The organism is Microbacterium shaanxiense (assembly GCF_054779995.1).
In genome coordinates, this window is sequence record NZ_BAAGXE010000002.1 from 612,993 (window position 1) to 837,911 (window position 224,919).

The 224,919-nt window shown below is 66.9% G+C and carries 222 protein-coding genes, 6 tRNA genes and 4 pseudogenes (2 of these 232 running past the window's edge); 136 read left to right on the forward strand and 96 right to left on the reverse strand.

Translation table 11 applies throughout. From position 1 onward, the window contains the following. Together ACYVG2_RS07835 and ACYVG2_RS07840 are read left to right on the forward strand one after the other, a co-directional pair. On the forward strand, positions 1-75 hold the end of the coding sequence (locus ACYVG2_RS07835) for an SRPBCC family protein (RefSeq protein WP_460780449.1). Its footprint begins 429 nt before the window's first position; only the last 75 of its 504 coding nucleotides appear in the window; its start codon lies off the left edge, out of view; it ends in the stop codon at positions 73-75. Further along, entirely contained in the window at positions 75-695 is a 621-nt protein-coding gene (locus tag ACYVG2_RS07840; RefSeq protein ID WP_460780450.1) for a dihydrofolate reductase family protein, read from the forward strand. The genes ACYVG2_RS07835 and ACYVG2_RS07840 overlap by 1 nt, the downstream gene beginning before the upstream one ends. A 290-nt stretch (positions 696-985) precedes the next feature. On the opposite strand, the gene ACYVG2_RS07845 is transcribed toward ACYVG2_RS07840, so the two are convergent. The 3 genes from ACYVG2_RS07845 to ACYVG2_RS07855 all read right to left on the reverse strand — a co-directional run bounded on the left by ACYVG2_RS07845 (position 986) and on the right by ACYVG2_RS07855 (position 1,304). Next, positions 986-1,058 (reverse strand) — tRNA-Phe (locus tag ACYVG2_RS07845). Positions 1,059-1,130: 72 nt separating this feature from the next. Then, positions 1,131-1,204: transfer RNA gene (locus ACYVG2_RS07850), tRNA-Asp, on the reverse strand. Between the two features lie 27 nt (positions 1,205-1,231). After that, a tRNA-Glu gene (locus tag ACYVG2_RS07855) sits at positions 1,232-1,304 on the reverse strand. Positions 1,305-1,514: 210 nt separating this feature from the next. On the opposite strand from ACYVG2_RS07855, the gene ACYVG2_RS07860 reads away from it, so the two are divergent. Further along, positions 1,515-2,936 (forward strand): peptidoglycan DD-metalloendopeptidase family protein, encoded by a 1,422-nt coding sequence (locus tag ACYVG2_RS07860; RefSeq protein WP_460780451.1) that lies wholly within the window; start codon positions 1,515-1,517, stop codon positions 2,934-2,936. Between the two features lie 69 nt (positions 2,937-3,005). On the opposite strand, the gene ACYVG2_RS07865 is transcribed toward ACYVG2_RS07860, so the two are convergent. Together ACYVG2_RS07865 and ACYVG2_RS07870 are read right to left on the reverse strand one after the other, a co-directional pair. Next, positions 3,006-3,497 carry an inorganic diphosphatase gene (locus tag ACYVG2_RS07865; RefSeq protein WP_448966596.1) on the reverse strand — a complete coding sequence of 164 codons (492 nt, stop codon included), beginning with the start codon at positions 3,495-3,497 and terminating at the stop codon, positions 3,006-3,008. Between the two features lie 43 nt (positions 3,498-3,540). Further along, entirely contained in the window at positions 3,541-4,152 is a 612-nt protein-coding gene (locus ACYVG2_RS07870; RefSeq protein ID WP_460780452.1) for a TMEM175 family protein, read from the reverse strand. Positions 4,153-4,216: 64 nt separating this feature from the next. Here ACYVG2_RS07870 and tilS point away from each other — a divergent pair, with 64 nt between their 5' ends. Next, positions 4,217-5,209 (forward strand): tRNA lysidine(34) synthetase TilS, encoded by a 993-nt coding sequence (tilS, locus tag ACYVG2_RS07875; protein WP_460780453.1) that lies wholly within the window; start codon positions 4,217-4,219, stop codon positions 5,207-5,209. 57 nt (positions 5,210-5,266) lie between these two features. Here the strand turns inward: tilS and ACYVG2_RS07880 are convergent, their stop codons facing one another. After that, positions 5,267-5,860 carry a DUF937 domain-containing protein gene (locus tag ACYVG2_RS07880; protein ID WP_460780454.1) on the reverse strand — a complete coding sequence of 198 codons (594 nt, stop codon included), beginning with the start codon at positions 5,858-5,860 and terminating at the stop codon, positions 5,267-5,269. A gap of 85 nt (positions 5,861-5,945) precedes the next feature. Between ACYVG2_RS07880 and hpt the strand changes: the two genes are divergently transcribed. The 10 genes from hpt to ACYVG2_RS07930 all read left to right on the forward strand — a co-directional run bounded on the left by hpt (position 5,946) and on the right by ACYVG2_RS07930 (position 14,529). Then, positions 5,946-6,497, forward strand: a complete 552-nt coding sequence (gene hpt / locus ACYVG2_RS07885; protein WP_448966592.1) for a hypoxanthine phosphoribosyltransferase — start codon at positions 5,946-5,948, stop codon at positions 6,495-6,497. Positions 6,498-6,570: 73 nt separating this feature from the next. Then, the gene (gene ftsH, locus ACYVG2_RS07890) at positions 6,571-8,586 is read left to right on the forward strand and encodes an ATP-dependent zinc metalloprotease FtsH (RefSeq protein WP_460780455.1); all 2,016 of its coding nucleotides are present in this window, start codon (positions 6,571-6,573) and stop codon (positions 8,584-8,586) included. 2 nt (positions 8,587-8,588) lie between these two features. Next, positions 8,589-9,203: a GTP cyclohydrolase I gene (gene folE, locus ACYVG2_RS07895; protein ID WP_460780457.1), complete on the forward strand. Its 615-nt coding sequence runs from the start codon at positions 8,589-8,591 to the stop codon at positions 9,201-9,203. Next, the gene (folP, locus tag ACYVG2_RS07900) at positions 9,203-10,000 is read left to right on the forward strand and encodes a dihydropteroate synthase (RefSeq protein WP_460780458.1); all 798 of its coding nucleotides are present in this window, start codon (positions 9,203-9,205) and stop codon (positions 9,998-10,000) included. Before folE ends, folP begins: the two co-directional genes overlap by 1 nt. A 2-nt stretch (positions 10,001-10,002) precedes the next feature. Next, complete coding sequence (gene folB, locus ACYVG2_RS07905) at positions 10,003-10,380, forward strand: dihydroneopterin aldolase (protein WP_460780768.1); 378 nt, start codon at positions 10,003-10,005, stop codon at positions 10,378-10,380. Beyond that, positions 10,377-10,940 (forward strand): 2-amino-4-hydroxy-6-hydroxymethyldihydropteridine diphosphokinase, encoded by a 564-nt coding sequence (gene folK, locus ACYVG2_RS07910; protein ID WP_460780459.1) that lies wholly within the window; start codon positions 10,377-10,379, stop codon positions 10,938-10,940. Before folB ends, folK begins: the two co-directional genes overlap by 4 nt. Then, complete coding sequence (locus tag ACYVG2_RS07915; protein ID WP_460780460.1) at positions 10,937-11,425, forward strand: DUF3180 domain-containing protein; 489 nt, start codon at positions 10,937-10,939, stop codon at positions 11,423-11,425. The genes folK and ACYVG2_RS07915 overlap by 4 nt, the downstream gene beginning before the upstream one ends. Beyond that, on the forward strand, positions 11,376-12,134 hold the full coding sequence (locus tag ACYVG2_RS07920) for a PH domain-containing protein (RefSeq protein ID WP_460780461.1): 759 nt from the start codon (positions 11,376-11,378) through the stop codon (positions 12,132-12,134). Before ACYVG2_RS07915 ends, ACYVG2_RS07920 begins: the two co-directional genes overlap by 50 nt. Further along, the gene (locus ACYVG2_RS07925; protein ID WP_460780462.1) at positions 12,131-13,843 is read left to right on the forward strand and encodes a PH domain-containing protein; all 1,713 of its coding nucleotides are present in this window, start codon (positions 12,131-12,133) and stop codon (positions 13,841-13,843) included. Before ACYVG2_RS07920 ends, ACYVG2_RS07925 begins: the two co-directional genes overlap by 4 nt. Next, entirely contained in the window at positions 13,840-14,529 is a 690-nt protein-coding gene (locus ACYVG2_RS07930) for a DUF2520 domain-containing protein (RefSeq protein ID WP_460780463.1), read from the forward strand. The genes ACYVG2_RS07925 and ACYVG2_RS07930 overlap by 4 nt, the downstream gene beginning before the upstream one ends. 83 nt (positions 14,530-14,612) lie before the next feature. Here ACYVG2_RS07930 and ACYVG2_RS07935 read toward each other — a convergent pair whose 3' ends face one another. Next, positions 14,613-16,427: a DUF2207 domain-containing protein gene (locus ACYVG2_RS07935; RefSeq protein ID WP_460780464.1), complete on the reverse strand. Its 1,815-nt coding sequence runs from the start codon at positions 16,425-16,427 to the stop codon at positions 14,613-14,615. Positions 16,428-16,542: 115 nt separating this feature from the next. Here ACYVG2_RS07935 and lysS point away from each other — a divergent pair, with 115 nt between their 5' ends. After that, complete coding sequence (gene lysS / locus ACYVG2_RS07940) at positions 16,543-18,066, forward strand: lysine--tRNA ligase (RefSeq protein WP_460780465.1); 1,524 nt, start codon at positions 16,543-16,545, stop codon at positions 18,064-18,066. A gap of 25 nt (positions 18,067-18,091) precedes the next feature. Here lysS and ACYVG2_RS07945 read toward each other — a convergent pair whose 3' ends face one another. After that, complete coding sequence (locus tag ACYVG2_RS07945) at positions 18,092-19,213, reverse strand: DUF4192 family protein (RefSeq protein ID WP_460780466.1); 1,122 nt, start codon at positions 19,211-19,213, stop codon at positions 18,092-18,094. 113 nt (positions 19,214-19,326) lie between these two features. On the opposite strand from ACYVG2_RS07945, the gene ACYVG2_RS07950 reads away from it, so the two are divergent. From ACYVG2_RS07950 to ACYVG2_RS07960, 3 genes are all read left to right on the forward strand, one after another. Next, positions 19,327-19,503, forward strand: a complete 177-nt coding sequence (locus ACYVG2_RS07950; RefSeq protein ID WP_448966581.1) for a hypothetical protein — start codon at positions 19,327-19,329, stop codon at positions 19,501-19,503. A 124-nt stretch (positions 19,504-19,627) separates the two neighbouring features. Next, entirely contained in the window at positions 19,628-21,082 is a 1,455-nt protein-coding gene (cls, locus tag ACYVG2_RS07955; protein WP_460780467.1) for a cardiolipin synthase, read from the forward strand. A 66-nt stretch (positions 21,083-21,148) separates the two neighbouring features. Continuing rightward, entirely contained in the window at positions 21,149-21,919 is a 771-nt protein-coding gene (locus ACYVG2_RS07960; RefSeq protein ID WP_460780468.1) for a hypothetical protein, read from the forward strand. A gap of 30 nt (positions 21,920-21,949) precedes the next feature. On the opposite strand, the gene ACYVG2_RS07965 is transcribed toward ACYVG2_RS07960, so the two are convergent. Beyond that, complete coding sequence (locus ACYVG2_RS07965; RefSeq protein WP_460780469.1) at positions 21,950-22,945, reverse strand: diacylglycerol/lipid kinase family protein; 996 nt, start codon at positions 22,943-22,945, stop codon at positions 21,950-21,952. A 171-nt stretch (positions 22,946-23,116) separates the two neighbouring features. On the opposite strand from ACYVG2_RS07965, the gene ACYVG2_RS07970 reads away from it, so the two are divergent. From ACYVG2_RS07970 to ACYVG2_RS08010, 9 genes are all read left to right on the forward strand, one after another. Then, positions 23,117-24,070 (forward strand): MetQ/NlpA family ABC transporter substrate-binding protein, encoded by a 954-nt coding sequence (locus ACYVG2_RS07970; protein ID WP_460780471.1) that lies wholly within the window; start codon positions 23,117-23,119, stop codon positions 24,068-24,070. Between the two features lie 43 nt (positions 24,071-24,113). Continuing rightward, a complete protein-coding gene (locus tag ACYVG2_RS07975) occupies positions 24,114-25,136 on the forward strand; it encodes a methionine ABC transporter ATP-binding protein (protein ID WP_448966576.1) in 1,023 nt (340 codons plus the stop codon). Further along, positions 25,130-25,804 (forward strand): methionine ABC transporter permease, encoded by a 675-nt coding sequence (locus ACYVG2_RS07980; RefSeq protein WP_448966575.1) that lies wholly within the window; start codon positions 25,130-25,132, stop codon positions 25,802-25,804. The genes ACYVG2_RS07975 and ACYVG2_RS07980 overlap by 7 nt, the downstream gene beginning before the upstream one ends. Further along, entirely contained in the window at positions 25,801-26,742 is a 942-nt protein-coding gene (locus tag ACYVG2_RS07985) for an NAD(P)/FAD-dependent oxidoreductase (protein WP_460780472.1), read from the forward strand. The genes ACYVG2_RS07980 and ACYVG2_RS07985 overlap by 4 nt, the downstream gene beginning before the upstream one ends. A gap of 15 nt (positions 26,743-26,757) precedes the next feature. Continuing rightward, positions 26,758-27,951, forward strand: a complete 1,194-nt coding sequence (locus ACYVG2_RS07990; protein WP_460780473.1) for an aminotransferase-like domain-containing protein — start codon at positions 26,758-26,760, stop codon at positions 27,949-27,951. A gap of 29 nt (positions 27,952-27,980) precedes the next feature. Continuing rightward, positions 27,981-29,315 carry a serine--tRNA ligase gene (gene serS / locus ACYVG2_RS07995; RefSeq protein WP_460780474.1) on the forward strand — a complete coding sequence of 445 codons (1,335 nt, stop codon included), beginning with the start codon at positions 27,981-27,983 and terminating at the stop codon, positions 29,313-29,315. Beyond that, on the forward strand, positions 29,312-30,142 hold the full coding sequence (locus ACYVG2_RS08000; RefSeq protein ID WP_460780475.1) for an HAD family hydrolase: 831 nt from the start codon (positions 29,312-29,314) through the stop codon (positions 30,140-30,142). The genes serS and ACYVG2_RS08000 overlap by 4 nt, the downstream gene beginning before the upstream one ends. 44 nt (positions 30,143-30,186) lie before the next feature. Further along, positions 30,187-30,271 (forward strand) — tRNA-Ser (locus tag ACYVG2_RS08005). Positions 30,272-30,328: 57 nt separating this feature from the next. Then, complete coding sequence (locus ACYVG2_RS08010) at positions 30,329-31,570, forward strand: LCP family protein (protein ID WP_460780476.1); 1,242 nt, start codon at positions 30,329-30,331, stop codon at positions 31,568-31,570. A 169-nt stretch (positions 31,571-31,739) separates the two neighbouring features. Here the strand turns inward: ACYVG2_RS08010 and ACYVG2_RS08015 are convergent, their stop codons facing one another. The 10 genes from ACYVG2_RS08015 to ACYVG2_RS08060 form a co-directional block, all read right to left on the reverse strand. Next, positions 31,740-33,152 carry a rhamnulokinase gene (locus tag ACYVG2_RS08015; protein WP_460780477.1) on the reverse strand — a complete coding sequence of 471 codons (1,413 nt, stop codon included), beginning with the start codon at positions 33,150-33,152 and terminating at the stop codon, positions 31,740-31,742. Then, positions 33,149-35,185, reverse strand: a complete 2,037-nt coding sequence (locus ACYVG2_RS08020; protein ID WP_460780478.1) for a bifunctional aldolase/short-chain dehydrogenase — start codon at positions 35,183-35,185, stop codon at positions 33,149-33,151. Before ACYVG2_RS08020 ends, ACYVG2_RS08015 begins: the two co-directional genes overlap by 4 nt. After that, positions 35,182-36,057, reverse strand: a complete 876-nt coding sequence (locus ACYVG2_RS08025; protein ID WP_460780479.1) for an alpha/beta hydrolase — start codon at positions 36,055-36,057, stop codon at positions 35,182-35,184. The genes ACYVG2_RS08020 and ACYVG2_RS08025 overlap by 4 nt, the downstream gene beginning before the upstream one ends. 25 nt (positions 36,058-36,082) lie before the next feature. Then, positions 36,083-37,246 (reverse strand): L-rhamnose isomerase, encoded by a 1,164-nt coding sequence (gene rhaI / locus ACYVG2_RS08030; protein ID WP_460780480.1) that lies wholly within the window; start codon positions 37,244-37,246, stop codon positions 36,083-36,085. Then, on the reverse strand, positions 37,243-37,623 hold the full coding sequence (locus tag ACYVG2_RS08035) for an L-rhamnose mutarotase (RefSeq protein WP_460780481.1): 381 nt from the start codon (positions 37,621-37,623) through the stop codon (positions 37,243-37,245). The genes rhaI and ACYVG2_RS08035 overlap by 4 nt, the downstream gene beginning before the upstream one ends. Before the next feature lie 62 nt (positions 37,624-37,685). Beyond that, positions 37,686-38,936 (reverse strand): four-carbon acid sugar kinase family protein, encoded by a 1,251-nt coding sequence (locus ACYVG2_RS08040; RefSeq protein WP_460780482.1) that lies wholly within the window; start codon positions 38,934-38,936, stop codon positions 37,686-37,688. Next, positions 38,929-40,182: a RuBisCO large subunit C-terminal-like domain-containing protein gene (locus ACYVG2_RS08045; RefSeq protein WP_460780483.1), complete on the reverse strand. Its 1,254-nt coding sequence runs from the start codon at positions 40,180-40,182 to the stop codon at positions 38,929-38,931. Before ACYVG2_RS08045 ends, ACYVG2_RS08040 begins: the two co-directional genes overlap by 8 nt. 4 nt (positions 40,183-40,186) lie before the next feature. Continuing rightward, positions 40,187-42,166, reverse strand: coding sequence for a glycoside hydrolase family 127 protein (locus tag ACYVG2_RS08050; protein ID WP_460780484.1), 1,980 nt, complete (start codon positions 42,164-42,166; stop codon positions 40,187-40,189). Next, a complete protein-coding gene (locus ACYVG2_RS08055; RefSeq protein ID WP_460780485.1) occupies positions 42,163-42,852 on the reverse strand; it encodes an aspartate/glutamate racemase family protein in 690 nt (229 codons plus the stop codon). Before ACYVG2_RS08055 ends, ACYVG2_RS08050 begins: the two co-directional genes overlap by 4 nt. After that, positions 42,849-45,458 carry a family 78 glycoside hydrolase catalytic domain gene (locus tag ACYVG2_RS08060; RefSeq protein WP_460780486.1) on the reverse strand — a complete coding sequence of 870 codons (2,610 nt, stop codon included), beginning with the start codon at positions 45,456-45,458 and terminating at the stop codon, positions 42,849-42,851. Before ACYVG2_RS08060 ends, ACYVG2_RS08055 begins: the two co-directional genes overlap by 4 nt. A 155-nt stretch (positions 45,459-45,613) precedes the next feature. On the opposite strand from ACYVG2_RS08060, the gene ACYVG2_RS08065 reads away from it, so the two are divergent. Next, positions 45,614-46,444 (forward strand): NAD-dependent epimerase/dehydratase family protein, encoded by an 831-nt coding sequence (locus ACYVG2_RS08065; protein WP_460780487.1) that lies wholly within the window; start codon positions 45,614-45,616, stop codon positions 46,442-46,444. A 44-nt stretch (positions 46,445-46,488) separates the two neighbouring features. On the opposite strand, the gene ACYVG2_RS08070 is transcribed toward ACYVG2_RS08065, so the two are convergent. The 3 genes from ACYVG2_RS08070 to ACYVG2_RS08080 all read right to left on the reverse strand — a co-directional run bounded on the left by ACYVG2_RS08070 (position 46,489) and on the right by ACYVG2_RS08080 (position 49,704). Continuing rightward, complete coding sequence (locus ACYVG2_RS08070; protein ID WP_448966553.1) at positions 46,489-47,397, reverse strand: carbohydrate ABC transporter permease; 909 nt, start codon at positions 47,395-47,397, stop codon at positions 46,489-46,491. An 11-nt stretch (positions 47,398-47,408) separates the two neighbouring features. Beyond that, positions 47,409-48,290 carry a carbohydrate ABC transporter permease gene (locus tag ACYVG2_RS08075; RefSeq protein ID WP_448966552.1) on the reverse strand — a complete coding sequence of 294 codons (882 nt, stop codon included), beginning with the start codon at positions 48,288-48,290 and terminating at the stop codon, positions 47,409-47,411. 112 nt (positions 48,291-48,402) lie between these two features. Continuing rightward, on the reverse strand, positions 48,403-49,704 hold the full coding sequence (locus ACYVG2_RS08080; protein WP_448966551.1) for an ABC transporter substrate-binding protein: 1,302 nt from the start codon (positions 49,702-49,704) through the stop codon (positions 48,403-48,405). Positions 49,705-50,064: 360 nt separating this feature from the next. On the opposite strand from ACYVG2_RS08080, the gene ACYVG2_RS08085 reads away from it, so the two are divergent. Next, positions 50,065-51,081: a LacI family DNA-binding transcriptional regulator gene (locus tag ACYVG2_RS08085; RefSeq protein WP_460780489.1), complete on the forward strand. Its 1,017-nt coding sequence runs from the start codon at positions 50,065-50,067 to the stop codon at positions 51,079-51,081. Beyond that, positions 51,078-52,082 carry a LacI family DNA-binding transcriptional regulator gene (locus tag ACYVG2_RS08090; RefSeq protein WP_460780490.1) on the forward strand — a complete coding sequence of 335 codons (1,005 nt, stop codon included), beginning with the start codon at positions 51,078-51,080 and terminating at the stop codon, positions 52,080-52,082. Before ACYVG2_RS08085 ends, ACYVG2_RS08090 begins: the two co-directional genes overlap by 4 nt. Before the next feature lie 39 nt (positions 52,083-52,121). Here ACYVG2_RS08090 and ACYVG2_RS08095 read toward each other — a convergent pair whose 3' ends face one another. From ACYVG2_RS08095 to ACYVG2_RS08115, 5 genes are all read right to left on the reverse strand, one after another. After that, a complete protein-coding gene (locus tag ACYVG2_RS08095) occupies positions 52,122-53,387 on the reverse strand; it encodes an MGH1-like glycoside hydrolase domain-containing protein (RefSeq protein ID WP_460780492.1) in 1,266 nt (421 codons plus the stop codon). Beyond that, entirely contained in the window at positions 53,384-55,135 is a 1,752-nt protein-coding gene (locus tag ACYVG2_RS08100; protein WP_460780493.1) for a hypothetical protein, read from the reverse strand. Before ACYVG2_RS08100 ends, ACYVG2_RS08095 begins: the two co-directional genes overlap by 4 nt. Positions 55,136-55,244: 109 nt before the next feature. After that, positions 55,245-56,000 carry an SDR family NAD(P)-dependent oxidoreductase gene (locus tag ACYVG2_RS08105; protein WP_460780494.1) on the reverse strand — a complete coding sequence of 252 codons (756 nt, stop codon included), beginning with the start codon at positions 55,998-56,000 and terminating at the stop codon, positions 55,245-55,247. Between the two features lies 1 nt (position 56,001). Further along, positions 56,002-56,895 carry a phosphogluconate dehydrogenase C-terminal domain-containing protein gene (locus tag ACYVG2_RS08110; protein ID WP_460780495.1) on the reverse strand — a complete coding sequence of 298 codons (894 nt, stop codon included), beginning with the start codon at positions 56,893-56,895 and terminating at the stop codon, positions 56,002-56,004. Further along, a complete protein-coding gene (locus tag ACYVG2_RS08115; RefSeq protein ID WP_460780496.1) occupies positions 56,853-57,647 on the reverse strand; it encodes a sugar phosphate isomerase/epimerase family protein in 795 nt (264 codons plus the stop codon). The genes ACYVG2_RS08110 and ACYVG2_RS08115 overlap by 43 nt, the downstream gene beginning before the upstream one ends. Positions 57,648-57,714: 67 nt before the next feature. On the opposite strand from ACYVG2_RS08115, the gene ACYVG2_RS08120 reads away from it, so the two are divergent. Together ACYVG2_RS08120 and ACYVG2_RS08125 are read left to right on the forward strand one after the other, a co-directional pair. After that, the gene (locus ACYVG2_RS08120) at positions 57,715-58,452 is read left to right on the forward strand and encodes a FadR/GntR family transcriptional regulator (protein WP_460780497.1); all 738 of its coding nucleotides are present in this window, start codon (positions 57,715-57,717) and stop codon (positions 58,450-58,452) included. 75 nt (positions 58,453-58,527) lie between these two features. Further along, positions 58,528-58,616, forward strand: a tRNA-Ser gene (locus ACYVG2_RS08125). A gap of 27 nt (positions 58,617-58,643) precedes the next feature. Here the strand turns inward: ACYVG2_RS08125 and ACYVG2_RS08130 are convergent. The 7 genes from ACYVG2_RS08130 to ACYVG2_RS08160 form a co-directional block, all read right to left on the reverse strand. Beyond that, the gene (locus tag ACYVG2_RS08130) at positions 58,644-59,681 is read right to left on the reverse strand and encodes a tyrosine-type recombinase/integrase (RefSeq protein WP_460780498.1); all 1,038 of its coding nucleotides are present in this window, start codon (positions 59,679-59,681) and stop codon (positions 58,644-58,646) included. Positions 59,682-59,742: 61 nt separating this feature from the next. After that, positions 59,743-59,937 (reverse strand): helix-turn-helix transcriptional regulator, encoded by a 195-nt coding sequence (locus ACYVG2_RS08135; RefSeq protein ID WP_460780499.1) that lies wholly within the window; start codon positions 59,935-59,937, stop codon positions 59,743-59,745. Further along, positions 59,937-60,368 (reverse strand): hypothetical protein, encoded by a 432-nt coding sequence (locus ACYVG2_RS08140; RefSeq protein WP_460780500.1) that lies wholly within the window; start codon positions 60,366-60,368, stop codon positions 59,937-59,939. The genes ACYVG2_RS08135 and ACYVG2_RS08140 overlap by 1 nt, the downstream gene beginning before the upstream one ends. Further along, positions 60,355-61,176 (reverse strand): FtsK/SpoIIIE domain-containing protein, encoded by an 822-nt coding sequence (locus tag ACYVG2_RS08145; protein WP_460780501.1) that lies wholly within the window; start codon positions 61,174-61,176, stop codon positions 60,355-60,357. Before ACYVG2_RS08145 ends, ACYVG2_RS08140 begins: the two co-directional genes overlap by 14 nt. 85 nt (positions 61,177-61,261) lie before the next feature. Beyond that, positions 61,262-61,924 carry a hypothetical protein gene (locus ACYVG2_RS08150; RefSeq protein WP_460780502.1) on the reverse strand — a complete coding sequence of 221 codons (663 nt, stop codon included), beginning with the start codon at positions 61,922-61,924 and terminating at the stop codon, positions 61,262-61,264. After that, positions 61,921-62,286, reverse strand: a complete 366-nt coding sequence (locus ACYVG2_RS08155) for a hypothetical protein (protein ID WP_460780503.1) — start codon at positions 62,284-62,286, stop codon at positions 61,921-61,923. The genes ACYVG2_RS08150 and ACYVG2_RS08155 overlap by 4 nt, the downstream gene beginning before the upstream one ends. A gap of 158 nt (positions 62,287-62,444) precedes the next feature. After that, entirely contained in the window at positions 62,445-62,843 is a 399-nt protein-coding gene (locus ACYVG2_RS08160; RefSeq protein WP_460780504.1) for a hypothetical protein, read from the reverse strand. Positions 62,844-62,982: 139 nt separating this feature from the next. Here ACYVG2_RS08160 and ACYVG2_RS08165 point away from each other — a divergent pair, with 139 nt between their 5' ends. Then, a complete protein-coding gene (locus ACYVG2_RS08165) occupies positions 62,983-63,360 on the forward strand; it encodes a hypothetical protein (RefSeq protein ID WP_460780505.1) in 378 nt (125 codons plus the stop codon). A gap of 104 nt (positions 63,361-63,464) precedes the next feature. Here the strand turns inward: ACYVG2_RS08165 and ACYVG2_RS08170 are convergent, their stop codons facing one another. The 5 genes from ACYVG2_RS08170 to ACYVG2_RS08190 form a co-directional block, all read right to left on the reverse strand. Next, positions 63,465-64,631: a Fic family protein gene (locus tag ACYVG2_RS08170; RefSeq protein WP_460780506.1), complete on the reverse strand. Its 1,167-nt coding sequence runs from the start codon at positions 64,629-64,631 to the stop codon at positions 63,465-63,467. A 148-nt stretch (positions 64,632-64,779) separates the two neighbouring features. After that, positions 64,780-66,168, reverse strand: coding sequence for a protein rep (locus ACYVG2_RS08175; protein ID WP_460780769.1), 1,389 nt, complete (start codon positions 66,166-66,168; stop codon positions 64,780-64,782). A gap of 164 nt (positions 66,169-66,332) precedes the next feature. After that, the gene (locus ACYVG2_RS08180; protein WP_460780507.1) at positions 66,333-66,674 is read right to left on the reverse strand and encodes a DUF202 domain-containing protein; all 342 of its coding nucleotides are present in this window, start codon (positions 66,672-66,674) and stop codon (positions 66,333-66,335) included. Positions 66,675-66,684: 10 nt separating this feature from the next. Beyond that, positions 66,685-67,062: a YidH family protein gene (locus ACYVG2_RS08185; RefSeq protein WP_460780508.1), complete on the reverse strand. Its 378-nt coding sequence runs from the start codon at positions 67,060-67,062 to the stop codon at positions 66,685-66,687. Further along, complete coding sequence (locus ACYVG2_RS08190; protein ID WP_460780509.1) at positions 67,059-68,027, reverse strand: formylglycine-generating enzyme family protein; 969 nt, start codon at positions 68,025-68,027, stop codon at positions 67,059-67,061. Before ACYVG2_RS08190 ends, ACYVG2_RS08185 begins: the two co-directional genes overlap by 4 nt. A 129-nt stretch (positions 68,028-68,156) precedes the next feature. Here ACYVG2_RS08190 and ACYVG2_RS08195 point away from each other — a divergent pair, with 129 nt between their 5' ends. Then, complete coding sequence (locus tag ACYVG2_RS08195; RefSeq protein ID WP_460780510.1) at positions 68,157-69,194, forward strand: LacI family DNA-binding transcriptional regulator; 1,038 nt, start codon at positions 68,157-68,159, stop codon at positions 69,192-69,194. A 50-nt stretch (positions 69,195-69,244) separates the two neighbouring features. After that, positions 69,245-70,750, forward strand: a complete 1,506-nt coding sequence (locus ACYVG2_RS08200) for a sulfatase family protein (RefSeq protein WP_460780511.1) — start codon at positions 69,245-69,247, stop codon at positions 70,748-70,750. Between the two features lie 22 nt (positions 70,751-70,772). Here the strand turns inward: ACYVG2_RS08200 and ACYVG2_RS08205 are convergent, their stop codons facing one another. Genes ACYVG2_RS08205 through ACYVG2_RS08215 form a run of 3 tightly spaced genes read right to left on the reverse strand, consistent with a single transcriptional unit; the run spans position 70,773 to position 75,624 of the window. Further along, complete coding sequence (locus tag ACYVG2_RS08205; RefSeq protein ID WP_460780512.1) at positions 70,773-72,233, reverse strand: DUF1593 domain-containing protein; 1,461 nt, start codon at positions 72,231-72,233, stop codon at positions 70,773-70,775. Continuing rightward, on the reverse strand, positions 72,233-73,984 hold the full coding sequence (locus ACYVG2_RS08210) for a sulfatase (RefSeq protein WP_460780513.1): 1,752 nt from the start codon (positions 73,982-73,984) through the stop codon (positions 72,233-72,235). The genes ACYVG2_RS08205 and ACYVG2_RS08210 overlap by 1 nt, the downstream gene beginning before the upstream one ends. A 2-nt stretch (positions 73,985-73,986) precedes the next feature. Next, positions 73,987-75,624: a sulfatase family protein gene (locus tag ACYVG2_RS08215; protein ID WP_460780514.1), complete on the reverse strand. Its 1,638-nt coding sequence runs from the start codon at positions 75,622-75,624 to the stop codon at positions 73,987-73,989. Positions 75,625-75,780: 156 nt separating this feature from the next. On the opposite strand from ACYVG2_RS08215, the gene ACYVG2_RS08220 reads away from it, so the two are divergent. The 11 genes from ACYVG2_RS08220 (at position 75,781) to ACYVG2_RS08270 (ending at position 89,668) form a co-directional block, all read left to right on the forward strand. Further along, positions 75,781-77,289: an ABC transporter substrate-binding protein gene (locus ACYVG2_RS08220; protein ID WP_460780515.1), complete on the forward strand. Its 1,509-nt coding sequence runs from the start codon at positions 75,781-75,783 to the stop codon at positions 77,287-77,289. Between the two features lie 16 nt (positions 77,290-77,305). Continuing rightward, positions 77,306-78,892, forward strand: a complete 1,587-nt coding sequence (locus tag ACYVG2_RS08225; RefSeq protein WP_460780516.1) for an arylsulfatase — start codon at positions 77,306-77,308, stop codon at positions 78,890-78,892. 92 nt (positions 78,893-78,984) lie between these two features. Next, positions 78,985-80,526, forward strand: a complete 1,542-nt coding sequence (locus ACYVG2_RS08230) for an ABC transporter substrate-binding protein (protein ID WP_460780517.1) — start codon at positions 78,985-78,987, stop codon at positions 80,524-80,526. A 53-nt stretch (positions 80,527-80,579) separates the two neighbouring features. Beyond that, positions 80,580-81,518, forward strand: coding sequence for an ABC transporter permease (locus ACYVG2_RS08235; protein WP_460780518.1), 939 nt, complete (start codon positions 80,580-80,582; stop codon positions 81,516-81,518). Further along, positions 81,515-83,293, forward strand: coding sequence for a dipeptide/oligopeptide/nickel ABC transporter permease/ATP-binding protein (locus ACYVG2_RS08240; protein ID WP_460780519.1), 1,779 nt, complete (start codon positions 81,515-81,517; stop codon positions 83,291-83,293). Before ACYVG2_RS08235 ends, ACYVG2_RS08240 begins: the two co-directional genes overlap by 4 nt. Further along, positions 83,290-84,126, forward strand: a complete 837-nt coding sequence (locus ACYVG2_RS08245; protein ID WP_460780520.1) for an ABC transporter ATP-binding protein — start codon at positions 83,290-83,292, stop codon at positions 84,124-84,126. The genes ACYVG2_RS08240 and ACYVG2_RS08245 overlap by 4 nt, the downstream gene beginning before the upstream one ends. Positions 84,127-84,128: 2 nt before the next feature. Next, positions 84,129-86,585 (forward strand): glycoside hydrolase family 3 N-terminal domain-containing protein, encoded by a 2,457-nt coding sequence (locus tag ACYVG2_RS08250; RefSeq protein WP_460780521.1) that lies wholly within the window; start codon positions 84,129-84,131, stop codon positions 86,583-86,585. Next, positions 86,585-87,670, forward strand: coding sequence for a cupin domain-containing protein (locus ACYVG2_RS08255; RefSeq protein ID WP_460780522.1), 1,086 nt, complete (start codon positions 86,585-86,587; stop codon positions 87,668-87,670). Before ACYVG2_RS08250 ends, ACYVG2_RS08255 begins: the two co-directional genes overlap by 1 nt. After that, positions 87,667-88,506, forward strand: coding sequence for a fumarylacetoacetate hydrolase family protein (locus ACYVG2_RS08260; protein WP_460780523.1), 840 nt, complete (start codon positions 87,667-87,669; stop codon positions 88,504-88,506). The genes ACYVG2_RS08255 and ACYVG2_RS08260 overlap by 4 nt, the downstream gene beginning before the upstream one ends. Continuing rightward, positions 88,506-89,090, forward strand: a complete 585-nt coding sequence (locus ACYVG2_RS08265; protein WP_460780524.1) for a maleylpyruvate isomerase N-terminal domain-containing protein — start codon at positions 88,506-88,508, stop codon at positions 89,088-89,090. The genes ACYVG2_RS08260 and ACYVG2_RS08265 overlap by 1 nt, the downstream gene beginning before the upstream one ends. Then, on the forward strand, positions 89,066-89,668 hold the full coding sequence (locus ACYVG2_RS08270; RefSeq protein WP_460780525.1) for a flavin reductase family protein: 603 nt from the start codon (positions 89,066-89,068) through the stop codon (positions 89,666-89,668). Before ACYVG2_RS08265 ends, ACYVG2_RS08270 begins: the two co-directional genes overlap by 25 nt. Here ACYVG2_RS08270 and ACYVG2_RS08275 read toward each other — a convergent pair. Continuing rightward, on the reverse strand, positions 89,617-90,588 hold the full coding sequence (locus ACYVG2_RS08275) for a LysR family transcriptional regulator (RefSeq protein ID WP_460780526.1): 972 nt from the start codon (positions 90,586-90,588) through the stop codon (positions 89,617-89,619). The two genes, ACYVG2_RS08270 and ACYVG2_RS08275, sit on opposite strands and share 52 nt — an antisense overlap. 125 nt (positions 90,589-90,713) lie before the next feature. Here ACYVG2_RS08275 and ACYVG2_RS08280 point away from each other — a divergent pair, with 125 nt between their 5' ends. The 5 genes from ACYVG2_RS08280 (at position 90,714) to ACYVG2_RS08300 (ending at position 95,837) form a co-directional block, all read left to right on the forward strand. Beyond that, positions 90,714-92,357: a thiamine pyrophosphate-binding protein gene (locus ACYVG2_RS08280; RefSeq protein WP_460780770.1), complete on the forward strand. Its 1,644-nt coding sequence runs from the start codon at positions 90,714-90,716 to the stop codon at positions 92,355-92,357. A gap of 61 nt (positions 92,358-92,418) precedes the next feature. Further along, the gene (locus ACYVG2_RS08285) at positions 92,419-93,474 is read left to right on the forward strand and encodes an ABC transporter substrate-binding protein (RefSeq protein WP_460780527.1); all 1,056 of its coding nucleotides are present in this window, start codon (positions 92,419-92,421) and stop codon (positions 93,472-93,474) included. Further along, positions 93,455-94,279, forward strand: coding sequence for an ABC transporter ATP-binding protein (locus tag ACYVG2_RS08290; protein ID WP_460780528.1), 825 nt, complete (start codon positions 93,455-93,457; stop codon positions 94,277-94,279). Before ACYVG2_RS08285 ends, ACYVG2_RS08290 begins: the two co-directional genes overlap by 20 nt. Then, complete coding sequence (locus tag ACYVG2_RS08295; protein WP_460780529.1) at positions 94,276-95,058, forward strand: ABC transporter permease; 783 nt, start codon at positions 94,276-94,278, stop codon at positions 95,056-95,058. The genes ACYVG2_RS08290 and ACYVG2_RS08295 overlap by 4 nt, the downstream gene beginning before the upstream one ends. Then, positions 95,055-95,837: an ABC transporter permease gene (locus ACYVG2_RS08300; RefSeq protein ID WP_460780530.1), complete on the forward strand. Its 783-nt coding sequence runs from the start codon at positions 95,055-95,057 to the stop codon at positions 95,835-95,837. The genes ACYVG2_RS08295 and ACYVG2_RS08300 overlap by 4 nt, the downstream gene beginning before the upstream one ends. 34 nt (positions 95,838-95,871) lie before the next feature. On the opposite strand, the gene ACYVG2_RS08305 is transcribed toward ACYVG2_RS08300, so the two are convergent. The 5 genes from ACYVG2_RS08305 to ACYVG2_RS08325 are packed head-to-tail and all read right to left on the reverse strand — an operon-like array spanning position 95,872 to position 100,720. Continuing rightward, positions 95,872-97,365 carry a CoA-acylating methylmalonate-semialdehyde dehydrogenase gene (locus tag ACYVG2_RS08305; protein ID WP_460780531.1) on the reverse strand — a complete coding sequence of 498 codons (1,494 nt, stop codon included), beginning with the start codon at positions 97,363-97,365 and terminating at the stop codon, positions 95,872-95,874. Between the two features lie 30 nt (positions 97,366-97,395). Further along, positions 97,396-98,517, reverse strand: coding sequence for a zinc-binding dehydrogenase (locus ACYVG2_RS08310; protein ID WP_460780532.1), 1,122 nt, complete (start codon positions 98,515-98,517; stop codon positions 97,396-97,398). Between the two features lie 50 nt (positions 98,518-98,567). After that, positions 98,568-98,810 (reverse strand): hypothetical protein, encoded by a 243-nt coding sequence (locus ACYVG2_RS08315; protein ID WP_460780533.1) that lies wholly within the window; start codon positions 98,808-98,810, stop codon positions 98,568-98,570. Between the two features lie 31 nt (positions 98,811-98,841). After that, entirely contained in the window at positions 98,842-99,393 is a 552-nt protein-coding gene (locus ACYVG2_RS08320; RefSeq protein WP_460780534.1) for a UGSC family (seleno)protein, read from the reverse strand. 46 nt (positions 99,394-99,439) lie between these two features. Then, on the reverse strand, positions 99,440-100,720 hold the full coding sequence (locus ACYVG2_RS08325) for a multidrug effflux MFS transporter (RefSeq protein ID WP_460780535.1): 1,281 nt from the start codon (positions 100,718-100,720) through the stop codon (positions 99,440-99,442). A gap of 119 nt (positions 100,721-100,839) precedes the next feature. On the opposite strand from ACYVG2_RS08325, the gene ACYVG2_RS08330 reads away from it, so the two are divergent. Further along, a complete protein-coding gene (locus ACYVG2_RS08330) occupies positions 100,840-102,543 on the forward strand; it encodes a dihydroxy-acid dehydratase domain-containing protein (protein WP_460780536.1) in 1,704 nt (567 codons plus the stop codon). Next, the gene (locus ACYVG2_RS08335; protein WP_460780537.1) at positions 102,540-103,922 is read left to right on the forward strand and encodes an FAD-dependent oxidoreductase; all 1,383 of its coding nucleotides are present in this window, start codon (positions 102,540-102,542) and stop codon (positions 103,920-103,922) included. The genes ACYVG2_RS08330 and ACYVG2_RS08335 overlap by 4 nt, the downstream gene beginning before the upstream one ends. Positions 103,923-103,973: 51 nt before the next feature. Here ACYVG2_RS08335 and ACYVG2_RS08340 read toward each other — a convergent pair whose 3' ends face one another. The 7 genes from ACYVG2_RS08340 to ACYVG2_RS08370 form a co-directional block, all read right to left on the reverse strand. Continuing rightward, the gene (locus ACYVG2_RS08340) at positions 103,974-104,807 is read right to left on the reverse strand and encodes an IclR family transcriptional regulator domain-containing protein (RefSeq protein WP_460780538.1); all 834 of its coding nucleotides are present in this window, start codon (positions 104,805-104,807) and stop codon (positions 103,974-103,976) included. 111 nt (positions 104,808-104,918) lie between these two features. Then, positions 104,919-105,716 carry an ABC transporter permease gene (locus ACYVG2_RS08345; RefSeq protein ID WP_448966503.1) on the reverse strand — a complete coding sequence of 266 codons (798 nt, stop codon included), beginning with the start codon at positions 105,714-105,716 and terminating at the stop codon, positions 104,919-104,921. Continuing rightward, positions 105,716-106,549, reverse strand: a complete 834-nt coding sequence (locus tag ACYVG2_RS08350) for an ABC transporter ATP-binding protein (protein WP_460780539.1) — start codon at positions 106,547-106,549, stop codon at positions 105,716-105,718. Before ACYVG2_RS08350 ends, ACYVG2_RS08345 begins: the two co-directional genes overlap by 1 nt. A gap of 85 nt (positions 106,550-106,634) precedes the next feature. Then, positions 106,635-107,735 (reverse strand): ABC transporter substrate-binding protein, encoded by a 1,101-nt coding sequence (locus tag ACYVG2_RS08355; protein ID WP_448966501.1) that lies wholly within the window; start codon positions 107,733-107,735, stop codon positions 106,635-106,637. A 133-nt stretch (positions 107,736-107,868) separates the two neighbouring features. Then, positions 107,869-108,276 carry an aconitase X swivel domain-containing protein gene (locus tag ACYVG2_RS08360; protein WP_448966500.1) on the reverse strand — a complete coding sequence of 136 codons (408 nt, stop codon included), beginning with the start codon at positions 108,274-108,276 and terminating at the stop codon, positions 107,869-107,871. Further along, positions 108,273-109,553 carry an aconitase X gene (locus ACYVG2_RS08365; RefSeq protein ID WP_448966499.1) on the reverse strand — a complete coding sequence of 427 codons (1,281 nt, stop codon included), beginning with the start codon at positions 109,551-109,553 and terminating at the stop codon, positions 108,273-108,275. The genes ACYVG2_RS08360 and ACYVG2_RS08365 overlap by 4 nt, the downstream gene beginning before the upstream one ends. Positions 109,554-109,583: 30 nt before the next feature. Further along, complete coding sequence (locus ACYVG2_RS08370; RefSeq protein ID WP_460780540.1) at positions 109,584-110,687, reverse strand: hypothetical protein; 1,104 nt, start codon at positions 110,685-110,687, stop codon at positions 109,584-109,586. Between the two features lie 167 nt (positions 110,688-110,854). On the opposite strand from ACYVG2_RS08370, the gene ACYVG2_RS08375 reads away from it, so the two are divergent. Genes ACYVG2_RS08375 through ACYVG2_RS08400 form a run of 6 tightly spaced genes read left to right on the forward strand, consistent with a single transcriptional unit; the run spans position 110,855 to position 116,940 of the window. After that, positions 110,855-111,340 (forward strand): MaoC family dehydratase, encoded by a 486-nt coding sequence (locus tag ACYVG2_RS08375; RefSeq protein WP_448966497.1) that lies wholly within the window; start codon positions 110,855-110,857, stop codon positions 111,338-111,340. After that, on the forward strand, positions 111,337-112,272 hold the full coding sequence (locus ACYVG2_RS08380) for an SDR family oxidoreductase (RefSeq protein ID WP_460780541.1): 936 nt from the start codon (positions 111,337-111,339) through the stop codon (positions 112,270-112,272). Before ACYVG2_RS08375 ends, ACYVG2_RS08380 begins: the two co-directional genes overlap by 4 nt. Beyond that, the gene (locus ACYVG2_RS08385; RefSeq protein ID WP_460780543.1) at positions 112,269-113,873 is read left to right on the forward strand and encodes an AMP-binding protein; all 1,605 of its coding nucleotides are present in this window, start codon (positions 112,269-112,271) and stop codon (positions 113,871-113,873) included. Before ACYVG2_RS08380 ends, ACYVG2_RS08385 begins: the two co-directional genes overlap by 4 nt. Beyond that, the gene (locus tag ACYVG2_RS08390) at positions 113,870-114,748 is read left to right on the forward strand and encodes an amidohydrolase family protein (RefSeq protein WP_460780544.1); all 879 of its coding nucleotides are present in this window, start codon (positions 113,870-113,872) and stop codon (positions 114,746-114,748) included. Before ACYVG2_RS08385 ends, ACYVG2_RS08390 begins: the two co-directional genes overlap by 4 nt. Beyond that, on the forward strand, positions 114,748-115,929 hold the full coding sequence (locus tag ACYVG2_RS08395; protein ID WP_460780545.1) for an acyl-CoA dehydrogenase family protein: 1,182 nt from the start codon (positions 114,748-114,750) through the stop codon (positions 115,927-115,929). Before ACYVG2_RS08390 ends, ACYVG2_RS08395 begins: the two co-directional genes overlap by 1 nt. A gap of 30 nt (positions 115,930-115,959) precedes the next feature. Next, a complete protein-coding gene (locus ACYVG2_RS08400; RefSeq protein WP_460780546.1) occupies positions 115,960-116,940 on the forward strand; it encodes an aldo/keto reductase in 981 nt (326 codons plus the stop codon). Between the two features lie 6 nt (positions 116,941-116,946). Here the strand turns inward: ACYVG2_RS08400 and ACYVG2_RS08405 are convergent, their stop codons facing one another. Beyond that, complete coding sequence (locus tag ACYVG2_RS08405) at positions 116,947-117,744, reverse strand: IclR family transcriptional regulator (RefSeq protein WP_460780547.1); 798 nt, start codon at positions 117,742-117,744, stop codon at positions 116,947-116,949. A gap of 226 nt (positions 117,745-117,970) precedes the next feature. On the opposite strand from ACYVG2_RS08405, the gene ACYVG2_RS08410 reads away from it, so the two are divergent. The 7 genes from ACYVG2_RS08410 to ACYVG2_RS08440 all read left to right on the forward strand — a co-directional run bounded on the left by ACYVG2_RS08410 (position 117,971) and on the right by ACYVG2_RS08440 (position 125,319). Next, complete coding sequence (locus tag ACYVG2_RS08410) at positions 117,971-118,954, forward strand: amidohydrolase family protein (RefSeq protein WP_460780548.1); 984 nt, start codon at positions 117,971-117,973, stop codon at positions 118,952-118,954. Between the two features lie 75 nt (positions 118,955-119,029). Continuing rightward, complete coding sequence (locus ACYVG2_RS08415) at positions 119,030-119,839, forward strand: IclR family transcriptional regulator (RefSeq protein WP_448966488.1); 810 nt, start codon at positions 119,030-119,032, stop codon at positions 119,837-119,839. Positions 119,840-120,006: 167 nt separating this feature from the next. Next, entirely contained in the window at positions 120,007-121,020 is a 1,014-nt protein-coding gene (locus ACYVG2_RS08420; protein ID WP_460780549.1) for an ABC transporter permease, read from the forward strand. After that, complete coding sequence (locus ACYVG2_RS08425) at positions 121,017-121,934, forward strand: ABC transporter permease (protein ID WP_460780550.1); 918 nt, start codon at positions 121,017-121,019, stop codon at positions 121,932-121,934. Before ACYVG2_RS08420 ends, ACYVG2_RS08425 begins: the two co-directional genes overlap by 4 nt. Continuing rightward, positions 121,934-122,881 (forward strand): ABC transporter ATP-binding protein, encoded by a 948-nt coding sequence (locus tag ACYVG2_RS08430; RefSeq protein ID WP_460780551.1) that lies wholly within the window; start codon positions 121,934-121,936, stop codon positions 122,879-122,881. Before ACYVG2_RS08425 ends, ACYVG2_RS08430 begins: the two co-directional genes overlap by 1 nt. Next, positions 122,871-123,653 (forward strand): ABC transporter ATP-binding protein, encoded by a 783-nt coding sequence (locus ACYVG2_RS08435; protein ID WP_460780552.1) that lies wholly within the window; start codon positions 122,871-122,873, stop codon positions 123,651-123,653. Before ACYVG2_RS08430 ends, ACYVG2_RS08435 begins: the two co-directional genes overlap by 11 nt. A gap of 55 nt (positions 123,654-123,708) precedes the next feature. Beyond that, on the forward strand, positions 123,709-125,319 hold the full coding sequence (locus tag ACYVG2_RS08440; protein WP_460780553.1) for an ABC transporter substrate-binding protein: 1,611 nt from the start codon (positions 123,709-123,711) through the stop codon (positions 125,317-125,319). Positions 125,320-125,389: 70 nt separating this feature from the next. Here ACYVG2_RS08440 and ACYVG2_RS08445 read toward each other — a convergent pair whose 3' ends face one another. After that, entirely contained in the window at positions 125,390-126,466 is a 1,077-nt protein-coding gene (locus ACYVG2_RS08445) for a zinc-dependent alcohol dehydrogenase (RefSeq protein ID WP_460780554.1), read from the reverse strand. A 150-nt stretch (positions 126,467-126,616) separates the two neighbouring features. Here ACYVG2_RS08445 and ACYVG2_RS08450 point away from each other — a divergent pair, with 150 nt between their 5' ends. The 6 genes and pseudogenes from ACYVG2_RS08450 to ACYVG2_RS08475 all read left to right on the forward strand — a co-directional run. Next, on the forward strand, positions 126,617-127,171 hold the full coding sequence (locus ACYVG2_RS08450) for a UGSC family (seleno)protein (RefSeq protein WP_448966481.1): 555 nt from the start codon (positions 126,617-126,619) through the stop codon (positions 127,169-127,171). After that, complete coding sequence (locus ACYVG2_RS08455; RefSeq protein ID WP_460780555.1) at positions 127,168-128,241, forward strand: hypothetical protein; 1,074 nt, start codon at positions 127,168-127,170, stop codon at positions 128,239-128,241. Before ACYVG2_RS08450 ends, ACYVG2_RS08455 begins: the two co-directional genes overlap by 4 nt. A 32-nt stretch (positions 128,242-128,273) precedes the next feature. Beyond that, positions 128,274-129,116 carry an SDR family NAD(P)-dependent oxidoreductase gene (locus ACYVG2_RS08460; protein ID WP_460780556.1) on the forward strand — a complete coding sequence of 281 codons (843 nt, stop codon included), beginning with the start codon at positions 128,274-128,276 and terminating at the stop codon, positions 129,114-129,116. Further along, complete coding sequence (locus tag ACYVG2_RS08465; protein ID WP_460780557.1) at positions 129,113-130,429, forward strand: phenylacetate--CoA ligase family protein; 1,317 nt, start codon at positions 129,113-129,115, stop codon at positions 130,427-130,429. The genes ACYVG2_RS08460 and ACYVG2_RS08465 overlap by 4 nt, the downstream gene beginning before the upstream one ends. 54 nt (positions 130,430-130,483) lie before the next feature. Further along, positions 130,484-132,916: a phosphoketolase family protein gene (locus ACYVG2_RS08470; RefSeq protein ID WP_460780558.1), complete on the forward strand. Its 2,433-nt coding sequence runs from the start codon at positions 130,484-130,486 to the stop codon at positions 132,914-132,916. 257 nt (positions 132,917-133,173) lie between these two features. Then, positions 133,174-133,339 (forward strand): annotated as a pseudogene (locus ACYVG2_RS08475) (NAD(P)-dependent oxidoreductase); the annotation flags it as partial. A 74-nt stretch (positions 133,340-133,413) separates the two neighbouring features. Here the strand turns inward: ACYVG2_RS08475 and ACYVG2_RS08480 are convergent. Next, the gene (locus ACYVG2_RS08480; protein WP_460780559.1) at positions 133,414-133,956 is read right to left on the reverse strand and encodes a zinc-binding dehydrogenase; all 543 of its coding nucleotides are present in this window, start codon (positions 133,954-133,956) and stop codon (positions 133,414-133,416) included. Between the two features lie 139 nt (positions 133,957-134,095). Between ACYVG2_RS08480 and ACYVG2_RS08485 the strand changes: the two genes are divergently transcribed. From ACYVG2_RS08485 to ACYVG2_RS08515, 7 genes are all read left to right on the forward strand, one after another. Beyond that, a complete protein-coding gene (locus tag ACYVG2_RS08485; RefSeq protein WP_460780560.1) occupies positions 134,096-136,777 on the forward strand; it encodes a LamG-like jellyroll fold domain-containing protein in 2,682 nt (893 codons plus the stop codon). A 143-nt stretch (positions 136,778-136,920) separates the two neighbouring features. Continuing rightward, positions 136,921-137,940 (forward strand): LacI family DNA-binding transcriptional regulator, encoded by a 1,020-nt coding sequence (locus ACYVG2_RS08490; RefSeq protein ID WP_460780561.1) that lies wholly within the window; start codon positions 136,921-136,923, stop codon positions 137,938-137,940. A gap of 54 nt (positions 137,941-137,994) precedes the next feature. Next, positions 137,995-139,260, forward strand: coding sequence for a sugar ABC transporter substrate-binding protein (locus ACYVG2_RS08495; RefSeq protein ID WP_460780562.1), 1,266 nt, complete (start codon positions 137,995-137,997; stop codon positions 139,258-139,260). 78 nt (positions 139,261-139,338) lie between these two features. Further along, positions 139,339-140,313, forward strand: coding sequence for a carbohydrate ABC transporter permease (locus tag ACYVG2_RS08500; protein ID WP_460780563.1), 975 nt, complete (start codon positions 139,339-139,341; stop codon positions 140,311-140,313). Then, positions 140,310-141,128: a carbohydrate ABC transporter permease gene (locus tag ACYVG2_RS08505; protein ID WP_460780564.1), complete on the forward strand. Its 819-nt coding sequence runs from the start codon at positions 140,310-140,312 to the stop codon at positions 141,126-141,128. The genes ACYVG2_RS08500 and ACYVG2_RS08505 overlap by 4 nt, the downstream gene beginning before the upstream one ends. A gap of 5 nt (positions 141,129-141,133) precedes the next feature. Continuing rightward, a complete protein-coding gene (locus tag ACYVG2_RS08510; protein WP_460780565.1) occupies positions 141,134-143,107 on the forward strand; it encodes a glycoside hydrolase family 127 protein in 1,974 nt (657 codons plus the stop codon). Next, a complete protein-coding gene (locus ACYVG2_RS08515; protein ID WP_460780566.1) occupies positions 143,104-144,819 on the forward strand; it encodes an amylo-alpha-1,6-glucosidase in 1,716 nt (571 codons plus the stop codon). Before ACYVG2_RS08510 ends, ACYVG2_RS08515 begins: the two co-directional genes overlap by 4 nt. Before the next feature lie 81 nt (positions 144,820-144,900). Here the strand turns inward: ACYVG2_RS08515 and ACYVG2_RS08520 are convergent. From ACYVG2_RS08520 to ACYVG2_RS08530, 3 genes and pseudogenes are all read right to left on the reverse strand, one after another. Next, positions 144,901-145,383, reverse strand: a pseudogene (locus tag ACYVG2_RS08520) (alpha-amylase family glycosyl hydrolase); the annotation flags it as partial. Continuing rightward, complete coding sequence (locus ACYVG2_RS08525; RefSeq protein WP_460780567.1) at positions 145,380-146,339, reverse strand: TIGR03885 family FMN-dependent LLM class oxidoreductase; 960 nt, start codon at positions 146,337-146,339, stop codon at positions 145,380-145,382. The pseudogene ACYVG2_RS08520 and the gene ACYVG2_RS08525, both read right to left, overlap by 4 nt. 30 nt (positions 146,340-146,369) lie before the next feature. Further along, positions 146,370-147,545 (reverse strand): alcohol dehydrogenase catalytic domain-containing protein, encoded by a 1,176-nt coding sequence (locus ACYVG2_RS08530; protein ID WP_460780568.1) that lies wholly within the window; start codon positions 147,543-147,545, stop codon positions 146,370-146,372. A 202-nt stretch (positions 147,546-147,747) separates the two neighbouring features. On the opposite strand from ACYVG2_RS08530, the gene ACYVG2_RS08535 reads away from it, so the two are divergent. Further along, positions 147,748-148,050, forward strand: a complete 303-nt coding sequence (locus ACYVG2_RS08535) for a DUF2188 domain-containing protein (RefSeq protein WP_206477024.1) — start codon at positions 147,748-147,750, stop codon at positions 148,048-148,050. A gap of 18 nt (positions 148,051-148,068) precedes the next feature. Here the strand turns inward: ACYVG2_RS08535 and ACYVG2_RS08540 are convergent, their stop codons facing one another. Then, complete coding sequence (locus ACYVG2_RS08540) at positions 148,069-148,380, reverse strand: DUF7882 family protein (RefSeq protein ID WP_448966471.1); 312 nt, start codon at positions 148,378-148,380, stop codon at positions 148,069-148,071. Positions 148,381-148,575: 195 nt separating this feature from the next. Here ACYVG2_RS08540 and ACYVG2_RS08545 point away from each other — a divergent pair, with 195 nt between their 5' ends. From ACYVG2_RS08545 to ACYVG2_RS08555, 3 genes are read left to right on the forward strand one after another with little or no spacing between them, the layout of a single operon-like run. Next, entirely contained in the window at positions 148,576-148,854 is a 279-nt protein-coding gene (locus ACYVG2_RS08545; protein WP_460780569.1) for a hypothetical protein, read from the forward strand. Next, a complete protein-coding gene (locus ACYVG2_RS08550) occupies positions 148,847-149,992 on the forward strand; it encodes a baeRF2 domain-containing protein (protein WP_460780570.1) in 1,146 nt (381 codons plus the stop codon). The genes ACYVG2_RS08545 and ACYVG2_RS08550 overlap by 8 nt, the downstream gene beginning before the upstream one ends. Further along, positions 149,982-150,785 carry an SDR family oxidoreductase gene (locus ACYVG2_RS08555; RefSeq protein WP_460780571.1) on the forward strand — a complete coding sequence of 268 codons (804 nt, stop codon included), beginning with the start codon at positions 149,982-149,984 and terminating at the stop codon, positions 150,783-150,785. Before ACYVG2_RS08550 ends, ACYVG2_RS08555 begins: the two co-directional genes overlap by 11 nt. Here the strand turns inward: ACYVG2_RS08555 and ACYVG2_RS08560 are convergent. After that, entirely contained in the window at positions 150,762-151,439 is a 678-nt protein-coding gene (locus ACYVG2_RS08560; protein ID WP_460780572.1) for a ThuA domain-containing protein, read from the reverse strand. The genes ACYVG2_RS08555 and ACYVG2_RS08560 overlap by 24 nt on opposite strands. 160 nt (positions 151,440-151,599) lie before the next feature. Between ACYVG2_RS08560 and ACYVG2_RS08565 the strand changes: the two genes are divergently transcribed. The 9 genes from ACYVG2_RS08565 (at position 151,600) to ACYVG2_RS08605 (ending at position 157,768) form a co-directional block, all read left to right on the forward strand. Beyond that, complete coding sequence (locus ACYVG2_RS08565; protein ID WP_460780573.1) at positions 151,600-151,764, forward strand: hypothetical protein; 165 nt, start codon at positions 151,600-151,602, stop codon at positions 151,762-151,764. Between the two features lie 31 nt (positions 151,765-151,795). After that, positions 151,796-152,875: an FUSC family protein gene (locus ACYVG2_RS08570; protein WP_460780575.1), complete on the forward strand. Its 1,080-nt coding sequence runs from the start codon at positions 151,796-151,798 to the stop codon at positions 152,873-152,875. Between the two features lie 116 nt (positions 152,876-152,991). After that, complete coding sequence (locus ACYVG2_RS08575) at positions 152,992-153,447, forward strand: SRPBCC family protein (protein ID WP_460780576.1); 456 nt, start codon at positions 152,992-152,994, stop codon at positions 153,445-153,447. Between the two features lie 43 nt (positions 153,448-153,490). Further along, positions 153,491-153,802, forward strand: coding sequence for a DUF7882 family protein (locus tag ACYVG2_RS08580; protein WP_460780577.1), 312 nt, complete (start codon positions 153,491-153,493; stop codon positions 153,800-153,802). Positions 153,803-153,872: 70 nt separating this feature from the next. Beyond that, positions 153,873-154,856, forward strand: coding sequence for a YihY/virulence factor BrkB family protein (locus ACYVG2_RS08585; protein ID WP_460780578.1), 984 nt, complete (start codon positions 153,873-153,875; stop codon positions 154,854-154,856). 57 nt (positions 154,857-154,913) lie between these two features. Next, positions 154,914-156,239: an APC family permease gene (locus ACYVG2_RS08590; RefSeq protein WP_460780579.1), complete on the forward strand. Its 1,326-nt coding sequence runs from the start codon at positions 154,914-154,916 to the stop codon at positions 156,237-156,239. Beyond that, positions 156,229-156,711, forward strand: coding sequence for a GNAT family N-acetyltransferase (locus ACYVG2_RS08595; RefSeq protein ID WP_448966460.1), 483 nt, complete (start codon positions 156,229-156,231; stop codon positions 156,709-156,711). The genes ACYVG2_RS08590 and ACYVG2_RS08595 overlap by 11 nt, the downstream gene beginning before the upstream one ends. 92 nt (positions 156,712-156,803) lie before the next feature. Beyond that, on the forward strand, positions 156,804-157,169 hold the full coding sequence (locus tag ACYVG2_RS08600) for a hypothetical protein (RefSeq protein ID WP_460780580.1): 366 nt from the start codon (positions 156,804-156,806) through the stop codon (positions 157,167-157,169). Beyond that, positions 157,166-157,768: a flavodoxin family protein gene (locus tag ACYVG2_RS08605; protein WP_460780581.1), complete on the forward strand. Its 603-nt coding sequence runs from the start codon at positions 157,166-157,168 to the stop codon at positions 157,766-157,768. Before ACYVG2_RS08600 ends, ACYVG2_RS08605 begins: the two co-directional genes overlap by 4 nt. Position 157,769: 1 nt before the next feature. Here the strand turns inward: ACYVG2_RS08605 and ACYVG2_RS08610 are convergent, their stop codons facing one another. Next, entirely contained in the window at positions 157,770-158,816 is a 1,047-nt protein-coding gene (locus tag ACYVG2_RS08610) for an NAD(P)-dependent alcohol dehydrogenase (protein WP_460780582.1), read from the reverse strand. A 245-nt stretch (positions 158,817-159,061) separates the two neighbouring features. Here ACYVG2_RS08610 and ACYVG2_RS08615 point away from each other — a divergent pair, with 245 nt between their 5' ends. The 11 genes from ACYVG2_RS08615 to ACYVG2_RS08665 all read left to right on the forward strand — a co-directional run bounded on the left by ACYVG2_RS08615 (position 159,062) and on the right by ACYVG2_RS08665 (position 170,214). Beyond that, the gene (locus ACYVG2_RS08615) at positions 159,062-160,096 is read left to right on the forward strand and encodes a zinc-dependent alcohol dehydrogenase family protein (RefSeq protein WP_460780583.1); all 1,035 of its coding nucleotides are present in this window, start codon (positions 159,062-159,064) and stop codon (positions 160,094-160,096) included. Next, complete coding sequence (locus tag ACYVG2_RS08620) at positions 160,093-160,764, forward strand: DUF2291 family protein (protein ID WP_460780584.1); 672 nt, start codon at positions 160,093-160,095, stop codon at positions 160,762-160,764. Before ACYVG2_RS08615 ends, ACYVG2_RS08620 begins: the two co-directional genes overlap by 4 nt. Next, positions 160,761-162,284 carry a sugar ABC transporter ATP-binding protein gene (locus tag ACYVG2_RS08625; protein ID WP_460780585.1) on the forward strand — a complete coding sequence of 508 codons (1,524 nt, stop codon included), beginning with the start codon at positions 160,761-160,763 and terminating at the stop codon, positions 162,282-162,284. The genes ACYVG2_RS08620 and ACYVG2_RS08625 overlap by 4 nt, the downstream gene beginning before the upstream one ends. A gap of 22 nt (positions 162,285-162,306) precedes the next feature. After that, the gene (locus tag ACYVG2_RS08630) at positions 162,307-163,401 is read left to right on the forward strand and encodes an ABC transporter permease (RefSeq protein ID WP_460780586.1); all 1,095 of its coding nucleotides are present in this window, start codon (positions 162,307-162,309) and stop codon (positions 163,399-163,401) included. 49 nt (positions 163,402-163,450) lie between these two features. Beyond that, positions 163,451-164,440 carry a D-ribose ABC transporter substrate-binding protein gene (locus tag ACYVG2_RS08635; protein WP_448966452.1) on the forward strand — a complete coding sequence of 330 codons (990 nt, stop codon included), beginning with the start codon at positions 163,451-163,453 and terminating at the stop codon, positions 164,438-164,440. Positions 164,441-164,555: 115 nt separating this feature from the next. After that, complete coding sequence (locus ACYVG2_RS08640; RefSeq protein WP_460780587.1) at positions 164,556-166,304, forward strand: dihydroxyacetone kinase family protein; 1,749 nt, start codon at positions 164,556-164,558, stop codon at positions 166,302-166,304. Between the two features lie 2 nt (positions 166,305-166,306). Continuing rightward, a complete protein-coding gene (locus ACYVG2_RS08645; RefSeq protein ID WP_448966450.1) occupies positions 166,307-166,780 on the forward strand; it encodes a ribose-5-phosphate isomerase in 474 nt (157 codons plus the stop codon). Then, positions 166,773-167,570: a triose-phosphate isomerase family protein gene (locus ACYVG2_RS08650; RefSeq protein ID WP_460780588.1), complete on the forward strand. Its 798-nt coding sequence runs from the start codon at positions 166,773-166,775 to the stop codon at positions 167,568-167,570. The genes ACYVG2_RS08645 and ACYVG2_RS08650 overlap by 8 nt, the downstream gene beginning before the upstream one ends. A 13-nt stretch (positions 167,571-167,583) precedes the next feature. Beyond that, positions 167,584-168,402, forward strand: a complete 819-nt coding sequence (locus tag ACYVG2_RS08655) for a DeoR/GlpR family DNA-binding transcription regulator (protein ID WP_460780589.1) — start codon at positions 167,584-167,586, stop codon at positions 168,400-168,402. A 55-nt stretch (positions 168,403-168,457) separates the two neighbouring features. After that, positions 168,458-170,080 (forward strand): sodium-dependent transporter, encoded by a 1,623-nt coding sequence (locus ACYVG2_RS08660; RefSeq protein WP_460780590.1) that lies wholly within the window; start codon positions 168,458-168,460, stop codon positions 170,078-170,080. After that, complete coding sequence (locus ACYVG2_RS08665; RefSeq protein ID WP_460780591.1) at positions 170,077-170,214, forward strand: methionine/alanine import family NSS transporter small subunit; 138 nt, start codon at positions 170,077-170,079, stop codon at positions 170,212-170,214. Before ACYVG2_RS08660 ends, ACYVG2_RS08665 begins: the two co-directional genes overlap by 4 nt. Before the next feature lie 22 nt (positions 170,215-170,236). Here ACYVG2_RS08665 and ACYVG2_RS08670 read toward each other — a convergent pair whose 3' ends face one another. Genes ACYVG2_RS08670 through ACYVG2_RS08685 form a run of 4 tightly spaced genes read right to left on the reverse strand, consistent with a single transcriptional unit; the run spans position 170,237 to position 172,528 of the window. Continuing rightward, positions 170,237-171,238, reverse strand: a complete 1,002-nt coding sequence (locus ACYVG2_RS08670) for a cation diffusion facilitator family transporter (protein WP_460780592.1) — start codon at positions 171,236-171,238, stop codon at positions 170,237-170,239. Next, positions 171,235-171,705: a hypothetical protein gene (locus ACYVG2_RS08675; RefSeq protein WP_460780593.1), complete on the reverse strand. Its 471-nt coding sequence runs from the start codon at positions 171,703-171,705 to the stop codon at positions 171,235-171,237. The genes ACYVG2_RS08670 and ACYVG2_RS08675 overlap by 4 nt, the downstream gene beginning before the upstream one ends. A gap of 2 nt (positions 171,706-171,707) precedes the next feature. Continuing rightward, positions 171,708-172,394 carry a DUF6766 family protein gene (locus ACYVG2_RS08680; RefSeq protein ID WP_460780594.1) on the reverse strand — a complete coding sequence of 229 codons (687 nt, stop codon included), beginning with the start codon at positions 172,392-172,394 and terminating at the stop codon, positions 171,708-171,710. Beyond that, positions 172,391-172,528, reverse strand: coding sequence for a hypothetical protein (locus tag ACYVG2_RS08685; RefSeq protein ID WP_460780595.1), 138 nt, complete (start codon positions 172,526-172,528; stop codon positions 172,391-172,393). The genes ACYVG2_RS08680 and ACYVG2_RS08685 overlap by 4 nt, the downstream gene beginning before the upstream one ends. Positions 172,529-172,653: 125 nt before the next feature. On the opposite strand from ACYVG2_RS08685, the pseudogene ACYVG2_RS08690 reads away from it, so the two are divergent. Then, positions 172,654-173,220: pseudogene (locus tag ACYVG2_RS08690) on the forward strand (NADPH-dependent FMN reductase). A 52-nt stretch (positions 173,221-173,272) separates the two neighbouring features. After that, positions 173,273-174,559 (forward strand): FAD-binding protein, encoded by a 1,287-nt coding sequence (locus ACYVG2_RS08695; protein WP_460780596.1) that lies wholly within the window; start codon positions 173,273-173,275, stop codon positions 174,557-174,559. On the opposite strand, the gene ACYVG2_RS08700 is transcribed toward ACYVG2_RS08695, so the two are convergent. The 5 genes from ACYVG2_RS08700 to ACYVG2_RS08720 form a co-directional block, all read right to left on the reverse strand. Further along, positions 174,537-174,809, reverse strand: a complete 273-nt coding sequence (locus tag ACYVG2_RS08700; protein WP_448966439.1) for a DUF7218 family protein — start codon at positions 174,807-174,809, stop codon at positions 174,537-174,539. The genes ACYVG2_RS08695 and ACYVG2_RS08700 overlap by 23 nt on opposite strands. A gap of 26 nt (positions 174,810-174,835) precedes the next feature. Continuing rightward, positions 174,836-175,348, reverse strand: a complete 513-nt coding sequence (locus ACYVG2_RS08705) for a CinA family protein (protein WP_460780597.1) — start codon at positions 175,346-175,348, stop codon at positions 174,836-174,838. An 11-nt stretch (positions 175,349-175,359) separates the two neighbouring features. After that, positions 175,360-175,773 carry a CBS domain-containing protein gene (locus ACYVG2_RS08710; RefSeq protein ID WP_448966437.1) on the reverse strand — a complete coding sequence of 138 codons (414 nt, stop codon included), beginning with the start codon at positions 175,771-175,773 and terminating at the stop codon, positions 175,360-175,362. Positions 175,774-175,897: 124 nt separating this feature from the next. Beyond that, positions 175,898-176,395 carry an FHA domain-containing protein gene (locus tag ACYVG2_RS08715; RefSeq protein WP_460780598.1) on the reverse strand — a complete coding sequence of 166 codons (498 nt, stop codon included), beginning with the start codon at positions 176,393-176,395 and terminating at the stop codon, positions 175,898-175,900. An 87-nt stretch (positions 176,396-176,482) separates the two neighbouring features. Continuing rightward, positions 176,483-176,797 carry a DUF7882 family protein gene (locus ACYVG2_RS08720; RefSeq protein ID WP_460780599.1) on the reverse strand — a complete coding sequence of 105 codons (315 nt, stop codon included), beginning with the start codon at positions 176,795-176,797 and terminating at the stop codon, positions 176,483-176,485. An 80-nt stretch (positions 176,798-176,877) separates the two neighbouring features. Here ACYVG2_RS08720 and ACYVG2_RS08725 point away from each other — a divergent pair, with 80 nt between their 5' ends. After that, positions 176,878-177,228 (forward strand): DUF7882 family protein, encoded by a 351-nt coding sequence (locus ACYVG2_RS08725; RefSeq protein ID WP_305687546.1) that lies wholly within the window; start codon positions 176,878-176,880, stop codon positions 177,226-177,228. On the opposite strand, the gene surE is transcribed toward ACYVG2_RS08725, so the two are convergent. Beyond that, positions 177,150-177,971, reverse strand: coding sequence for a 5'/3'-nucleotidase SurE (gene surE, locus ACYVG2_RS08730; RefSeq protein ID WP_460780600.1), 822 nt, complete (start codon positions 177,969-177,971; stop codon positions 177,150-177,152). The genes ACYVG2_RS08725 and surE overlap by 79 nt on opposite strands. Continuing rightward, positions 177,971-178,975: a 1-phosphofructokinase family hexose kinase gene (locus ACYVG2_RS08735; protein ID WP_460780601.1), complete on the reverse strand. Its 1,005-nt coding sequence runs from the start codon at positions 178,973-178,975 to the stop codon at positions 177,971-177,973. The genes surE and ACYVG2_RS08735 overlap by 1 nt, the downstream gene beginning before the upstream one ends. A 172-nt stretch (positions 178,976-179,147) precedes the next feature. On the opposite strand from ACYVG2_RS08735, the gene ACYVG2_RS08740 reads away from it, so the two are divergent. Both ACYVG2_RS08740 and ACYVG2_RS08745 read left to right on the forward strand, forming a co-directional pair. Continuing rightward, complete coding sequence (locus ACYVG2_RS08740; RefSeq protein ID WP_460780602.1) at positions 179,148-180,026, forward strand: SDR family oxidoreductase; 879 nt, start codon at positions 179,148-179,150, stop codon at positions 180,024-180,026. Then, on the forward strand, positions 180,023-180,334 hold the full coding sequence (locus tag ACYVG2_RS08745; RefSeq protein ID WP_448966431.1) for a hypothetical protein: 312 nt from the start codon (positions 180,023-180,025) through the stop codon (positions 180,332-180,334). The genes ACYVG2_RS08740 and ACYVG2_RS08745 overlap by 4 nt, the downstream gene beginning before the upstream one ends. Before the next feature lie 4 nt (positions 180,335-180,338). Here the strand turns inward: ACYVG2_RS08745 and helR are convergent, their stop codons facing one another. Beyond that, complete coding sequence (gene helR / locus ACYVG2_RS08750) at positions 180,339-182,489, reverse strand: RNA polymerase recycling motor ATPase HelR (RefSeq protein WP_460780603.1); 2,151 nt, start codon at positions 182,487-182,489, stop codon at positions 180,339-180,341. A 126-nt stretch (positions 182,490-182,615) separates the two neighbouring features. On the opposite strand from helR, the gene ACYVG2_RS08755 reads away from it, so the two are divergent. The 7 genes and pseudogenes from ACYVG2_RS08755 (at position 182,616) to ACYVG2_RS08785 (ending at position 187,355) form a co-directional block, all read left to right on the forward strand. Continuing rightward, positions 182,616-182,954 carry a DUF6804 family protein gene (locus tag ACYVG2_RS08755; protein ID WP_448966429.1) on the forward strand — a complete coding sequence of 113 codons (339 nt, stop codon included), beginning with the start codon at positions 182,616-182,618 and terminating at the stop codon, positions 182,952-182,954. 49 nt (positions 182,955-183,003) lie between these two features. Further along, entirely contained in the window at positions 183,004-183,180 is a 177-nt protein-coding gene (locus ACYVG2_RS08760; RefSeq protein ID WP_460780604.1) for a hypothetical protein, read from the forward strand. A gap of 43 nt (positions 183,181-183,223) precedes the next feature. Next, entirely contained in the window at positions 183,224-184,522 is a 1,299-nt protein-coding gene (locus ACYVG2_RS08765; RefSeq protein ID WP_460780605.1) for a cysteine desulfurase, read from the forward strand. Then, a complete protein-coding gene (gene sufU, locus ACYVG2_RS08770; RefSeq protein WP_460780606.1) occupies positions 184,519-184,962 on the forward strand; it encodes a Fe-S cluster assembly sulfur transfer protein SufU in 444 nt (147 codons plus the stop codon). The genes ACYVG2_RS08765 and sufU overlap by 4 nt, the downstream gene beginning before the upstream one ends. A gap of 97 nt (positions 184,963-185,059) precedes the next feature. Continuing rightward, positions 185,060-185,929, forward strand: a complete 870-nt coding sequence (locus ACYVG2_RS08775; RefSeq protein WP_460780607.1) for a sulfurtransferase — start codon at positions 185,060-185,062, stop codon at positions 185,927-185,929. 36 nt (positions 185,930-185,965) lie between these two features. Beyond that, a pseudogene (locus ACYVG2_RS08780) lies at positions 185,966-186,634 on the forward strand (NADPH-dependent F420 reductase); the annotation flags it as partial. 73 nt (positions 186,635-186,707) lie between these two features. Then, complete coding sequence (locus ACYVG2_RS08785) at positions 186,708-187,355, forward strand: GntR family transcriptional regulator (protein ID WP_460780608.1); 648 nt, start codon at positions 186,708-186,710, stop codon at positions 187,353-187,355. 10 nt (positions 187,356-187,365) lie between these two features. On the opposite strand, the gene ACYVG2_RS08790 is transcribed toward ACYVG2_RS08785, so the two are convergent. Next, entirely contained in the window at positions 187,366-188,202 is an 837-nt protein-coding gene (locus ACYVG2_RS08790; RefSeq protein ID WP_460780609.1) for an SDR family NAD(P)-dependent oxidoreductase, read from the reverse strand. Positions 188,203-188,330: 128 nt separating this feature from the next. Here ACYVG2_RS08790 and ACYVG2_RS08795 point away from each other — a divergent pair, with 128 nt between their 5' ends. Both ACYVG2_RS08795 and ACYVG2_RS08800 read left to right on the forward strand, forming a co-directional pair. Further along, entirely contained in the window at positions 188,331-188,897 is a 567-nt protein-coding gene (locus ACYVG2_RS08795; protein WP_448966421.1) for an asparagine synthase, read from the forward strand. Between the two features lie 75 nt (positions 188,898-188,972). Beyond that, positions 188,973-189,045: transfer RNA gene (locus tag ACYVG2_RS08800), tRNA-Arg, on the forward strand. On the opposite strand, the gene ACYVG2_RS08805 is transcribed toward ACYVG2_RS08800, so the two are convergent. The 3 genes from ACYVG2_RS08805 to ACYVG2_RS08815 form a co-directional block, all read right to left on the reverse strand. Next, on the reverse strand, positions 189,011-189,778 hold the full coding sequence (locus ACYVG2_RS08805) for an HAD family hydrolase (RefSeq protein ID WP_460780611.1): 768 nt from the start codon (positions 189,776-189,778) through the stop codon (positions 189,011-189,013). The two genes, ACYVG2_RS08800 and ACYVG2_RS08805, sit on opposite strands and share 35 nt — an antisense overlap. 63 nt (positions 189,779-189,841) lie before the next feature. Continuing rightward, on the reverse strand, positions 189,842-192,052 hold the full coding sequence (locus ACYVG2_RS08810) for a metallophosphoesterase family protein (protein ID WP_460780612.1): 2,211 nt from the start codon (positions 192,050-192,052) through the stop codon (positions 189,842-189,844). A 153-nt stretch (positions 192,053-192,205) separates the two neighbouring features. Next, on the reverse strand, positions 192,206-192,955 hold the full coding sequence (locus ACYVG2_RS08815; RefSeq protein ID WP_460780613.1) for a GntR family transcriptional regulator: 750 nt from the start codon (positions 192,953-192,955) through the stop codon (positions 192,206-192,208). A 58-nt stretch (positions 192,956-193,013) separates the two neighbouring features. Between ACYVG2_RS08815 and ACYVG2_RS08820 the strand changes: the two genes are divergently transcribed. Continuing rightward, on the forward strand, positions 193,014-194,504 hold the full coding sequence (locus ACYVG2_RS08820; protein ID WP_460780614.1) for an L-serine ammonia-lyase, iron-sulfur-dependent, subunit alpha: 1,491 nt from the start codon (positions 193,014-193,016) through the stop codon (positions 194,502-194,504). A 1-nt stretch (position 194,505) separates the two neighbouring features. On the opposite strand, the gene hrpB is transcribed toward ACYVG2_RS08820, so the two are convergent. Next, positions 194,506-197,067: an ATP-dependent helicase HrpB gene (gene hrpB, locus ACYVG2_RS08825; protein ID WP_460780615.1), complete on the reverse strand. Its 2,562-nt coding sequence runs from the start codon at positions 197,065-197,067 to the stop codon at positions 194,506-194,508. 51 nt (positions 197,068-197,118) lie between these two features. Here hrpB and ACYVG2_RS08830 point away from each other — a divergent pair, with 51 nt between their 5' ends. The 3 genes from ACYVG2_RS08830 to ACYVG2_RS08840 are packed head-to-tail and all read left to right on the forward strand — an operon-like array spanning position 197,119 to position 199,260. Next, positions 197,119-197,706 carry a TetR/AcrR family transcriptional regulator gene (locus ACYVG2_RS08830; protein WP_460780616.1) on the forward strand — a complete coding sequence of 196 codons (588 nt, stop codon included), beginning with the start codon at positions 197,119-197,121 and terminating at the stop codon, positions 197,704-197,706. Positions 197,707-197,764: 58 nt separating this feature from the next. Beyond that, a complete protein-coding gene (locus ACYVG2_RS08835) occupies positions 197,765-198,529 on the forward strand; it encodes an ABC transporter ATP-binding protein (protein ID WP_460780617.1) in 765 nt (254 codons plus the stop codon). Continuing rightward, on the forward strand, positions 198,526-199,260 hold the full coding sequence (locus ACYVG2_RS08840) for an ABC transporter permease (protein WP_460780618.1): 735 nt from the start codon (positions 198,526-198,528) through the stop codon (positions 199,258-199,260). The genes ACYVG2_RS08835 and ACYVG2_RS08840 overlap by 4 nt, the downstream gene beginning before the upstream one ends. 80 nt (positions 199,261-199,340) lie before the next feature. Here the strand turns inward: ACYVG2_RS08840 and ACYVG2_RS08845 are convergent, their stop codons facing one another. The 3 genes from ACYVG2_RS08845 to ACYVG2_RS08855 form a co-directional block, all read right to left on the reverse strand. Then, entirely contained in the window at positions 199,341-200,948 is a 1,608-nt protein-coding gene (locus ACYVG2_RS08845; RefSeq protein ID WP_460780619.1) for an SPFH domain-containing protein, read from the reverse strand. Between the two features lie 94 nt (positions 200,949-201,042). Beyond that, the gene (locus ACYVG2_RS08850) at positions 201,043-201,471 is read right to left on the reverse strand and encodes a MarR family winged helix-turn-helix transcriptional regulator (RefSeq protein WP_448966411.1); all 429 of its coding nucleotides are present in this window, start codon (positions 201,469-201,471) and stop codon (positions 201,043-201,045) included. Positions 201,472-201,809: 338 nt separating this feature from the next. Continuing rightward, complete coding sequence (locus tag ACYVG2_RS08855) at positions 201,810-202,364, reverse strand: TetR family transcriptional regulator (protein WP_460780620.1); 555 nt, start codon at positions 202,362-202,364, stop codon at positions 201,810-201,812. 83 nt (positions 202,365-202,447) lie between these two features. Here ACYVG2_RS08855 and ACYVG2_RS08860 point away from each other — a divergent pair, with 83 nt between their 5' ends. Beyond that, a complete protein-coding gene (locus ACYVG2_RS08860; protein WP_460780621.1) occupies positions 202,448-203,206 on the forward strand; it encodes an SDR family NAD(P)-dependent oxidoreductase in 759 nt (252 codons plus the stop codon). Then, positions 203,203-203,847, forward strand: a complete 645-nt coding sequence (locus ACYVG2_RS08865; RefSeq protein ID WP_460780622.1) for an NAD(P)H-binding protein — start codon at positions 203,203-203,205, stop codon at positions 203,845-203,847. Before ACYVG2_RS08860 ends, ACYVG2_RS08865 begins: the two co-directional genes overlap by 4 nt. A 113-nt stretch (positions 203,848-203,960) precedes the next feature. Here ACYVG2_RS08865 and ACYVG2_RS08870 read toward each other — a convergent pair whose 3' ends face one another. Then, positions 203,961-204,827, reverse strand: a complete 867-nt coding sequence (locus ACYVG2_RS08870; protein WP_460780623.1) for an AraC family transcriptional regulator — start codon at positions 204,825-204,827, stop codon at positions 203,961-203,963. Here ACYVG2_RS08870 and ACYVG2_RS08875 point away from each other — a divergent pair. Next, complete coding sequence (locus ACYVG2_RS08875; RefSeq protein ID WP_460780624.1) at positions 204,711-205,757, forward strand: SDR family NAD(P)-dependent oxidoreductase; 1,047 nt, start codon at positions 204,711-204,713, stop codon at positions 205,755-205,757. The genes ACYVG2_RS08870 and ACYVG2_RS08875 overlap by 117 nt on opposite strands. A gap of 23 nt (positions 205,758-205,780) precedes the next feature. Here the strand turns inward: ACYVG2_RS08875 and ACYVG2_RS08880 are convergent, their stop codons facing one another. Continuing rightward, on the reverse strand, positions 205,781-206,632 hold the full coding sequence (locus tag ACYVG2_RS08880; protein ID WP_460780626.1) for an enoyl-CoA hydratase/isomerase family protein: 852 nt from the start codon (positions 206,630-206,632) through the stop codon (positions 205,781-205,783). 119 nt (positions 206,633-206,751) lie between these two features. On the opposite strand from ACYVG2_RS08880, the gene ACYVG2_RS08885 reads away from it, so the two are divergent. Genes ACYVG2_RS08885 through ACYVG2_RS08895 form a run of 3 tightly spaced genes read left to right on the forward strand, consistent with a single transcriptional unit; the run spans position 206,752 to position 208,527 of the window. Next, positions 206,752-207,153, forward strand: a complete 402-nt coding sequence (locus ACYVG2_RS08885; protein WP_460780627.1) for a winged helix-turn-helix transcriptional regulator — start codon at positions 206,752-206,754, stop codon at positions 207,151-207,153. A gap of 34 nt (positions 207,154-207,187) precedes the next feature. After that, positions 207,188-207,718 (forward strand): VOC family protein, encoded by a 531-nt coding sequence (locus ACYVG2_RS08890; RefSeq protein ID WP_460780628.1) that lies wholly within the window; start codon positions 207,188-207,190, stop codon positions 207,716-207,718. Continuing rightward, positions 207,715-208,527 (forward strand): MerR family transcriptional regulator, encoded by an 813-nt coding sequence (locus ACYVG2_RS08895; RefSeq protein ID WP_460780629.1) that lies wholly within the window; start codon positions 207,715-207,717, stop codon positions 208,525-208,527. The genes ACYVG2_RS08890 and ACYVG2_RS08895 overlap by 4 nt, the downstream gene beginning before the upstream one ends. Positions 208,528-208,617: 90 nt before the next feature. Here ACYVG2_RS08895 and ACYVG2_RS08900 read toward each other — a convergent pair whose 3' ends face one another. Beyond that, on the reverse strand, positions 208,618-209,109 hold the full coding sequence (locus tag ACYVG2_RS08900; protein WP_460780630.1) for a hypothetical protein: 492 nt from the start codon (positions 209,107-209,109) through the stop codon (positions 208,618-208,620). On the opposite strand from ACYVG2_RS08900, the gene ACYVG2_RS08905 reads away from it, so the two are divergent. Then, positions 209,103-209,393: a DNA glycosylase AlkZ-like family protein gene (locus tag ACYVG2_RS08905; RefSeq protein ID WP_460780631.1), complete on the forward strand. Its 291-nt coding sequence runs from the start codon at positions 209,103-209,105 to the stop codon at positions 209,391-209,393. The genes ACYVG2_RS08900 and ACYVG2_RS08905 overlap by 7 nt on opposite strands. 78 nt (positions 209,394-209,471) lie before the next feature. Here ACYVG2_RS08905 and ACYVG2_RS08910 read toward each other — a convergent pair whose 3' ends face one another. Both ACYVG2_RS08910 and ACYVG2_RS08915 read right to left on the reverse strand, forming a co-directional pair. Beyond that, positions 209,472-211,067 (reverse strand): isocitrate lyase, encoded by a 1,596-nt coding sequence (locus ACYVG2_RS08910; protein WP_448966402.1) that lies wholly within the window; start codon positions 211,065-211,067, stop codon positions 209,472-209,474. 131 nt (positions 211,068-211,198) lie between these two features. After that, on the reverse strand, positions 211,199-211,624 hold the full coding sequence (locus ACYVG2_RS08915) for a winged helix-turn-helix transcriptional regulator (protein ID WP_460780632.1): 426 nt from the start codon (positions 211,622-211,624) through the stop codon (positions 211,199-211,201). Positions 211,625-211,734: 110 nt separating this feature from the next. On the opposite strand from ACYVG2_RS08915, the gene ACYVG2_RS08920 reads away from it, so the two are divergent. After that, positions 211,735-212,607: an oxidoreductase gene (locus ACYVG2_RS08920; protein ID WP_460780633.1), complete on the forward strand. Its 873-nt coding sequence runs from the start codon at positions 211,735-211,737 to the stop codon at positions 212,605-212,607. A gap of 10 nt (positions 212,608-212,617) precedes the next feature. Here the strand turns inward: ACYVG2_RS08920 and ACYVG2_RS08925 are convergent, their stop codons facing one another. Continuing rightward, positions 212,618-213,658 carry a LacI family DNA-binding transcriptional regulator gene (locus ACYVG2_RS08925; protein WP_460780634.1) on the reverse strand — a complete coding sequence of 347 codons (1,041 nt, stop codon included), beginning with the start codon at positions 213,656-213,658 and terminating at the stop codon, positions 212,618-212,620. Between the two features lie 163 nt (positions 213,659-213,821). Between ACYVG2_RS08925 and ACYVG2_RS08930 the strand changes: the two genes are divergently transcribed. From ACYVG2_RS08930 to ACYVG2_RS08945, 4 genes are all read left to right on the forward strand, one after another. Then, positions 213,822-215,459: a GH39 family glycosyl hydrolase gene (locus tag ACYVG2_RS08930; RefSeq protein WP_460780635.1), complete on the forward strand. Its 1,638-nt coding sequence runs from the start codon at positions 213,822-213,824 to the stop codon at positions 215,457-215,459. A gap of 32 nt (positions 215,460-215,491) precedes the next feature. After that, positions 215,492-216,784 (forward strand): ABC transporter substrate-binding protein, encoded by a 1,293-nt coding sequence (locus ACYVG2_RS08935; protein WP_460780636.1) that lies wholly within the window; start codon positions 215,492-215,494, stop codon positions 216,782-216,784. An 89-nt stretch (positions 216,785-216,873) separates the two neighbouring features. Next, the gene (locus ACYVG2_RS08940; RefSeq protein ID WP_448966395.1) at positions 216,874-217,896 is read left to right on the forward strand and encodes a carbohydrate ABC transporter permease; all 1,023 of its coding nucleotides are present in this window, start codon (positions 216,874-216,876) and stop codon (positions 217,894-217,896) included. Beyond that, positions 217,893-218,825, forward strand: a complete 933-nt coding sequence (locus tag ACYVG2_RS08945) for a carbohydrate ABC transporter permease (RefSeq protein ID WP_460780637.1) — start codon at positions 217,893-217,895, stop codon at positions 218,823-218,825. The genes ACYVG2_RS08940 and ACYVG2_RS08945 overlap by 4 nt, the downstream gene beginning before the upstream one ends. A gap of 8 nt (positions 218,826-218,833) precedes the next feature. On the opposite strand, the gene ACYVG2_RS08950 is transcribed toward ACYVG2_RS08945, so the two are convergent. Then, the gene (locus ACYVG2_RS08950) at positions 218,834-219,508 is read right to left on the reverse strand and encodes a response regulator (protein ID WP_460780638.1); all 675 of its coding nucleotides are present in this window, start codon (positions 219,506-219,508) and stop codon (positions 218,834-218,836) included. Next, positions 219,505-220,716, reverse strand: coding sequence for a sensor histidine kinase (locus tag ACYVG2_RS08955; RefSeq protein WP_460780639.1), 1,212 nt, complete (start codon positions 220,714-220,716; stop codon positions 219,505-219,507). The genes ACYVG2_RS08950 and ACYVG2_RS08955 overlap by 4 nt, the downstream gene beginning before the upstream one ends. A gap of 147 nt (positions 220,717-220,863) precedes the next feature. Here ACYVG2_RS08955 and ACYVG2_RS08960 point away from each other — a divergent pair, with 147 nt between their 5' ends. Genes ACYVG2_RS08960 through ACYVG2_RS08970 form a run of 3 tightly spaced genes read left to right on the forward strand, consistent with a single transcriptional unit; the run spans position 220,864 to position 223,375 of the window. Continuing rightward, positions 220,864-221,586, forward strand: coding sequence for an ABC transporter ATP-binding protein (locus ACYVG2_RS08960; protein ID WP_448966391.1), 723 nt, complete (start codon positions 220,864-220,866; stop codon positions 221,584-221,586). After that, complete coding sequence (locus tag ACYVG2_RS08965; protein ID WP_460780640.1) at positions 221,583-222,884, forward strand: ABC transporter permease; 1,302 nt, start codon at positions 221,583-221,585, stop codon at positions 222,882-222,884. Before ACYVG2_RS08960 ends, ACYVG2_RS08965 begins: the two co-directional genes overlap by 4 nt. A 38-nt stretch (positions 222,885-222,922) precedes the next feature. Next, positions 222,923-223,375, forward strand: a complete 453-nt coding sequence (locus ACYVG2_RS08970) for a DUF6069 family protein (protein ID WP_460780641.1) — start codon at positions 222,923-222,925, stop codon at positions 223,373-223,375. On the opposite strand, the gene ACYVG2_RS08975 is transcribed toward ACYVG2_RS08970, so the two are convergent. The 4 genes from ACYVG2_RS08975 to ACYVG2_RS08990 all read right to left on the reverse strand — a co-directional run. Next, positions 223,347-223,772, reverse strand: a complete 426-nt coding sequence (locus tag ACYVG2_RS08975) for a VOC family protein (RefSeq protein WP_460780642.1) — start codon at positions 223,770-223,772, stop codon at positions 223,347-223,349. The genes ACYVG2_RS08970 and ACYVG2_RS08975 overlap by 29 nt on opposite strands. Before the next feature lie 16 nt (positions 223,773-223,788). Then, positions 223,789-224,247 carry an SRPBCC family protein gene (locus ACYVG2_RS08980; RefSeq protein WP_460780643.1) on the reverse strand — a complete coding sequence of 153 codons (459 nt, stop codon included), beginning with the start codon at positions 224,245-224,247 and terminating at the stop codon, positions 223,789-223,791. Further along, positions 224,244-224,597: an ArsR/SmtB family transcription factor gene (locus tag ACYVG2_RS08985; RefSeq protein ID WP_460780644.1), complete on the reverse strand. Its 354-nt coding sequence runs from the start codon at positions 224,595-224,597 to the stop codon at positions 224,244-224,246. Before ACYVG2_RS08985 ends, ACYVG2_RS08980 begins: the two co-directional genes overlap by 4 nt. A gap of 73 nt (positions 224,598-224,670) precedes the next feature. Beyond that, positions 224,671-224,919, reverse strand: partial view of a CE1 family esterase gene (locus ACYVG2_RS08990; protein ID WP_460780645.1) — the 3' end only. Its footprint extends 552 nt past the window's final position; the window shows 249 of its 801 coding nt (coding positions 553-801); its start codon lies beyond the right edge, outside the window; it ends in the stop codon at positions 224,671-224,673.

Below are 224,919 nucleotides of genomic sequence, written 5' to 3' on the forward strand. Positions count from 1 at the left end.
GAGGGCGGCACGCAGACGTTGGGCAGTCTCGCCGCGTACGTCGAGCACGACCTTCGCGAAGGAGGCGAAGGCTGATGTCCGGCACGGTGTTCTTCAGCGTGTCGATGTCGTTGGACGGTTTCATCGCTCTCGAATCGTCGGAGGAGCTGATGGGGCAGCAGTGGATGGAGTTGCAGCAGTGGATCTTCCGGCAGCGGCACTTCCGCGAGAACCTGCAGATCGGCAAGGGCGGGGAGGAGGGGCGGGACAACGACATCGTGCGGGAGACGTTCGAGCGCACTGGTGCGAGCGTGATGGGGAAGCGGATGTTCGACGCAGGCGAGGCGATGTGGCCTGAGGAGCCGCCCTTCCACACGCCCGTGTTCGTCGTCACTCATGAGAGCCGCGAGCCGTGGGTGCGACCGGGCGGCACCACGTTCCACTTCGTGAACGACGGCATCGAGTCCGCGTTCGAGCAGGCGCGCGCGGCCGCGGGCAGCCGGGACGTCCGGATCGCCGGCGGCGGCCAGACGATCGTCGAGTACCTCAATGCAGGACTGGTCGACGAGTTCACGGTGTCGTTGTCGCCCGTGCTCTTCGGCGCCGGCATCCGATTGTTCGAGGGAATCGACTCGGCGCACGTCGCGCTGGAGCAGGTCGGCACCGAGGCCTCACCGAAGACGACGCATCTCAGGTACGCGGTGCGAATGCGGTGAGCGGCAGCGGCTGAGGGGCTGGGCGGCTGAGCGGATCGGGCGCGGCTATGGACTTCGGAGCGAAGAAGACTTTCGGGGCTCAAACGGCACGCGCAGCCCCGAAACTCTTCTTTCATCAGCGCGCGACGCTGTTTCACGCATGGGCCTAGCCCGGGCTGACCCTTTACCGGCGCAGAATCGGCACAAGCCCGACGAGAAGTCGGCGCTCCACTGTTTTCAGGGCAAAGCAAAACCCCCGCCATGTAGAAGCTAGGCGAGGGTTTCTGGGGTGATTGTAACGATCACCCTTGTGGCTCCGACGGGCGTCGATCCCGTGACCTCACGATTTTCAGTCGTGCGCTCTACCAACTGAGCTACAGAGCCATGCGGCACATCGTAAATCCGCCGCAACCTAGACGAAAGGCCCTCTTCGAAAAAAGGGCCCGTCGCTTAGAGCGACCCTGACGGGACTTGAACCCGCGACCTCCGCCGTGACAGGGCGGCACGCTAACCAACTGCGCTACAGGGCCATGCTTTTAAATTGTATATCGGACGAGTGACCCCAACGGGATTCGAACCCGTGCTACCGCCGTGAAAGGGCGGCGTCCTAGGCCGCTAAACGATGGGGCCGAAGGGCGTCCCGGGGGACTTCCTTGCCGACGCTCAAGCATAAGGGATGTTTTCCCCAAAATGCGAATCGAGGGCGCGTCGTGCTGTCGCCCGGGCGTTTCCGGAGGACGATGGGATGCGCCCGCCATGTCACTGTGTCCGCTCAAACCCTGTTGCGGATGTTAAAGATGTTGTTACTGTGGCATGAGTGAAACCTGTGGAAGGGGCCGTGTGAACGACGAGCAGTCCGCGATGGATGCTGCGCGCGAAGCGGGGGACTCCTGCGGCTGCGCGCCGAGCATGGCTGAACGGCGTACCTTCTGGCAGAAGAACACTCTCACCCGCCGCAACGCACTCGGATTGGGCGCCCTCAGCGTCGCCGCCCTGAGCGCCTTCGGCATCGGCTCCGGTGTGAACGCTGCGTACGCGGCGTCGTACCCGAGCTGGGACGACGTGCAGCAGGCCAAGAACAATGAGGCAGCGAAGGCCGCGGAAGTCACGCGCATCCAGAACCTCATCAGCTCGCTGACGCAGAAGGTCGCCGACACGAAGGCCGCGGCCGAGGTCGCCGGCAACGAGTACTACGCCGCTCAGCAGGCGTTCTTCGATGCGATCACGAAGGCCAACGAGCTTCAGGCGCAGGCCGATGCTCAGGCGAAGATCGCCGAAGAATCCGCCACCAAGGCCGGGCAGGTCGCGGCGCAGCTGTACCGCAACGGCGGGGATGACACCGCGCTGGAGCTGTTCTTCGCCGGTTCCGCAGCCAACGCCGACCAGCTCCTCTCCCGCCTCGGCACGATGGACAAGCTCCTCGAGTACAACCAGTCGGTCTACGACGACGCCGTCGCGGCCCGCAACTCCGCGCAAGCGATCAGCGACCAGGCTCAGGTCGCCCGTACCGAGCGCGACCGTCTGCAGAAGGTCGCCGAAGAGAAGATGATCGCGGCGCAGGCCGCTGCCGAAGCAGCCCAGGCCGCGCTCGACGAGCAGACCAAGTACCTCACGACGCTCGAGGCGCAGCTCGCCGCCCTTCAGGACACGACCGCGAAGACCGTCGCCGACTACCAGGAGGGCGTCCGCGTGGCCGAGGCCGCGCGCATCGCTCGGGAGAAGAAGGCCGCTGCTGATGCCGCAGCCGCGGCGGCTGCGGCTGCCGCTGCCAACAACAACAACGGTGGCGGCGGAGGCGGCGGCGGTGGCGGCGGTGGTGGCGGCGGCGGCGGAGGCGGCGGCGCAGGATCCGGCGGATGGCGCCGTCCGCACGGCGGATGGCGCAGCTCCGGCTACGGGCCCCGCTCGTCGCAGTGCGGCTCGCAGGGCTGCTCGTCCAGCTGGCACTACGGCGTCGACCTCGCGAACGGCTGCGGAGCGCCCATCTTCGCGGCCAACGCGGGAACCGTCGATTACGCCGGCTGGAACGGCGGCTACGGGAACTACGTCCGCATTCAGCACGGCGGCGGCGTCGGCACCGGCTACGGCCACATCAGCTCGTTCGCGGTGCGCAGCGGCCAGTGGGTCGAGTCCGGACAGGTCATCGCGTACGCGGGCAACACCGGCGGATCTTTCGGATGCCACCTCCACTTCGAGGTGTACATCTGGGGCTCGTACACCAACCCCATCGACTTCATGGGCGCGCGCGGCGTCTCGGTCTGAGCTGCCGCGACCACGAAGAAGCCCCCGTTCCGCTGCACAGCGGCCGGGGGCTTCTTCGTGGTCGAAAGCTCAGTGAGCCGTCTCGCCTGCGCGGACGATCGCCTCATCGAGGATGCGCTGCGCCTCGGCGGCGTCACCCCACGCGTCGACCTTGACCCACTTGTTCGGCTCGAGGTCCTTGTAGTGCTCGAAGAAGTGCTCGATCTCCTTCTTCGTGTACTCGGCGAGGTCGCCGATGTCCTGGATGTGCGCCCAGCGCGGGTCCTTCGACAGCACGGCGACGAGCTTGTCGTCTCCGCCGGCCTCATCGCTCATCTTGAGCACGGCGACAGGGCGGACCTCGACGACGACGCCGGGGTAGATCGCGTGGTCGAGCAGCACGAGCACGTCCAGCGGATCGCCGTCCTCGCCCAGGGTGTTGTCGAAGTAGCCGTAGTCGGCCGGGTATCCGAAGGTCGTGTACAGCACGCGGTCGAGGTGCACTCGCCCGGTCTCGTGGTCGACTTCGTACTTCACGCGGCTGCCGCGCGGGATCTCGATGACGGCGTCGTGTGCGCCCATGCGTGTGCTCCTCAGGAAAGACGGGTGGATGCCGGGGACAAGCCTACCTGTGCACTCGATCCAGCAGTTTCTCGAGTGGACTCGAGAACACGAGCAGCAGCAGCGCGAAGTAACCGACGACGTGGACCCACGCAGCGATCGGCAGCGCGATGCAGAACAGGATGATGGCCGCGACGTCTCCGATCACTCCGCGCCGGAGACGCTCGGCGGTGAACTCCGTCAGCTCCAGATGCCGCATCAGGTACAGCTTGCCGGCGAGTGTCGTCGCCTGCGTGAGGATCAGCGTGCCGATGTACAGCAGCGCCTGCAGCGGGTCCGTCTCCATCTGGCCGAGCATCGCCGTCGGCACCGGCAGCCACACGATCGTGAGCATCCACGCCACGTTGATCCACAGCAGAGGACTCGAGATGCGCAGGACCTTCTCGTACTGCCGATGGTGCTCCGTCCAGAACACCGCTATCAGCACGAAGCTGAGCACGAAGCTGATGATCTGGCCCTGGTGCTCGGCCAGGAACTCTCCGGTGGGGATCTTGTCGGTCGCAGCCTCGGAGACCGACTCGAGAAGCGGCAGGATCAGCAGCGTCATGGCGATCGCCACGACGGCGTCGACGAAGGCCTTCAGCCGCTCGGGAGCGAACGTGTTGTGCTCGGTCACAGGCTCAGACTAGAGCCGCACACGATGCCGCGGATAGGCGCTACCGGTGCCGTACCGTTGTGCTGTGCCTTCCTTGTCGCCCGCCATCGCCGAGATCCGACTCGCTGTGCGCACCGCACTCGTCGAACTGCCGGAGGGGTCGACAGTCGTGGTCGCGCTCTCCGGGGGCGCGGATTCCCTGGCCCTCGTCGCTGCGACCGCTTTCGAGGCGCGTGCGCAGGGCATGCAGGTGGTGAGTGCGACGATCGATCACGGACTGCAGGACGGCTCGGCGGATGTTGCCGCCGCTGCCGCCGCGCACGCTCAGGCCCTCGGCATCCGCTCCGCGATCGAACGCGTGCAGGTGCGCCACGATGCCGACGGCCCTGAGGCGGCGGCCAGGGACGCGCGCTATGCCGCGCTTCGCCGCGTCGCCGCGGAGCAGAAGGCGACCGCAGTGCTGCTCGGGCACACGCTCGACGACCAGGCCGAGACGGTGCTGCTGGGTCTGGCCCGCGGCGCCGGTGCGGCGAGCCTGCAGGGGATGGCGCCGAGCCGCGTCGACGACGACGGGCTGATCTGGCTGCGTCCGATGCTCGGAGTGCGGCGGGTGACGACTCGCGAGTTCTGCACGGCATCCGATCTCGCGCCATGGGACGACCCGCACAATCTCGACGGCCGATTCGCGCGTGTTCGAGTACGGGAGCGTGTGCTCCCGGTGCTGGAGAAGGAACTCGGCCCTGGCATCGCAGAGGCGCTCGCGCGAACCGCGACGCAGCTCAGGGAGGACACCGAGGCGTTCGACGAGATGATCGGCGAGACGATCGAGGACATCGTCGAGCACGCCGAGGCCGGGATCTCCGTCAGCGTCGCCGCGCTCGCGGCGAACCCGACGGCTCTGCGCAACCGCATCATCCGACTCGTCGCCCACAGCGAGTTCGGGGCGAGCCTCACGCGCACCCAGACGACCGAGGTCGCCCGCCTCGTCACCGAGTGGGCGGGCCAGGGGCCGATCGACCTGCCCGGATGCTCGGCCGCCCGGATCGGGGGCCGCATCGTCTTCACCGCGCGTTCCTGAGGAACACGCGCCGGTACGGCGGGCTCAGGAACCGCTGAGCCCGCCGGAGCACCCGTGCTACTTCTTGCCGCCGAAGATGCTGCCGATGATCCCGCCGAGGTCGATGCCGCCGCCGGTGCCGCCGGAGGACGAACCGCCGCCGAGGATCCCGCCGAGCAGGTCGCCGATGCCACCGCCCGAGCCGCCCTTGTCGCCGCCGCCGATCAGACCTCCGATGAGGTCGCCGATGCCGCCACCGGACTCCGCGCCCTCGGTCGTCGTCTTCTCCTTGTTCTTGTTCGCGATCAGGCCCATGATGATGGGCGCCAGGATCGGGAGGAGCTTGCCGAAGTCGATTCCGGCGGTCTTCTCCGACGCGTTGAGCTTGGAGGTGACCTCCTGCTTCTGGTCGCCGAGGACGTGCGTGACGATCTTGTCGCCGTCGGCCTGATCGACCTCGTCCACGGTGGAGACGCCGGTCTTGCCCTCGTGCTTCTTCAGCGCGTTCTGGATCGCCGTCGAGCCTTCTTCGCTCGCGGCGTTCTTCGCGAGTCCGCCGAGCAGCACCGCACCGCCCTGCTCGACCGCGGCCTTCGCGACGTCGGGCGTGACGCCCAGCTTCGCCGCGATGTCATCGATCGGCACCTGCGTGAGGATGTCGTCAAGAGCCATGGGATTCCTTCCTTCGGCGGGCGTCCGCGCGCCTCACCGCTCACAGTAGTGCGCGCGCACAGGATCGTGTCACTAAAATCGATGCATGCGCGCGGCTGAGATCCAGGACGACCTATCCGACATCCTCGTCACCGAGGAGGAGATCAAGGCGAAGCTCGCCGAGCTCGCCGCCCAGGTCGCGAAGGACTACGAGGGCAAGGACCTGCTTCTCGTCGGCGTCCTCAAGGGCGCCGTGATGGTGATGGCCGACTTCGCGCGCGAGCTGCCGTTCCACGCTCCGATGGACTGGATGGCCGTGTCCAGTTACGGGTCGAGCACGAAGTCCAGCGGTGTTGTGCAGATCCGCAAGGACCTCGACACCGACCTGCACGGCAAGCATGTGCTGATCGTCGAGGACATCATCGATTCCGGCCTGACCCTGAGCTGGCTGCTGGAGAACTTCGAGTCCCGCGGACCGGAGTCGATCGAGGTGCTCGCGCTGCTGCGCAAGCCCGATGCCGCGAAGGTCGAGATCGACTGCAAGTACGTCGGCTTCGACATCCCGACCGAGTTCGTCGTCGGGTACGGACTCGACTTCGACGAGCGCTACCGCAACCTGCGCGATGTCGCCGTGCTCGCGCCGCACGTGTATTCCTGATTCCGCGTCGCGGCGTACGCCGTGGGCGAATCCCAGCGGACCGTAAAGATCGGCGCGATACGCTGAACGGATCATGGACGTGAAGAAGATCACCCGGAATCCACTGGTGTATGTGGCGCTGATCGGTGTTTTGCTGTTCGGCGGGTTCCTGCTGATCTCGAACCTCGGCGCACCCAAGACGATCACCACGCAGCAGGGACTCGACCTGCTCGCGGGTGACACGGTGACCGAGGTGACGAACACCGACGGCGATCAGCGCGTCGACATGACGCTGTCGAAGGCGTTCGAAGACTCCAAGACCGTCCAGTTCTACTACGTCGACGCACGCGCCGACGAGGTCGTCGAGGCGATCACCACCGCCGACCCGAAGGACGGCTTCAACGACGTCGTTCCTCGCGCCACCTGGTTCGACGGTTTCCTCTCGCTCCTTCTCCCGCTCGTGCTCCTCGGCCTGTTGTTCTGGTGGCTGCTCTCGTCGATGCAGGGCGGCGGCGGCAAGGTCATGCAGTTCGGCAAGTCCAAGGCCAAGCTCGTCAACAAGGAGACCCCGACGGTCACCTTCGCCGATGTCGCGGGCGCGGATGAGGCGATCGAAGAGCTCGAGGAGATCAAGGAGTTCCTGCAGGACCCCGCCAAGTTCCAGGCGATCGGCGCCCGCATCCCGAAGGGCGTGCTGCTGTACGGCCCTCCAGGAACGGGTAAGACCCTCCTCGCCCGCGCCGTGGCCGGAGAGGCCGGCGCACCGTTCTACTCGATCTCCGGTTCGGACTTCGTCGAGATGTTCGTCGGCGTCGGCGCCTCCCGCGTGCGCGACCTGTTCAATCAGGCCAAGGAGAACGCCCCGGCCATCATCTTCATCGACGAGATCGACGCCGTCGGCCGCCACCGCGGTGCAGGCATGGGCGGCGGCAACGACGAGCGCGAGCAGACGCTGAACCAGATGCTCGTCGAGATGGACGGCTTCGACCCGAACGCGAACGTCATCGTGATCGCGGCGACCAACCGTCCCGACATCCTCGACCCCGCGCTGCTGCGCCCCGGTCGCTTCGACCGTCAGATCGGCGTGGACGCGCCCGACCTCAAGGGCCGCCTGCACATCCTGCAGGTGCACGCCAAGGGCAAGCCGCTCGCCAAGAGCGTCGACCTCGAGGTCGTCGCCCGCAAGACTCCGGGCTTCACCGGTGCCGACCTGGCCAACGTCCTCAACGAGGCAGCCCTGCTCACGGCGCGTTCGAACGCCCAGCTGGTCGACAACCGCGCCCTCGATGAGGCGATCGACCGCGTGATCGCCGGCCCGCAGCGGCGCACACGCGTCATGAAGGACCGCGAGAAGCTCATCACGGCCTACCACGAGGGCGGCCACGCGCTCGCCGCAGCGGCCATGAACTACACCGACCCGGTGACCAAGATCACGATCCTGCCCCGAGGCAAGGCGCTCGGCTACACGATGGTGATGCCCGTCGACGACAAGTACTCCGTCACCCGCAACGAGCTGCAGGACCAGTTGACCTACGCCATGGGCGGCCGCGTCGCGGAGGAGCTCGTGTTCCACGACCCCACGACCGGTGCATCGAACGACATCGAGAAGGCGACGAGCATCGCCCGCAAGATGGTCATCGAGTACGGCATGACCACCGACCTCGGCCCGGTCAAGCTCGGCTCCGAGGGTGGCGAGCCCTTCGCGGGACGCGACATGGGCCGCGGTCGCGAGTACTCGGAGTCGATCGCCGAGCGCGTCGACACCGAGGTGCGCACGCTCATCGAGCAGGCGCACGACGAGGCGTACCAGGTGATCAGCGACAACCGCGACATCCTCGACCGTCTGGCCCTCGCGCTGCTCGAGGAGGAGACTCTCGATCACAACCAGATCGCCGAGATCTTCACCGACATCCGCAAGCTTCCCGAGCGGCCGCTCTGGCTGTCGAGCAACGAGCGACCGGTCTCCGACCGTCCGCCGATCGACGTGCCGACGCGCGTGATCCCCGTCGACGCCGCGGCCTCGATGGACGGATCGGCCGATGCCGCGGCATCCCGCGGCCAGACCGGCACCGCGCACGCATCCGGGCAGGCCCGGCCGGCGACGGCCTGATCGTGGCCGTCGACCGGGCGCGTGTCGAACGGCTGACCCGAGAGCTCCTCGAAGCGATCGGTGAAGATCCGGAGCGCCCCGGGCTCAGGCAGACACCGACGCGCATGGCGGAGCTGTACTCCGAGTTCTTCTCCGGCGTCGGCGAGGATGCCGCGGCACCTCTGGCCCGCACGATCAGCGTCTCGCGCGGGCCCGCGCCGGAGACTCTGCCGTCCGGTGCGGTGCTGCTGCGCGACATCCGCTTCCGCTCGGTCTGCGAGCACCACCTGCTGCCGTTCGCCGGGCACGCGCACATCGCCTACCTGCCGGGGGAGCAGGTCGTCGGCCTCGGCGCTCTCGTGCGCGTGGTCGAGATCCTCGCAGCCCGACCGCAGGTGCAGGAGCGTCTCGGCGAGCAGATCGCCGACACCATCGCGGAGCATCTCGACACCCGTGGCGTGCTCGTCGTGCTCGACGCCTCGCACGGCTGCGTCACGATGCGCGGCGGCCGCCAGAGCGAGGCATCCACGCTCACCATCGCCGCGCGCGGCGAGTACAGCGAGCCCGTGGCTCGGCAGGAGATCGTCGCGCTGATCGGCGGCGCTGCGGCCCAGCGGCACGCTCACGGAGCCCAGTGATGACCGGCATCTGGGGCATCGTCAACGTCACACCCGATTCGTTCAGCGACGGCGGTCGCCACAGCGACGCGGAGAGCGCGATCGCCCACGGGCTCGCACTGCGCGACGCGGGCGCGACCGTGCTCGACATCGGCGGCGAGTCCACCAGGCCAGGAGCCGTTCGTGTCGATCCGGCCGTGGAGCAGCAACGCGTGCTGCCGGTGATCGAAGACCTCGCCGGTCGCGGCCTCGCGGTGAGCATCGACACGCTCAACGCGGCCACTGCCGCTGCGGCCGTGCGTGCGGGGGCGCGCATCGTGAACGATGTGTCAGGCGGCCTCGCCGACCCCGAGATGCTCGGCGCTGTCGCCGACTCCGGCGCCGATTTCGCCGTCGGGCACTGGCGCGGACCATCCGACGACATGTACGCGCGGGCCGAGTACCGCCGCGCGTCGCGCGAGGTGGCCGGCGAGCTGCGGGAGCGGATCGGCGAGGCCGCGGCGGCGGGCATCGCCCCGGCCCGTTTGATCGTCGATCCTGGCATCGGCTTCGCCAAGGCCGGTGCGCAGAACTGGGATGTGCTGCGGGGCCTCGACGACATCACCGCTCTCGGCCATCGAGTACTGATCGGCACCTCGCGCAAGCGGTTCCTGGCCGAGACCCTCGACGGCGAAGCCGATGTCGACGAAACGCGTCGCGATCTTGCCACGGCTGTGACCAGCGCGCTCGCCGTTCGGTACGGTGTGTGGGCGGTGCGCGTGCACGACGTCGCCGCCACCCGCGATGCGCTGGCGATCGCACACGCCTGGGAGGGATGAGCATGCAGGACCTGGACGAGATCCGACTCACCGGACTCACGGTGTTCGGACGCCACGGCGTCTTCGAGCACGAGCGGGAGGACGGGCAGGAGTTCGTCATCGATCTGCGCCTGCGCCTCGCACTGGCGGATGCCGCGGCATCCGATGACGTCGTCGACACGGTCCACTACGGCGAGCTGGCCGAGCAGGTCGCTGCAGTGGTCGGCGGCGAGCCGGTCAACCTCATCGAGACCCTCGCGCATCGCATCGCGGATGTCGTGCTCGCAGATCCGCGTGTGAACGATGTCGACGTCACCGTGCACAAGCCGCACGCCCCGATCCCGCTGACCTTCTCGGACGTCGCCGTCACGATCAGCCGTTCGCGGAAGGACACCCGGTGATCCGTCGGCCACCCCCCGCGCGCCCCGACCCTCGTCCCGGCCGCGAGCCGGTCACCGCCGTCATCGCGCTCGGTGCGAACCTCGGTGACCGCCGCGAGACGATCCGGCGTGCGGTGGACCGCATCGCACGACTCCCGCTCGTGGACGATGTGCGACTGTCTGAGCTGCACGAGACCGTCGCGGTGCGTCTGGACGGTCCCGATCCCGACGCGCCCGGCTACGTCAACGCTGTCGCGCTCGTGTCCACCCGTCTCGCACCGGAGGTGCTGCTGGGGATGCTGCATGCGATCGAGGAGGAGCACGGCCGCGAACGCCGCGAGCGCTGGGGCGACCGCACTCTCGACCTCGATCTGATCACCTACGGCGACATCGTCTCGGATGACCCGCGCCTGATGCTGCCGCATCCGCGCGCCGCGGAGAGGCTGTTCGTGCTCGACCCGTGGCTGAGCCTCGACCCCGAGGGCGAGCTCCCCGGGCGCGGCCGGATCGCCGAGCTCGCGGCTGCACTGCGAACGGATGCCGCTGACGATGCCGCAGGGGCGGGCACGGAGCACGGATGAAGCGCACCTCGGCGGCAGTCCTCCTGCTCCTCGCGCTGGTCGGCGGTGGGGCGGGTTATCTCGTCGACCATCTGCTGACCGTGTCCGGTCGGGCGACATTCGCCCCGTCCGGATTCCTTCCCGTACTGCTCGTACTGCTCGCCGCCGCCGCGCTGGCCGTCGCCTGGCCGGTCAGGCGCAGCGTGCGCGGCAGGACTCCAGGGCGCATCGATCCCTTCCGAGCGATGAGGGCCGCGACGCTCGCGCGCGCCTCGAGCCTGCTCGGCGCGATCATGGCGGGTTTCGGAGGCGGACTGCTGGTCTTCCTCCTGTCGCGTCCGGTTGATCCCCCGGTAGGGTCGGTTGTGGCGATGGCCGCCCTCGTGGCGAGTTCGCTCGTCCTCGTGGTGGCCGCTCTCGTCGCCGAACAGTTCTGCACTCTGCCGAAGGATCCTGATGACCGACAGCCAGACGACCCCTCCACCGGAGCCGACGCCGGGCGCTGAGCCGACACCTCCGTCGCAGGTGCCGAACATCCCGCAGGTCGCGCCTGCGCCCCCGGCATCCGCACCGCAGCATCCTGCACCTCCGCTGCCGAACGTCACTGCCCCTGCGACGCAGCCCGCTGCGCCGTCCGCACCCGTCACGGCACCGCACGCGCCGTCGGCCGCTCCTGTCTCCACGCCGCCCGTGCTGGATGAGGGCACGTACGACAAGCTCCGCGAGCCTCGCGGCGCCGGCCGCATCGACCTCGACGGGAAGTGGCATCAGATCTCGCCGCGCTACGTCGTGTCGCAGTTCCTGCAGAACGGCATCTTCCTCGCGGTCGTCATCGCGGTGGCGCTCATCGTCGGCCTCGCCTTCCACCAGAACTGGGTCTGGATCCCCGCAGGTTTCGTCACCCTCATCACCGTCATCACGCTGGTGATCCTCCCTCGTCAGGCGAAGGCGATCGGTTTCATGCTGCGCGCCGACGACATCGTGTTCCGCAAGGGCATCCTCTGGCAGCGCATCATCGCCGTGCCGTACGGACGCATGCAACTCGTCGACATCACGCATGGGCCGCTGGATCGCGCGTTCGGCGTCTCCCAGCTCAAGATGGTCACCGCAGCCGCGACGACAGGCGTGCAGATCCCCGGGCTCACCCAGGCCGCCGCGGAGGCGCTGCGCGACACTCTCATCGAGGTCGCCGAGACCCGACGGACCGGCCTGTGAGCTCGCCGCAGAATCCGGATCCCTCCGCGGCGCAGTCGCCGCTGCCTCCGGTGCCGCCTCCGCCTGCGGGCAGCGAATCGCTCGCCGACGGCGAATGGCACCGACTGCATCCCCTGACCCCGCTGTTCAAGGGCGGGCTGGTGCTCATCATCGTGGCCGGCATCGTGCTGAACAATTTCCGCGACCGGATCATCTACTGGGCCATCGGGCTGTTCGCGCCGGAGGAAGCGCACGTCGGCGACTACTCCGGCGGTGATCCAGTGGACTGGGTGCTGGAGAACAACCTCATCCTGCTGGCTCTTCTCATCGTGCTCGGCGTGCTGATCGTGCTGATCGTCGGGTTCTGGCTGGTCTGGCGGTTCCAGGAGTTCCGCATCTCCGACGAGCACGTCGAGGTGCGCAAGGGCATCATCTTCCGCTCGCAGCGGCGGGCGCCGCTGGACCGGGTGCAGGGCGTCAACCTCACGCGGCCGTTCCCTGCGCGACTGATCGGGATGGCCAAGCTGGAGGTCGTCGGCGCGGGTACTGACGCGAACGTGCCGCTGGAGTACCTCTCCACGACCAAGGCCGAGACCGTGCGATCGGACATCCTCCGACTCGCGTCCGGCGCCAGGGCCGCGCGCGAGGCCAGGCAGCGCGGCGGTGCGCCGCAGGGCGCTCCCGCCGCCGGTGGTGCCACGTCGATCCGCTCCCAGCTCATCGGGTCGGTGAACGGCGGCGTGAACGACCTGATCGGCGGCGTCGACCTCAGCGATGTCGCACCGGAGAGCGTGGTCAAGATCCCGACCGGGCGCCTCGTCGGATCCCAGGTGCTCGCCGGTGTGCTGTGGCTCGCCTTCTTCCTCCTCATCTTCGGCGTGACGCTCGCGTTCGTCATCCCGGCCATCCTCGCCGACGATGACGGCGATGCGTGGATCGGAGTGGTCGGGATCACGCTCGGTGTCGGCGTGCCGTTCGTGATCGCGGCGTTCGCCATCGTGTGGGCGCAGATCTCCCGGTCGCTGCGGTACTCGATCGCACCGACGCCCGACGGCGTGCGCATCACGTTCGGGTTGTTCACCACCGTCACCGAGACGATCCCGCCCGGACGCATCTTCGCCGTCGAGGTGACGCAGTCCATCCTCTGGCGACCGTTCGGCTGGTGGACCATCAAGATCAACCGGATGAGCGGCAAGAGCGTGTCGCAGCAGCAGTCCGGCACCGCGCAGCAGTTCAACATCGTGCTTCCCGTCGGCACGCGCGCCGACGTCGAGCGCGTGCTCGCGCTCGTGCTCCCCGACATGCCGGAGGAGGACCGTCCTCTCGTCTGGGAGCAGGGGATCTTCGGACCGCAGGCGGGAGACCCGTACCACGTGCTGCAGAAGCGCGGCTGGTGGCGTCGGCCGTTCTCGTGGAAGCGGCACGGTTTCGCCGTGACCGATTTCGCCGTGATCATGCGGCGAGGCAACTTCTGGCGCAAGCTCGCGGTGTTCCCGCTGGCCCGTCTGCAGGGAGTGTCGGCAGCGCAGGGACCGATCGATCGCGCGCAGCGGGTCGCCATCCTCAAGGCGCACAGCGTCACCGGTCCCGTCCTCGGCGACGTCGTCGGCATCGAGAGCGTCGACCTGACGGCGGCCGTCGACGACATCTCGCGCCGCGCAGCGGCAGCCGCCGGGCGCGATCAGAGCCACCGCTGGGCTCAGGATGCTGCGCACGAGAGGTCTGCATGAACCGTGACGGACGACTCGGCGTCGGCATCATCGGCGCTGGACGGGTCGGACCGGTGATCGGTGCTGCGCTCGCGGGTGCAGGTCACGCGATCACGGGCATCACGAGCGGTTCGGACGACGATCGTGTGGCCGGAGTGCTGCCCGACGTGCCGGTGCTCGATGCCGCGGAGGTGCTGCGCCGCAGCGGCCTGGTGGTCGTGGCGGTGCCGCATGACGAGCTCCCAGGACTCATCAGCGGCCTGTCGGAGCTCGGGGCCTGGCAGCCCGGCCAGCTCGTGCTGCACACGGATCCCTCGTACGGCATCGGGGTGCTGGAGCCGGCGCAGCGCGCTGGTGCCATCCCGCTCGCCGTGCATCCGGCGATCTCGTTCACCGGCACCTCCATCGACCTGCGGCAGCTGCACGCGAGCTTCGCCGCCGTGACCGCGCCCGCACCTGTGCTGCCCATCGCCCAGGCACTCGCGGTCGAACTCGGTTGCGAGCCGATCGTGATCGACGAGGACGACCGCGCGGCCTACGCGGAGGCGATCGCCACCGCATCCGAGTTCTCGAGGGCGATCATCGGACAGTCGACGTCGCTCCTGCGCGGCATCGGTGTGGAGAACCCCGGCGGGTACCTCTCGGCGCTCGTGCAGTCGACCGTCGAGCGTGCTCTGCGCGAAGCATCCGACCCGCCCATCATCTGACGCACCCGCGCCCCCGCCACGCCAGATGGTCTGGGTTCTCCCAGCCCAGGCGCGCCGAAGGGGAGTCGCCGCGAGCCGGCGACTCAGCGGCCCCCGGAGAATCCGCCTCCGCCGCCGCCTCCGGAGAAGCCGCCCCCGGAGGATCCGCCGTAGCTCGACGAACTGCCGGTGCTCGGCGCGGAGTACGTCGAGGAGGCGTGGGTCGCGGCGGTCAACGCGTTCATGCGGATGACGATGCCTGCGGCGGAGCCGTCGATCCACCCCGGCGACTGCTGTTCGTGGGCGTAGTTGACCTCGAGCACCTCGCCCCATTCGCGCTCCTGCCCGAACAGGATCGCGTAGGGGAGCAGCTTCTCGTACACGTGGATGATGTCGACGGAGCCGTCACTGCGTCGCTCCGCGCCCGAGTACGACTGCAGCATCCGCAATCGATCGGCTTCCGCGACACGGATGAACTCGCGTACGCCCTCCAGATACTCCAGTTGCAGGGCACCCGCCGGGGTGAGCACGGTGTGCTTCTTGAACGCGATGACGCTGGAGACGATCACGACGATCGCGCACACCAGAGTCGCGAGGAACACCGGACCGGCGGATGCCCTTCCCGTGAAGAGGCCCCAGCACAGCAGGCCGATCATCACCGCGAGCGCGACGAGGGAGAGCATCTGGATCACCTGTGCGGGCCTGCTGCGCGCTCGCGTGGTCAGACCCCGCTCCTCCGCGGCCTTCGGGGCGGCCTTGAGGAGTCCCGTCATGCGCTTCGCGAACGCCGCGCTGTTCTTCGGCATCTTCATGACGATCCCGGGTTCGGTGTTGTTGAACAGTGCCTTGAGGGCGCGCTCGTCCAGGGGATCGGGGATCGGACCGTCGAGGCGGCGCAGACGTGGGCGCCGCTTCTTCGCCGTCCCCTCCTCGGGGAGATCCTCCAGGCGCAGCATCCCGCGCACCGCGAGGTGCACGATCTGAGCGGTGAGGGAGTTCTTCGTCTTCGGGACGATGGCGCTCGCCAGGAGCGGCGGCATCGAGTCGGGCACGTCGTACTGGGCGACGATGATGCCGGTGCCGCGTCGGCGGGAGCGGATCATGGCACTGGTGGCGAACCAGCCGCCGACCGAGAGCAGCGCTGCGCCACCGCCGACCGCGTATGGCAGCGCATCGGTGGCCGCGTTGGGCTGCCGTGCGGAGGGCTGCGTGACGGTGCCGGGCTCCAGGGCGATCGCGACGGTGACGCCCTCGCCGGCGGCGAGATCGTTCGCCGCCACGCTGAACACGCCGGCTTCCCGGCGGAGGTCGCAGGTGCCGGTGGAGCCCTGCGGCCCCTGATAGCAGGAGGACGCACCGGTCAGGTGCGCGGCCAGCTCTTCATCGAAGACGACCTCCGCCCGGAACGCGTCGATGTCCTGGGTGCTGTCCAGCGGGAGCAGGTCCCAGTAGAACTCGTCCACGTTCGTGCCCCGCGCCGGAAGGATGACGTCGCGCATCGCGTACTCGATGACGTACGTCGTCGAACCGTGCACGAACTCGTCGTCGCCGGTGAGCACGTACACCAGTCCGTCGTCGGTCTCGATCTCGTAGGGGACGTCGTCGCCGTTCTCGTCGCGCACGGAGATGATCGAGGTGTCGAGGCCCGCACCCTGGTAGTGGTCGGGGAAGCCCGCGACGATGCCTCGGTTCTGGTCGGAATCGGGGAACTCGGCGACGCGGGTCTCCACCACGTGCAGTGTCGCACGCCCGTCGTCGTCCATACCGACCTCGTACGTGGCCTCCCACGAGGAGAAGTCGAAATCGTCGACGCCCCCCTGCGATTCGGCGGCGGATGCCGCGGCCGGCGCAGCGGTGAACATCAGGGCGGTCGCCGCTCCGAGGAGAGCGACCGATCGGGGCAGTGATCTCCGGATCATCCTTCGAGCGTATCGAGGGTCGGTGAACGGTTCTCGGCCGGTGCGGTGCGGCTGCACGCGCGGCGGGGGCGTGCAGGGCCGACCGGTAAACTGGGCGGGACTTCAAGGAGCTCTTATGACCACCGCGCCTGACGCGCCCGCATCCACCCCCGACGACGCCGAGGACGTACACGAGCAGAAGGCCGTGCGCCTCGCCAAGCGTGAGCGCCTGATCGCGCAGCGAGTGGATGCCGCGGGAGGGGCTTTCCCGGTCGCCGTGCCGGTCACGCACACGATCCCCGCTCTGCGCGCAGAGCACGGCGAGCTCGAGGCAGGCACCGAGACCGGTGCGATGGTGGGCGTGGCCGGGCGTGTGGTCTTCAGCCGCAACACCGGCAAGCTCTGCTTCGCCACGCTGCAGGCCGGCGACGGCTCGCGCATCCAGGCCATGATCTCGCTCGCCGAGGTCGGCGAGGACTCCCTTGCACGCTGGAAGGAGTTCGTCGACCTCGGCGACCACGTCTTCGTGCACGGTCAGGTCATCTCCAGCCGACGCGGTGAGCTGTCGATCATGGCCGATGACTGGGCGATCGCATCGAAGGCGATCCTGCCGCTTCCCAACGCGTACTCCGAGCTCAGTGAAGAGGGGCGGGTGCGCAGCCGTTACCTCGACCTCATCGTCCGCGAGCAGGCGCGCAACACCGTGCGCGCTCGCGCCGCGGTGAACGCGAGCCTGCGAGCCACGTTCGGATCTCATGACTACCTTGAGGTGGAGACCCCGATGCTGCAGGTGCAGCACGGCGGGGCATCCGCGCGGCCGTTCATCACGCACTCGAATGCCTTCGACACCGAGCTGTACCTGCGCATCGCGCCGGAGCTCTACCTGAAGCGTGCGGTCGTCGGCGGCATCGAGCGGGTGTTCGAGATCAACCGCAACTTCCGCAACGAGGGCGCCGACTCCACGCACAGCCCCGAGTTCGCGATGCTGGAGGCCTACCAGGCGTACGGCGACTACAACCAGATGGCCGAGCTCACGCAGGAGCTCGTGCAGCAGGCCGCGATCGCGGTCGCTGGCTCGACCACCGTCACCTGGGCCGACGGCACCGAGTACGACCTCGGCGGCGAATGGGACCGTGTCTCGATGTACGAATCGCTGTCGGAGGCAGCCGGTCGCACCTTCACGCCCGATGACACGGTCGAGGATCTCATCGCATTCGCCGAGGCGAACGGCGTCGACGTACCGTCGCACGCCATCCACGGCAAGCTCATCGAGGAGCTGTGGGAGCACTTCGTGAAGGGCGACCTCGTTCGCCCCACGTTCGTGATGGACTTCCCCGTCGACACGTCTCCTCTGGTGCGCGAGCACCGCTCGATCGCTGGCGTCGTGGAGAAGTGGGATCTGTACATCCGGGGCTTCGAGCTGGCGACCGGATACTCCGAGCTCGTCGATCCGGTCATCCAGCGCGAACGCTTCGTCGAGCAGGCGAAGCTCGCGGCATCCGGCGACGTCGAGGCCATGCGCGTCGACGAGGAGTTCCTGCGGGCGCTCGAGCACGGCATGCCGCCGTCGGGCGGTATGGGTATGGGCATCGACCGTCTGCTCATGGCGATCACCGGCCTCGGCATCCGCGAGACGATCCTCTTCCCCCTGGTCAAGTAGCACCGTCGCTGACGGTCGGCCGCCGTCAGCGCGCGTCGCCGCGACGGAATGACCATTCCGGCAGTATCGCGGCGTCGATCATGCTGCTGATCAGGCACGCGAGCGAGTAGCTCGGATCGATCTCGCTCACCAGTCGCAGGTAGTGGGCGGCGTGCGACGATCGACCGAGCGCCCACGACAGCCAGGCTGCGGCGGTGAGCGGCGCCGGCCTGGACGCGCGCGGCGCCCGGGCGGCCGCACCTCGCGCCACGGTCAGTGCGATCTTGAGACGGTCGGCGTCCGGGCGCGGACCGTGACCGAGGAACACCCTGCCCAGGTCGTCCGGAACGGTCTGCGCGCCCTCGGAATAGGCGAGCTGTGCGGTCAACGCGCGCTCGCCGGTGGGTAGGTCGGTCGCCCACTGCAGCAGGGCGACATCGCGGTAGCGCGGTCGCTCCATGCACCACAGGAGCGCTGCGGTCGCGAAGGGCGGCAGGTTCTGGGGCGAGTCGAGCAGCTCTTCGAAGAACAGCGGCAGGTCTTCGAGCGCGACGGCAGCGGCGATCGCCTGCGGGTTCGTGCGCTCGTCCTCTGCGAACCCCTGGCTCTCGTGCGCGAGCAGATCGGAGAGCTGCGCCAGTGCGCGCCCGACCCGCTCCTTCTCCGCGAGATCGACGACGGGCAGTGCGGCGCCGGAGTCCTGGTCGCCGGAGACGTCGGCGAGTCCGGGTATCGACGGGACGTCGGGGATCTCTTCCACCGCGCGGAGCACGGGCTCGTCATGCAGATAGCTCGCCCATCCCTGCGAGGTCACGCAGAGCGCATCGACGATGTGCAGGCCCAGGTCTGCGGCGAGCCCGAGCAGTTCGTCGACGACGATGCTCGTCGGAAGCACGAGCCCGTCGGGAGTGTGCTGCGGCGGCTCGTCGGTGTAGACGACGACCGCGACGGCATCCGTGCCGCCGACCCGGGTCAGCAGACCGATCGCCGCGTCGACGTAGTCGTCGAGATCGACGTCGTCATGCGGCAGATCTATGCGCATCGCACCGTGGGCGCGGGAATGCTGGAACGGCAGCAGCACGATGCTCTGCCGCGGCGTGAACCCGGCGAGGGCCGGGACGAGGCCGAGGAACTCGGCGGAATCTGTGGCACGGAGGACTGTGTTCATGCCGTGAGTGTCGCGCACCGGAGGCGGCGAGATCGGTTGTGCACAGGGCAGCGCAGCGTCGCGGAGAGGTGCAGAGAGAGTCGGGCGGTGCCGCGTCGGCGTACGATGGAGGTATGGATGAATTCTGGGTCGCCGCAGCATGGTCGCTTCTGCCGACCATCGGAGTGAGCCTGGTCTTCTTCATCGTGATGCGCAGCATCATCCGCTCCGACCGCACAGAGCGGAAGGCGCATGCGCGGATCGAGGCCGAAGAGCGCGCTGCCCGCGGCCTTCCGCCCCGCACCTCCTGAGCCGACCCGCGCCTTCGCCGCACGGCGGCGTCCCACCGCGCCTGCCGGCCGTGTCGCCGGCACAGACTACGCTGAGGCCTACGCCGCATTCGGCGAAGCGCGCGGTGGACGTCGGGAGTGTCGCATGGATCAGTGGCCGTGGTGGGTGCTCGGCATCGCCATCGTCATCGATCTCGCGATCCGTGTCACGGCGATCATCGTCATACCTCGCAACCGTCGTCCGACGGCCGCGATGGCGTGGTTGCTCGCCGTGTTCTTCATCCCGTACATCGGCGTCATCCTCTTCCTCGTCATCGGCAACCCGCGGCTTCCGCGTGCTCGACGTCGCAAGCAGGATCAGATCAACGCGTACATCGCGGAGACAGCGGATCAGCTGCACTTCGGAACGCTGAGGCCGAATGCGCCGGAGTGGTTTCCGCCTCTCGTCGCGATGAACCAGAAGCTCGGCGCTCTGCCGATCTCAGGCGACAACGGCGCCCACCTGATCAGCGACTATCAGGGATCGCTGGACGAGATGGCCGATGCCATCCGTGCCGCGGACGACTACGTCCACGTGGAGTTCTACATCCTTCAATCGGATGCGTCGACCGACAACTTCTTCTGTGCCATGGAAGAGGTCGCCGCGCGCGGCGTCACGGTGCGGGTGCTGCTCGATCACTGGGCGAACCGCTGGAAGCCCCGCTACCGCAAGACGATCAAGCGCCTCGACGCGATGGGTGCCGACTGGCACCTCATGCTCCCGATGCAGCCGCTGAAGGGCCGCATGCAGCGCCCGGATCTGCGCAACCACCGAAAGCTCCTGGTCGTCGACGGCAACGTCGCCTTCGTCGGATCGCAGAACGTCACCGACTCGACCTACAACCTGCCCAAGAACATCAAGCGCGGGCTGCACTGGGTCGATCTGATGGTCAGGGTCGACGGGCCGATCGTGCTCAGCGTCAACGCCATCTTCCTCAGCGACTGGTACAGCGAGACCGACGAGGTGCTCGGCGAGATCGACATCACGCAGGCCGAGATCGGCAGCGGAGACCTCGACTGCCAGATCGTGCCGTCAGGCCCCGGCTACGAGGTCGAGAACAACCTGCGGCTCTTCCTCACGCTGCTGTACGCCGCCCGCGAGAAGATCATGATCGTGAGCCCCTACTTCGTGCCGGACGAGGCTCTGCTGCTCGCCGTCAGCGCTGCCAGCGACCGAGGAGTCGAGGTCGAGCTGTTCGTGTCGGAAGAGGGCGACCAGGCCATGGTGTACCACGCGCAGCGCAGCTACTACGAGGCGCTGCTGCGTGCGGGCGTGCGCATCTGGATGTATCGCAGGCCCTACATCCTGCACACAAAGAGCCTCACGATCGATGATGAGGTCGCCGTCATCGGCTCGAGCAACATGGACATGCGCTCGTTCGGTCTGAACCTCGAGATCTCGATGCTGGTGCGGGGGGAGGAGTTCGTCGCCGAGATGCGTGCTGTCGAAGACGAGTACCGTGCCTTCAGCCGGGAGCTCACGCTCGAGGAGTGGTTGCAGCAGCCACTGCGCTCAACCGTGCTCGACAACCTCGCCAGGCTCACATCCGCGCTGCAGTGAGCGCCGCCCCGACGGGATGTCGCGCACCGCACTGACACGTCGGCGGCGGACGACTAATCTGAGGGCATGACCTCCCCATCGCGTCTCGTCCTGGCCGCCTCGACCGCGCTCGCCGCCGCACTGCTCGTGGCAGGCTGCGCACCCACGTCGAGCGCACCGGCGCCGGCGCCGACGAGCAGCGCGACGTCGGACGGCTCAGGCTCGGCCACGCAGCCGCGAGGGGAGGACGACGTCGAGGCCGCGTGGCTGGACGGTGGCCGCATGTTCGCCATCGTGACCTGGGGTTCATCGACGTGCGTCCCGATCGTGGACGAGGTCACCGGTGACGGGCAGAAGGTGACCGTGTCACTGATGGATGCGCCCAGCTCCGATGACGAGGTGAGAGCGTGCACTGACGATTTCGCGGCGCGCGCGAGCGTCGGGGCGATCCCCGAAGGGGTGGATCCGACCAAGGACGTCGAGTTCATCGTCACGCTCGGCGACGTCACGGACGACGTCGATCTCGACGGGAACCCGGGTCTCACCGCGACACCCGGCAGCTCGACCGACTACGCACCGAGCGCCGGCTGGTTCGACGACGAGGGCGTGGTGCTGTTGACGTGGGGCTCATCGACCTGCCCGCCGATCGTCGAAGGCCTCGAGGAGCAGGCCGGCGGCGCGACCGTCACGTTCACGACCGAGGACGGCATGTGCACCATGGACATGGCGCCACGCGCGACCGTGCTCGGGTTCAGTGACGACGATGACGACAGCGACGACGATGCGGACGACGGCGAGTTCGTCCTGACCCTCGTCGGCGGCAACCTCGACGCGACGGTGCCGGTGCTCAGAGGCTGAGCCGTCGCTGATCGGCGCGGGCCCGGACGGTCAGAGCGTGTCGACCGGGTGGCCTTCTGGCAGCGCCAGCAGCAGAGAGCCCGGCGCGATCCGGCAGCGGATGCGCACCGCGTCGCCGAACGCGTCTCCGTCGAGCTCGATCGGCGTCGGCCGTGTGGCGGCCGCTTCGGCCACCTTTCCGCGCAGGTAGCGCACGGATGCATCCCTGCCCCGTCGCTGCAGCACGAGCCGCCCGGCGCGGAACCTGCGCAGCACCGAGTTGTCCCACCAGATCTTGCGCCAGACCCCGAGCCAGCCGAACGGACCACTCGGCTGGATGATCGCGACGTCCATCTCGCCGTCGACGATGGATGCTGACGGGATCAGGGCGATCCTGGCGGGGAGGGTGCCGCAGTTCGCGAAGAGCACGCTGTGCACCTTCGTCGAGTGCAGACGCGACTCGTCCATCTGGTAGACGATGCGGAACGGCTTCGCGTTCGGGAGCGATCGCGCGGCGCCGTCGACGTACGCCACCCAGCCGACCGACTTCTTCAGATCGGGGCGCGTGTTCGCGATCATGTCCGCATCGAGCCCGATGCCGGCGAGAACGACGAACGCGTGCTCGCTCGTGTCGCCGTTCTCACGGGTGAGCGCGGCCCAGCCGATGTCGATCGGATGGTGGAAACCTCCGAGCGCGGCCCTGATCATCGCCTCGGGGACGGTGAGGGGGAGCCCGAGGTTGCGGGCGAGCAGGTTGCCGGTGCCGCTCGGGATGATGGCCAACGGGATGCCGGTGCCGGCCATGGCCTCCGCGACCGCCCGCACAGTGCCGTCACCTCCGGCGACGAGCACCACATCCGCGCCCTCGCTGATGGCCGATCGCGCGGCATCCTGCCCGGCATCCTCCACGGTGGTCTGGTGGAAGGACGGCGCGGACCACCCTGCGTCCTTCGACAGATCCCGAACGGCGGCGCGCAGACGCTTCTCATCCACCTTGATCGGGTTGTAGACGAGTGCTGCCTGGCGTCTGGTGGCACGCGTCGTCATGGCGTTACTCTAACCCCGCCCCAGTGTGTCGGCACGTTACCGTGCGACTCGTGCACCGGCGCGCTCACTCGGTAGCATCGGGGATCACCGCGCAGTCCTTCAGATGTGCGCCGCCTCGGGATGGATGCAGCCCCGACTGCCCGCCCGCCCCGCCCCGCAGGAGCCCCGCCCATGTCAGAGCAGAACCACACCAAGAATGAGATCGACGCGCACCTCGCACAGCAGAGGAAGCGCAGGCGTCTGTGGCTGATCGGCGGTGCGGTCGCCGTCATCGCCGTCGCGGCGGCGATCATCATCCCCGCGGTCGTGCAGAACTCCGCCCCGGAAGCTGCGGGCGATGACGAACTGATCCAGCTGACGATCGCCGACACCGCGCAGAGCGACTTCCAGGACGCGATCATCGAGGTCGGCCGCGAGAACGGGCTCGACCTGAAGTTCGTGAACTTCGACGACCCGTACCTGCCGAACACCGCACTGGTGGAGGGCGAGGTCGACGGGAACTCCTTCCAGCACGTCGCCTGGCTCAGCCAGTTCAACAAGGAGAACGGCTCCGACATCACACCGGTGTTCTCGACGGTGATCTCGGCATGGGGACTCTTCTCCGACGATCTCGATTCTGCCGACAGCATCCCCGACGGTGCCAGGATCGCCGTGCCGGACGACCCGGCCAACTTCTCCCGTGCGCTGTTCATCCTGCAGACCGCCGGAGTCATCGAGATCGACGAGAACGCCGGGGTGTTCCCCACCGAGGAGGACATCACGGCGAACCCGCGCGGGATCGAGCTCGTGCGCATCGCGCACGAGTCCGTGCAGACCAGCTACAGCGACCCGACGATCTCCGCGGTCGTGATCGCCACGGACGACTTCGATCCTGCGCTGGAGATCACGAGCGATGATGCTCTCGTGCTCGAGGATTCCTCGGCGACCACATCCAGTCCCTATGTGATCGTCGTCGCGACGACCGCCGACCGCGCAGACGACCCGGCGTGGGCGCTGCTCGAGAAGACCTACCGCGACGAGCGCGTGGTCAGTGCCCTGGAGGAGGAGAAGCGCGGCGAGGCCACGATCGTCGAGCTGCCGGTGGACGACCTGCGCGCTGCTCTCGCCGAGCTGGTCGCACAGTAACTCCCGCAGTGCGGCCGCGCCGCACGATCAGACCGAGGTTCGTATGACAGAGCGCATCCAGCTGTCCGGAGTGTCCAAGGACTACCCGGGCCGAAAGGGCGAGCTCCTCCGCGTTCTCCGCGACATCGATATCTCAGTGCGTGCCGGTGAGGTCTACGGCCTGATCGGTCGCTCGGGAGCGGGCAAGTCGACGCTGCTGCGCATGATCAACGGGCTCGAAGCGCCGACCGAGGGCCGTGTGCTCGTCGACGGCGTGGACGTGCAGTCGCTGTCGCCGGTGGAGCTGCGCACGCTGCGCCACAGCATCGGGATGGTGTTCCAGCAGTTCAATCTCTGGAACTCCCGCACCGTCTTCAGCAACATCGCCACTCCGCTCAAGCTCGCCGGGTGGAAGGACGACGACATCTCCCGCCGCGTGGGCGAGCTGCTTGACTTCGTGGGGCTCGGCGGCAAGGCGTTCGCTCGTCCGCGCCAGCTCTCCGGCGGGCAGAAGCAGCGCGTCGGGATCGCCAGGGCCATCGCCGCCAAGCCGTCGGTGCTGCTCGCCGACGAGGCCACGAGCGCGCTCGACCCGCAGACCACGACCGAGATCGTCGACCTGCTCCGCTCGGTGAACCAGGAGTTCGGCATCACGATCGTGGTCGTCACGCACGAGATGGACGTGATGAGCCAGCTCGCCGACCGCGTCTCGATCCTCAGCGACGGCGACGTGGTGGAGTCGGGCGACATCCACCAGATCCTGGCGAGACCGCAGCATCCGATCACCGCCAACCTCGTCGGCTCGTACACGCGCACATTCCTGAGCGAGAAGGATCGTGAAGAGCTGTCGACCCGTTTCGACGGCAGGCGGATCTCGGTCGCGATGGACGGCGTGATCGCCGAAGGACCGCTGCTCTCGTCGCTCGCCCGCGCCCACAGCGTCGACTTCTCGATCATCCAGGGCGGTGTCGCTCGGGTGAAGAACCAGCCCTACGGGCAGCTCAGCCTCGCGCTGCACGGCGATGACGCCGCGATCGATCGATTCCTCGCCGAGCTCTCGACCCGTACCGAGGTGACGACATGGTGACCCTCGCGCTGCTCGATCTCGACGTGGTGATCCCCAAGGTCGCACGCGCGCTCGGCGAGACGCTGTTCATGGTGACGGTGGCTTTCTTCCTGGCATCCGTCATCGGGCTGATCCTCGGCATCTTCCTGTACGCGACGCGCCCCGGCCAGCTGCTGCACAGCCGCGTGGTCCACACGACACTCAACATCGTCGTGAACACGCTGCGCCCCATCCCGTTCATCATCCTGCTCATCGCGCTGACGCCCCTGACCCGAGCCCTGATCGGTACGAGCATCGGTCCTGCGGCGGCCATCCTCCCCCTGACGATCGCGGCATCCGTCGGTATCGCACGCGTCGCCGAGTCGAATCTCGTGGCCGTGGATCCCGGAGTCGTGGAGGCAGCGAAGGCCTTCGGGGCATCGCCGCTGCACATTCTGTTCGGGTTCGTCGTGCGCGAGGCCTTCGGTCCGCTGCTGCTCTCGCTGACGTTCATATTCGTCGCCCTGATCGACGCGACAGCCGTCGCCGGCGCGGTGGGCGGTGGTGGACTCGGAAACCTCGCCCTCACATATGGTTACCAGCGCTTCGACTATGCCGTCATGATCCTGATCATCATCGTGCTGATCGCCCTCGTGCAGCTGGTGCAGTTCATCGGCAACCGCATCGCACGGCACTTCATCGACGGATGACGGTCGCACTGCTTCCGATTCCTCGACGGGTCGCCGTGGTCGGCGCCGGCGTCGTCGGGGCGTCGGCCGCTGCGCGCATCGCCGAGCTCGGGATCGAGGTCGTGCTGTTCTCGGCGGATCCCGCCGGCGCCACGCCGGTGTCGCGGGCGAGCTTCGCATGGGTCAACGCGCACGGGAAGCGCCCGGAGCACTACCGACGACTCAACGAGGACGGACGTCGTGTGCACGCTGCGCGCTCGGCCGCGCACGAGAGCGCGTGGTTCGTGCAGACCGGTGCCGAGGTCGACGGCGCCGTGCACCCGGACGACGGGTACGTCGACGCCGATGCGTTCCTCACCGCACAGCTCGCCGACTTCCATGCGGCTGGAGGAACGCTGCGCGCCGACACACCGGTGGACACCCTCGACGACGTGCACGAGCTGGTGGGTCGGGTCGACCTGATCCTCGTGGCCGCCGGCGCCGCGACCTCGCGGCTGCTCGGCGACCGCGCCGGCCCGAGGCTCGCGACCTCGGCGGGCGACGACGGATTCCTCACGCGGATCGACGTCGGCGAGCACCCTGTCGAACGCATCCTGTCGGCAGGCGGGCTGCAGGTGAGACCCGACGGCCCCTGGCGCATCGCCGCGCAGAGCCTCACCATCGAAGCCGAACTGCGTCGCACCGGCACGACCGCATCCGTCGCAACGGTAGGGGCGCCGTTGCGCGCCGAGATCGAGAGTGCGCTCGGGTGGCGCATCCCGGAAGACGCCCTGGTGCGCGTCGACCACGCGATCCGCCCCCACGCCGTCGACGGTCTGCCCTGCATCGGCCGTGTCGCCCAGGATGTGTATGTCGCGGTGACGCACAGCGGCATGACGCTCGCCCCGCTGCTCGCCGAGTCCATCGCGCGTGATCTGCAGGGCGACCCCGACCCCCGACTCGCCCCTTTCCGCCCCTGACCTGATCGGACGACAATGACCGACACCGCCTTCACCCCGAGCGACCTGCTGGCGGGGCTCCCCGCGCGCCGGGGATTCGGCGACGCGACCCTCATCCGGCTCGCGGCCGGATCCATCGATCTCGGGGGCGGCAATCCGGCGACCGACCTGCTCCCGCTCGACCTCTACCGCGCGGCCTTCCTCGAGGTGACCGAGAGTGAAGGGTTCGCTCCGCTGCTCAAGTACTCACCGGCGTCGGGCCTGCCGTCCTTGCGTGCCGCCATCGCCGCACGCGAGGGAGTCACTGCGGATCGCGTGCTCATCACGGACGGCGGTGCGCACGGTCTCGCCCTGGCGGTGCTCAGCCTTCTGGATCCCGGGGACACGGTGGTCGTCGATGATCCGGTGTATCCGCTCTTCCTGCGCGTGCTCGACCTGATCGGTGTCGATGTCACGCCGGTGCGGGTCGGCGCGGACGGCATCGACACGGACCAGCTCGAGAGCCTGCTCCGCGCCGGACTGCGGCCGAAGGCGCTGTTCACGGTGCCCACCTTCCAGAACCCGTCCGGTGTCACGTTGAGCGCAGGACGAGAGGCCGCACTCGTCGCGCTCGCCGAGCGGTACGGCTTCGCGATCATCGCCGACGACCCCTATCGCGACATAGCCTTCCCAGGAACCGCCGTTCCCGAGCGCAGCAGCTTCCGCGATTCCGACCGCGTCTTCGCGGTGAACACGTTCTCGAAGACTCTCGGCCCTGGCCTGCGCCTCGGGTGGATCGTGCTCCCCGCCGTGCGTTCGGAGCGCGTCACCTGGTTGCGCAATCGCCTCGACGGCCAGACCAGCGGCGTACTGCAGGCCGTGGTCGAGCGGATGCTGGCCGATGAGCGATTCGACGCGTCGATCCGCGCGGCGGGCGCGGGCTACGCGCGAAAGGCTCAGGCGCTGACGGCAGCGCTTCGCGCGGAGTTCGCAGACGAGGTCGAGATCGCCGAACCGCAGGGCGGGTTCTTCACGTGGGTGCGGCTGCCCGGCGACATCGACTTCGCGCAACTGTTCGAGCGCGCGCAGGATCTGGGCGTGACCTATCAGCGCGGGGAGTGGTTCGCCACGACAGGCGACGTGTTCCGAGGGTTCGCGCGGCTGTCGTTCTCAGAGGTGAGCGAGCAGGATCTCACTGACGGTGTCGCGCGCCTCGCGCAGGCATGGCGGGAGTCGACGGGTCGGGATTGATGCGCGGGCACGCGCTCTAGACTTGGGTCATGATCGACCTCGCTCTTCTCCGCGACCAGCCCGACCTCGTCCGCCGCTCGCAGATCGCGCGCGGCCACGACGCCGCCACCGTCGATGCGGCGATCGAGGCCGACCGATCGCGTCGTGCGGCTCTGAGCGCGTTCGAGGATCTGCGCGCGGAGCAGAACGCCTTCGGCAAGCAGGTCGCGAAGGCCCCCAAGGAGGAGAAGGCCGCCCTCGTCGCGCAGGTGAAGGAGCTCGCCGAGCGCGTCAAGCAGGCGCAGCACGATGCCAACGAGGCAGCGGATGCCGCGGCATCCGCTCTCGCCCTGATCGAGAACGTCGTGATCGACGGCGTGCCCGCCGGAGGGGAAGCCGACTTCGTCGAGCTGCGCCGCGTCGGTGAAGCGCCGGCCTTCGACCCCACCCTGTTCCCGAACGGCCCGCGCGATCACCTCGAGATCGGCGAACTACTCGGCGCGATCGACATGGAGCGCGGCGTGAAGGTGTCGGGCTCGCGGTTCTACTTCCTGCGCGGCATCGGAGCGCGCCTCGAGATCGCGCTGATGAACATGGCGCTCGACAAGGCGCTGCAGAACGACTTCGTGCCGATGATCACGCCGACGCTCGTGCGCCCGGAGATCATGCAGGGCACCGGGTTCCTCGGCGAGCACGCCGACGAGGTCTACCACCTCGACAAGGACGACGACCTGTACCTGGTCGGTACCAGCGAGGTCGCGCTCGCCGGTTACCACAAGGACGAGATCGTCGACCTCTCCGGAGGTGCGCTGCGCTATGCGGGCTGGTCGACGTGCTACCGCCGTGAGGCCGGTTCCTACGGCAAGGACACCCGCGGCATCATCCGGGTGCACCAGTTCAACAAGCTCGAGATGTTCGTCTACACGACCCAGGAGGATGCCGAGGCGGAGCACCTGCGCCTCGTCGCCCTGCAGGAGGAGATGCTCACCGCGCTCGGGCTGTCGTACCGCGTGATCGACGTCGCGGCGGGCGACCTCGGCTCCAGCGCCGCGCGCAAGTACGACATCGAGGCGTGGGTTCCGACGCAGGACGCGTTCCGGGAGCTCACCTCGACGTCCAACTGCACCACGTTCCAGGCGCGCCGCCTTGATGTGCGCCACCGTCCGGCCGCTGAGGACGGAGCCGCGGCGAAGACCCAGCACGTCGCGACGCTGAACGGCACACTCGCGACGACCCGCTGGATCGTGGCGCTGCTCGAGACGCACCAGCAGCCGGACGGATCGGTGATCGTGCCCGAGGCGCTGCGACCGTATCTCGGTGGGCTGGAGGTGCTGGAGCCCACGCTCCGAGACGCTCAGGGTGCGGTTCGGCAGGCGGCGAAGTGACGGACACCTGGCTCGTCGGCCTCGACGTCGACGGAACGATCATCCTGCAGGACGAGACCATGAGCCCCGGCGTGCCGGAGGCGGTCGCACGTGTGCGCGACGCCGGTCACTTCGTGACGATCGCCACCGGACGCAGCTGGATGGCCACTGAACGCTGGGTCGATGAGCTCGAGATCACTCCGGAGTTCGTGGTGTGCTCCAACGGCGCCGTGACGATGCGCCGCGTGAGCGATGCATGGGAACGCTGGCACGTCGAGACGTTCGACCCGACCGCCGTGCTCGCGCTGCTCACCGAACGACTGCCAGAGGCGCACTACATGGTCGAACTCGCGACGGGCCAGCGCCTGTTCACCGGCGAGCTCGACGACTGGACGCTCGGCGACGGTCGCCTGGTCGAACTCGATGAGCTCGGCGCGGAGCCGGTCTCGCGCGTGGTCGTCGTCTCGCCGGGGCACAGCGAGGGCGACTTCCACCGGCTGGTGGCGGATGCCGGACTCAACGAGGTCTCCTACGCGATCGGGTGGACGGCGTGGCTCGACATCGCTCCGCAGGGCGTCGACAAGGGCACGGCGCTGGCGCGCGTGCATGCCGCGCTCGGCATGGACGGCGGCAACGTGTTCGTCGCGGGAGACGGCCGCAACGACCTCGGCATGTTCAACTGGGCGCTCGGCGTCGGGGGTCGTGCTGTGGCGATGGGGCAGGCGGTCGACGAGGTCAAGGACGCGGCGGGCGAGGTCACGACCGATGTCGCCGATGGTGGACTGGCGGTCGCACTGGACACGCTGTTGGATCGTCCAGCGGTCCCTCAGGTGGGGACGCGAGAATGAAACCGGCTAGACTCGACCACTGATCGGCGGATTCGTCCGTCGATGGAGGGTTGTCCGAGTGGCCGATGGAGCTGGTCTTGAAAACCAGTGGGCAGAGATGTCTCGTGGGTTCGAATCCCACACCCTCCGCAGAGAACTGACTGCGGTACCCCCCCCGAGCACCGCAACAGACTCGAAAGGCATTGAGTGAGCGAGAAGATCCGTCGCCGCAGGACTGTGGCCCGTCACGGCCAGCTGCAGTCTCCTGGCCCGATCAGCCAACTCCTCAAGATCATCGGCGTCGCACTCGCTGTCGTGCTGGTGAGCGGCGTCAGCGTGAGCGCCTTCGTCGTCAGCGACCTGTACGGCACGGCGACGGCGGATGCGGTCGAACTCGAAGGACAGCAGCCGGTGCCGCCGGACATCAGCGAATACGAGGGCGGCTTCGACCTGCTGCTCGTCGGCACCGACACGTGCGAAGACGAGTATGCGCATCTGTTCGGCGATCGCTGCTCCGGTGATGACGCCGAAGGCAACCTCAACGACGTCAACATCCTGCTGCACGTCTCGGAGGAACCCCGTCGGATCACGGCGGTGAGCTTCCCCCGCGATCTCATGCTCCCGATCCCTGAGTGCACCCGACCCGATGGCAGCACGACCTCGGCGATGAGCAAGCAGCCGCTCAACAGCGCCTACATGGACGGCGGGCTCAACTGCGTCGCGAAGACCGTCGCCGATGTGACCGGGCAGGACATCGAGTTCGCGGCATCCGTCACATTCGGTGGCGTGATCGAGATCACCAACGCGATCGGCGGCGTCGACGTCTGCCTCGCGACTCCCATCAAGGACCGCTACACCGGTCTCGACATGGCGGCAGGGACGCACACGATCCTGGGACTGGAGGCGCTGCAGTTCCTGCGCACGCGTCACGGAGTCGGTGACGGCAGCGACCTCGGTCGTATCGGCAACCAGCAGCAGTACATGTCGAGCCTCGCACGCAAGCTCATCAGCGGTGAGGTGCTCGGCAACGTCCCCACGATGCTGAGGCTGGCGAACACGGCGCTCAGCAATCTCGAGGCCAGTACGTCGCTGACCAACCCGATGACGATCGTGCAGGTCGCGCTCGCCGTGAAGGACGTGCCTTTCGAGGACATCGTGTTCCTGCAGTACCCGACGTACGAGGACCCGGACGACGTCAACAAGGTCGTCGCCGACACGGAGTCCGCGCAGGCGATGTGGGACGCGATCAACGCGAACCAGCAGCTGCAGATCACGCACGAGAACACCGAGAACGACGGCGTGGTGGTGCAGGAGCCCGCAGCTCCCGCACCCGACGCGCCGACGACAGAGCAGCCTGCGCCGACGGACACCGCTGTCGCCCTGCCGGATTCGATCAAGGGCAACTCGGCCGCGCAGCAGACCTGCTCGAACGGCAACGTCCGCGAGTAGCCGACAGCGACCGCCGCACCGTCGACCATCGGGCGGCCGTGCGATCGCGTAGTGCAGTCGCATGTCTTCATGCACGGGGGCTGTCCGAGAACACGGATGGCTGTCCGGAATGCGGTTTCTGCACTGACAACCGTGCGTTTCGACTGACAAGTGTGCCGGCGGGTTCGGCTCAGCGCGGGGCGAAGCGCACGGGTTCGTGCGTGCGGGCGACCAGCGCTCGCAGTTCCTCGAGCGTCGCAGGTGCGGCGCCTCGCGCGCGGGTCTGCACCAGTACGTTGCCGAGAGCGGTCGCCTCCACAGGGCCGGCGAGCACGGGGAGCCCCGAGCGGTCGGCCGTCGCCTGGCACAGCAGCCGGTTGAGCGACCCGCCGCCGACGAGATGGATGCTGTCGAGTTGACGCCCTGACAGATCGCCCGCGGTGTGGACGGCCGAAGCGAAGGCCGCGGCGATGGACTCGACGATCGTACGCGCGAAGGCCGGGCGGCCGTCGGGAACCGGCGATCCCGCGGCGCGCAGCACCGCCGCGATTCGGGCGGGCATATCGCCGGGAGCGCTCAACGACGCGTCGTTCGCGTCGAACAGTGTGATGTCGTCGGTCACCGCGGACGCGGCATCCAGCAGCGCTGGCAGAGCGATCGCCGCGCCGTCCTCCGCTTCCCACGCGCGCACGGTCTCACTGAGCAGCCAGAGCCCCGTGACGTTGTGCAGGAACCGGTAGCGTCCGTCGACTCCGAGCTCGTGCGTGAAGTTCGCCTCGCGCGCGGCATCCGTCAGCACCGGGTCGGCGAGCTCGACGCCCACCAGACCCCAGGTGCCGCAGGAGATGTAGGCCGAGTTCGCAGACGAGAGCGGCACGGCGACGACTGCGGATGCCGTGTCGTGCGAGCCGACCGCGATGACGGGCAGATCCTTGCCGATGCGGGCCGCGAGCTCGGCGCGCAGCGTCCCGATCCGCGTACCGGGCTCGACCAGTGGGGGCAGAGCGGCAGTCGGGATGCCGAGGCGATCCGCCAGCTCGGTGTCCCACTCGCCCGAGCGCACGCCCAGCAGTCCTGTCGTCGAGGCGTTGGTCCGCTCCGCGACGCGGCCGCCCGTCAGAAGGTAGGCGATCAGATCCGGGATGAGCAGAGCGGTGTCGGCATCCTTAAGTCGCTCGTCGACGCGGTACTGGTACAGCGTGTTGAACGGCAGGAACTGCAGTCCGTTGCGTCGATACAGCTCGCTGAACGGCGCGATCTCGTGCACTTCCGCGACACCGCGCTCCGAACGCGGATCGCGGTAGTGGAACGGCTGTGACAGCAATTCCCTGTCGCGCAGGAGCCCGTAGTCGACAGCCCACGAGTCGATGCCGATGCTCTCGATCGCGGGCTCTCGTCGCACCGCTTCGGCGAGACCGTCGATGATGTGGCCGTAGAGTGCATCGAAATCCCAGTGCAGCCCGTCTTCGTGTTCGACAGGTCCGTTCGGGAAGCGGGTGACGAGTTCGAGCTCGAGCGTGTCGGCGCCGACGCGGCCGATCATCACGCGCCCGCTGGTGGCGCCGAGGTCGACGGCCGCGACCGCACGGACTCTGCCACTCATCGCAGGAACGCCGCCGCCACGCCGGAGTCGACCGGGATGTGCAGGCCGGTGGTGCGGCTGAGCTCGGGGCCGGTCAGGACGTACACGGCATCCGCGACGTTCTCGGGCACGACCTCGCGCTTGAGGATCGTGCGGTTCGCATAGAACTGGCCGAGATCCTTCTCGTCGACGCCGTAGGTCGCGGCGCGGTTCGCTCCCCAGCCGGAGGCGAAGATGCCGGAGCCGCGAACGACGCCGTCGGGGTTGATGCCGTTGACGCGGATGCCGTGCTCGCCGAGCTCGACAGCCAGCAGTCGCACCTGATGCGCCTGATCGGCCTTCGTCGCCGAGTAGGCGATGTTGTTCGGACCGGCGAAGACGGAGTTCTTCGACGAGATGTAGATGATGTCTCCGCCGAGCTTCTGATCGATGAGCACGCGGGCCGCGGCCTTCGACACGAGGAACGAGCCCTTGGCCATGACGTCGTGCTGCAGATCCCAGTCCTTCTCGGTGGTCTCCAGCAGCGGCTTCGACAGCGACAGCCCGGCGTTGTTGACGACGAGGTCAACGCCGCCGAAGGCGAGGACGGCTTCGTTCAGCGCCGCCTGCACGGCGTCGGCATCCGCGACGTTCGCGGCGACGCCGATCGCGACATCGGTGCCACCGAGTTCGGCGGCCGCGGCCTGCGCCTTCTCGAGATCGAGGTCGGCGACGACGACGCAGGCGCCCTCGGCGGCGAGACGGACGGCGATGGCCTTGCCGATGCCGGAGGCTGCGCCGGTCACGAACGCGATGCGCCCCTGGTGCGAGTTCGGCTTCGGCATCCGCTGCAGCTTCGCCTCTTCCAGTGCCCAGTACTCGATGTTGAACTTCTCGGCGTCCGAGATCGGGGAGTACGTCGAGAGCGATTCGGCACCGCGCATGACGTTGATGGCGTTGACGTAGAACTCGCCGGCCACCCGGGCCGTCTGCTTGTTGGCGCCGTAGGAGAACATGCCGACGCCGGGGATCAGGACGATCAGCGGATCGGCGCCGCGGATCGCCGGGCTCTCGGCGGTCGCGTGGGCGTCGTAGTACGCCTGGTAGTCGGCTCGGTACTCGGTGTGCAGCTCGTGCAGGCGCGCGATCTGCTCTTCGACGGATGCCGTCGTGGGCAGGTCGAGGATGAGCGGTTTGACCTTGGTGCGCAGGAAGTGGTCGGGGCAGCTGGTGCCGAGCGCTGCGAGTCGCGGCGCGTTCGACGATGCGAGGAAGTCGAGCACGACGTCGGAGTCGGTGAAGTGGCCGACCATCGGCTTGTCCGTCGAGGCCATGCCGCGGACCGTCCCGGCCAGCGCTGCGGCGCGCTGACGGCGTTCGGCCTCAGGCAGCGCCTCGAAGCCGTCGCGCGTGGCGCCGAACGGCTGAGCCTTGCCGTTCGCCTCGATGTACGCGGCGGCGGTGTCGATGATCCACAGCGAGTTCGCCTCGGCCTCCTCCGAGGTGTCGCCCCACGCGGTGATGCCGTGTCCACCGAGGATGGTGCCGATCGCCTGCGGGTTCTGCTTCTTGATCTCGGCGATGTCGAGGCCGAGCTGGAAGCCAGGGCGCCGCCACGGCACCCACACGACCTTGTCACCGAAGACCTTGGCGGTCAGCTCCGCGCCGTCGGCCGCTGTGGCGATCGCGATGCCCGAGTCGGGATGCAGGTGGTCGACGTGCGCAGCATCCACCAGGCCGTGCATGGCGGTGTCGATCGATGGGGCGGCGCCGCCCTTGCCATGCAGGCAGTAGTCGAACGCGGCGACCATCTCATCCTCGCGGTCGATGCCGGGGTAGACGCCTGTGAGCGCGCGGAAGCGGTCGAGGCGCAGCACCGCGAGGCCCTGCTCCTTCAGCGTGCCGAGGTCGCCGCCTGAGCCCTTGACCCACAGCAGCTCGACCGGCTCGCCGGTGACGGGGTCGATCTCGGTGCCCTTGGCCGAGGTGTTGCCCCCGGCGTAGTTGGTGTTCTTGGGGTCGGCGCCCAGGCGGTTCGACCGCTCGATGAGGGCGGCTGCGATGGGGTTGGTCATGAGGCTGTTCCTTCGGAGGGAGCGGGGGAGAGCTGGGGTGACAGGGCGGCGAGGCGTGCGGACATGCGCTCGATCGAACGGGTCGCGGCGGGCTCCTCCGGACGATTGAGGTGGCCGTGCTGCGTGCCGTCTTCCGTGACGACCTCGACGAGGCGCCCGGCAGCGGCGAGAGTCGTGGCGAAGTGCTCTGCCGAGACCCGCAACTCGTCGATGTCGCCGTTGACGATGAAGGTCGGCGGGTATTCGGCCAGGTCGGCCGCCGCGGCTCGGCCGGGAACGGCTGGCAGCGGTGCATCGTCGACGGGTCCGGCGAGATAGTTCTCGTACATCTTCAAGACCGACTCGGGGCCGAAGCGGTCCGCGTCGGGGGTGGCGTCGAGAGCGGCGCGCAGGGCCGCATCCGGAGCCGGTTGCACGGCGAGGAGCGTCGGGTAGGCGAGCAGCACGAGGGCAGGGGCCTCGTGCGAGCCGGCGAGACGAAGCGCAGCCCCTGCCGCCAGGTTGCCACCGGCGCTGGTTCCGCCGATCGCGAGAGCTGACGGCGATATCGCGAGCTCTGCGGTGTGCGCCAACGTCCATCGCCACGCGGCCACCATGTCGTCGGAGCCGGCAGGGTAAGGGTGACCCGGCTGCGCCGTCACGCCCTCGTGGAAGCCCTCCGGAACCGGAGCGAGTCGGTAATCGACTGAGACGACGGTCGTCCCCCGGTCGGCGAGTCGCCTGGCGACCCAGTCGGATTCGGGCATGTCGATGTCACCGAACAGGAAGCCACCGCCGTGCGCCCAGACGAGCCCAGCGCCATCAGGCGCCTCGGCCGGGTACACGCGCACGAGTCCATCGGCGGCGGAGTACGGATGGGTCACAGCATCCATTCCTCTCCGGAGCGAGACCGAACGCTCACGCGCCCCACCCGGCCTGCGTGCCGCCGACGCGATCGGCGGCGATCTTCTGCTGGTAGCCGGATGCCGCGTATGCGGCCATCGGGTCGGCATCCAGGCCCCGCGACTCGCGCCACTCGGCCAGGGCCGGACGCACGTCGGTGTAGAACGCGTCCATGAACACGGCGTTCGCCGCCAGCACGTCGCCCGACTTCTGGGCCGCGGTGAGAGCATCCTTGTCGACGAGCAGTGCGCGGGCGGTCATCTCCTGCACGTTCAGGACCGAGCGGATCTGACCCGGGATCTTGTCCTCGACGTTGTGGCACTGGTCGAGCATGAACGCCACGTCGGGGTTGTTGAGGCCTCCGCCGCGGATGACCTCGAAGAGGATGCGGAAGAGCTGGAACGGGTCGGCCGCCCCGACGATCAGGTCGTCATCGGCGTAGAAGCGCGAGTTGAAGTCGAACGATCCGAGCTTTCCGAGGCGCAGCAGCTGCATGACGATGAACTCGATGTTCGTGCCCGGTGCATGGTGGCCGGTGTCGAGGCAGACCATCGCCTTGTCTCCGAGCGACGCCACCTGGGCGTATGACGTGCCCCAGTCGGGAACATCGGTGTGGTAGAAAGCGGGCTCGAAGAACTTGTACTCCAGCACCAGTCGCTGGTCGTCACCGAGGCGCGCGTAGATCTTCTGCAGCGATTCGTTCAGGCGGTCCTGGCGGCCGCGCAGGTCGGCCTGGCCGGGGTAGTTCGATCCTTCCGCGAGCCAGATCTTGAGGTCGCGGCTGCCAGTGGCGTCCATCACGTCGATGCACGCGAGGTGGTGGTCGATCGCCTTCTGGCGGATCGCGGCATCTTCATGGGTGAGGGCGCCGAACTTGTAGTCGTCGTCCTGGAAGGTGTTGGAGTTGATCGTGCCGAGCTGCACGCCGAGGTCCTCGGCGTGCTTTCGGAGGTCGCCGAAGTCGCTCATGTCCCAGGGGATGTGCAGGGCGACGCTCGGAGCGAGGGCGGTGTACTTGTGCACCTGCGCGGCATCCGCGATCTTCTCGAACGGGTCGCGCGGTGTGCCGGGTGTGCCGAACACCTTGAAGCGGGTGCCGGAGTTTCCGAACGCCCACGAGGGAAGCTCGATGGACTGCTTCTCGAGCTCGGTGAGGAGGGCGGGGGAGAGCGTGGTCACGATGCACTGCTTTCTATGTCGGATGCTGTGGCGGAGAGCTGCTCCGCGAGATTGAAGACTTCGGTGAGCGGGGTTGCGGCCTGATCGGGCCGGCCGTCGAGGTCGACGAAGAACCGTGCCATCTCGGATTCCCAGCGGGTGGCGACCTCCGACTGGGCGAGGTACGCCTGCGCGGCCGCGTCATCATCGGTCTCGTAGTAGCCGATCAGGGTGCCGCCTTCGCCGAGGAACAGCGAGTAGTTGCGGCGGCCGGCGGCGGCGATCTCGGCGAGCATCTCCGGCCGCACAGGGGAGTGGCGGTGAAGGTACTCATCCAGCAGTTCCGGGCGGATCTGCAGCTGGAAGCAGACGCGGGTGGCGGCTGTCATCGGTGACATGCTCCTCGGATATCCCAGTGGATGAATCGTTTCATTCAATGTAATCGAGATGAGGTCCACGGTCAAGCGCGATCACCAGCGATCTTCACGAACAGGTCGTCAGCGCCCACCTGCCCGCCCTTCAGTAGAACCTCGAGCCCATCGATCGACGGGTCATCGGAGTGGGCGCGGAGGAGCACGACGTTGCCTTCGGGGTTCGCTGCGAGCGACAGCGATTGGATTCCGAGCATCCGCACGACTCGACTGGACGTATCACCGCCGCACACGATGATCCTCGAAGTCACGCCCGCCTGCACAGCGCCCGTGATCATCGAGGCGGCACTCCGGGCGATCGCCGCCAGAGCATCGCCGTCCAGCGTCGTGTCGTCGGAGGTGAGCACGAGGCTGCGTCCGCTGCGGAGCACCCGGACGACGTCGGCGACGGCGTCGTCGTCGACAAGGGAAGGGATCGGGCGCACCACCCAACCGGCCGCTGCGGCAGCCGCGGCCTGGCGGCGGGTCTGCGGCGAGCGGCTGCCGGAGACGACGAGGACGGGGCCGCGGGCGCGGATCGAGCCAGTGAGTGTGGCGCTGTCCGTCGTCCGCGCGAGTCCGATGGCACGGCTGAGTCCGCCCGAGCCGATCATGAAGAGTGGACGCGCGAGTGGGCGGAGAGCGTCGCCGAGCAGTGCGAGATGCGCATCGTCGAGCGCATCCAGGACGACCGCGGCATCGCGCGAATCTAGCACTCGCTGTGCGATCGCGCTCGCCGAGGCGTACTCCGTGAAGTGGAGGGCACCCACGGGCAACGCGGTCTGGTGCGACAGATGCACTGCCAGATCCGACTCCGTCATCGGCGTCGAAGGATGGTTCGCCATCGTCGGCTGACGATCAAGACGATGGACCCTGTCTCCTTCGGCGGCGAAGTGGTGTCCGAACACGGTGTAGCGGCCGAAGTCGGGCTGCGCGAACAGCATCGGCACAGTAGTGGCGCCGAAGATGTCGCGGCCGATCTCCAAGACCCGACCGAGGGAGCCGATGTCCGGTGAGGAGTCGGCCGTCGAGCAGGCTTTGTACTGCACGATGTCCGGATCGATCGTACGCAACGCTCTCAAAGCGGGTGCGACCTCCGCTTCGAGCTGGTCAGTGGGCAGGGATCGCGCGATCCCCGCAATGCCGACGACCGAGCACTCCGCCGCGGCCGCCACCAGGGCGGAGGTCTCAGGGGTCCCCACGAACAGGCGTCCTTGAGCGCCCGTTCGTGCGAACTGCAGCAGGACATCGACACTGCCGGTGACGTCGTCGCCGTAGAAGCCGATGCGCGGATCACCCACGGACAGGACCGAATCGTTCGGTCGCGCGACGCAGCGCTGCGGAGGTCGAGAGTGCATCGTGCACAGATTCGCCGCGCTCCGCGGACTCCCACGCTTCGCGCATGCTCGTCACACCGGCGGCAGCACCGTCGGGGTGGCCGTGTATTCCTCCGCCGGAGAGAACGAGAAGGTCGGAGGTGCCGACGGCGTCGTAGGTGGCGTGTGCGAGTCCGCCCCACTGGCCGGATGACAGTACCGGTAGCGTCGAGGAGACCGTGTCGATGGGCGCTCGGACGTCTGCGATCGCCGCGATCACCTCATGATCGGACTCGTAGAACTTGTTCGAGATGCCGTTCGTGTGGAGATGGTCGGCTCCGGAGAGGCGTGCGAGTTTCTGCCACGGCCGGAACGCGAACCCGAGGTTCTCCGATCGACTGATCGCGCCGAACATGGCACGGTGTCCGTGGATCGGAACCTGGGCGATGCGGTTGAGGTGCGCGAGTCCGGCGAGGCCGACCATGTTGATGCACACCATGACGCAGGTTCCGCCTGCGGCCACGACGAGATCGTGATTCTCCTCGAGCAGGTGGATGTCGTCGGTGATGTTGAACGCGTACATCGGCATGCGGCCGGTGCGATCAGCGTGTCTGTGCAGCACAGGCATCACGGCCCGCACGCGCTCTCGGAGGGGAGCGGACGGCCCGTTTCCCTGCAGCTCGTCGTCCTTGATGAAGTCGACTCCGGCGGCGGCGAGCTCGCCGGCGAGTTCGGCGAGCTCGGTCGGCGACAAGCCGATAGAGGGCTTGACGATCGTGCCTATCAGCGCGCCGTCGGGACGCCCGATGATCTCTCTCGTGCCCTCGACACCGAAACGAGGTCCCCGGTATCGCTCAGCGAATGCGTCCGGCAGCTCGAGGTCGATCAGCTTTATCGCCGCCAGCTCTTTGATCTCGAACAGGTTTCCGGCGATTGCGGCCTGCAGATTGGGGATGGACGGCCCGAAGTTGTCGAGCGGGAAGCGCAGCCGCAGCACTGCTCGACGACGCGTCGCCGGGTCGCCGATCGTTCCGGGAAGCGGTGAGGCTCCTGTGAGGGGGACTTCGTCGAGGCTCTCGATCTGGGCGGCGAAACGCGCGCGAACCGCGTCGGACTCTCGCTCGACACGCACGAAGGTGCCCGTCGACTGCTCCCCGGCGAGAACTTCGGCAGCCTTCTCAAGTGGGAGCGACGTCTCGATGACATAGGAGGCGATCACGCTGTCTGTCACGTCGTCACCACACCAGCGGCAGCCACACCGACATCTCGCCTGGCCCACGATTTCCCCATGCGAAGTAGGGCACGAGGCGCGCGGATGCTGTGACGGGTGCGCCCTCCACATCGGTGTAGAGCACGTCTTCATCGACGGGGGGAAGGATGGCGAGTTCGGTTTCGAGCGCGACCATGCGATGCCCTGCGATCTCGGTGGCGACAGGGCGCAGGCCGACGCCGCGGCGGATGGCCGCCTGCTCGAGCAGGACTCCATCAGGGAGGTCGGCGCTCTCGATGCAGTAGACGATCGGCCCGCGCTGCACCGCGACCTGATTCGTGGTCTCCTCTGCCAGGCGATGAGCGCGCAGGACCCGTGCCGGCATGGGCAGATCGAGGATGATCTCGTCACCCGCTGCCCATTCGCGGGTGATCGTCGCGTAGGTTCCGGCGGCGGACACCTCGACGGGCTCGCCGTTCACCTCGAGGGTCGCTCCGGATGACCATCCAGGAACCCGCAGGTGCAGCGGGAGTCCGCCGAGCTCGGCCTCCGTGACGATGAATGTGATCCGTCCGTCCCAGGGATAGTCGCTCTGCTCACGCAGCGACAGGGAGCGCCCATCAGCGAGAACGGCGTGAAGTTCACTGCCGCCGTAGAGATGAACAAAGAGGCCGTCGTCACCGACAGAGGCCGCCCGCTCGTGGAAGCGCGCGAGCGTGCGCGCGGTGTTCGGCGGGCAGCAGAAGCAGCTCAGGTAGCGCTCGCGCATCCGCGCATCCGAAGGGGGCGGAGACGGTACCGGATGCAGACCTGTGTCGCCGGGCCGCCGAAGCTCCCAGGGCAGATCCCGCACCTGGCGCAGCGCATTGGTGTAGAAGTACTCGGTGCCGTCCAGGCTGATGCCGGCGAGGAAGGAGTTGAACGCGATCTGCTCGATGACGTCGGCGTAACGCGCGTCGCGCGTCAGCGCGAGCATCCGTTCGCCCCACAGGATCATGCCGATGTTCGCGCACGACTCGGCGTGAGCCGTGGTGTTCGGCAGTTGGTAGGCCCGACCATAGGCCTGATGGATGCGGCTGATCTGCTCCTGCCACGGATGCCCGTCGGGCGATGCGCCGTCGTACAGTGCGCCGCAGCCACCGGTCACGTAGAGCTTGGTGTCGACGACGTCGCGCCACAGGTTCTCGAGCACGTTCGCGAGCTCGGCATCTCCCGTCTCGGTCACGAGGTCGGTGAGGCCTGCGTACAGATAGTTGGCGCGCACGGCGTGACCGGCGACGGTGGTCTGCTCGCGAACCGCCACTCGATCCTGATTGTCGTCTCCGCCCTCGAAGTCGTCACGTACGCGTACGAACGCTTTGGCGAGCTCGAGGTAGCGCTCCTCGCCGGTGGCGCGGTAGAGGTCGATGACCGCCATGTAGTGCGACGGGCAGATGGCGCTGCGGGCGAGCTCGAGCGGCTTGTTCGTCGCGAGGTCTTCGAGAAAGGATGCCGCGCCTCGCGCCACATTGAGAAGCGTCGTCGATCCGGTCACCGCGTGGTGTCGCACGCCGACGGTTATCAGGTGCCCAAGGTTGTAGGTCTCGAAATGGAATCGGTCGGCCAGTGCCGTCGCCGACTCGTTGTTGCGCGACGCGATCAGCGTGGGCGTGTGGACATAGCCGTCCTCGCGCTGCACGGAGGCGATGAGCGCTGCGACCATCTCGACCGTCTCGGCGAGCCACGGTTCCGGATCGGTCTCGAGCTGGGCCACCGCGGCCTCGAGCCACTTGTAGAAGTCGCCGTCCATGAACGGAGGGCCCTCGTGCGCTCCCTCCTCCAGTCCGGCTGCCACGCGGAAGTTCCGCAGCCCCGGACTCACGGACGAGTCACTGAGAGACTGCCACATCGCAGGCACCGTCTGCGTTCGGGTGCGCTCGTGAACCTCGCCCCAGAACCCGCTCGCCCAACGGGCCCCATCTGCCTGCAGTGCGCGCAGGGGCGTGCGCGTGGTCGCCGTCGTCATCGGATCTCCGCTCCTTCGGTCGGTGCGCCGTGCGCGGCGCGGGCAGTGACGGTATCCCGTAGGCGTTCGATCCCGGGGACGATACTGGTGAGGATCGGAACCTCCACCTGCACGGCCTCGGCCGCGGATGCCATGGATGCCTGGGCGAGCACGACGACGTCGACCTGATCAGCCACTCGTTCGATCGCGGCGGCGACGAGGTGATCGTGCGCGTCGCGATCGCCGGTGCTGACAGCGGCGAAGGCGCCTTCGATGACCTCGGCGATGATCTCGGGAGAGTGCCCTGTTCGCGCAGCCCGCTCGTGCAGCAGCGCCACGGTGGGCGCGAGGGTCGTCGGCAACGTCGCCAGCACGGCGATCCTCGCCGCATCCGCGGAGGCGGCATCCGCCATCGCTTCGTCGATGCGCAGAACCGGGATCCCGACCTCGTCCTCGACGCGAGCCGCGAGCTGCGAGATCGACGAGCACGTGAGCATCACGAGGTCCGCGCCGGCGCTCATCGCTGCGCGCGCGAGGCCTGCGACGCGACCGGGCACGGAGCCGGCGCGATCATCGTCCGCGAGGTCGGCGACGATGCGATCGTCGAGGTAGTTGATGAACGTCGCCTCAGGCAAGGCGGCGCGTGCACGCTCCATCACCGGGGCGATGACGACGGCTCCTGTGTGCAGGAAAGCGATGCGGGTCATGCGACGACCTCCTTTCGAGCGAGGGCGACGACCCGCTCGTGCCGACCATGGCCGACCTCCTCGGGTTCGCGGCCCTCCAGATCGATGATCGCCGTGGCGCCCACGGGCACGACCATCTCAACCGTGAGTTCGTCGCCCTGAAGACTCCACGAGATCGCGGCTTCTCCGTACGGAGACGTGTGCGTGGCGGATGCCGACGTGAGCGCGCCACCGGGGCGCGGGGCGAAGCGGATGCGGCGATACCCCGGTGTCTCGGGTGCGAGCCCGGCGACCACACGGTGCAGCCAATCCGCCACTGCGCCCAGGGCGTAGTGGTTGAAGGAGGTCATCGTCCCCGGATTCACGGTGCCGTCCGGGAGCATCGAATCCCAGCGCTCCCAGACCGTCGTCGCCCCCATGTTCACCTGGTACAGCCACGACGGGCACTTCTCTTCGAGCAGCAGGTCGTACGCGGTCTCCTGCTGTCCGTTCGCGCTCAGGGCGTCGGACACCAGCGGTGTACCGACGAACCCGGTCGCGATGCGGTTGTCGCTCTCGCGGATCAGCGCCGCCAGACGCGCGGCGGCTGTCGTCCGGTTCTCCGACGGCAGCAGGTCGAACTGCAGAGCGAGGGCATATGCCGTCGGCGAATCCGAGGTCATCATGCCGTCCCCGACGACGTACCGGGCGATGAATGCGGCGCGGGCCTCGTCGGCGAGCGCTCCGTAGCGGATGGCCGCCTCGGTCTCTCCGAGCACCTCGGCGATCTGAGCGACGAGACGGGCCGACCGGGCGAAGTATCCGCTGGCCACCAGATATCGATCCGTGCGACCGTCGCCCGGATCCTGCGGGGGAGCGGCTGGATCCAGCCAATCTCCCAGCTGATAGCCCTCGTCCCACAGGCGTGACGGGCCGGCGATGTCCGCCTGCAGATCCACCCATCTGCGGGCGCTGTCGAACTGCGCCCGCAGAACCCCGGTGTCTCCGAAGCGCTGATAGAGGGTCCAGGGAACGACCGTGGCGGCGTCTCCCCATGCTGCACCGGGGCGCTGGGGCGTCCACATCGTGTCCGAAGGGATCACGGGGACGAACCAGGGGACCGTGCCATCAGGAAGCTGCTCAGCGGCGAGGTCCTGCAGCCAGCCGGACAGCATGCCCGAGATGTCGAACAGGTAGGACGCCGTCGGCGCGAAGACCTGGATGTCGCCGGTCCACCCCAGCCGCTCGTCGCGCTGCGGGCAATCGGTCGGAAGATCGACGAAGTTTCCGCGCATGCCCCACACGACGTTCTCGTGAAGGCGGTCGAGCTGCGGGTTCGACGACTCGAACCATCCGGTGCGTTCGAGATCGGTGTGCATCACGCGGGCGATGAGAGCGCCGTTCGCGGCGTCGTGGTCGAGGTCGCCTGGCCAGCCCTCGACATCGACGTAGCGGAAGCCGTGGAACGTGAACCGCGGCTCCCACTCCTCCCCGTCCGCGCGGCCTGCGAACGTGTATCGATCGGTCGAGCGGGCTTCCCTGAGCGGTCGCGTGTAGAGCTCGCCGTGCTGGAGCACCTCCGCTGTGCGCAGGGTCACTGTCGTGCCGGCGGCCGCGGTTGCGCGCAGACGCACGACCCCGACGAGGTTCTGACCGAAATCGAGTACCCGGCGGCCGCTGGGAGTCGTGAGCACGGCGACCGGCGCCAACTCTTCCGTCACGCGGACCGGCGGTGCGGTGGGCGCGACGAGAGTCTCGGGGTCGCGCCGGCGCAACTGCACGCGCTCCCAGCCCTCGTCGTCGAATCCCGCGCAGGACCAATCGCGCTGCTCTTCTCTCGCGTCGTAGTCTTCACCGTCATACAGGCCGGAGGCGATCACGGGACTCCGTCTCGCCCGCCAGCTCGTGTCGGTCGCGACAACCTCTCGCGTCCCGTCCGCGTACGAGAGTTCGAGCTGGGCGAGGAACGACTGGTCGTCGCCGAAGACGTTGCGGAAGCCGCCGCGCCACCCCAGGCGACCGCGATACCAGCCGTCGCCGAGCCACGCGCCGATGGCATTCGGCCCGTCGGCGAGCAGATCGGTGACGTCGTACGTGTAGTAGCGCAGTCGCTCCCGGTACACGGTCCAGCCCGGGGAGAGCACGTCGTCGCCGACGCGATGACCGTTGATCTCTGCCTGGTAGAGGCCGTGGGCGGTGGCGTACAGGCGTGCGCGCACGAGCCCCGATCGTGCCGTGAACTCGCGACGGACGAGGGCCGGCCTGCGGTCGTCGGTCATCGGATTCTGCTCCCAGATGGCGCCGATCGGGCCCGCGATCCAGTCCGATGGCGAGAGCAGACCGGTCTCGACCGTCGCCCATGCGCCGGGTTCGCTCCAGACGCCGTCTTCACCGCTGACGCTCACCCGCACGTCCGCCCGCTCGCGGGATCTCAGCGGGTCAGACGGCCACGGTACGAGCACCTGATCCTGTGATCGGACATCGAAGGTGCGGATCCCATCGTCCCCACGCACCTCGAGCCGATACGCACTCTGGCGCCAGCCGGGAGATGCCGAGTCGACGGTCCAGCTCACGCGTGGGCGTGACTCTCCGATTCCGAGTGGCTCGCGATGATGCTCGAAGCGAGGGGCTGATACTGCGGACTTCATCGTAGACTCCCGGATACTCGAAACGTTTCAGAGCGGATATGTCCGGTGCTTTGAACACGCGGAGGAGTAGAATTGTGACGTTTCAAACGATAGCGCACGGTCGTGCGGACCGACCCGGATGCGGCAGTGCGACACTGGACCCAGGAGGCCATTGAATGAATATCGCGGTTACCGGCAGCAGCGGAACCCTCGGGAGAGCGACCGTCGAGCGGTTGCGCTCCGATGGTCATGAGGTCGTCGGCTTCGACGTCACGGGTGTCCCCGGCAGCGGGTTCACCCGCGTCGATCTGTCCGACTACGGGCAGACACTGGACGCGTTCCTCGGAGTCACTGCGAGGCACAACGGTGTCGACGCGATCGTGCATCTGGCTGCTATCCCGGTCAACGGCATCGTCCCCGACATCACGACGTTCGAGAACAACGTCTCGGCATCCTCCCACGTGCTGCTCGCGGCTCACCGCGCGGGCGTCCGCACCGTGGTGTTCGCCTCGAGCATCACGGCGATGGGCTTTCCTTTCGACGTCGCGCCGCCGATGCTTCCGGTCGATGAGACATACACCCGCGCGTTCAACACGTACGGACTCGGCAAGGTGGTCGAAGAGTCCATGGCGGCTCAGCTCGCGGGCTGGCATCCCGATACCTCCATCACGGCGCTGCGCTTCACGAATGTCGTGGCGCCGGACGGATACGCGACGTTCGAGCAAGCGGGGGAGCTCGCTTACCGCCGTGATCTGATCGGCTCGTGGATCGATGCGCGAGACGGTGCCGAGGCGGTCGCGCTCGCGGTGGCAGGAGCGCGGCCCGGGTTCGAGATCTTCAACGTCGCGGCTCCCGGATCCGGATCCCGGATTCCGTCTCGTCAGTTGGCGGAGCACTGGTTCCCTGGTACACCGATCGCCGACGGTCTCGGTGAGTTCGAGTCGCTGATGTCGACGGCGAAGATCCAGGAGCGGCTCGGGTTCCGCGCTCGCCACGACTGGCGTTGACGGGTATCGGCGGGCGGCGCGATCGCGGCCCGCCGACACCGGCCTCATCCCTTGACAGCGCCGGCCGCGAGGCCCTTCATGATGCGCTGGTTCAAGAAGAGATAGAGGATCAGGATCGCGAAGACGGTGATGCAGATGGCGGCGAACAGCGGCCCGTAGTTGACCGAGCCGTACTCGCCGGAGAAGTTGAGCAAGCCGACCTGGATGGTGTTGAGCTTGCGCTGTCCGCCGAACACCAGCGCGATGAGCAGATCGTTCCAGATCTGGAAGAACTGCACGATCGCGACGGTGAAGATCGCGTTGCGCATCATCGGCATTCCGATGCTGAAGAACGCGCGGATCATCGAAGCGCCGTCGATGGTCGCCGCCTCGAAGATCTCACGGGGGATCGCGCGGAAGTACGTCGCCATCATGAACACCGTCAGGGGCAATCCACCTGCGGTGTAGATGAGGATCAGCGGCAGGAGTGAGCCCGTGAGGCCGATGTTGAAGAAGGCGGTGAACAGCGGCAGGATGATCATCTGCCCGGGAATCATGATGCCCGCGAGGAAGACCAGCAGGATCGTGCTGCGTCCTTTGAAGACCAGCACTTCGAGTGCGTATCCCGCGGCTGTGCCGAGAAGCACGAGGAGGATCAGCGACGGGAACGTGACGAGCACGGAGTTCACGACCGTCGTGCTGAGATTCGCTGTCTCCCATCCCGTGACGTAGTTGTCCCACCGCCAGATCTCGGGCATGGCGTACGAGGGGTTGTTGAGGAAGTCGCTGTTGGACTTCAGCGAGTTGATGAACATCCAGAACAGCGGGTAGGCCGTCATGAGGATGAGGGCCGCGATCGTGAGCAGCGTCGGAATCCGACGCAATCCACGCATGAGCGAAGGGCCGGGGCCGCCTGTATGCCGCCGCGGAGCACGGGGGGACGAAACGGCGACGGTATCGAGAGTGGAGGTCATGTCGGCGCCTTTCAGATCGTGGCGTCGCGGCGCGACGAACGGAAGATGAACAGGGTGACGATCAGGCACATCATCGTCAACAGGAGCGCGACGGTCGAGCCGTAGCCGTAGTCGCTGTATTGGAACGCGGTCCGGTACATGTACAGGGTCAGCGGAGTCGTCGAGCTGCCAGGACCGCCCGCGGTCAGAGCGAACACCGAATCGAAGACCTTGATCGTGCCGTTGACGCTGAAGATGATCGAGGCGAAGAGGATCGGCAGGGACATGGGCAGGACGATGTGCCGGAAGAGGCGGACGCCGCTGGCGCCATCGAGTCGCGCGGATTCGATGATCTCGTCAGGAATGTCGAGCAGGCCGGAGAAGATGAGGATGCCGTAGAACCCGATCGAGCGCCACACATCCATGATGACGATCACGACGAATGCTGTGCCGCCCCCGCCGAGCCAGTCGACGCCACTGAGGCCGACGTTGACCAGGAGCTCATTGACGAGACCGTCGTCCGGCGCGGACTGGAAGAGCTTCTGGTAGAGCAACGAGACGGCGACGGTCGGCAGGACGACCGGGAAGAACACGAGCGTGCGCACGAGAGTCGACGACCTGCGCAGCACGAAGTGATAGAGCAGCGCGAGGCCGTAGCCCAGTACGACCTGGAAGGCCGTCACGAGCACCGCGTACCGGATCGTGAACCAGAACGCCTCCCAGACGGCCGGATCGGAGAAGAGCCGTGCGAAATTGTCGAGTCCGGCGAACTGGAACCCGGAGAGAGGTGTGCCGTCGAAGAACGTCAGGAACAGGGACCAGACGACCGGTACCAGCATGATCAGCGTATAGACGAGCAACGCGGGCACCAGCAGGAGGACGATCGCCTTGCGGTCACCGAAGATCGACTTCATCGAGGGGGCCTTTCCGGGGTGAGTGGGACGTGTGCGAGGTGAACCCGCCGACGTCCGCGAGAAGTATCGAGTGCGAGGTGCCCCGCCGCAGAGACGACGGGGCACCTGTGGATCACGGGTTGTCGATGGCGTCCTGCACCATGCTCATGAACTCGTCCGGCGTGAGCTGACCGGTGACGAGCAGCGCGGCGTTCGTCGACGAGATCTGGCTCGCCTTGGCGTTGAACAGCGCCTCGAACCACAGCACGCTGTCAGTGCTCTCGGCGATCGTATCGGCGACCTTCTGCGAGATCTCGGGCAGGTCGGCCTCCTCATCGGCGACGAAACCGGTGATCTGGCCCTGCTTGAGTGCTTCGTTGCCGTAGTTCTCGGCGATGCAGCCGAGCCATCCGGCCACACCGTCGGAGTAGCTTTCCGAGCTGAACGTGGCAGGCAGGCCCACATTCGCCGGATACTGGTCGATCGATCCGGCTCCGCCTTCGACGGCGGGGAACGGGAAGAAGCTCATGTTCTCGGCGCCGACCTCATTGCCCTCGCCGTTGATGTTGCCGAGGATCCAGCTTCCCATGTAGATCATCGGCGACTTCCCGGTGAGGAACAGGTTGTACGAGCCGTCGATGTCGAGCGATGTCACGTTGTCCCCGAAGTAGCCCTCAGCACCGAGACCGGCTATGGCCTCGGCGGCCTCGACGTACTCGGGGTCCGTCAGCTTCGCTTCACCGTCGGCGACCTTCTGCATCGCGTCGGGCCCGAGGTCGCGGAAGATGTACGTCGAGAGAAGACGCGTGATGGGCCATCCCTGCTCACCCGAGGCCGAGAGCGGCGTCAGCCCCGCGGCCTTCGCTTCCGCAGCGACAGTGAGGAGGTCGTCCCATGTCTCGGGGACCTCCCAGCCGTTCTCCTCGAAGATCTGAGTGTTGTACCAGATGCCCTCGATGTTGTACTGGAAGGGCAGGAAGTTGAAACCGCCGCCGTAGAGCTTCTCGATCGTGGAGACGGCACCGGGAGCGATCTTGTCGCGGACCCCGAGGTCAGTCAGTGCCTTGTCGAAATCGACCAGCACATCCGCCTCGGCGAGCTTCGCGCCCTCAGCCGGGTTGCCGCCGGCCGAGAACATGGGCGGAAGGCCCCCCTGGCTGGCGAGGAGCTGGATCTGCGAGTCGAGTTCTGCCTGAGGCATCGAACTGACTTCGAGGGGGAGGGTCTCATCCTCGGCCTTGCAATCACCGGCGGCGAGCGCGTCGAGCACAGGTTCGGTGGTGGTGTTCTCGGAGTTCTTGAGGAACTCCATGGAAGAGGGCTCTGCTCCGCCGCTGCCGCCTGCGCAGCCTGCGAGGACGAGGGCGCCGGCACCGAGCAGTGCGGCCGCGCCGATGAGCGCCTTACGGGGGCGCCGCCGTGGTGCTGTGAACACATTTCCTCCTTGAAAGTGGAATCTCCTTATTGAGACGTTTCAATTGGATGCTAGATGCGTGGCAAGCCAATGTCAATCGGGAAAATCGCCACGGTGGCGGAACGGTAGCCGTGCTGCGCGGTGGTGGCACAGGCGAGATGCCTCTCGGGTAGGGTGGATCAGGTTGAAACGTCACAATTTGATCACAAGACAGCCGGGGGGCGTTCTCGATCGGCGCGGACGGTCGCGGTCGCGAGCGCGCCTGCGGGCAGAGAGGACTGCGGAGGCTTTGAAACGTTCTAGCGACAACGCTGTGCGGGCCGCCTGCTCCTGTACAGTGGCGTTCAATCTGTGAGTCACGCGAGTGGAGGGGGCCGCCGAATGTCCAGGGTCGGCATCCGCGACGTCGCGGCGCTCGCAAATGTAGCCGTCGGAACGGTCTCCAACTTCCTCAACCACCCGGACCGGGTGTCCGCTGACAAGGCTCAGCGCATTCAGTTCGCGATCGACTCACTGGGTTTCGTGCCGAGCAGTGCCGGTCGTCAACTGCGACTCGGTGTCTCGAGTGTGATCGGCTATCTCGCGCCAGACGTGAGCAACCCCTATTTCGCCGAGATCGCCGAGGGCGTCGAGCGACGCGCTGACGAGCGTGGAGTCACCGTGTTCCTGGCGAACTCCCATCGCAGCCGGGATCGCGAGGACGCATACCTCAGGGTGTTCGAGCAGCACCGGGTGCAGGGGCTTCTGGTCTCATCGCACCTTCCCGTGGAGGAGCGCCTCGCTCAGGTGCGCAAGCGTGGCACTCCATCCGTTCTGATCGGCCAGAAGGGACGCTCGGACGAACAGCCGTCCGTGTCGTTGGACGACGTCTCGGGCGGCCGGAAGGCGTTGGAGCATCTGCTCGACGTCGGGTGCCGCAGGATCGCCTACGTCGGTGGTCCGCTGGGCATTCCTCAGGTCGCGGATCGCCTCGCCGGTGCGAGCGAGGCCGTGCGCCTGTTCGGTGCAGCGACGATCGAAGTCATCGACATGCCCGACCGTACCGTTCGCGGAGGCCGTGAGGTGGGGGCAGCCTTGCTGGCCCGACCGGCGGAGCTCCGCCCCGACGGGATATTCGCCGTCAATGATCTTCTCGCGTTGGGCATCATGCAGGTGCTGGTGCAGGGCGGCGTCGACATTCCGCGCCAGACGGCGATCATCGGATACGACGACAACGAGTTCGCCGAGGTGTCGCTCATCCCGCTCACCAGCGTGAGCGGCAGGCACGACAGTTTCGGCGGCACGGTGGTCGATCTGCTCTTCGACACCATCGAAGGCCGTGCGATCGCTGATCCCCACCACATGTTCGAACCTGACCTCGTCATCCGTGCCAGCACGGAAGGATTCGGCCGAGCATGACCGTCAGCGTCAGGGAGGTCGCTGCCCACGCCGGCGTCTCGGTGGGTACCGTTTCCAACGTCCTGAACCATCGCGAGCGTGTGGCTCCGGAATCCGTGCGGCGGGTGAACGAGGCGATCGAGGCCCTCGGTTACGTGCGAAACGATGCTGCCAGGCAGTTGAGGGCTGGGCAGAGCACGACGGTCGGTCTCGTCGTGCTGGATGTCCGGAACCCGTTCTTCACCGAGATGGCTCGAGGCGCGGAGCAGGAGGCCGAACGGCATGATCTCGCAGTCATCCTCGGCAACAGCGACGAGGACGAATCGCGTGAGTCGCGCTATTTGGATCTGTTCGAGCAGCAGCGGGTGCGCGGAGTCCTGATCTCGCCCTACGGAGAGGTCGGCCCCCGACTGCAGCGGTTGCGTGAGCGAGGCACTCCGGCCGTGCTGGTGGACAGACGAAGCGCCGATGGCGTGTTCAGCTCCGTGTCCGTCGATGACGAGAAGGGCGGGTGGCTGGCCGGCACGCACCTGATCGAGCGCAGTCGACGCCGTCTGATGTTCGTCGGCGGCCCGGCCGACCTGCGGCAGATCGAGGACCGACGCCGTGGCGTCGAGCGTGCGGTGCGTGAACGCTCCGGTGTCACGCTCGAGGTCTTCGCGACATCCGCGATGCAGGTCGCCGACGGTCGCGCCGTCGGCGAGGAGATCGCCGCCAGAAAGGCGTCGGAACGACCGGACGGGGTGTTCGCCGGCAACGATCTGCTTGCTCTCGGCGTGCTGCAGGGCCTGCTCCAGTCGCCCGGGCTGAGGGTTCCGGAGGACGTCGCGCTCATCGGGTTCGATGACATCGACTTCGCGGCGGCGGCCGTGGTCCCGCTCAGCTCCGTGCGTCAGCCGAGCAGGATCATGGGCGAGACCGCTCTGCGGCTCCTGCTCGACGAGGAGGCGGATCCTGGTCGGCCCGTGCAACAGGTCGTGTTCGAACCCGAATTGGTGGTCAGGGCGTCGACCGGGCGATGAACTTCTGACGTCCCTCGCTCGATACGACTCTGCCGAAGCTCAGAACTCGGTCACCGTCGCGCGATCTTCGAGGAACGCGATCATGTTCAGCACCAGGAAGTTCCAGTTCTGGAAGTTCCTGGTCATGATGGCCTCGCCGGTGTCGGGATTGTAGAACTCGTGGAGCGACCCGGTGGTCTCGAGATCGCGGCCGAACAGGGCGACGGTCTCTTCGGCGATCTCGCGGGCATCGTCGAGGAAGCCGTACTTCTGAAGCCCACGGAAGACCAGGTAGTTGCTGATTCCCCAGACCGGTCCGAGCCAGTTGGACGGATTGTTCGACGCGCGCAGGTTGTAGGCCTTCTCGAGGCGAGAAAGGGTGCGGACACCGTAATTCGCGCGGAATGTGCGGGCGTCCTGCAGGCGCTGCCGCATCCGCTCCGCCCGCTCCTGCGATGCGATTCCCGCCCACATCGGGAGGAAGCTCGACCAGTTGTCCACACGAAGAAGCAACGAGGACCAGGACCGCGGCGCGCCGCTGTGCAGCCAATCCTCTGAGTCGATCTCCCGGAAGGCGAGGTCGGCGCTGTAGTACGTGCCGTCGCGCTCATCCCAGAGGTGCTCGTTGATGGCGTCGGCGAGGTCCTGTGCGTGCCCGCGCCAGACGTTGGCCTCCTGCAGACGATCGACGTCCTCGAGCAGAGACCCGTATGCGAGCAGCTCCCGATACAACAGGGAGTTGAGGTAGATCGATGCGGTGCTGCGGTCGGGACGGTAGTAGACCGACGGGTCGTTGTCGACGCCGATGGCGAAGTCGGTCTGCCAATAGGCCAGACCGGTCTCGGCATGGATGTGACTCTCGAGATAGCGGTGGAGGAACCGTTCGATCGTCGGGAGGTCGTCGCGGATCCACTCGGTGGTTCCACGGCGGCGACTGAGCAGTGCGGTCTGCTGAGCGATGATCGGCTTGTGCATGTTCTGCGAGAACCCGGCTGCACGGCTCGGGTCCCCGTGCAGAAGCGGTCCTTCCGGCTTGAGCAGCAGCGGCATGACACCGTCTTCGTCGGTGTGTGCGAGGAAGTTGCGTATCGTGCCCTCCTCGTAGGCGCCGAAACGACCGGTCTGCCCTGATTCGAGTTCGACCTGTCCGAGCACGACGCTGATGAACCAGGAATCCCAGTCCCACAGCGCCGCCGAGTAGTACGGGGAGTCCGGCGAACTGGGCACGGTGTACGGATGAGTGAGGACGCCGCTCGGCTCCCGGGTCATCTGCACGGCGTGCTCGAGGATGTGCGTACGCAGTCGGTGCTTCCAGTTGTCGATCATTCGTGCTGTTCCTCTGCGGGGAGCGGGATTCGGGTGAAGGATGCGGGCGGCAGGATGAGCGCGATGGTCTCGTCTTCGACGACGAGGCGCACGGAACGCTCGGCGGTGTCGATGTTCGCGGCGAGAATCGCACCGCCTTCATGAGTGCGGCTGCCCAGCGCCCATACGAACCCGTCGGGACTGGGGCCGGAGATCAGTTCGGCGGTGTCATCGGCGGCGAGATCGACCAGTTCGCGGACAGCCGCGAGAACAGGCAGATCGGTCCCGTCCGTGTTGCGCACCCCGCGCGGGCCCCATTCCTCGAACCACACAACGGTCGCGACTCCAGGTCGAGCCAGTGCAGCGGCGCTGGCGATCACCCACGCGGCGAGCTCTGTGGCGCGCTGTCGTGGATCGTCGACCCCGGTGAACTGCGCGCCGTATCCCTCGGCGAGATCGATCCGGCTCGGCGCGGGCTGCGGGCCGGTCGCGACGTCGTTGAATCGGGGTGCCAGAGTGACGGGTCCGATGTGGACGGGCAGCCCGGCGGCGCGCTCGATCATCTCGTCCGCGATGAGCCGCTGGATCGCGATGGACTCGACCAGCTGCTCCGTGTCGCGCGAGTGAAACAGGGGAGTGAGGGTGACGACGAGTCCGTCGAGGTCGTCCGGGAGGCGGTGGAACTCGCGGTTCATCTCGGTGAAGTGCGAGCGGCTGCCTCCGACGACGGGTATCTCCCGCCCCGCAGAGGCCAGGGCGCTGCGCAACAACGCAGTGCTCGCGGCATCCGATACATGACGGGCATCTCCGACTGCGTGGAATGCGGCGATGCGCACGACGGGCCGCCCATCGAGCGCGGCGACCGCCCGTGCGACCTCGTCGGGTGCTTCAGGATCGAGCACCAGTCGCACGTCGAGATGCTGGCCGGTGGCCGCCGCGCGTTCGAGAGCCGCGTGCCAGTTGGTGCTGGCCAGATCCAGTTCGACGAGCAGCTCAGGGCCGAGCGGTGCGAATGCCGGTGCAGGGTCGGGCGCCGACGACGCCGCGACGCCGATGGACGGGAATCGGCCGCCCCCGCTGAGCCGGATGACGGCACCGCCGGGTACGGCATCGTGTGCGTCGGTGTCCGCCCGTGCCGTGATGTGCACAGATTGCGTGATGTGCTCGCCTGCGGCGACCGAGTAGGGAAAGGGCAGGGAGAGCGGACGGTTGTACGTCTTGTACGAGGCGTCGGTCCAGTTGCGCTGGTCCTCCATCTCGAACACGTCTCCGTCGAAGCGGACGCTGATCAGGGTGTCCTCGTCAGACCACTCCAGTTCAGAGATTTCAGTCATGGGCTGGTGCGGGCTGATCCCGAGCGGGAATCGGCTGTGCTCGGTCGTTCCGTCGGCACGACCGACGACGACTTCCTGGCCGGCGATCAGAGGGGGATGCAGCACGACGAGGCCGATGCGATTCGTCAGAAAGGGCTGCGCGGCCTGCAGGTCCATGCCGATCGTGATGCCGCCGTCGACGAGCTCGACGCGAACGCTGCCGATGAAGGCCGCGGGCTCGTCGGAACGGACGGCGAGTTCAAGAACATCACCGTCTGCGACCACGGAATCGACGAAGAGCGGAACGGTGTTCCAGTCGTGGTCGCGGATCACCGCGCGAACGCTGCGCAGCACGCGACGCCCCCGCCAGCGCAGTGCGGCGATCTCGTCGTCGCGTCTCTCGAAGCTCCAGTGCCCGAGCCTCCGGATGTCGCGTTCAGCACGATTCCAGGTCACAGCATTTCCACTTTCGTTCTCGTTCAGCGTTTCGTGACGCCGACGGGGCCGGGCTCGACCGACTCGCGTCGATGCGCGAGTGCGAGACACAGCATGATGCCGCCGGCGCTCACAGCGTCGTCATGCCCCCGTCGACCGCGAACAGCGCTCCGGTGGCGAACTCTCCGTCGCTGCTGGCGAGGAACACCATGATCCCCTCGATGTCGGCGGGGCTGCCGGCGCGACCGAGCGGAATGCGCCCGACGATCGCCGCGCGCGATTCAGGATCGTCGGAGATCGTCGAGACGAGCCCGGTCTCGGTGTAGGCGGGAACGACCGTGTTCACCCGGATGCCGTCACCGGCATATGCCGCGGCGACCGTGCGGGTGAGGCCATGGATGCCGGCCTTCGATGCGGAGTACGCCGTGAAGTCCTGCCCTTCCCCGTTGAGGCCGGTGGGGCTTCCGGTGAGGATGATCGACCCGCCGCCGGCAGTCAGCATCGCGCGGACCGAGTGCTTCACGGTGAGGAATGTTCCGGTCAGGTTGATGTCGATCGTGCGGCGCCAGACGTCGAGATCGAGATCCGCGGCCTTGGCATCCTGCCCGAACAGCTGCACTCCGGCATTCGCCACGACCACGTCGGGGCTCCACCCGGCGGCGACGAGGTAGGCGAACGCCGCTTCGACGGATGCCTCGTCGGCGATGTCGACGACTGCCGCGCGGGCGACGTCGCCGATCTCCGCAGCGACGGATGCCGCGGCATCCGCATCTCTGTCGGCGATGATCACTCGGGCGCCCTCGCGAGCGAAGCGCTCGGCGACCGCGCGTCCGATCCCCGCTCCGGCGCCCGTGACGAGTGCCGTCTTCCCCTGGAGGCGGGTCATCTCAGCGCTCGATCTTGTCGAGGTGGAGCATCCGCGCGAGGTTCTTGTCGAGCTCGTCGTCGCGGAAGATCTTCTTCCAATCGTCCTTGATGATGCTCTCCCTGCCGTAGTCCATCGCGATCAGGCACGCGTCGCTGAACGGGTTGTCGCCGCGCAGGCCGTTGGCCAGTGCCACCTGCGTGTGACCGTACAGGATGCTGCGCGCAGCCGCCTCCGGAACGCCCATCGTGTTCACGGCCTCCTGAAGAGCCTCGTTGAGGAGATCGCCGATCATGCAGGCGACGGTCTCCACGAGCGTCGGCTCGAGCTGTGCGAGCTGCTTGATCGTGACCCAGTGCACGTCGATGACCGGGGCGTAGATCGCGCGGACCGTCGCTTCGACGATGGCCCTCTTCGCTTCGTCGTCGCTCTCGATCGCGGCGATGGCGTCTTGCGGGGCGGCGATGCCGCCGAAGGTGTCGGCCCACTGCGCGGGGGTCTCGCGCTGCAGGAAGATCGACGGATGGCACGGATGCGCGACGGCCTGGATGACGTCCTCGCGAGTGGTGAGCAGCCCGGCGTAGGCGGCGGCCGGGTCGAGCGTCAGCACGATCGCGCCCGAACGCAGCTGCGGAACCAGTTCGGCCGTGACGGGGCCGAGGGCCAGGTCAGGCACGGCCAGCACGACGATGTCGGCGTCGGCCACGGCTGCGGACGCGTCCGTCAGTTCGCGCCCAGCGTCGATCGTGCGCTGCCGACCGGCGGGGGAGTTCTCCACGTACCAGACGGTGTGGTCCGTGTTCGCGAGGTTGTCGGACACGCGCATGCCCATCTTGCCGCCCGCGCCGATGACGGCGATCTTGTGGTTCTCGGTCACAGTGTGCTCCTCAGATGTTCCAGTGTGGCGCGGGTCCATTCCCGCTCGGTTCGTATGGTCGTCTCGGCGTCGTCCTGCCACGGCAGCCAGTGCTCGACGATCTCGTTGATGCCGCGCTCGCGAGGGCGGACGGCCCCGAGAATGTGGGCGTAGTCGTGCAGCCCAGATCCCATCGAGGCGCCGCTGTAGGTGAATCCGACCCAGCCCGGCTGGCGGGCGAAGGCGAAGTCCTTCACGTGCACGTTCTTGGTGAGCGCCGCTGTCTGCTCGACGCACGTTCTCGGGTTCTCCAACCGGGCCACGACGTTCGCCGGATCGAGGCAGATTCCGAGGCGATCGCTGCCGACGCTCTCGACGAGACCGACGAGGTCAGCCGTGGCCAGCTGCTCGTACGTCTCGAGCGCGAGCGTGACCCCCGCGGCTTCGTATTCGCGCATCGTGCGGCGCAGCCAGGTCTCGGCCTCGGCCAGCGAAGGACGCGAGTCCGGACCGTAGAGCATGCTGCGCACCAGGCGCGCATCGAAGACATCGGCCAACTCGAGGAAGCGACTCAGGTGCTCGGGGATGATGCCCTTCGTGCCGAGCTCGATCGTGAGACCGAGGTCTCCGGCGGCCTTGGCGGCGTCGCGCAGTTCGGTGTCGGTCATCCGCTCCAGCGGTGCGTAGTCGCAGATCTGGAAGAGGCCGACGCCCTGGGCGCGGGTGTCCTCGAGAGCGTCGATCAGGCTCAAAGGCTGCGGCACGCGGTCGGAGTGCTGCCAGAAGTAGGCGTAGGTGCCGAGTCCGATCATGATCACATTTTGACAAACCGGTTGACCAATTGCAAGTCTTCTCCTCGCGCTCGGGTAGGTTGAAGCCATGCCCGCATACCCCGGCGAATCGGTCGATGACATCGCGTCCGCGCTGAGTGCGCTGCCCTCTGGGACGCCGGTCTCCGAGGTGGCACGACGTCTGCTCGATCTGTTCACCAGCGGAGCAGTGGCACCCGGCACCAGGCTGCCCCCGGAGCGGCAGCTCTCCGCGACACTCGGCGTCGGGCGTTCGGCAGTGCGCGAAGCGCTCGCCGCGCTCGAGATTCTCGGGATCGTCGATGTCAGGCCAGGATCCGGCACCTACCTTCGCGGACTGGCGAGCGAGCTTCTGCCGCAGACGCTGCGCTGGGGGCTGCTCATCGGCGAACGCAACACCGCGCAACTGCTGGAGCTGCGCGAGGGGCTGGAGATCTACGTCGCCCGGCTGGCCGCTGCGCGGGCGGATGCCGCGGTCATCGCCCGGCTTGACGACGACGTGAAGCGGATGCGCGAGACGGTCGCCGATCTTCCCGCCTTCGCGAAGGCCGATCTCGATTTCCACCACGCGCTCGCCGAGGCTGCCGGCAACGAGACGTTGACCGATCATGTGCACGTCATCCGCTCGCTCCTGCAGGTCTACGCCGACCGCGCGGTGCACGATTCCGCCGAGGCGGAGCGGGCGGTCGCGGAGCACGAAGCGGTGCTGGCGGGCGTGCGCCGAGGTGACGGCGACGCTGCCGCGTCCGCGATGGCCGTGCACATGGCGACGGCGACAGCGCGGCTGCTGGCCGACTCGCAGGCGTGAGAACGGCCGGTTCGTGACACTCGTTCCGACCGGTTATGATGGAGGAGCGCATCCGTGCTTTCGAGTCGGATGTCTGGAGACGTCGCATAGTCCGGCCTAGTGCACCACCCTGCTAAGGTGGAGTTCCCTCACGGGAACCGAGGGTTCAAATCCCTCCGTCTCCGCACCTGGTCAGAAGCGATTTTCGCTTCCTATCCGACCTTCCCTCCTTCCCCTGTTTCGTTGTTGTCAGGGGAGTGAGAGGGGAGTGACGCGTTCAGGCGGCGCAGAGCCTCTATGTCCTGAGCTTCCCCGAGCACATGTGCATACACGCGCAGAACGGTGCGCGGGTCATCCCCGAGCCAGGCCGAAACCTGGTTGATCGGGATGCCCTGCCGCAGCCATGTCGAAGCGGCGTAGTGGCGCAGATCATGCACCGTATGGTCGGGGGACGTCGACGTCCACGCAACTGCACGGCGAAAGTAGGTGCCCCGCAGCTGCAACCCGGTCGCGCTCGTCGCGAGGTAGTCCGCTGGCCCCTTGCCTGCCGCCCACTCTCTCGCAATCTCATGCGCACGCGCCACGAGAGGCACAGTACGGCGACCCCTGGCAGTCTTAGGCGACTTCTCGGCGTAGCCGTCGCTCTGTGCACGAAGCACCTGAACGGCCGGGAATGGCGCGTCTTGAAGCTGCCCAACCCTCATCGCGCGTAACTCGCTCCACCTAAGGCCTGAGAGGCTGAGGAATTCGGTGATGAGCGCGCCGTGCGGTGAACGGCTCCGCTGTGCATCAAGAATCGCCGCGAGGATAGAAGCCGTCAGCGGCGCTCCTTCATGAGCTTGCACGGCACCAGACGGCATCCGCACAGAACGAACAGGATTCGTCGGCGTGTAGCGCTGGCGAACAGCCCATGACCATAGTGCCGAGAGCGTCGTGCGAATCCGCGAAACCGTGGAGTGAGCGCGAGTGCTCAGCAGATCGGTGAGCACCCCCAGTACCTCCGCCTCCCCCACCGATCCGATGGGCCGAGCAACGAACTTCGACGGAAGTGCAGCGAAGTTATCGCGGTCAGTGCGGAGCGTGTGCGGCGCGACCTGGCCTGAACGTGCGACGAGAAACGTAGCAATGACCTCCGAAAGTGGCGTGCGCAGCTGCTGAGGGGCGACGAAGCTGCCAACGTGAAGCGCTTCCTTCTGCTGCCGTTCGAACGCATCCGCGGCACGTCGGGTCGTGAACGTCTTATCCGCCACGACCCGGCCACCTGCATGGAGCCGCACCCGCCACCGAACACCGGAGGCTGTTTCTCGTCGCTCAACGCTCAACGGTCAGCCCCGCAAGCCGATGCACGTCAGCAACGGCGTATACCCTTCGAGCACCGACGACAAGCGGCGTGATCGGGAAGGTTCCAGCCCTAACCTTCCGAGAGATCGTCGACGGGTGCACCCGCATAAGCTCCGCGAGTTCGGCCTCCGTGTACCAGAGCGGCGTATCCACGGTCTTACTCATCACTCGTCCCTCCACTTCTCAACCAGTCGGCTCCACTCGGCGTACATGCCGCTCAATGCCACATCTTCGTCTGCAGTCCAGGTGCCACCAGCTGTGAGGCACAGGCGGTCTGCCTCCCGTCCGCCGATCTCATCCGTCAACCGTTCAATTCGAGCCACAGCCGCCCTATCCGCATCAGAGCCGGGCGTGCGCAGCGGCGGCAGGGCCGGTCGCAATCGGCGAGCCAGAGCAATGAACTCATGGAGGTTCGTGACGACCTGTTCAAGCCGCGAACCCGCAGGCCGAGTTAGGCGGCGGCGCTCGTCATAGAAAGCTCGCAATTTCATGTCATGCTGAGCCGTCCACTGCCCCACCATTGCGCGGCCGATAGCTTGCTTCTCGAAAGCTGCTATCTCATCGTTTAGGGCGCGCAGCCGCTCATGCCGATCCACCGCTGACCACCTCCTGCGCAGCATCACGAGCGCGAGCAGCGAGCACCGCAGCGCGGTAATCGATATAGGGCAGCAGGTCGGCGCGAAGGAACCTGAGAGGTTCACCCGGCTCCCAGATGACGCCCTGACCAGGTGCTAGCGACATGATCCGCTGCACGTCTTCCGGTGTCGCGTTCTCCATCAGGAGGCTCACTGACGCGGCGTTGTCCTGCCTGAACGCCACGCGCCGGGCAAGCTGAGCACGGTCTGGCAGGAAGGCGGCCTCTCCGCGCTGGAGGACGAGGTACAGATTCAGCGACGCCTTCGCAGCCTCACGGGCAAGGCGACCAACGGCAGACTTGAAACGAGGCGCGTACTTTTCGCCCGCCTTACGCCCAGCGTCCTCGGAATCCAGCCAGGTGAGCAAACCCGCGAATTCCTCGAGCACAATCACGTACTTCGGAAACGCGGGCCGCAGCACTTCGCGCGGCACGGCATCGACCCCATGCGCCAGCAGTGTCTTGATCCGACGATCCATGATCCGAACCAGTGATTCCACAACCCCACAAGCGCGCTCCGGATCATCCGTGCCCAGATGGATCAGCGGGTCATCCTCCCCTCGTCTGTGCGGGTGCAGCAACAAACCACTGGGATCTACCCCGCAAACCCGAATGCGCGGATCACGAGCCGCCGTCAGTAGCGCCATGTGGGAGAAGATCGTCTTGCCCGACCTGGTCTGACCCACGACGACCGTATGAAGTGCCGCGAAGTGATCGAACTGAACATCACGCCCGCGCTCATCGACGCCTACGACTGCATCGGCACTCATGACTCACCATCCGCGTTCGGGTCTACGAACTCGAATCCATCGAGCAGCGCCCAGGGCGTGTCCTCGTCTTCAAAGTCGAGCGACATCAGAACACGCCCTCTCTCGGCTCGTCCGTCCAGTCTTCAACCCGAATCGGAGTCGCCACCGTCGCTGAATCGGTTCGCACGCGTCGCGTGCCGGCCAACGGGTCACGCGACAGCAGTTGCAGGCGCACCGACGAAGGGCCGGCCTTCTCAGCGCGAATCGAAGCGCCGACCGCTGCCGAGAGCGCGTCATCCTCGAAATGGCCAGGATGCTTCCCCGGAGGAACGATCACCGTCACGAACGGTCCGAAAGCAGATACGCCAGTCGAATCCACCTTCGGGTAATAGGTGCCGGTAGAACCATCGTGCAAGCGAGCAGTCACTGCGATACCTGCATGCTCCGCCCACTTCCACGGCTCCCGCATCCGTGCCATCGCACGAGCCTCAAACTTGCTGAGGGTAGCGCGCTGTTCCTTCGGCAAGTTCGGTCCACGACCTTTACCCTTGCGGAACCGATTGATTGCCCATACCCGGAACGGGCGCAGCAGCAGGAAAGCCAGCGCGATCGCGAACAGGATCGCCGCCAGGACGATCAAAACGATGCGAACGAGGCTCACCAGCGCATAGATGGGCGAACCGGAATCCACGCCCACGAACGCGAGCAGCACGAGAACAACCGGCACGAGCAGCCAGATACCCCGTCGCAGAAGACGATCCAGACTCATTTCGCCCCCTCCGTAACGGGGAGGAAGCCCCACAGCTTCACTGAACGCCCGGAGGTCTCACCCGACCACCCGCCTTCCTCCGTTTTGCGGAGTTCGCGCGAGTCCAGTTCGAAGTAGCCCGTATCGGGCAGTCCCTCCACGACAAGCACAACACCACGGACGTCACCGTCCTCGCGCTCGACGGCCTCGACTGAGCACACGTCCTCGGTCGACGTCACGGTGTCCGCCACAACGATCTGACATACATCGCGGGTAGTTGTGCCCTCAATCGAAGAGAACCGCAGCCAAAGACCCGCAGACCACGCCGGGACGAAGAATTCAGCGGTGATACTCCCCGGCTCTCCGGCGACGACGCGACCCACGCGCATCTCGTATGGCGAACCATCGACGCGCTCCGTGGCCGGAGAAGCGCTGGGGGTAGCCGTTGCAGGGGCGCCGCACCCCGTCAGCATCAGACCAACAGCAGCCGCAATGCCCAGGGCCCACACAGCGGCGCTTTGTCGCTTCGTCGTAGCCACGATCAGCCTTCCGCCTTCTTCGCAACGGAAACCGTCACCGGCACGAGGCTTTCCACGGTGATCGACAGGAGCACACGCCCGTTGCTCTCGTAGGGTTGCACCCAGATCAGCCCTTCGGCGCGTACCTGGTCGCCAGCTTCGATCACGTCGTCCGGTACCGCGTTGATGACGTGCAGCGAGTGGCCCTTCTGGGGACGTAGCCGCCCTTCCTTGTCGAGCAGCTGGGGGATGCAGCCCGATGCCAGCGTCGGGCGTCCGTCCGCAGACAGCGCGTTGCTCTGCGCGCTACCGCGATCACCCTTCATCCGAAATCTCATCGGCTCGCCGAGGCCGAGTGCCGTCAGCGGCCACGCCTCGGAATTGGTCAGGATCGGAAGGCTTGCAGCCTGAGTCGTGTTCATTCTTGTTCTCCTCTTGGAATCAACACCGCATCCACGGTCATTCAACGGTTTTGGTTTGAATGCGGCTGAGCAAAGCATCGCACACGATGCACGCTGAATCAACCTCAAATCGTGGAATCGGCGCTGATAGACTCCGGACATGTCACCACGCAGACCTGGCGCACCGGCCAACGCTATTGATGGCGTGAAGTACGCAGCGCACGAAGCCAAGCGAACAGCCGACCTGCTGCCCTACGTCCAGAGGCCAGTCGATACGCTCACCGAAGCGATAGAGACCATCACGCGGTCAAGCGCGCGCGATCAGGTCAAGCAAGCGATGCTGCTCGCCGCGATCCACGACGCAACCGAGCAACTGTCTGCGGCCAGGAAGATCGCGGCCGAGTACTCGGTGCTGCGAGGAACATCGATCGCGATGGTTGCCTCTCACCTGCAAATGTCGCCAACCCGAATCGGCGAGTACTACCACTCGCCGACGCCGCTGGCAGACGTTACCGAGACGGACGACCGAGCTATCTAGGCGCGGGCGTTTAGAGGCGCAGGCGTTACTAGAACTGAGACTCGCGCGGACACCGAAGAAGCCCTGGATCTGATTCGACAAGATCCAGGGCTTCTTCGTGAGGTTTAGTGCGCCGTTGGAGGGATGAACGCTTCAATAATCTCGCGGTTGGCAACAAACTTTCGGTAGCCGACCTTATTGAACAAGCCCAACTTCACTAGGTCGTTCAGGTCTCTCGCTGGCGTCCTTTCTCCACACAGTGCGTACTCCCGCGCCAGGGAGGTCGAGAGGTCCTTCACGCTTTCCGGCGTGACAATTTGACTCTTGACGGCGGTCAGGGCTACATCACGTTGGCGGTCGCGAGTTGCTGTGCGCGGCATCGACTTGAACGTCTCGTGAACGAAGCTCTCCCAATGGATCGCGATATTCTCGTTGCGAACGATAGCGATCTGCTCGCGCAATTCGTCAAGGAACCCACGAAGCGCGTACCTGACGAAGTCGCGAACATCTCGCTGAGCTGCATCAAGCGCGAGGTAGTAGGCATCACGGGTCTTGTTGTAGTGATCTGAGAGCAGATTGGTTGCCACGAGCGGTACTACGCCGGACTCCGACAGTATCTGCACCTCGACTAGGCGAGCGAGGCGGCCGTTGCCGTTGCCGAACGGATGAATCCAAGCGATATAGATATGAGCCAACACGGCCGAGAAGAACGCTTTGATGAACTGCTCTTCAGGTTTTGCCTCGCTTGACGGCTTGGGAAGAAGTGTGGCAATCCAGGCGACGAACTGTTCAACAAGTTCGGGAACGTCTGTGTAGTGGGGTGGCTTGTACGTGCCAACGGCCACATCGTGCTGACGAATCTGCCCGGGAACGACCTCGGGCTTATCGGGGATCCCGTCGAGAATCTTGAAGTTCAGTTCTTCCAGCCGCTCGCGTGTGATGGGGGGACGCTCTCCACGTTGGAGCGCATCATCTATCTCGCGGATCGCGCCGAGTACATTCTGAACTTCACGCTCAAGATAAGCCCGTGACTCCGGGACCGCTGCGCTCCCATGATCCACAATGTTCTGTACCTCGTCGGCTGACAAGGTGTTGCCCTCGATAGCGGTCGTCGCCGCGACGCCACGGGCAAGGAACACGGAGGCAAGCTTCTCAGCGGCTGCAGGCTTGAGTGGAACGCCTGCAAGATGCTGGCATTTGGAGAACGCCTCGCCAAGCATCAGCCACAGATCAGGGGACACCTTTTGAGTGTCAAACTCGAACGAAATGAACGGGTAGCGGGTGCGATCCATTCTGGAACCCTACCTCCAGATGCTCCACTACACAAGGAGGGATGCTTACCTAGCAGTTTTTTCGGTCATTCACCCGTGCAACTGTTCTTCCAACCTTGAAACCATTCCTGCGGTCGCCCCAGGAGCCTCAAAGGTCGTTCGGACATGCTCATCGGAACCTGACGTCATCGTTCGGCCGTGATGGGTCGGGGGCGACCCGCACATACCAAGCCAGTCGGTCGAGGTCGCCAGACTCCGCTATTTCGAGCGCTTCGGCCAGCCGGTCGGCGTCGTTCCGGAACGCGCGGTCATACGTGCTCGCTTCGATCACGGCAACCGGTTCGAACGCCTCGGCTTCCTCGATCACTTCGTCATCCGTCTTCTCCTCCTCGCCAGGCAGTAACAGATCCCGCAGCCCCTTCGTCCACGAAAACGCTCGACGCCCCTGCGTAGAAGTCACGAATTCGACCCAGAGCATACGAGCTTGCTCCGTCCCCGGTCCCGCAGCGTCGAGCAGTTCAAACGGTGCGAGGCTCTCCCCACGCCCGCGCTTCAGATCGCCGCGCGCAATCTCCGCCCCAATCGATGTTCGACGTTCGCTCGCCTTCTCCTGCACCTTGCTGAGGTAGTTCGCCAGCACGGCACCGTCGCCATCGACCCGTTGTACCTTCACGCCATGCTCACGCGACGGCAGCCGACCGCCACGCTTCTCCACTGCTTTCGCCCACAAAGCGAACGTCTCAGCCTCGAACGAGGCAAGCTCTGCAGCCGATAGCGGGCGCTCGAAAACCATCAGAAAGTGCGAATGCGGGTGCCAGCCGTTGCCGCCGTACGTGACTTCCGTTGCCCTGATCGCACCGAGATACCCGAGCCGGTCCGCCAGCCTCCGCCAGGCGCGCCACGACACGACCGAGCGCCACGCCTGCAAGAGCAAATCAATCGATGCCGCCAGGGTGTCGTCGGACTTATGTCGCAGCGTAATCGTCGTGAACGCCAGCCCGAGGTTGCCTTCCTGCGCATGCTGAGCCGCGCGCTCGATCTCGTCCGCCCGCGTGGCCCGAATCACCCCTGCGCACACAGGGCAAGCCCACACGGATGCACAGCGCTCCAACCCCGAGTAGTGCGCGGGATGCTCCCCCGAGCTGTCAGCGTGAACTGTGACGGCCGCCGCGGCACGCCATCGGCACCGAGCCGGACGCAGAGGGCGTACCCACTCGCCCGAGTCATCGTTTCGAGCGTCCCTAGGCAACCCCGCTTGCTCGCGTGCTGATCCGATCAGCCAGCCGCTCGACCGCTGCCGACGCCGGAACCGAACCCGCCGCCAATCCGATGCGGCAACATTATTCGCGATGTACCAAGGCGCGTCGCTTCGCTCCGCGTGCGGAGCACCGTTCAACCCTCCGCGGGCTTCGCCTCGCTCCGGGCCGAACGGTGCTCCCTCGAAGGAGCGCGCGCCGTAGTCATCGGAAGGGTGGCCATGATCGGGCATACGCGCCGGTCGGGCCAGGGGAGCAGCAGGGGAGTCGCACCGCCGAACACGCCGAGAACTGGCGTGCATCCGGTGCACGAAGGCGCAGGATTACGCGGCCAGTGCGACTCTCAAGGCACTGCTAAGGTGGAGACCTCGCAAGGGGTCCAGGGGTTCAAATCCCCTCGTCTCCGCCAAGAAACACCTGTTCAGCAGTCAGGCCCGAAGTCGCTGAGATCCCAGTCCGAAGCGTCTCAGGATGCCGCCATGCAGATGACGATGGCGATACTCGTCCCGCCGATCACGACCGTGAACACGGTGAGTGCGAAGGGGAGGCGCGAGTCGGGCATCGGAGCTCTGTCACCGTCCCGCTCGAGTGCGCGGGTAGTGCTCCGGTAGCGCCGGCGCGCGGCGGCCCACAGGCCGGCGGACGCGATGATGCCGGCAACGCCGCCGAGAGTCCACCATCCGCTCCCGAACGCCTCTGGCAGGATCCGCATCGCGACCAGCGAGCCGACACTGAGGGCGAGGCAAGTACGGCGCCACCCGAGCTCGGTGCGCTCAGGCTGCAGGCCGGGGTCGAACAGCGACGTCATCGTGGTCTCGTCAGCGCAGCAGGATCGCGAGGACGACGAGGACGCCGGCGACCGTGACCGCGATTCCGAGTATCGCGCCGAGCAGCGAACCCGGCAGGGGCTGTGCGCGCCGTAGGGCTCTCTCGGTGCGCGCCCACTCGACCCAGGCGAGCGAGGGGACGAGGATGCCGGCTATGGCGAGCACAAGGGACGCTGCCAGACGCAGCTCGGGTTGCAGGTCGAGACCCAGTACCTCGAGGGCGACACCGCCCGCGATGAGCGCGAGCGAGGTTCGGATCCACGCGAGGAAGGTCCGCTCGTTCGCCAGGGTGAAACGGGCATCCGGCTCACCGCCGTGCTTGTACACGACCGGCGGGAAGCGGCGCCCGTTGCCTCCGGGCGTGCTCACAGTGCGACCGTCCGGAACCCGCTGTTGCCCATCGACGAGTCCGGAGTGTTCTGCGAACGCGCCGAATTGCGGTACCTGTTGCAGTACGAGATGTGGCACAGATAGCTGCCGCCGCGCAGCACCCGGGCCTGGCCTCGATCTGGCCCCGTTGGAGCGGCTGCGAGCGAGCGGCCGTAGTAGTTCGGATCGAACCAGTCCTGGCACCACTCCCACACGTTGCCCACCGACTGCCACAGGCCGTATCCGTTCGGCTCGAAGGTCCGCACAGGGGCCGTCGTCAGGAACCCGTCCTCCGCCGTGTTCACCCGTGGGAAGTCGCCCTGCCAGATGTTCGCGCGCCAGCCTCCGGCATCCACTTCGGCATCCCCCCACGGGTACTTCGCGCCCTCGATGCCGCCGCGGGCCGCGTACTCCCATTCGGCCTCGGAGGGCAGGCGCCTCCCAGCCCATTCGGCGTATGCGTTCGCGTCATTCCAACTGACGTGCACCACGGGGTGGTCTCCCCGCCCATCGATCGACGAGTCGCGCCCGCCCGGATGGCGCCAGTCCGCCCCACGTACCCCGAGCCACCACGGTGTGCCGGACGGCACGCCGACGATGTCCTCCTCGGGCGCCGTCAGCGCGAGATGGAACACCGCGGAGTAGCCGAATGCCTCCGCCTCGGTGGTGTAACCGGTGGCATCGACGAAACGGGCGAATGCATCGTTGGTGACGGCGGTCGTGTCGATCGAGAATCCCGGGAGCGTCACAGGGTGCCGCGGCACCTCCCCGTCCGCCGGGTTGAGGTCTCCGGAGGAATCCCCCATCGTGAACGTGCCGGCGGGGATCACAGCCTGCTCCAGGTCATGCGACCCCGTGCTCGATGCGCGCAGAGTCTCGCGTGACGGCATCCCGAGCGCGACGAACTGCTCGCGTCCCGGTGCCCCGCATGTGCAGCCGGGGCCGCACCCCGCATCGGATGTCATGACACTCCTCGCAGTCCAGTTCGGTGGTCGCCCGCCAGCCTATCCCGAGTCCGCGGCCTCGATGCCACTGATCTGAATCGATCCGTCGATTACTTGACTCAATCGATTGAACAACCTAATCTCAGCACCATGGGTCGACCCACGCTGAAAGACGTCGCCGCGCGAGCCGGGGTGTCGGCATCGGCCGTCTCGTACGCGCTCAACGACGCCAGCACCGTTCGCCTCGCGGAGGCGACCAAGCAACGCGTGCGTCAGGCGGCCCGTGAGCTCGGGTATGTCCCGAACGGAGTGGCGCGGTCGCTGCAGGCGCGCGCGAGCCGGACGATCGGTGTGATCCTCGGCAAGGCGTTGACGCTCGCGCGCTACGCCTCGATCGTGGACGGGCTGGCGCGTGGCCTGAGGACCGAGGGCTTCCGGATCTCGCTGCTCGAGGAAGCGGACGCGCTCCGCGGAGTCGACGATGTGCGCGCCGGCACGCTGGACGGGCTCATCTTCATCGGTCACGACGACCAGGGAGTGCCGAGTGCGCTGCGTGACGCGATCGCGGAGTTCCGTATCGCATTCGTCGCCGTCGATTGCGGCTCCGGAGCTGAGCAGGAGAGCTACCCGACCGTCGATTTCGACTACGGCGAGGGTGTGCGCCAGAGTCTCGCCTTTCTGACAGGTGTCGAGAGACTCGTCTACATCCGACCCGGTATCGATTCGTACGCCGAGGTGGCGCGTGCGCGGGCGATCGAGGAAGCAGCGGGAGCTTCTGCGCTCGAGGTGCACACGCTCACGACGGATGTCACCCTCGAGACGATCGCACGATTCGACGCCGGTGACGCGGACAGATCGCACCATCACACCCTCGTCCGGCAGCTCGGCGAGATTCTTGCGAGCTGGGCCGGTGTGCCGGCTCGAAGCGCCGTCCTGTGCGCGTGGGGCACCGATGCGGAGGCCGCATACCGGACCGCGTCGATGCACGCACCGGGCACCCAGGTCGTCGCGCTCGCCGCAGGCTCGCTCTCACCCGGACTCTGGCCGGGGCTCGTCTACTCGCGCCTTCCGCTTGAAGAAGGCGGGAGGTCGGCTGCACGATTCATCGTGGCCGCGGCCCGAGGAGAAGACGGCGCGGACGCACGCGCACACCTCATGCTCGCCCCTTCGCTGCAGCACGAGCGCTGACGAGCATCCCGACACTCCACCACGATGATCGACGAACGAGAGCCCGCACGATGACCCGCCCCAACATCATCTTCATCATGTCCGATGACCATGCCGCGCACGCCATCTCGGCCTATGGCAGTCGTGTCAACGTGACGCCTCACCTGGACCGCATCGCCGACGAGGGGATGCGGCTCGACGCGGTGTATTGCACGAACTCGATCTGCAGTCCTTCCCGCGCGTCGATCCTTACGGGAACGTACAGCCATGTGAACGGCGTCTCCTCGATCTGGACCGAGATGGACTACCGGGTCCCCACATTCGTCGAGGTACTGGGGCAGGCTGGATACAAGACCGCGATGTTCGGAAAGTGGCACCTGGGTGAGCACGGAGAATCTCTGCCGCGAGGCTTCGACGCCTGGAAGATCTTCCCCGGGCAGGGCGAATACATCGATCCGCCGATGATCGATGAGAGCGGCACTGATGTCATGCGCGGCTACGCGACGGACATCATCACCGACCTCTCGACCGAGTGGATCGACAGCCTCGACGGCGAGCCTTTCTGCATGATGGTGCACCACAAAGCGCCGCACCGACCGTGGGTTCCCGACGAGAAGCACGAGCATCTCTATGCCGACGGCGACATCCCCGAGCCGGAGACGTTCTTCGATGACAACGCGTCGCGCAGCAAGGCGGTCCGCGGCGTGCACATGACGATCGCCGATGACATGGGCGTCGACGACCTGAAGACCGAGATTCCAGAGCATCTGCGCGGCGACGAGAACAGGGCGGCGCGGATGAGCTGGAAGTATCAGATCTACATGCGGGATTACCTGCAATGCATCCAATCCATCGACGACAACGTGGGGCGTCTTCTCGACCATCTGGACGAGCGCGGCCTTGCCGAGAACACTCTCGTCGTCTACACCTCGGATCAGGGCTTCTTCCTCGGCGACCACGGCTGGTTCGACAAACGGCTGATGTTCGATCAGTCGCTCCAGATGCCGATGCTGATGCGCTGGCCTGCGGAGATCGCGCCGGGCAGCCGCAGCGAGGCGATCATCACCAACGTCGACTTCGCCGCGACATTCCTGGACGCGTGCGGCATCGACGCGAATGATGCGCTCCCCACCTCGCAGGGGCGGAGCTTCCTGCCGATCCTGCGGGGCGAGGCCGTAGAGGACTGGGCGGATGCTGCCTATTACCGCTACTGGGAGCACGACGACCCCATCCACAGCGCACCGGCGCACTACGGCATCCGCACCGCCGACCACAAACTCATCTACTACTATGGCGCCGGTCTCGGTGTGCCCGGGGCATCCGGCGCCGTCTTCGAGCCGGAATGGGAGCTCTACGACCTGCGAGTGGACCCCGAGGAGTGCCAGAACGTCGCCGCCGACCCCGTGTACGCCGAGGTGCGCGCCGCGCTTGAAGTGAAGCTCGCCGAGTACCAGAAGCGTTACGCCGATGAGCCGTACACAGGACCTGCCACGCCTCGACCCGAGTGGGGACCCCACGACGCGGCTGCCGTCAAGCGTGTCGGTGATCTGTTCGCTCGCATCCGTGCGGAGCAGTGAGGTTCGAGGCGGAAACCCGCGCCTAGACGATCGTGATGAGGACGCGGGCGTACCGGACCAGCGGCGGCTCGTCGTCGACGCGGACATCGCGCGCTTCGAGGATGAGATGCACTTCGCGGCCTGGTTCGAGCACTCCCGCGAGCGAGAACTGCGTGCCCGCCGATCCGGGGTCGATGAAGGCACCGGATGCGTCGCCGTCCCCCGCATCGGTGTCCTCGCGCCACAGAAGACGGACCTCGTCTCCATCGGGGTCGGAGACGACGGCCTCCAAGGTCACGGTCGTACCAGGACGGGCGGCGAGCGCTGCGGGAGTGGCCAGATGAATGTCAGGAGCGTGGTTCGCCGCTGCGAGATCCGAAGTCGTCGACCAGCGAAGGCGTGCGGCGAAGTCCCGCTGAGCGTCCGGGAACCATCTGGCCGCGGTGTACGAGGCGGATCGGGCACCCGTCTCGTCCCGGTCCGTCGCTAGGCTCGCGAGGAACTCGTTCGCCCGGTCAGGATTGGACTTCTGCCGGCCGCCCCAGCCTCCCCAGTGGGGAGCTTCGAAAGCACGCAGGCCGTTGTCGATCAAATTCAGGAAGTTCGTCGTGTCGCCTTCGGACACCCACGATCCGGGCTCTTGGAGGGGAATGAAGACGTGGTACCCCTCGGCGCGGAGCTCCGCTTCGCTTCGACGGGTGCCGAAGTAGTCATTGTGGTCGCCGGGCATGGTGCGGCCGTCCCCCCATACGCGATAGTGCCCGCCCAGCGGGCCCGCCGGAAGGACCTTCGCCTCATGCCAGGACGACGACAGGAATCGTGCGCCGTCCGCGGTCGCCACGGAGCGCGCCGCATACCCCCACATCCGCGTCGCGACCTCGCGGACCTCGACCTTCGGCCAGTTCGGCGCGATGTAGTCCTCGTAGGTGTCGTCCTGTGAAGCGAACTTCGTCACGATGACCCGGCGGCTGAGGCGATCTCGCACTGCCGCCCAGTCGGATGACGACCCGAAGCGCTCTTCCAGAGTCCGCAGCGCTCGCGAGAGAGTCGCCGGTCCCGCCCACAACTGCACGAACACCGGCCGGGGATCGTCATCGAGGATCCGTTCGACTATCAGATCCGCTCCGGCCGACGGCGTGCGGTCATCGCCCTCGAAGTCGACGTTGCCGATGCGGATCACCGAGCGCAGTTGATCTGCGCTCGGGTAGCGTGCGTCGTGGACTCGCAGGTTGTCGTGGACCTCGGCGTACCGATCGATGACGTCGTGGATGAAGACGTCTTCCTCGCCCCAGCGCCATGACGTCTGCGGTTCGGTGTACTCGCGGTCGGGGTGGAAGAAACACGTGCCTTGGCCGTCGCCGCGCCAATGGAACTGAGATCCTGCGTAGATCAATCCCTGAATCTCAATCTCGTTGGCATACAGAAGCAGACGTACGAGTGAGTTCGCATCGTCGATCTCCGGGTCGGTCGTGATGATCGTGCGAGGGAGAGCGGGAGCAGTCATCAGGTGCCCGTCCGTGCGGCGGCGAGATCCGCGTCCAGTGCTCGCAGAGCATCCGCCGGTACTCCGGCTCTGGTCGCCATCGAAATGAGACTCGCACCTGGCGCCAGCCCGAGGATCTCGGTACGCGCGATGTCGGGTGCGTGCCGCTCCACAACCGACCGGAACCGCGATTCGTACAGCAGATCGTCGAGCGGAAGATCGAGCAGATCCAGCGCCGTCAGCTCGTCCTCGCGGGGCAGCGGTACGAGATTGCGCTCTGCACGTTCCCGGTGCGCTCGCGCGCGCAAGTGCGTCACGTCGACGGGCCCCTCTGCGGGCAGTCCGAGCCGCGCGTACTGACTGCCCGGTGCATCACCACGTCGCATGAGGTTGACGAGCAGCTCGGCCATCTGCAACTCGACCTCATCGTCGACGAGCGGGTGCAGCTGGCGAGGATCGGAGTCCAGGTCGAAGAGCAACGTGCCATGCTGCCACGAGTTGAACCATACGGCGGATGTCTCGGTGCGCATCGTCCGCAGCCCCTTCGTGAAGGTGAACGGATCCGCCGGCTCCCAATCCCGGAGCTCGGCGGCCGAAAAGCGTGCTCTCATGTGGGTGGGCATGAGGGTGAACTCTTCGAGCGGCGCGTTGCTGACGTCGTCTGCCGCCCGCATGTATATATATCGTCCGTCCGTCACGTTCACATGCCCCCCGTAGACGCCGAACAGCGCGCCATCATGCCCATCCGCGTGGGCGGTGAGCGGCTGACCGATCATGTCGGGAGTCGACTCGACGCCGAAGAAGTCGAGGAGGGTGAGCGGAATGTCGACGGTCTGGGCCAGGCGTTCGTCTCGGATGCCGCGGGCTCCTGTACGCGGGTCCCACAGGAACATCGGCACATGAACGAGCTCGTTGAACCAGGGCGTGATGCCCTTGGCCCACCAGCCGTGCTCTCCCAACAGGAACCCGTGGTCCGTGTTGACGATCAGCATCGTGTCGTCCCAGAGCCCGTGCTCATGCATCGCGTCGAGTACGCGGCCGAGGGAGTGATCGCACATGTCGAGCAGAGCGAGGTATTCGGCGCGCACGCGATCCACCTCCTCCTCGCTTTCGAGCACACGACGATAGGCGGGCCAGTCGTTGGTCGCTTCGCCCTGGATACCCCGACCCTCGCGGAAGCGCTCGGGTGCGAAGAACGGCTCGTGCGGGTCGAACAGCTCGATCTGCAGCATCCAGTCATCGGCTGCCGCGTTGGTCGTGATGAAGTCGATGCCGGCATCGACGGTGCGGGTCTGGGCGTGCTCCTTCTCGCTCTGCATGTACCTGCGGTTCACGGCATCCTGAGCGCGCATGCGCACGACGGGTGAGGTGCGGGTGTCGGTGGCACCGACGACGCCCTTCCACGGGTCGCCCTCCTGCCCACGTGAGAACTCCCACGTCGTATACCGCGTGTGGTACGTCGCGCCGCCGTCCTCCCAGTAGTGCGTGTGATCGGAGGCGAGATGCGTATGGATGCCGTGCTCCGCCAGAAGTGCAGGAACGGAATCGTCGAAGGGCTCGAGCGGCCCCCAACTGCGATGCAGGAAGTTCTGGCGACCCGTGTGCAGCTCGCGTCGAGCGGGCATGCACGGCATGGACCCGGCATAGAACTTCTCGAACGTGACGGTGCGGGCAGCGAGGCGCGCGAAGTTCGGCAGGTGAGGAGCAACGTCCGCATACGGAGCCACCATGTGGCGGTTGAGGCTGTCGAACATCAGATTGATCGCGCGCATGCTCAGCGGGCTCCTTCCTGGGTGACGAGGACGTGATCGCTGGGTTCGTAGCCCAGGCGCCAGGCGCCGAACCAGACGGAGTCATTCTCCGCGACCACCACCGGCCCGGAGTACAGATGCCAGCGCCGACCGTCCGGAGTCGGCGAGCCGGATGCCTGTTCTATGCCGGACAGGTCGCCGAGCGGTCCGGGAGGGTCTGCCGTCCACGCGATGGACGCACCCTCGGTGTCGACGGTGGCGATGAAGGCTCCCGACTCCAACCTCACAACCGGCGCAGCCGTCTGAGGGCTGACGCCGCCGGGACGCCAGCGCTCGATCAGCTCGCTCTCCGGGATGGCGCCCAGATCGCCGTACTCGTCGCCCCAATCCTGCAGCGCTCGACTCAGCCGTTGCTTCGTCGCCTCGTGCTCGGGGTCATCCGCCAGATTACGCGTCTCGTGCGGATCTTCCACGATGTCGTAGAGCTCTTCCGCCGGACGCGGCACGCTCATCATCGAGCGCTGCAGCGCAGTGAGGATGTCGGGGTTCTGCCCCTGGGTGAGCATGTCCCCCTCTTCATGCCGCAGGCGTCGCAGGTCGCTCCAGGTGCCCAGGTGATCCGGGTAGTAGTTGTACTGCATGCCCGGACGGTCGGGATGCACGTTGAGGATGTACCGGTATCTCTCGTCGCGGATGGTCCGGACCGTGTCGTCGGTGGCATCCATCCGATCGCGCGCCGCGTACGCATAGGGGGCAGCAGGCAGCGATTCGCCGCTCGACGAGAGGAGGGGGCGCCCGTGCATGTGTCCCGGCACTTCGATGCCGGCGACCTCGAGGATCGTCGGCGCCAGATCGAGCATCTGGACGACTTCCGTGCGAGAGGTGCCGGGCTTGATTCGTCCTGGCCACCGCGCGATGAGCGGCACACGAACCCCGGCCTCGTTGGCCCATCGCTTCGCCCGCGGGAAGCTCGCTCCGTGATCGCTCCAGAAGACGACGAGGGTATCCTCGGCGAGACCGTCCTCCTCGAGCTGGCCCAAGATGCCGCCGACCCATTCATCCATCGCGGTGACGAGATCGAAGTAGCGTGCCCACGCCTGGCGGAACGTGGGAGTGTCCGGATGGTATGGCGGCAACGGCACCGCTGCAGGATCGTGTCGCTGGTCGTCACTGAGCGTACGAGTGGCGGCTGCGTACGCGTCGTCGCCGTATATGCGCGATTCATGAGTGATGAGGCTGTGGAACGACGCGAAGAACGGCGCGCCGTCCGGCCGGTCGCGCCAATGTGCGGTGGGGGAGCAATCATCGAACGCGGTCGGTGGGGTCTTCACCTGGAAGTCAGTGAACCAGTTGTTCGACGTGTAGTAGCCGGCCTCGCGGAAGTACTCGCTCACGAGCCGGACGGACGCAGGAGGTACCGCTTTTGTGCGCATGTGCATGGTGCCGATGGCCGTGGGATAGCACCCGGTCATGATCGCCGAGCGGGAAGGCGCGCACACGGGCGCCGCAGCGAACGCCTGATCGAACCGCATCCCCGACTGCGCCAACGCGTCGAGGTGGGGAGTGGGGGATTGATCAGCATTGGGCCAAAGGTCGGCGTATGGGCCGATATGGGGGTTGATGTCATGGGTCGAGATCCACAGGATGTTCGGCCGATTCACTGATCCTCCTCGATGTGCATCACGCGGCATTGCGTTAACTACTGAACACTATTTAGTATTACATCGTTGACGCGATGTCGCATCGATTATGTTTCCGAACCCAATGACGACGTAGGAGAACACATGCGCTTTACACCACTCATTCGCCTCGGGGCAGTGGCGACCATCGCCTCAGTAGCGCTCACCGCATGCAGCGCCGGAGATGTCGAACCCGCGGCGTCGGACGATGTGGGAAACGCACCGCTGCTCACGATCGGCTCCCTGCAGGAACCGACGAGCTGGGATCCCGCGCAGGCAAATGAGGGGCACCTCGCGCCGATCTATCAGTCGGTGTACGACACGCTCATCAAGCGCGAACCGGATGGCGAATTGTCACCCATGCTGGCGACTGATTGGACAGTCGCTGACGACGGCCTCTCGCTCGAACTGGATCTGCGTACCGATGTGACTTTCACCGACGGTGAGGCGTTCGATGCCGAGGCGGTCAAGACGAATATCGAGCACTTCCAGAGTGCGAACGGTCCGCTGCAGAGCAACCTGGCCAGTGTTGCGTCCGTCGACATCGTGGACGAAGACACCGTGATGCTCAACCTGGTCTCCCCCGACCCGGACCTTCCGTACAACCTGGCGAACGCGGGCGGCTACATGGGAAGCCCAGCGGCGCTCGGGACGCCCGAAATGGCACTCGTTCCTGTCGGGACGGGTCCGTACACTCTGGATGAGGCGCGTTCCGTCACCGGTTCCACGATCGCGCTGATGCGAAACGACGAATACTGGGGCGATCCGCTGCCGTTCGACGAAGTCGATTTCAAGATCCTCACCGACGAGACCGCGCGGCTCAACGCCCTGACTTCGGGGCAGGTCGACGTCGCAGCGCTCAACCGCGCGGCGTCAGCGCTGCAGGCGAAGTCTGCTGGCTTGAACGCCCCTGACGCATACAGCACTGGGTGGAGCGGCATCCTCTTCTTCGATCGCGACGGTGCGCTTCAGCCCGAACTCTCCGACGTACGCGTCCGCAAGGCGCTCGCGCTCGCGATCGATTCGGAGGCTCTCGTCGACGTCGGCTGGGAAGGGCTCGGATCGCCGACATCGCAGATCTTCGGTCCGCAGACGGAAGGCTTCGATGAGTCGCTCGAGTCCTCGTACGAGTACGACCCCGAGGGCGCGAAGGGGCTGCTCGCCGAAGCCGGCGCGGAGGATCTCGAGATCACATTACCGATCAGTCCCGTCTTCGAGCCGATCATCTACGACGCGATCGTGCAGAACTGGGAAGACGTCGGTGTGAAGGTGAATCGGATGCAGTGGGGACCGGGCGAGGCGGTTCCCGCGATGCAGCGCGGCGATGTGCCGCTCGCGTTCATGCAATTGGCGCAGCGGTCGGACTGGAACACGACGCAGTTCGTTCTCGCTCCGGAGGCACCGTGGAATCCGCTGGGTTCGAGCGATCCCGAGTTGGACGCGCTGATCGCTTCGTACCCGACCGCCAGTGAATCGGAGCAGGTGACGATCGCGCGCGAGATCAATGAGTGGGTCATCGACAACGTATGGTTCGCTCCCGTCATGCGACCCGACCAGTTCGTGTTCTCCGGCGATTCCGTCGAGTTCGACGTGCAGGTTCAGCAGGCCGTTCCGTCGATCTACAACTACCGCCCTACAGGTGAATGAACTGCGAGGACGACGAATGAGCATTTCATCTGATGCGCCCCCGAACATCGTGTTGATCCTGGCCGATGATCTCGGGTTCTCGGACATCGGCTGCTTCGGTGGCGAAATCCCGACGCCGTATCTCGATGCGCTCGCCGAGGAGGGGGTCCGTCTCACGCAGTTCTACAACACCGCTCGTTGTTCGCCTTCGCGGGCGTCGTTGCTCACAGGGCTGCATCCGCACCAGACCGGGGTGGGAATCCTCACGCGCGACGATACGCCCGCAGGTTATCCGGGGACGTTGAACGATCAGTGCGTGACTCTCGCCGAGGTCCTCCGCTCAGCGGGGTATGCGACTCACATGGTCGGGAAATGGCATGTCAGCGGTCGGATCGATGAGCCGAACAGCACGTGGCCGACGCGCCGAGGGTTCGACACCTTCTTCGGAACGCTGGACGGCGGTGGCAGCTATTACACGCCGCCCGCGCTGTACCGCGACGAGCAGCGGGTCGCAGTACCTGACGACTTCTACTACACCGAGGCCGTCGCGAGTTCGGCCGCAGACACGATCAGGGATCACGTGCGGGACCGACCCGACGAGCCGTTCTTCTCGTACGTCGCCTTCACCGCGCCGCACTGGCCGCTCCAAGCGCCGGAATCCGCGGTTGCGCAGCACGCCGGACGGTACGACGCAGGATGGACGCACGCGCGTCGGACGCGAATCGATCGTCAGGAAGAGCTCGGACTCTTCGGTGACGATGAGTTCGTCGAAAGCGATGCTGATCCTCGGGTGCCCGTGTGGGATGACGATCTCGAACAGAGCTGGCAGGCGCGCCGCATGGAGGTCTATGCGGCGCAGGTGGCGCTCATGGATGAGGGGATCGGGCACGTGCTGCGGGCGCTCGACGAGAGCGGAGTCGCGGAGAACACCTGCGTCGTCTTCCTCTCGGACAACGGCGGCTGCGCGGAGGAGATTCCGGTAGGCGGAGGGCCACTGCCTTTCGCACGCACGACGGCCGGTGGCGAGCCGATCGCGTTCGGCAACACCAGCGAGGTCTGGCCGGGGGCCGTGAACACGTTCGCCAGCTACGGCCGTGCCTGGGCGAACGTGTCCAACACCCCGTTTCGTGAGTACAAGCACTGGGTACACGAGGGCGGCATCTCGACGCCGTTCATCGTGCGCTGGCCGATTGCGACGCCCACCGTGGCTGCGATCAGAGATCGTCCGCATCAGTTGACCGACATCATGGCCACTTTCGTGGAGATGGCCGGAGCGAACTACCCCGAAGAGCGCGGAGGCTCGCCCGTCGCTCCGCTGGAAGGAGTGAGCATGCTCTCGACGTGGCGAGGAGAAGTATCCGCCGACGATCGAACACTCTACTGGGAGCACGAAGGGAACGCCGCGGTCCGTCGCGGTCGGTGGAAGTTGGTGCGGAAGCATCCTGGCGCGTGGGAACTCTACGACATCGCGCTCGACCGTGGCGAGACGACCGATCTCGCACGTGAACAGCGGTCCGTCGTGCGTGAGCTGTCGGATGGGTATGCGGCCTGGAGCGGGCGGGTCGGTGTTCTACCGCGCGAAGTCTGGGAGCCGCTGTACTCGCGTGCGGCCCTGGGCGGGTAAGCAGTTGCAAAACTACTGAACAGTATTTAGTATTACGTCGTCGGGCAAAGTGGCACGGCGATTCCCGAACCAATGACGTTGTAGGAGAACACATGCGTTCCGCACCATTCATCCGTCTTGCGGTGGCGGTAGCCGTCGCCGCGTTGACGCTGACCGCCTGCAGCGCAGGTGGTACCGAGAACGACGAGCCGAGCGGCTCGGAGACCGCACCCCTGCTCACGATCGGCTCCCTTCAAGAGCCGACGAGCTGGGACCCGGCCCAGGCGAACGAGGGCCATCTCGCTCCGATCTTCCAGTCCGTGTACGACACGCTGATCAAGAAGAACCCCGACGGCGAACTCGTCCCGATGCTGGCCACCGAGTGGACGACGAGTGACGACAACCTCTCGCTCACGCTCGACCTGCGCACCGATGTCACCTTCACCGACGGCACGCCCTTCAACGCCGAGGCTGTCAAGGCGAACATCGACCACTTCCAGACGGCCAACGGACCCATGCTGGGCAACCTGTCCAGCGTGGCCAGCGTCGACGTCGTCGATGACGACACCGTCACGTTGAACCTGTCTTCGCCCGATCCCGACCTCCCGGCTAACCTCGCGAACGCTGGTGGGTATATGGGCAGCCCCGCGGCTCTCGCATCACCGGATCTCGCGACCGCACCTGTTGGGTCCGGGCCGTACGTGCTCGACACGAGTAAGACCGTCGTTGGATCCACCATCCTGGTGACGCGCAACGAGGACTACTGGGGCGAAGCGCTCCCATTCGACACAGTCGAGTTCAAGATCCTGACTGACGAGACGGCGCGACTCAACGCACTCACCTCCGGCCAGATCGACTTCGCTTCGCTCAACCGAGCCGCGTCTGCGCTTCAGGCCGAAGCCGCGGGCCTCAACGCTCCCGAACCGTTCTCGGTCAACTGGGGCGGGATCCTGTTCTTCGACCGAGACGGTGCATTGCTGCCCGAACTCGCCGATGTCCGTGTACGCGAGGCGCTCGCCATCGCCATCGACTCCGAGGCGCTCGTGCAGGTGGGCTGGGAAGGGCTCGGAGCCGAGACCTCAGAGGTCTTCGGTCCCGAGACGTCTGCCTACTCGAAGGATCTCGATGACGCCTACGCATACGACCCGGAGCGCGCCAAGGAACTTCTGGCGGAAGCCGGCGCGAGCGACCTCGCGTTCACACTCCCCGTCAGCGGTGTCTTCGAACCCGTCATCTACGACGCGATCATCCAGAACTGGGAAGACATCGGCGTGACCGTGACCCGTCACCAGTGGGGTCCGGGTGAGGCGATCCCGTCCATGCAACGAGGTGAGTTCCCGCTCGCGTTCATGACGCTCGCGCAGCGTTCCGACTGGGGCACGACGCAGTTCCTGCTCTCGCCGGATGCTCCGTGGAACCCGATGGCATCGACCGATCCTGAGCTGGAGAACCTCATTGCGGAGTACCCCCTCGCCGATGAGGACGGCCAGGCTCAGATCGCACGTCAGATCAACGAGTTCGTCGTCGACAACGTGTGGTTCGCGCCGGTGATGCGCCCTGACACGTTCAATTTCTACGGCGACAGCATAGAGATCGTGCCCCAGGTGCAGCAGGCTGTGCCGTCGATCTACAACTTCACGCCCAGCGGAAAGTGATCGGGAGGGACCCCGCTCTCGCGGGGTCCCTCCCTCTCCACAGGAGAATATTCATGCCCTTCCTTCTGAAACGCCTCATCTCGGCGGTGTCGCTCGTCTTCGCGACCTCGCTCATCGTCTTCCTGCTCGTGTCGCCCGCGTTCGACGACATTGCACGCAACGTACTCGGCGAGAACGCCAGCGCGGAGCAAGTCGCGCAGTTGAACGCGGAGCTCGGGTTGGATCGTCCGATCTTCGTGCAGTACTTTGACTGGCTGATCGCTGCGGTGCAGGGCGACTTCGGCACATCGTTGTTCACGTCGCAGTCCGTATGGGCCGCGATCGGGGTACGGATGCCCGTCACCGTCGCGATGGTCGTCCTCGTGACGCTGATCAGCGGCGTCATCGGCTTCGCCGTCGGCATTGTCTCGGCTGTGCGGCGCGGATGGGTCGACAAAGCCCTGCAGTTCTTGAGCACCTTGGGCGATGCGCTCCCTGCGTTCATAATCGCGCTGTTCCTCGTCACGGTCTTCGCGATCCAACTCGGATGGCTGCCCGCCACCGGGTACACCGACTTCAGTACCGATCCGGGTGCATGGGCGCGGAGTCTCGTCATGCCCGTCGCCGCACTGACCATTCCGGCGATCGCCGGAATAGCGCAGCAGGTTCGCAGCTCGATGCTGGCGATGATGCGCCAGGACTACGTACGCACGCTCCGTAGCCGTGGTCTTTCAGAAACCAGGGTCGTTCTCGTCCATGTGCTGCGCAACTCCTCTACGACCGGGTTGACGGCGCTCGCCGTGCAGGTCGTCGGCATCCTCGGCGGCGCCGTGGTGATCGAGCAGGTCTTCGCGCTTCCCGGTCTCGGTAGCCTCGCCATCGAAGCCGCAGTGCGCACGGACGTCCCACTGATCCTCGGAGCAGTGCTCGCCTATGTCGTGATCGTCGTCATCGTCAACTTGCTGGTCGACCTCGCCGTCGCCTGGCTGAACCCGAAGGTGCGTCTCTCATGAGCCAGACAACCACTCTCGTGGCCGCTGCGCGTGCCGCAAAGCAGGGAGCGTTCCGGCGCTTCCTTCGCAACCCCCTCGGTGTCGCGGCGGCCACCGTCCTCCTCATCATCGTCCTCAGTGCACTTGTCGCGCCGTTCCTCCCGCTTCCATCACCCGACCTCGTCGTGCTCCGCGATGCGATGCAATCGCCCAGCGCACAGCACCTCCTCGGAACTGACGCATCGGGACGAGACGTACTGAGCCGTCTCCTCCTCGGTGCACAGGTCAGTCTCGCCGGCGCCGCCTTGGCCCTCGTAGTCGCCCTCGTGGTTGGGCTGCCCACCGGTCTTCTCGCCGGGTACTACGGTGGCCCGTTCGACGCCGTCGCCAACTGGTTCAACAACCTCAACATGGCACTGCCGGGAATCGTGCTGCTGCTCGCGGTACGTGCTGTTGCGGGTCCGTCGATCTGGATATCGATGGGTGTGTTCGGCGTTCTACTCGCGCCGGGGGTCTTCCGCATCGTGCGTGCCTCGGTTCAGGCCGTTCGTGGCGAGCTCTACATCGACGCGGCTCGGGTGTCCGGGCTCGGCGACGCCCGCATCATCGGTCGTCACGTGCTGACAGTCGTACGCGCGCCCGCCATCATTCAGTCTGCACGCCTCGCCAGCATCGCCATCGCGGTGCAGGCAGGGCTTGAGTTCCTCGGCATCGCGGACAGCTCGGTGCCGTCGTGGGGCGGGATGCTCAACGAGGGGTTCCGTCGGATCTTCGTCAATCCGTCGCTGATCTTCTGGCCGAGTCTGGCAATCGGGCTCACCACCATGGCGCTCATCCTGCTCGGAAACGCGATGCGCGACGCCCTCGAGGACCGCGATGCCGGAGACAGCTCGAAGGTGGGCCGCCCGCAGCCTGCCAGCGTCGCGTCGCTCACGGATCGCACCGAGGCATCGCTGCTGTCCGTGCGCGACCTTGAGGTCAGTTACGGAATCGGTGATTCGAAGAACACCGTCGTGCATCATGTCTCGCTGGATATCGCTCCCGGCGAGGTACTCGGCCTTGTCGGCGAATCGGGATCAGGTAAGACGCAGACCGCGTTCTCGGTTCTCGGCCTCCTCCCTGACGGCGGCTGGGTCTCGCGAGGATCCATCCGATTCGACGGTACGGAACTAGCGACGCTCAGCACCGCAGAGCGGCGCAAGCTGCGCGGAACGGACATCGCCTACGTTCCTCAGGAGCCGCTCAGCAACCTCGACCCGAGCTTCCGTATCGGGCAGCAGTTGACCGAGCCGCTGCGTACGCGGCTCGGCTTGTCGAAGACGCACGCGAAAGAGCGTGCCCTCAGCCTGCTCGCCAAGGTCGGCATCCCCGACCCGGAGGCGACCTTCCGCGCCTATCCGCACGAGATCTCGGGCGGCATGGCGCAGCGCGTCCTCATCGCGGGTGCTGTCGCGGGAGAGCCGAAGCTCCTGATCGCCGACGAACCCACAACCGCTTTGGACGTCACTGTGCAGGCCGAAGTCCTTGATCTGCTGCGGGACCTGCAGAGCGAGACCGGCATGGCAGTGCTCCTCGTCACCCACAACTTCGGGGTCGTCGCGGACATCTGCGATCGGGTAGCCGTCATGAAGGCGGGACGGATCGTCGAGACCGACGACGTCGACACGATTCTGCGGACGCCGAGCGATCCTTATACTCAGACCCTCCTCGCGTCGATGCTCGACGAAGGACCGGTCCGCACCTACGTGGCTCCGACAACCGCCGGCGCTGCCTCATCAGAGGGGAGCAGAGGATGAACGCATCCGAAACGCTGCTGAGCGTAGACGACCTCGAGGTCGTCTACCGCGGCCGAGGACGAAAGGTCTTCACCGCGCTCACCGGTATCTCGCTGCATATCCGGCCGGGCGAGACTCTTGGCCTGGTGGGAGAGTCGGGGTCGGGAAAGACGACGATCGGTCGCGCCATCCTCGGGCTTGCTCCCGTATCCAAGGGAACGATCGCGTTCGACGGGCGCGACATCACGAATGCCGGTGCGAGCGATCGGCGATCGCTCGCACGCGAGATGCAGGTCGTCTTCCAGGACCCGTACACGTCGCTCAATCCGTCGATGACGGTCGCTGACATTCTCGCCGAACCGCTCCTGATCCAGGGGTGGACGCGCAAGGACGCATACGCGCGGATCCGCGAGCTCCTCGATCGGGTGCACCTGCCGGCGGATGCCGAACGGCGCCTGCCCCGTGAGTTCTCGGGCGGACAGCGCCAGCGCGTGGCGATCGCCCGGGCCATCGCGCTCAACCCCCGGCTGATCATCTGCGACGAGCCCGTCTCGGCACTCGATCTCACGACTCAGGCGCGCGTGCTCGATCTCCTCATCGAGATCCAGGAGGAGACGGGTGTCGCATACTTGTTCGTGTCGCACGACCTCGGGGTCGTACGGCATATCAGCCATCGGGTGACAGTGCTGTACCGAGGTGAGATCGTCGAAGCGGGCGATGTCGATCAGGTCACCGCCCGGCCCGAGCACGCGTACACGAAGCGCTTGTTCATGTCGGCACCTGTTGCCGACGTCGCTATCCAGCGGGAACGTCGCGAAGAACGGCGCCTCTTGGCGACCGGTTCGGAAAGATGAGGATGGAAAACACGACCATTACCGCCGCAGGACGCTCGGCGCGACACACGGACGGCACGGCCTACCGCGATCTCAACGGCAATGGGGTGATGGACCCTTACGAGAATCCGCGTCTGCCCGTTGAGGAGCGCGTCGAGGATCTGCTCTCCCGACTGTCTCTCGCCGAGAAGGCGGGGCTCATGGTGCAGTCGGTGGTCAGTGTGACCGATGACGGTGCGATCGACGGCGCAGAGATCGCGCCTCGTGAGCTCAGTGCACGCCAGATGATCGAAGAGCGACACGTGACCCATCTGAACGTGCACCGCATTCCCGACCCTCGCGCGATGGCTCGATGGAACAACGAAGTGCAGCGCGTCGCCGAGCAGGCGCCGCACGGCATCCCCGTGACGATCTCGACCGACCCTCGGCACTCGTTCACGGAGAACTGGGGAGCATCCTTCAGCGCCGAGCATCTGTCCGCCTGGCCGGAGCCTCTCGGACTCGGTGCGATCGGAGACGAGACGACGGTTCGAGATTTCGCCGACATCGCACGCCGCGAGTACACGGCGATCGGCATCAGGCTCGCACTGCATCCCACCCTCGATGTCGCTACAGAGCCACGCTGGGCGCGCCAATACAGCACCTTCGGACAAGATGCCGAGACTGTGGCGAAGCTGGGCGTCGCGTACGTCGACGGCTTCGAGGGAAACGAGGGGCTGGGTGCTCAGAGCGTCTCGTGCATGGCGAAGCATTTCCCTGGCGGCGGACCGCAACGTGACGGCGAAGACCCGCACTTCGATTACGGCAAGGAGCAGGACTACACGGGCGACATGTTCGACTACCATCTCGAACCGTTCCGCCGGGTCATCGCCCGCGGCGTCCCTGCGATCATGCCCTCCTACGGCATCCCGATCGGGCTGACTCTGGACGGCGAGCCTGTCGAGGAGGTCGGGTTCGGGTTCAACCGCCAGATCATCACCGGCCTGCTACGTGAAAAGCTCGGCTTCGACGGAGTGGTCTGCACGGACTGGGGCTTGGTCACCGAGTCCCGCATCGGCGGCAAGGTGCTGCCACCGCGGGCCTGGGGTGTGGAGCACCTCACGGAGCTCGAGCGGGTGCAGAAGATCCTCGAGGCGGGCTGCGATCAGCTCGGCGGCGAGGAAGAGCCGGGTTACATCGTAGAGCTCGTCGAATCGGGTGCGATCGACGAAACTCGCATCGATGAGTCGGTTCGGCGTCTGCTTCGCGTGAAGTTCGCGCTCGGGCTGTTCGAGGACCCCTACGTCGACGAGGACACCGCGACCGATTCTGTCGGCACGGAGGAATACCGCGCCGCCGGGCATGCCGCTCAGGCGCGATCGATGGTCGTGCTGACCAACGGCCTGTCCTCATCCAACCCGGCGCTCCCGCTGCGGCGCGGGGCGAAGGTGTTCTCCGAGGGGCTATCGGACGCATCGCTCAAGAAGGCGGGCCTGATCCCTGTCGCCGATCCGACGGATGCCGATGCGAATATCGTGCGGATCGCTGCACCCTACGACCCTCGTGACGAGTTCGCTCTGGAGGCGAGCTTCCATGCAGGCTCGCTGGAGTTCGCACCGGAGATCGTTGAACGGTTGCAGGCGCTCTCCGCGCACGCGCCGGTCATCCTCGTGGTCCACCTGGAGCGCCCCGCGATCCTCGAGCCTCTCTTCCCGAGCTGTGCGGCGGTGCTCGTCGAATTCGGTGCCTCCGATATCGCAGTGCTCGAGGTGCTCACCGGCCGCACGCAGGCCGAGGGGCGCCTGCCATTCGACATCCCGCGCTCGATCGAGGCGGTGCGCACTTCCCGTGTCGACGTTCCCGGAGATTACGCGAGCCCCCTCTTCCCCGCTGGACAGCCGAGCGCGCCCATCCGTCGGAGGGCGCCACGTCGAACGTACGCCCAGGGACGCGAGAGCCAGGATCTCATCCTCGAGACCGCACTGGAGATCATCGAGCGGAAGGGTTACGGGGCGACGTCGCTGCGCGATATCGCCGACGCGGTCGGTATGACTCAGGCAGGTCTCCTGCACCACTTCGGGACGAAGGAGAATCTGCTCGTCGAGGTGCTGCGACAGCGCGACATCGTCAACCGGCGTATCGTCGCCGCGCAGGGCGGAGACGACCCGATGACGATCCGGGTCGCGCGTCACAATGAGTCGGTTCCCGCGCTGGTCAATCTCTACGTCAACCTCGAAGCCGCCGCGGCGGATGCAGAGCATCCCGCGCATGAGTTCTTCCTCCGACGCGAGAACGAGGTGCTCGCGAGCATGCGACGAGACATCGAAGCCCGTCAGCAGGCAGGCATGCTCGCACAGGACGTCGACGCCTCGATGATGGCTCGGGTGTTCCTTGCACTCTCCGACGGACTGCAGGCGCAATGGGGAATCAACCCCGAAGTGGATCTCGGCGGAACGATCGAATGGCTCTGGGCCCAGTTCGCGGCGAAGAAGGGCGAGTGATGCAGGAAATGGACGGGCGGATAGATTCGCCCGAGCTCGAGCAGCTCTACATCGACTTCGAGACGAACTCGATGGCCCCGCTGTGGACACAACGTGACGATCTCATGCCGATCACTCCGACACCGCAGGCAGTCCCCCACGTCTGGCGATGGAAGACGCTGTACGACATCGCGCAGCGTTCGGGAGAACTCGTCCCCGTCGGGCGTGGAGGGGAGCGGCGCGCGATCGGGTTGCGCAACCCCGGCCTGCCGGGAACGGCCTACGCGACGCCCACGCTGTGGTGCGCGATCCAGTACCTGGGCGGACACGAGACGGCGCCCGAACACCGTCACAGCCAGAACGCCTTTCGATTCGTCGTCGAAGGTGAGGGTGTCTGGACCGTCGTCAACGGCGACCCTGTCCGCATGTCCCGTGGGGACCTTCTGCTCACTCCGGGGTGGAATTTCCACGGTCATCACAACGACACCTCCGAGCCGATGGCGTGGATCGACGGACTCGACATCCCGCTCTCCAATTACACGGATGTCGGTTTCTTCGAGTTCGGGTCCGAGCGGGTCACCGATGAAGCATCGCCGGAGTTCTCCCGCGCCGAACGGCTGTGGGCGCATCCTGGCCTGCGACCGCTGTCCGGGCTCGAGAGCACGGTCTCTTCGCCGCTGAGCGCCTACCGCTGGGAGCACACGGATGCGGCCCTGCGCGAGCAGCTCGCGCTGGAGGATGAGGGCTACCCGGCGACGGTCGAACCCGGCCACGCGGCGATCCGGTACACCAACCCCACGACGGGTGGCGACGTCATGTCCACCATCCGGTGCGAGTTCCACCGGCTGCGCGCCGCTGCGGAGACGCCGATGAGACATGAGGTCGGATCCAGCGTGTGGCAGGTGTTCGAAGGCAGCGGCTCGGTGCGAATGGGCGACGAAGTCCACGCGCTGCAGAAAGGTGACCTCTTCGTCGTGCCGAGTTGGGTGCCGTGGTCGCTTCGCGCGGACGGAGAATTCGACCTGTTCCGATTCAGCGACGCTCCAGTGATCGAGCGCCTGGGGTTCGCGCGCACGCACGTGCCGGGCAGGGACGGTGTCGCATGAGGCTGGCGACGCTGCGCTCACGAGAAGGCACCACCGCGGTGATCGTGCACGACGACTCCGTGGTGGAGATCGCCGGAGTACGCGATGTCGGGGAGCTTCTCGCGCATTCCGACTGGCGTGAACGCGCGCTGGGTGCCGACGGCGTCCAGCACGCTGTGGAGGAGATCACCGATGATCGCTGGGCGCCGGTCGTACCGCGGCCGGGAAAGATCATCTGCGTGGGGCTGAACTACCGGTCGCACATCGTCGAGATGGGGCGCCAACTTCCGCAGCACCCGACGCTGTTCGCGAAGTATCCGGAGGCGCTCATCGGGCCCTACGACGAGATCGTGCTGCCCCCGCACGCCGATTCAGCAGTCGACTGGGAGGCCGAGCTCGCGGTCGTGATCGGCATGCCTGTACGCGATGCGGATCGCGAGAGCGCGGCGGCCGCCGTCGCTGGGTACAGCGTCATCAACGACGTGACGATGCGCGACTACCAGAACCGCACGTTGCAGTGGCTTCAAGGCAAGACGTTCGAGGGGACGGCGCCGTTCGGTCCTTACCTCGTCACCACGGACGACTTCGCGCCGGGTCCCCGCATTCGTTGCACGGTCAACGGCGAGGTCGTTCAAGATTCGGTGACCGACGACCTGGTGTTCGATCCGGTGGACCTCGTCGCCTATGTGTCGAGCATTCTGACGCTGCAGCCGGGCGACGTCATCGCGACGGGGACACCAGGCGGCGTGGGGCACGCACGAGTCCCGGCCCGCTATCTCGCTGACGGCGACGAACTCTTGACCGAGGCGGACGGGATCGGCATCCTGCGCAACCGCGTGCAGGGCCCCTCCCTCTGATGGCCGACCGTACGGACAACGTCACCGACCCGAGTCTGCGGGCGGGTCTGCTCGCCGCGCGGCGCGGTCAGGCGTTCTTCGCACGCATGCTCAATGACCTGCGAGACGCCGACTTCACGGGGTCCTCGCTCATCCCCGGTGTCTCACGGTCGCGGCTCGTCGCCCACGTCGGATACCACGCGCGCGCGTTCGTACGTGTGGTCGAGGGGGCGGGACGCGACGAGTCCGTCCCCCTCTACCGATCCCCGCACCAGCGGGTAGAGGAGGAATCCCTCGGATCCACCCTCCCGGCCGAGGCGCTACGCAACCTCGTCGCCCACGCGGCCGTGCACCTGAACGTGGAATGGCGTGACCTCCCCGAGTCGGCGTGGACCAGGCGAGTGCAGCTGTCCGACGACGACTTCGGTCCGGTCTCGCGCACGGTCGCGCTGCGCGCCGAGGAACTTTGGGGCCACGCCATCGACCTCGGCAACGGCGCCCTTCCCGCCGACATCCCTGATGATCTTCGCGAGCGCTCGCTTGCACACCGTTCTTGTCCGCTTCTCCAGGAGGCTCAATCATGTTCGTCGACGCGTCGACTCTGAACCCCGCCGAAACCTATCGTCTTCTCGTGGGGTCGGTCGTCCCTCGACCGATCGCGTGGGTGACCAGCGGCGTCGCGCCTCACACGGTGAACCTCGCGCCGTTCAGTTCGTTCGCGTGGGTCAGTCAGCATCCCGCGATGCTGGGGTTCACCATCAATCGTCGTGCGGCCGGGCTGAAGGACACTGCACGCAACATCGAGCGCGACGGCGAGTACGTGGTCAACATCGCGCGCGAGGAGCAACTGGCGCAGGTGCACGCCAGCTCCGAGCTGATGGCGCCGGACGTCAGTGAGGCGGAGGCGCAGGAACTCGAACTCGCGCCCTCGAACATCATCACCGTGCCCCGATTGGCCGCTGCTCCCATCAGCATGGAGTGCGTGCATGAGCGTACGATCTCGTTCAGCCCCACCGGAGGGGACTTCGTCGTCGGGCGCGTGGTCGGGTGGAACATCGACGAGTCCGTGATGCGGGACGGGCGCATCGACACCGAGCTTCTCCGGCCGCTCGGACGTCTCGCCGGGCCGCGCTATTCGACCCTTGGCACCGTGATCGAGCTGCCACCGGTTCCCGGCGGCTGAGCTGTCTCTGGCGTTCCCTGTGTCGAAAGCGTCGCGCGCACGATGTTGAGGAACCAGGCTGTCGCCGTGTTGGTCCCGGCATCGTGATGGGAGACGAGGTGGATCGACGTGGTCGGAGAAGGGAACGGCAGCTCGAGAAGTTTCGTCCCGGTGGGAAGAGCGATCGCGGCGAACGCATCGATCGGAACGATTGCGACGAATCCGCAGCGAGCGACGATCCACGGCAGGGAGGTGAACCGGGGCACCTCCACATGGGGGATCCGCGAGAGGACACCCGCGCCCAGCGTGGTGACAGCCTCGGTGATCGCGCGGTGGCCGGCCGACGAGCCGACCCTGGCCTCGGGGAGGCGGCGCAGATCATCGACCCGAATTCTGCCGTCGTCGTCCTCGAGAGCAGATGGCACAAGGCAGGCGTAGCGGTCCTGGAACAGGACTTCCTGATTCACCGGTCCCGCAACCGGGGAACTCGTGATCGCCGCGTCGATATCGCCCGACAGCACGTCCCGCGCCACTGTGTCGATGTCGAGGGGGACGACTTCGATCGAGATTCCCGGCCCGTCGTGGCCCGTCGCCAGCAGGATGCGCGGGAGCAGTCCGGCCTCGCCGAGGTCGGTGAGCGCTATGCGAAATCGGCGCTGTGACATCGTCGGGTCGAAGCGATTGCCGTCTTCCGCGATCGCGACTATCCGCGAGAGCGGACTGCTGATCTCGGCGTACAGATCTGCGGCGAGGCGCGTGGGGCGGACGCCCGTCCCGGTGCGGATGAAGAGCTGGTCACCGAAGTGCGCCCGCAGTCGCCGGAGAGCGTGGCTGACAGCGGGTTGCGACACGCGGAGCGTCTCTGCGGCTGAGGTCAGATTCTTCGCACGGTAGACGGCGACGAAGGTCCGAAGCAGGTTGAGGTCGATGTTCGCCAGCATGTCTCTATTATTCATCAGGTGAATAAGACAGATGCCTATTATTCATTGGACGCACCTGGGTGGCGCACCTAGCGTGGTCTCAGGTCGCCGATGACCTGAGAAACGGATTCAGTGCAGTGACGCAGATGATGAAGGTGGCCGATGCTGTCGGCCGAATGCTCGCCGAGTTGGGCCTGTCTCAGGTGTTCGGAGTGGTCGGGAGCGGCAATTTCCGGGTGACCAACGCGCTCGTCGCTTCCGGTGCGACGTACGTCGCGGCCCGGCACGAAGCCGGTGCGGCATCCATGGCCGATGCGTACTCCCGCATCACCGGCGATGTCAGCGCGCTGAGCCTGCACCAGGGATGCGGGCTCACGAATGCACTGACGGGCATCACCGAGGCCGCGAAGTGCCACACGCCGCTCCTGGTGCTCGCCGCCGATACCGCCGTCGGCGACGTCACGTCGAACTTCCACATCGACCAGGACAGCGCCGTGCGTGCAGTCGGTGCCACGCCCATGCGCATCCACTCCGCCGAGACCGCGCTCGCGGATGCGGCGCGCGCGTTCCGGGTCGCCCAGCTCGAACGAGCCACGGTCGTGCTCTCGTTGCCGATCGACATCCAGGACCGTGAGATCGCGTATCCGGGCCCTCGGCCGGCGTCGAACCTCCGCGTGCCGACGCCGACCGTCCTGGCTCGGGACGCGACAGAACTCGCCGACATGCTCGCTGGAGCGGAGCGACCGATCATCATCGGAGGCCGTGGCTCGCGTGCGGCGAAGCACGACCTGCGTGAGCTCGCGGCACTGTCGGGCGCACTGCTGATCGCGTCGGGCGGCGCGCGCGGGGTGTTCGAGGGTGATGACTGGGCGCTCGATGTCGTCGGTGGCTTCGCGACCGAGAGTGCGGCGGAGCTCGTTCGCGACGCCGACCTCATCGTCGGCTTCGGAGTCGCGCTCAACAACTGGACAACGCGTGGCGGAACCCTGCTCGAGAAGGCGACGATAGTCCAGATCGACGACCGCGTCGACGCCATCGGCAAGCACCGACTGGTCGACCTGGGCATCGTCGGCGACACGCGTGCCGTCGCGCGCGCCGTGATCAAGGCGCTGACGGCCTCTGAGACGACACGGATCGGCTACCGCACTCCCGACATCGCCGAACGGGTTCGCGCAGCGCGCTACTGGGCGGACCAGGAAGTCGAGGCGGTCGACGAGCCGGGGTTCGTCGACCCTGCTGCACTGACCAACGCACTCGACGCGATGCTTCCGGACGAACGCGTCGTCGTCGTGGACGGCGGAAACGTCAATGCGTACCCCGGCGCGCACCTGAGGGTGCCCGATGACGAAGGCTACGTACTCCCGCTCTCATTCCAGTCCATCGGCCTGGGTCTTGCGAGCGTCATCGGCGCTGCCGTCGCGCGTCCGGATCGGACGGCCGTGCTCGGCACCGGTGACGGGTCATTGCTGATGGGGGCCGTGGAGCTGGAAACCGCCGTGCGGCTGCGGCTCGGCATGGTCGTCATCGCTTTCAACGACAGCGCCTACGGTGCCGAGATCCACCTGTTCCCGGACTCCACGTCTGAGGAGCAGGAGATCGTGCGTTTCCCTGACACCGACATCGCGGCGATCGCACGGGGCTACGGCTGCGACGCGATCACCGTGCGCTCGCTCGATGACCTCGGCGGCGTAGCGGCCTGGCTCGAGTCGGATCGCGATCACCCTCTGGTGATCGACGCGAAGATCACCGGCCGTGCCTCCTGGCTCATGGCGCGAGAGCACGGGCACTAGTCACAGCCACCAGCACGACGGCACCAGTAGACGTACGCAACAGAAACAAGGGAGTTTCATCATGATGCACAACACAGCAAGCCGTACCCGCAGGGCGCTCGCAGTCACGGGTGCCGTCGCCGTCCTCGTTCTCGTGGGATGCGCAGCAGACCCCGAGGGCGCTGCAACCGAGAACGACGATGCCGGCGGCGGGGGAGGCACGATCCGGGTGGCCTATCTGGCGACAGGATCATCGCTGCCGCTCTTCGTGACCGCCGAGAAGTACGCCGAAGAGGTCGGAATCGATGTCGAGTTGGTAGAGGTGGCGAGTGGCAACGAGTCGATCACCGGGGTCGCGACCGCCCAGTACGACGCCGGGTTCGCCGGCATCGGATCGGCAGCGTACAACGCCGTGGACGAAGGCCTGCCCGTGCGATACGTGGCCCCGATGCATTCGGGCTATATCGAGGACTACTTCATCATCTCGTCGCAACTGGCCGGCTCGTCCGACGAGGCGGCCGCGGTGGCGGACGACATGTCGCAGCTCGCGGGGCAGACGTTCGCCGTGAACGCGCCGGGGGTCGTCACCGAGGCGCTGCTCGGTTTCGCGCTCGAGCGCGGCGGGCTGTCGATGGACGATGTCGCGCTCGAATACATCCCCTTCCCCGATCAGGTGCCCGCGCTCGCCAACGGCGGCATCGCGGCCGGCATCCTGTCGGAGCCGTTCCCCACGCAGGCCGAGGAGAACGGATCGGGATACCGTCCGTGGGCGACGCCTACGGATGAGGATCCGCTGCCCTTCACCGGCATCATCTACAACACCGACTGGGCGGACGAGAACCCACAGCTGGCGGAGGACTTCATGCGCGCCTACGCGATGGCCGCGGAGGACCTCGACGCGAACGGCTGGGACACGCCGGAGATGCTCGACCTCGTCGAGCAGTACACGGGGGCGGACCCTGCGATCGTCGCCGCCTCGCGTCAGCACCACATCTCGGCCGACCTCGACGTGGACTTCGACGTCCTGCTGCGCTACCAGGAGTTCTTCATGGAGCAGGGGTCGCTGAACTACGACGAGATCATCCCGGAGGAGGACATCTGGGACTTCAGCTGGCGCGATGCAGCCCTCGAGAACTGATGCGGGCGAATCGATGACCGTGCAGGCCCGGCCGAAGGTCCGGCTCACCGATGTGAGCAAACGGTTCCCGGGGAAGGAGCAGGTGACGGCGCTTGAGGGCGTCTCGCTCGATATCGCGGAAGCCGAGTTCGTCTCGATCGTCGGTCCTTCGGGCTGCGGCAAGTCGACGTTGCTGCGGCTCGTGGCCGGCCTCCACGAGCCCTCCTCAGGAACCGTCGAGATCCGAAGCACCAAGCCCGACCGTCCGAAGACGGCGATGGTGTTCCAGGAGCACGCTCTCTTCCCGTGGATGTCGGTGCGCGACAACGTCATGTTCGGACCCCGCAACCGCAACGTGCCCAAGAAGGAGGCGGCCGAGATCGCCGATGAGCAGCTGGGCCGGCTCGGCCTCGGACGCTTCGGCGACTTCTTCCCGCATCAGCTCTCCGGCGGGATGAAGCAGCGAGTCGGCATCGCTCGGGCGCTCGCTCAGGATGCCGAAGTGCTCCTCATGGACGAGCCGCTGGGCGCTCTGGACGCACAGACGCGGACGCTGTTGCAGGAGCAGATCCTGGAGCTCCGCCAGCAGACGAAGCCGACCGTGCTCTACATCACCCACGCGATCGACGAGGCGGTCTTCCTCTCGGATCGCGTCGTGCTGATGTCCGCACGGCCTGGGCGGATCCGCGACATCGTCGAACTCGACTTCGGTCCCGATCGCACACCCGAGCTGCGCGGCACCCCGGAGTTCGCTGCGCTGTCCCAGGACATCTGGAACCACCTCCGCGACGAGGTGCACGCGGCCATGGCGGTGGATGACAAGTGAGTTGGCGCGGCCTTCGCGAAAAGTGGGCGCTGTTCGTCGGTCCGATCGTCATCCTGCTCGGGTGGGAACTCCTGAGCCGGGCCGGCATCATCCGGGCGACCTTCTTCCCGCCTCCGACGCAGATCATCGCGCGCAGCGTGATCGTGTTCGAGCCGGATTCGGGGCTCGGGGGCGACATCATCGCCACGATCCTGCGCGTCGTCGTCACGATCATCCTCGCCGTGGTCCTGGGCGTCGGCGTCGGGATCGTGATCACACTCTCGCAGTGGATGGAGCGCGGCACTCACACGGTGCTCGCGTTCCTCTATCCCATCCCGGGGGTCCTGTTCTTTCCCTTCCTGACGTTCTTGCTCGGCCGCACCGAGATGGCGATCATCCTGACCGCGCTCGTGACTCCTCTCATCGTGATGGTCCTCTACACGGTCGCCGGCGTGCGCAGCATCGATCGCACGCTGCTTGAAGTGGCCGAGAACTACGGCTCACGTGGAATGCGGCAGTTCTTCGGCATCCTCGTACCCGGCTCGCTGCCGTCCATCGTCACTGGCATCCGGGTTTCGCTCGGGTTCACGCTGATCGCCGTGATCGCGATCGAGATGGTCGGCGCCCCGAACGGGCTCGGTCAGTTCCTCTGGTCGAACTGGCAGATCCTCCGCGTCACCGACATGTACGTCGCGCTTCTGATCATCGCGATCATCGGGCTGCTCAGCTCAGTCGGGTTCGACGCGGTCGCCGATCGCCTGCTGCCGTGGCGACGCGACGTCCAGGGGGCGCAGATATGAATTCGACAGTCCGGCGCTGGGCGCAGTCCTGGGCCATCCCGATCCTCATCCTCGTGCTGTGGGAGGTGCTGACCCGCGCCGGCCTGCTCGACCCGCGATTCTTCCCGCCGCTGAGCGACATCATCATGACCACGGTCGACGAACTCGTGAACGGGAGGCTGGGGCTCGACCTCGTGCTGACGGTCCAGCGACTCCTGGTGGCCTTCGTCCTCTCAGCGGTGCTGGGTGTCGCGATCGGCGTCGCGTCCGGACGGTGGCGCACCGTCGAGATGCTGATCCGTCCCGTGACCGACACGCTCTACCCCCTGCCGAAGATCGCGCTCCTGCCGCTGTTCATCATCATCGTCGGGCGCGGCGAGGTGGCCTACATCATCACCGCCTTCGCGACCGCGTTCTTCCAGATCATCATCAGCACACGCGGGACGGTTCGGGACGTGCCGACGGACCTCATCGAGGCGGGGAGGAGCTTCGGGGCGACCGGCTTCCGATTCTTCACGCGCCTCTTGTTCCCCGCGATCGCGCCAGGGTTGCTGAACGGCTTGCGTCTCGGGATGGCGACCTGCCTGATCACGCTGATCGCCGCCGAGTTCGTCGGCGCCGAGTACGGGATGGGGGCCGCCATTCGCAGGGCGGGCCAGCAGTTCGCCGTCGAGGAGGTCTACGCAGGGCTCCTGATCGTCGGACTGCTCGGCCTGGCGATCAACCTCGTGTTCCGTCTGATCACGCCGCTGGTGCTGCCGTGGCAGCGCCGCGTTCAGCCCGCGGCGGTCGGCCGGTGAGGGCGACGGCGGTGACGAGCGGAGTTTCGGGTCGCTAGGCGTTCTGCGGGAAGCCGAGGTTGATGCCGCCGTGGCTCGGATCGAGCCAACGCGTGGTGACGGCCTTCTCGCGGGTGAAGAAGCGGAAGCCCTCGCGACCATACGCTTTCGTGTCGCCGAAGGCGGAGGCCTTCCAGCCGCCGAAGGAGTGGTAGGCCACCGGCACGGGGATGGGCACGTTCACCCCGATCATGCCGGCCTCGATCTCGTACTGGAACCGGCGAGCGGCACCGCCGTCGTTGGTGAAGATCGCCGCCCCGTTGCCGAATGCACCGGCGTTGATGAGTTCGACGCCTGCTTCATAACTGTCGACGCGCACGATCGAGAGCACCGGACCGAAGATCTCGTCCGTGTATGCGCGAGATGATGTGGGCATGCGGTCGAGCAACGTCGGGCCGAGCCAGAACCCGTTCGGATCTCCGTCGGGGGCGATGTCGCGGCCGTCCACGACCACCTCGGCGCCGTCCGCGGCAGCGATGTCGATGTACGAGGCCACCCGGTCGCGATGCTCTCGCGTCACCAGCGGTCCCATGTCGCAGTCGCGACGGCCGTCGCCGATGCGCAGACGACGCATCCGCGAGGTCACCTTCTCGATGAGATCGTCTGCGACCGGTTCGACCACGACAGCGACCGAGATGGCCATACAACGCTCTCCCGCCGAGCCGAAGCCGGCGTTGACCGCTGCATCGGCGACCTGGTCGAGGTTCGCATCGGGGAGCACCAGCATGTGGTTCTTCGCCCCGCCAAGGGCCTGAACACGCTTGCCATGGCGGGCCGCGGTCTCGTAGATGTAGCGCGCGATCGGCGTGGAGCCGACGAACGAGATCGATGCGACTTCGGGATGCTCGAGCAGAGCATCCACGGCCACCTTGTCGCCGTGCACCACGTTGAAGACGCCGGCCGGCAGGCCGGCCTCGTGCAGCAGTGCGGCGAGCCAGAGTGCGGCGGATGGGTCCTTCTCGCTCGGTTTGAGGATGACGGCGTTGCCCGCCGCGAGGGCAACGGGGAAGAACCACATCGGCACCATCGCGGGGAAGTTGAACGGGCTGATGATCGCCGCGATGCCGATGGGCTGGCGGAAGGAGTGGACGTCGACGCCTGTCGAGGCGTTCAGCGAGTAGTCGCCCTTGAGCGCTTCGGGGAAACCGAGTGCGAACTCGACGACCTCCTGGCCGCGGGCGATCTCACCGAGAGCATCCGAGACGACCTTGCCGTGCTCGGAGGTGATGATCTCGGCGAGCTCGCCTTTTCGTGCATCCAGCAGCTCACGAAAGCGGAACAGGATCGTCTGCCGTCCCGCAGCGGAAAGATCGCGCCAGGCGGGGAACGCTCGGGCTGCCGCACGGACGGCCGCATCGACGTCGGCTGTCTCAGCCAGCACGACGGATCCACTCTGCACGCCGGTGGCGGGGTCGAACACCGCGCTCGTACGGCGGTCGGGCAGGTCTACGCGCGCACCATCGATCCAGTGGGGGATGCGGTCGGTCATCGAAGCCTCTTCTTCTCGGAGATGATGTGATCAGTCCATGACGACGACGGCGCGGCCGGTGATCTCGCCGAGCGCGAGAGCCCGGTAGGCGGCATCCGCGTCATCGAGTGCGTAGTGCCGGGTGACGAGTCCTTCGGCATCGAAGTGCCCGTCGACCGCCAACTGGACCACGGCAGGCAGATCCACGCGAGTGCGCGCGCCGAACGATCCGGTCACCGTGTAGCCGCGCCGCACGAGCGGTGTGATCTCGACCTCGGCGGTCGCGGTGCCAGCGGCGATCCCGATCGCGATCATGCGTCCGCCGTCGGCGAGGATCTCGATCGCTTGACGGAAGGTCGCCGGGTGCCCGAGGGCCTCGAACGAGACGTCGACACCGCGTCCGCCGGTCAGCGCGCGGACCTCTGCTCTCACGTCTGCGCTGCGCGAGTTCACGGTATGGGTCGCACCGAGCCGGAGGGCCGCATCGAGCTTCTCGTCCGATACGTCGATGGCGATGATCGGTTCGGCACCGGCGGCCTTGGCGATCTGCAGCACCCCGCTGCCGACGCCGCCCACGGCGGTGATCGCAACCGACTCGCCGCGCTCGACGTGCCCGGCGCGGTGGACGGCGCCGTACGACGTGAATGCGGCGCAACCGAGGATCGCGGATGACACCGGGTCAAGTCCGTCGGCAAGTCTGGTGAGTGCCGAGATGGGCACCACGGAGTATTCAGCCAAGCCGCCCATGGAGTACATGGCCAGGAACGAGCCGTCGGGGAGGGCGAGCCGGCTGGTGCCGTCATAGAGGGTTCCGCGGAGGCGATTCTGGCCGAAGAAGTTCGCGCAGAGATCGTCGCGACCGCGCGTGCATTCAGCGCATTCGGTGCAGGGCATGATGAAGGCGCCCACGACTGCATCGCCCGCACTCAGACCATGCGTGTCAGCGGTGCCGTCACCGAACGACACCACGGTGCCGCTGATCTCGTGGCCCAGGACCGCCGGGCGCGGAAAAGCGACTTCGGCTTTGATCACGTGAAGATCGGTGTGACAGACACCGCAGGCGGTCACCTTCACGAGTGCCTCGCCTGCCTGAGGGGTCGGTACTGCGATCCGCACGATCTCGAGTTCGGGGCGATCAGATCGCAGGACAGCGGCCCTCATCGTCGTGGGCAACGCAGACTTCTCGTCCGTGTGCACGTCAGCACGTCTCCAGCTCGTTGCGCCTAGTGGCTCCCGGGGAGTTCGACGTGGTCGAGTTCGTAGCCTGTCGGGTCGAGCGCCTTCGCCATGATGCTGGTCATGACCGGCAGGGGCACGAGGCAGTCCTCGCACGCGCCGTCGCTCGCGTCGATCTTGACGACGACCTTGTCGCCGCCGACCTCCGACCAGGTGAGCAGGTAGCCATCCGTCTCCATCATCTCGCGAAACGAAGCGAGGGCGTTGTCCACGGATACGGTCGTACTCATGATGATCTCCTTGGTTCTCGGATGCCTGTAGTCAGACGATCTCGGTGACGCCGAGGATGCGCAGAGCATCCGGCACGGCTTGATCGGCTCGTCCGCGGATGTGCTCCACGTCCAGGCTCGCGACGGGGTGCTGCACCATGACGAACTGGAATCCTGGGAAGCCCTGCACGTCGGCCATCGCCTGCCCCGACATCGCGAACGAGTCGGACGTGATGCTCACGGCCGGTACACCGGCGCGCTCGAACAGGATGCCGTCGGCCACCGTCGCCGCGCTGCAGGAACCGCAGTCGCCGACGGCGGTGATGACGATGTCGACCTCGGAGACGATCTGCCGGAAGAGTTCGTCCTTGACGGGCGTGCCGAAGTAGTCCTTGACGTAGTGCTTGATCTCACCGATGCCGTAGTCGCGCTTGAGATCGGCCGCGATCTCGTCGAGCAGCAGCGTCGAGTTCGGTTTCGTGTTGTCGAGCAGGCCGACGGTGAGGCCCTTCAGCGTCACCGGGCGCGGGGAGAGAGTGCTGTCGTTCACGCCTTCGGCTGCGCCGGTCGGGTCGAGAAGCGCTTCGCGAATCGAAGTGGTCATCCGGTTCCTCCGTGTGTCGCCGCGATCCGTCGTGGACCGCCGACTTCTACAATGCCCCGCCGCCGGCGGGCGCAGCAGGAGGGTTTTCATCTAGCGGAAGACCGCGCGGAGCGCGACCTTCGTGGAACCGGGCGAACCGGCTCGCAGCGAAGCTCAGCACGAAGCACGTGAGCATCCCGATCGTCATCGGCAGAGCCGTATTCGGCCCGGCGAACCCTCCGACCGGGCCAGCGAGCGCGCCGAAGGCGAACTGGATGCACCCCATCAGGGCGGCGCCGGATCCCGCCGCGAACGGCGTGCGGCCCAGGGCGAGGGTCGTCGCGTTCGCCATCACACCGGCCACACCCGTGCAGCCCACGGCGATCAGCGCCACGTACACCGGCACGTTGAGGGCACCGAAGGCTGTCACGACGACGAGCAGCGCGGCCGGCACCGTCGCCACAGTGAGATCGATGAGCAGCATCCGTCGCGGGCCGTACCGCACCGATAGCGGGGCGTTGATCCACCCTCCGGCAAGAACAGCGAGCCCGTAGGCCAGGAACATGAGCCAGAAGCCCCATACATCGACACCGAGCACATCCTGTGCGACGAACGAAGAGGCGTTCACATAGATCGTGAGACCCGCGAAGATGAACGCCATCGTCAAGAAGAATCCGACGTACACAGGGTCGCGCAGCAGACGCCCGTACACGGCTGCCATACCGACGGCGCTGAACGGCGCGCGCCGGGCCGGCGGAAGGCTCTCGGGAACGCCGATGATCGCCAGCAGGAGAAAGGCGGCGCTTGCGACGACAGTGCCGACGAGTATCGCGCGCCAGCCGGAGACCTGCAGCAGTACGGTGCCCGAGAGCGAGGCGATCAGCGGTCCCACTGCGAGCGTGCCCATGAGCAGACTGTAGGCGCGCGAGACCTGCGGTCCGACGCCGATATCGGAGACGATCGCCCGCACCACCACGACGCCGGCTGCGGCGCCGAGTCCCTGGAGCACTCTGCTCGCGATCAACATCTCGAGGGTCGGAGCGAGAGCCGCGAGGATGCTTGCCACCGTGAGCACGGTGAACGCGATCAACACGACGCGACGTCTGCCCAGGCTGTCGGAGAGAGCGCCGACGATGAGCTGGCCGACGGCGACGCCGAGAAAGAACGCGGTGAGGGTGAGCTGAATGCCGATGATGTTCGTCCGGAGGTCGTCGGCCATGACCCCCAGCGCCGGCAGATACATGCTCGCAACGATCGGGTTGAGCGTCATGAGCACGCAGAGCACCACGAGGAGCCCGGGCGTGAGCCGAGGACCTCCAACGCCGTCAAAACGCCCGTTCGACCTCACCGCACCTCCTCCGTCACGCCGTCATGTGTACGCATTGCGACATTACGCCCGCACTGCGTACACTGGTGATCTTCGCACCGATCCGACTGTTTCGGATGAATCTTTGCGACGAGAGGACAATGATGCCCACACTCCGCAGTAACCTTCCGCCGTCTTCAGCGCTCGCGATCGCGCGCCGAGCGCACTACACGGCGCTCGGTATTCCGAAAGAGGACTGGGAGAAACCCAAGGTCGCGATCGTCAACACGTCATCGGAACTCGCCGCGTGCTTCTCGCATCTCGACGACGTCGCCGCGCGTCTCAAGGGCGACCTGCGCGAGGCCGGTCTGCTGCCGTTCGAGATCCGCACGACAGCGCCGAGCGACTTCGTGACGAGTGCAGGACGTGCGGGCAGGTACATCCTGCCGAGCCGCGATCTGATAGTCGACGACATCGAAGCCGCTGTCGAAGGCGCGAAGCTGGACGCGATGATCTGCCTGTCGTCCTGCGACAAGACGACGCCTGCGCATCTCATGGCTGCGGGGCGCCTCGACATCCCCACGATCATCGTGCCGTGCGGTTACCAGCACTCCGGACTCGCCGAAGGCCGTGAGGCCGACATCGAAGAGATCTTCCTGCACGCCTCGAAGGCCGCAGTCACTGGAGAGCCGACCGATGCGCTCGAGCTGCTGGCCGAAGACGCGATCCTCGGACCCGGTGTGTGCGCGGGTCTCGCAACCGCCAACTCGATGCACATCCTCGCCGAGGCGCTCGGCATGGCGATGCCAGGATCTGCTCCCGTGCGAGCACTGAGCGACTCCATGTGGGACACCGTGCGGCGCTCCGCTCATGCGCTCGCCGCACTGATCGAGAACGACGTGCGCCCGCGGCAGATCATCACCGACGAATCGGTGCGCAATGCTGCTCGCGCGATGCTCGCCATCGGCGGCTCGATGAACACGATCAAGCATCTGCAGGCGATCGCGATCGAATCCGGCCTCGACGTCGACGTGTGGGAGATGTACCGGACCCTTGGCCGCGAGACCCCGCTGCTGTGCTCGGTGCGACCCAACGGGCCTCGCCTCACGGAGGAGTTCGAGGACGCCGGAGGCGGTGCCACGATCATCCGCGAGCTGCTTCCTCTGCTCGATGGTGCACAGCTCACTGTCTCGGGGGCGACCATCGCCGAGAACTCTGAGCTCGCGGCGCCCGCCGACGGCGACGTCATCCGTTCGATCGATGACCCGTTCGGCACCGATCCGGCGATCAGCGTGCTCAAGGGCACGCTGGCGCCGGGCGGTGCTGTCGCGAAACGACCGGTTCCCGATCCGGGACCGCATGTCTTCCGAGGACCTGCTCGCGTCTTCGGTACGCGCGAGGAGGCGATCGAAGGCATCTCCACCGGACGGCTGCGCGAGGGCGACGTCGCCGTGATTCGCGGCATCGGCGTCACCGGCGCACCCGGGCTCGGGCTGACCTCGGCGTTCATCTTCGCGCTCCACGCGCGCGGACTCGCCCACAGCGTCGCACTCGTGACCGACGGACAGTTCTCCGGCCTCGTCAATCAGGGCATGACCGTCGGCGAGGTCTCTCCCGAGGCTGCGAGCCCTGGTTCACCGCTGGGACGGGTGCGTGACGATGATCTGATTGAGATCGACGTCAAGCGCGGTGCCGTCGATCTGCTGGTCCCCGAGGCCGAGCTCGCCGCCAGACCGGACTACGTCCCGCCCGCAGATCGCGACACGGGAGGCGGATACCTCGACCAGTACGAGGCGCTCGTCCAGCCTCTCTCGTGCGGCGCCGTCCTCTGCGCCCGCCCGTGCCCTTCGAAGGAGCTCGCATGAACAACAGTGCCACCGAGCGGTCGCAGACCATTCACGAGCCCGCTCGTGACATCCCCGTCATCGGCGAGTACGAGGTCGTCGTCGTCGGCGGCGGCCCGGCCGGTCTCATGGCCGCGACCGCCGCGTCTCGGGCCGGACGCTCGACTCTGCTCATCGAGAAGTACGGCTTCCTCGGCGGCGCCGGCACGATGGGCGGCCTCGCGACCTTCTGCGGGATGCACGCTCGCGCGTACGGCACCGACTTCCAGTCGGTGCACGGCTACGCGGACGAGCTGCTTGATCGGATGCGGGTCATGGACGGCCTGAACGACGTGCATCTCTCGGTCGACGATCGCATCCAGGCCCTCTCGTACGACATCTCCGCGCTCAAGATCGCCGCCGACGAACTCGTCGTGGCCGGGGGAGCCGAACTGCTCTTCCACACGTCGGTCGTCGACGTGTCCATGCGCGACGAGCGCACGATCGATGCGGTCATCGTCGAGTCCAAGTCGGGACGCGGTGCCGTGCGCGGCCGCTTCTTCATCGACGGCTCAGGAGACGGCGACATCGCGGCATGGTCTGGTGCGCCGTTCGAAGTGAGTGAGCACCTCATGTACCCGTCGCTCATGTTCCGGATCAATGGAGTCCATCCCGCCGAAGCGGGCGAGGCGTGGAGGACAGTCCGCCGTCTCATGGAGGAGGCCGAGGCCGCCGGTACGCACTCCTTCCCGCGGAAGAAGCCGATCGTGCGCCCGCAGCGCAACCCGCTCGAGTGGCGCTCGAACCTCACGCAGCTCTCCAACGAAGACGGCTCAGCCGTCGACGGCACCGACGTGCACCAGCTGACGCGGGGAGAGCTCCAGGGGCGTCAGCAGGTGAAGGACACCTTCGCCTTCATCAAGCAGGTCACTCCCGGGTTCCAGGACTCCTATGTGGTCGATATCGCGCCGTCGATCGGCATCCGTGAGACCCGGCGCATCGTCGGCTCCTATCAACTCACGCAGGAAGACGTGCTCGAATGCCGCGACTTCGATGACACTATCGGCGTCAACGGGTGGCCTGTCGAAGCCCACGTCGTCGGCGACGTCGCATTCAAGTTCGCCCCCGTGGACTCGCGAGGGTTCAACCAGCTTCCGTATCGGATGCTGGTGCCACAGGTCGTCGGTAATCTTCTCGTCGCCGGACGCGCAGCGTCGATGACGCAGGGCGGTCAGTCCTCGGGCCGCGTGACCGGCCCGTGCTTCGTGATGGGGCAGGCCGCCGGCACAGCGGCCGACCTCGCGCTCGCGGGCGACGGCACGGGTTCGGGCGTGGACGTCGCGACGCTACAGACGCGTCTTGAGGCCGCGGGGTCGTACCTGGGAACCAGGCTTCCTGACGCGATCACCGTCCCCGCGTGATCGCTGCCCCGGCCTGAGCACCGTCCCGGCCCTGGCGCCGGGGCGGTGGCTTCACCTTTCGCGCGCGCGGAACAGCTGCGGGTTGGCGTTGCGGTAGGCGCTCGCGATCTCGGTGGCCGCTGAGAGCAGCAGCGGCAAGACGACGTCGCGCAGGCTTTCGGTGGTCTCGCGCACGGTCGTCGACGACACGCCGAGTCCGCCGACAGCACGGTCGTCGACGACGATCGGCACTGCGACGGCGACCCTGCCCGGGAGCAGCTCTTCGATCGAGATGTCGTATCCGCGGGCGCGCACGACGTCTGTGCGCGCCCGCAGCCCTGGCACATCCGTCACTGTCGCGGGCGTGAGCGTCTCGAACGTGTGCTCGCTGAGCAGCGCATCGAGCTCGGTGTCCGACAGCTGAGCGAGAAGCACCTTCCCGATCGCCGTCGCATGCGCAGGAAGGCGCTGACCGATACGCACCGAATCGGGTAGGGGGCGCCGGTCTTCGACGCGCGCGATGTGGATGACATCCGCTCCGTCGAGCACGCCGATGCTGCACGTCTCCCCGGTGCGCTTGACGACGTCGAGCATGTAGCCGTAAGAGATCTCGGGCAACGATGACGACGCGAAATAGCCGGAGCCGAGCTCCAGGATGCGAGGAGTCAGGCTCCACAGCCCGCCTGCCGACTCCGCGTAGCCGAGGTGAGCGAACGTCAGCATGATGCGGCGCACCACCGGGCGCGCGAGATCCACCCGCGCCGCGATCTCGGCGACGCTCAACGACCCGTGCCGATCGTTGAAAGCGCGCAGCACCTCCACACCGCGTTCGATGCTCTGAATCCGATCGCGCGACCTGTCGTCCGGCATATCCCACCCGTTTCCTGTCGGACGCTCTGCGTCCAACAGGACCATTCTAGAGATATGCGGTTCCCAACCCGCGCGACGCGAGGACGCGCGACCTGACGAGGGAGGCTCACTCATGAACGGGCCTCCGAATGTCTGTCCGAGGTCCGATCACGCCATCGTTTCGCGCAGTCCGTAGACGGACTCGTGCCACGGGATGAAGAACCGCTTCAACTCGTTGACGACGAGGTAGAGGACGAGACCGAGGAGCGACAGCCAGAGGATGAGCGCGAAGGTGAGTGCCGCGTCGAGTTGGTTCATGCTCGACACGACGAGGAACCCGAGACCCTGGCTGCCCGCGATGTACTCGCCGACGATCGCACCCGTCGTCGCCAGCACGATGCCGACCTCCATGCCGGCGAACAGGTAGGGCTGAACGCTGCGCATCTCGAGCTGGAGAAGGGTCTGCCACCGCGTCGCGTTCAGGCTCTTCATCACCTCGCGCTGTCCCTGTTCGACCGAACGCACGCCCAGGAGCATGTTGAGCATGATGGGGAAGAACGCCAGCAGTGCAGAGAGCCAGATCTTCGACGTTATGCCGAAGCCGAACCAGATCACGAACAGCGGGATGAACGCGACTTTCGGCGCCACCTGAGTGATCACGATGAGAGGGCGCACACTCGCTTCGAGCCATGGCAGCTTGCCGAGCAGGACGCCGACGACGACGCCGGTCACCACGGCGATCGCGAAGCCGATCAGGATCTCGGAGAGCGTGGTGAGGGTGTGGGACCAGATGTCGGGTGCGACGAACAGCCCCATGAACTTCTCGCCCACCGCTCCCGGAGGCGGGAACAGGAACGGGTTCACCTGTCCGATGGAGACGACGAGCTGCCAGATGACGACGATCGCCACGACGAGCACGGGCGTCACGACCCAGGGCAGGACACGCATGACCTTCTGGCGGCTCATCAGTTCTCCTCGTCAATGTCGTGGCGGAGGTTCCGCACGATGTCGTTGAACTCCGGCGTCGTCATGGAGTTGACCGTGCGCGGTTTCGGCTCCACGACGGGTAGGACCTGGCGTACTCGGCCAGGTCGTGGCGTCATGTGCACGACGCGGTCGGCGAGGAACACGGCCTCGGGTATGTCATGGGTGACGAAGACGACCGTCGACGTCGTCTCGAGGACGATGCGCTGCAGCTCGAGGTTCATCCGCTCGCGGGTGAGAGCATCCAGTGCGCCGAACGGCTCGTCCATCAGGAGCAGGTCCGGCTCGGTCGAGAGCGAGCGCGCGATCGCCGCGCGCTGGCGCATCCCGCCGGAGAGCTCGCGGGGGTACGACTTCTCGAAACCGCCGAGACCGACGAGGTCTGCGAGTTCGGAGGCCCGCGCCCGACGATCTCGCTTGCTTGCGCCGCGCAGCTTCATAGGGAGAGCGATGTTGTCGAGCACCGAGAGCCAGGGGAACAGGTTGCTCTCCTGGAAGACGAAGCCGAGCTTCGTGATGGCCGACTCGTCGACCGTCGTGCCCCGCCACAGGTTGTTGCCGTCGACCTCGATCGTTCCAGAAGTGGGAGCGAGCAGGCCGCCGATCATCCGCAGCAGCGTCGTCTTGCCGCATCCCGACCTTCCGATCAGTGCGACGAACTCACCGCGCTGGATGCTCAGGTCGACGCCCGAGACGGCGTGGGTGGTGCCGGACCGGGTGATGAAGTCGCGTCCGAGGCCCTGGATGTTCAGTCGGGGAACGGCGTCCGTCGCGCCCGTGATGGGTGCGGGTGGTGTCGGAGTCTGGGTGCTCATGGTGGGCATCGTCGCCTCTCGGTGTCAGGGAGAGGGTGTGGCCCCGCTGCATGCGCGGGGCCACACCCGGGGGATGGGTACGAGGTCAGTCGGTCGGAAGCAGGTCGCTCGTGATCCAGGCCGACGGATCACCGCCGCCTTCGAGCAGATCACCCTTGACGTACGCGTCGTAGATCTCGGTCCAGTAGTCGTCATCGTTCTCGAGCAGGCCGACGGCTTCTGTCGAATCGATCCATGTCTCGGTCGTGTACGTCTCGAGGGCCTGAACCGCGATGGCATCGTCCTTCAAGGCTGCGAAGTCCCAGTCGCCGCTGTCGCGCAGCGTGGTCAGGACGTTCGCGAAGTCGTTCTCCCGATCATCGATGAGCTCCTGGGTCGCTTCCTTGATCGCAGCGAGGAAGCGTTCGATGTCCTCGACCTGGTCGGGGTCCTCGAGGTTCGACTTCGTCGTGATCCAGACCTGACGCTCCGGAGCATCGACCAGACCCGCGGGGCTCGACACGGCATCCTCGTTCTGCTCGACGATGCCGATCGATGTGTCGAGGCTGACGACGTAGCCGTCGAGCTGGCCCTGCTTCACCAGCTCGTAGGTGGCTGATGTCACCGGCACTGCCTGACGGGTCACGGAATCGCGCGGCACATCCGCGTCGTCGAGGGCGAAGTTGAGCATCTTCTCGCTCGTGCCGCCGACGGAACCGAGGCCGATCACCTTGCCCTCCATGTCCGCTGCGGACTCGATCGGGTTCTCCTTGGTCGAGATGACGCGCAGATTGCTGCGGTAGGCCATGGTGCCGATGCCGACGATGGGCTGACCGGATTCCATCCCCGGCATGACGTCGACAGTGCTGACCCGGGTGATCGGCGTGGCGCCGCCCAGCAGGGTCTGGATGGCCGCAGAAGTGCCCTGCACCGGCTGCAGTTGCACGTCGAGACCGTGCTTCTCGAAGATTCCTGCCGAGTACGCGTACATCTCGGGTGTGAAGGTGAACGACTGGAGCGGGAGGAACGAGACCACGACGATCTTGTCGAGATCGGCCGGCGTGTCCTCGTCGCCGGCTGCGGAAGTGCCGCTGTCTGCACCTGCGCAGCCAGCGAGCGCAAGCGATGCCGCGATGAGCACGGCGGTCGCAGCGCGAAGGCGCGAGCGGGAAGACCAGGGGCTGTGTTTCTGCGCTGCTATGGGCATTTTCGACTCCTGTGTCGGATCGTCCTGTCCGCAACTCTGCGGTCGGTTGGATCAGTCTGCCGACCATGATTCGCGAAGGAAACAGGTCTTTTTACTGGATGAAATCAGTCGGCGAAACTGATGACCGCGCAAATCATTGAAGCACTGTTATGACGCCGCTGTTCCCGTCGACACGCAGCAGATCCCCGGTGCGAATCACGTCGAGCGGATTCGGGGCGGCCTCCACGACAGTGGGGACTCGCGTGACTATCGCCCCCAGCACGGCTTTGGTCGTGATGACGTTGAAGACCATCGCGGCAGGGGCGGTGCCCATGAGGCGTGTCGACTGGAAGAAGCCCGACCAACCCGACGAGCCTTTCGCTCCAGGGAACACCAGGACCTTGCCGGTGAAGCACACGCCGAACAGCTCATGCCGCGGCTCGATCACGGTGCCGGTCGCGACATCGATCCCACCGAATCCCGAGATCGGGTCGTGTGTGACGAGCGCTTCCGCCTCGACGACACCGGGCACGATTCCGCGGCCGCGCAGCTCCACCGTCACGCGAGCTCCCCGCGCCACCGGCCGGTGACAGCTGCATCCACGCACTCGTCGAGCGTGCCGAACCACGCCTCGATTCCGAGGATCGCCGGCAGGTAGTGCGCTTGCTTTGCTGAGTCGGTCGCGAACACGCGGGTGCCGGGAGGTGCCGCACGCGACATCGCCGGGCACGAGTCGGTCAGGACCTTGCCGCCGGCGCGTGTGATCGTCTGCGTGTATCCATTGCGGTCCGCCATCGTGCGAAGAGCCCGCGGAGTCATGACCCAGAGCTCGGTGCCTTCGTGAAGACGCCGTCCCTCGAGCAGATGGGCGACCTGCGCGATCTGGTCGAGCGAGGCGTGCGGGCAGCCGAGCAGGATGAAGTCCACGTCATCGCTGTCACCCTGGGCGTTCAGAGTCTCGTACGCCCAGCGTCGCTCGGCATCGCCGTAGCGGATCGCCTCCGGAACCGTGCCTCCACCGAACGCGGCCTCGAGCGTGGGAGCTTCAGGAGTGATTCCCGGGATGTGGTAGATCTCGACTCCGCCGGATGTCGCGGTCGCGGCTCCGAAGTGCTTGAGGTCGGCGAGGTCGGGCTGAGCCAGTGAGCCGACGATCGCCGGCCGAGCTTCTTGCACGACTTCACCGACGTAGTAGCCCAGCAGACCCCACTCCTGGAAGGTGTCTATGCTCGTGTCGGCCTGGAGAAGGTGAGTCGCATACCGGTTCTCGGTGAGGTGATTCCCCCAGTACGGGATCTTGCCCGTGAGCGCAGCGGCCCCCGTGGACGCGCCGCCTTCGCAGTTGGTCCGCGCACCGAGAACCGAGTTGGCGTAGACGACGGCCGAGGACTCCATCCACGCGACGTGTTCGCCGCGCACCGGGAGATTGCCCACCTGGTAGGGAGTGCACGTGGCCAGGACGTTGACCCCGCGCTCCGAATAGTAGGACTCCGCGTCGGTCTGCAGTTCGATCGACTGCTTCGGATAGCTCGTCAGCCCGTCCGCGTCTTCCGCGAACCCGTGCTGCAGCTGGCACGTGGGCACTTTCATGCGCGGGATCTCGAAGTCATCGTCGCTGTCGAGATTGATGACGGCATAGGCCTTGGCCCAGCCCTTCTCGCGCACCAGCTGAGCCTTCGCCGGCGAAGGCTGCGTCATCGTTCCCGCGACATTGCGCGTGTTCACGAGGCGCTCTGCTCCGAGTGCGTCGCCATAGCGGATGAGCAGGTCCATCGCGGCCGCGACCGCGTCGCCCTCTGCGCCATCGCGCATCGAGCTCTCCTCTTCAGTGAGCTTCATCGCCACTCCTCGAGTCGTGTCGCGGGCCTGCTACGCCTCGATCTTGGTGGATGAGAACGGGATCGCACGAGGCGGGTTGAGCGTGAACACCTCGACGACGGCCGAGACTCCGGCGTTGTCGGCACCCGCGACGATGATCTGCACGTTCGTGGGATGGCTGAGCAACCGCACCCGATCCGGGGTGTCTGTGCCGCTCGCCGTGTCCGATGTCGAGTCGGGGTGGTCGGCAGGCAGGCGCCAACGAGTCTTGTTGGACAGTGCTTCTTTGCCCACCCGCGCCAGGTCTTCGCGATCGCGGACGGCGTTCTCGAAGATGTATGCACGCAGATCGTCCTTGCTCCAACCGGCGTTCGCGAACATCGCCGCGTGCTCGGGCACGAGCACGAGCAACGTCGACGTGTACTCGTGGATGAGTGCGCCGGTACGACAGATCGTGTCGACGAAGTCGAGGGCGAGTTGCTCGGGAATCATCGTGTGACGTGCCTCGATGTGAACGACTGAGCGGATGACGAACATCGTCGCAACGTTGTCATCGGCGCCGAATCCATGCTCGACGGCGAAGGACGGCCATGGGCTCTGCTCTTCGTTCTCGCCTACGACCGCGGTGTACTTGGAGGGGTTGCCCTGCGTGGCCTGGTCGAGTCCGTGCGGGTTGAGACCGAACACGTTGATGAGGCCGAGGCGGACGGCTCGCCCGATCGTGGCGTTCGATCGGAAACCCGAGCCGAAGATGTTGCCGCGGCTGTTGATGTCCAGTTCGCCTCGGACAGGACCGTTGACGACGAGGAACGGTGCTGTACCGGTCGTCGACTGCCAGATGCCGCGCGCGGGGTGCGGCTCTTTCGCGACGGACTCCCACGCGGCGACCACGACGGGAAAGTACTCCGGTCTGCATCCGGCGAGCGCAGCGTTGAGTGCGGCGAGGCGCACGGTGATGCTGCGGTTGAGGTGTGCGACGGTGAACAGCACCTCGTTCGGGTCGCGAGTGACGGTTGCGAGGAACTCCGCGAGATAGGACTCCGTCACGGGCACGACGGGCAGCCCATCGGTCCACTCGTTCTCCCAGTAGTAGTCGAGCGCCTTGCGGATCTCGTCCGAATCGACTTCGTGCGTGCTGGACACCGTGACAGACATGCGTGCAACTCCTTCGTATTCGCGGGGACCCACCCTGCGAGGTGCAAGCAATCTCGCATACGCCCGGTCGGGCCGTCCGTCCCGGTTTCACTGGGCGAAAAGCTTCGTGTCGCGACGTCTCCGACACGGCAGGATGGCCAGAGCACCCTCAGGTAAGGAAGCCGGAAATGACAGACAACTCCTCCACGGCGGCAGAGACGACGCGCGTGTTCACCACGATCGATGAGGTCGGCGACATCACCGGTCGCGAGTTCGGTCCCTCGACATGGCGCGCCATCCCGCAGGAGGACATCGATGTCTATGCGCAGCTGTCCGGCGACGACAACCCCATCCACGTCGATGCTGAAGTCGCTGCGAGGTCGCAGTTCGGTGGACGCATCGCTCACGGGATGCTGACTCTGACGATGGTGGTTCCGCACCTGCGGGAGATCTACCGGGTCACCGGAACGACGACCGGCATCGTCTACGGCTTCAACAAGATCCGATTCCCCACCGCCGTACCGTCGGGCGCGAACATCCGTGTGCGCGGCACGGTCGCGCAGGTCGAAGAGGTGCCGGGGGGCTGGCAGGTGACTCTCGCCCTCACTTTCGAGGTGGAGGGCGCGACCAAACCGGCAGTGGTCGCCGAACTCGTGCTCAGGCACTACCGATGAGCCGCGTGAACGCCGCCGCCGACATCCGGCTCGACGGCCGGGTCGCGATCGTGACGGGTGCGGGTCGGAGCCTCGGGCGCGCCTACGCGACAGCTCTCGCCGACGCGGGCGCCGCCGTGGTCGTCAATGACGTCGACGCCGCTTCCGCGGCGGAAGCCGTGGCCGAGATCAAGGAGCGCGGCGGTACCGCGGTCGTGTCGGTCGGACCCGTCGGGCCGGCCGAGACCGCCGAGCAGTTGGTGGAGGACGCCGTCACGGCGTTCGGCCGGCTGGATGTGCTCGTCGCCAACGCGGGCGTGCTGCGCGATCGTGTGCTGTGGAAGATGTCCGACGATGACTTCGACGCGGTGGTCGCGACCCACCTGCGTGGCACCTTCACCACCGGTCGTGCCGCTGCCATCCGGATGCGCGAACAGGGCGAGGGAGGGCGTCTGATCGTGATCGGCTCGCCGGCCGGGCAACTCGGCTCGTTCGGTCAGACCAACTACGCGGCAGTGAAGTCGGGGCTGGTGGCGATGGCACGGACCTGGTCGCTCGAGCTCGCCCGCGCTGACATCACAGCCAACGCCGTCATCCCGATCGCCATGTCGCCGATGACCGGCACGATCCCCGCGTATGCCGAATTGTACGAGCGCTACCTCGCGGGTGAGCCGATTCCGAGAGAGATCCGACGGGAGAAGGGGCTGGGCAGTCCAGAGGATGTCGCACCGCTCATCGTCTGGCTCGCCTCGGACAGGTCGCAGTCGGTGACCGGACAGGCGATCGGCATCGGCGGGGACAGGATCTCGCTGTACTCGCACCCCAGTGTGCTCGACGAAGAGTATTCCGACGGCGGGTGGAGCGCCGCCGGCATCGACAGCGCGTGGCGCGAGCGCTTCGCCGCGCAAGCGCAGCCATCCGGCCCGCGATCGCGTACGGAGGCAGTCCAGTGACCCGCATCCACTACTCGGACCTCTGGCAGGGCATCGCACGCGAAGTGCCTGAGCGCACCGCGATCATCACTCGCGACAGTGAGATGACGTGGTCGCAGTTCAGCGCCGAATCCGGCGCGCTCGCCCGCTACCTCATCGAGGAGTGCGGTCTGCAGACGGGTGACGCCGCGGCGACTCTTCTCTACAACCGCCCTGAGTTCCTGACGTTCACCTGGGCGTGCCTGGCCACCGGCGTCGCTCCAGTCGCGTTGAACTACCGCTACACGGCGAGCGAGGTGCGTGCCCTCCTCATCGACTCCGACTCGAAGGTGCTCGTGGCTCCGGCATCGTTCGCCGCCATCGCGGTCGAGGCGGCTGCCGGGCTCGGCATCCCGATCGTCGTCGTCATGGATGACGGCGACGCTGCGATACCCGGCGCCGTGCGTTACGAAGACATCGTCGCGCGTGGAGGCTCCATGCCGGCCGAGGCTCCTGCCGGCGCCGACCTGCGGCTGTACACCGGCGGGACGACGGGCGCCCCGAAGGCGGTGGTGTGGGATCTCGACACCCTGCTGGACGCCCGGCGGCAGTCCACCTGGGGCGTCATCGGGATCGAGCCACCGAAGACTCTCGACGACGCGATCGCCATCGCGGCCGATCCAGGAACTCCGAAGGTCGTGACCCTGCCGATGAGCCCGATGCTGCATGGCACCGCGCAATCGATGACGATGGGATCCCTCTCGCTGGGCGGCACGGTCGTGCTGCATGCCCGACCGAGCATGGACGTCGCCGAGGCCTATCGCCTCATGAGCGAGCACCGTGCGACACGGCTCATCGTCGCGGGTGACGCGCTCGCGCTGCCGCTCTCCGAGATCGCGGAGCTGAACGGCGGGCTCCCGCACGTTCGGTGGATCTTCTCGTCAGGCATGCGGTTCAGCGACGACGTGAAGCACCGCCTGCACTCCTTGGGTGACCTCGAGATCATCGATCTGCTCGCGTCGAGCGAAGGCGGCCCGTTCGCGTTCGGCATCACGAAGAGCGTCGATGACCTGCCGGCGCGTCTCGCGCTCACCCCTGGCGCAGTGCTGCTCGACGAGGAGTACAACGAAGTCCCGCTCGAGGCCGGGGCGCTCGGCATCCTCGGTTTTCGAGGAGTGCTGCCGAAGGGGTACTACGGCGACCCGGTCAAGACCGCGAAGACGTTCCTGCAGATCCGCGGCCACCGCTACGTCGTTCCCGGAGACTGGGCGCGCTCGAACGGCGACGGAACGATCGATCTCCTCGGACGCCTCTCCGCCGTCGTGAACACGGGCGGGGAGAAGGTCTTCCCCACCGAGGTCGAGCAGGTGCTGCTCGACCATCCGAGTGTCGGCGACGCGATCGTCTTCGGGCTGCCGCATCCGCGTTTCGGCGAAGCCGTGAGCGCCATGGTCTCGCCCGCCGAGGGAGCCGAGATCGAGCCCGTCGATCTGCTCGAGTTCGTCGGCGAGCGTCTCGCCGGCTTCAAGAAGCCGCGGCACCTGTTCGTGCGCGCGAGCCTCGACCGATCGCTCACGGGCAAGGTGGAACTCGCCCGAGTGAAGGAGGACGCGATGCGTGAACTGCAGGAGCTGGGCGCATGAGCCCGATCCCCGGATTCGATCCGGACACGCTGACGGCGATCGATGTGCACGTGCATGTCTCCGTCGACTCCACCGGCCGTACGGCATCGCCTCCCGCGCTCACCGAGGCGCTCGCGAAGTACTTCAAGAGCACCGAGAAGCCGCGCGATGTCGATGCCACAGCGGCGTACTACCGTGAGCGGCGAATGGGTGCGGTGGTGTTCACGGTCGATGCGACGACGAACCTCGGCCATGCCCCGAACAGCGTCGACGAGATCGTGGAGGGTGCCGCGCGCAACTCCGACGTACTCATCCCGTTCGGCAGCGTCGACCCGCTGCAGGGTGAAGCCGCTGTGGAGGAGGCACGCCGTCAGGCGGCGATCGGGGTGCGGGGTTTCAAGTTCCACCCGACCGTGCAGGCGTTCGATCCGTCCGACCCCGCGTACACACCGCTGTTCGGCGCCATCGAGGAACTGGGCCTGCCGATCATCGTGCACACAGGGCAGACCGGTGCCGGTGCCCAGCTGCCCGGCGGGTGGGGCTTCCGGCTCGGCCTGTCGAATCCGATGCTGCTCGATGACCTTGCCGCGCGGCATCCCGAGATGCAGATCGTCATGGCTCACCCGAGTGTTCCCTGGCAGGATGAGCAGCTCTCCGTGGCGACGCATAAAGGCAACGTGTGGATCGAGCTCTCGGGCTGGTCCGCGAAGTACTTCGCGCCGTCCCTCGTGCGCGCCGCGCGCACCTACCTCAACGCGAAGACCCTGTTCGGCTCGGATCTCCCCGCGCTGACGCCCGACCGCTGGCTCGACGATTTCGCGAAGCTGGAGTTCCCGGACGCCGCCGTCCAGGCCATCGTCAAGGACAACGCCGTGCGTCTCCTCGGTCTGCGCTGATGTCCGTCGCCCCGCCGACGGACCTGCTCGGTTACGTCGACGAACTGCTGACGTCGTCCGAGCGCACGAAACTCCAGGCGCTGCGCGACCTCCTCGAGGAGCGCGCGCGTCCGCACCTCGCCGACTGGTGGGAAGCAGGAGAATCCCCTGCGCACCTCAGGGGCGAACTCGCCGCGCTGCATCTGGAGGACGACCCTGCACTTCTCGACGCCGATGGCCGCCTGAGTCCGGCATACGTGGGCTTCAAGCACTTCGAGTTCCAACGATTCGACGCGTCGATAGCCACGCTGTACGGGGGCCAGGTCGGCATGTTCCGCACGGTCGTGCGCGAGGGCGGATCCGCCGAGCAGGTGGCGCGTCTCGATCCGCGTATCCCCTCGTTCGAGCTCACCGGATGCTTCGCGCTCACCGAACCAGATCACGGCTCCGATGTCGCGCACGGCATGGAGACTACGGCGACGAGAGACGGTGACACCTGGCATCTCACCGGGCGCAAGCGGTGGATCGGCAATGCCGCGCTCTCCGATGTGCTGCTCGTCGTGGCGAAGGACGCCGCTGACGGCGCGGCGAAGGCCTTCCTCGTGCCGACCGAGTCTCCTGGAGTGAACGTCACCGACATCCGCGGCAAGATCGCGCTGCGCATGGTGAGAAACGGTGACATCACTCTCGACGATGTGCAGGTGCCGGAGTCGGATCGGCTGCAGCGGATCAACTCGTTCAGCGACGTTTCCGCAATCCTCGCCCAGCTGCGGTACGTGATCGGCTGGAATGCGGCAGGCATGCAGATCGGCGCCTACGAAGCAGCGCTTCGCTATGCGCTCGCTCGGCATCAGTTCGGGCGGCCCATCGCGGGCTTCCAACTGATTCAGGAGAAGCTCACGCGCATGCTGGGCAACGCGACGGCGACTCTCGCGTTCGCGGTACGACTGACCGACCTGAAGACCCGAGGCGCACTCACCGAGTCCGTCGCGGCACTCGCGAAGACCTGGGCTGCCGATCGTGTACGCGAGACCGTCGCACTCGGCAGGGAGATCGCGGGTGCGGAGGGGATCCGCATCGACCACGACCTCGCCCGATACTTCACCGATGCTGAAGCGGTGTACACCTATGAGGGCACGCATGAGATGAACTCGCTCATCGTCGGCCGGGCGATCACCGGTCTTTCGGCATTCACCCGGTGACCGGCGCGCGGCGCGCAGGAGGAGATCGCAATGGAGTACACCCGACTGGGTGCGAGCGGCCTGACCATCTCACGCCTCGTGCTGGGTTGTATGAGCTACGGCGAACCGGGGCGTGGCGGTCACGGCTGGTCGCTCGCCGAGGAGGATTCCCGCTCGTTCTTCCGCGAGGCCGTCGAAGCGGGGATCACGACGTTCGACACCGCCAACGTGTACTCGCTCGGTTCGAGTGAAGAGATCACCGGACGGGCACTGCGCGAGTTCACGACTCGCGACCAGGTCGTGATCGCGACCAAGATCGCCATGCCGATGGGCTCGGGTCCGAACGACCGCGGACTGTCACGCGGGGCGATCATGACGCAGATCGACGCGTCGCTGAGGCGTCTCGGTACGGACTACATCGACCTGTACCAGATTCACCGGTTCGACTCCCGCGTCCCGATCGAGGAGACCATGGAGGCGCTCCACGATGTCGTGCGCGCGGGCAAGGTGCGCTACCTGGGCGCGTCGTCGATGTGGACCTGGCAGTTCGCCCAGATGCAGCACGCTGCACGACAGAACGGCTGGACGCCGTTCGTGTCGATGCAGGATCAATACAATCCCATCATGCGCGAGGAAGAGCGCGAGATGCATCCGTTCTGCGCTGCGAGCGGCGTCGGTGTGATCACGTACAGTCCTCTCGCACGTGGTCGGCTCTCGCGTGCTCACGGTGCGCAGAGCGATCGGCTGGGATCGGACGAGACGGGCGCGAAGCTCTACCTCCAGGACGAGGCATCCGATCGCGCGATCGCGCACGTCATCGCGGCCATCGTCGACGAGCGCGGCATCACCCGCGCGCAGGCGGCACTCGCGTGGCAGTTCACGAAGCCGACCGTTTCGGCCCCGATCATCGGAGCGACGAAACCGAACCACCTCTCCGATGCCGTGAGCGCCCTCGAGGTCGCCCTCACCGCTGACGAAGTCGCGCGTCTCGAGGCGCCCTACACGCCGCGAAGAGCCGAAGGCTTCGTCTGACCCTGCTCATTCCGCAAGATCACCGAAGCCGGCGGCGGCGAGCGAGCGCGAGATCGAGGTCGCTGTCAGACGGATCAGGTGCACCATGCCGCGGAGGTCACCCGTGTTCACGGGGTACGAGAGCGAGACCGAGGCGATGACCGAGCCGTCCACTCCTCGGACGGGGGCGGACACGGCGACGTTCTCGAGGTCGACCTGTCGATCGCTCACGGCATAGCCGGTGCGCTGGATGTCAAGGAGCACCCGTTCCAGTTCCGCCGGGTCCGTGTACGTGTACGGGGTGTACGCGGCCAGTTCGCCTGCGAGCACTTCTTCCCGGATGTGTCGCGGTGCGTAGGCGAGCAGCACCTGCCCGATGGCGGTGATGTGCAGGTCGTAGCGGTCGCCGACGACGGGCCGACGCGGCGTGGTGCGGGGGTTGTGGAACCGCTCGATCGAAACCAGTTCGGTGCCCTCGCGGATAGCGAGGTGCGTCGCGAAACCGGTCGTCTCGTACAGGTCGAGAAGGTACGGACGCGCGTACCGCTGCAGGCCGACCGAGCGCGGTGCACGGGACGCGACTTCCCACAGCCGGAGGCCGACTCGGTAGCGACTGTCGGCATCACGCTCGAGCGCGCCCCATTCCGTGAGGCGCTGAACGATGCGATAGCACGTGGCGATCGGCAAGCCACTGTTGCGGCTGATGTCCGACAGTGCTTGACGCGCGCGATGGCCCTGGAAGGTGCCGAGAATCGAGAGCGCCCGATCCACGACGGAGCGAGACCCGGCTTCGGGATCGAGGACCTTCACTGGCGCCATCGTCATGACAGCAGGATACTCCCGTTTGTACGCTTTGACACCTATCAGTACGCTGAGCGTTCACTATTGACGCGAAACAGCGGTCGTCGAGGCGGAACGGCGCGTCGATCGCTTCGGAAGGTCTTCCATCAGGTGGAAGGGTCGGATGCTTCGACCTCTGCGCAGTCGGAGAGTGGAGGCGCCGGCCGGCGGCAGGTCTCGATCCGGCGGCAGGTCTCAACGAGGAGGACGCATGATCATCGACGCCCATGCCCACGCCATTCCGGGGACCTTTCCTCTGCGGGAAGGGTTTCCCGCGATGGAGCCGATCGATGCCGACACGGCGAGGACCCTCGTGTTCGGCACCACCCGGTTCCGAGCCCGCGCAACGTTCTTCGACGCGGAGAGCCGTATCGAAGCGATGGACTCCTCGGGGGTCGATCAGGAGATCGTCTCGCCGATGCCGCCACTGCTGAACACCACCGTCGACGCGCATCTCGGGCGCGACATCTCCCGCTACGTCAACGAATCGATGGCCGAGATCGTCGCGGCCGGCGCCGGCCGCATCCACGGACTCGGAATGGTGGCGCTCCAGGATCCGGAATCCGCCGCTGCCGAACTCGGCACCGTCGGAGAACTCGGGCTCCGTGGAGTCGAAGTGCCGTCGAATGTGCGAGGGGTCGCGATCGGCGACGCCCGGTTCACCGAGTTCTTCCGCGAGATCGACCGGCTGGGGCTCTCCGTGTTCATCCACGCGTTGCCCCGCGCCGACGAGCCGGAACTGCCGCCACACCTTCGGGCATCGATCGGCGTCGGGATCGAAGGAGCGCGCGCCGCATCCTCGCTGCTCTTCGGAGGCATGGCAGACAGCTGCCGGCTCGAGCGCGTGCTCTTCAGTCACGCGGCCGGCGGACTTCCGCTCATGCTGGCGCGTGCCGACTACTTCTGGTCTCAGCAGGACGTCGACTCCCGACCGGCATCTCCGCCGAGCGCGGTGGCACGGCGCTTCTTCTACGATTCGATGCTCTTCGACCCGAGGGGGCTCCGCTTCTGCGTCGACTACCTCGGCGCAGATCGCATGGTGCTCGGCACCGACTTCCCCGCCATGGCCCGACCGGGCATGCTCGGCTCGACCCTGGAGGGTCTTGAGCTGTCGGACGAGGACGCCAGACGTATCGAGTCCGTCAACGCACTGTCCTTCCTCGACCTGGCTGAGGCGCTGGCCGACGCGGCGTGACGAGGCGGGCGACGACTCGGTGAGGACTGCACTGACACGAGAGAAAGGGGAGCCCGCATGGTTCTGGAGGCAGCAATGGAGCATGAGCATGGGAAGCGCACCGCGGCCGCGCGGGCCCTCGCCGTGCTGGGAGCCTTCTCGCAGGGCGGAGGCTCGCTCACTCTGACGGAGATCAGCAGATACGCCGATCTGTCGTTGACGACTGCGCATCGGCTCGCGCACGAAGTGCTCGAGTGGGGCGGTCTCGAACTGGATGACGCGGGGCGCTACCGTCTCAGCCGGAAGATCCTGGATCTCGCGTCGTCCTCGACTCGGGCGATGCGCCTGCGCGAAAGCGCGCTCCCGCACATCTCCGATCTGCACCGGTTGACCGGTCTGACCGTGCACCTGGGGGTGCGTGACGGCGACGACGTGATGTACCTCGAGGCGCTTCGCCCGCACTCCAACTATTCAGGAGAGAACCGCATGGGCGGGCGGATGCCGTTGCACGTGACGGCGACGGGTCTCGCTCTGCTCGCTTACGCCGAACCGGCCTTCGTGGACGAGTACCTCAGCCGTCCACTGAAGAGATTCACCCCGCACACGCTTGCCGATCCGGACTCCGTGCGTGCGGCGCTGGAGACCGCGAGGCGCAACAGGTTCGCACTGGTGAGTCAGACGATCTCTCTCGGTGCGGGGGCGGTGGCCGCTCCGGTGTTCGGCGAGGACGGGAGCGTGGAGACCGTGGTCGGCGTCGTGCACCTCATCGGGCGCGACGACCCGACAAAACTCATCGATCCGGTGCGTGCGGCGGCCACCAGGGTCGGGCATGCACTCGCCGAGCGCCGCACCCGGCCTCACCCGCGCACGGTCGACTTCAACCGGCGCAGCGCCGGGTTCTTCTGAAGTCCGTCGGACCGCCAGCGACCGACCTTCCGCCCGGCGGAACCGGGCATAGGGACATCGTCACAGGCTGAGTGAAGGTGAAACCACACCTCACGAGCGTGAATCGAAGGAGATCCGATGCTCGAATCATCCATCACCCGTTCGGGCAGCCTCGCTGACCCTCACCGGTGCGAGTCGCGACCGTGAGGGCGATAGCGATCCGTTACGGCCGGCTGCTGGTCTCGTCGCTGCTGCTGTTCGTCGCGGTGATCACGGTGCTGTTCCTGCTGCTCGAGCTCGCCCCGGGCAATCCGATCCAGAGTCTCGTCGGCGATGTGCCGATCTCTCCCGCATTCGAGGCGCAGATCACCGCAGCGTACGGGCTGGACAAGCCGATCTGGGAGAGGTACCTCATCTACCTCGGAAACGTCTTCTCCGGCAACCTGGGCATCTCGTTCGGCACGAATCAACCGGTGCTCGAGCTCATCCTGAGCCGGGCAGGCAACACGCTCGCCCTGGCCGTGCCGTCGTTCATCATCTCGACAACGCTCGGCATCCTGCTCGGTTCGATCGCCGCCCGTACCCGTCGCCGGTGGCTCGACAGCAGCATCTCGGGCGTCGCGGTCGGTCTCTTCTCCGTTCCGAACTTCTGGCTCGGGATGATGCTCATCATGGTCTTCTCGCTCGTGCTCGGGTGGCTGCCCACCCAGGGCAAGGCACCGTACGGCCAGGAGGGCATCGCGGTGCAGTACATGGTGCTGCCGATCATCACGATGGCCACGAGCGAGCTGGCGTACAAGACGCGCATCATGAGGGCATCGATGATCGAGTCCCTGAGCCAGGACTTCATCGATACCGCGCGTTCCAAGGGCGTCTCGCCGCGGCGCGCGCTGTGGCGCCATGCGCTGCCGAACGCACTGCTGCCGATGGTCACCGTCTCGGGGTACAGCCTCGGGTTCATCTTGGCGGGGTCCGTGCTGGTCGAGCGCGTCTTCGGCTGGCCGGGCATGGGGCTGCTCTTCATCGATGCCATCGGGCGGCAGGACAACCAGGTGGTCCTCGGCGTGGTGATCGTGCTGACGGTGACGATCATCATCGTCAACATCGTGACGGACGTCGTCTACGGCATCGTCGACCCGCGGCTGCGGTCGCAACTCGTTCGCAGAAGCACCACCACACGGAAGACCGAGGTGCCCGCATGACCACGACAGATGACACGATCGTCGCCGACGCCGCGCCGTCCACGCAACCGGAGCACGACGCTCCCGCAGAGGGACGTGTCGAATCCCGCCCGTCGACGTGGAAGGTCTTCCTCCGGAAGCCCTCGACACTGATCTTCCTGCCCCTCCTGCTGATCTTCGTGCTCATCTCGTTCGTCGGGCCGTTCTTCGTCGGAAGCCCGAGTGCGACGGGCAACCCCACCCTGCTCCCGCCAGGCGGGGCGTTCCCACTCGGGACCGACGATCTGGGCCGTGACTACCTCGCCCGCGTCGTCCACGGCGGCCAGATCTCGCTGCTCGTCGGCTTCTCCGTCGCACTCCTGTGCATGACGATCGGCGTGGTCGTGGGCGGGCTCGCCGGGTACTACGGCGGGTTCATGGACACAGCGCTCGTGAAGGTGGCCGAGTTCTTCCAGGTGCTGCCAGGACTCATCCTGGCCCTGGTGGCGGCGGCTCTGCTCGGGTCGAACGTGTTCATCATCGTCGCAATACTCGCGATCACGATGTGGCCGAGCTGCGCCAGGATCGTGCGCGCGGAGGCGATGCGCATCTCCAAGCTCGGCTACATCGAGTCCGCGAAGGCCGCGGGGTTCGGCGGCATCCGCATCCTCTGGTCCGATGTCGTCCCCAACGCGATGCCCCCGGTGCTCGTGGCCACCAGCATGACGGTGGGCAGGGCGATCCTCGTGGAATCCGGACTGGCGTACCTCGGCATCGGCGACACCAGCCGGCCCAGCTGGGGCGCATTGCTCAACTCGGCGCAGGCGTACATGCAGCAGGCCTGGTGGCTCGCTCTGTTCCCCGGCATGTGCATCTTCCTGGTGGTGCTGGCCGTCAACATGCTCGGCGACGGACTGAACGACGCGTTGAATCCGACGATCGGGAGGGTCAAATGATGTCTGTGGCGACGAATCCGCGCACCGCCGACAGGGAGTCGCGGGAGGCCCAGCGCGAGTCGCGTGCGGCCGGACGCGAACCGATCCTTCGGGTGCGCAATCTCAAGGTGCAGTTGCCGACCGGCGATCGCACAGAGGTCGAGGCCGTCAGCGATGTCAGCATCGCGGTGCATGACGGAGAGCGGGTCGGCATCGTCGGCGAGTCGGGATCGGGCAAGTCCATCACGGGGCGCGCGATCTCGGGTCTTCTGCCCACATCGCCGAGGGTGCGGGTCGAGGGATCGATCCACTTCGCGGGACGAGAGATGAACGGCGCTTCGACACAGGAATGGGACGAGGTGCGCGCCCGTCGGATCGGAATGATCTTCCAGGACCCCTTGACCTTTCTGAATCCCACGATGAAAGTGGGCGCGCAGGTAGCGGAGTCCCTCGAGCCGACGTCTCGGCGAGGTCGCTCCGCACGTATCGCCGAGGTCGCTCGCTTTCTGCGGCTCGCAGGGCTCGAGGATGCGGAGCAGGTCGCGATGTGCTTCCCGCATGAGCTGAGCGGGGGGATGCGGCAGCGTGTGCTGATCGCGATCGCGATCGCCAAGCTGCCCGACCTGATCATCGCGGACGAGCCGACGACCGCGCTCGACGCGACGGTCCAAGCCCGTGTGCTCCGCACCCTCGACGACACCGTGTCGCAGCTGGGCAACTCCCTGATCCTGATCTCTCACGACATCGCCGTCGTCGCGAGCATGACCGACCGGATCTACGTCATGTACAACGGCCACGTCGTCGAGGAGGGCGGCACCGCCGAGGTGCTCGCCCATCCTCGACACCGATACACGCAAGCGCTGCTGCGCAGCGTCCGCAGCCTCTCCGACGATCACCTCGATCTGTACTCGATCCCGTGGGAGCTGCGCCGCGAACTCTCGAAAGAGGTGGCCTCTCGTGCTTCTTGAAGCGAAATCCCTGACCAAGACCTTCCGCCGACGCGGAGGAGCACCGGTCGTCGCAGTGCGCGACGTCTCGATCCGCGTCGAGCCCGGCCGATTCGTCGCGATCGTCGGCGAGAGCGGAAGCGGCAAGAGCACACTCGCACGCATGCTGCTCGATCTCGTTCCCGCCACCGACGGCACGGTCGAGTTCGACGGTCAGGACATCACGCAGCTGCGCGGCGGGGACCGGCGGGCGTACCGCCGCCGCGTGCAGGCGGTACTGCAGGACCCGGCCGGATCGTTGAATCCGCGAAAGCGAGTGGAGCAGGCCATCGGCGAAGTCGTGCGACTGCACCGTATCGCCACCGGCCGATCGGCCGTGCGCGCGAGGGTGATCGAGGCTCTCGAGCTCGTGGGCATGGAACCCGGCGAACGCTTTCTCGATCGTTTTCCTCATGAGCTCAGTGGGGGCCAAAGACAGCGCGTGCTCATCGCGAGGGCGATCGTCCTCAGACCGGAGATCATCGTCGCCGACGAGGCGGTCTCAGCGCTGGACGCGTCGGTGAAGGCGGGGGTGCTCAAAGTGATGGCAGACCTGACCGAGACCATCGGAGTCGGGTACGTCTTCATCACCCACGACCTGCCCGTCGTCCGCAAAGTCGCCGATCACGTCTACGTGATGAAGTCCGGCGAGGTCGTCGAAGACGGGCCGAAAGACCGGCTGTTCGCCGATCCCCAGCATCCGTACACCCGGACGCTGCTCGCCGCGGCACCAGAGCTGGCACCCGCCGGCTGAACCGCATTCCGTAAGAACACACCGTGTCCCAGACACCTGCAGAGAGGCAGTGAACGTGCTCAACAAACGCAACCGCACCATGGGGGTGCTCGCCACGATCGCCACGCTCAGCCTGGCGCTGACCGCGTGCTTCGGCAGCGCCGAAGGCGCAGACGGGGGCGAATCCGGATCGGGATCGCAGGAACGCGTCTACGTGCAGGCGCTCGGCGCCGACCCGCAGAGCTTCAACGCGCAGCTCACCAACGGCGCATCGCCGACGGCGTTCAGCGCGCAGATGCTCGACACACTCATCCGGATCTCCGACACCTATGAGCTGTCTCCCGGACTCGCTGAGGAGTGGGAACTGAGCGAGGACGGGAAGCTTCTCACCCTCACGCTCCGCGAGGGTGTGACCTGGCATGACGGCGAGCCGTTCACCGCCGAGGACGTGAAGTTCAACCTCGATGAGATCGTCGAACTGCAGACGTTCGGCGCCGCACTCGCCGCGCGATTCGAGTCGGTGGACATCGTCGACGAGCGCACCGTCGAGGTGCGCCTGTCCGAGACCTACGGCCCGATTCTCGAGACGCTGGCCGTGCAGTACATGCTGCCGGCGCACATCTACGAGGGCACCGATTACGTCACGAACCCCGCGAACATGGCACCGATCGGCACCGGACCGATGAAGTTCGGTTCATTCCAGTCCGGATCAGAGGTCATCCTTGAGAAGAATCCCGACTACTGGGACGGCGAGGTGCTCGTCGATCGTGCCGTCTACCCGGTCATGAGCGATCCCAACAGCCGGGCGATCGCGCTCTTCGCCGGTGAGGTCGACCAGGCCGCTCTCGACCCCGCGCAGCTGTCGCAGGCCGACGGGCGCACGGAGATCAGCCAGATGAGCGGCGGGGCGTTCCCCCAGGTCATCACGATGATGTTCAACGGCGTCGGAGGAAAGCTCGACGACCCTGAGCTGCGCAAGCTCGTCTACGCTGCTCTGGATCGCACCGAGATCACCGATGTCGCGCTCGGAGGGAGAGGCACGCCGGCCCAGACCTTCTTCCCGCCGGACCTCGCCTGGGCCGTCAACGACGACATCGACTTCGCGACCGACTTCCCGCACGACGTCGATGCCATCAACGATGCCCTCGACGACGCCGGATACCCGGTCGGCTCCGACGGCTCCCGCTTCACACTGAACGTCCGGTACATCACCGAGCTCAGCGAGGTCGAATCGACGGCGGAGATGGCGGCGGCACAGCTCCAAGAGGTCGGAATCACGCTGAACCTCGTCGGGTCGGCCTCGGCGGTCTTCACGGAGAAGGTGTACACCGAGGGCGACTTCGACGTCGCGTTCCTCCGCTCGACGCTGGGGTCCGATCCGAGCAACGGCATCGTGCGCTGGTACGCCTGCAATCCGGACAAGCTGGCGGCGTCCAATCCCTCCGGGATCTGCGACGACGAGATCATGGCCGCGGCGTCGGCCGCGCTCGCCTCGACCGACCGTGAGGTACGAGGAGAGGCGTTCCGCGATCTGCAGGAACGGGCGGCAGAGCTCATGATCTACGCGCCGGTCGCGTGGTACACCGGCTGGCTGCCTATGCTGAACGACTCCCGCTGGCAGGGCCTCGACGAGCCCATGCCGGCGACGAATCTCACTCCGTGGACCACCATGACCTTGAAGGAGTGACACCCGCCGCATGAACGACGCCCGCCTCCGGAACAGCCGATTCCGGGGGCGGGCGTCATTCGTGCGCGGATCAGGGAATCATGCTGACGTGCACGCTCGGCTCGTCGTCGACGCGCCCGGCGAGGACATCGATGGCACGGGCGGCATCGTCGAGTCCGAACGTGTGAGTGCTCAGTGAGGCGAGCGGGTACTGGCCCGACTCGATGAGGGCGATCGCCTCGCCGATCGCTCGGCCTTCGACGCCTCGAGCGCCGATCACGCGCAGGCCCTTCTGCACGATGCGGTCGCTGACGAGTTCGATCGACGCACCGTGCTTCAGCCCTGCGAGCACGACGGTTCCCCCCATGCGGGCGACATCGAGGGCATCCCTGACCGGTTGTGCCGCGTTGGGTGTCAGGTCGAGTACGACATCGGCTCCCTGGCCGCCGGTGACCTCGTGGATGCGCTCGACCACGTCCTCCTGCTCGACATCGATCGTCGTCGTCACTCCGAACTCACGCGCACGCGCCAGCTTGTGCGCGTCGCGGGTGAGCCCCGTCGCGATGACGTGCTCGGCCCCGACGGAGAGGGCGGCGATGGCTGCGGCGATACCCCGCTGACCTGCGCCGAACACGACGACCGTGTCGCCCTCCTTCACTCCGCCGAGGTGGTTCGCCCAGCGGAACCCGGCGGCGAGCGGGTTGTACATGGCGGCCTCGACGAGCGGAACGTCGTTCGAGATGCGGTGCATGATCGAGTGCGGATGCAGGTACATGTACTCTCCGAAGCCGCCCGTGAGGGCGCTCCCGGGCACGGGGCGGTAGCCGTAGGCGCCGACCGAGTCCTCGCACGAGCTGTAGATGCCGGCCGCGCATTGCCGACAGCTGTGGCAGGGCACGACCACCTCCACTGCGACGCGGTCGCCCTCGGCGACTCCCCATCGGCGCGCGGCGTCGTCGCCGATGCGGTCGATGACTCCCACCGGTTCGTGGCCGGGAACCAGCCGGCCGAATCTTCCGCCCGTCGTGGCCTGCTCGATGTCGCTTCCGCAGAGGCCGTTGACCTCGACCCGCAGAACGGCGTCATCCGCAGAGATCTCCGGCAGCGGCACCTCCTCGATCTCGAATCGACTCGGTCCGCTCAGGAATGCGGCGCGTGCTGTCGTCATGGGTGTTCCCTCCGTCGGTCGTCGTTGACTCCTCGACGCTATGAGGCCGGATGCGGTGGATGATCCGCCATTCCGCGGTGCGGAAGCAGCGCCCGGAGAGAGTCGTACCAACGCAATAGTGGTGGCCAGGTCTACGAGGAGGTACTCCACATGGTTGCGATCATCGATCCCACGGCGCGGCACCAGGTCGGCGCGTCCGCGGCAGCCGCCGAGGCGCCGCGGCCGACCAGCCTCGACGGGCTGCGCATCGGCTTGCTCGAGAACACCAAGCGCAACGCCGACCGCATCCTGGCGGCGATCGGCGAGGAACTGGCGGCCCGCAACGATGTCGGATCGCTGGTTCACCTCACCAAGTCCGTCTTCGCCATGCCTCTGCCCGTCGATCTCGTCGAAGAGCTCATCAACGAGTGCGATGTCGTCGTGGTGGGGGTGGGCGACTGCGGGTCGTGCAGTGCGTCGGCCGTCGCCGACGGGATCGCGCTCGAGCGCATGGGGATTCCGACCGCCGTCATCTGCACGGAATCGTTCGTCGCCCCGTCCGAGGCGATGGCGGGGTTGAAGGGGGCGCCGGACTTCCCGTTCCTGCGGACGGCGCATCCGATATCGAATCTCAGCGACGCGGGCATCGACGAGCGGGGCCGCTCGCTGGTCGCCGCTGTCGAAGCCCGCCTGCTCGGCGATCGCGTTCCGGCTCTCGCATCGTGACGGGATTCGTCGAGGCGCACGAGACCGACGAACGCATGGACCAGCGGATCGAGACGCTCGACTCCGATGCCGCTCGCGCGGTCATCGAGCACCTGCACGCGAAGGGATGGACGGACGGTCTGCCGGCGGTTGCGGCGACCGAGGAAATCGTGGAACTCTTCCTCGCCGAGAGCGATCGCGACCCTGACGACATCGTGGGCCGGCATCCCCAACTCGAACGCGAGGTGACCGTTCGCGACGTCGCCGTCAACGCGGTCATGGCCGGGTGCCTGCCCGAGCACCTGCCGCTCGTGCTCGCCGCGTGGGATGCGCTGTCGTCCGAGCGCGCAGCGCTCGGCGGCGGATGGCAGAGCACGAGCGGTCCCGGCCCGCTGCTGATTGTCAACGGGGCGATCCGGGAGCGCCTCGGCCTGGCCTCCGCCGGCGGTGCCCTCGGACCGGGCTTCCGTGTCAACAGCAGTGTGCCGCGGGCGCTCGGGCTCACTGTTCGCAACGGCTTCGGCGTGAGGCCGGGCGAACTCGAGCAGGCGACCATCGGGGTTCCCGGCCGGTGGAATCTCTGTCTCGGTGAGAACGAGGAGGAGAGCCCGTGGGAGCCGTTGTCGGTCGAACTCGGGCACGCGCCAGGTGATGACGTGGTCTCGGCGACGCTCGTGCGCGGATTCGAACTCGTCGACAACCGCAGTTTCAGCTCGGCCGAGGACGTGTTGGGCGATCTCGTGGACACGGTGCAGCGCTCAGGAGCGCTCATCGGTCCGCACAGCCCCACCGGCTTGCTGCTGAACCCTGAGCATGCGCGGCTGTTCGCGTCCGCTGGTATGAGCAAGCAGAACGTGCGCGAATGGATCACGTCGCGCGCGGGCAGGACGGAGCGTGACCTCGCGGCTGTCGGCAAGGGCCTGAACGGGCGCGGCGACAGAGAATTCGAGCCGGATCACTTCCACCGCACGATCGCCGGATCGTCGGTGGCGCAGTTCCCGATCGTCGTGGCAGGCTCGTCGAACGCGGCGATGTCGCTGGTGTTCCGTGTGCTCGGCGCCTGGTCGGGCCGCGGTTTCCCCGTGCGCTGAATCGACTTCCATCCCTGCAGAGAGGTAGAGACATGAGCGAAGAGACCTGGCCGGTTCCCGTCGGCGACGCGTTGGCCACGGCTGCGGCGCCGTGGCTCGAGGACAAGGTGGCGTTGGTCGCCGGCGGCGGCCTCAGCGGGCCCGAGGGCGGAGTCGGCTTCGCCTTCGCGTGGCTGTGCGCGCGCAGCGGTGCGCGGGTCGCCGTTCTCGACCGCGATCCTGGCGCAGGGCAGCGCACGGTCGCCGCGCTCCGCGAGATCGGCGCAACGGCGGAGTTCTTCGACGTCGACGTCACCGACGACGCGTCGGTGAAGACGGCAGTGGATGCCGCCGCCGCGCATTTCGGTCGCATCGACGTCGTCGCGGACTCGATCGGGGGAGGGGGAACCCAGCCGATGTTCGACGCCACTCCGGACGAGTTCGAGCGGGGGATGATGCTCAACTTCACCGCGGTGTGGTTCGTGATCCGGCACGCGCAGAGGCACATGGAACGCGGGGGAGCGATCGTGACCATCTCGTCCGGTGCTGCAGAAGGACGTGGTCCTGGCATGCCGTACTCGTTCGCGAAGACGGCTCTCGAGAAGATGTCGATCGGTGCGGCGGCGAGTCTGGCTCCCCGCGGGATACGCGTGAACTGCGTCCGCGTCGGCATGATCTGGGGCGCCTTCGCCGCCCGCGGCCTCACGGAGGAGCAGCGACGACTGCGCGCCGACAACGTCGCGCTCAAGACCGAGGGCAACAACTGGGACATCGCATCCGCCGCCTTCTTCCTCGTGACGGAGCAGGCTCGCTGGATCACCGGTCAGGTGGTCTCGGTGGACGGCGGAGGATTCGCGATGAAGAACATGGGCCAGGCCGGGAGCGCGAAGAAGTGACCGCGCTCGCGCAGACCAGGACCTGGGAGTCGACGCAGCGCGAGCAGCTCAAAGGGTTCGGTACCCTGCTCGAACGGCTGAGCCGCCATGAATCATGGGCTGCGCGGATCGGCGAGGTCGCTGACCCCGCGCACGTCGACGACCTGCGCGGTCTCCCTTTCACGACGAAGGAGGACCTCCGTGCGGCTCAGGCCGAGCGCTCGTCCGAACATCCGCTGGGTGCGTTCCAGCTGGTCGACACACGCGAGCTCTCGCAGGTGACGAGCTCGTCGGGCACCACCGGCGCCCCGACCTATTTCGGCCTGACGCGTTCCGACGTGCGGCGCTGGAGCGCACGCATCGGAGATGCGTATCGCACCGCCGGTGTCGCGCAAGGATCCGTCGCCGCGCTGACGACGGGAATGGCCATCGTGGCCGGCGGGCTGCCGTACGCCGACGGGATCCGTGACGCGGGCGGCACGCTCGCGTGGATCGGCGGCCAGACCACCGGGCGCATGGCGCTGGGAATGCAGCGCCTCGGTGTCGACGTGCTCGTGGCGACCGCATCGTTCGCGGCGCATTTCGCTGAACGGTGCGAGCAGGAACTCGGGATACCCGCCAGGGACCTCTCGGTGCGCACCGTCATCGCCGGTGGGGAACCCGGCGCGGGCGTTCCGCACATCCGCCGTGCGATCCTCGACGCATGGGGCGCGACTCGCGTCAGCGAGTTCATGGGTCTGGGAGACATCCTCCCCGCGATGTGGGCGGAGTGCGAAGTCGGACAGGGGATGCACTTCACCGCCGCCCCTGACGTCTTCGTCGAGCTCATCGACCCCGGCACTCTCGAGCATGTGCCGTGGGAGCCGGGTGCCACCGGGGAAGCGATCTACACGACTCTCCTTCGCGAGGCGTCGCCGGTGCTCCGATTCCGATCCCGAGACCAGCTGCAGATCACCTCGGTGGAGTGCGCCTGCGGGCGCCAGACGCCCACGATGCGCTGCGTGGGGCGTACCGACGACATGCTCATCTACAAAGCGATGAATGTGTTTCCCTCGGCCATTCGCGAGGTCGTGCTGGAAGCAGCATCCGGCGTGCTCTCGGGCACCATGCGGATCCGCAAGGACTTCGAGGCTCAGGTGCGCTTCGACGCCGACATTCCGCTCGAGGTCGAGCTGCGTGACGATTCCGATCCCGCGGCGGCGGATGCAGCACTGCGCGCGGCATCCGCACTGGTGCGGGAGCGGTTGCGCGTCCGCGTGGCGATCGAGCCCCTGCCCTTCGGTGTGATTCCGGTCAGCGACTACAAGAACGCGCTGGTGTACACGCCGCAGTAGAGCTGACCGACCAGCCCCTTGACACCCGGATCGACCGCGCGTATCGAGGAGCATATGACTGCGACCCCTGAGTCCCTCGACCGGATCGACCGCTGGTGGCGGGCCGCGAACTATCTGAGCGTCGGGCAGATCTACCTGCAGGATGACGCGACTCTCTCCCGGCCGTTGGAAGTCGACGACATCAAGCCCCGACTGCTCGGTCACTTCGGTACCGTGCCGGGGCTCAACCTCGTCTACGCGCATCTGAATCGCGTGATCGTCGAGCGCGACGAACCGGTGCTCTTCATCGCCGGGCCCGGTCACGGCGGTCCGGCGATGAACGCCAACGCCTGGCTCGACGGCACGTACTCCGAGCTGTATGCGGACGTGACGAGGGATGCGGCAGGCATGCGCACGCTGTTCCAGCAGTTCTCGTACCCAGGCGGCGTGCCGAGCCACACGGCGCCCGAGACTCCTGGTTCCATCCAGGAGGGCGGCGAACTGGGCTACTCGCTCGCGCATGCGTTCGGTGCGGCGCTGGACGATCCAGACCTCACGGTCGTGTGCGTGGTCGGCGACGGCGAAGCGGAGACCGGACCGCTGGCCGCGGCGTGGCACGGCAGCAGGTTCCTCGACCCGCGCCGAGACGGCATGGTGCTGCCGATCCTGCACCTGAACGGCTGGAAGATCGCGAACCCGACGCTGCTCGCACGAATCCCGGAGTCGGAGCTTGCGGCGCTCATGACCGGATACGGCTACGAGCCGATCTTCGTCACGATCTCGGCCTCGGAACCAGCGGCCGACGTGCACGCACGCTTCGCCGAGGCCCTGGACCGGGCTTTCGACGGCATCGAACGCGTGCGCGTTGCCGCCGCTGACGGCGAGCGACGGCCATGGCCGATGATCGTGCTCCGCTCACCGAAGGGATGGACCGGGCCCGAAGAGGTCGACGGCAAGCCTGTCGAAGGCACCTGGCGCTCTCACCAGGTGCCGCTCAGCGACGTGCGCGAAGACGAAGAACACCGGCGGATGCTGGAGGACTGGCTGCGCTCGTATCGACTTGCAGAGCTGTTCGACGAGGCCGGATCGCCGCAGGAGGCGACGGCGGGCTGGGGGCCGAAGGGCTCGCGGCGAATGAGCGCGCTCCCGCAGTCGAATGGCGGATCGATCCGTCGAGCACTGGACCTGCCAGGCATCGACACCCACTCCGTCGATGTCCGCTCCCCAGGTGGAACGCATGCCGGAGCGACCGAAGCGCTCGGACGCTGGTTCGCCGAAGTCATCGCTCGAAACCCCGAGACGTTCCGCATCTTCAGTCCGGACGAACTCGAATCCAACCGGCTGGCACCCGCCGTCTTCGAGGCCACCGACAAGCAGTGGAACACCGGCGTCGAACCAGTGGACGAGCACCTCGCGCCGCACGGACGCGTGATGGAGGTGCTCAGTGAACACCTGTGCCAGGGATGGCTCGAGGGGTACACGCTCACCGGTCGGCACGGCGTCTTCACCTCGTACGAGGCGTTCATCCACATCGTCGATTCGATGTTCAATCAGCACGCGAAATGGCTGGAGGCGTCTGCGGGCGTCGCGTGGCGCAAGCCGTTGCCCGCATTCACCTACCTGCTGTCGAGCCACGTGTGGCAGCAGGACCACAACGGCTTCACCCATCAGGACCCAGGGTTCATCGACCATGTGCTGAACAAGAGCGCCGACATCGTGCGCGTGTATCTGCCGTTCGACGCGAACACGCTCCTGGTCACCATGGCCGACTGCCTCGATGCCACGGATCGCATCAATGTCGTCATCGCGGGCAAGAAGCCCGCACCCCAGTGGCTGAATCTCGACGACGCTCGCGAGCACGTGCTTCGGGGGATCGGGGACCTGGGATGGGCCGGCACCGCGCGGCCGGACGAGACTCCTGACGTCGTGCTCGCTGCCGCGGGCGATGTGCCGACGCAGGAGGCAGTCGCCGCCGCAGAGCTGCTGCGCGACAGCATCCCTGACCTGAAGGTCCGCGTCGTGAATGTCGTCGATCTCGCCAAACTGCAATCGCCTGAACAGCATCCGGCCGGCCTCGACGATGCCGCATTCGACGCCCTCTTCACTACCGATCGCCCCATCGTCTTCGCGTACCACGGATACGCCTCGCTGATCCATCGCCTCACGTACAAGCGCAACGGGCACGACAACCTCCATGTGCACGGCTACAAGGAGCGTGGCACCACCACCACTGCATTCGACATGGTGATGCTCAACGACATCGACCGCTATCGACTCGCCATCGATGCCATCGATCGCGTACCGGGACTCGCCGTGAGTGCCGCGGATGCCCGTGCCGGGTTCGTGACGGCGCGCGAGGATGCGCGTCGCCACACCCGCGAGCACGGGGTCGACATCCCGGTGGTCGCGGACTGGACGTTCGCGGCGGGTTCACCGACGACGACTGCGACGACTGGGGCACAAGGCCCGCGACGTCGTACGTCAGTCGTCGGTCTGCCGCCCGGATGACGATCCGGCTGGCTCCGGACCATCCGCCTCCGAAACGCGTCCGGAGTGTCCCGAGAAGGCTGATCCTCGTCTCCGGCATTCGGCAACGTGAGAAATAGCCGCTCTGCTCACCGCGATTCGACGAGGCTGAGGAACTCCGCCGTCAGCGTCGAGGCCTTCTCGGAGTGCGCGAAGGCGGCGCTCACGGTCCAGATGGCAGATCGCTGCTCGAGCTCAGAACACGAAGATCTGCGGCTATGTCCTTGCGTGACTGCACGCGACCCGAGTCCAACTACTCCCTCTCGAAGCACCTCGAAGAGCAGCTGGCGAACCAGCTCGTGCGCTGGAATCCTGAAGTCTCGATTCAGACGCTGCGATTCTCGAACGTGATGGAGCCTGCGGAAATGGAATCTCTGGGGCTACATCGATGCCAGAGACGGAGCACCGAGCCGGAGCAGTCCTGGCGCGACGGGGCAGCCGAGCCCTAGTAGCGGCCGTTGAGTGCGGGCGGCTGCGGGTCAACGTGCCGGCGTCGGTCGTGGATTCGAGTGCGTCCTTGACCTGATCGAGAGAGAACGTACCGGTGACCATGCCGTCCAGGTCGACCTGCCCTGACGCCACGAGCGCGATCGCGGGGGGGGGGGGGGGGGGCATGTGTTCGCGTAGCGGAACACGCCGGTCAGCACGAGTTCCTTGTTCTGAATCTGAGTGATCGGCAACGCCAGCTCCGGCAGACCCATTCCGACGAGCACGGCGCGACCGCCGGGGCGCAGCGCGTCGATTCCGCTGCGCACCGCAGCCGCGGCACCTGACGCGTCGACGAATGAATCGGCGCCGGCGGTGCGGATCGCATCGGCATCTGTGACCGGATCGAGAGCTGCGTCGCACAGAGCAAAGTGCGGCGTGTCCACGAGTCGCAGACGAGGTCTACTGGCAACTGCATAACAGCGGTGGATGGCTCGCGGATCGTTGCCGGGGCTCTTGTGCCGCCCGTGGAGAGATGGTTTAATGCTGTCGAACCGGTTCGACAAACGTGTCGCATCGGAGACAGTTGGGTTCACAGGAACGGCTTGATCAATGGAGACGAAGCAGATGAGTTTAGATATACCCTGGCGACCGATGCGTCACGCCGAAGTCCATGACGCTGAGCGCCGATCTAGCGGACGGTTGAGGGCTCGCGGTCGACGAGTGGTCGCGACCTTGGCGACGACTGCAGTCGTCGCGGCCGGCGGCATCCTGTCCATGCCGGGAGCAGCGGACGCAGCGCCCACCCCGGAGAGTACTCTTGTCGTCGAAGCTGATCAGCCGTTCCGTTCCGTCACGCATATGGCGAGCGGTTCGCTCTACGGGTTGGCCAGCGCGAACGTTCCGGCGCTGGAGAAGATCCTCCCGATCAAGCCGCACACTTTCATGCAGAAGCCGGAGGGTGGCACCCAGCAACCGACCGGTGACGCTCTCTCGGTGGCAGACACGGCGAAGGCGGCCGGCGCAGGAGTGGTCATCAGGCTGGTGGACTATCTCCCCGGTTGGCCCTACCGATACGACGAGGCGGCCTGGTTGCCGGCCGTCGAGAAGATGGTCAACGACACGAAGGCAGCGGGCAAGACGAACATCGTCGCCTACGCGATCTGGAACGAGCCCGACATCACATGGCGGCCCGCCAACGGCTCGTTCTTCGACATGTGGACAGACACCTACCGTCTCGTGCGCAGCCTGGACCCCGAGATGCCCATCCAGGGCCCGAGCTACTCCGACAACATCACAGACATGCGCGCCTTCTTCGAACACGCGAAAGCGACAGACACCCTCCCGGATGTGCTCGAATGGCACGCGCTGATTCGATCCTCCAAGATCAAGGGCGATGTGGAGAAGGTCCGCGCGATCCTCGCCGACCTCGACATCCCCGAGCCGCCCATCGACATCGCGGAGTACGCGGCGCCGGCCGAGGTCGGGCTCTCAGGCCCGCTGGTGGGCTACATCGCAAAGCTGGAGCGCTACGGCATCACCCGTGCGGAGCTTCCCTTCTGGAATCAGTCGGGCGCACTCGGAGATCTCCTCACCGGGCGCGACGGCGAGCCCAACGGGGCGTACTGGCTGTACACCTGGTACGCGCAGATGAGCGGCCAGATGGTCACCACGACCCCGCCTTCGAACGAGAGCCCGCTGGATGGTGCAGCGTCCGTCTCCGATGAGGGCGACGAGGTGAGGGTCATCACGGGAGGGAACACCGGGGCGACGTCCGTCAAGATCAACGGACTCGACAACCTTTCGTTCGGCTCGAAGGTGAATGTGCAACTCGACTTCACACCCTCGTATGGACGCACGGTGAAGACGGATGGACCGATCAACATCTCCAACACCACCTACGAGATCGAGGCGGACGGCTCGATCACGGTTCCAGTGGTGATGAACCCGACGTACGGGTACCAGGTGTTGGTGACCCCGGCTGTCGAACCGACAGATCTGGCAGGCACATATTCGCTGAAGAACGTCAACTCTGCACTTCAGCTGGCCACGCTCGACGGCGCGACAGAGGACGGGACCCCCGTCGTCCAGGCGGATCCCGCGAATGCGCCGGATCAGGTGTGGGAGGCCGTGCCCGCGGGGCAGGGTCTCTACAAGATCGTCCACACTCCGAGCGCACGAGTGCTCACGATCCCTGGGGCGGCGGCGTCGAACGGGGTACAGGCAGTGATCGCGGATGACAACGGCGCAGACGAACAGCTCTGGCAGCTCATCCCGGACGGCAAGGGGAATGTGCGCCTCGCGAACTATGCGAGCGGAAAGACGCTGGGCGTTCTGGGCCTGGATAAGACCGACGGGGCAGGCGTCATCCAGTGGACCGACGGTGCTCCGACGTCGAACTGCCAGGCGGACGGCGATCGTCAAGAGGGCAAGTTCGGATCGGCGCTCGACTTCTGCCGGACCTCGTCCTACGCGTCACTCCCGAACGGAATCGCCAGCAGCCTCGACGGGGACTGGTCGATTTCGACCTGGATCAAGCCAGCCGCGCTCACGAACTATTCGCGCGTGTTCGACTTCGGTACAGGCCAGACCGTCAATATGTTCCTCACCCTCAATGCCGGGGGAGCCGGACCGCGGTTCTCGATCACGAACAGTGGTGCGGGTGGCGAGCAGCAGCTGACCTACGGCGGGCAGAACTTCCCGTTGAACGAGTGGTCGAACGTGGTCGTGACGGTGTCCGGCAACCAGGGCAGGATGTACCTGAACGGAACCGTCGTGGCGACCAACGACAACATGACGCTGAAGCCGGCCGCCCTCGGCGACACGAATCGGAACTACCTCGGCAAGTCGCAGTACAACGACCCCGCCTACGATGGCGCGATCGACGACTTCGCCATCTACAACCGGGCACTCTCGGCCAGCGACGTCGAGGCCTTGGCCGGCGGCCAGCCGGCAGAGGGCAATGTTGCGCACTACGCCTTCGACGAGGCCGGCGGAGCGACTCTCGTCGACTCCTCGGGCAACGCACAAGACGGCACGGTCGTGATCGGCGATGGCGGGTCCGCGTCCACCACCGCGACGGACGAGGAAACGGCCGACCGCTTCTGGACCCTGGAGCCGCGAGAAGTGACTGAGCCGTCGGCGGTCTCGGTTGAGGTCACGCCGCACACCCGCCAGGGCAAGGCGTACCTCTCGGTCGCGGTGACCAACACCGCGGAAGTGACCGTGAAGGTGGTCGTGTCGACCGAGTACGGGAACAAGAAGTTCCAGAAGGTCGCGCCAGGTGAGACAGCGACCATGTCGGTGAAGACGAAGCAAGCCGTGACTCCAGCGGGGGAGGTGAGCGTTGCAGTGACCGGCGACGGGATCGACGAGACCAAGCAGGTGCCGTACGACGCGTACACCCTTGGCGGCTAGGTGATCTGCACCCCGGGGGCGGGTCCGCATGGAACCGTCCCCGGGGTGCCGACACGGTCGATATTGACCTGTCGAGATTCATATGTAAAGCTAGCGGAACCGAGTCATTCGAACCGGTTCGACAAAAGACGCAGTGAGGCATCATGGTTACTATCGGTGACGTCGCCCGGATGGCGGGAGTCTCTCGCAGCACTGCATCCTATGCACTCTCGGGAAAGCGCTCGATCTCGCCCGTTGTTCGTGAGCGGGTCGCAGACGCCGTGCGCGAACTTGGCTACACGCCCAACGCAGGCGCTCGCGCATTGGCTACGTCTCAGACACGGGTGATCGCCCTGCTGGCCAGATTCCTTCCGGACGAGTTCGCGCCCGCGATGCTGCAGTACATCCAGGGCGTTTCCGACCGTGCGCGCGAGCTCGGTTACGACACGCTTCTCGTCTCGGCGGAGGACGGCGTTGCTGCCCTCGAGCGACTCTCCGCCTCGCGGATGGTGGACGGCTTCGTCCTGCTCAACGTCGCCGAGCACGATGACCGGCTCTCGTCGCTGCGCGCAGCGACTCAACCCGGAGCACTGGTCGGACTACCGGCCGACTCGGCAGGCGTAGACGTCTTCGACCTTGACTTCGCTGCGACCGGGCGAGTGATGGTCGATCACCTGTACGACCTCGGCCATCGCGAACTGATCCTCGTGTCCCAGCCCGAACATGTCGTGCAGCGCGGCGGTGCGTACGTGTGGCGGCTTGCGGATGCTGCGCGCGAGCGGGCCGCAGAGATCGAGGTCCGCCTGCACACGTACTTCGGCTCCTCGGGCCAGCCTGAGATCGGCAGGGAACTGGTCGGATTCCTCGACGCCCATCCGTCAGCGACCGGTCTCCTGCTCAATAACGAGGCCGCTGCCGCGGCGCTGCCGCTCGTCATGCAATCTCGAGGGCTTCGCTCTCCCGACGACCTCTCGGTGATCGGGCGCTATTCCGACGACTTCGCTCGGACATTCTCCCTTCCCTTCTCAGCGGTTGACAGCGCGGCTCGCGAACTCGGCCGTCGTGCTGTCGAGCATCTCGTGCACCGAATCGAAGACGATCCTGATGCGGAGCGCATCGTCGAACTCATCCCCCCGGTCATCCAGGAACGCGGCTCGACCGGAGCCCCACGCACCCGCGACTAATCGCACCACACAGCGGCCGGCGATTGCTCGGCCAACAAGTTCAAGGAGGAACAGATGATCATCAAGAACCTGCGCGCGCCGCTCGCGGTGCTCACGGCTGTCGTCGCAGTCGGCGCTCTCGCCGGATGCTCCGGCGGCACGACCACCGGCGGCGGAGGTTCCGACTCCGCGGCCTCGGGAACCTACACCTGGTGGGATCCTTACCCTCAGCACGAAGAAGGATCTGACTGGGACAGCCGCGTGCAGGCCTGCGGTACCGAGGCCGGCGTCGAGATCCAGCGCACCGCATACGACACCACCGCGCTGACCAACCAGGCGCTACTCGCAGCTCAGGAGAACAACTCGCCCGACATCATCCTGCTCGATAACCCCGCCGTCTCCACTCTCGCGTCGACCGGCATGGTCTCGACCGTCGAGGAGCTCGGGCTCGATGTCTCGGGCATTGACGAGAACCTCCTCGCTGCGGGCGAGCTCGATGGCGAGACGTACGGGATCCCCGTCGGTGCGAACACTCTGGCGCTGTACTACAACGCAGACATCCTCGCGGCTTCCGGCGTCGATCCTGCCACGATCACCGATTGGGACAGCCTTGACGCCGCGTTCGCGAAGATCGCGGCAACAGGCAAGCGCGCAATCACGCTGTCGGCTCTCAACACCGAGGAAGGGTCATTCCAATTCCTGCCTTGGTTCTGGGGCTCGGGCGCTGAGCTCAGCGAGCTGAACTCGGCCGAAGCGGTCGAGGCGCTCGAGTTGTGGAAGGGCTGGCTCGACGCGGGCTACGCGCCGAACTCGGTCATCACCAACTCACAGAACACCGTGTGGGAGGAATTCCTCACCGGCGAGTTCGCTTTCGCCGAGAACGGCACCTGGCAGGTCAACAGCGCCGCCGAAGCGAGCTTCTCCACTGGCGTGATCACCCTGCCTGCGAAGGACGGGGGAGCCGCCCCCGCTCCGACCGGTGGCGAGTTCATCATCGCCCCCGTGCAGAGCGACACCGCCCGGTACGACGTGACCCGCGAGATCATCGAGTGCATGACGACCGCCGAGGGCTTCGTCGAGACGGCGAACACCTTCGCGTACTACATCCCGCCGACTGCCGACGGCCAGGAAGCCCTCGTCGAGGAGCACCCTGAGCTCGAGACCTGGGTTTCCGCAGTGCAGGCAGCGAAGGGTCGCACGAGCGACAACCTGGGCACCGATTACCCGGTGATCTCGGAACAGCTGTGGACCGCGGTCCAGAGTGCGCTCTCTGGCGCGACGACCCCGCAGGCCGCACTCGATGCAGCGCAGGAGGCTGCTGCCGCCGAGATCGGAAAGTAAGCCCGCCCCGCCCGTCTGGGGCGGAAGTCTCGGCTTCTGCCCCAGACGCCTGATCCGGCCCGACCGAACTGAGAATTCATGAGTACCTCTTCCCTCACCAGCCGCCCGGCGCCGCGCACCGACACCGTTGCGGCGTTGGTTGTCGATCCGCGCAAGCGGCGCCCGTCGCGTCTGTTCGGTTCGCGGTGGGTCGCACTGGCCTTCGCGGCACCGCTGATCGCGTATCTGCTCGTGTTCTACGCGTTCCCGCTGATCCGCAGCATCGACCTCAGCGTGCACGATTACTCGGTTCGCGCGTTCGTTCAGGGCAACGCGGAGTTCGTCGGTTTCGAGAATTACGCGGAGGTGCTCTCTTCGCCGCTGTTCGCCACCGCGCTATGGAATACCGCCGTCTTCGTCTTCTTCTCGCTCGTCTTCCAATACGCGATCGGGCTGGCGCTGGCGGTATTCTTCCGGAGCAACTTCCCGCTGTCGGGAGTGCTGCGTGCTCTCTTCCTGGTGCCGTGGCTACTTCCGCTGATCGTCTCGGCCTCGACATGGTCGTGGATGCTCAACAGCGACAGCGGGATCGTCAACTCGGTGATAACCGCGTTCGGCGGTGAACAGATCAACTGGCTCACCTCGCCCGATACCGCGCTGATCTCGGTGGTCATCGCGAACATCTGGCTCGGCATCCCGTTCAACCTCGTCATCCTCTACGCCGGGTTGCAGAACATCCCCGGTGACGTCTACGAGGCGGCCTCGCTCGATGGCGCCGGTGCGTGGCAGCAGTTCTGGAGCATCACGTTCCCTCTCCTGCGTCCGGTCTCGGCGATCACGCTGCTCCTGGGCCTCGTCTATACGCTGAAGGTGGTCGATATCATCTGGGTGATGACCGGCGGCGGACCGGCGAACTCCTCCACGACTCTCGCCATCTGGTCGTACCGCGAAGCGTTCGGCACAGGTCAGCCCGACCTCTCACCGGCGGCTGCGGTCGGCAACTTGCTGATCATCCTCGCCCTCATCTTCGGCTTTCTCTACTTGCGCGTCCAGCGCCGTGAGGTGAACTCATGACTCTTCGTCGTTCGTGGTGGAAGGTGACCCTCGGGGTCACCTTCACCGCCCTGATGCTCTTCCCCGTCTACTGGATGCTGAACGTCTCCCTCACCCGCACGCAAGACCTGCGAGCGAACCCGCCGCACATCTTCCCCACGAATCCCACGCTCGAGGGCTTCGAAGCGGTCATGCAGCAGCAATTGCCGAACCTCGGTACGAGCCTGCTGATCGGAATCGGTTGCGTCGTGCTCACGGTCGTCATCGCCGCGCCTGCGGCCTACGCGATTGCACTTCTCAACCTCCGTGGAGGGCGCTCGCTCAACTTCATCCTGCTCGTCGCGCAGATGATCCCCGGCGTCGTCATGGCGATGGGCTTCTATGCGATCTACGTGCGCGCCGGTCTCCTCAACAACGTGTGGGGCCTCATCCTCGCCGACTCCACTATCGCTGTGCCGTTCGCGGTGCTGCTGTTCACAGCGTTCATGAGCGGACTTCCCCGCGAACTGCTGCAGGCCGCACGCGTCGACGGCGCGGGTGCATGGCGCTCGTTCGTGTCGATCGTGCTGCCGATGAGCCGCAACTCCGTGATCACTGTGTCGCTGTTCGCATTCCTCTGGGCGTGGTCCGACTTCATCTTCGCGTCAACGCTGGCCCGCAACAGCGAACTGCGCCCAGTGACCCTCGGCATCTATGCCTACATCGGAAACAACACCACGCAGTGGAACGCGATCATGGCGACCGCCGTGGTCGCCTCAATCCCTGCGGCCATCCTCCTCGTGCTGGCGCAGCGCTACGTGGCAGCCGGTGTGACCGCCGGCGCAGTGAAGGACTGAATCCCATGACCTTGTCTCTGCATCAGAGGGATGCTGCGGCTTTCGACCCGTTTGCCGCCCGATCTGGCGTTCCGGTCGTCCCCGTCCGTTCCGCTGCGCGCGGCCTCGGCGTCACCGCCGTGACTCTCGACGCGGAAGGATTCTGGGGCAGCCGTCAAGCGGTCAACGGCGCGGCGACCATCGCGCACTGCCTCGAGTGGATGGAGCGCCTCGGCTGGATCGAGAACTTCGACCGCATAGCCCGGGGCGAGGTCACACTCGACCGCGCAGGGTGGCAGTTCTCCGACTCCGAGATCTACAAGCTGCTCGAGGCCATGTCGTGGGAGCTCGGCCGGGGAGGCGACGACGAGCTGGAAGCGTCCTTCGCCGCTCTCGTTGCGCGCGTCGCAGCGGCGCAGGACGACGACGGCTACCTCGGCACGGCCTTCGGCCACCCGGGCCTGCCACCGCGGTACTCCGACCTGTCGGAGGGGCATGAGCTCTACAACATCGGACATCTGCTGCAGGCGGCCGTCGCCCGACTGCGCACCCACGGGCCCGACGAACTGACCGAGGTCGCGCGACGCGCGGCCGATCACGTCTGCCGCGTCTTCGGCGCGGAGGGCAACCCCGGAATCTGCGGGCACCCCGAGATCGAGGTGGCTCTTGCGGAGTTCGGACGCGCGCTCGACGAACCGCGCTACCTCGAGCAGTCCCGGCTGTTCGTCGATCGCCGAGGGTGGGGGAGTCTTCCGGCACGCCCGCTGCTGTCGGCGGAGTACTTCCAGGACGACGTGCCTGTGCGCGCGGCGACAGCGCTGCGCGGCCATGCCGTGCGTGCGCTCTACCTTTCTTCGGGAGCTGTCGACGTCGCGGTCGATACCGACGACGTCGACCTGTTCGCAGCTCTCGAACGGCAGTGGGCCCGCACGGTCGAGCGCCGAACCTACGTCACCGGTGGCATGGGTTCGCGCCACCAGGACGAGGGCTTCGGTGACGACTGGGAGCTGCCCGCAGACCGCGCTTACTGCGAGACGTGCGCTGGCGTCGCCTCGGTCATGCTCGCGTGGCGGCTTTATCTCGCGACCTGCGACGTGCAATACGTCGACCTGATCGAGCGGACGCTCTTCAACGTCGTGGCGACGTCACCCTCGGCCGACGGTCGCGCATTCTTCTACGCCAACCCGCTGCACCAGCGGGAGCTGCCCAGCGAGGTGGAGGAAGGCGTGAATCATCGAGCCGAGGGCGGTATCCGCGCCCCGTGGTTCGACGTCTCATGCTGTCCGACGAACGTCGCGCGCACTTTGGCTTCGCTCTCCGCCTACGTCGCCGCGATAGAGGGCGACGCCCTCGTCCTGTTGCAGTACGCCTCGGGTGAGGTGCGCGCGGCGGGGTTCACGGTGCGCGTCGAGACCCGTTACCCCGACGACGGGCTGATCCGCATCACCGTGGTCGCCGCGCCCGAAGGCGATCGCACGATCCGCCTGCGGGTCCCGGCGTGGGCCGAGGGTGCGACGATCGGCGAACCGGGCTCCGTTCCGCTCGCCGCAGACCCGGGCTGGGTCGACGTCCGCCGTGACTTCACGCCGGGTGACGTCATCGAACTCGTCCTCCCGCTCTCACCCCGCTTCACCTTCCCCGACGTGCGCATCGATGCGCTGCGCGGCACGGTCGCTGTCGAGCGCGGGCCGCTCGTGCTGTGCGTCGAGTCGGGAGATCTGCCCGGCGACGTCATCCTCGAGAATGTGCGTCTGGATGCTGCACACCTGCCCGCGAGCGACGGCGACGGCGCGCGCGTGCGGGCCGTCGCCGTCGACCCGGGCCCCGCAGCATCCGGCCGCCCGCCCTACGGACCCTCGGCCACTGCGGACCCAGAACGGACGATCGACCTGCCGCTGATCCCGTACCACCGATGGGCAGAACGCACCCCCTCGACCATGAGGATCTTCATTCCGACGGCGGACGCAGCAAAGCCTTCGACCGGAGCCATCCAGCAGTGAACCCGCCGCTCGACTTCTCTGATCCTCTCCCGCGTTTCGACATCCGCGACATCCCGTTCAGCAGGCGCGGCTCATGGCTGAACCTGTCGCCCGTCGTGGAGCTGCACCGTACCGCGCGCGACGTTCATCTGGTGTCGCACGTCACCGGTATGCACGCGGTGCTGGCACTCCGCCCGCTCGCCGACGATGACGGCGCCGCCCTCGACGTGCGCGCGACGCCCGCCGTGCTCGAGTGGATGCGCGGTGACGATGTCGTCGTCTCGGCGGCATTCGCGACGCCCACCGTACTGCGCGTGCGCGGAGGAGACGTGGGGATGGTGCTGTCCGATGTGTCGGAGGAGCTGACGCCGTTCACGGGTTCGTACCTCTTCCGTGACCCGGTCGACGGTTCGGCCGTCTTCACGAGTTACGAATCAGGTCGTCGCTACCGCGTCACGTCGCTTGCGGGCACGATGGACCTCGACGGTGACCAATCGCTGGGCGCGGGAACTCGTCGCATCGTCGTCGGCGGCGGCAACTGGGAGATCGCGGTCGAAGAGATCGAGACCGCCCGCCAGCCCTTCAGCGCCGAAGAGAGCTTCGACGACGTTGTCGTGCGCTCGGCCGCCGATTTCGCCGAGTATCTAGACGCTGTCGCGCCGTGGCGCACGGACGAAACTCCCGCCGCCGCGCTCGCGGTTTATGTGCTGTGGTCCGCGACGGTCGACCCGGCGGGCTTCGTGACCCGCGAAAGCATCCTGATGTCCAAGCACTGGATGGACAAGATCTGGAGCTGGGACCACTGCTTCAACGCGATCGCGCTCGTTCCCGGCCGAACGACGGAGGGCCTCGATCAGTTCCTCGCGCCCTTCGACCACCAGGACCCTGCGGGCGCGCTGCCCGACTCGATCACCCACTCCGAAGTGCTCTACAACTTCGTGAAGCCACCGATCCACGGTTGGGCGTTCCGGCGGATGCGCGAGGCCGGTGCGCTCTTCGACGCCGTTGACGTCGCAACCGTCTACGAGCGTCTCGTCGCGTGGACCGAGTTCTGGCTCGACCGGCGCACGGCGCCCGGGCATCGGTTGCCGCACTATCAGCACGGCAACGACAGCGGCTGGGACAACTCAACGATGTTCGACCACGATCGGCTCATCGAGGCGCCGGATCTCGCCGCCTTCCTGGTCGTGCAGCTCGACGTGCTGGCAGACCTCGCCGACGAGCTCGGGCGCGACGGTGCGCAGCGCTGGCGTTCTGTGCGCAACGGCATGCGGTCGGCGCTTCTTGCAGAACTTCTCGACGATGTCGGCTTCTTCGCCCGGAGCGTCAGGTCAGGGCGGGCCAGCAAGCGCACCAGCCTGTTGCCGGCGCTCGTCATCACCGCGGCGGAGCATCTGCCCGATGAGGTGCGCCATCTTCTCGTTGCGCACGTCGAGGCGCACCTCACCCCGTGGGGCCTTGCGACGCAACGACCCGACAGCTCCGAATACGAGGCCGACGGTTACTGGCGCGGCCCGATCTGGGCGCCCTCGACCGTGCTGGTCGAAGACGGACTCCGTCGCGCCGGCTTCGCCGACTTGGCCGACACCGTGAGCGCCCGCTTCCGCGCGCTCTGCGAAGCATCCGGCTTCGCCGAGAACTTCGACGCGCTCACCGGCAAGGGCCTCCGCGACCGCGCCTACACTTGGACTGCCAGTGCCTACCTGATGCTCGCGCGTGACCATCTGAAGTAACGCGATCAGCCATGTCCCCGGCTCTTCGGCTCGAAACGCTGGGGACACGGGTCACCGCATCGCATCAAGCTCCAGCGTGACGCCCGTGAACGTGTCGGCCGCCATCTGCAGGATGCGCTTGCCGGGGAACACCGTGTTCTTGGAACCTCGCGGGCGACTGTCCCTCCAGATGTAGTAGTCGCGGTACTTCGAGTCGCGTGAGCGGCGAGCGGATCGGAACCACGGATGCCGGTCGGAGGTGTGATTCACGACCAGGTCGACGATGACGCGGATGCCGCGATCGTGCGCGACGCGCAGCAGCTCGACGAGTTCGCCGAGATTGCCCAGCCGCGGATCGACACTGTAGAAATCCGTGATGTCGTACCCGTCGTCGAGGTCCCTGGTGGGCTGGAAGGGCATGAGCCACAGGCACGAGACGCCGAGCTCGGCGAGATAGTCGATCCGCTGGGTGAGCCCGACGATGTCGCCGACGCCGTCCCCGTCCGCGTCGAAGAACGTCTCGATGTCGAGGCAGTAGATGACCGCCGTCCGCCACCACAGGTCGCTTCTGTCGGCGGCGTTCACATCAGCCTCCGCAGTGCGGGCAGCAGCTGCTCCTCGCAGCGGCGGAGGAACGGACCCTGATCCACTCCGACGTGATGGATGTACACCGCGTCGAACCTCTCTGCTGCGGCTGCGATGCGCTCCGCCATCGCATCGGCGGATGCCTCCACGACCACGGCTTCCCTGAGCTTGTCGTCCGTCGGATCCGCCAGCGCTGCGAACTCCTCCGGCTGCGCGATGTCCCACACGCGCTCTGCTGGCGCACTCGAGTGCGCCCACTGCGCGCGCGCGACCTGAAGCGCTTCCTCGTCCGTGTCGGCGAGGCTGACATGGATCTGGAGCGCTGCGTCACCGGTTCCGCCCGCGTCGCGGAACGCGCTCAGAGTCGCGCCCGTCGCGTCGGGGTCGGATCCCACGGTGATGAGCCCGTCGGCCCACTCGGCCACCCACCCCGCCGTCCTCGCACTGACGGCGGCGCCGAACAGGGGCGGCGGCGATTCCGGACGACTCCACACCCGCGCCTCGTCCACGACGATCAGGCTGTCGAGCGTCACCTTCTCGCCGACGAGCAGCCGTCGCATGGCGTCGACGCACTCTCGCAGCCGCTGCTCTCTCTCGGCCTTCTCCGGCCATCCCGTTCCGGTGACGTGCTCATTGATCGCCTCTCCGCTGCCGAGCGCCGCCCAGAACCGTCCGGGGAACATCTGTTCGACCGTCGCGATCGCCTGGGCCAGGATCACCGGATGGTAGCGCTGACCAGGCGCGGTGACGACGCCGATGGGGAAGTGCGTGGAGGCGAGCGCTGCTCCGAGCCACGTCCATGCGAACCCGGATTCCCCCTGGGCAGGCGTCCACGGCGCCAGGTGGTCCGAGCACATCGCGGCGTCGAACCCCACCGATTCCGCGAAGCGCACGGCCGAGAGGAGATCTCTCGGCGGCAGCTGCTCGTGCGAGGCGTGGTAGCCGATCGTGGTCATCTTCTCGCCTTCATCATCACTTTCGGGCCGTCACGGATTCAGCACGACTTTGATGCAGCCGTCCTCTTTGCGCTGAAAGGTCCCGTAGAGCTCCGGGGCGTCGTCGAGCGGAGCGTGATGGGTCGCAAGGTCGAGAACGCCGAGCGGGTCGGCGGGATCCTCGACGAGCGGAAGGATGTCGTCCACCCAGTTCTTCACGTTGCACTGGCCCATGCGCAGGCTCAGCTGCTTGTCGAACATCGTCTTCATCGGCAGCACATCGGCATCGCCGGCGTAGACGCCGCTGAGCGAGACCGTGCCGCCCCTGCGCACGAGGTCGATCGATGCGTAGAGCGCCGCGAGCCGGTCGAGACCCGCCTTGTCGAGCATCGGCCTGGCGACGGCATCCGGCAGCAGCCCCACGGCCTGCTGCACGAGGCCGATCCCTGCCGAGCCATGGGCCTCCAGCCCGACGGCATCGACGACCGCGTCTGGTCCGCGGCCATCGGTCAGATCGCGGAGCTCGTCCACCACCGTGTCGGTGAGGTCGTACGTCAGCACGCCGTGCCGCTCGGCCATCTCACGACGCTCGGCGACAGGATCGATCGCCAGCACGCGGTGGCCGCGGTGGATGCCGATGCGGGAGACGAACTGCCCCACGGGGCCGAGCCCCATCACCGCCAGCGTGCCTCCCTCCGGCACATGCGCGTACTCGACGCCCTGCCACGCGGTGGGCAGGATGTCGCTGAGGTACAGATACCGGTCGTCGGGAAGATCCGCACCGACGCGGATGTGGTTGTAGTCGGCGAACGGGACGCGAAGGTACTCCGCCTGCCCGCCAGGGATCTGGCCGTACAACTTGGTGTACCCGAACAACGCGGCGCCGCTGCCGTACTCGCGCACCTGCGTGGTCTCGCACTGCGACTGGAGCCCGCTTCGACACATGAAGCAGTGACCGCATGCGATGTTGAACGGGATCACGACGCGGTCGCCGACAGCCAGCTCCGCCACCTCGGACCCGACCTCCACGACGGTGCCCATCGGCTCATGACCGAGGACGTCCCCGCGGTCGATGAACGGACCCAGCAGCTCGTACAGATGCAGGTCCGAGCCGCAGATGGCGGATGACGTCACCTTGATCACGGCATCCGTCGGCTGTTCGATCGCGGGGTCCTCCACGCGCTCGACCGTCACTTTGCGCTTTCCCTGCCAGGTGAGAGCCTTCATGTCTTCCTCCGTCCGGTCACGCTCCGTTCCGTCACGCGAGATTCGCAGATGGCCGGGCCGACGCCAAACGGGTTGACAAGCACGAGAAGTTGTCGGAGTCTTCCCGGTTCCGATGTCAAGGGGATCGATGAGCGGCGCGCACCGCCCTAACGTCGTGGTCGACCGGAATTCGAGTACAGCCGTCGTAACGGGAGGTGCGGATTTGTCTCATCTGGATGTCGTCACCAGAGACAAGCAGGGCCAGTGGGTGAACGAGGTGGAAGGGGCCAACGAGTGGTCCCGCAGCTTCAGCAGTCGGGAGGAGGCTGTCGTCGCAGGCGCGGAGTTCGCGAGGGAGCACGGTTCTCGGCACACCGTCGAGGAGTCGGATCCGAGCGGCGTGATCACCGACGGTGGCGCCCCGGATGACACCGTGGCCATCGTCGGGGAACGGCCTGAGCGCTCGGACGGGTTGCCGGATACGACCGACGAGGACGGTATGCCTCTGGACAACCCGTCTGGTTGACGGGCTTCTCCGACGGCCTCAGTCGGCGGGTTCGATCAGTTCATCGACGAGGAAGATCCCACCCGTCGAGCTCACGGAGTTCATGAGGTCCTCGATCCAGCGGCCGTTCAGCGCTGGCGGTTCAGGGTCATCGAACACGAAGCGCAGCGGTATCGAGGGATGCAGCCAGATGGTCGAACGTCCTCCGGGCTCGCCGTCCGGATGCTCCCACGACAGCGTGAAGCTCTCGTGCCGACGCAGCCGGGTGGCGATGACGACCTTCAGATGCGCGAGGGCTCGATCCTCGATGTGGATCGGGCTTCCGGAGCTGTCGTAGTAGAGAATGCCCATGACTGAACGGTAGACCCCCCGGGCCGCCGTGTCAGAGGCATCCCGGACCGTGGCGATCGAGACCCCGTCAATCTGGCGAACGGCCTGATGCTGCGTCGACCGTCACCGTATGATCCGCCGATGTCAACCCCGATGGCGAATCCGAAGGCGCGGGTGAGACTGCACGGACGAGAGACGAGCGAGGAGGAGACGACAATGTCCGATACTCAGCGAGGCAACACCAAGCACGGTCCGCAGCTCGACGAGCAGATGGAGCAGGAGACGCGCGGGATGGTGCAGGGGCACGGCAGCCCGCACGCGGAACCCTTCCGCGAGACCGAGCCACTGCCCGACGACACCGACGACGGGTCGACCGAGCGTGCCTTCCGCAACGACGAGAGCGGTGAGCACGCCACCGAGGCGGATGCGGATGCCGCCGACGCGCAGGCCGCGGACCCTCACCGCACCGCAGGCGAGGGGAGCGACGATGAGTGACCGCGGACTCGCCGACTTGCTCAGCCGACCCGGCCCTTGGACCAGCGCGTACGTCGATGGTCCGGGTGTGCTCCCCCAGATCGAGGAGGAGGCGCTTCGCCGTTCCGTGCGCGAACGACTGGAACAGGCAGGAGCGCCCGAGGAGGACGCGGCAGCGATAGAAGCGGCCCTCGCGACGCGCAACGGACTGCCGAGCCCGTCCACCCGCGTCGTCCTGGCGTCCGGCGGCCGCGTCGAACTCGAACAGGGATTCGTCGGCGCACGGGTCGGCCCTGAGCGTCTCGACCACGCACCGGTGCCGACACTGCTCCCGCTGCTGCGCCATCTCGGCGCGGCCATCCGCTATCTCGTCGTCGAGACGAGTCGTGACGGCGCTGACATCCATCTGGAGACCGCCGGCCGCGGGCACAGCGATGCGGATGCGGAGATCGAGGGGCAGACCGACGACATCACGAAGGTGCAGGCGGGAGGATGGTCGCACGCCGCGTACCAGCGATATGCCGAGAACACGTGGAAGAGCAACCAAGAGGAGGTCGCCGCTGAGGTCAGCGAACTCATCAGGAGGCACCATCCGCAGTTCGTCGCACTCTCCGGTGATGTGCGGGCCCGACAGCTGCTCACGGACGCACTGACCGACACCGAACGCGCACTCATCGTGGACGTCGACGCGCACACGCGTGCGGACGGCGCCGATTCCGCCGAACTCGACTCGGCGATCGCTCGGTCGCTCGAAGAGAGGGAGCGCTCCGCTGTCGACGAGGTGCGCGACCGGGCCGCTGCCGACAGCGGCAGCGGCGGAGCGACCGGACTGGAGGAGGTCATCGCGGCGCTGCAGCAGGCGCGCGTCGAGACGCTCCTGCTGGACGGGCGCATGCTCGACGACGAACGCACGCTGCTCGCACTCGACGCACCGCCGTGGGTCGCCGGCGACGAATCGGAGAGCCTCGGCGCCGACGTCGTCGCGCGGGTGCACGCGGCCGAGGCGCTGGCGCGTGCAGCGATCCTCACGGACGCGCGGGTGCTGGTGGAGGACGATGAGCCGACGGCAGAGGATGCGCCGCGCGAGAGCCGAGCCGTCCGGGACCCCGTGGCGGTGCTGCGCTGGGCGGACGACGCCGAGGCGAGCGATGCGAGCTGATCACGAACCGCCCAGGGCGATCGTGACCGGATCGGACTCCGGCATCGGCCGCGCGACGGCCGTCGCGCTCGCCGCGGCGGGCCACGACGTCGCCGTCACGTGGCACACGGACCGCGAAGGGGCGGAGCAGACGGCGGCGGAGGTGCGCGGTCACGGCGCGAGGGCGATCGTCGCTCAGCTCGACGTGACCGACATCCCGACCTGCGGTGACGCCATCGATGCGATGATCGGCGAACTCGGCGGTCTCGACGTCTTCGTCAACAACGCAGGCATCGGCACCCACACGCCGTTCCTCGACATCTCGCTCGACGAATGGAACCGCGTCTTCGACACCGATCTGACTGGTGCCTTCGTGTGCCTGCAGCGGGCCGCACGTGCGATGGTCACGGCGGGCCGCGGCGGGAGGCTGATCGCGGTGACGAGCGTTCACGCGCACCAGCCCATGGTCGGCTACAGCGCCTACGACGCCGCCAAGCACGGTCTGAGCGGGCTCATGAAGAACCTCGCGCTCGAGCTCGGCTCCCACGGCATCACTGCTGTGAATGTCGCACCGGGAGCCATCGCGACGTCCGCGTCCGGTGACAGCGGCGCCGATCCGAAGCAGATCGATCGACCGGGCATCCCGCTGGGACGCCCGGGCGACGCCCGCGAGGTCGCGGCGCTCATCGCGTTCCTGGCGTCGCCGGAGGCCGCATACATCTCCGGCACGACGCTGGTCATCGACGGCGGCATGCTTCAGATGGGGCCGCAAGCCGGAGCGGCCATCACATCACACGACTGGCGGACGGTCTGAACGTCCTCGGGCCGCCCACTCGCCGAGTCGGCGGATGAGCAGTCGATGGCCCGAGGATTCGTACGATCGCTCGTCGTGACCGAGCACGTCCACGGCGACGCGTGACACCCCGACCTCGCGCACCCACGCGGCAGGCTCCGCCGATCCGTCGCCGGAGTGGGTCGCCACGATCCGGCGGGTGCCGATGCCCTGCAGGCGGCAGTAGCGTTCATCGTCGAGCGTGAAGTCGGGAATCTCCGTGCCGTCAGGCATGGGCGCGCCGGTGACGTCCGTGCGCCCGAACGGCGGATGGTGTGAGAGGCCCGGCAGCCAGACGGCGCCGATCGCCGCGGCCCATTCGGGATAATCCCGCAGCGATGCGACAGCGCAATGCAGCGCCAGCACGCCGATGCCGCGGTCGAGTGCCGTCGCGAGACCGAGCAGTGAATCCTCCGGCGGCGCTGCGACCGGCTGCTCCGCGCGCCACGGGTCGCCGGCGTTCACGACGAGAAGATCGCTGGCGCCCAGCGAGCGCATGGCGCGATCGACGTCGTCGTCGATGCTCACATCGAAACCGGAATCGGACAGGATCTCGGCGATGAGCGGACTCGTACGCGTGAACGGATGCCACGGGTCGGCGTACCGTCCCGTCCCGCTCGCGATCAGTGCATGCACGGGTTCTCCTTCGACGCCTCACGTTCTGCCGTGTCCGACACTACCGGCGCGCGGCGCGACCGACTCGTACGGCGATGTCAACCCCCGGCCGTCATCGGTGCACGACGTCCAGAATGAGGTTCCACGACGATGAGTCCCACGACGATGCACAGGAGGCGCCATGTCCGATCCCCGCGCGATTCCCGACGAGGAGCGACCGTTCATCCCCGAAGAGCGGATCCCGCCGAAGGAGAGCACCGACTTCGACGCCGACAGTGCCGACGCCGACAGCACCGACCCCGACGACGTCGAGAGCGGGCCGGAACCCGCCGACGGCGACGAATGACGATCGGCGGCACGACGACAGGCGGGCGCCGATGCCTTCCGGGGCGACCCGTGAACGGTTCGCAGCCCTGAGCAACGCGTTCCGAGCCCCGCGTCTGCTGTTCGCGGCGAAGGCCGCCCTCGCGGTGGGGATCGCGTGGGCGCTCGCGCCGCACATGCCCGGCGTGACGGACGAGTATCCGTACTACGCCCCACTCGGTGCGCTGCTGAGCATGTACCCGACGTTGATGGAGTCGGCCAAGTCGGGTCTGCAGACCCTGCTGGGCCTCGCCGTCGGCATCGGGCTCGCGCTCGCCGTGGTCGTCACCGTCGGGCCCAACTGGTGGACGATACCCCTCGTCGCAGGCGTGGGCGTGCTGCTCTCCGGCACGGGCTGGTTCGGTGTGGGGCGGGAGTACGTGCCGATAGCGGCGCTGTTCGTACTGATCATCGGCGGTCAGAACTCCGACGACTACTCGCTGGGATATCTCACCCAGATGGCGGTCGGCGTGGCCGTCGGGCTCGCGGTCAACCTGCTGATCCTTCCTCGAGTGCTCACCGGTGTCGCGGCCGCGCGCGTCGACGACTTCCGCACCCAGCTCGCGAGGCACCTGCACGAGATCGGTGAAGCGGTGTCCGAGTCGTGGCCTCCGGAGCGTGACGGGTGGGTGCGCGATGCCTCGGCCCTCGCCGACACGTCGCGTGACGTGCGTCAGGCGCTGGACGAGGCCGACGCCAGCCGGAAGGGCAATCCCCGAGCGATGCGGGGACGGCACGACACGTCCGACGTGCACGACCGTCTCGAGGCGCTCGAGCTCATCGCCGTGCGCATACGCGACATCTCCGACGCCCTCGCCGACGCCATCTGGGAGCGACCGGGCGGACTGGGGCTGAATCCGACGCTGGCCGAGCCTCTGAGCGAGGCCTGCAGACGGGTCGCCGACTGCATCGAACAGGATGAGGACGACAGTGCGGAGGCGCACAGGGCGCGCGAGAACGCCGCGAGAGCCGTGCGGATGCTGCTGGACGAGGTGGATCAGGTTGCCGTCAGCTCCGGCCGCACCATCGGTCCCGGCGTCCTCATCTGCATGCACCTCCGGCGCATCCTCCTGCTCCTTCGCGCGCGTGAATGATGCCGGCGCCGGGGAGCACGCACGATCGCGCATGACGCAGCCCCCGTCAAGCCCCCTGACACGAGCGCGGCGTCACGTGCTGAATGGAACGACAACCGACAAGTGAGGAGAATCTCATGGCGCAGATCATCGAGACCATCGACGTGGATGTTCCCGTCAACGTGGCGTACAACCAGTGGACCCAGTTCGAGAGCTTCCCGGAGTTCCTCGATGAGGTGGTGTCGCTGACGCAGGTCACCGACACTCTCACCCGTTGGAAGGTCGACGTCGGGGGTGTGGAGCGCGAGTTCGACGCGGAGATCACGGAGCAGCATCCCGACGAGCGTGTGGCGTGGACGAGCACGGGCGGCGATACCGCGCACGGGGGAGCGGTGACATTCCATAAACTCGCCGACACCTCGACCCGCGTGAGCGTGCAGCTCGACTGGGAGCCGAGCGGGCTCGTGGAGAGCGTGGGCGCGGCCCTCGGCGCGGGATCTCACGCGGTCAAGAAGGACCTCAAGAACTTCAAGGAATTCATCGAGAGCCGAGGCGCGGAGACCGGTGCGTGGAGGGGTGACGTTGAGAACTGAGGAGGCGTTCGAGACAGCATCCGCCGTGCGCTACGGTCAGCGTATGGGTTCGATTCAGTACGGCGGGTCAGAGGATCCGATCCACATCGAGGACCGCGCTCTGGCGCATCTCAAGGTCGTCATCGCGACCAAGCTGCGTCGCCAGGAGTCGTTCACCCTGTCGTGGAAGCATCCTGAGGGCGACGCGGCCGGACGGTCGACGATCTGGGTCCACCCGTCGATCCCGTTGCGGTTCGTGTTCGATGAACCAGAGGCCGGACCGCTGAACCCTCGGTGGATCGAAGAACTCATGCACACGGCGAACTCGACAGGTGGCATCACCCTCGTCGATGAGGTGCTGGAGACACAGGACTGAGCCCCGCAGCCGCATCAGCGCTCTGTCAAGGGGGCATCACGCCGCGGCGGTGACGGCGCAGAGTGTGGGGATGGCCACACGCTCATGGACCTTCGCGCTCCGGCGGATCCTTCGCGCGTTCGCCGCGGACGGATGCGCTGACGTCGCCGCGAGTCTCGCGTTCTACGCCCTCCTCGCGCTTCTGCCGGCCACGATGGTCGGTTTCTCGCTGCTCAGCGTGCTCGGCCGCGACGACGAGACCGCACGGCTGCTGCTCGACGTCGTGCGCGCGGTGGCTCCTGAGGAAGCTGCAGACGGGGTCGGGGACTTCCTCCGCGAGCTCGCCGATCTGCGAATGTCGGGCCTGCTGCTCGTGTTCGGCGTGCTGCTGTCGATCTGGTCGATGGGACGCTATGTCGCCGCACTCGGACGCGGCATGAACCGGATCTACGGCGTGCAGGAGGGGCGGCCCATCTGGACGCTCAAGCCGACCCAGCTCGCCATCGCCGTGGTCGCCATCCTGTGCGCGGCGATCGCTGTCCTGCTCATCGTCGGCTCGGGGCCCGTCGCGCAGGCACTGGGAGACGCATTCGGGATCGGCGAAGCCGTGCTCCTCGTCTGGCGCATCGCGAGATGGCCGCTGCTGGTGCTGCTCGTGGTGTTCGTCGTCGCGTTCCTCTACTACTTCACACCGAACATCCGGCCGCCGCGCTTCCGTTGGATGAGCCTCGGCGCCGCGGTCGCGATCGTGGTGCTGGCTGTCGCATCCGCGGGTTTCGGCATCTACATCGCCGGCTTCTCGAACTACGACCGCATCTACGGATCATTCGCCGGAGTCATCGTGTTCGCCCTGTGGATGTGGATAGCGAACATGGCGCTGCTCGTCGGGGTGGAGTTCGATGCGGAGGTGGAGCGCATCCGCGAGCTCCGCGCAGGGGTGCCTGCCGAGACCCAGGTGCAGCTTCCCCTGCGCGATGCTCGTCGGATCGCGAAGACGGTGCACAGGGACAGAACAGACGAGGCCAGAGCCCGTCGGATACGCGCCGACGAGGCGGAACCGGGACATACCCCATGAGCACGGGGCGGTGTCAAGGGCCGTGATCCCATCTCGAAGCGACTCTAGGTTGGGGCGATGACGAAACCGACCGAAGCGCCCTCACGACTGCGGCGTGCCATCACCGGGCCCATGCTGTTCGCCTTCATCCTGGGCGACGTGCTCGGTGCAGGGATCTACGCCCTCATGGGCGTGCTCTCGGCCGAAGTGGGCGGGATGCTGTGGGCCCCGCTGCTGCTGGCCCTGCTGCTCGCGCTGCTGACGGCGGGCTCGTACGCCGAACTCGTCACGAAGTATCCGCGTGCCGGAGGCGCGGCAGTCTTCGCCGAGCGCGCGTTCCGCAGCCGCATCGTCTCGTTCCTCGTCGGCTTCAGCATGCTCGCGGCCGGGGTGGTGAGCGCAGCCGGACTCGCGATCGCGTTCGCAGGCGACTATCTCCAGACCTTCCTCCCCGTCCCCGCGATCCCCGCCGCGATGGTGTTCCTCGTCATCGTCGGTGCGATCAACGCGCGCGGTATCCGGGAGTCGATGGGGGCGAACCTCGTGATGACGGCGATCGAGCTGAGCGGACTCGTGATCGTCATCGCGGTCGTCGGATTCTTCGTCGCTGGCGGCGGCGGAGACGCATCGCGCGTGATGCAGGCTCCGGAGGACACCGGCGTCGGGGTGGCGGTGCTGGGCGGTGCGATCATCGCGTACTACTCGTTCGTCGGCTTCGAGACCTCGGCGAACGTGATCGAGGAGGTCAAGGAGCCGTCGAGGTCGTATCCGAAGGCGCTGTTCGCGGCTCTTCTCACGGCCGGCGCCGTGTACGTGCTCGTGGGGCTGGCCAGCGCGGCGGCGCTTCCCCCGGAGGAGCTGCAGCAGTCCAGCGGACCTCTTCTCGCCGTCGTCGAGGCGACCGGAGTGGGTGTGCCGTCCTGGCTGTTCAGCCTGATCGCGCTGATCGCCGTCGCCAACGGCGCATTGCTCACCATGATCATGGCCAGCAGGCTCACGTACGGCATGGCGCAGCAGGGGCTGCTGCCCGACGGCCCCGGACGGGTACTGCCGGGCAGGAGGACTCCCTGGGTGGCGATTCTGGCGACGAGCGTGGTGGCGATGCTGCTGACCCTGATCGGCGATCTCGCGACGCTCGCCGAGACCGTGGTCCTGCTCCTGCTGTTCGTCTTCCTCAGCGCCAACGTCTCCGTGCTCGTGCTGCGGCGGGACAGGGTCGAGCACGATCACTTCCGCGTCTGGACGTTCATTCCCGTGCTCGGTATCGCCTCGTGCATCCTGCTGCTGACCCAGCAGCGCGCCGTCGTGTGGCTCTTCGGCGCCGCACTGCTGCTGGTCGGCCTGGGGCTGTTCGCACTCGCGCAGTGGGCGCGGCGTCGAAACGGGGCGGCACATGACGCATGAGTCGGACGTCGTGCTGTCGCGGATCTCTCCGGCGGACGCCGGTGAGGTGCTCACGGTGCAGCGAGCCGCGTTCGTCTCCGAGGCACTGATCTACGGCACGCCCGACATGCCACCGCTCACGCAGACGCTCGACGAGCTGCGCGCCGAGTTGGCGGATGCGAACGGCTGGGTGGCGAGGATCGGACCACGATTGGTCGGAGCGATCCGCGTGAGGGAGACCGACGATCTGCTGCTCATCGGACGGATCGCCATCGCGCCCGACATGCAGGGCGCGGGAATCGGGAGGGCGCTGCTCGAGGCAGCCGAACACGACTCGCGCGCCCCGGAGGCGGAGCTGTTCACGGGCAGCCTGAGCGAGGCCAACGTGCGCCTGTACGAGAGCTGCGGCTACCGGGTCACTGAGCGCGTCGAGCAGGACGACGGCACGGCTCAGCTCTTCATGCGCAAGCGTCTCGACCCCGGGCTGGCGTGAGCTCTATACCCGCCGAGAAGTCGACGGTCAACCCGCTCGGGTGCGACCAGCGGCGGGCTTAGCGTTGGCCCACCAGAGGAAAGGATGCAACCATGTCGAACCCCAACTTCACGTCGGTTCCGCTTCCCGACGACGACCGCGACGAGCAGGCGACGATGGACGTCGACGGCGACGCCGTGCTCGATCCGGACGCCGACGAGAACCTCATCGACAGCGCCGAAGCCGACCGTCTCGCCAGCGAGGAAGAGTCGTCGCTCAGTGAGCCTGCCGTCGCGGACGAGCCGGATGTGCTCGCCGCCGACGTGCCAGCGGGTGGAGCGGGAGCGGACTCCGGGTCGGTGGATGCGGTCCAGGTCGACCCCGAAGACGAGGCCTCGGTCGCGAACCGTTCACCCATGAGCGACGCTCCTGGTGTCGGCTCCAAGGGGCCGGCCGAGCACGGTGGTGATGCCGCATGAGAGCCCTCGTCGTCAACTGCACCCTCAAGCCGTCGCCTGCGGAGTCGAGTTCAGAGGTGCTCGGCAGCCAGATGTCGACCTTTCTCACCGAGAACGGCGTGACCTGCGAGAGCGTCCGGGCCGTCGACCACATGATCCTTCCCGGCGTCGAGAAGGACATGGGGGAGGGAGACGAGTGGCCGGCATTGCGCGAGAAGGTCCTGGACGCCGACATCCTGGTGTTCGTGACGCCGACGTGGCTCGGTCAGCACTCGAGCGTCGCTCAGCGGGTGCTGGAGCGCCTGGACGCCGAACTGAGCGAGACGGATGCCGAGGGGCGGCCGATCCTGTTCGACAAGGTCGCCGTCGCCGGCGTCCTGGGGAACGAGGACGGTGCGCATCACATCACGGCCGTACTCTTCCAGGCGCTGAACGACGTCGGCTTCACGGTTCCGGCACAGGGCTCGGTGTACTGGAACGGCGAGGCGATGCACACCACCGACTACAAGGACCTGGAGCAGACGCCGGAGAAGGTGAGCGCATCGATCACCACCTCGCTGACCAATGCGATCCACCTGGCGGGGCTCCTGCGCGAGACCGGATACCCGGAGTCCAACTGATCTAGCCGCGCCGGTGAGGTTCCACGACCGATTTGATCGTGCCGGCGTCGGTCGTGGATTCGAGAGCGTCCTTGACGTGGTCGAGTGAGAACGTGCCGGTGACCATCCCGTCCAGGTCGACCTGGCCTGACGCGACGAGGGCGATCGCCGCGGGCCAGGTGTTCGCATAACGGAAGACTCCCGTCAGCACGAGCTCCTTGTTCTGGATCTGAGTGATCGGCAGTGCCAGCTCCGGCAATCCCATGCCGACGAGCACGGCGCGGCCCCCCGGGCGGAGCGAGTCGATCCCGCTGCGCACGGCGGCCGCTGCACCCGAGGCGTCGACGAACGAATCCGCGGCGACGGTGCGCATCGCATCGGCGTCGGTGATCGGGTCGAGAGCGGTGGTCGCCCCGAAACGCAGCGCGGCGTCCCGACGCGCCTCGCTGATGTCCGACACGAGCACTTCGGCTGCGCCGGAAGCTCTGGCCACCTGCGCGACGGCGAGGCCGACCGGTCCTGCTCCGGTGATCAGCACGCGATCGCCGACGGAGAAGCCGGCCTTACGGCCGGTCGCCACGGCCACCGACAGGGGTTCGAGCAGGGCGGCTGCCCAATCGCTCACCGAGTCCGGGATCGCGAACGCGAAATGGCTCTGGATCGTGACGTACTCCTGGAACGCGCCGTCCGTGCCAGGTACGGCGTAGAAGCGCATGTGCGGGTCGAGGTTGTAGTCGCCCCTCAGCGTCTCAGTGGATGTCGTTGACGGATGCTGCGGCTCGATCGAGACCCGCTCGCCGATGCGCTCGGGTGAGACATCCGAGCCCACCGCGACGATCACGCCGCCCGACTCGTGACCGAGCACGAGCGGTTCCTCGACGACCCAGTCTCCGAGGCGCCCTTCATGGAAGAAGTGCACGTCCGAGCCGCATACGCCCACAGCGGTGACCTTGACGAGAACCTCGTCAGGGGACGGCGTCGGCACGCGACGCTCCTGCATCTCGACATGGCCCGCCCGGATCAGCACATTGGCGGCCATGTACTCGGGTACGTGCGTCGTTGCAGTCATGATGCGGTCTCCTCGATGCGGTTCGTCGTTGTCGCGTCAGGCCGTGGCGGGCTCTCTTGACACTCGATATTACCGCGAAGTATGGTGAATGTAACGTGGTCATGTGATTTGATCACAGGAACATAACATGAGAGTTGAGCCTCTCCGCGGGATCCTCGGCACTGCCAGGGGCCCGCCAGTCACATCGACACATCCCGACGACGAGACGGTGTTCGCGTCGCGGGAGACGCAGATCGGGAGCAAAGATGCGAGCAGTTGTATTCACGGCGGAGGGGCAGCTGTCCCTCGAAGAGCGGCCGAAGCCCACGCCCGGCTACAAGGAGATCCTGATCGAGACCGCGGCGGTCGGTATCTGCGGAACCGACACGCACGTCTTCGACGGCGAGTTCGAGGGCACCGTCTTCCCGCTCGTTCCCGGTCATGAGGCGACCGGTACGATCGTCGCGCTCGGCGAAGGCGTCAACAGCGGTGTGTTCGACTTCAAGGTCGGTGACCACGTCGCGATCAACCCCAGCACGACCTGCGGCGAGTGCGAGTTCTGCCTCAACGGGCACCAGAACCTCTGCCGGTTCTGGAACGGATTGGGCGTCGTCGCCTCAGACGGCGCATCCCAGGAGTTCTTCACGGCGCCGGCCGGCAACGTGTACAAGCTCAAGCCCGAGACCGACCTCTACCAGGCCGCCCTCATCGAGCCGCTCGCCTGCGCCATCCGCGGCTGGGACGTGCTGCCCCGCCGCATCGGCGACCACGTGCTCGTCTACGGCGCAGGCACGATGGGGCTGCTGATGGCGCAGTTGGCCACGCGCGCCGGTGCGGCATCGGTGAGCATCGTCGACCTGAACGCCGACCGCCTCGCGGTCGCCGAGGAGTGCGGCATCGAGCTGCGCTACACATCGGCCGACGACGCCGATCGCGAGAAGTGGGACGTGGTGATCGACTGCACCGGAAACCTGCGCGCGATCGAAGACGCGCTCACCCGCGTCAAGCCGGCAGGGTTCTTCCAGGACTTCGGCGTCGCTCCCGCCGACGGCACCGCGAAGTTCTCGCCGTTCCGCGTGTACCGCGACGAGATCTCGATCGTCGGGACGATGGCGGTGCTCAACTCCTTCGCGCGCGCGGTCGAGATGTTCGAGGCAGGAGCGATCAATGCGAAGGCCATGATCAGCCACTCCTTCATCCTCGACGACTACGAAGAGGCATTGGAGCTGTTCCGTCGTGGTTCGGGCCGCAAGCTCCAGATCCGCCCGAACGACACCGAGTCCAGGGTGCTGATCCCGTGAGCGCGTCGACCACCGCGAGTGCACCGGTGAAGAAGCCGCGTCGATCGCTGTCGCCCGGCGCCAAGCGCGGCATCTGGATCGGCGTCGTCGTCCTCGTGATCCTCGGCCTGGTGCTGGGAACGCGGGTCGTACCGGCCGATGACCCGCTTGCGCAGGGCACGCAGAAATTCGACCCGGCCACATACGGCGCCGAGGAGTTTCCCACGGTCCAGTCCGAGATCGTCGATCGCGCCGTCGAGGCCGACGTCCTCGCCGCGGCCGTCGCGGCAGACCCGGCAGCGGCTGCTGAGGAATACGCGGTGCAGAGCTCCGGCGGTCCCGTGTACAGCACGACGTTCACCGGCGTCGTCGGCGAAGGTCAGTCCGGCATCTACGAGGTGGCTGTCGAGGGCTTGCCCGCAGACCTCCTGATCCGTGTCCAGACCGGTCCCGCCGTCAACGGCACCGAGCTGCGCGATGCGACCGGCGAGATCGAATTCGGTCAGTTCGTCAACCAGATCGACTTCCAGAACGCCGCGGCGGCACTGAACGAGGAACTGAAGGCGCAGGTGCTGGCCGACATCGACACGACGGCCCTGACGGGCAAGACGATCGAGGTCACCGGCGCCTTCACCCTGATCAATCCGAGCTCCTGGCTCGTCACCCCGGTCGAACTGAGCGTGCAATGAGCGACGATTTCGACGACGTCGTCCTCGAGGCGCGCAATGTCGTCAAGACGTACGGCGGCACGAGGGCGCTGAAGGGCGTGAACTTCGAGATCCGTCGTGGGACGGTGACGACCCTCTTCGGAGAGAACGGCGCCGGCAAGTCGACGCTGATGAAGATCCTCTCCGGCGTCGAGCAGCCGACCTCCGGTGAGATCATCCTCGACGGCGAGCCGGTCGTGTTCCATTCCACGAACGACGCGCGCGAGCGCGGCATCTCGATCATCCATCAGGAACTGAGCCTCGCCCCCAACCTCTCGGTGCGCGACAACATCTTCATGGGGCGCGAGATCACGGGGCCGTTCGGGATCGACTTCGCGGAAGAGGCGCGGCAGACGCGGCAGCTCCTCGCCGATCTGCTTCCCGGTGTCGAGCCCGACACCCACGTCAACGATCTGCGGGTCGGCCAGCAGCAGATCATCGAGATCGCTCGCGCACTCTCGGTGAACTCGCGCATCCTCATCATGGATGAGCCGACTTCCGCTCTCGCCGCAGCGGAGGTGGAGATCCTCTTCGGGATCATCCACGACCTCACCGCCCGCGGTGTCGCCATCGTGTACATCTCCCACCATCTCGAGGAGGCGCTCGAGATCACCGATCACGCCGTCGTCCTGCGGGACGGAACCATGACCGCGAAGGACGAACGGGCCAACATCGATCTCGAGTGGATCGTGCGGAACATGGTCGGAGACAACTTCGACCTCGGATCCCCGCCCACCGGATACGAGTTCGGCGACACGATCCTCAGCATCCGCGACCTCCGAGTCCTCGACCCGGAGAACCCGGAGCGCTCGATCGTGAACGGCCTCAGCCTCGATGTGCGGGCGGGCGAGATCGTCTGCCTGTACGGGCTGATGGGTGCCGGGCGCACCGAGCTGCTCGAGGCCGTCGCCGGTCGCGATCGCATCGACGGCGGCGAGATCCTGCTCGACGGCACGGCGCTCGGCGACGACACGATCGCGGAGCGGATCGCTCTCGGGATCGGACTCGTACCGGAGGATCGCCAGCGCGATGGTCTCGTGCAGACCTTCGACGTCGGCACGAACCTCACCCTCGCCAGCCTCGGCGACTCGCTGCGCAACGGCGTGCTCTCGCGCCGCGTCGAGAAGAAGATCGCACAGGACCTCATCCGCACGGTCACCGTGAAGACGCCCGGACCCGAACTGCCGATCGGCTCGCTCTCGGGCGGCAATCAGCAGAAGGTCGTCATCGGGAAGGTCATCGCGACCGATCCGCGCGTGATGCTCCTCGACGAACCGAGCCGAGGCATCGACATCGGCGCCAAGGGCGAGGTGTTCCGCCTTCTCGCCGAGCGTGCCCGCGAGGGGCTCGCCGTCGTGTACTCGACATCCGAGGTGGGCGAATGCCTCAGCATCGCCCACCGCATCATCGTCCTGCGACGCGGCCAGATCTCCGCCGAGTTCGGTCCGGACGCCACGAAGGAAATGATCATGGCCGCCTCCGGCGAGGCCGTGGCCGCCTAGAGAACTTGAGAACGGACCGACAATGACGACGACAACGACCGCCATCCTCGAGAACAAGAAGAAGTTCTCGTTCACACGAGTGCTCATCGAAGGCAGGGCGTTCCTCGCCCTGATCCTGATCATCGTGGTGTTCTCACTGATGTCACCGAACTACCTCACCTTCGACAACATCCTGATCATGGCGTCGCACGTCGCGATCTACGCCATCCTCGGCCTCGGGATGCTGCTGGTCGTGCTCAACGGCGGCATCGATCTCTCCGTGGGCTCGACTCTGGGCTTCTCCGCAGTGATAGCCGGCTTCCTGATGCAGGGCGTGCCGATCAACATCTTCGGCGTGATCCTCTACCCGAGCATCCCCGTGGTCGTCGTGATCTCCTGCGCTGTCGGCGCAGCGGTGGGTCTCGTCAACGGAATCCTGGTGTCGAAGTTCAAGGTCGCTCCTTTCGTCGCGACGTTGGGCATGCTCTACGTGGTGCGCGGGCTCGCGCTCCTGATGACCAACGGTCTGACGATCAACGACCTGTCGGGCGACGAGGCACTGGGCAACACGGGCTTCAACTGGCTCGGCTTCAACCGCGTCCTGAACATCCCGATCGGCGTCATCATCATGATCCTGATCGCGATCGTGCTCGGCTTCCTCCTCGGGCGCACGCGCTTCGGTCGCTGGCTGTACGCATCAGGAGGCAACGAGCGCGCGGCCGAGCTCTCGGGTGTGCCGGTGCGCGGCGTGAAGATCTGGGTCTACGTGATCTCGGGCATCTGCGCCGCCATCGCCGGTCTCATCCTCGCCTCGACCCTCACCAGCGCCAGCCCGACGGCCGGCAACACCTACGAGCTGACGGCGATCGCCGCGGTCGTGATCGGCGGCGCATCACTGATGGGCGGCCGGGGCAATGTGCGCGGCACGCTGCTCGGCGCCTTCGTGATCGGCTTCCTCTCCGACGGCCTCGTCATCGTGGGCGTCTCCGCGTACTGGCAGATGGTCTTCATCGGCGCCGTGATCGTCGTCGCAGTGCTGCTGAACAGCCTGCAGTACGGCCGTCGTCGTCGCCCCGCTGCCGCCACGCCGCCCGCGAAGGCGACCCCGCCGGTCGCGGAGCCTGCCGCGACGAGCTGATCCGCATCCACAGAACCTGCAACACCCACCAAGAGAAAGGACGCATCAAATGATGCGCAAGAAGGCAATCGCCTCGATCATCGCCACAGGTGCGCTGATCATCTCGCTCGCCGGATGCGCCGGAGGCAGCACGGACGCTCCTCCGACGGATGCCGAAGGCGGAGAAGCCGGCGGTCTCATCACCATCATCGTGAACGACCCGGCGAACCCCTACTGGAAGACGGAGGGGGATGTCGCCGCCGCAACGGCGGAGGAACTCGGCTACGAGTCCAGCGTCGGCGCGCACAAGGGCGACACGAACACAGAGAACACCCTCATCGACACGGCGATCTCGAACAAGTCGGTCGCGATCATCCTCGACCCGGCCAACGCCGACGGGTCGATCGCCGCGGTCAAGAAGGCGGAAGCTGCGGGAATCCCTGTGTTCCTCGTGAACGCCGAGATCAACGAGGCCGGCATCGCCAAGGCGCAGCTCGTCTCCAACAATGCTCAGGGAGCCGCACTCGGCGCCCAGGAGTGGGTGTCTCAGATGGGCGAAGCCGGTGACTACGTCGAGCTGTTCGGTGCTCCCTCCGACAACAACGCGCAGACCCGCTCCAACGGCTTCCAGACCGTGATCAGCCAGTACCCCGAGCTGGTCGAGGTCGGCGAAGAGGTCGCGGACTGGGACCGCACGAAGGGTCACGACAAGATGCAGTCGCTGCTGCAGTCCAACCCGTCGCTGACCGGAGTCATGTCGGGCAACGACGAGATGGCTCTCGGCGCGATCGCCGCCCTCAAGGAAGCAGGCAAGCTCGAGGGCGTCGTCGTCGGCGGCTTCGACGGCGCGCCGGATGCCGTCTCCGCTGTCATCGCGGGGGAGATGGCGTACACCGTCCTCCAGCCCGTCGCGGTGTTCTCGAAGAAGGCCGTCGAGCTCGCTGACGAGTACATCCGCACCGGTACCGCGCCGGAGACCGAGAAGCAGTCGTTCGACTGCATCCTCATCACGAAGGACAACGCCGACAAGATGACGGAACCCTTCACCTACACCGAGTAATCCGCACCGCGCTCCCGTGCGGTGAACACGGGGGCTGGTGCCGTTCGGCATCCGCCCCCGTCCACACACTTCGCCCCTCGCGGGCACTGATCTCAAGTCACTGACGAGAGGCAACATGAGTTACGTTCTGAACGACCCCGCCGATTTCGCGGACGAATCCGTGATCGGCTTCGTCGCCGCCCACAGCGCACTCGTGCGGCGGGTGCCCGGTGGTGTCGCCCGCGCGCAGGCCACGCCGTCCGGGCAGGTCGCCGTCGTCATCGGCGGCGGATCAGGACACTATCCGGCGTTCGCCGGCCTCGTCGGAGCCGGCCTCGCCCACGGCGCCGCGATGGGCAACGTCTTCGCCTCGCCGAGCGCGCAGCAGATCTACTCCGTGGCCAAGTCCGTCGCGACGGAGGCGGGCGTCCTCCTCAGCTACGGGAACTACGCCGGCGACGTGCTCAACTTCGATCAGGCCGAGAAGCGGCTGCGCGATGAGGGCATCCCGTGCCGCACAGTGCGGGTGACGGACGACATCTACAGCGCCTCACCGGCGGAGAAGTCCAAACGGCGAGGCATCGCCGGAGACCTCGCCGTGTTCCGCGCGGCGTCGTGGGCGGCTGAGGAGGGCATGTCTCTCGACGACGTCGCCGAGATCGCAGCCCGTGCCAACGAGCGCACCCGGTCGATCGGCGTCGCGTTCTCCGGATGCACGCTCCCCGGAGCATCCGAGCCGCTCTTCACCGTCCCCTCCGGGCACATGGCCGTCGGGATGGGGATCCACGGGGAACCGGGTATCTCCGTCGTGCCGCTGCCGTCTGCACGCGACATCGCGGCACTGCTCGTCGAAGGGCTGCTCGCGGAGGTGCCTGACGGCGTCTCCGTCGACGGTGCGCGCGCCGCGGTCATCCTCAACGGACTCGGCGCGGTCAAGTCCGAAGAGCTGTTCGTGATCTACGCCACGGTGATCGAGCTCCTGGCAGAGGCCGCAGTCACGATCGTCGAGCCCGAGGTCGGCGAGTATGCGACGAGCTTCGAGATGGCGGGCGTCTCACTGACCCTGTTCTGGCTGGACGATGAGCTGGCCACCGCATGGTCATCACCTGCGTACACGCCGGCGTACCGCAAGGGCGCCGTAAAGTCATCCGGCGCGGATGCCGTGGCCGATGCTGTCCAGGACGCAGGCTTCGATGCCGAGGCCATCCCTGTCGCATCGCCCGACTCCGTCGAGGTCGGCGCGGTCGCCCTCGCGATCATCGACGCGATCCGCGACATGATCGATCGCGACGTCGACGAACTCGGCCAGTTGGATTCGATCGCGGGCGACGGCGACCACGGCATCGGCATGCAGCGTGGCGCGCGCGCCGGCGCTGCGGCCGCCCGTGAAGCCGTCACCGCCGGAGCGGGCGCGGGCACAGTGCTCAGCCGCGCGGGAGATGCGTGGGCCGACAAGGCCGGCGGCACCTCCGGTGCCCTCTGGGGTGCCGCCCTCCGGGCAGCGGGGGAGCGCATCGGCGACGACGTCAGACCACAGGGGCACGATGTCGCGGCGGCGGTCGACGCCGCACGAGCGGCCATCCAGAGCTACGGCAAGGCCGCGGTCGGCGACAAGACCATGGTCGATGCGCTGGTGCCCTTCGCCGAGGGACTGACCTCGCGCGTGGCGGCCGGCACTCCGCTGGCGTCGGCATGGGCAGCCGCAGCTGCCGAGGCCACGAGCGCGGCAGAGGCGACATCCGCTCTTCTTCCGCGTATGGGGCGTGCACGCCCTCACATGGAGAAGAGCCTCGGCACTCCCGACCCCGGCGCGATCTCGCTCGCGCGGGCGATGACCGTTGCGGGCCAGGTGCTCGCAGACGACAGCAGAACAGAGAAGGACTGAACATGACACGTGAATGGCGAATCGTCGTCGGATCCGACGATGCGGGGTTCGAGTACAAGGAAGCCCTCAAGAAGGACCTGCTGAACGACCCGCGGGTCGCCGAGGTCATCGATGTCGGCGTCGACGCGAGCGGGGGCACGGCATACCCCGTCGTCGCGATCGCGGCGGCGGAGAAGGTCCGTGCGGGTGAGGCAGACCGGGCTCTGCTCGTGTGCGGCACCGGTCTGGGCGTCGCGATCGCGGCGAACAAGGTGCCGGGGATCCGCGCCGTCACGGCCCATGACAGCTACAGCGTCGAGCGCAGCGTGCTCAGCAACAACGCTCAGGTGCTGACATTCGGACAGCGAGTGGTGGGGCTGGAACTGGCACGCCGTCTGGCGCGCGAATGGCTCGGATACGAGTTCGATGAGTCGTCCGCATCGGCGCAGAAGGTGGCGGTCATCGACGGGTACGAGGCCACGGGGACCTGTGGCTGACGACGGCGAACCGTCTCGCGCTCCGCTGCAGGATGCCGGCCGGCCGGTTCTGCTCGGAGCGAGCCTCAAGCTCTATCTCGACATCGACGCGACCGTGGCGTGGGCGGAGTCGCTCGCAGCGATCGCACGCGCGCACCCTGCCGTCATCTCCGGAGAGGTCGGCCTCTTCGTGCTGCCTTCGCTGCCTGCGCTGGACCGCGTGATCGCGGCCGTCGCAGGATCGCCCATCGCGGTCGGAGCCCAGGACCTGTTCTGGGCCGACCGGGGCGCATACACGGGGGCGGTCAGCGGAGCCGACCTCGCACGTCTCGGATGCCGGTACGTCGAGGTCGGTCACGCGGAAAGACGCCATGTCTTCGGTGAGGACGAGACGGTCATCCGGCGAAAGCTGGCGGCCGCGGTACGCAACGGACTCACTCCGGTGCTCTGCGTCGGCGAAGTCACGCGGCAATCCGCCGTGTCTGCGGCTGAGACCTGCATCCAGCAGATCGAATCGGCGGTCGCCGACGCCGGCGAGCTCAGCGACCTCGTCGTCGCCTACGAACCCGAGTGGGCGATCGGTCAGGCCGAACCCGCTTCGCCCGATCACGTGACAGAGGTCGCCGGCCGATTGCGCTCCCATCTGGCGCAGCGCGGCCTCGACCACGCGGCAGTCATCTACGGCGGCAGCGCCAAACCCGGACTGCTGAGTACGCTCGGGTCAGGTGTCGACGGATTGTTCCTCGGCCGATTCGCCCACGAGCCGCAGGCGTTCGCGAGCATCATCGACGAGGCCGTCAGCACACGCTGAAGTGGAGAAGAACGTGACGACCAGCAGTTCCCCCGCCGTGCCATCGCGAACGGACCGACAGCAGTCGCGTCAACTCGCCATCAGCGAGGCCGTGATGGCCGCCGGATCCCTGCGCATCGAGCAGATCGCCGAGCGGTTCGGCATCAGCGTGATGACGGTCCATCGCGACCTCGACGAACTGGAGGATCGGGGACTGCTGCGCAAGAGCAGAGGGGTCGCCACCGCGAGCTCCACGGCGCTGGTCGAATCCAGCGATGTGTACCGCGTGGGGCGTCAACAGGCTGAGAAGGAGGCGATGGCGGTCGCGGCCATGGAGTTCGTCGAGCCGGGGCAGGCGATCATCCTCGACGACTCGACATCGACCATGCATCTGCTTCCGCACCTGCACACCAAGACGCCCCTCACCGTCATCACCAACACGTTGACGATCATGAACGACCTGCGGGGTATGCGCGGCATCGAAATGATCGGCCTCGGCGGAGAGTTCTACAACTGGTGCAGCTCGTTCATGGGGCGCATCACCGTGCGGGAGATCGCGGAGCTGCGCGCCGATCTCTTCGTGATGTCGACCTCGGCCATCGTGGACGACATCTGCTTCCACCAGACGCTGGAGACCGTCGACGTGAAGCGGGCGATGTTCGAGTCGGCGAGCAAACGGGTGCTGCTGGCGGATCGGACGAAGTTCGAGAAGCGCGCGCTGCACGCGATGCTGCCGCTGGCCGACTTCGACGTCGTCGTCGTCGACGCCGCGACGGATCGCCGGCACATCGATCGGATGCAGGACGCCGGCGTCAACGTGCACATCGCACGCCGTCCGGCCGTCGCTCGCTGAGCGGACCTGGCGCGCTTCGCGACGCGCGCATCCGGTCTGAGGTAACGTCTCGGGCATGGCCACCGCAACGACGCAGACCCGCAGACGTGAGGCATTCGGCTCACGCAATGTGTTCATCCTCTCGGCGATCGGCTCCGCCGTAGGCCTGGGGAACATCTGGCGCTTCCCCTACGTCGCCTACGAGGGCGGCGGCGGCGCCTTCCTCATCCCGTACCTGTGCGCGCTGCTGACCGCCGGCATCCCGCTGCTCTTCTTCGACTACGCGATCGGGCACCGCTTCCGCGGCTCGGCCCCGCTCGCGTTCCGCCGCATCCACCGTGCCGCAGAGCCGCTCGGATGGTGGCAGGTGCTCATCTGCGTCGTGATCGCCGTGTACTACGCGGTCATCATCGCGTGGGCGGCCATGTACACCTGGTTCTCCGCCCGGCTCACGTGGGGGCCGGGCAATGAGAACGACTTCTTCTTCACCGACTTCCTGCAGTCCGCCGACGTCGCCGAAGGCGGCATCTCGACGGACTTCGTGCCGCAGGTCGGCATCCCGCTGGTCGTCGTCTGGCTCGTCGTGATCGTGATCATGGCGCTCGGCGTCAAGCGCGGCATCGGCAGGGCGAACATGATCCTGATGCCGCTGCTCACGGTCATGTTCGCGATCCTCGTCGTGCAGTCGCTGTTCCTGCCGGGCGCCATGGAGGGCCTCAACGCGTTCTTCACCCCCAACTGGGAGGCGTTGGCCGATCCGGGCGTATGGGCGTCCGCGTACGGTCACATCTTCTTCTCGCTGTCGGTCGCCTTCGGCATCATGGTGACCTACTCGTCGTACCTCAAGCGCAAGACCGACCTGACAGGCTCCGGTCTCGTCGTGGCATTCGCCAATTCGGGCTTCGAGATCCTCGCCGGAATCGGTGTCTTCGCCGCACTCGGGTTCATGGCGCAGGCACAGGGCACAGACGTGTCCGGTGTGGCATCCTCGGGGATCGGACTCGCGTTCGTCGCGTTCCCGACCATCGTCTCGCAGGCGACCGGCGGCTCGATCATCGGCGTGCTGTTCTTCGGGGCGCTCGTGTTCGCTGGCATCACCTCGCTCATCTCCATCCTCGAGGTGATCGTCGCTGCCCTCCAGGACAAGCTCGGCTGGAGTCGTGTGCGCACCACCCTCACGGTGTCGATCCCGCTCGCGGTGATCTCGATGGCGCTGTTCTCCACGACGACCGCGTTGACGGTGCTCGACACGGCTGACGCCTTCGTCAACGCCTTCGGCATCATGGCCGTCGCCCTCGTGGCGGTCATCGTCGTCGCCTGGGTGTTCTACAAGCTGCCCGTGCTGAAGGAGCACCTCAACCGACGATCGAGCTTCCGCGTCGGCCGGATCTGGATGCTGCTGGTCGGGGTGCTCGCACCGGTCGTACTCGGCTATCTGCTCATCAGCGAACTCGTCACGAAGATCTCGGAGCCCTACGGCGGGTACCCCACCTGGTTCCTCGGCGTCTTCGGCTGGGGCATGGTGATCGCACTGGTCGTGATCGGAGTCCTGCTCTCGCTCATGCCGTGGAGCGGACGCTCGCACGCCAAGGACGACCCTGACTACGACGAGTTCCTCGTCGACGAGCATTACGACCCCGACCCGGAGACCGACACCATCCGGATCGCAGCGACGCACGAGAAGGGAGCGGGCGCATGACCACGACGGCAATCATCATGATGATCATCGCGATGGTCACGGTCTGGGGCGGACTGATCGCCGCGATCGTGAACCTCGCACGGCACCCTGAGGCCGCGGAGACCGAGCCGGACACGTTGCGCGTCGAGCTCTGAGCCTGCGCCCGAGGGCAGACGCTCACCCGATCGTCGAGTCGTTCTCGGGTCGCAGGCCCGTGTCCGCCTCGTCGGGGAGGGCGCTGCCGGCGATGACCACCACGTCCTGGATCTTCCAGTCCAGTCGGGCGATGCTCTCCGAGACCTCGTCGATCCGCGCGATCGGCACACGCCGCCGACGCGGGACGATGAACGCCTCGACGTGGAACACCTGCCCCTGATCGCGCATGCGCACCGCGGCATCCCGGATCCAGGGCTGCGCGCGGAGATGCTCGACGATCTCGCGCGCGAGCGGATGCGGTTCCTTGTCGTCGTAGCTGCGCGCGCGCTGATCCATGAGATCGATCACGGCACCCTTGGTGTTGCGCACTCCGTCCCAGATGATGCCGAGCGAGATGAACAGCGCCGCGACGCCGTCGAGCCACCACAGGCCGAACCCGACGCCGAGAACGCCGACGATCGAGGCTGCATTGGTCTGCCAATCAGCCTTCGCCATATCGGAGTCGGCGTAGAGGAGCTTGTTGTGCAGCACGGGCGCGAGCTTCGCCTTGGCCCGACCGTAGATGAACGGGCCGATCACGATGACGCTCATGACGGCGATCATCAGCCAGCCCAGCCAGATCGTCTGCCCGAAGACGACGACGGTGCCGATCGTGGGATGCTCCGTCGCCACGAGCCCGGAGACGGCCTCGTAGGCGAGGTTCAGCCCGACGGCGAGCAGAGCGACGCCCGCCACCATGTGCCCGACGCCCATCGCTCTATGCATTCCGTACGGGTGGCGCAGGCTCGGCCGCCGCCGCACGAAGATCAGGGCGACGAGGAACGCGATCTGCGGGATGAGCGAGAGCATGTCCTCGATCCACGCGGTGCGCATGGCCTGCGAGTCCCCGACCACGAACGCGACGAGGACGATCGTGACGATCGTGTACGAGATGGTGGCGTACTCCCACCGCACGGCCTTCCTCAGAGCCTCCCGCTGCTCGGCGGGCAGATCGGTCCGGCCGAAGCGGTGATACGCGCTCATGGTCCGACCTCGGTGTCGAGGAACGTCTCCAGGCTCGTGAGGAATGCATTCTCGCCGAGAGGGACGAACATCACGATCGCGCGGTTCTCGGCACCGTCGATCCCCTGGTATCCGCGTGTGACGCCGACTCGGTCGGCCCATGGCGTCTGGTCGGTGAGCCCGCCGACCACGAGATCCAGGTCACCTTCCTCCAGCATGACGACGAGCGTCTCTTCGCTGCCGACCGTCCAGTCGACCTCCGCGTCGAGCGACGCGGCGAATCCGTCGACGAGATCGACGAGCGGTCCGGTCGGAGTCGCACCGGATGCATCGGCGAGCCCCTCGTCGGCGGAGACGCCGACCCGCAATTCGCCGCCGGTGACGCTGTGCAGTGTGCCGTCGGGATCGGTGGGCACCGTGATCCCGCATCCGGTCAGAGATGCGATCATCACCAGCGCAAGAAGCGCACCTCGCAGGCGAGCGGTCATCGTCACTCCGATTCAACGCTGCTGATGTGGTGCGGAACCCCCACCGGCTTGGATTCGCTCGAGCCGCGCTGGCGCAGGTAGATCGACAGCGCCACCATCGCGCCCACGGCGAGGAACTCGGACTGCCAGTTCTGCAGGGTGCGGTTCCAGAAATCGGCGGACATGAGGTAATCACCCCAGCTCTCCGGCGGCATTGCGTGCTGCGCGTTCTCCTGGTTGGCGACGACGTGGCCCGCGAGCGACTGCGCCAGCCACGAGAACAGGAACACTGCCCCCATCGCCATCAGCAGCGAGTTGGAGTAGATCCACAGCCGTACGCCCCGCACCTTGGCCCAGCGCGGCGAGTCCGGTTCGGCGTGCTCTCCCACGAGCTGCTCCTCGTCGGTACCCGTGCCCTCGTCGCCGGGCTTCTTCGACTCGGGTGAGCCGCGCTGGATGAGCCAGATGGTCGCGAGGATGAACAGGAAGAACTGCAGGAACTCGGACTGCCAGTTCTCTGCGACGTCGATCACGAATTCGGAGGAGGTGACGAAGTCGAAGAAGCCCACCGGGGGCTGCCCGTGCTGGGAGAGCTGCTCGTTGTTGTACGCGTGCCCAGCGATCGCCTGCCCGACGATCGCGAGCGCGAAGATGATCAGGAAGGCGAGGCTGAGGCTGCTGCTGCGAAGGAAGCGACGTACGCCGATCACCGTCCCACCAGCGGCAGGGCGATCATGACGACCAGCCCGGCGACGATGATCACCGTCCAAGACCAGAATGCGGTGCGCATGGCGACCCGTGGCACGTGGTTGTCCGGCACGTCTGCTCCTCTCGTGATGGACACGATCCTCGCCCACACCGTCGCGCGGGGGAGCACCCTTGACAACGGTGCATCGGATGGGAAAGGGGGTACCGTTCCCGGCGCTCGGGGCGCACACTGGTGTCTTCACTCAGTCGAGAGGAGCACAGATGTCGTACAGAATCGGATATTTCGTCGGAAGCCTGTCGTCCAGATCGATCAACAGGGTGCTGTCGAAGGCACTGATGCAGGTGGCCCCGGATGAGCTGGAGTTCGCGGAGATCCCGATCGGCGACCTGCCCCTGTAGAGTCCCGATCACGATGACGACTATCCGGCCGAGGCGCGTGCGCTGAAGCAGGCCATCAGCGCGAGTGACGCGATCCTGTTCGTGACTCCGGAGTACAACCGATCGATCCCCGGCGCGCTCAAGAACGCGATCGACTGGGCGTCACGGCCGTGGGGGCAGAACTCGTTCGATCACATGCCCACCGCGGTGATCGGTGCATCCATCGGCGTCATCGGCACCGCGGTCGCGCAGCAGAGCCTCCGCGCGGTCCTCGCGTTCTGCAACACGCGTCACATGACCTCGCCGGAGGCGTACATCCATTTCACCGAAGAGGTCTTCCATGAAGACGGCACGATCACGAAGCCGGACACCGAGGAATTCCTCCGCACGTACATGAACGAGTTCCGTGATCATGTGCAGCGGGTGCTGACGGTGCTGCCGCGCAGGTGACGCGCGACGTCATCCGTTCACCGGCAGGCGCCGGTCGCGGCATGATGGTCGGATGGCACTCAACGCGATCCGCAACTGGGCAGGCAACGTCGTCTTCACACCGACGGACGTCCTGCGCCCCCGAGACGTCGCGGAGGCGCAGCAGCTCGTCGCAGACGCTGCTCGCATCAGGGCGCTCGGCACAGGGCATTCGTTCAACGACATTGCCGATGCCCCCCAGCTGATCTCCCTCGCAGACGTCTCCTCACCGTTCGAACTCGATGAGGACGCCCGCACGGTCACCGTGCCTGGCGCCGCACCCTACGGCGCTGTCGCCGCGTTCCTGCAGGAGCGCGGCTGGGCGCTGCACAATCTCGGCTCCCTGCCGCACATCTCCGTCGCTGGCGCCACGGCGACGGGCACGCACGGCTCAGGCGACGGCAACGGCGTGCTGTCCACCGCTGTCCGCGGCATCGAGCGCATCGGCGCGGACGGCGAGCTGACCTGGGTGCAGTCCGGCGACACGGACTTCAACGGCAGCGTCGTGGCGCTCGGCGCACTCGGCGTCATCACCCGGATCCGGCTGGCGGTCGAACCGACGTTCGACGTGACGCAGCAGGTGTACACGGGCGTGAGCTGGGACGTGCTCCTCGAGGAGTTCGACGAGATCATGGGTGCCGCGTACAGCGTCAGTGTGCTCGGACGCTGGAGCGTCCCGACGCTCTCGACTCTCTGGCTCAAGCAGCGGTCTCTCGCGAATCAGATCGGCCAGGCGGATGCTGCACGGCAGTTGTTCGGCGGCGAACGCGTCACCGCCGAAGTGCATGCCGTGATCGACGGCGACGCACCCGATGACAACATGACGCCGCTCGGGACCAGTGGGGCCTGGTCTGGCAGGCTCGCGCACTTCCGCTTCGATCGCGCCCCCAGCGCGGGAGGCGACGAGATCCAGTCCGAGTTCTTCGTGCCGCGTGAGTTCGCCGTCGACGCGCTGCGGGCTCTGCGCCCGCTCGGCGATCGGATCGACCCGCTGCTGCACGTGAGCGAATTCCGCACGTTCGCAGGCGACGACCTCTGGCTCAGCGGGGGAGAAGACGGCGGACGCCTCGCCATCCACTTCACCTGGCGGCAGCGCCCCGCCGAGGTCGCCGCCCTCCTGCCCGATGTCGAGGCAGCGCTCCGACCGTTCACACCGCGGGCCCACTGGGGCAAGGTGTACTCGACGGAGTTCGATCAGGCCGGCGCCTTCCGGCGTCTGGGCGACTTCGCCGCGCTGGCATCGCGCGTCGATCCGCAGGGAAAGTTCCGCAACCGGCACCTCGACCGCGTGCTGGCGCTCAGTGGTTCCGAAGGGCCGTGATCAACTCGGACTTGCGCTTCTTCGAGTAACCGGTGAGTCCGAGCTCCTTCGCGCGACCGCGCAGCTCGTCGACCGTCCAGTCGTCGTAGTCACCGGCTTTTCCGCCGCGTCGGCCGACCTCTGAACGTCCGCGTTTCGTGCCGCCGGTCGCGTTCGAGATGCGTGCAGCCTTCTCCTTCGACGCGCCGTCGTCTCGAAGCTCCTCGTAGAGTTCCGGATCCTTCAGCCGCGAGTTCGCTCCGCGTGGCATGATCTTCTCCTTCCATGGGTGTTCGGTCAGACAGAGTGGTGCGCCCGTGCGCCGACACGGTCGGTGTCAGGGCTGAATGCCTCTGCTCGCGCACGCAGCATGGCTACGGCAGCATCGATGGTCGCGGACATCACGGCGTCAGGTCCGCCGTCGAACTGCCGATGCTCATGCCCGTGCTGATCGTGCATCGCCCATCCGAGGTAGACCGTGCCCGGAGGATGACCGTCCTCCGCATCCGGTCCGCCGACCCCGGTGGTCGCGACGCAGATGTCCGCGGCGAAAAGATCGAGGCCGCCCACCGCGAGCTGCTCCGCGCACTCCGCCGAGCACGGGTCGACGCCGGCGGGGAGGTGGAGCAGATGCTGCTTGACGTCGGTCATGTAGGCGACGATCCCGCCGGCGAACCAGTCGCTCGCGCCCTCACCGCCGCCCACCGCGTGGGCGAGGCCGCCGGCCGTGAGCGATTCGACGACCGCGATCCGCAGGCCGTCCGCACGCGCCAGCTCGCTGATGCGGGTGACGTCTTCGCCAGGAGGCATGTCCACCGCCCTCAGCGGGAGATGCTCTCGACCGTCACGCCGGTGGCCTCGGGGGCCAACGAACGCGCGACATCGGCCTGGCTGATGATTCCCACCAGCATGTGATCGTCGATCACGGGAAGCCGACGGATCTGATGCTCCTGCATCTTCTCCAGTGCGACGCGGATGTCGTCGCCCGCGTCGACGGTCACAGGTTTCCCCTGTGCGAGTGCGCGTGCCGGCGTGCTCTCGGGATCAAGACCCTCCGCGACGGCTCTGACCACGATGTCGCGGTCGGTGAGCATGCCCTTCAGTTTCCTGTCCTCGCCGCAGATCGGCAATGCGCCCACATCCAACTCAGACATCAGGGATGCGGCGATGCTGAGTGAGTCGTTCTCGCCGATGCACCGTGGTGCAGGGGTCATGATGTCCCGCGTCAGCGTCATGGTCGTTTCCTCTCGTGTTCTTTCGCTGCGTCTCATCGTTCGTTCGCTCCGGGTGACGATAGACGTGCGCCGTCGGCGTCGCAGAGGGGGTTGACAGCTTCCGGTCGTGCTCACTCGGGCGGTTCTAGCCGTCCTTCACTTCAAGCCCCGCGTCCGTCCCGGCGCTGGTGTCCTGGGCGTAGTCGGGGCGCGCCGGCTGCGGCGGCTGGTCGTCGAACTCTCCACCCTCCCGCCCGCCGAAAGGGCGGCCGTGGTCGGCGAACTCGTCCCTGTTGAAGACCAGCGTCCAGGGTCCTGCCGTGAAGCGTGCGCCTGTGCGCAGGATCTCCGACCGGTCTCCTCCGTCGGTCTCCGCAGACTGGGGATTCGCGTTCATCTCGCCCGTGCCGTGCAACGTGAGCACGTACTCGTCCCGCTCGTCATGCGTGATGGTCGCATGCACCGGGTCGGTGTCGGCGAGCCGGAGCTCGTTGCCGTCCGCGCGGCCGATGCGCACGGTGTCCGTGGTGATGTGATGCACGGTACGGTCATCCTCGCGCGAGATGAGCAGACGGGGATCTCCCGCTCCCCACTCGGCGTGGGTCGTTGTCGGTTCGTATCCCGGGGCAGTCTGGTCGGTCATGTCCGGTCCCTTCGAGCTTGCTGAACCGTCAGAGTAGGACGACCGCGAGCCCCGGTGCGAGGGCCTTGACCCTGGGTGTCGTCGCGGCTAGCCCTCGGAGTTGCGGATGTACTCGGGCACGAGCGTGATGCCTCCGCTCGAGTTCGCGGAGTTGGCCATCGCCGTGATCCACTCGGCGCTCAGCGTCGGCGGCTCCGGTTCATCGAACACGAAGCGCAAAGGGATCGAGGGATGCAACCAGATCGTCGAACGGCCGGGACGGTCGCCCTCCGGGTGCTTCCACGACAGGGTGAAGCTCTCGTTGCGACGCAGTTTCGTGGCGATGACGACCTTGAGGTGAGCGAGCGCACGATCCTCAACGGAGATCGGTTCGGCGGCGCCGCCGTAGTAGATCATTCCCATCGCATTAGGGTAAATCAGAGGCGTTCGCTCGGGAGAGCGCACGCGCGGACGAGCAGCGAACGTGAAGGAGGCTGGCACCCATGGGTAAGTTCATCTACGAGGGCGGCGTCAAGGTCGAGATCGAAGATCGCGCCCTGCTGCACATGCAGCTCGTGATCAGCGCGAAGCTGCGCCGAGGAGAGCCGTTCGCGTTCAGCTGGCGCGAGGACGCCAGCGTGGGCGGCGGCCGGACGACGGTGTGGGTGCACCCGGGCAGCTCGATCGTCTACAAGTACTACGGCGGGCGTCAGCCGTCGGTGAATCGCGCGTGGGTCGACGCGCTCGCCTTCACCGCCAATTCGCCGGCCGGCCTCTATCTCGTGCCCGAGCCGGCGGACAACGGGGATGCCCCAGGGACCGCCGAGATGTCGACGGTGCCGCCGATCAGCTGATCGGGCTCGACGTCGATGGGTCGTTCGGTGACCGAGTCCACGCTCGTGAGCGTCACCCACCCCTGGGCGAGGCACGCGGCGTCGCTGTCCTCGGTGGGGACGTTGGGCAGCTCTTCCACCGCAAGGCGCACGTAGCTCTCCTCGTTCTCCGCGACCGTGGTCTGCACGATTCCGAACGGTGCGAGCGTGCACTGACGCACGCCGCGGGGATCGGGCCGGTTCGGCGCGTTCACGTTCAGGGCCGTGCCGCGCGGTTGCGCGCTCAGCACCGGGAGCAGACTGATCGCGGCGCGCGCGGCGGTTTCCCAGTGGAACGACGTCGGGTTCATACCGACATCGAGTGACACGGCCATCGCCCATGCACCGTTGAGCGCACCGGTGAGAGCCGCACCGACCGTACCGGAGTGCAGGATCGCCCGCCCCACGTTCGCGCCGTGGTTCACCCCCGACAGCACCAGATCCGGGGGAGGGCCGAATGCTCCACGCGCAGCGATCATGGCGATCAGCCCAGGACCGCCGTGAACGGCGAAGGCGCGCACGTCCGGCAGCGCATCGAGCGTGCGCCGGTCCACGGCTATGCGTCCGTGCGACTCGCCGGCCATGATCGACGCGCTGGAGCCACTCGACTGCGTCGCGGGTGCGGCGATCGTCACCTCGAGGCCGGCTTCGACCGCAGCATCCGCCAGCGCCGCCAATCCGGGCGCATCGATTCCGTCGTCGTTGGTGATCAGTGCGCGGTGCATCACTCCTCCTCTTCGTCCGCCTCGGCCAGCGCGGCCAATCCGTCGGGACTGACCCTTCCCTGAGGAACCGCCGCATCCGCATCGAACTGCGGAAGCTCGTGCACCCGGACGCCCTCGCGCAACTGCGCGATCGCATCCGCGTCACCGGTGCCGAGGCCGTGGCGCGTGACGTTGAGCGCCCCTGCCGCAGCCCCGAGGGTCACGGCCTCGCGCAGTCCTTCGCCGCGCGTCAGGGCGGCGACGACGCCGGCGGTGAGGGAGTCGCCGGCGCCGCGCGTCTCGTTCTCCTCCAGGCGCGCCAGCGACACCTCAAGCACGCCGTGCTCATCGAGCAGCAGCAGCGGTTCCGACGACCGGGTGACGACCACTGCCCCGACGCCGCGCGTGCGCAGCTCGTGCATCGCTCTCGCGATCTCGGGCACCGATCCGTCGCGGGCGAGGCCGTCGACCTTCAGCTCCTCATGGCTGACCTTGAGCACGTCCACGCCTCCGTCGACGACGGCCTGCAGACGCTCGCCCGAAAGGTCGGCGATGACCGGGCGCTGCGCGCTGCGCAGATCGATCGTCAGGCGGCGGTAGATGTCTGCTGGCACCGTCTCCGCACCGGCGGGTCCGCTCAGCAGGACGGCTCGGGAATCGGCGCTGCTGCGCAGCACAGCCCCGTAGAGGTCATCGCGCGTATGACGGTCGAGGGGGTCGCCGTCCTCTTCGGCGATCACGATGCGCTGACCCTGACGTCGATCGTGCAGGTACGCCGATCCGCGACCCTCGCGCTCGACGGCCACGACCGTGATCCCCTCATCCTCGAGCAGATGCCGAAGCGTGCGGCCGATCTCGCCGCTGAGCACGCAGCACATGGTGACCGAGACGTCGAGCCTGCGCAGCATCCGCGCCTGCCACACGCCCTGCCCGCCCGCGTGCACATGGATCTCCGAACCCTGCGGGTGATCCTCCACCGTCACCGTCAGTGTCGGAGAGGGGGCGAGAATCGTGACGTCACTCATGTCGGCTCCCTTCATCCGTCGTTGCCGCATCCTCTCAACCGATCCGCGCGCGCCGCCTCCCCGTTGACATCTGCACGCGATCTCATTAGGCCGCCGAAGTGTCAACCCCCTTGGCCGGGTCGGGTGGTTCGAAGGAAGGTGTGTGGACACTCGACAGCGAGAGGAGATCAGAATGCACACCGAGGATCCCCGCTTTGCACACCCGGACGATGGATTCCCCGCGCAGCAGCAGACCCAGCCCGGTCAGACGGAGGAGATGCGACCGACACCCGACCACGGAGAGGATTCCTACGAGGGCCACGGGCGACTGTCCGGACGCCGGGCTCTGATCACCGGCGGTGATTCGGGAATCGGCCGGGCGGTCGCCATCGCGTTCGCCCGTGAAGGAGCCGACGTCGCCATCGTCCACATGCCGGAGGAGCAGTCGGATGCCGATGAGACCCTGCGCCTGGTCCGAGAGGCCGGCCGCACCGGGCTCAGTCTCGCCGGCGATGTCCGCGACGAGGACTTCGCCACGGAATGCGTGCTGGAGGCCAGGCGGGCGTTCGGTGATCTCGACATCCTCGTGCTGAACGCGGGCTACCAGCACGATGTCGCGGGTTTCGCGCACCTCGACACCGAGGCGATGCGACGGGTGTTCGACACCAACCTCGCCGGGATGCTGTTCTCGGCGCGGGCGGCGTTCCCGAACCTGCAGCCCGGTTCCAGCATCATCGTCACCGCATCCATCCAGGCCTTCGAACCGTCCTCCGGACTGATCGATTACGCGATGACCAAGGCCGCTCAGGTGGCATTCGTCCGGGCGCTCGCCGAAGAGGCCGGCCCCCGAGGCGTGCGTGTGAACGCGGTCGCCCCCGGGCCGATCTGGACGCCTCTGATCCCCGCCACCGGTTGGGATGCCGACAAGGTCCGGAAGTTCGGCGCAGACACCCCGCTGGGCCGTGCCGGACAGCCGGCCGAGCTCGCCGGGGCCTATGTGTACCTCGCGTCGGGCGAGGCATCGTACGTATCCGGCGCCGTACTGCCGGTGACAGGAGGAAAACCACTATGACAATGACAGCCCCGGAGCCTCCGAGGTCCGACGCGACGACCTGGGAGGTCATCCCCCTCGGACACGGTGCGTGGCGGATCAGCGACGGCTCCAGGAAGCAGACGGACCCTGGGCGCCTGGTGGCGTACGTCGACCGCAACGACACCGGCACGCTCGAAGTGCTCTGGCTGCGCAGCCCCTGCCCGACACGCTCCCGCTACCGAGATCTCGAGGAACTGCTCGCCGAGCTCGACACCGCCGTCGCAGGCGGAGTGACCGTCTCCCGCGCGACGCGGCCGAACGAGATCCCGCACTTCCCGCCGGCGTGATCGGTCAGGGCGTGAGCACCACGAGTTCGCGCGTCGAACGCGTCATCGCGACGTACCGATCGACGGCGCCCTCGATGCCGCCGCTCTCGCCGCCGAAGCTCTCGGGGTCGACCAGCACGACCAGATCGAACTCGAGACCCTTCGACAACGCGGGCGTGAGCGAGCGCACGCGCTCTGTGGCAGCGAAGGTCTCATCGCCGATGACGCAGGCCGTGCCCTCCTCGTTGTCGCGGAGCCAGGAGTCGACGATCGCGTCGCGCTCGTGCAGAGAAGCGTGACGCACGGGAACGCCGCTCGCCCGCACCGAGGTCGGGACGTTCGCGTCGGGAAGGGCAGCACGGATGACCGGCTCGGCCTCGATCATGATCTCCTCCGGGGTGCGGTAGTTGACCGTGAGAGAGGCGATGTGGACGTCTTTGAGGCCGGCGCGCGAGAGGCGCTCCTGCCACGTCTCGGTGAAGCCGTGACGCGCCTGGGCACGATCGCCGACGACCGTGAAACTGCGTGAGGGGCAGCGGCGCAGCAGCATCCGCCATTCGGCATCCGAGAGTTCCTGCGCCTCGTCCACGATGATGTGGGCGAAGGGTCCGGCCAGCGGATCGGCGCTGCGCCGGGGCAGCGCGTCGTCATCGTCGAGGCTGTTCTGCACGTCTTCTCCGCGCAGCATCGACATGAGTCCGAGGTCGTCATCCGAGGACTGCATCAGATAGTCGGCGACACTCGCCCTGTACTCCCTCTCCTCCGCCTTCGCGCGCTCGCGTTCGCGGCGCAGGCGTCCGGCATGCGGGTCGCCGATGCGCCCTCTCGCGGCGTCGAGAAGCGGCAGATCGGATGCCGTCCAGGCCCGTGCGTCCTCGCGCTGCAGCAGTCTCGCCTCGGCGTCGCTGAGCCAGGGGGCGCAGCGCTTGAGGAAGCCGGGGCTGCTCCACAGCGCCGCGATCAGTCCCATCGGATCGAGCAGCGGCCAGGCACGATTGAAGGTCTGCGTGAGCGCCTCGTCCTGCGCGAGCACCCGTCTCAGCCGGCTGCGCGGGATCTGCTCGGCGAACCTGTCGAGCACGATGTCGAGGAGCGCATTCCACACCTCGTCGCGCGCCTCGTTGTGCGGGGCATCCGTGTCGGTGTCGAAGGCCTCCTGCCAGTCCGTCGCCTGCACGCGCAGATCGGCCCACGGGGTCTCGGCGATCGTCGTCCGCTGCGGCGGCTGCTCGTAGAGGCGCACTGCGGTCTCGACGGCGTCGACGAGCCGGCCGTCGGCCTTCAGCCGCGCGACGGCAGGGTCGGTCTCGAGCGGGCTGCGCCCGGCATCCGGAACCAGGTCCTGCAGCGTGCACGTCTGCACGCGGTCCTCGCCGAGACTGGGCAGCACGTCGTCGACGTAGGCGAGGTACGGCTGGTGAGGGCCGACGACGAGCACGCCGCCACCGCTGCCGCGGGAGATGCGCGTGTCGGAGTAGAGCAGATACGCGGCGCGGTGCAGCGCGACGACGGTCTTGCCCGTGCCGGGGCCGCCGTCGACGACGAGCGCGCCCTGCGATCCGGCACGGATGATGGCGTCCTGATCGGCCTGGATCGTCGCCAGCACGTCGCGCATCCGCGTCGACCGGGAACTGCCGAGGCTCGCGATGAAGGACGACTGATCATCGAGCGCGCCACCCTCTTCCAAAGCCTCGAGGGTGAACGCCTCGTCCCAGTAGTCGCTGATGCGACCGCCGCTCCATCGGTAGCGCCGGCGGCTGAGGAGCCCCATCGGCTGAGCCAGCGTCGCGCCGAAGAACGGCTCGGCCGCGGGTGCGCGCCAGTCGACCAGCAGCTGGCGGCCGTCCGTACCGGTGAGTCCGAGGCGGCCGATGTAGATGCGGGTGCCATCGGTGGTGACCATGCGGCCCAGGCACATGTCGATCCCGTAGCGGCGGAACATGGCAAGGCGCGCGTTCAGCCGGTGGATCTCGAGGTCGCGTTCCACGGCCTCGCCGCCGACGCCGCTGGGGGCGCTCAGCGCGCGGTCGAGACGGGCGGAGGCGTCGGCGATGCTGTCGCCGACGGTACGCGCGATCGCGGCGAAGTGCTCCTCGTCGGAGGCGACGAGGGTGGGATGGGCTTTGGCGGCAAGACGGTCGGGAAGTTGGAAAGCGCTGGTCGCGGCAAGATTCATGACGGCTCCGAATCGTTCATGCGCGCAGGAGGACGTGCACACGATCGACAAGTATGCGCCCGCACAGGGCCCTTGCCGCAAGCCCCTGTCCCACCGGTAAACTGGAAGTGCGGGAAGATGGATGACATGACCTCCTCCGCCCCGCAGACGCAGCGCAACGCACTCGCACCCGGCCTGCTCGCGGCGATCGCGCTCTTCCTCGCTCCGCTGTTCCCGGACGGTGTGGTGGCGACCGTGATCCTGTATCTCGTCGCGATCCTCGCCGTCATCGTCGCCTGGTTCGCGTTCCAGGCGGGGCAGTGGTGGTGGAGCATCGTCTTCATCGCCGTCGCCGTGCTGTGGAATCCGATCTTCCCGTTCGGGTTCAGCGGGTGGATCTGGGTCGTCGCGCACTTCGTCGCGGCGCTCGCGTTCATCACTGCGGGTGCACTGGTCAAGAACGAGAGCACGGCGCCGGCCGCCTGATCGAAGCCAGGCGTGGCGCACGCGAGCGCACAGGCGTACCGTGCTCGGTATGGACGATCACCGACCCGACCCCGCTGAGGAACGACGCCCCGACGCCCCGGCCGCGCACGATGAGGAAGGCGCGCCCCTGGGCGGCGACGAGACCACCGAGGAGCAGCTCGACGCAGACAACGCCGTCGAGGAGGACACGCTGGAGTCGCTGAACCCGGACGATTCCCCGGCCTGATCCCGATGCCCCCGGTGGCGCTCGCGAGTGAGAAACTTGAAGGATGAGCGCTTCCCTCGATGTCACCTCACTGGCGGATGCCGAAATACTCCGCCTCCGTGAGGACTTTCCGATCCTGCAGACGCAGGTGAACGGGCATCCGCTCGTCTACCTCGATTCCGGTGCGACCTCGCAGCGCCCCCTGGCCGTGCTGGATGCCGAACGCGAGTTCCTCACCACCCTCAACTCCGCAGTGCATCGCGGTGCGCACACGCTCGCCGCCGAGGCTACCGAGGTCTTCGAAGACGCCAGGGCCACTGTGGCGCGGTTCGTCGGTGCCGACGACGACGAGATCGTCTGGACCTCAAACGCCACCGAGGCGATCAACCTCGTCGCATACGCGTTCTCGAACGCGTCAGTGGGCCGCGGGGGATCGGCCGCCGAGAGGTTCCGGCTCGGTGAGGGCGACGAGATCGTCACGACCGAGATGGAGCACCACGCGAACCTCATCCCGTGGCAGGAGCTCGCCGCCCGGACGGGCGCGACGCTGCGTGTCATCCCGCTCGACGACGACGGCGCGCTGCGCCTCGACGAAGCCGCCGCGCTCATCGGCCCTCGCACCAGGATCGTCGCCGTCACGCATGTCTCGAACGTGCTGGGCGTCATCAACCCGGTCGAGCAGCTGATCACCGCCGCCCACGAGGTCGGTGCGCTCGTGCTGCTGGACGCGTGTCAGTCCGCGCCGCACCTGCCGCTGGACGTGAAGGCGCTCGACGTCGACTTCGCCGTGTTCTCCGGCCACAAAATGCTCGGCCCGACGGGCGTCGGCGCGCTCTACGGACGTCGCGAGCTGCTCGAGGTGATGCCGCCGTTCCTCACCGGTGGATCCATGATCACCACGGTCACCACGACCGAGGCCGAGTACCTGCCGCCGCCGCAGCGTTTCGAGGCCGGTACCCAGCGGGTGTCGCAGGCGATCGCGCTCGCCGCAGCAGTTGACTACCTCTCGGCGGTGGGGATGGCGCGGATCGCCGAGCACGAGGCCGCTCTCGGGCGTCGCCTGATCGACGGGCTCGCCGCGATCGACGGCGTGCGTGTGCTCGGGGCGGGCATCGGTCTGCCGCGGGTGGGACTTGCGAGCTTCGACATCCCCAGCATCCACTCCCACGACGTGGGGCAGTACCTCGACGATCAGGGGATCGCCGTTCGCGTCGGGCACCACTGCGCCCAGCCGCTGCACCGTCGTCTCGGGGTCACCTCGTCGACCCGCGCGAGCACCTATCTGTACTCGACCGAGGATGAGGTGGATGCGTTCCTCGAGGGCGTCGCGGCGACGATCGAGTTCTTCGGAGTGCGCTCATGACCTCCAGCGATCTGCAGAACCTGTACCAGGAGCTGATCCTCGACCACTCGCGCACCCCGCACGGCTTCGGCCTGCGCGACGAGGTCGAGGCGCAGTCGCATCAGCTGAACCCGACCTGCGGCGATGAGATCACGCTGCAGGTGCACGCGGCTGCCGACGGCACGATCGAGGCCATCGCGTGGGAAGGGCACGGCTGCGCCATCTCGCAGGCGTCGGCGTCGCTGTTCGCCGAACTGGTCGAGGGCATGACTGTGCCAGAGGTCACCACGCGCATCGATGCGTTCCGCGAGGCCATGCGCTCGCGGGGAAAGATCGAGCCGGATGAGGAGCTGCTCGGCGATGCCGCGGCGCTCGGCAGCGTCTCGCGCTACGTCGCCCGCGTGAAGTGCGCGATGCTCGCATGGGTCGCGGCGGAGGACGCGATCCGCAAACTGCGCTGACCATCGGGCCGCCCCGCATGTGACGTCGTGTGTCGTTGCGTTAACGACCGTGTCGTCGACGCGTGACCGCTGCGGTGTTCGTGCGGATGCTGGGGACATGAGCCACCTGGTCAGCGTGGCGCAGCTGATCCACCTGCAGCGCGCCGAAGAGCACCGCACCGGCCCCGCCGTGCGGCTGCTCGATGTGCGCTGGCGCCTCGATCGTCCTGAAGGACGGCCGGAGTACCTGGCGGCGCATCTTCCCGGCGCCGTCTACGTCGATCTGGAGCACGAGCTCGCGCGCCGAGGCGAGCCGTCGGAGGGCCGGCATCCGCTCCCCGACACCGATGACCTGCAGCGCGCGGCACGAGGGTGGGGTCTCGACGACGGCGACATCGTCGTCGCATACGACGACAACCGCAGCGTGCCCGCCGCGCGGGTGTGGTGGCTGCTGCACCGCTTCGGGGTCGACGTGAGGGTGCTCGACGGGGGCATCCGCGCCTGGGCGGGCGAGGGCATGCCCCTGGAGCGCGGAGACGTGCTCCCCGAACCGGGCCGCATCACTCTCGCGGGTGAACCGGGGGGAGTGATCCTGCTCGACGAGGTCGAGACGTTCCGCGGCGACGGCGTCCTGCTCGATGTGCGCACGCCCGAGCAGTACAGCGGTGCTCACACGGCGACCGACCCGGTCGGCGGGCACATCCCCGGCGCGGTGAACCTGCCGGCGATGGCGACGGTCACCGGCGACGGGCGACTGCAGCATCCGGATGCCCTGCGCCGCATCTTCGCGACCGCCGGTGTGGAGGCCGGCACCGAGGTCGCGGTGTACTGCGGCTCAGGAGTGGCGGCGATGCACACCGCGCTCGCGCTGGAGCAGTCCGGCATCCGCACGCTCGTGTACCCCGGATCATGGAGCCAGTGGTCGAACACCCGCGGGCGGCCCGTCGCCGTCGGCATCCTCCCTGAGGGGCGACTGACACGGGTGTGACGCCCAGCGCGTCATCTTCCGTCATGGAGGAATAGCCAGGGCCACCGCCGGTTGCCCCTTGGTATGACAACTCTTGGAATCATCGGTGCAGGAAACATCGGCAGCCAGGTCGCACGCGCCGCGATCGCCGCCGGATACGACGTCGTGATCTCGAACTCGCGCGGACCGGAGACGCTCTCCGATCTGGTCGCAGAACTCGGGCCGAAGGCGAAGGCGGCGACGGCTGCCGAGGCCGGTGCGGCCGGCGACGTCGTCGTGGTGACGGTGCCGTTGCACGCGCTGTCGAAGATTCCGGTCGAGCCCCTGGCGGGCAAGATCGTGCTCGACACCAACAACTACTACTTCGAGCGCGACGGACGCATCGAGGCCCTGGACAAGGGTGAGACGACCGTCTCTCAGCTGGTGCAGGCGCACCTTCCCACCTCGAAGATCGTCAAGGCGTTCAACCACATCGGATCCCGCGACATCACCGTCGACGTCGCGCCCGCAGGCGCACCGAACCGCCGTGCCCTCGCGACCTCGAGCGACTTCCCCGAGGCGGTCGAGTTCGTGACGAGGCTGTACGACGAGCTCGGGTTCGACACGGTCGACGTCAGCCCGCTGAGCGAGTCCTGGCGGGTCGAGCGCGACCGTCCGGCGTACGTCGTGCGTCAGACGGCGCCGGAGCTGGAGGAGAACCTGGCCAGGGCGAACCGCCTGCCCTGACAGCGGCCGCCGACCGCGCGCATTCGGGATACCAAACCTGGTGCGAAGCCCGTATGAGTGCGAGAATGCGCAAATGGGGGCGGAAAACGGGGAACTCGAATCCGTGCGCGTGAGGCGCATGCTGCGCGACGACATCGTGCTGGGGCGGCGGCCTCCGGGCGCACGGCTGGTGGAGCGCGACATCGCAGCCGAGCTGAACGTGTCGCGTCTTCCGGTGCGTGAGGCCATCCGTGCGCTCGTGAATGAGGGCATCGTCACCGGCCGCCCACGCAGCTGGGCCACTGTGCGTCGCTTCACACGTAAGGAGGTCGAGGACCTCGCGGAGGTGAGAGCGACCGTCGAGACGCAGCTGTTCATCCTCGCGACCGAGCGCCATGATGCCGAGGGGCTGCAGCGGCTGCTCGAGGTGCTCGAGAGAGAGGAACGAGCCGCCGTCGCCGGTCGAGTCGATGAAGCCATGGACCTGGCGGGGCGATTCCACGAATGCATGGCGGTGCTGGCGGGCAACGAGATGTTCATGGAGCTCGCGGCGGTGTTCGTCACGCGCCTGAGGTGGTTGTTCGGGCGGCACGAGGATCTCATGGCCGAAGCCGTGGAGCACCGTGCGCTGTACGAGGCGATACGTGGCCGCGACGTCGAACTCGTTCGAGAGCTCGTGACCAGGCACCTCGAGCTCGGAACGATCGCGGCGCTCGAGCGGTTCGGGGTCGACGAGACGTGAGCCCGGCCGGTCAGCCGACGGGCGTCGTCGTGTCGGTGGCCTGCCGCAGCGCTGTCCGCATGACCCGCCAGTAGCGGTTCGGCGCCAGGCGCGTCAGCACATCGACCAGTCGCGCCTCACGTCCGACCATCGTGCGGATGCGGCGCCGCTGCGTGGCGCGGATGATGCGCGCCGCGGCATCCGCGGGTTCCGTGTGATACATCGCCGCCTGCGCCGATGCGGCGCGCGCGGCGACGGCGGGGTCGATCGCGGCGGCGTAGCGGCCGTGCAGGATGATGCCGGTGCGGACGCCGGCCGGATAGATCGCGCCGACGGTCACCGTGCTGCCTTCCAGCTCATGCCGCAGCGCTTCGGAGAAGCCCCGCACGGCGAACTTGCTCATCGCGTACGGGATGCGCCCCGCGGGGGCGGCGAGCGCGTAGACGCTGGCGAGGTGCGTGATGTGCGCGGCCGGCTGCGAGCGCAGGGCGGGAAGCAGCGCCTTGGTGATCGACACCGTGCCCCAGAGATTGATGTCGACCAGCCAGCGCATCTCCTCCATCGTGAGCTGCTCGAGGCTGCCCAGCATCGACGACCCAGCGCACGTGATGAGCGCATTGATCCGCGGGTGCGCGGCGACGACCTCTGCGGCGGTCAGAGCGACGGCGTCATCGTCACGCAGATCGACGATGTGCGTGGTGACGGTGCCGGGCAGGTCGGCCGCGACGGAGGCCAACGCCTGCGCGTTGTGATCGAGCAGGGCGAGGTGCACGCCCGAGGCGGCGAGCAGCCGCGCGAGCTCCGCGCCCATGCCGCTGGCGGCGCCGGTGATCACGGTGGTGCTCCCGGCAAGGGTCAGCCGGCTCATGCATCCTCCTCCTGGCACGGTTCGGGTTCGTGCCGTTCGCTTCATCGCAGGTGGGGAGAACCTGTCGTTTCCATTCTGGCCCCCTCCGGCGTCAGATGGTGACGGTACGATTTCGGGAGGAGGTTGTGGTGGGACGAACTGCGGATGCCGTGGCCGAAGGCGTCGCCATCGGTACGGCTGCGGCGCGCCTGACGGTGAAGAATCGCATCCTCGTCGGCACGATCGCCCAGGGCGGTGTGTTCGACGCCGCGCGATATCTGGCCGATGCGCGCGAAGCGCTGCTGGCGATGGCCGCCGAATCCGAGCAGGCAGCGGAGCGGGTGACGACGTGGCGCAAACGCGCGCGAGGACGGCATTCCGATCCGGCGAGCACGCACGACTACCGCGACCGCGATGTGCGCAACCTCCGTCGCCGGGCGAAGCAGTCGGCCGGTGTGGCCGAGAAGCTGAGGGCGATCGCCGAAGACCCCGAGCAGCTCGGTGCCCTCGTCGAAGGAGCGCGCGAAGCGGCGTGGGCCGATGTGCGCGGCAACCTGGATCGCCGGCTCCACGTCGAGGGCATGCGTCCCGACCAGGACCCCGACTACGCCGTCATGCGCGAAGCGCGGATGCAGGCGCTGCGGCTCGTCGACCTGCAGGCGCTGTCATCCGAGCAGCGGGCGCGGCGCAAGCGCGAGCAGGAGCAGGGCGCCTGACGCCCGGTTTCGCTTTGGGGTGCTTCGTCATGTATTCTTGCTGAGGCCCACTTCGAGAGATGTGGGCCGAGATATGCGCCCGTAGCTCAATGGATAGAGCATCTGACTACGGATCAGAAGGTTAGGGGTTCGAGTCCCTTCGGGCGCACATCGTATGAATCCCCTGTCGCGAAAGCGGCGGGGGATTCGTCATTCCAGCGAGCGTTCGCACGCAGGGGGAGGACGAGATCCTGCACGGCACGGCCCTGTAGCGTCGGCCAGAGCACATCGGCGGCGGCTTCGGCGAGCGGCACGTCATGAGGGACGCCGATCGTGGCCGCACCGGCGGCCCTGGCCGCGGCGAGACCGATGGGGGAATCCTCGATCGCGACGCAGTCTGCCGGGTCGACGCCGAGCATCTGGGCGGCGCGCAGGTACGCGTCGGGAGAAGGCTTGCCCCGGGAGACCTCGTCTCCGGTGACGGTGACGTCGAACGTGCCGGGAGGCAGCGCCGCGAGGATCTCGTCGGCGTAGTCGCGGTATGACATCGTGACCAGGGCGAGCGGCACGCCCGCCGCGCCGAGAGCGGCGAGCAGGTTCCGTGCGCCCGGCCGCCAGGTGATCCCCTCCCGCCTCGTGTGGGCGGTCGCCAGCTCGATCCAGCGTTCGAGGAGCGCGTCACCGGCCCCTGATCCGCCGAGGTCGCGGATGACACGCGCCCCGTCGGGCAGGGCGAGTCCGACCAGTCGGTCGAGTGCGTTCTGCGGTGCCGCGATACCTGCGTCCGCGAGCATCCGTTCCGCCGCCGCGATCCAGTGACGTTCGGTGTCGACGATCGTGCCGTCCATGTCCCACAGGACAGCAGCGGGCAGGCGCCGGGCGTGCGTACGGGAAAGGTTCATTCGGTGTCCTCAATAGGTACGGCTGTGCCCCGCCCTCGAGAAGGCGGGGCACAGCCGGTGCCGTCAGTCGATGCGGATCGGCTCGGACTCCACGGTCGCCGGGGCGAGTCCCTCAGCGGTGCCCGTCACCTGCACGGTGATGTCGTGGCCCTTCCAGGCGCCCGTCAGGTGGAATCCCTCGCTCGTGGCGCCGTCGATCGGTTCGCCGTCGGCCAGCCACTGGTACGAGAACGCGGTGCCATCGGTCCATTCGCCCTCTTCGGCCGTGAGCTTCGCGCCGGGCTTGATGCCGAGGTGGTGCGTCGACACGATCTCCGGTGCGCCGGCGATGATGCCCTCCTCCGTTTCGCTCGCGACGAGCGGGTTGGGGATCACGACCTCGCGCAGCCAGGTGTCGCCGGCGAAGTCGTACGCCTTCACCACGACGCGGTCGCCGTACGCCTCGAGCGTGAGGCCCTGGTTGATGTCGCGGGTCACGATCTCACTGATGCCGGCGGTGTTCTCTCCGCGCGCGTCCCACTCCACATGCATGGCGACCGTGTTGACCGCCCAGAAGCCGTCCGGGTGGCCGTCGGCCGTGCGGCGCTGGACCGCCCAGTCGCCGAGCTCGGCGGGGTAGTGCGTGTGGCCGGAGAACACGATCGCGTTGGGGTAGTTGCCCAGGATGCTGGTCAGCCGGTCGTTCATCTGATGGTGGCCGTGGTATCCGGGGATCCACGACGCGGAGACGGTGTCTCCGAGGGGGAAGTGCGTCATCACGGCGACCTGCTTGTCGAGCGCGGTCCAGTGCGCGAGCCGCTCCTCGAGGAACTCGACCTGTGCATCGCTCATCGCCACATCGGTCGGACCGGCGAACTCCTGGCCGAGGACGATCACCGGCAGGTCGCCCGAGGGGCCTTCGATGACGTACTCGTCCCACACCTTCTCGCGTTCCGCGAAGGCGAGGAATCGATCGCGATTGGCGTCGAAACCGCCGGCGGCGTAACGCTCGTGGTTGCCCATCGACGCGATGGTCTGACGCGGACGGATGTCGGCCGTGGCGTCCATCACGTCGTAGATCTCGGTCCATTCCGCGTCCGAGCCGCTGTTGACGATGTCGCCGACCATCAGCATGCCGTCCGCACCCGGGAGGAGCTCCGCGTAGTCGTTGAGGGCGTGCTGGAGATCCTGCGGGTGGCCCTGGATGTCGCTCATGACCCATGCGCGGGTGGCGTCGCCCGTCGGGGCCGCGAGCGACTCGTGCACGGTGACCGAGTCGATCGCCCAGTACCGGGCATCGGCATCGCCGGAGAGGTTCCAGCTGAAGACCGCGTTCTCGGCTCCGGCGGGAACATCCACGGTGACATCCTGCGCATAGTTCATCTGGCGGGCGTCGTAGTCGTCGGCGACGGACTCCGAGTCGAGGCGGAGGATCTCCGTCGGTTCACCGCCGTCGAAGCTCACGGTTACCGTGCCCGCCTGGCCTGCGGCGCCGCGGTAGTGGCTGTCGAAGGTGAGGCGAACCGCGCCGAGTCCGTCGACGGGCACGGCGGATCCGGTGAGCGTCGAGTCGAACGGCTGATCGGCGAACTGCTGGGCGTCCGCCACGACGATCGTGTCGTGCGCGCGACCGAAGCGCCCCCGCATCTCGTCGATCTCGCCGGCCCACTCCTCGCGGGTGGTGAACTGCCAGCCGCGGTAGTCCGCCGTCCCCTGGTCGGCCATCGCGTCGTCGAAGCTCACCGACCATCCCTCGGCGCCGGTGGCCCCGAACCCTTCGCGGGCGATGATCTCGTCGGTGTCGTTGCTCGTCACGATCGGGTCGATCTCGACGGCCGCGTCCGGGTCGCCGGGCTGCGGGCGGTCAGTGTCCACGGCGATGGTCACGGTGACGGGTCCGGACAGCACGTCGTATCCGTCCTGCGCGAGCAGGTAGACATCCCACACTCCGGCGTTGAGGCCGGAGAAGCTCACGGTGCCCGATCCTGCCGCCGTGTACGCCCACTGCGTCGAGGAGGTCGATCCGGGCGTGACGCCCTGCGGGTAGACGCCGACCCAGTTCGTGGCGTGGGGTGCGTCGGTGGTCCACGCCAGTTCTACGACGTCGCCTTCGACGAGGTCGGGGCTCTCGGTGGTCAGGGTCGATCCGGCCTGAGCCGTGGCTGCCGGCGCGACGGTGAGGCCGAAGCTGTCGGATGCGATCGCGGGTGCAGAGGGAATGGCGATGAGGCCGACTGTCGCGGCGGCGATGAACGCGCGCCGCAGACGGGGGCGGGAGCGGTGAAGGGAAGACATCGTGATCCTTTCGGTGTGCGCCGGGTTGACGCTGGCTCGAGTCTCGGCACCGTTTTCGAACACGCGATGAACACCCCGCCAACGGGGCGGGAACCGGGTGCCCGAACGCCCGGATAACAGGGACGAGTGTGCACAGCTGTCCAACTCCCAGCGTCAGGAGAGGGCGCGGGTCCACCCTCCGGGTCGCGCGTCGGAGGTCGACGACGCCTCGAACGACACGGAGTCGGGCAGATAGCGGTCCTCGGTGAGATCGATCGGGCGCCCGTCACGAGCGAAGGCCTGCCGCCGCACCCGCAGCAGAGGGCTCGATCGTCGGATGCCGAGAAGGCGTGCATCCTCACTGGAGGCGGCCACCGCGTCGATCCGGTGCGATCCGAAGGATTCGCCGTACCCGGCCGCGTCGAGCACCGCGGCGTGCGACGGGGTGTCGACGGGCAGTCCGCGCAGGATGTGAGCCAACCAGCCCGGATACACCGGCCGCTCGATCATCACCACGTGGCCGTCGAGACTGCGCAGGCGCGTGAACCGCAGCACGGGGGAGTCCTGCGCGATTCGCAGCAGGCGGGCCTCCTCGGCCGTCGCCGCGCTCTCCATCTCGCTGACGACGTGACCGCCGGGAGCGAGGCCGCGATCGTGCGCCCACTGGGCGAACGATCCGAACGAGGCGAGCCCCTGAGTGTGCGACGACGACTGCACCATCCATCCGGCGCCGGACCGCGGCGCGACGACTCCGCGACGTGCCAGCAGCGCCAGTGCGCTGCGTGCGGTGCCCCGCGCGACACCATGTTCCGAGGCGATGGCCTGTTCGCCGGGCAGCAGCGTGCCGACCGGGAACTCCCCATCGGTGATCCGTCTCGCGATCCGCTCGGCGACGCGGCGGTAGAGAGGCGCGTCGGAGGTCATGCCATCAGTCTGGCGCAGAGCGCAGTGAGGAGCTGCCCCCGGAGCGTAGCCTGGACGAGTGACTGCGTACGTCTCGGCCTTTGACTTCTTCTCCATCGGAGTGGGGCCGTCGAGCTCTCATACCGTCGGACCCATGCGCGCAGCGCTCGATTTCGCCCGGCGGCTGAGCGCCGGTGCGGTGCTGAGCGAGGTGGCGCGAGTGACGTGCACGTTGTACGGCTCGCTCGGGGCGACCGGCATCGGGCACGGCACACCGGATGCCGTCGTCGCGGGGCTGCGCGGACTCGCCCCCGAGGACTGCGATCCGGCCGAGGTGCGTTCGGCATGGACGGATCTCCCGAACGGCGAAGCGCTCCTCATCGATGGGACGCACGCCGTCCCGTTCGTCAAGGACGACATCGAGTTCGCACCGCGCACGCGCCTGCCCGGGCATCCGAATGCCATGATGCTCACCGCCTTCGCAGTCGATGGTCGGACGGTCGCGGAGGAGACGTACTACTCCGTCGGCGGCGGGTTCATCCGCCGCGAAGGGGAGGATGCTCAGGTCGCCGCCGGATCCCTGCCGTTCGGCTACACCGACGCGGCGTCCCTGCTCGCGCTCTGCGATGAGCACGGGTTCTCGATCGCCGATGTCGCGCGCGAGAACGAGCTCTCGATGCGATCGGAGGAAGAGCTGGCGGCAGGGCTCGACGCCATCTGGGACGCGATGTCCGCATGCGTCGAGGCGGGCCTGCACGCGGACGGCGTGCTGCCGGGGATCCTCAAGGTCAAGCGCCGCGCCGGAGCCATCCGCGAGCAGCTGGAGAGCGTCGAAGCCGAAGGCGGTCGCGAGATCCCCGGTGAATGGCTCGGCGCCTTCGCGCTCGCTGTCAACGAGGAGAACGCCGCCGGCGGACGGGTGGTCACCGCACCCACCAACGGTGCCGCCGGCATCCTCCCCGCCGTCGCGATGTACTGGTGGCGGTTCCTCGCCGAATCCGGCCTCGGCTCCGGCAACGCCGTCACGCCCTACGGCGAGCTGGTCGGCAGTGCGCTGCTCGGTTTCGGCGGTGAGCCGGCGAACGTTGCGGATGGTGACGACCCCGCCCTCATCGCCGAGGCGAACCGCCGCCGCGGCATCCGCCGTTTCCTGCTCACGGCCACCGCGCTCGGCTCGCTCTTCAAGGCCAATGCGTCGATCTCGGGCGCGGAGGGCGGCTGCCAGGCCGAGGTCGGCTCCGCCTGTGCGATGGCAGCGGGCGGGCTGACCGCGGTGATGGGCGGCACCAACCGGCAGATCGAGAACGCCGCCGAGATCGCCATGGAGCACCACCTCGGACTCACCTGCGATCCGATCGGCGGGCTCGTGCAGATCCCGTGCATCGAGCGCAACGCGATCGCCGCATCCACGGCCGTCACAGCGGCGCGACTCGCGCTGCGCGGTGACGGACAGCACTACGTGTCGCTGGATGCCGTCGTCGAGACGATGCGGCAGACCGGGGCGGACATGTCGACGAAGTACAAGGAGACCAGCGAGGGCGGCCTCGCGGTCAACGTCATCGAGTGCTGAGTCACCGGTTCTCCGCGGCGCGGCGCTTCGTGTGCCGCGTCGGGGCAGCCGACCACGGGTCCTCCGGCCACGGATGCTTCGGGTACCGGCCGCGCATCTCGGCGCGCACCTGCGAATAGGGGCCGGCCCAGAACGACGCGAGGTCGTCGGTCACGGCCAGCGGTCGTCCGCCGGGGGAGAGCAGGTGGAACAGCACGGGCACCCGTCCTCCGACGAGCCGCGGGGTCTCCGCCCATCCGAAGCACTCCTGCAGCTTCACCGCCACGACGGGACGCGCCGACGGGTCATCGATGGGTGGGTAGGTGATGCGGATCCGCGAACCGCTGGGCACCTCGAGCCGCTCGGGGACGAGGGCGTCGAGGTCGACTGCTGCGGGCCACGGCAGCAGTCGCCGCAGCGCCGAGGTCAGATCGATGCGCGAGGCGGGGGTGCCGGTGGCGAGTGCCGCCAACTCCGGACCGAGCCATGTGTCGAGCGCTCCGAGGAGCGCGGCATCCGACACCTCCGGCCACGGGATGCCTATCTCCCGCTGCAGCAGCGCGAGCCGCCGGCGCAGCGCATCCGCCGACTCCGACCAGGTGAACACTCCGAGCCCCTGATCCTCCAGCGCCCGCCGCACCGCGTCCTGGCCGCCTTCGCCGGCCTGAACCCGTACCGGGATCGAAGAACGGATGATCGCGCCGATGCGGCGCTCGCGCCGCGCGACGACGCGCCCGTCCGTGAATCGCGCCTCGATGCGGTCTGTGACCAGATGGGTCGCCGCTTGTTCGACCTGGCTCTCGGAGATGACCGCCGCCGAACGGATGACCGCCCCGGTGCCGGCTGCGGCGCGGCCCTGTGCGCGGGTGACGTCGGCCACAGCCAGCCACTCGGCGCCGGCGAGCGGGCCGGTCAGCCCGGCCCGGGTCCCTGAGGCGAGCAGGAAGGTCGCGCCGCCAGTCGAATGATCGACGCGACGGGCGATCCGCTCGGGGAAGGCGAGCGCGATGATGAGCCCGATCTGCTCGGCATTCGCGCGCCCCGCCCGGTCGCCGTCGGTGAACCGGGTCAGTCGGCGCACCTCCTGCTCCCAGCGCCGAGCCTCGAGGCTGCGACCGCTCCGCAGGCTGTTCAACGCTGACGCGACATCTCCGTCGGCGACGCGGAACTCGCCCCCGATGAGGGCGACGACCTCGGCAGCCGTGCCTCCGCCGACCAGCGCGGCGCCGTCGCGGAGTGCGCGGGCCAGGCGAGGATCGGTCGGAATGCGGGCGAGCTCTCGCCCCTCGTCGCTCGCCCGCCCGTCCGAATCGATCGCGCCGAGGCCGTGCAGCACGGAGACGGCGTCCTTCAGGCTGTCAGCGGGAGGGGGATCGACCAGCCGCAAGCCTGCACCGCCCGGTGCGCCCCAGCAGGCGAGCAGCAGCGCGGCATCGGTGAGATCCGTCGTCGCGATCTCGGGGGCCGGCCGCGCGGGCGCCGCCGCGAATGTCCGCTCGTCGACGCAGCGCACCACGACACCCGGCCCTTCACGAGTGGCGCGACCAGCGCGCTGCGTCGCAGAGGCGCGGGATGTCGGACCGGTGACGAGGCCGCTCATGCCTCGCGCAGCATCACGCTGCGAGGCCCGGGACAGGCAGGTGTCGACGACGAGACGGACGCCGGGAACCGTGAGCGACGACTCGGCGAGCGAAGTCGTGACGATGATCCGCGCCGCGTCACCTGCGCGGCGGCCGCCGATCACGGCATCCTGCTCGGCGGCGGGAATCTGGCCGTGCAGCTCTCGGACATCGAACTCGGGCGCGAGGTCTCGGATGCGGCGTGCGATCTCTGCGACCTCGCGCGCGCCCGGCGCGAACACGAGCGCGTCTGCGGTCGGGATGCTGCGCACCATGCCGCGATGCGCGTCGACCGCGGTGCGTGCGACGTGATCGAAGAAGGCCCAGGTGACGCCGCGCTCGTCCAACCGAGGCGAAGGACTCGGCGCCCAGCGCACATCGAGGGGATGCGCGACGACCGTCTGGGTCACGATCGGAGTGGGGGCGGCATCCGTGCCGAGAACAGTCGCGAACCGATCGGCGTCTAGCGTCGCCGACATCGCGATCAGCACGAGATCATCGCGCAGCTCGCGCACCTCGCCCAGCAGGCCGATCAGCAGATCCGTCTCCAGCGCGCGTTCGTGCACCTCGTCGATCACGACCGCGCCGATGCCTTCGAGGCCCGGGTCATCGAGCAGTCGGCGCAGCAGCACGCCGGCGGTGACGAACTCGATCATCGCCGACGACTGCACCTGGCGCTCGCCGCGGACGGTGAACCCGACACGGGAGCCGAGGGGCGATCCGTCCAGGTGTGCGAGGCGTCGGGCGGCAGCGCGGGCGGCCACACGGCGCGGCTGCGTCACGATCACACGGCCATGAACGCGACCGGCGATGCTCGGCGGGACGAGCGTCGTCTTTCCCGTGCCCGGCGGTGAGCTGACGACGACGGCTGCGCTGCCGTCGAGCGCCGCGTGCAGATCATCCACCGCCGAGGCGAACGCGAGTCCGCGACCGATCTTCGACAGGTCGAACGGAGCAGTGGTCACCCCTCCAGTCTCTCGCGTCCGGCGCACGACTCGGCGCGTAGGCTGAGCGGCATGGCCACGGTGAGGCGGCGCGGGCGTCCGCGCGGAGAGACGGATTCGCGCGAACGGATCATCTCGGCCGCGGTCGACGAGTTCGGTGAGCGCGGCTACGACGGATCGACGATCCGTGCGATCGCGACCAGGGCCGGGGTCGACAGTGCTCTGGTGCACCACTACTTCGGGACCAAGGCCGATCTGTTCGCCGCCGCCATGGGCATGCCGATCCGGCCCGACGTCGCGATCCCGGAGATCCTCGCAGGCCCGCGTGACGAGGTCGGCGAGCGCGTCGTACGCTTCGTGCTGCAGGCGTTCGAGCAGCCGGATGTGCGCCGCCGCGGTGTCGCGCTCATGCGCGCCGCGATCGGCAGCAAGCTCACGACCCCGGTGCTGGCCGGATTCCTCTCGCGCGAACTGCTCGGCCGCATCGCACGCGCGCTCGACACCGACGATGCGGCGCTGCGTTCGACGCTCGCGGCGTCGCAGATCGCCGGTCTTCTCATGGCGCGCTACGTCCTCAGATTGCCGCCGATCGCCGATGCCGGGGTCGACGAACTCGTGACGCGCATCGGCCCCACGGTGCAGAGGTACCTGTTCGACTGAACGCCATTCGCATCGCGGGGCCTTGACGCCGCTGCATCCGGAGCGCACAATTCATCACATGATGAATAAGTCGCGCGTGGAGGTCTCGCAGTTACGCGTGCGACGCGGGAAGGTCCGCGTCTTCGACGGCGTCGACGTGGCTATCCCGCGCGGGCAGATCACCGGTCTGCTCGGTCCTTCCGGTTGCGGCAAGACCACACTGATGCGCTCTATCGTCGGTGTGCAGCGCGTCGAGTCCGGCACCGTGACCGTGCTCGGCGAGCCGGCCGGATCGCGCGTGCTGCGGCATCGCGTCGCCTACGGCACGCAGGACGCGTCGGCCTACGACGACCTGACCATCCGTCAGAACCTGCGCTATGTCGCGACTCTGCTCGGCGCTCCGCGTGACGCCGTCGACCGGGTGATCGCCGACGTCGGGCTGGCGGCGCAGGCCGACCAGCTCGTGTCGTCGCTGAGCGGCGGAGAGGGCAGTCGTGTCTCGCTCGCGATGGCACTGGTCGGATCCCCGGAGCTCGTCGTGCTCGACGAGCCGACCGTGGGCCTCGATCCGGTGCTGCGTGCGGAGCTGTGGACTCAGTTCCGCGGTCTCGCCGAGCGCGGGGTGACGCTGCTGGTGTCGAGCCACGTCATGGACGAGGCACTGCGCTGCGACCGGCTGCTGCTCATGCGCGCGGGCCGCATCATCGCCGATACGACGCCGAAGGGGCTGCTCGCCGACACTGGGGCGGAAGACCCGGATGCCGCGTTCCTCGCCCTCATCGAACGGGATCAGCAGCAGCATCTGGACACACGCAGGTCGCGCCGAGAGGAGACGGGAGAATGAACGTCATCAGGCTCTTCGCGACCGCGGGTCGCGTGCTCTCCCAGCTGCGGCACGATCCCCGTTCGATCGCGCTGATGCTGATCGCCCCGAGCCTGCTGGTCGGCCTGTTCGCGTGGCTGTTCAGCGATCAGGAGGGCGTGTTCGACCAGTTCGGCGGCCCGATCCTCGCGCTGTTCCCGTTCATCGTGATGTTCCTGATCACTTCGATCACGACGTTGCGCGAGCGTCGCTCGGGGACGCTGGAACGGCTGATGACGACGCCGTTGGCGAAGAGCGACTTCATCCTCGGCTACGCGTTGGCGTTCGGGTTGATGGCCGTGCTGCAGGCCGTGATCACGGTCTCTTTTGCGGTGTGGATCTGCGGGCTCGAGACGGATGGACCGCTGTGGCAACTGGGGCTCGTCGCCGTCGTCGACGCGTTGCTGGGCACCGCGCTCGGACTGCTCGCGAGCGCGTTCGCGCAGACCGAGTTCCAGGCGGTGCAGTTCATGCCGCTGTTGGTGTTCCCGCAGATCATCCTCGGTGGACTCTTCATGCCGCGCGACCAGATGCCCGACGTGCTGCAGGCCATCTCGGACTGGCTGCCGCTGAGCTACGCGATCGACACGATAAACGCCGTCTCTGCCGGGGACGAGGGGTGGGATGTGTTCGGCCCGCTGCTGATCGTGGTCGCGTTCATGCTCGGGGCGCTGGTTCTGGCGTCGCTCACGCTGCGCCGCCGGACGCCGTAGGGGCGCTGCTGCATTGTGAACAGGAAGAGCGGATGCCGCGGCCGATTCGGCTCGCGGCATCCGCTCTCTTGGCTCTCCGGTTACTCGGCTGATGCGGGCGGCGGCGGGGGAGCGGCAGCCGATTCGGCCGCCTTCGTCTTCGGCTTCTTCGTGGCAGCGGGTGCCTGAGCGCCCGCGATGCTCTCGCCGATCCCGCGGCCGACGGCCTGACCCTGGATGATGGCGGCGAGGTCGAGGCCAGTGGCCGAGCTCACGCTGTCGAACACCGACTTGAGCGCCTTCGCGCTGTCGGCGCCGACGACGCCCGAGGCGCCGTCCTCGCCGGAGCTGCCGATGATCGACACGCTTCCGATCGTGGCGTAGCCCTTCGCGAACTCGCTCATGATCGTCGGCAGCACGTCGAGCACGCGCTGGGAGAGGAACGCCTCCTGGTTGGACGCGATGGCCTTGGCCTCCGCCTCGAGCGCCGCGGCGCGGGCTTCACCCTCTGCACGGATGGCGTCTGCCTCGGCGTTCGCGCGCAGGCGGCGTGCCTCGGCCTCCGCGTCGGCCTGGGCGCGGAGCGCGTCGGCGTCACCTGTGGCCTTCGCGACGGCAGCAGCTGCTTCACCGTCGGCGCGGGCGCGGTCGGCCTGCGCCTGCTGCTCGGCGATGCGGGTGCGGGCCTCAGCCTGCTTGACCTGCTCGATCGCGCTGGCCTCTGCAGCGCGTTCACGGGTGTAGAGCTCGGCCTGGGCGCGGGTCTCGGCCTCGTAGCGCTGCGCGTCGGCGACGCGCTTGACGTCGGCGTCGAGCTGCGCCTGGCGGTTCTCCGCCTGCTGCTGCAGCACGGCCTGCTGCGCCTGCTCGCGGGCGAGGTTCTCGGCCTGCTCGGCCTCGGCGCGGGCGCGGCCGATGCCGGCGTTCGAGTTCGCCGTGTTCGTGTCGAGCGCGGTCTGCTCGATCAGGTTGGCTTCCTGGTTGGCGATGTTCTTCTGGTTGATCGCGCGGTCGGCGTTCGTCTGCGAGATCTCCGCGGACTGGCGCTTGGCCTGGATCTCGGGGGCGCCGAGCGACTGGATGTATCCGACCTTGTCGGTGATGCCCTTGATCTGGAAGGAGTCGAGGATGAGGCCCTGCTCGGCGAGGTCCTGTGAGACGTCGGCGGCGATCTGGTCGGAGAATTTCTTGCGATCACGCATCAGCTCGACGACGGAGAGCGTGGCGACGATGCCTCGGAGCGCACCTTCGAGCTGCTCGGTGGTGAACTGTTCGATCGCGGCATCCTGCGAGGCGAATCGCTCGGCGGCACGACGGACGTACAGGGGATCGGAGCCGATCTTCACGATCGCGACGCCGTCGACGTTCAGTGTGACGCTGTCGAGGGACTGCGCCTCTGCGTTCAGCGAGACCTGGCGCGAACGCAGCGAGATGATCTCGTGGCGCTGCGTGATCGGGTTGACGAGAGACTTGCCGTTCACGATCACCGTGACGGGCGAGTCGACGCTCTCCGAACTGCTCGTGCCGTCCGCGTTCACGATGGCGCGTTGCACCTTCTGCTTGCGACCCGAGATGACGAGCGCCTCGTCGGCGCGGGCGACCTTGATCCAGCTGCGGGCGAACAGCAGCACGACGAGTCCGACCACGATCAGGACGACGACACCGATGCCGATGAGAATCAGAATTCCGGCGATTCCGGCGATCTCCATGAAACTTCCCTCCCTGTCCCCGCGTCCGCGGGAGACTGCTTCTTCCATCGACTATGTCAGAGATCGGCCAGCGGCCGATGGGGAGGAATGCCCGTCAGAGGCTGCGGAGCTTCTCCGTCAACGCCATGAGGGTGCGCAGTTCGTCGTCGTCGAGAGAGGACATCCGCTGTGCGATCGAGCGTCCGTGGACGGTGGCGACCGCCCGGAAGGCGCGGGCGCCGTCTTCGGTCGCCCTGATCAGCGCGCCGCGTCCGTCGTCGGGGTCGGGGCACTTCTCGATGAGCCCGCGTGCGACCATGCGGTCGACGAGTCGGGACACGCTCGGCTGGCTGATCAGCATGTTCGTCGTGACGTCGCGAAGCCGGGCGGTCATCTCCGGGGAGCGGACCACGGTGAGCAGCACGTCGTACTCCGCCTGCGTGATCGCTGCGCCGTCGAAGTCGGCGGCCATCGCCGCGAAGAGCTCATGCTGCGCACGAAACAGGCTTTCCCAGGTTTCAAGAGCGAGCTTGCGATCCGTCATGGATACAGATTAGTAGGAACGGTGAAGGGCCGGTCGGAGAGGCTTCCGGCCGGCCCTTGTCCCTTGCACCAAGAGTGTCCTGCAATCACATTCGGTGGATGCCACAGCAAACATTCACCGTGTGATCACTGTATAACGGGGCGGTAACGAATGCAACGTTTTGGTCACGGAAGTTTCGAGGCGGGCGCTGTTTTCCTGTCGCACGAAAGGTGTCGGATTCTCACGGAGGTGGCGGACCGGGTGGATTCGTAAGGGGGGTGACCGCGAAACGTGCGCAGCAAGATTGCTTCGGTTGGCGTATCCGGTGGGACGCGCATCAAGCTCGGCTGTTCAAGACATCATGAGCGCTGCAGGATCCCCTGCACCGCGGCGACGACGGCGCGCCGGTGCGCGGCTATCCGCCGGGGGTCGTCGCTGATGCCGTCCAAGCTCGTGAGGCCGGTCGGCGACAGCTGCCAGGCTTGGGCGATCGCGTAGATGAAGATGAGCACGTCGACGGGAGTCAAGGGTTCGGGGGTGGCGGCTCGGACAGCGTCCGCCTTCTCGGCGTAGACGTCGCCAGGCTCGGCCAGCGCGGACGGCCGCTCAAGCCTCGCCCACATGCTCAGGCGAAGGATGTCGGGGTGGCGTTGGTGATGGTCGAAGACCTCTCCCGCCCATCCGGGCAGGTCATCCGGGTTCGGCGGGACGTCGTGCGCGAGCTTGCGAAGCGCAGTTTCGAGTGCGGCGTCGAACAGGCTGCTCTTGCCGCCGAAGTATGCATAGATCATCCGCACGTTGCTCTCCGCGTTCTGGGCGATGCGGTCCACCCGCGATCCCGCGAGGCCGTGTTCTGCGAACTCGCCTACCGCTGCCGCCAGAATTCGCGCGCGTGTCGCCTCGGCATCCCTCATCTGCGTTCCTCTCGACTTGACGGCTCGGTGCAACATCTCTAGCTTAGAAGTAAGTAGGTATTTACTTAACTGGGGGAGAAATCATGGCCGAGCCAGGTATCGCGATTGTCACAGGCGCTGGGCGGGGTTTGGGGCACGCGACCGCCCTCGCTCTCGCAGGGCGCGGATATCGCGTTGTCGCCGCGGCCCGATCGGCAGAGGCGGCCAAGAACGTAGTTCGCCGCGTCGAGGATGCCGGAGGAGAGGCGCTTGCTCTGCATCTGGACGTCGGCGATCCGCGATCGGTCAGCGAAGCGTGCGAGCGGGTACTTCCCCTGATCGCCGCGCAGTGGCCCGGTTCCACCATTGACGTCTTGGTCAATAACGCCGGCGTGGGGCAGTTCGCGCCATTGGCCGAGGCGACTGTCGCTGACTTTGACCTCACCTTCGCAGTGAACGTCCGAGGTCCGTTCTTGATGATCCAGGCGTTCGCCCCCTATCTCTCAGACGATGCCCGCATCGTCAACCTGTCGAGTTCCCTAAGCCGGCATGTCAGCCCAGCCACCGCCATTTACGCGGCCTCGAAAGCGGCGATCGAGACGCTCTCGCGAAGCCTTGCCCTCGAGCTCGGTCCCCGGGGGATCCGGATCAACACGATCGCGCCGGGGCCCACGGCTACAGACTTCAACGGTGGTGCGATGCGCGACAACGAGGAACTCCGGCTCGGATTGGGGCAGCAGACGGCACTGGGACGAGTCGGCGAGCCCTCCGAGATTGCCGATGCCGTGGTGGCTCTTGTCTCGCCCGACATGCGTTGGGTCACGGGCGAGCACATCGAAGTGTCCGGCGGAGTCCTCCTGTGAGCACCGTCGCCGTCTTCGGTGCCTCCGGGCAGACCGGCCGACGCATCGTCGAACGCCTCGCCCAGCAGGGAAAGAAGGTGCTTGCGATCGGCCGTCGCGCGAGTATCGAGAACGCGTATCCCGGTGCCCGATCTGCTGTTGCGGACCTCACTCAGTCCACCGTGAGCGAGCTGGAGCAGCTACTCACGGGGGCGGACATGGTGGTGTTCGCCGCGGCCGGTGACCCCATTCGTGTCGACCGTGACGGCGCACTGCGCGTAATAAAGGCTGCAGAGGGTGCGGGGGTGAATCGATTCGTGCTCATCACGGGGATGGGGGTCGGGCGGACCCGTCCGCCCGAGTTGTATGGCGGTTTCTGGGACACGTACTTCGGTGCCAAAGAGGCCTCGGAACGGGTCCTGCGTGCGAGCAATCTTCTCTGGACGATTCTGCAGCCAGGAGAGCTTCTCAACTCCGCGGGGACGAACCGGGTGCAACTCGCTCCCACCGGGACGCTCCCCATCGGAAGGATCGCGCGCGACGACGTCGCGGCGGTGGTCGCCGCCGTCCTCGAACAAGACCACGCTGCGGGGAACACATGGGAGCTCGTCGAAGGTCGTTTGACCGCCGCCGATGCCGTAGACGAGGCGCTACGCGGGTAGAACCCGCTGGCTTGAAAGTGCCGGTCCGACGTTTTGGGCAGGGTGAGAGCGAAACGCGATTACCGACAACTTTCATGAGATCGGACAGCTGGGTCATCCGGTCACGCGAACAGTCATTGCCGCGCCTGGTTCCGGAATTGCGCGGGGGACAGGCCGACCACGCGCCGGAAGGCCGTGCTGAATGCGCTCTCGGACAGGTATCCCGTTTCCCTGGCGAGCTCTGAGATCGACAGCGTGTCACGGGCGAGGGCGTCGCGGGCGAGGCTCATGCGCCACTGGATCACGTACTCGAGCGGAGGTATTCCGACGTGGCGCTTGAAGGACTGAGCAAAGGCGGAGCGGGACATATGACCGATTTCGGCCAGCTCCTCCAGCTTCCACGAGTGGGATACGTCCGCGTGCACGGCGCGCAGAACGGCGCCGATGGCGTCATCGTTCAGCGCGCCGAGCCAACCTGTTGGCTGGTCGGTTCGGAAGGCGTGGGCGCGCAGCATGTGCACGAGCAGGATCTGAGCGAGGTGGTTCTCCACCAATGCGCTGCCAGGGGCGGCGAGACCGACCTCGCTGGCCAGGAGCTCGATCAGTTGAGCCAAACGAGCGCCGTGAGGATCGTTCACGCGAACGACGATGAGAGAGGGCAGAAGATCGGTCAGCAGGGCAGCGTTCCCCTCATCGAAAGCGATGTGCCCGACGCAGAGATACACGTCCTCTTCGGACTCGGGGCCGATCCGGACGAGACCGTGTTCGGCCTCCTCGAAGACCGGGGCAGCGGGGCGGGGCGTCGCATTCAGGGTGCTGGCCAGCACATACGCGGGCGGATTGCCCAGTAGGAAAGTATCGCCGGCCTGCAGGAACACGGGCTCGTGCCCTTCCAGGATCAACCAGCACGCACCGCGAACGATGCCGCCGGTGCGCACGTGAAGGAAAGGATCGAACTGCAGCGCCCACTCGCCTGCGGCTCTGACGCTGGGTCCGACCACGGTGGTGGGCCGAAGCAATCCGATCGCATCGGCCACAGGGTCTCGGAACCCGAGCAAAATGCATCCTCCTGGACGATACGTAAAGAATCATGGACTCTTGTTGATCCATCTTACGTCGACGGCTGGGCAGTATTGATGATGGCCGCATTCGGCGAAGAAAGTGATGGAGGAACCCTCGCGGAACAGTTCGCAGGCAAGACAGCCGTGATCACCGGAGGAAGCAGCGGGATCGGGCTCGCTACCGCAGTGCGGCTGGCGGATGAAGGTGCGTACGTCTTCATCACTGGGCGGCGTGAGGCCGAACTCCGTGCCGCCGTAGAGTCCATCGGCACCGACCGATCCACCGCGATCGCCGGTGACATCTCGAACCAGCAGGACCTGGACCGGCTCTACGAAGCGGTCCGAGCACGAGGCGAGGGGCTGGACATCCTGGTGGCGAACGCTGCCGTCGGAGCGTTCGTGCCCTTGGAGCAGACCACTGAGGAGCACATCGACCACACCTTCGCGGTCAACGTCAGGGGGACGCTGTTCACTGTGCAAAAGGCATTGCCGTTGATGCATGACGGCAGCTCGATCGTTCTGATCGGCTCCACAACCGCGGATCGCGGCATGGAGGCGTTCGGCGCCTATGCGGCCTCGAAAGCAGCCGTCCGGTCGTTCGCGCGCACGTGGTCCACTGAGCTCAAGGGCCGGGGAATCCGAGTGAACGTGGTCTCCCCGGCATGGATCGAGACGCCAGGGGGAACCGCGGCGTTCGACGATGAGGAGACAGTTCGAGCGGTGAAGGAAACCGTCGCCGCGACCGTACCCAAGGGACGGATGGGTCGGCCGGAGGAGGCGGCGGCTGTCGTGGCGTTCCTGGCCTCCGAACAGAGCAGCTACGTCGTCGGTTCGAACCTCTACGTCGATGGCGGTACGAACCAGGTCTGACTCGATCGCCGGCACCGGCGTTGCTACGCAGTGATGGGTGCCTCGCGGCCGACCTGGCGCAGGAGCCCTTCGAGATCGCGTTCGCCGTCGGGCGTCTGGGCGCCACGCTCCAGACTCCCGCCCATCAGTGCGCGCGCCGCGGGCTGACCGATCAGAGCAGACCACTCCGCTTCTTCGCGCTGATATCCGTCGAGAGGCCTGACGGGTGCGAGGATCCTCTTCGCAGCAGCGATGACGCCGTCGGAGAGGTTGCCGATATTGTGCGCGAGCCGGTCGACGAAAGCGTCGAGATCACCGGCGGGCACGGCGCGATTGATCCAACCGTAGAGTGCGGCGGTGTCCGCGTCGACCGCGTCGCCGGTGAGCACGAGCTCCAAAGCGCGGTTACGCCCGACGCGCTCGGCAAGGTACTGGGTTCCGCCTCCGGACGGGACGATCCCCATAAGGGACTCAACCTGCCCGATCCGGGCGGTCTCGCGGGCCGCGAAGGCCATGTCGGCGGCGGCGACGAACTCGGCACCGCCGCCCCGGGCGATGCCGGCGAGCTTGACTATCGTGACCTGCGGCTGGTTGCGGAGTAGTTCGCCCACGGCCTGGAAGACATTGATGCCCTCCGGTGCCTGCGCTGCGAGTGCACCCAGGGTATCCATCTGCTCGCCGAGGTTCATGTCGACGTGGGCGATGAAGTACTCCGGGTCGGCGCTCTCGAAGACGATCACCGCGACGGTGTCGTCGTCGCGGACCGCCGTCAACAGTTCATGGAGTTCACGCATGACGTGCGCACTGAGTGCATTCACGGGCGGGTTGTCGAGCGTGACGAACATCACCCGACCCTTCCGGCGGATGCTGATGGTGTCAGAACGGGTGTCGACCACGATTTCTCCTAGGTATTAGATGTGTGCATCGGTTTACAATGCATACCTAGGCTTCGCGCTTTCGTCGAGATCGTCAAGAACGCACTTTGAGCATCCCAGGGATGCGGGAGGATACCGCCATGCAGCCATTCAGCGCGATTGTGGACACGACCGCCGAGGTCTTCCGTGCCGACTGCGAAAGCCGGCCGATCCTCGATCAGATCGCGAACAAGTGGTCGATGATGGTGATGGGAGTGCTGGACGAACCACGGCGCTTCAACGAGATCAAGCGGCGCCTCGAGGGCATCACTCAACGTGTTCTCACGCAGACCCTGCGCAAGCTGGAACGGGACGGGTTGATCCAGCGACGCGTTCTGCCCACCTCACCCGTCGGTGTCGAGTACGCACTCACCGAACTCGGCGAATCGCTGCGGGAGCCATTCGGGCGACTGTACGACTGGACGGTCAGCAATGCCGCCGCGATCCGCCGCAATCAGTCCGCGTACGATTCGCGCTCAGCGGAGCTTCGCGGGCCGGTTTGACCCTCACGCAACGTGAGGACCCAGGCTTGCCCGCATGACTGGTTACTTCAATGCATTCGAGATGAGCCCCGTTCCGGATGGACCGGACGCGGTCGCGCCGGATCCTTTCCTCGGCATCTACGCGATGCCGATGTTCGTGAAGATCCCGACGAGAGACCTTCAGGCGTCGACCGACTTCTGGGTTCGCGGACTCGGGTTCGTCGACCTGTTCAGCGTTCCGGGGCAGATCGTGCATCTGCGGCGATGGGCGTTTCAGGACGTTCTGCTCGTTCCCGCGGATCACGACGCGACTCCGTCGGCGCCGTCGACGGTTCAGGTGTTCGTCTCGTGCGTTCTCAACCAACTCGATGCCGTCGCCGGAGCATGTCGAGAGCTCGCGCCTGATTCGGTGACGGGTCCGTACGACACGGCATGGAGAACCCGGGACATCGCGGTCGTCACCCCCGAGGGTGCCCACGTCACGTTCACGGCAGCGACACCGTTCATTCCCGACAGCGACGTGGGCCGTGATTTCGCGTCGGTCGGGATCTTCGCACCGGAAGACTCCCAAGGAGGGGCACAATGACATCGATGGTTGACAACGAGATCGATGAGGATGCGACGGTCGGTGTCGCCGCAGACCTTCTCGGCCTGACGGTGCGCACTCTGCACCACTGGGACGAGATCGGTCTCGCATCACCGTCTCGCCGCACAGCAGCCGGCTACCGCCTCTACACCTGGGATGACCTCGAGCGCCTCAGCCGAGTCGTGGCATACCGCGAAGCCGGACTCTCGCTCGACGCGATCCGAGATGTGCTCGATGATGCGACCGCGGAGATCGGGGAGACGCTGCGCGAGCAACGGGCGCAACTGGCCGAACGGATCCACGACCTGCAGCAGCTCGACGAACGGCTCGAGCGCATGACCGATGCCCACGAGCGCGGCATCCTGATGAGCGACGACGAGCAGCGCGAGGTCTTCGGAGAGGAGTGGGACCCGCAGCAATCTCGCGCGGCCCGCTTCGTATGGGGAGGGTCGAAGCAGTGGGCGCAGTTCGCTGAGCGTTCCGCGTCCAGGTCGCCGGCACAGTGGCGGGCTCTCTCCGAGGCCATGTCCGCGCTGCAACGCGACCTCGCCGATGCCGTGAGCCGAGGCGCCGAGCCGGGAAGCGCGGAGGCGGACGAACTCGTGGAACGACACCGGGAGCTGTTCTCGAACTTCTTCCCGCTGACCAGGCAGATGCAGGTGTGCCTCGGGCGGATGTTCGAGGCCGACCCAGGATTCGCGGCGTACTACAACGGGATAGGAGACGGGCTCGCGACGTGGTTCCGCCTGGCCATCGACGAATCAGCGCGTCATCACGACATCGATCCGGATGCCGCGACCTGGGAGTAGCCCGACCGCGGGGAGTAGGCCTGCGTGAGCCCGGATCACCCTCGCACCACGCTCTTTCGGCGCTCGCCAGCTGGAACCCAACGAGGGCGGTCACGCCCGACTGAAACGACTCGGGCCGTCCGGCGTGGCTCCGAAATCGACGATGCTGAACAACCGGTCCGTGGGGTCGACCAGCACCTGGGCCGTGTCGCCGACTTTCAGGCGGTTCCATCCGGAGCGGGCGCGTGCGTCGAATGGCTCGAGTCGGTCGATGAAGATCCGCAGGATCATCGCGTATCCGTCCTCGAGCGGCTCCACGGAGAGCACGGTTGCCGTCCCGGGGACGCCCTTCGCGCGCAACTGTCGCGTATCACGAGCCGATGAGCGCAACCCTGCCAAGAGCAGCAGCGCGATCAGAGCACAGATGATCGAACCAGGTACCCAGTCCTCCGCCTCTCGCGTGTTACCGGTCCCAAGATGGAACACGAAGATCGCCGGAGCGAAGAGCTGTGCGCCGATGACCGCCCAGAGCAGGACGAGCATGCCGGGGCCGAGCTCGTCGGAGGCCTGGTTCCCCCGCAAGATCGGATCCGTGCGTGTCATGTTCGCATCATAGTGAGGCGGGCGAAGACCTGATCGATCTGCCTGATGCGCCGCGACCAGATCCCGACGCGCTTGCACCGCCGCGCTTCCTCTACGACTTCGACAACCTGTTGCTCTCTCACGCCGACCGCAGTCGCGTCATCACCGAGGACTTCTGCTGTCACTCCCACCGCCCGCACGGGCCGGTGCCGTCGGTCGTTCTCATCGACGGCTTCACGGGCGGCGACCGACCTGATCGAGTAGGCGACTCCTCACCCGCACGGAAGAAGGCGAGCCGCGCGTAGGAGATCGTGCCGATTTCGATCGGCAATGCTCCTGCGCGCGGCTCGTCTCTCAGTTCATGAGAGTTCGTGACCGAACGATCAGCTGAACTGGTTCATGGTGTTGTCTTTGCCGCCGGCCTTCAGAGCGGCGTCGCCGGCGAAGTACTCCTTGTGGTTGTCTCCGATGTCGCTGCCGGCCATGTTCTGGTGCTTGACGGTGGCGATGCCCTCACGGATCTCGCGGCGCTGGACTCCCTGCACGTAGGCGAGCATGCCCTCGTCGCCGAAGTAGCCCTTGGCCAGGTCATCCGTCGACAGCGCAGCCGTGTGGTACGTCGGAAGCGTGATGAGGTGGTGGAAGATCCCGGCCTGCGCGGAACCATCGCGCTGGAAGTCGCGGATCATCTCATCGGCCAGTCGCCCGAGCTCGGTGCCGTCGTACTCGACGCTCATGAGCGCGGCGCGATCGTATGCCGAGACGTCCTTGCCCTCGGCGGCGAACCGGTCGTACGCCTGCTGGCGGAAGTTGAGCGTCCAGTTGAAGGACGGGCTGTTGTTGTAGACGAGCTTCGCGTTCGGGATGACCTTGCGCACCTCGTTCATCATTCCCGCGATCTGGGCGACATGCGGCTTCTCGGTCTCGATCCACAGCAGATCGGCCCCGTTCTGCAGCGACGTGATGCTGTCGAGCACGCAGCGCTCCTCTCCGGTTCCCGCGCGGAACTGGTACAGGTTGCTCGCGAGGCGCTTCGGGCGCAGCAGCTTGCCGTCGCGCTTGATGACGACGTCACCGTCGCCCAGCTCGGCCGCGGAGATCTCTTCGACGTCGAGGAACGAGTTGTACTGGTCGCCGAGGTCGCCCGGCACCTGCGAGACGGCGAGCTTCTGCGTGAGACCCGCACCGAGCGAGTCCGTGCGCGCCACGATCACGCCGTTGTCGATCCCGAGCTCGAGGAATGCGTAACGCACCGCGGTGAGTTTCGCGATGAAATCCTCGTGCGGCACCGTGACCTTGCCGTCCTGGTGGCCGCACTGCTTCTCGTCGGAGACCTGGTTCTCGATCTGGATGGCGCAGGCGCCCGCCTCGATCATCTTCTTGGCGAGAAGGTAGGTGGCCTCCGGATTGCCGAAGCCGGCGTCGATGTCGGCGATGATCGGCACGACATGGGTCTCGTAGTTGTCGATCTGCGACTGGATGAACTCCTCCGTCGTCTCGTCGCCTGCCGCGCGGGCATCATCGAGCTTCGTGAACAACAGGTCGAGCTCGCGGGCGTCGGCCTGGCGGAGGAACGTGTACAGCTCCTCGATGAGCGCAGGCACGGAGGTCTTCTCATGCATGGACTGATCGGGAAGCGGCCCGAACTCGGAACGGAGGGCGGCGACCATCCACCCGGACAGGTAGAGGTAGCGCTTGTTCGTCGTCTTCAGGTGCTTCTTGATCGAGATGAGCTTCTGCTGACCGATGAAGCCGTGCCAGACGCCGAGCGACTGGGTGTAGAGCGAAGAGTCGGCGTCGTACTCACTCATGTCGCGGCGCATGATGTCGGCCGTGTACTGAGCGATCTCGAGTCCGGTCCTGAACCTGTTCTGCGCCCGCATGCGGGCGACGGACTCGGGGTTGATGGCGTTCCAACTGGAGCCGTTCTCGTCGGTGAGAGTGCGGATGGCGTCGATGTCGTCTTGGTACGCAGTCATTTCGATTCCTTTGCGGTGGTGGCTGTCAGCAACCACTCTGCGCCAAGAAATGTGTCTCTTCCGGCCATCTGGCGTGTGAAGACTCGCGAAAATTCTGCTTTCTACAAGGACTATGCGGGCCGACGACTGCGTCAGGCCTGACGGTCGTCGAAGTCGGCCTGATGCGCAGCCACGTCATCACGGTGCGCTTCAGCCCAGAGCTTGAGCTGTCGCATCGTGCGGTGAAGAGAGAGGCCGAGCTCGGTCAGCTCGTACGACACCGTCACGGGGACCGTCGCGCGCGCACTCCGCGCGACCAGGCCGTCGCGCTCGAGCGATCGGAGCGTCTGGGACAGCATCTTGGGACTGACTCCTGCGAGCACACGGGCGAGTTCGGAATACCGCATGGGCCGGGGATCGTCATCGCAGTCGGGCCCGCTTCCGAGCGCCGACATGACCAGGGTCACCCATTTTCCTGACACCCGTCCGAGTACCTGCTGGCTCGGGCAGGCCGCGAGGAACGCGTTGTACTGCGCCTTCGCTTCGGCCTTCTTCTGGGCTGCGGTCGTCGTCGCCATGATCCTCCGCACGGGTATCAACGTACTTTCAGGTAACTACTTCCTATACGGTAGTGGGTCGTTCAGGGTAGTGGGTGACATCTTTTCCGTATGGCCATCGAAAGGCACCTATGAGCACCGCATCCCACGAACTTCCCGGCGGCAGCTGGACCCTCGGCGACAGGGTGGTCCCCCGCTTCGGCTACGGAGCCATGCAACTGGCCGGACCGTGGGCGTTCGGACCGCCGCGCGACCACGAGGGCACCATCGCAGTGCTCCGCGAAGCGGTCTTTCACGGCATCACCCACATCGACACGGCGGAGACCTACGGGCCCCGGGTGGTGAACGAACTGATCCGTGAGGCGCTGCATCCGTACGACGACAACCTGCTCATCGCGACCAAGGCGGGCGGGCGCCGCGACGAGAACGGCGGCTGGCCGAGCGCACGGAGACCCGACGAACTCCGCCAGCAGGTCGATGACAACCTCGAGACGCTCGGCGTCGAGGTGCTTGACCTCGTGCACCTTCGCCTCGGTGATGCCGAAGGCCCCGTTCAAGAACGGATAGGCGACGCGTTCGAGACTCTCGTCGATCTGCAGCGGCAGGGCATGATCCGCGATCTCGGTGTCAGTAACGCCACCACGGAGCAGGTCGAGGAAGCACAGTCGATCGCACCGATCGTGTCGGTGCAGAACATGTACAACCTCGCCGTGCGCCACGATGACGCGTTGATCGATCGGCTCGCCGCCGAGGGAGTCGCCTACATCCCGTTCTTTCCACTGGGAGGGTTCACTCCATTGCAATCGGATGCACTCTCAGCGGTCGCCGCGCGCGTGGGGTCGACACCGATGTCCGTCGCGCTGTCCTGGCTGCTGCGCCGATCGCCGAACATCCTGCTCATCGCCGGCACGTCGTCGGCCGCGCACCTGCGTGAGAACATCGCCGGGTCGCGCCTCGAGCTGTCTGACGGCGATCTGCAGGAGCTGAATCGGATCGGCGGGTAGCGGAAGGCGCTCATCCCGCCGGAGGCGCCACCGTCTCGCGGATCGTGAGGGTCGTCGCCAACTCGACATGACGTGAGACGGGCGGTTGCCCCGCGGCCAGGGATTCGACGGTCTGCACGGCCATCCGGCCCATGTCCTCCAGGTGCTGACGCACCGTGGTCAGGGGCGGTGTCGTCCACGGTGCCTGCGGAGTGTCGTCGAACCCGATGACGCTGAGGTCTTCCGGCACCCGCACGCCGAGCTCGCGCGCGGTTGCCAGGACGCCGACGGCGATCTCGTCATCCGCAGCCATGATCGCCGTCGGCGGGTGGGCGGCTGTGAGCATGTCCCGGGCGTGCCGGGCGCCGGCCGCCACGTCGAACTGGTCCGACACCGCCATCGAGGGGTCGGCTTCCAGATCGGCAGCATCGAGCGCGGCGCGGTATCCGTACAAGCGATCTCGTGCGGCCACGGACGACTCCGGCCCGCCGATCCATGCGATCCGGCGGTGGCCGAGCGAGATCAGGTAGTCGGCCGCGGCCCGTGCGCCCGCCCAGTTGCTCGACGCGATGCTCACCAGTCGGCGATGCGCGGTGTCGACCGGGTCGACCATCACGAAGGGCAGCTTCGCCTCGGCGGCGGCATCGAGCAGAGCATCCGGTCTGGACAGCGTCAATCCGACGACGCCGATCACGCCGGCGGCACGCTGCTCGGCGATCCACGCATGTGCGACAGCTCGCTGGGTGCGCACCGTGCGGTCCGGCGCGAGCCGGGTCAGCAGGTCGAGGCGGTTGTCGGTGGCCGAGGCGAGAACACCCTGGAGGACGTTCAGGATGTACGGCGAAGCGGGGATGTCGAAAGCGACGGCGATCGCGCGACGCCCCTCCGTCGCCGGCGAGGTCGTCGGGCGGTAGCCGAGCTCCGACACGGCGGCGAGCACGCGTTCCCTGGTCTCCGCAGACACATCGTCGCGACCGTTGAGCGCCTTCGACACGGTGGCCTTGGACACGCCCGATGCGGCGGCCACATCGGAGAGCGTCGACTTGCGCGGCGTGGCCGAGCTGGAACTCATCCCTCATCCTTCCGAAATTGTTTCGGTTATCTGCGCCGTTATCTAACCGTGATACTGCCGACTCGACACTGAATGGCAGAGCGCGCTACCGTGAACCTGCATCCAAGCATAGCGAAACAGTTTCGTAAAAACGAGACATTCACTCGATCAAAGGAGATTCTCGATGGTTCTTGATGTGTCGGTGTCTACCGTACTGGCAGACAGAGAACCCGCCACCGAGCGGGTGCTGCGGCACGTCTGGAACGAGTGCGTCGGCGCAGGCAGGGCCAACGAGGCGCTGCGTGCGGATTGGCAGGCGCACTTCCGCGAGGCCGTCGATGCGCTGGGCGTCCGGCACGTCCGCTTCCATGGGCTCTTCCACGACGACATGTTCGTGTACCGCACGGAGAACGGCGGCGGATTCGGCCCGTACACGTCGCTGCCGGAGCCCGTGCACACCTTCGCGTACGTCGACAAGGTGTTCGATGCGATCCTCGACACCGGAGCGCGCCCGTTCGTCGAACTCGGATTCATGCCGCGTGCGCTTGCGACGCAGACCGAGACCCTGTTCTGGTGGAAGGCGCACTGCAGCCCGCCCAAAGACATGAACCGCTGGGTCGAACTCGTCACGGCGACGGTCCGGCACTGGATCGACCGGTACGGCATCGACGAGGTCAGGCAATGGCCCTTCGAGGTCTGGAACGAACCGAACCTCGTGCCGCACTTCTGGACCGGCACGCGCACGGAGTACTTCGAGCTCTACGAGGCCAGCGCGAGGGCGATCAAGGCGATCGACTCCCGCATCCGAGTGGGTGGTCCATCCACGAGCGTCTTCGTCCCCGACGAGCGGTATGCCGGCGAATACCACGATCCGGCCCTTGAGGTCGAGACCGCTGAGACGGCCGACCCCGACAGCCTGGACTGGCAGCCGGTGTGGATCCACGAGTTCCTCGCCTACTGCGCCGAGCGCAGCGTGCCACTCGATTTCCTGTCGACCCACCTGTATCCCACCGATTACGCCGCCGATTCGACCGGGCGGGGCAAAGCGATCACCCGTCACGCGGACGCGACACGTCAGGACCTGGAGCTCATGCGCGAGATCATCGCGCACAGTCCGTACCCTGACGTCGAACTGCACATCACCGAGTGGTCGACCTCGCCGTCAAGCCGCGACGCGATCCACGACACCCTGTTCGCGGCACCTTACATCGTGCGGGCGTTCCTCAAGGGGGAAGCCCTGGCGGAATCGATCTCCTACTGGACCTTCACGGATGTCTTCGAGGAGGGCGGTGGCGGCATCGGCCCCTTCCACGGCGGTTTCGGGTTCGTGAACGAGCAGGGCCTGCACAAGCCGACGTTCCACGCCATGGCCATGCTCAACAGGCTGGGCGACAGACTCGTGCACGAGGCGTCGGACGGCGTGTTCACGCGCTCCTCCAAGACCGGTGACGTGTCCGCCGTCTTCTACAACTATCCGGATGAGATGGGTGGGGCGGGCCTGGAGTCGCGCTCCGACTATCGCAGCACACGTGATCTGGCTCTCATCGGCTCCGCCCGTGGCATCCGGCACACGCTCGAAGGACTGAGCCCGAGAGCCGAGTTCACCCTCGAGATCCTCGATTGGGAGCACGGCAACGTCGCGGAGGCATGGCATCGGATGGGATCCCCCCTCAACCTCAGCCGCGAGCAGACCGCGGAACTCCGAGAGACCGCGGACCGCCTCGACCGGAGGACTCTCACCGTCGGCGACGACGGGGCACTGCACATCGACTTCGAACTCCCCGCGTGGGCGGTCGCCTCGATCGCTCCACAGACCCACTAGATACACGAACTCACACACGAAAGGACTCGAAGATGAGGACCAAGAGGAAGGCCATCGCGTTCACGGCGATCGCCGCATCGACAGCGTTGATTGTGTCCGGCTGCAGCGGAGGCGCAGATGAGGGCGGTGGCGGAGAGACACCCGAGACGCTCACCGTCGCCACCTGGGTGGACATCCCGCCGGAACTGCTCGAGCAGTTCACCGAGGAGACCGGCATCAAGGTGGAGGTCAACTCCTTCGCCGACGGCGCCTCTGCTCAGACCGTGCTGCGCAACGGTCTTGCCTCCAACGGTGCCGGACTGTCCGATCTCCACCTCGTCGAACTCGACTGGTGGACCGAGATGATGGCGCTCCCTGAGGACTGGGTCACCCTGCCCGCAGTGGAAGACCGGTGGGTCGACTGGAAGGTCACTCAGGGATCCGTCGGCGACGAGATCAAGGGCTACGGGATGGACATCGGTCCGCTCGCGATCGCCTACGACTCCACGCTCATGGAAGCCGCCGGTCTCCCCTCCGATCCCGAGGGCTTCACCGAGTTCATCGGGGGTGAGGATGCCACATGGGAGTCGTTCCTCGACGCCGGAAGGCAGTTCACCGAGGCATCGGATGCCGCATGGATCGACTCCACCAGTACCGCGATCCAGGCGGCGATCAACCAGCTCCCCGCCGCGTTCGAGGATCCGGACAGCGGCGATGCGGTCGCGCTGGCCGACAACGATGATGTGAAGGATCTGTTCACGATGTTCGGCGAGGCGGCCGAGGAGGGCGTCTCGGCCGGAGTCGGGATCGGTCATGCCGACTGGGGCGCCGGATTCCAGGCGCGCCGGTGGGCCACGGTCATCACACCCGCATGGGCGACGGGCATCATCGCCGAGAACGCTGCGGGTCTCGAGGGCTGGCGGATCGCGGATGCCTTCCCCGACGGCGGCGGCAACTGGGGCGGCTCCTTCTTCGCCGTCCCGGCCGCAGGCGCGCACACCGATGCGGCCGTCGAACTCGCGGACTTCCTCACCTCGCCGGAGGCCGCTGTATCGATGTTCCTGCTGAACGGTCAGTTCCCGTCGCAGCTCGAAGCGATGCAGGACCCCGCCGTCGCGGAGACCGCGAATGAGTTCTTCGGCGGCCAGGAGACCGGTGCCATCTACGCGGGTCTGGCCGAGTCGGCCGGTGACAAGGCGGCCGGTGGATTCCGCGGTGTGAATTTCGCCGGAATCCAGACACTCGTCATGGACGGCATCCGTCGCATCGAATCAGGCAGTGAGGATGCCGCAGCGGCATGGACCTCATCGGTCGCCGAGTTCGATGCACTCGGGCTGACCGACTGACCGACCGAGCATGCAGGGCCGTGGCCCGTTCGATCCCGGGCGGGCCACGGCGCACACGCGTTCACAATGAAGGTGAAACAGGCAGAGACATGACATCGCAGACCGCTGTTACGCGCCGCCTCGGGTTCTCCCGGAACCTGTCCAGGTGGGACATCAAGATCTCGCCGTACCTCTACATCTCGCCGTTCTTCCTGAGCTTCGCGATTTTCGGGCTGTTCCCGATCCTGTTCAACATCTGGGTGGCGATGCACGACTGGGATCGTCGTCTCGGTCAGGGCGACTTCGTCGGGTTCGACAACTTCACCTGGGTGCTGAACCAGCCGGCGTTCTGGACGTCGCTGCAGAACACGTTCTCGATCTTCGTGCTGTCGCTCATCCCGCAGCTCATCCTCGCGCTGCTCATCGCGGCGATCCTCGACCAGAACCTGAGGACGAAGACGTTCTGGCGGATGGGTGTTCTGGTGCCCTTCGTCGTCATGCCCGTCGCCTCGGCGATGATCTTCTCGCAGGTGTTCGGGCAGTTCGGCCTGGTCACCCCGCTCATGCACGAGCTCGGCTGGTTCAGCGACGTCGACTCGCCGTTCTTCCACAACCGGCTCCTCTCGCACGTCGCGATCGCGACGATGATCATCTTCCGCTGGACCGGCTACAACGCACTGATCTTCCTCGCAGCCATGCAGACGGTCCCTCGTGACATGTACGAGGCCGCGACGATCGACGGGGCAGGACGTGCGCGGCAGTTCTTCTCCATCACGATCCCCAGCATCCGTCCGACCATGATCTTCGTCGTCCTCACGATGACGATCGGCGGGTTGCAGGTGTTCGACGAGGCCAGAGTCTTCGACGGAACAGGCAGCGGCGGAACAGGACAGGGCGGCGCGGACAACCAGTGGCTGACCACGGTGCTCTACCTCTTCAACCTGGGTTTCGGTGACTGGCAGGACCGCATGGGGCAGGCGGCAGCCGTCGCCTGGCTCTTCGCCGCAGTGATCATCTTCTTCACGCTGCTGAACTTCTTTCTCACCAGAGCGATCTCCACCAACACCTCCAAACCGACCCGCGCCTCCCGCCTCGCCGCGAAGCGCCTCAGCGAGAAAGGCCAGGGCCGATGAGCACACCCCTGATCGAGAGCATCTCCGGGCCCGGTGCCAAGAAGTACGCTCAGCGGCGTGCCGCCAAGGGCAAGCCGATCAAGTACAAACCCCGCGAGGATTCGGTCGGTGCTCGGCCGGGCTGGGTGACGTACGCCCTGTTGTCGATCGTGCTCATCGCCTCGGTGTTCCCGCTGTACTACACGGCGATCCTGGGGTCGTCCACGCGGATCGAGATCGCGCAGAGCGCGCTGCCCCGACTGTTCCCAGGGCCCAATCTGTTCGACAACATCATCGCGATCGTCTCGAACCACCAGATCGACTTCTGGATGTCGGCGCTGAACTCGATCGTCGTCGCGGTCGTGGTCTCCGCAGCGACGGTGTTCTTCTCGACCCTCGCAGGCTTCTCGTTCGCCAAGCTCGGGTTCCGGGGCAAGAACGGGCTGTATGTCTTCGTGATCGCGACTCTGGTGATCCCGATGCAGCTGGGTACCGTCCCGATGTTCATCATGATGAACGAGTTCGGCTGGATCGACTCTCTCGCTGCGCTCATCGTGCCCAGCCTCGTCGGTGCCTTCGGCGTCTTCTGGATGACCCAATACCTCAAGGAGGCGCTGCCGTACGAGCTGATCGAGGCCGCGCGCGTCGACGGCGCGAGCGTGCTGCGCACCTTCTGGTCCATCGCGCTGCCCGCGGCGAGGCCCGCAGCGGCCACGCTCGCACTGTTCACATTCGTGGGCTCGTGGAACGAGTTCTTCTGGCCGTCGGTGGTGCTGCGCAGCCAGAAGACGCTTCCGCTGGTCATCCCGCAGCTGAGCGGGGCGTTCACTGCCGATCACGCCCTGATCATGTCCGGCGTGTTCCTCATCGCGCTGCCGTTGCTGATCGCGTTCGTGTTCCTCGGCAAGCAGCTGGTGGCCGGTGTCATGGCCGGGGCGGTCAAGGGCTGAGCCGAGTCCTACGCGTCCTCGGCCGGACTGAGCAGTCGCCGTTCGTAGGCGTAGATCACGCACTGCGCGCGGTCGTGCGCGCCGATCTTCGCCATGATGCGCTTGACGTGGGTCTTCGCCGTGTGGGCCGAGATGTAGAGATCGGTGGCGATCTCGTCGTTGGACAGTCCGCGTGCGACGAGGAGGAGGATCTCGGTCTCGCGGGGCGTGAGGATGCCGGGGTCGGTGCCGACAGGGCGTCGTGCGTGCACGGGATCGGCGTCGAGGTACCGTCCGATCAGACTGCGCGTGGCTGCGGGGGACAGCAGGGCGTCGCCGGCGTGGACGGCTCTGACCGCGCGGGCGATCTCGTCGGGGTCGGCGCCCTTGCCGATGAACCCGCTGGCACCGGCACGGAGCGCCGCGACCACGTACTCGTCCTCCTCGAACGTGGTGAGGATGAGCACCCGGGTGGCGGCCGACGCGGGGGAGAGGCAGATCTTCGCCGTGGCCTCGATGCCGTCCATGTTCGGCATCCGGATGTCCATCAGGACGACGTCGGGGGTCGACCGGGCGGCGAGTGCGACGGCCTCCACTCCATCCCCGGCTTCGCCGACGATGTCGAAGTCGGGCTCGGATCCGAGCAGCTGCGCGACGCCGGTGCGGATGAGCGCCTGATCGTCGGCGATGGCGACGCGGATCACTCGGGCACCTGCGTCGGTTCCCCTTGGACAGGGATCACGGCCTCGACGCGGAAGGAACCGCCGTCGCGACCGGCGCTGAGCGTTCCACCCACGCCGGTGACGCGCTCGCGGATGCCGAGCAGGCCGTGCCCTGCGGAGGCGTCGATGGTGGGCCCGCCCTGCCCGGGCGCGCTCTGGTCGGCGTCGTTCGCCGCGGGGTTGGTGACGAGAAGTCGGAGCATGCCCTCATCGCGATCGATCCATACGTGGGCGCGAGGAGCCGAACCGTGCTTGTGCGCGTTCGTGAGCGCCTCCTGCACGAGCCGGTAACCGGCCAGGTCGACGGCGGCCGGCAGATCGCTGAGGTCGCCCTCGATCCGCGCAGTGACGTGCAGACCGAACCCCTCGAACTCTTCGATCAGCGCCCCCACCATTCCCAGGCCCGGCGTGGGTGCCAGGGGCTGCGCCTCATCGGGTGCCCTCAGCGTGGAGAGCAGGTCGCCGATCTCGCTCAGCACGCGTCTGGACGCGGTGCCGACGGTGGCGAGAGCCGACTTCGCGGCAACCGGGTCGTCGTCGATCGCTCGGCCCGCGACGGCGGCATGCAGATTGATCACCGAGATCTGGTGCGCGACCGTGTCGTGCAGATCGCGCGCGATGCGCAGCCTGTCCTCGGCGACGCGTCGCGAAGCCTCCGCCTCGCGGGTCTGCTCCGCCTGCACGGCTCGTTGGGTGATCTCGTCGATATACGCCCGACGGGATCTCATCGCGTCGCCGGCCGCGGCGAAGAACCCCACCATCACCAGGACGAGCATCGTGAGCGGGTGCAGCGACGCCCACTCGTGGAAGATGGATGCCGGAATCATCACCACGAGCACGCACAGCACCGTGACCAGCACGGTACGGCGATTCGTGCGGGTGGCGATCGTGAACACGGCGATGCCCGTCGGCAGGGCCGAGAACGGCGTGAGCGCGAGCGTGAGCGACACGGCGACGAAGCACGCCACGCACGCGACCAGCACGACCCACGGGTACCGGCGGCGCAGGAACATGAGTGCGACCGGCAGGCCGACGACGATCCAGCCGAGAGGCGAGAGGTCGTCGGTGAGTCGCGTCAGCGGACCGAAGGCGGTCAGGAGGACGGCGATCGATGCGAGCAGATCCCTCACCCACCCCGGCATCGTGGCGCGCGTCGACGAGGCGACCTCGGGTGCCCGTACGCTGCGCATGCTCTCATTATCGATCCGCACGCCGCCCCTTCCCTAGGTTCCGGCCGGAGATACCCCGTTCAGGGTATGCAGGTGCCTCGCTGGGGCGACGCGCCGAGACCCCGCCCCGCGGGAGGCTCGTTGCATCCCAGACAAGAGGAGAGCCCAGTGACACACTCGACGGCGACCGAAGACCGAAGCGCACCGATACTCTCGGTCCGCGATCTGCACAAGACCTACGGGCGCGGCCCGAGCAGGTTCGACGCGCTGCGCGGCGTCAGCCTCGACATTCGCGAAGGGGAGAGCATCGCGATCGTCGGCAAGAGCGGGTCGGGGAAATCAACCCTGATGCACCTGCTCGCGCTTCTCGATCAGCCCAGCCAGGGATCGTTGCTGCTCGACGGTCAGGACACTCGACAGCTGCGAGGGGCGCGGCTGAACAGGGCCCGGAACAAGACCTTCGGCTTCGTGTTCCAGCAGTTCTTCCTCAACGGGAGCCAGACCGCGCTCGAGAACGTGACGCTGCCGTTGAAGATCGCCGGCGTCGGGCGGCGCGCTCGTCGCTACCGGGCCACGAACGCGCTCGAACAGCTCGAGCTCGGTGACAAGGCGAAGAACAAGGCCATCAATCTGTCGGGCGGGCAGAAGCAGCGGGTGGTGATCGCACGAGCGCTGGTGAACTCCCCACGGGTCATCTTCGCTGACGAGCCCACCGGCAACCTCGACACCAACACCGGGGGCGTGGTCGAAGACATCCTGTTCACGTTGAACCGCGAACAGGGCATCACCCTCGTCATCGTCACGCACGACGAGGAGCTCGCCGCTCGCTGCGATCGGCGCATCCACATCCGTGACGGTGTCATCGTCGACGGCGAGCAGGTGGCAGCATGAACGCCGGCGACCTGATCGGCACAGCGATCGCGAACACGTTCCGCTCCAAGGCGCGTACGACTCTCACAGTGCTGGCGATCTTCGTCGGGGCATTCACACTCACTCTCACCAGCGGACTCGGCACCGGCATCAACCGGTACATCGACGACACCGTCGCCGGCATCGGCGCCGACGACGTGATGACCGTCACCAAGACCGGCGAAGCGTCTGCCGACGCGGAGGACACGGGGCCGCGCGAGTACGACCCCGACTCGGTCGTCACGGGGAACGGCCCGGCACAGGATTCCGTCACCCTCATGACGGATGCTGACATCCGGGCGATCGGTGATGTCGACGGCATCCTCGAGGTCGAACCGGTCAAGTCGGTGCAGCTGGACTACGTGCAGTACGGCGACGACAGTCCGTATGTCGCGAGTCTCGGAGGGCTGGTGGCCGGACAGAACGTGCAGCTCGCGGCGGGCGCGGAGCCCGATGACGGCAGCACCGAACTGCAGGTCACGATTCCGGTGACCTACGTCGAACCGCTCGGCTTCGCCGACGCCGACGCCGCGATCGGCGAGCCGCTGACCGTCGCCGTCACCGACGGCGCGTTCACTCAGCACGACGTGGAGGTCACGATCGTCGGCGTCGCCGAGGAGGCGCTCGCTGCTGCCAGCGGCACGGGCCTCGTCGCGAATCAGGCGCTCGAAGACGACCTGTACCAGCTGCAGAGCACGGGGCTGCCGGCCGATCAGCTGGATCGCTGGACGGAGGCGACCGCCTGGTTCGACATCGACCTCACGCCCGCCGAGATCGAAGAGCTGAAGGAACGACTGACGGATGCCGGCTTCGCCGCCACGACCACCGCAGATCAACTCGGTGCATTCACCACCGTGATCGACACGATCGTGCTCGTGCTGAACGTGTTCGCCGCGATCGCGTTGCTCGCCGCGGCGTTCGGGATCGTCAACACCCTGCTGATGTCCGTGCAGGAGCGCACCAGGGAGATCGGACTCATGAAGGCGATGGGCATGGGCAGCGGGCGCGTGTTCGCGCTGTTCAGCACCGAGGCCGTGTTCATCGGTTTCCTCGGCAGTGCGATCGGCGTGGTCGTGGCGATGATCGTCGGCACCGCGGCCAGCACGTTCCTCGGTGGCGCCCTGCTCGCCGATCTGCCGGGGCTGACCATCGTCGCCTTCGATCCGCTCACGGTGGCGCTCACGATCGTGCTGATCATGGCCGTCGCGTTCCTCGCGGGGACTCTCCCCGCTGCGCGGGCGGCACGCAAAGACCCCGTCGAAGCACTCCGCTACGAATGACGTCACCTTCCGCACGACCACCGAACCCAGGAGGAGAAATGATCACCATCACCCAGCCCGGCTACCGGGTCCGCACCGCACTTCCGTCCAGCGCACTGATCGTCGCGGTCGCGGCCAGCGCCGTCAACGCGCTCATCGCCCTCGGCGCCGTATCCCTCGGCGCCGAGAGCGCCGGCGGGCTGCAGCCGGTCGCGTACATCAGCTTCACCGTGATCGCCGCGTTCGCCGGCGCGGCCGGCTGGCACATCATCAACCGGCGCGCGCGGCACCCTGCGAAGATCATGCGATGGCTGGTGCCGACCTTCCTCGTGGTCTCATTCATCCCCGACATCGCCGTGGGCGTCGCGATGGGATGGCTCGTGGCCGGTGCTCTCTCGCTCATGCACGTCGCGACGATCGTCATCGCCGTGCTCACCTATCGACGGTTCATGCCGCTGCGTTCGGGCTTCGCCGAGCCGGTCATCAGCGCAGGCTCTGAGCGAGTCCGATGAGGATACCTTCCGGGCCGCGGATGTAGCACAGCCGATAGACGTCCTCGTACTGCACCACCTCGTCGCTGACGAGCTCTGCGCCCCGTGCGTAGAGGCGGTCGAGGGCGTCATCGAGGTCGCCGACCTCGAACATGACGCGGAGGTAGCCCAGCGCGTTCACGGGCGCTCGCCGGTTGTCGGCGATGACGTCCGGATGCAGGAACCGGGACAGTTCGACGCGGCCGTGGCCGTCCGGCGTGCGCATCATCGCCACTTCGACCCTCTGGTCGCCGAGGCCCGTGACGCGTCCGGCCCACTCGCCCTCCGCCATGGCACGGCCCTCGAGTTCGAGTCCGAGCTCTGTGAAGAACTCGATCGCCGGAGTGAGGTCCTGCACCACGATCCCGATATTGTCCATCCTGACGCCCATGTGCTCAGTCCTCGAGATCGCCGGCGAGGAACCGACCGAAGTTCGTGAGCGCCTCGTCCCAGCCGTCGTAGATGAAGCCGTCACCGGGGTTGCCCTCGCGTCCGCGAAGGTGGAAGACCAGCTCCGTCTGCGCGCCGCGTTCTGCGAATGTCAGCGTGATGACGGGCGCGCCCTCGACCGGAGCTTCGGGTTCGCCCCAGGTGAAGACGAGTCGGTCGACCGGGTCCACTTCGATGTACTCGCCGCCGGTCGGGAACTTCTCGCCGGTCTCGTCATTCGTCATCGTGTAGCGGTAGCGGCCACCGACGCGGACGTCGAACGACACACTGTCGGTCGACACCCCGAACGGATGCAGCCACTGCGCCAGTTCGGTCTCGTCGGTCCATGCCTTCCACACGAGCTCGCGGGGTGCGTCGAAAGTGCGAGTGATCGAGAACTGCGGTGTTGCGTCGGTCGTGCTCATGATTCTTCCTTCCGGTCTTCCGATGGGGTCTTAATCGAGCTGAGATGCGCGTCGAGAGCGTCCAGCTTCAGGTTCCATTCGCGGCGGTGCTTCTCGACCCATGCGGACGCCTGGTCCAGAGGCTCCGCCTGCATGGACAGCGTGCGCCATTGGGCGTGGGCTGTGCGTGTCACGAGGCCCGCGCGCTCGAGCACCTTCAGATGCTGCGAGATCGCCGGGGCGCTCATCGCGAACGGGGCGGCGACCTCGCCGACTGTCGCCGATCCCTGCGAGAGCCGGGAGAGGATCTCACGTCTGGTCGGATCCGCAAGTGCGGCGAACACCTGACTCAGCGGGTCGGAGACTGTCATGAGGAACCTTCTTAATTAAGAGTATTCTTAATTGGTACTCTCGAAGGACACCGATGTCAAGGGATCGAGCGTGTCAGAGCGGGCTCAGCCCGAAGTAACTCTCGATCTCCTCGCCGAGGTCGATGTCGTGATGCGATGGGCCGACGGCGATCGGCAGGGGAGAGGTGGTGCGATTCGGGATGACGTGGCCGGTTCCGACCTGCGTGATGAAACGCACGCCGTCCCAGTCGGCCCGTTCGAGATCGCTATCGCGTCGAATGCGGGGCTCGCCCGCCGGTGCGTAACGGCGGGCCGTCGCGGGCGCGGACTGCACCATGCCGCG

Coding starts and splice junctions, on each gene's coding strand:
- ACYVG2_RS07840 (WP_460780450.1), top strand. CDS start 75: ATGTCCGGCACGGTGTTCTTCAGCGTGTCGATGTCGTTGGACGGTTTC.
- ACYVG2_RS07865 (WP_448966596.1), bottom strand. CDS start 3,497: ATGGGCGCACACGACGCCGTCATCGAGATCCCGCGCGGCAGCCGCGTG.
- ACYVG2_RS07880 (WP_460780454.1), bottom strand. CDS start 5,860: ATGGCTCTTGACGACATCCTCACGCAGGTGCCGATCGATGACATCGCG.
- hpt (WP_448966592.1), top strand. CDS start 5,946: ATGCGCGCGGCTGAGATCCAGGACGACCTATCCGACATCCTCGTCACC.
- ftsH (WP_460780455.1), top strand. CDS start 6,571: ATGGACGTGAAGAAGATCACCCGGAATCCACTGGTGTATGTGGCGCTG.
- folP (WP_460780458.1), top strand. CDS start 9,203: ATGACCGGCATCTGGGGCATCGTCAACGTCACACCCGATTCGTTCAGC.
- folB (WP_460780768.1), top strand. CDS start 10,003: ATGCAGGACCTGGACGAGATCCGACTCACCGGACTCACGGTGTTCGGA.
- ACYVG2_RS07915 (WP_460780460.1), top strand. CDS start 10,937: ATGAAGCGCACCTCGGCGGCAGTCCTCCTGCTCCTCGCGCTGGTCGGC.
- ACYVG2_RS07920 (WP_460780461.1), top strand. CDS start 11,376: ATGACCGACAGCCAGACGACCCCTCCACCGGAGCCGACGCCGGGCGCT.
- ACYVG2_RS07930 (WP_460780463.1), top strand. CDS start 13,840: ATGAACCGTGACGGACGACTCGGCGTCGGCATCATCGGCGCTGGACGG.
- ACYVG2_RS07935 (WP_460780464.1), bottom strand. CDS start 16,427: ATGATCCGGAGATCACTGCCCCGATCGGTCGCTCTCCTCGGAGCGGCG.
- lysS (WP_460780465.1), top strand. CDS start 16,543: ATGACCACCGCGCCTGACGCGCCCGCATCCACCCCCGACGACGCCGAG.
- ACYVG2_RS07945 (WP_460780466.1), bottom strand. CDS start 19,213: ATGAACACAGTCCTCCGTGCCACAGATTCCGCCGAGTTCCTCGGCCTC.
- ACYVG2_RS07950 (WP_448966581.1), top strand. CDS start 19,327: ATGGATGAATTCTGGGTCGCCGCAGCATGGTCGCTTCTGCCGACCATC.
- cls (WP_460780467.1), top strand. CDS start 19,628: ATGGATCAGTGGCCGTGGTGGGTGCTCGGCATCGCCATCGTCATCGAT.
- ACYVG2_RS07960 (WP_460780468.1), top strand. CDS start 21,149: ATGACCTCCCCATCGCGTCTCGTCCTGGCCGCCTCGACCGCGCTCGCC.
- ACYVG2_RS07965 (WP_460780469.1), bottom strand. CDS start 22,945: ATGACGACGCGTGCCACCAGACGCCAGGCAGCACTCGTCTACAACCCG.
- ACYVG2_RS07970 (WP_460780471.1), top strand. CDS start 23,117: ATGTCAGAGCAGAACCACACCAAGAATGAGATCGACGCGCACCTCGCA.
- ACYVG2_RS07975 (WP_448966576.1), top strand. CDS start 24,114: ATGACAGAGCGCATCCAGCTGTCCGGAGTGTCCAAGGACTACCCGGGC.
- ACYVG2_RS07980 (WP_448966575.1), top strand. CDS start 25,130: ATGGTGACCCTCGCGCTGCTCGATCTCGACGTGGTGATCCCCAAGGTC.
- ACYVG2_RS07985 (WP_460780472.1), top strand. CDS start 25,801: ATGACGGTCGCACTGCTTCCGATTCCTCGACGGGTCGCCGTGGTCGGC.
- ACYVG2_RS07990 (WP_460780473.1), top strand. CDS start 26,758: ATGACCGACACCGCCTTCACCCCGAGCGACCTGCTGGCGGGGCTCCCC.
- serS (WP_460780474.1), top strand. CDS start 27,981: ATGATCGACCTCGCTCTTCTCCGCGACCAGCCCGACCTCGTCCGCCGC.
- ACYVG2_RS08015 (WP_460780477.1), bottom strand. CDS start 33,152: ATGAGTGGCAGAGTCCGTGCGGTCGCGGCCGTCGACCTCGGCGCCACC.
- ACYVG2_RS08020 (WP_460780478.1), bottom strand. CDS start 35,185: ATGACCAACCCCATCGCAGCCGCCCTCATCGAGCGGTCGAACCGCCTG.
- ACYVG2_RS08025 (WP_460780479.1), bottom strand. CDS start 36,057: ATGGATGCTGTGACCCATCCGTACTCCGCCGCCGATGGACTCGTGCGC.
- ACYVG2_RS08035 (WP_460780481.1), bottom strand. CDS start 37,623: ATGTCACCGATGACAGCCGCCACCCGCGTCTGCTTCCAGCTGCAGATC.
- ACYVG2_RS08050 (WP_460780484.1), bottom strand. CDS start 42,166: ATGACGACGGCGACCACGCGCACGCCCCTGCGCGCACTGCAGGCAGAT.
- ACYVG2_RS08055 (WP_460780485.1), bottom strand. CDS start 42,852: ATGACCCGCATCGCTTTCCTGCACACAGGAGCCGTCGTCATCGCCCCG.
- ACYVG2_RS08060 (WP_460780486.1), bottom strand. CDS start 45,458: ATGAAGTCCGCAGTATCAGCCCCTCGCTTCGAGCATCATCGCGAGCCA.
- ACYVG2_RS08065 (WP_460780487.1), top strand. CDS start 45,614: ATGAATATCGCGGTTACCGGCAGCAGCGGAACCCTCGGGAGAGCGACC.
- ACYVG2_RS08070 (WP_448966553.1), bottom strand. CDS start 47,397: ATGACCTCCACTCTCGATACCGTCGCCGTTTCGTCCCCCCGTGCTCCG.
- ACYVG2_RS08075 (WP_448966552.1), bottom strand. CDS start 48,290: ATGAAGTCGATCTTCGGTGACCGCAAGGCGATCGTCCTCCTGCTGGTG.
- ACYVG2_RS08085 (WP_460780489.1), top strand. CDS start 50,065: ATGTCCAGGGTCGGCATCCGCGACGTCGCGGCGCTCGCAAATGTAGCC.
- ACYVG2_RS08090 (WP_460780490.1), top strand. CDS start 51,078: ATGACCGTCAGCGTCAGGGAGGTCGCTGCCCACGCCGGCGTCTCGGTG.
- ACYVG2_RS08095 (WP_460780492.1), bottom strand. CDS start 53,387: ATGATCGACAACTGGAAGCACCGACTGCGTACGCACATCCTCGAGCAC.
- ACYVG2_RS08105 (WP_460780494.1), bottom strand. CDS start 56,000: ATGACCCGCCTCCAGGGGAAGACGGCACTCGTCACGGGCGCCGGAGCG.
- ACYVG2_RS08110 (WP_460780495.1), bottom strand. CDS start 56,895: ATGGACCCGCGCCACACTGGAACATCTGAGGAGCACACTGTGACCGAG.
- ACYVG2_RS08115 (WP_460780496.1), bottom strand. CDS start 57,647: ATGATCGGACTCGGCACCTACGCCTACTTCTGGCAGCACTCCGACCGC.
- ACYVG2_RS08120 (WP_460780497.1), top strand. CDS start 57,715: ATGCCCGCATACCCCGGCGAATCGGTCGATGACATCGCGTCCGCGCTG.
- ACYVG2_RS08135 (WP_460780499.1), bottom strand. CDS start 59,937: ATGAGTAAGACCGTGGATACGCCGCTCTGGTACACGGAGGCCGAACTC.
- ACYVG2_RS08145 (WP_460780501.1), bottom strand. CDS start 61,176: ATGAGTGCCGATGCAGTCGTAGGCGTCGATGAGCGCGGGCGTGATGTT.
- ACYVG2_RS08150 (WP_460780502.1), bottom strand. CDS start 61,924: ATGAGTCTGGATCGTCTTCTGCGACGGGGTATCTGGCTGCTCGTGCCG.
- ACYVG2_RS08160 (WP_460780504.1), bottom strand. CDS start 62,843: ATGAACACGACTCAGGCTGCAAGCCTTCCGATCCTGACCAATTCCGAG.
- ACYVG2_RS08165 (WP_460780505.1), top strand. CDS start 62,983: ATGTCACCACGCAGACCTGGCGCACCGGCCAACGCTATTGATGGCGTG.
- ACYVG2_RS08170 (WP_460780506.1), bottom strand. CDS start 64,631: ATGGATCGCACCCGCTACCCGTTCATTTCGTTCGAGTTTGACACTCAA.
- ACYVG2_RS08175 (WP_460780769.1), bottom strand. CDS start 66,168: ATGCACGCCAGTTCTCGGCGTGTTCGGCGGTGCGACTCCCCTGCTGCT.
- ACYVG2_RS08180 (WP_460780507.1), bottom strand. CDS start 66,674: ATGACGTCGCTGTTCGACCCCGGCCTGCAGCCTGAGCGCACCGAGCTC.
- ACYVG2_RS08190 (WP_460780509.1), bottom strand. CDS start 68,027: ATGACATCCGATGCGGGGTGCGGCCCCGGCTGCACATGCGGGGCACCG.
- ACYVG2_RS08195 (WP_460780510.1), top strand. CDS start 68,157: ATGGGTCGACCCACGCTGAAAGACGTCGCCGCGCGAGCCGGGGTGTCG.
- ACYVG2_RS08200 (WP_460780511.1), top strand. CDS start 69,245: ATGACCCGCCCCAACATCATCTTCATCATGTCCGATGACCATGCCGCG.
- ACYVG2_RS08205 (WP_460780512.1), bottom strand. CDS start 72,233: ATGACTGCTCCCGCTCTCCCTCGCACGATCATCACGACCGACCCGGAG.
- ACYVG2_RS08210 (WP_460780513.1), bottom strand. CDS start 73,984: ATGCGCGCGATCAATCTGATGTTCGACAGCCTCAACCGCCACATGGTG.
- ACYVG2_RS08225 (WP_460780516.1), top strand. CDS start 77,306: ATGAGCATTTCATCTGATGCGCCCCCGAACATCGTGTTGATCCTGGCC.
- ACYVG2_RS08230 (WP_460780517.1), top strand. CDS start 78,985: ATGCGTTCCGCACCATTCATCCGTCTTGCGGTGGCGGTAGCCGTCGCC.
- ACYVG2_RS08235 (WP_460780518.1), top strand. CDS start 80,580: ATGCCCTTCCTTCTGAAACGCCTCATCTCGGCGGTGTCGCTCGTCTTC.
- ACYVG2_RS08240 (WP_460780519.1), top strand. CDS start 81,515: ATGAGCCAGACAACCACTCTCGTGGCCGCTGCGCGTGCCGCAAAGCAG.
- ACYVG2_RS08245 (WP_460780520.1), top strand. CDS start 83,290: ATGAACGCATCCGAAACGCTGCTGAGCGTAGACGACCTCGAGGTCGTC.
- ACYVG2_RS08250 (WP_460780521.1), top strand. CDS start 84,129: ATGGAAAACACGACCATTACCGCCGCAGGACGCTCGGCGCGACACACG.
- ACYVG2_RS08255 (WP_460780522.1), top strand. CDS start 86,585: ATGCAGGAAATGGACGGGCGGATAGATTCGCCCGAGCTCGAGCAGCTC.
- ACYVG2_RS08260 (WP_460780523.1), top strand. CDS start 87,667: ATGAGGCTGGCGACGCTGCGCTCACGAGAAGGCACCACCGCGGTGATC.
- ACYVG2_RS08265 (WP_460780524.1), top strand. CDS start 88,506: ATGGCCGACCGTACGGACAACGTCACCGACCCGAGTCTGCGGGCGGGT.
- ACYVG2_RS08270 (WP_460780525.1), top strand. CDS start 89,066: ATGTTCGTCGACGCGTCGACTCTGAACCCCGCCGAAACCTATCGTCTT.
- ACYVG2_RS08275 (WP_460780526.1), bottom strand. CDS start 90,588: ATGCTGGCGAACATCGACCTCAACCTGCTTCGGACCTTCGTCGCCGTC.
- ACYVG2_RS08280 (WP_460780770.1), top strand. CDS start 90,714: ATGATGAAGGTGGCCGATGCTGTCGGCCGAATGCTCGCCGAGTTGGGC.
- ACYVG2_RS08285 (WP_460780527.1), top strand. CDS start 92,419: ATGATGCACAACACAGCAAGCCGTACCCGCAGGGCGCTCGCAGTCACG.
- ACYVG2_RS08290 (WP_460780528.1), top strand. CDS start 93,455: ATGCAGCCCTCGAGAACTGATGCGGGCGAATCGATGACCGTGCAGGCC.
- ACYVG2_RS08300 (WP_460780530.1), top strand. CDS start 95,055: ATGAATTCGACAGTCCGGCGCTGGGCGCAGTCCTGGGCCATCCCGATC.
- ACYVG2_RS08305 (WP_460780531.1), bottom strand. CDS start 97,365: ATGACCGACCGCATCCCCCACTGGATCGATGGTGCGCGCGTAGACCTG.
- ACYVG2_RS08315 (WP_460780533.1), bottom strand. CDS start 98,810: ATGAGTACGACCGTATCCGTGGACAACGCCCTCGCTTCGTTTCGCGAG.
- ACYVG2_RS08320 (WP_460780534.1), bottom strand. CDS start 99,393: ATGACCACTTCGATTCGCGAAGCGCTTCTCGACCCGACCGGCGCAGCC.
- ACYVG2_RS08330 (WP_460780536.1), top strand. CDS start 100,840: ATGATGCCCACACTCCGCAGTAACCTTCCGCCGTCTTCAGCGCTCGCG.
- ACYVG2_RS08335 (WP_460780537.1), top strand. CDS start 102,540: ATGAACAACAGTGCCACCGAGCGGTCGCAGACCATTCACGAGCCCGCT.
- ACYVG2_RS08345 (WP_448966503.1), bottom strand. CDS start 105,716: ATGAGCCGCCAGAAGGTCATGCGTGTCCTGCCCTGGGTCGTGACGCCC.
- ACYVG2_RS08350 (WP_460780539.1), bottom strand. CDS start 106,549: ATGAGCACCCAGACTCCGACACCACCCGCACCCATCACGGGCGCGACG.
- ACYVG2_RS08355 (WP_448966501.1), bottom strand. CDS start 107,735: ATGCCCATAGCAGCGCAGAAACACAGCCCCTGGTCTTCCCGCTCGCGC.
- ACYVG2_RS08365 (WP_448966499.1), bottom strand. CDS start 109,553: ATGAAGCTCACTGAAGAGGAGAGCTCGATGCGCGATGGCGCAGAGGGC.
- ACYVG2_RS08370 (WP_460780540.1), bottom strand. CDS start 110,687: ATGTCTGTCACGGTGTCCAGCACGCACGAAGTCGATTCGGACGAGATC.
- ACYVG2_RS08375 (WP_448966497.1), top strand. CDS start 110,855: ATGACAGACAACTCCTCCACGGCGGCAGAGACGACGCGCGTGTTCACC.
- ACYVG2_RS08380 (WP_460780541.1), top strand. CDS start 111,337: ATGAGCCGCGTGAACGCCGCCGCCGACATCCGGCTCGACGGCCGGGTC.
- ACYVG2_RS08390 (WP_460780544.1), top strand. CDS start 113,870: ATGAGCCCGATCCCCGGATTCGATCCGGACACGCTGACGGCGATCGAT.
- ACYVG2_RS08395 (WP_460780545.1), top strand. CDS start 114,748: ATGTCCGTCGCCCCGCCGACGGACCTGCTCGGTTACGTCGACGAACTG.
- ACYVG2_RS08400 (WP_460780546.1), top strand. CDS start 115,960: ATGGAGTACACCCGACTGGGTGCGAGCGGCCTGACCATCTCACGCCTC.
- ACYVG2_RS08405 (WP_460780547.1), bottom strand. CDS start 117,744: ATGACGATGGCGCCAGTGAAGGTCCTCGATCCCGAAGCCGGGTCTCGC.
- ACYVG2_RS08410 (WP_460780548.1), top strand. CDS start 117,971: ATGATCATCGACGCCCATGCCCACGCCATTCCGGGGACCTTTCCTCTG.
- ACYVG2_RS08415 (WP_448966488.1), top strand. CDS start 119,030: ATGGAGCATGAGCATGGGAAGCGCACCGCGGCCGCGCGGGCCCTCGCC.
- ACYVG2_RS08425 (WP_460780550.1), top strand. CDS start 121,017: ATGACCACGACAGATGACACGATCGTCGCCGACGCCGCGCCGTCCACG.
- ACYVG2_RS08430 (WP_460780551.1), top strand. CDS start 121,934: ATGTCTGTGGCGACGAATCCGCGCACCGCCGACAGGGAGTCGCGGGAG.
- ACYVG2_RS08445 (WP_460780554.1), bottom strand. CDS start 126,466: ATGACGACAGCACGCGCCGCATTCCTGAGCGGACCGAGTCGATTCGAG.
- ACYVG2_RS08450 (WP_448966481.1), top strand. CDS start 126,617: ATGGTTGCGATCATCGATCCCACGGCGCGGCACCAGGTCGGCGCGTCC.
- ACYVG2_RS08460 (WP_460780556.1), top strand. CDS start 128,274: ATGAGCGAAGAGACCTGGCCGGTTCCCGTCGGCGACGCGTTGGCCACG.
- ACYVG2_RS08470 (WP_460780558.1), top strand. CDS start 130,484: ATGACTGCGACCCCTGAGTCCCTCGACCGGATCGACCGCTGGTGGCGG.
- ACYVG2_RS08490 (WP_460780561.1), top strand. CDS start 136,921: ATGGTTACTATCGGTGACGTCGCCCGGATGGCGGGAGTCTCTCGCAGC.
- ACYVG2_RS08495 (WP_460780562.1), top strand. CDS start 137,995: ATGATCATCAAGAACCTGCGCGCGCCGCTCGCGGTGCTCACGGCTGTC.
- ACYVG2_RS08500 (WP_460780563.1), top strand. CDS start 139,339: ATGAGTACCTCTTCCCTCACCAGCCGCCCGGCGCCGCGCACCGACACC.
- ACYVG2_RS08505 (WP_460780564.1), top strand. CDS start 140,310: ATGACTCTTCGTCGTTCGTGGTGGAAGGTGACCCTCGGGGTCACCTTC.
- ACYVG2_RS08510 (WP_460780565.1), top strand. CDS start 141,134: ATGACCTTGTCTCTGCATCAGAGGGATGCTGCGGCTTTCGACCCGTTT.
- ACYVG2_RS08525 (WP_460780567.1), bottom strand. CDS start 146,339: ATGACCACGATCGGCTACCACGCCTCGCACGAGCAGCTGCCGCCGAGA.
- ACYVG2_RS08530 (WP_460780568.1), bottom strand. CDS start 147,545: ATGAAGGCTCTCACCTGGCAGGGAAAGCGCAAAGTGACGGTCGAGCGC.
- ACYVG2_RS08540 (WP_448966471.1), bottom strand. CDS start 148,380: ATGGGCATTCTCTACTACGACAGCTCCGGAAGCCCGATCCACATCGAG.
- ACYVG2_RS08545 (WP_460780569.1), top strand. CDS start 148,576: ATGTCCGATACTCAGCGAGGCAACACCAAGCACGGTCCGCAGCTCGAC.
- ACYVG2_RS08550 (WP_460780570.1), top strand. CDS start 148,847: ATGAGTGACCGCGGACTCGCCGACTTGCTCAGCCGACCCGGCCCTTGG.
- ACYVG2_RS08555 (WP_460780571.1), top strand. CDS start 149,982: ATGCGAGCTGATCACGAACCGCCCAGGGCGATCGTGACCGGATCGGAC.
- ACYVG2_RS08565 (WP_460780573.1), top strand. CDS start 151,600: ATGTCCGATCCCCGCGCGATTCCCGACGAGGAGCGACCGTTCATCCCC.
- ACYVG2_RS08570 (WP_460780575.1), top strand. CDS start 151,796: ATGCCTTCCGGGGCGACCCGTGAACGGTTCGCAGCCCTGAGCAACGCG.
- ACYVG2_RS08575 (WP_460780576.1), top strand. CDS start 152,992: ATGGCGCAGATCATCGAGACCATCGACGTGGATGTTCCCGTCAACGTG.
- ACYVG2_RS08580 (WP_460780577.1), top strand. CDS start 153,491: ATGGGTTCGATTCAGTACGGCGGGTCAGAGGATCCGATCCACATCGAG.
- ACYVG2_RS08585 (WP_460780578.1), top strand. CDS start 153,873: ATGGCCACACGCTCATGGACCTTCGCGCTCCGGCGGATCCTTCGCGCG.
- ACYVG2_RS08590 (WP_460780579.1), top strand. CDS start 154,914: ATGACGAAACCGACCGAAGCGCCCTCACGACTGCGGCGTGCCATCACC.
- ACYVG2_RS08595 (WP_448966460.1), top strand. CDS start 156,229: ATGACGCATGAGTCGGACGTCGTGCTGTCGCGGATCTCTCCGGCGGAC.
- ACYVG2_RS08600 (WP_460780580.1), top strand. CDS start 156,804: ATGTCGAACCCCAACTTCACGTCGGTTCCGCTTCCCGACGACGACCGC.
- ACYVG2_RS08605 (WP_460780581.1), top strand. CDS start 157,166: ATGAGAGCCCTCGTCGTCAACTGCACCCTCAAGCCGTCGCCTGCGGAG.
- ACYVG2_RS08610 (WP_460780582.1), bottom strand. CDS start 158,816: ATGACTGCAACGACGCACGTACCCGAGTACATGGCCGCCAATGTGCTG.
- ACYVG2_RS08615 (WP_460780583.1), top strand. CDS start 159,062: ATGCGAGCAGTTGTATTCACGGCGGAGGGGCAGCTGTCCCTCGAAGAG.
- ACYVG2_RS08625 (WP_460780585.1), top strand. CDS start 160,761: ATGAGCGACGATTTCGACGACGTCGTCCTCGAGGCGCGCAATGTCGTC.
- ACYVG2_RS08630 (WP_460780586.1), top strand. CDS start 162,307: ATGACGACGACAACGACCGCCATCCTCGAGAACAAGAAGAAGTTCTCG.
- ACYVG2_RS08635 (WP_448966452.1), top strand. CDS start 163,451: ATGATGCGCAAGAAGGCAATCGCCTCGATCATCGCCACAGGTGCGCTG.
- ACYVG2_RS08640 (WP_460780587.1), top strand. CDS start 164,556: ATGAGTTACGTTCTGAACGACCCCGCCGATTTCGCGGACGAATCCGTG.
- ACYVG2_RS08645 (WP_448966450.1), top strand. CDS start 166,307: ATGACACGTGAATGGCGAATCGTCGTCGGATCCGACGATGCGGGGTTC.
- ACYVG2_RS08660 (WP_460780590.1), top strand. CDS start 168,458: ATGGCCACCGCAACGACGCAGACCCGCAGACGTGAGGCATTCGGCTCA.
- ACYVG2_RS08665 (WP_460780591.1), top strand. CDS start 170,077: ATGACCACGACGGCAATCATCATGATGATCATCGCGATGGTCACGGTC.
- ACYVG2_RS08670 (WP_460780592.1), bottom strand. CDS start 171,238: ATGAGCGCGTATCACCGCTTCGGCCGGACCGATCTGCCCGCCGAGCAG.
- ACYVG2_RS08675 (WP_460780593.1), bottom strand. CDS start 171,705: ATGACCGCTCGCCTGCGAGGTGCGCTTCTTGCGCTGGTGATGATCGCA.
- ACYVG2_RS08695 (WP_460780596.1), top strand. CDS start 173,273: ATGGCACTCAACGCGATCCGCAACTGGGCAGGCAACGTCGTCTTCACA.
- ACYVG2_RS08700 (WP_448966439.1), bottom strand. CDS start 174,809: ATGCCACGCGGAGCGAACTCGCGGCTGAAGGATCCGGAACTCTACGAG.
- ACYVG2_RS08705 (WP_460780597.1), bottom strand. CDS start 175,348: ATGCCTCCTGGCGAAGACGTCACCCGCATCAGCGAGCTGGCGCGTGCG.
- ACYVG2_RS08710 (WP_448966437.1), bottom strand. CDS start 175,773: ATGACGCTGACGCGGGACATCATGACCCCTGCACCACGGTGCATCGGC.
- ACYVG2_RS08715 (WP_460780598.1), bottom strand. CDS start 176,395: ATGACCGACCAGACTGCCCCGGGATACGAACCGACAACGACCCACGCC.
- ACYVG2_RS08720 (WP_460780599.1), bottom strand. CDS start 176,797: ATGGGAATGATCTACTACGGCGGCGCCGCCGAACCGATCTCCGTTGAG.
- ACYVG2_RS08725 (WP_305687546.1), top strand. CDS start 176,878: ATGGGTAAGTTCATCTACGAGGGCGGCGTCAAGGTCGAGATCGAAGAT.
- surE (WP_460780600.1), bottom strand. CDS start 177,971: ATGCACCGCGCACTGATCACCAACGACGACGGAATCGATGCGCCCGGA.
- ACYVG2_RS08735 (WP_460780601.1), bottom strand. CDS start 178,975: ATGAGTGACGTCACGATTCTCGCCCCCTCTCCGACACTGACGGTGACG.
- ACYVG2_RS08740 (WP_460780602.1), top strand. CDS start 179,148: ATGCACACCGAGGATCCCCGCTTTGCACACCCGGACGATGGATTCCCC.
- ACYVG2_RS08745 (WP_448966431.1), top strand. CDS start 180,023: ATGACAATGACAGCCCCGGAGCCTCCGAGGTCCGACGCGACGACCTGG.
- helR (WP_460780603.1), bottom strand. CDS start 182,489: ATGAATCTTGCCGCGACCAGCGCTTTCCAACTTCCCGACCGTCTTGCC.
- ACYVG2_RS08755 (WP_448966429.1), top strand. CDS start 182,616: ATGACCTCCTCCGCCCCGCAGACGCAGCGCAACGCACTCGCACCCGGC.
- ACYVG2_RS08760 (WP_460780604.1), top strand. CDS start 183,004: ATGGACGATCACCGACCCGACCCCGCTGAGGAACGACGCCCCGACGCC.
- ACYVG2_RS08765 (WP_460780605.1), top strand. CDS start 183,224: ATGAGCGCTTCCCTCGATGTCACCTCACTGGCGGATGCCGAAATACTC.
- sufU (WP_460780606.1), top strand. CDS start 184,519: ATGACCTCCAGCGATCTGCAGAACCTGTACCAGGAGCTGATCCTCGAC.
- ACYVG2_RS08775 (WP_460780607.1), top strand. CDS start 185,060: ATGAGCCACCTGGTCAGCGTGGCGCAGCTGATCCACCTGCAGCGCGCC.
- ACYVG2_RS08785 (WP_460780608.1), top strand. CDS start 186,708: ATGGGGGCGGAAAACGGGGAACTCGAATCCGTGCGCGTGAGGCGCATG.
- ACYVG2_RS08790 (WP_460780609.1), bottom strand. CDS start 188,202: ATGAGCCGGCTGACCCTTGCCGGGAGCACCACCGTGATCACCGGCGCC.
- ACYVG2_RS08805 (WP_460780611.1), bottom strand. CDS start 189,778: ATGAACCTTTCCCGTACGCACGCCCGGCGCCTGCCCGCTGCTGTCCTG.
- ACYVG2_RS08810 (WP_460780612.1), bottom strand. CDS start 192,052: ATGTCTTCCCTTCACCGCTCCCGCCCCCGTCTGCGGCGCGCGTTCATC.
- ACYVG2_RS08815 (WP_460780613.1), bottom strand. CDS start 192,955: ATGACCTCCGACGCGCCTCTCTACCGCCGCGTCGCCGAGCGGATCGCG.
- ACYVG2_RS08830 (WP_460780616.1), top strand. CDS start 197,119: ATGGCCACGGTGAGGCGGCGCGGGCGTCCGCGCGGAGAGACGGATTCG.
- ACYVG2_RS08835 (WP_460780617.1), top strand. CDS start 197,765: ATGATGAATAAGTCGCGCGTGGAGGTCTCGCAGTTACGCGTGCGACGC.
- ACYVG2_RS08840 (WP_460780618.1), top strand. CDS start 198,526: ATGAACGTCATCAGGCTCTTCGCGACCGCGGGTCGCGTGCTCTCCCAG.
- ACYVG2_RS08845 (WP_460780619.1), bottom strand. CDS start 200,948: ATGGAGATCGCCGGAATCGCCGGAATTCTGATTCTCATCGGCATCGGT.
- ACYVG2_RS08850 (WP_448966411.1), bottom strand. CDS start 201,471: ATGACGGATCGCAAGCTCGCTCTTGAAACCTGGGAAAGCCTGTTTCGT.
- ACYVG2_RS08855 (WP_460780620.1), bottom strand. CDS start 202,364: ATGAGGGATGCCGAGGCGACACGCGCGCGAATTCTGGCGGCAGCGGTA.
- ACYVG2_RS08860 (WP_460780621.1), top strand. CDS start 202,448: ATGGCCGAGCCAGGTATCGCGATTGTCACAGGCGCTGGGCGGGGTTTG.
- ACYVG2_RS08885 (WP_460780627.1), top strand. CDS start 206,752: ATGCAGCCATTCAGCGCGATTGTGGACACGACCGCCGAGGTCTTCCGT.
- ACYVG2_RS08890 (WP_460780628.1), top strand. CDS start 207,188: ATGACTGGTTACTTCAATGCATTCGAGATGAGCCCCGTTCCGGATGGA.
- ACYVG2_RS08895 (WP_460780629.1), top strand. CDS start 207,715: ATGACATCGATGGTTGACAACGAGATCGATGAGGATGCGACGGTCGGT.
- ACYVG2_RS08900 (WP_460780630.1), bottom strand. CDS start 209,109: ATGACACGCACGGATCCGATCTTGCGGGGGAACCAGGCCTCCGACGAG.
- ACYVG2_RS08910 (WP_448966402.1), bottom strand. CDS start 211,067: ATGACTGCGTACCAAGACGACATCGACGCCATCCGCACTCTCACCGAC.
- ACYVG2_RS08915 (WP_460780632.1), bottom strand. CDS start 211,624: ATGGCGACGACGACCGCAGCCCAGAAGAAGGCCGAAGCGAAGGCGCAG.
- ACYVG2_RS08920 (WP_460780633.1), top strand. CDS start 211,735: ATGAGCACCGCATCCCACGAACTTCCCGGCGGCAGCTGGACCCTCGGC.
- ACYVG2_RS08925 (WP_460780634.1), bottom strand. CDS start 213,658: ATGAGTTCCAGCTCGGCCACGCCGCGCAAGTCGACGCTCTCCGATGTG.
- ACYVG2_RS08930 (WP_460780635.1), top strand. CDS start 213,822: ATGGTTCTTGATGTGTCGGTGTCTACCGTACTGGCAGACAGAGAACCC.
- ACYVG2_RS08935 (WP_460780636.1), top strand. CDS start 215,492: ATGAGGACCAAGAGGAAGGCCATCGCGTTCACGGCGATCGCCGCATCG.
- ACYVG2_RS08940 (WP_448966395.1), top strand. CDS start 216,874: ATGACATCGCAGACCGCTGTTACGCGCCGCCTCGGGTTCTCCCGGAAC.
- ACYVG2_RS08945 (WP_460780637.1), top strand. CDS start 217,893: ATGAGCACACCCCTGATCGAGAGCATCTCCGGGCCCGGTGCCAAGAAG.
- ACYVG2_RS08955 (WP_460780639.1), bottom strand. CDS start 220,716: ATGCGCAGCGTACGGGCACCCGAGGTCGCCTCGTCGACGCGCGCCACG.
- ACYVG2_RS08965 (WP_460780640.1), top strand. CDS start 221,583: ATGAACGCCGGCGACCTGATCGGCACAGCGATCGCGAACACGTTCCGC.
- ACYVG2_RS08970 (WP_460780641.1), top strand. CDS start 222,923: ATGATCACCATCACCCAGCCCGGCTACCGGGTCCGCACCGCACTTCCG.
- ACYVG2_RS08975 (WP_460780642.1), bottom strand. CDS start 223,772: ATGGACAATATCGGGATCGTGGTGCAGGACCTCACTCCGGCGATCGAG.
- ACYVG2_RS08980 (WP_460780643.1), bottom strand. CDS start 224,247: ATGAGCACGACCGACGCAACACCGCAGTTCTCGATCACTCGCACTTTC.
- ACYVG2_RS08985 (WP_460780644.1), bottom strand. CDS start 224,597: ATGACAGTCTCCGACCCGCTGAGTCAGGTGTTCGCCGCACTTGCGGAT.